194 protein-coding genes and 15 pseudogenes (2 of these 209 only partly in view) are annotated in these 230,686 nt (G+C 71.1%); 84 read left to right on the top strand and 125 right to left on the bottom strand.

All coding sequences use genetic code 11. The features are described from left to right. On the bottom strand, positions 1-284 hold the 5' portion of the coding sequence (locus HJD23_RS39425) for a PQQ-binding-like beta-propeller repeat protein (protein WP_171109294.1). 946 nt of this gene lie to the left of the window's left edge; only the first 284 of its 1,230 coding nucleotides appear in the window; the start codon lies at positions 282-284; the stop codon falls past the left edge of the window. 20 nt (positions 285-304) lie between these two features. Further along, a complete protein-coding gene (gene aztB / locus HJD23_RS39420) occupies positions 305-1,162 on the bottom strand; it encodes a zinc ABC transporter permease AztB (protein ID WP_171109295.1) in 858 nt (285 codons plus the stop codon). A gap of 14 nt (positions 1,163-1,176) precedes the next feature. Here aztB and aztA point away from each other — a divergent pair, with 14 nt between their 5' ends. Continuing rightward, positions 1,177-1,920, top strand: a complete 744-nt coding sequence (gene aztA, locus HJD23_RS39415) for a zinc ABC transporter ATP-binding protein AztA (protein ID WP_171109296.1) — start codon at positions 1,177-1,179, stop codon at positions 1,918-1,920. Positions 1,921-2,110: 190 nt separating this feature from the next. On the opposite strand, the pseudogene HJD23_RS39410 reads toward aztA, so the two are convergent. Continuing rightward, positions 2,111-2,305 (bottom strand): annotated as a pseudogene (locus tag HJD23_RS39410) (helix-turn-helix domain-containing protein); the annotation flags it as partial. A 22-nt stretch (positions 2,306-2,327) separates the two neighbouring features. On the opposite strand from HJD23_RS39410, the pseudogene HJD23_RS39405 reads away from it, so the two are divergent. Next, positions 2,328-3,616, top strand: a pseudogene (locus tag HJD23_RS39405) (SpoIIE family protein phosphatase); the annotation flags it as partial. 91 nt (positions 3,617-3,707) lie between these two features. Here HJD23_RS39405 and HJD23_RS39400 read toward each other — a convergent pair. The 18 genes and pseudogenes from HJD23_RS39400 to HJD23_RS39315 all read right to left on the bottom strand — a co-directional run bounded on the left by HJD23_RS39400 (position 3,708) and on the right by HJD23_RS39315 (position 22,139). Next, on the bottom strand, positions 3,708-4,442 hold the full coding sequence (locus HJD23_RS39400) for an SDR family NAD(P)-dependent oxidoreductase (RefSeq protein WP_171109297.1): 735 nt from the start codon (positions 4,440-4,442) through the stop codon (positions 3,708-3,710). A gap of 12 nt (positions 4,443-4,454) precedes the next feature. Further along, positions 4,455-5,864, bottom strand: a complete 1,410-nt coding sequence (gene aspA, locus HJD23_RS39395) for an aspartate ammonia-lyase (RefSeq protein WP_171109298.1) — start codon at positions 5,862-5,864, stop codon at positions 4,455-4,457. Positions 5,865-5,955: 91 nt separating this feature from the next. Then, entirely contained in the window at positions 5,956-7,239 is a 1,284-nt protein-coding gene (locus tag HJD23_RS39390) for an FAD-binding oxidoreductase (protein WP_171109299.1), read from the bottom strand. Between the two features lie 50 nt (positions 7,240-7,289). After that, positions 7,290-7,955, bottom strand: coding sequence for a haloacid dehalogenase type II (locus HJD23_RS39385; protein WP_171109300.1), 666 nt, complete (start codon positions 7,953-7,955; stop codon positions 7,290-7,292). Between the two features lie 46 nt (positions 7,956-8,001). Further along, complete coding sequence (locus tag HJD23_RS39380; RefSeq protein ID WP_171134123.1) at positions 8,002-8,940, bottom strand: aldo/keto reductase; 939 nt, start codon at positions 8,938-8,940, stop codon at positions 8,002-8,004. Continuing rightward, on the bottom strand, positions 8,937-10,397 hold the full coding sequence (locus HJD23_RS39375) for an aldehyde dehydrogenase family protein (protein WP_171109302.1): 1,461 nt from the start codon (positions 10,395-10,397) through the stop codon (positions 8,937-8,939). The genes HJD23_RS39380 and HJD23_RS39375 overlap by 4 nt, the downstream gene beginning before the upstream one ends. Beyond that, complete coding sequence (locus tag HJD23_RS39370; RefSeq protein WP_171109303.1) at positions 10,394-11,347, bottom strand: M14 family metallopeptidase; 954 nt, start codon at positions 11,345-11,347, stop codon at positions 10,394-10,396. Before HJD23_RS39370 ends, HJD23_RS39375 begins: the two co-directional genes overlap by 4 nt. Positions 11,348-11,370: 23 nt before the next feature. Next, the gene (locus HJD23_RS39365) at positions 11,371-12,753 is read right to left on the bottom strand and encodes an aminotransferase class III-fold pyridoxal phosphate-dependent enzyme (protein ID WP_171109304.1); all 1,383 of its coding nucleotides are present in this window, start codon (positions 12,751-12,753) and stop codon (positions 11,371-11,373) included. Next, a complete protein-coding gene (locus tag HJD23_RS39360; protein WP_171109305.1) occupies positions 12,750-13,616 on the bottom strand; it encodes an ABC transporter permease in 867 nt (288 codons plus the stop codon). Before HJD23_RS39360 ends, HJD23_RS39365 begins: the two co-directional genes overlap by 4 nt. Next, positions 13,613-14,509, bottom strand: coding sequence for an ABC transporter permease (locus HJD23_RS39355; RefSeq protein WP_171109306.1), 897 nt, complete (start codon positions 14,507-14,509; stop codon positions 13,613-13,615). Before HJD23_RS39355 ends, HJD23_RS39360 begins: the two co-directional genes overlap by 4 nt. Before the next feature lie 3 nt (positions 14,510-14,512). Continuing rightward, a complete protein-coding gene (locus HJD23_RS39350; RefSeq protein ID WP_171109307.1) occupies positions 14,513-15,652 on the bottom strand; it encodes an ABC transporter ATP-binding protein in 1,140 nt (379 codons plus the stop codon). Then, complete coding sequence (locus HJD23_RS39345; protein ID WP_171109308.1) at positions 15,645-16,748, bottom strand: ABC transporter substrate-binding protein; 1,104 nt, start codon at positions 16,746-16,748, stop codon at positions 15,645-15,647. Before HJD23_RS39345 ends, HJD23_RS39350 begins: the two co-directional genes overlap by 8 nt. A gap of 73 nt (positions 16,749-16,821) precedes the next feature. Then, positions 16,822-17,023 (bottom strand): annotated as a pseudogene (locus HJD23_RS39340) (transposase); the annotation flags it as partial. Between the two features lie 165 nt (positions 17,024-17,188). After that, a complete protein-coding gene (locus tag HJD23_RS39335) occupies positions 17,189-17,923 on the bottom strand; it encodes an SDR family NAD(P)-dependent oxidoreductase (protein ID WP_171109309.1) in 735 nt (244 codons plus the stop codon). 76 nt (positions 17,924-17,999) lie between these two features. Continuing rightward, positions 18,000-19,106, bottom strand: coding sequence for an alanine racemase (locus tag HJD23_RS39330; protein ID WP_171109310.1), 1,107 nt, complete (start codon positions 19,104-19,106; stop codon positions 18,000-18,002). 122 nt (positions 19,107-19,228) lie between these two features. Further along, on the bottom strand, positions 19,229-19,702 hold the full coding sequence (locus HJD23_RS39325; protein ID WP_171109311.1) for a RidA family protein: 474 nt from the start codon (positions 19,700-19,702) through the stop codon (positions 19,229-19,231). Positions 19,703-20,964: 1,262 nt separating this feature from the next. Further along, a complete protein-coding gene (locus HJD23_RS39320) occupies positions 20,965-21,132 on the bottom strand; it encodes a hypothetical protein (RefSeq protein ID WP_171109312.1) in 168 nt (55 codons plus the stop codon). Between the two features lie 317 nt (positions 21,133-21,449). Then, entirely contained in the window at positions 21,450-22,139 is a 690-nt protein-coding gene (locus HJD23_RS39315) for a GntR family transcriptional regulator (protein WP_171109313.1), read from the bottom strand. Positions 22,140-22,299: 160 nt separating this feature from the next. Between HJD23_RS39315 and HJD23_RS44460 the strand changes: the two are divergent. The 4 genes and pseudogenes from HJD23_RS44460 to solA form a co-directional block, all read left to right on the top strand. Next, positions 22,300-22,380: pseudogene (locus HJD23_RS44460) on the top strand (IS5/IS1182 family transposase); the annotation flags it as partial. 190 nt (positions 22,381-22,570) lie between these two features. Further along, positions 22,571-23,251: a haloacid dehalogenase type II gene (locus tag HJD23_RS39310; RefSeq protein ID WP_171109314.1), complete on the top strand. Its 681-nt coding sequence runs from the start codon at positions 22,571-22,573 to the stop codon at positions 23,249-23,251. 758 nt (positions 23,252-24,009) lie between these two features. Beyond that, a complete protein-coding gene (locus HJD23_RS39305) occupies positions 24,010-25,413 on the top strand; it encodes an FAD-dependent oxidoreductase (RefSeq protein ID WP_197973802.1) in 1,404 nt (467 codons plus the stop codon). A 19-nt stretch (positions 25,414-25,432) separates the two neighbouring features. Beyond that, on the top strand, positions 25,433-26,578 hold the full coding sequence (gene solA / locus HJD23_RS39300; RefSeq protein ID WP_171109315.1) for an N-methyl-L-tryptophan oxidase: 1,146 nt from the start codon (positions 25,433-25,435) through the stop codon (positions 26,576-26,578). A 446-nt stretch (positions 26,579-27,024) separates the two neighbouring features. Here the strand turns inward: solA and menC are convergent, their stop codons facing one another. Continuing rightward, positions 27,025-28,140 (bottom strand): o-succinylbenzoate synthase, encoded by a 1,116-nt coding sequence (menC, locus tag HJD23_RS39295; protein WP_171109316.1) that lies wholly within the window; start codon positions 28,138-28,140, stop codon positions 27,025-27,027. Further along, positions 28,137-29,045 carry a chorismate synthase gene (locus HJD23_RS39290; RefSeq protein WP_232108319.1) on the bottom strand — a complete coding sequence of 303 codons (909 nt, stop codon included), beginning with the start codon at positions 29,043-29,045 and terminating at the stop codon, positions 28,137-28,139. Before HJD23_RS39290 ends, menC begins: the two co-directional genes overlap by 4 nt. Before the next feature lie 159 nt (positions 29,046-29,204). On the opposite strand from HJD23_RS39290, the gene HJD23_RS39285 reads away from it, so the two are divergent. Continuing rightward, complete coding sequence (locus HJD23_RS39285; RefSeq protein ID WP_171109317.1) at positions 29,205-30,833, top strand: helix-turn-helix domain-containing protein; 1,629 nt, start codon at positions 29,205-29,207, stop codon at positions 30,831-30,833. Between the two features lie 40 nt (positions 30,834-30,873). On the opposite strand, the gene dapE is transcribed toward HJD23_RS39285, so the two are convergent. Both dapE and HJD23_RS39275 read right to left on the bottom strand, forming a co-directional pair. Further along, complete coding sequence (gene dapE, locus HJD23_RS39280) at positions 30,874-31,935, bottom strand: succinyl-diaminopimelate desuccinylase (protein ID WP_171109318.1); 1,062 nt, start codon at positions 31,933-31,935, stop codon at positions 30,874-30,876. Continuing rightward, complete coding sequence (locus HJD23_RS39275) at positions 31,932-33,398, bottom strand: amino acid permease (RefSeq protein WP_171109319.1); 1,467 nt, start codon at positions 33,396-33,398, stop codon at positions 31,932-31,934. The genes dapE and HJD23_RS39275 overlap by 4 nt, the downstream gene beginning before the upstream one ends. 398 nt (positions 33,399-33,796) lie before the next feature. Between HJD23_RS39275 and HJD23_RS39270 the strand changes: the two genes are divergently transcribed. After that, the gene (locus HJD23_RS39270) at positions 33,797-35,179 is read left to right on the top strand and encodes an MFS transporter (protein ID WP_171109320.1); all 1,383 of its coding nucleotides are present in this window, start codon (positions 33,797-33,799) and stop codon (positions 35,177-35,179) included. Positions 35,180-35,218: 39 nt separating this feature from the next. Here HJD23_RS39270 and HJD23_RS39265 read toward each other — a convergent pair whose 3' ends face one another. The 4 genes from HJD23_RS39265 to lnt form a co-directional block, all read right to left on the bottom strand. Next, complete coding sequence (locus HJD23_RS39265; RefSeq protein ID WP_171109321.1) at positions 35,219-37,165, bottom strand: GAF domain-containing protein; 1,947 nt, start codon at positions 37,163-37,165, stop codon at positions 35,219-35,221. Positions 37,166-37,241: 76 nt separating this feature from the next. Beyond that, the gene (locus HJD23_RS39260) at positions 37,242-38,042 is read right to left on the bottom strand and encodes a 3-hydroxybutyrate dehydrogenase (protein ID WP_171109322.1); all 801 of its coding nucleotides are present in this window, start codon (positions 38,040-38,042) and stop codon (positions 37,242-37,244) included. Between the two features lie 55 nt (positions 38,043-38,097). After that, positions 38,098-38,577, bottom strand: a complete 480-nt coding sequence (locus tag HJD23_RS39255; RefSeq protein WP_171109323.1) for an NUDIX domain-containing protein — start codon at positions 38,575-38,577, stop codon at positions 38,098-38,100. A 67-nt stretch (positions 38,578-38,644) separates the two neighbouring features. Next, positions 38,645-40,258, bottom strand: a complete 1,614-nt coding sequence (gene lnt / locus HJD23_RS39250) for an apolipoprotein N-acyltransferase (RefSeq protein ID WP_171109324.1) — start codon at positions 40,256-40,258, stop codon at positions 38,645-38,647. A 203-nt stretch (positions 40,259-40,461) separates the two neighbouring features. Between lnt and HJD23_RS39245 the strand changes: the two genes are divergently transcribed. Further along, positions 40,462-41,538 (top strand): O-antigen ligase family protein, encoded by a 1,077-nt coding sequence (locus tag HJD23_RS39245; RefSeq protein WP_240980919.1) that lies wholly within the window; start codon positions 40,462-40,464, stop codon positions 41,536-41,538. A gap of 25 nt (positions 41,539-41,563) precedes the next feature. Here the strand turns inward: HJD23_RS39245 and HJD23_RS39240 are convergent, their stop codons facing one another. After that, positions 41,564-42,112 (bottom strand): hypothetical protein, encoded by a 549-nt coding sequence (locus HJD23_RS39240; RefSeq protein WP_171109325.1) that lies wholly within the window; start codon positions 42,110-42,112, stop codon positions 41,564-41,566. Positions 42,113-42,217: 105 nt separating this feature from the next. After that, entirely contained in the window at positions 42,218-43,003 is a 786-nt protein-coding gene (locus tag HJD23_RS39235) for an aspartate/glutamate racemase family protein (protein ID WP_171109326.1), read from the bottom strand. 16 nt (positions 43,004-43,019) lie between these two features. Here HJD23_RS39235 and HJD23_RS39230 point away from each other — a divergent pair, with 16 nt between their 5' ends. Beyond that, the gene (locus HJD23_RS39230; protein WP_171109327.1) at positions 43,020-44,240 is read left to right on the top strand and encodes a glycosyltransferase; all 1,221 of its coding nucleotides are present in this window, start codon (positions 43,020-43,022) and stop codon (positions 44,238-44,240) included. A gap of 13 nt (positions 44,241-44,253) precedes the next feature. On the opposite strand, the gene HJD23_RS39225 is transcribed toward HJD23_RS39230, so the two are convergent. After that, on the bottom strand, positions 44,254-45,492 hold the full coding sequence (locus tag HJD23_RS39225; protein ID WP_171111505.1) for a TerD family protein: 1,239 nt from the start codon (positions 45,490-45,492) through the stop codon (positions 44,254-44,256). A 296-nt stretch (positions 45,493-45,788) separates the two neighbouring features. On the opposite strand from HJD23_RS39225, the gene HJD23_RS39220 reads away from it, so the two are divergent. The 4 genes from HJD23_RS39220 to HJD23_RS39205 all read left to right on the top strand — a co-directional run bounded on the left by HJD23_RS39220 (position 45,789) and on the right by HJD23_RS39205 (position 50,544). After that, complete coding sequence (locus HJD23_RS39220) at positions 45,789-46,223, top strand: DUF6643 family protein (RefSeq protein WP_171109328.1); 435 nt, start codon at positions 45,789-45,791, stop codon at positions 46,221-46,223. 40 nt (positions 46,224-46,263) lie between these two features. Beyond that, a complete protein-coding gene (locus HJD23_RS39215) occupies positions 46,264-47,088 on the top strand; it encodes an MOSC N-terminal beta barrel domain-containing protein (protein ID WP_171109329.1) in 825 nt (274 codons plus the stop codon). A 178-nt stretch (positions 47,089-47,266) separates the two neighbouring features. Then, the gene (locus HJD23_RS39210; RefSeq protein WP_171109330.1) at positions 47,267-47,869 is read left to right on the top strand and encodes a hypothetical protein; all 603 of its coding nucleotides are present in this window, start codon (positions 47,267-47,269) and stop codon (positions 47,867-47,869) included. Positions 47,870-48,102: 233 nt separating this feature from the next. Further along, on the top strand, positions 48,103-50,544 hold the full coding sequence (locus tag HJD23_RS39205; RefSeq protein WP_171109331.1) for a right-handed parallel beta-helix repeat-containing protein: 2,442 nt from the start codon (positions 48,103-48,105) through the stop codon (positions 50,542-50,544). A 128-nt stretch (positions 50,545-50,672) separates the two neighbouring features. Here HJD23_RS39205 and HJD23_RS39200 read toward each other — a convergent pair whose 3' ends face one another. Then, a complete protein-coding gene (locus tag HJD23_RS39200; protein ID WP_171111507.1) occupies positions 50,673-52,964 on the bottom strand; it encodes a hypothetical protein in 2,292 nt (763 codons plus the stop codon). Between the two features lie 338 nt (positions 52,965-53,302). Here HJD23_RS39200 and HJD23_RS39195 point away from each other — a divergent pair, with 338 nt between their 5' ends. Further along, positions 53,303-54,133: a DeoR/GlpR family DNA-binding transcription regulator gene (locus HJD23_RS39195; RefSeq protein WP_171109332.1), complete on the top strand. Its 831-nt coding sequence runs from the start codon at positions 53,303-53,305 to the stop codon at positions 54,131-54,133. 82 nt (positions 54,134-54,215) lie between these two features. Further along, entirely contained in the window at positions 54,216-54,686 is a 471-nt protein-coding gene (locus HJD23_RS39190) for an SRPBCC family protein (protein WP_171109333.1), read from the top strand. A gap of 681 nt (positions 54,687-55,367) precedes the next feature. Here HJD23_RS39190 and HJD23_RS39185 read toward each other — a convergent pair. Beyond that, a complete protein-coding gene (locus HJD23_RS39185; RefSeq protein ID WP_171109334.1) occupies positions 55,368-56,492 on the bottom strand; it encodes a PLP-dependent cysteine synthase family protein in 1,125 nt (374 codons plus the stop codon). 408 nt (positions 56,493-56,900) lie between these two features. Between HJD23_RS39185 and HJD23_RS39180 the strand changes: the two genes are divergently transcribed. Both HJD23_RS39180 and HJD23_RS39175 read left to right on the top strand, forming a co-directional pair. After that, a complete protein-coding gene (locus tag HJD23_RS39180; RefSeq protein ID WP_171109335.1) occupies positions 56,901-57,224 on the top strand; it encodes a hypothetical protein in 324 nt (107 codons plus the stop codon). A gap of 324 nt (positions 57,225-57,548) precedes the next feature. Continuing rightward, positions 57,549-58,073: an ATP-binding protein gene (locus HJD23_RS39175; protein WP_141309854.1), complete on the top strand. Its 525-nt coding sequence runs from the start codon at positions 57,549-57,551 to the stop codon at positions 58,071-58,073. A gap of 55 nt (positions 58,074-58,128) precedes the next feature. Here HJD23_RS39175 and HJD23_RS39170 read toward each other — a convergent pair whose 3' ends face one another. Genes HJD23_RS39170 through HJD23_RS39160 form a run of 3 tightly spaced genes read right to left on the bottom strand, consistent with a single transcriptional unit; the run spans position 58,129 to position 61,735 of the window. Next, a complete protein-coding gene (locus HJD23_RS39170) occupies positions 58,129-60,690 on the bottom strand; it encodes an ABC transporter permease (protein ID WP_171109336.1) in 2,562 nt (853 codons plus the stop codon). Then, positions 60,687-61,439 carry an ABC transporter ATP-binding protein gene (locus tag HJD23_RS39165; protein ID WP_171109337.1) on the bottom strand — a complete coding sequence of 251 codons (753 nt, stop codon included), beginning with the start codon at positions 61,437-61,439 and terminating at the stop codon, positions 60,687-60,689. Before HJD23_RS39165 ends, HJD23_RS39170 begins: the two co-directional genes overlap by 4 nt. Continuing rightward, positions 61,436-61,735 (bottom strand): SHOCT domain-containing protein, encoded by a 300-nt coding sequence (locus HJD23_RS39160; protein WP_171109338.1) that lies wholly within the window; start codon positions 61,733-61,735, stop codon positions 61,436-61,438. Before HJD23_RS39160 ends, HJD23_RS39165 begins: the two co-directional genes overlap by 4 nt. A gap of 174 nt (positions 61,736-61,909) precedes the next feature. Between HJD23_RS39160 and HJD23_RS39155 the strand changes: the two are divergent. Beyond that, positions 61,910-62,393, top strand: a pseudogene (locus HJD23_RS39155) (TetR/AcrR family transcriptional regulator); the annotation flags it as partial. Between the two features lie 1,096 nt (positions 62,394-63,489). Here the strand turns inward: HJD23_RS39155 and HJD23_RS39150 are convergent. The 5 genes from HJD23_RS39150 to HJD23_RS39130 all read right to left on the bottom strand — a co-directional run bounded on the left by HJD23_RS39150 (position 63,490) and on the right by HJD23_RS39130 (position 67,466). After that, complete coding sequence (locus HJD23_RS39150) at positions 63,490-64,341, bottom strand: helix-turn-helix transcriptional regulator (RefSeq protein ID WP_171109339.1); 852 nt, start codon at positions 64,339-64,341, stop codon at positions 63,490-63,492. A 13-nt stretch (positions 64,342-64,354) separates the two neighbouring features. Continuing rightward, complete coding sequence (locus HJD23_RS39145; protein WP_171109340.1) at positions 64,355-64,879, bottom strand: DUF6879 family protein; 525 nt, start codon at positions 64,877-64,879, stop codon at positions 64,355-64,357. After that, complete coding sequence (locus HJD23_RS39140; RefSeq protein ID WP_171111509.1) at positions 64,851-65,093, bottom strand: hypothetical protein; 243 nt, start codon at positions 65,091-65,093, stop codon at positions 64,851-64,853. The genes HJD23_RS39145 and HJD23_RS39140 overlap by 29 nt, the downstream gene beginning before the upstream one ends. A gap of 434 nt (positions 65,094-65,527) precedes the next feature. Next, complete coding sequence (locus HJD23_RS39135; RefSeq protein WP_171109341.1) at positions 65,528-66,772, bottom strand: ROK family protein; 1,245 nt, start codon at positions 66,770-66,772, stop codon at positions 65,528-65,530. A 43-nt stretch (positions 66,773-66,815) separates the two neighbouring features. After that, entirely contained in the window at positions 66,816-67,466 is a 651-nt protein-coding gene (locus HJD23_RS39130; RefSeq protein ID WP_171109342.1) for an alpha-ketoglutarate-dependent dioxygenase AlkB, read from the bottom strand. A 68-nt stretch (positions 67,467-67,534) separates the two neighbouring features. Here HJD23_RS39130 and HJD23_RS39125 point away from each other — a divergent pair, with 68 nt between their 5' ends. Then, on the top strand, positions 67,535-68,668 hold the full coding sequence (locus tag HJD23_RS39125; protein ID WP_171109343.1) for a methyltransferase: 1,134 nt from the start codon (positions 67,535-67,537) through the stop codon (positions 68,666-68,668). Here HJD23_RS39125 and HJD23_RS39120 read toward each other — a convergent pair. Further along, a complete protein-coding gene (locus HJD23_RS39120; protein ID WP_171109344.1) occupies positions 68,658-69,521 on the bottom strand; it encodes a ketose-bisphosphate aldolase in 864 nt (287 codons plus the stop codon). The two genes, HJD23_RS39125 and HJD23_RS39120, sit on opposite strands and share 11 nt — an antisense overlap. Positions 69,522-70,005: 484 nt before the next feature. Then, positions 70,006-70,881: an SIS domain-containing protein gene (locus HJD23_RS39115; RefSeq protein WP_171109345.1), complete on the bottom strand. Its 876-nt coding sequence runs from the start codon at positions 70,879-70,881 to the stop codon at positions 70,006-70,008. A gap of 128 nt (positions 70,882-71,009) precedes the next feature. Here HJD23_RS39115 and HJD23_RS39110 point away from each other — a divergent pair, with 128 nt between their 5' ends. Both HJD23_RS39110 and HJD23_RS39105 read left to right on the top strand, forming a co-directional pair. Further along, a complete protein-coding gene (locus tag HJD23_RS39110) occupies positions 71,010-71,789 on the top strand; it encodes a DeoR/GlpR family DNA-binding transcription regulator (RefSeq protein ID WP_171109346.1) in 780 nt (259 codons plus the stop codon). Positions 71,790-71,949: 160 nt separating this feature from the next. Beyond that, a complete protein-coding gene (locus tag HJD23_RS39105; RefSeq protein WP_171109347.1) occupies positions 71,950-73,782 on the top strand; it encodes a glycoside hydrolase family 15 protein in 1,833 nt (610 codons plus the stop codon). A gap of 82 nt (positions 73,783-73,864) precedes the next feature. Here the strand turns inward: HJD23_RS39105 and HJD23_RS39100 are convergent, their stop codons facing one another. After that, on the bottom strand, positions 73,865-75,124 hold the full coding sequence (locus tag HJD23_RS39100; protein WP_171109348.1) for a phosphodiester glycosidase family protein: 1,260 nt from the start codon (positions 75,122-75,124) through the stop codon (positions 73,865-73,867). Between the two features lie 157 nt (positions 75,125-75,281). Then, a pseudogene (locus tag HJD23_RS39095) lies at positions 75,282-75,626 on the bottom strand (ATP-binding cassette domain-containing protein); the annotation flags it as partial. A 205-nt stretch (positions 75,627-75,831) separates the two neighbouring features. Here HJD23_RS39095 and HJD23_RS39090 point away from each other — a divergent pair. After that, positions 75,832-76,320, top strand: coding sequence for a GNAT family N-acetyltransferase (locus HJD23_RS39090; RefSeq protein WP_232108345.1), 489 nt, complete (start codon positions 75,832-75,834; stop codon positions 76,318-76,320). Positions 76,321-76,340: 20 nt separating this feature from the next. Here HJD23_RS39090 and HJD23_RS39085 read toward each other — a convergent pair whose 3' ends face one another. Beyond that, on the bottom strand, positions 76,341-77,795 hold the full coding sequence (locus tag HJD23_RS39085; RefSeq protein WP_171109350.1) for a glyceraldehyde-3-phosphate dehydrogenase: 1,455 nt from the start codon (positions 77,793-77,795) through the stop codon (positions 76,341-76,343). Positions 77,796-78,052: 257 nt separating this feature from the next. Here HJD23_RS39085 and HJD23_RS39080 point away from each other — a divergent pair, with 257 nt between their 5' ends. After that, positions 78,053-78,793, top strand: a complete 741-nt coding sequence (locus HJD23_RS39080; protein WP_171109351.1) for a maleylpyruvate isomerase family mycothiol-dependent enzyme — start codon at positions 78,053-78,055, stop codon at positions 78,791-78,793. Between the two features lie 21 nt (positions 78,794-78,814). Here the strand turns inward: HJD23_RS39080 and HJD23_RS39075 are convergent, their stop codons facing one another. Next, the gene (locus HJD23_RS39075; RefSeq protein WP_171109352.1) at positions 78,815-79,210 is read right to left on the bottom strand and encodes a MarR family transcriptional regulator; all 396 of its coding nucleotides are present in this window, start codon (positions 79,208-79,210) and stop codon (positions 78,815-78,817) included. Between the two features lie 86 nt (positions 79,211-79,296). Here HJD23_RS39075 and HJD23_RS39070 point away from each other — a divergent pair, with 86 nt between their 5' ends. Both HJD23_RS39070 and HJD23_RS39065 read left to right on the top strand, forming a co-directional pair. Then, positions 79,297-80,778 (top strand): MFS transporter, encoded by a 1,482-nt coding sequence (locus tag HJD23_RS39070; protein WP_171109353.1) that lies wholly within the window; start codon positions 79,297-79,299, stop codon positions 80,776-80,778. A 73-nt stretch (positions 80,779-80,851) separates the two neighbouring features. Continuing rightward, positions 80,852-81,136 (top strand): DUF6332 family protein, encoded by a 285-nt coding sequence (locus HJD23_RS39065; RefSeq protein WP_171109354.1) that lies wholly within the window; start codon positions 80,852-80,854, stop codon positions 81,134-81,136. Here the strand turns inward: HJD23_RS39065 and HJD23_RS39060 are convergent. The 4 genes from HJD23_RS39060 to HJD23_RS39045 form a co-directional block, all read right to left on the bottom strand. After that, entirely contained in the window at positions 81,097-81,762 is a 666-nt protein-coding gene (locus HJD23_RS39060) for a response regulator transcription factor (protein ID WP_171109355.1), read from the bottom strand. The two genes, HJD23_RS39065 and HJD23_RS39060, sit on opposite strands and share 40 nt — an antisense overlap. Then, complete coding sequence (locus tag HJD23_RS39055) at positions 81,759-82,976, bottom strand: sensor histidine kinase (protein WP_171109356.1); 1,218 nt, start codon at positions 82,974-82,976, stop codon at positions 81,759-81,761. Before HJD23_RS39055 ends, HJD23_RS39060 begins: the two co-directional genes overlap by 4 nt. Positions 82,977-83,193: 217 nt before the next feature. Then, positions 83,194-83,337, bottom strand: coding sequence for a hypothetical protein (locus HJD23_RS44450; RefSeq protein WP_232108321.1), 144 nt, complete (start codon positions 83,335-83,337; stop codon positions 83,194-83,196). Between the two features lie 103 nt (positions 83,338-83,440). Continuing rightward, positions 83,441-84,691 (bottom strand): geranylgeranyl reductase family protein, encoded by a 1,251-nt coding sequence (locus HJD23_RS39045; protein WP_171109357.1) that lies wholly within the window; start codon positions 84,689-84,691, stop codon positions 83,441-83,443. Positions 84,692-84,873: 182 nt separating this feature from the next. Between HJD23_RS39045 and HJD23_RS39040 the strand changes: the two genes are divergently transcribed. Then, positions 84,874-86,229 (top strand): dipeptidase, encoded by a 1,356-nt coding sequence (locus HJD23_RS39040; protein ID WP_171109358.1) that lies wholly within the window; start codon positions 84,874-84,876, stop codon positions 86,227-86,229. A gap of 101 nt (positions 86,230-86,330) precedes the next feature. Here the strand turns inward: HJD23_RS39040 and HJD23_RS39035 are convergent, their stop codons facing one another. The 8 genes from HJD23_RS39035 to HJD23_RS39000 form a co-directional block, all read right to left on the bottom strand. Further along, on the bottom strand, positions 86,331-87,452 hold the full coding sequence (locus HJD23_RS39035; RefSeq protein WP_171109359.1) for a dipeptide ABC transporter ATP-binding protein: 1,122 nt from the start codon (positions 87,450-87,452) through the stop codon (positions 86,331-86,333). Positions 87,453-87,478: 26 nt separating this feature from the next. After that, positions 87,479-88,558, bottom strand: a complete 1,080-nt coding sequence (locus HJD23_RS39030) for an ABC transporter ATP-binding protein (RefSeq protein ID WP_232108347.1) — start codon at positions 88,556-88,558, stop codon at positions 87,479-87,481. Between the two features lie 89 nt (positions 88,559-88,647). Continuing rightward, positions 88,648-89,640 carry an ABC transporter permease gene (locus HJD23_RS39025; RefSeq protein ID WP_171109360.1) on the bottom strand — a complete coding sequence of 331 codons (993 nt, stop codon included), beginning with the start codon at positions 89,638-89,640 and terminating at the stop codon, positions 88,648-88,650. Positions 89,641-89,646: 6 nt separating this feature from the next. Beyond that, positions 89,647-91,314 carry an ABC transporter substrate-binding protein gene (locus tag HJD23_RS39020; RefSeq protein ID WP_171109361.1) on the bottom strand — a complete coding sequence of 556 codons (1,668 nt, stop codon included), beginning with the start codon at positions 91,312-91,314 and terminating at the stop codon, positions 89,647-89,649. 85 nt (positions 91,315-91,399) lie between these two features. Continuing rightward, the gene (locus HJD23_RS39015; RefSeq protein WP_171109362.1) at positions 91,400-92,344 is read right to left on the bottom strand and encodes an ABC transporter permease; all 945 of its coding nucleotides are present in this window, start codon (positions 92,342-92,344) and stop codon (positions 91,400-91,402) included. A gap of 260 nt (positions 92,345-92,604) precedes the next feature. Beyond that, positions 92,605-93,645 carry an NUDIX hydrolase gene (locus HJD23_RS39010; protein ID WP_171109363.1) on the bottom strand — a complete coding sequence of 347 codons (1,041 nt, stop codon included), beginning with the start codon at positions 93,643-93,645 and terminating at the stop codon, positions 92,605-92,607. A 142-nt stretch (positions 93,646-93,787) separates the two neighbouring features. Continuing rightward, a complete protein-coding gene (locus tag HJD23_RS39005; RefSeq protein WP_171109364.1) occupies positions 93,788-94,018 on the bottom strand; it encodes a hypothetical protein in 231 nt (76 codons plus the stop codon). A gap of 104 nt (positions 94,019-94,122) precedes the next feature. Beyond that, the gene (locus HJD23_RS39000) at positions 94,123-95,076 is read right to left on the bottom strand and encodes an ROK family protein (RefSeq protein WP_171109365.1); all 954 of its coding nucleotides are present in this window, start codon (positions 95,074-95,076) and stop codon (positions 94,123-94,125) included. Positions 95,077-95,265: 189 nt separating this feature from the next. Between HJD23_RS39000 and HJD23_RS38995 the strand changes: the two genes are divergently transcribed. Further along, the gene (locus HJD23_RS38995; protein ID WP_171109366.1) at positions 95,266-96,303 is read left to right on the top strand and encodes a LacI family DNA-binding transcriptional regulator; all 1,038 of its coding nucleotides are present in this window, start codon (positions 95,266-95,268) and stop codon (positions 96,301-96,303) included. Positions 96,304-96,310: 7 nt separating this feature from the next. Further along, a complete protein-coding gene (locus tag HJD23_RS38990) occupies positions 96,311-97,126 on the top strand; it encodes a hypothetical protein (protein ID WP_171109367.1) in 816 nt (271 codons plus the stop codon). Here the strand turns inward: HJD23_RS38990 and HJD23_RS44445 are convergent. Next, the gene (locus HJD23_RS44445) at positions 97,072-99,414 is read right to left on the bottom strand and encodes a serine/threonine-protein kinase (protein WP_240980917.1); all 2,343 of its coding nucleotides are present in this window, start codon (positions 99,412-99,414) and stop codon (positions 97,072-97,074) included. The genes HJD23_RS38990 and HJD23_RS44445 overlap by 55 nt on opposite strands. Positions 99,415-99,520: 106 nt before the next feature. Further along, positions 99,521-100,825, bottom strand: coding sequence for an aldolase/citrate lyase family protein (locus HJD23_RS38980; protein ID WP_171107771.1), 1,305 nt, complete (start codon positions 100,823-100,825; stop codon positions 99,521-99,523). Between the two features lie 191 nt (positions 100,826-101,016). Between HJD23_RS38980 and HJD23_RS38975 the strand changes: the two genes are divergently transcribed. After that, positions 101,017-101,946, top strand: coding sequence for an endonuclease/exonuclease/phosphatase family protein (locus HJD23_RS38975; protein ID WP_171107769.1), 930 nt, complete (start codon positions 101,017-101,019; stop codon positions 101,944-101,946). Positions 101,947-102,035: 89 nt separating this feature from the next. Here the strand turns inward: HJD23_RS38975 and HJD23_RS38970 are convergent, their stop codons facing one another. The 4 genes from HJD23_RS38970 to HJD23_RS38955 form a co-directional block, all read right to left on the bottom strand. Then, positions 102,036-102,998, bottom strand: a complete 963-nt coding sequence (locus HJD23_RS38970; protein WP_171107766.1) for an electron transfer flavoprotein subunit alpha/FixB family protein — start codon at positions 102,996-102,998, stop codon at positions 102,036-102,038. Between the two features lie 61 nt (positions 102,999-103,059). After that, complete coding sequence (locus HJD23_RS38965; RefSeq protein ID WP_171107764.1) at positions 103,060-103,845, bottom strand: electron transfer flavoprotein subunit beta/FixA family protein; 786 nt, start codon at positions 103,843-103,845, stop codon at positions 103,060-103,062. A 209-nt stretch (positions 103,846-104,054) separates the two neighbouring features. Next, positions 104,055-104,573, bottom strand: coding sequence for a flavin reductase family protein (locus tag HJD23_RS38960; protein ID WP_171107762.1), 519 nt, complete (start codon positions 104,571-104,573; stop codon positions 104,055-104,057). A gap of 189 nt (positions 104,574-104,762) precedes the next feature. Next, positions 104,763-105,128, bottom strand: coding sequence for a thioredoxin family protein (locus tag HJD23_RS38955; RefSeq protein ID WP_171107760.1), 366 nt, complete (start codon positions 105,126-105,128; stop codon positions 104,763-104,765). Positions 105,129-105,529: 401 nt separating this feature from the next. Here HJD23_RS38955 and HJD23_RS38950 point away from each other — a divergent pair, with 401 nt between their 5' ends. Beyond that, a complete protein-coding gene (locus tag HJD23_RS38950; protein WP_171107758.1) occupies positions 105,530-106,258 on the top strand; it encodes a lysophospholipid acyltransferase family protein in 729 nt (242 codons plus the stop codon). Between the two features lie 205 nt (positions 106,259-106,463). On the opposite strand, the gene HJD23_RS38945 is transcribed toward HJD23_RS38950, so the two are convergent. The 5 genes from HJD23_RS38945 to HJD23_RS38925 form a co-directional block, all read right to left on the bottom strand. Beyond that, positions 106,464-107,174, bottom strand: a complete 711-nt coding sequence (locus HJD23_RS38945) for a phenylalanine--tRNA ligase beta subunit-related protein (RefSeq protein WP_171107757.1) — start codon at positions 107,172-107,174, stop codon at positions 106,464-106,466. Positions 107,175-107,187: 13 nt separating this feature from the next. After that, positions 107,188-107,760, bottom strand: coding sequence for a transglutaminase domain-containing protein (locus HJD23_RS38940; protein ID WP_171107755.1), 573 nt, complete (start codon positions 107,758-107,760; stop codon positions 107,188-107,190). A gap of 92 nt (positions 107,761-107,852) precedes the next feature. Continuing rightward, entirely contained in the window at positions 107,853-108,923 is a 1,071-nt protein-coding gene (locus HJD23_RS38935) for a low specificity L-threonine aldolase (RefSeq protein WP_171107752.1), read from the bottom strand. Continuing rightward, positions 108,920-109,666, bottom strand: coding sequence for an SDR family NAD(P)-dependent oxidoreductase (locus tag HJD23_RS38930; protein WP_171107750.1), 747 nt, complete (start codon positions 109,664-109,666; stop codon positions 108,920-108,922). The genes HJD23_RS38935 and HJD23_RS38930 overlap by 4 nt, the downstream gene beginning before the upstream one ends. A gap of 38 nt (positions 109,667-109,704) precedes the next feature. Beyond that, positions 109,705-111,102 (bottom strand): DUF6421 family protein, encoded by a 1,398-nt coding sequence (locus HJD23_RS38925; protein ID WP_171107748.1) that lies wholly within the window; start codon positions 111,100-111,102, stop codon positions 109,705-109,707. Positions 111,103-111,350: 248 nt separating this feature from the next. Here HJD23_RS38925 and HJD23_RS38920 point away from each other — a divergent pair, with 248 nt between their 5' ends. After that, positions 111,351-112,034 carry a glycerophosphodiester phosphodiesterase family protein gene (locus tag HJD23_RS38920; protein ID WP_171107746.1) on the top strand — a complete coding sequence of 228 codons (684 nt, stop codon included), beginning with the start codon at positions 111,351-111,353 and terminating at the stop codon, positions 112,032-112,034. A 3-nt stretch (positions 112,035-112,037) separates the two neighbouring features. Here HJD23_RS38920 and HJD23_RS38915 read toward each other — a convergent pair whose 3' ends face one another. Next, complete coding sequence (locus tag HJD23_RS38915) at positions 112,038-112,580, bottom strand: GNAT family N-acetyltransferase (RefSeq protein WP_171107744.1); 543 nt, start codon at positions 112,578-112,580, stop codon at positions 112,038-112,040. 80 nt (positions 112,581-112,660) lie between these two features. Between HJD23_RS38915 and HJD23_RS38910 the strand changes: the two genes are divergently transcribed. Further along, on the top strand, positions 112,661-113,053 hold the full coding sequence (locus tag HJD23_RS38910) for a VOC family protein (RefSeq protein WP_171107742.1): 393 nt from the start codon (positions 112,661-112,663) through the stop codon (positions 113,051-113,053). A 7-nt stretch (positions 113,054-113,060) separates the two neighbouring features. Here HJD23_RS38910 and HJD23_RS38905 read toward each other — a convergent pair whose 3' ends face one another. Next, positions 113,061-113,975 (bottom strand): GNAT family N-acetyltransferase, encoded by a 915-nt coding sequence (locus tag HJD23_RS38905; protein ID WP_171107740.1) that lies wholly within the window; start codon positions 113,973-113,975, stop codon positions 113,061-113,063. 167 nt (positions 113,976-114,142) lie between these two features. On the opposite strand from HJD23_RS38905, the gene HJD23_RS38900 reads away from it, so the two are divergent. Beyond that, positions 114,143-114,907: a VOC family protein gene (locus HJD23_RS38900; protein ID WP_171107737.1), complete on the top strand. Its 765-nt coding sequence runs from the start codon at positions 114,143-114,145 to the stop codon at positions 114,905-114,907. An 85-nt stretch (positions 114,908-114,992) separates the two neighbouring features. Further along, positions 114,993-116,045, top strand: a complete 1,053-nt coding sequence (locus HJD23_RS38895; RefSeq protein ID WP_171107735.1) for an aldo/keto reductase — start codon at positions 114,993-114,995, stop codon at positions 116,043-116,045. 22 nt (positions 116,046-116,067) lie between these two features. Here HJD23_RS38895 and HJD23_RS44440 read toward each other — a convergent pair whose 3' ends face one another. Beyond that, positions 116,068-116,859, bottom strand: coding sequence for a MarR family transcriptional regulator (locus tag HJD23_RS44440; protein ID WP_240980916.1), 792 nt, complete (start codon positions 116,857-116,859; stop codon positions 116,068-116,070). Further along, complete coding sequence (locus HJD23_RS43165; protein ID WP_180687623.1) at positions 116,856-117,176, bottom strand: hypothetical protein; 321 nt, start codon at positions 117,174-117,176, stop codon at positions 116,856-116,858. The genes HJD23_RS44440 and HJD23_RS43165 overlap by 4 nt, the downstream gene beginning before the upstream one ends. 156 nt (positions 117,177-117,332) lie before the next feature. Here HJD23_RS43165 and HJD23_RS38880 point away from each other — a divergent pair, with 156 nt between their 5' ends. The 4 genes from HJD23_RS38880 to HJD23_RS38865 all read left to right on the top strand — a co-directional run bounded on the left by HJD23_RS38880 (position 117,333) and on the right by HJD23_RS38865 (position 120,322). Further along, positions 117,333-117,887: a DUF5134 domain-containing protein gene (locus HJD23_RS38880; protein WP_171107733.1), complete on the top strand. Its 555-nt coding sequence runs from the start codon at positions 117,333-117,335 to the stop codon at positions 117,885-117,887. 81 nt (positions 117,888-117,968) lie between these two features. Further along, entirely contained in the window at positions 117,969-118,640 is a 672-nt protein-coding gene (locus HJD23_RS38875) for a phosphatase PAP2 family protein (RefSeq protein WP_171107731.1), read from the top strand. 82 nt (positions 118,641-118,722) lie between these two features. After that, entirely contained in the window at positions 118,723-119,412 is a 690-nt protein-coding gene (locus tag HJD23_RS38870) for an HAD-IA family hydrolase (RefSeq protein ID WP_171107729.1), read from the top strand. Positions 119,413-119,599: 187 nt separating this feature from the next. Continuing rightward, entirely contained in the window at positions 119,600-120,322 is a 723-nt protein-coding gene (locus HJD23_RS38865; protein ID WP_171107727.1) for a TetR/AcrR family transcriptional regulator, read from the top strand. On the opposite strand, the gene HJD23_RS38860 is transcribed toward HJD23_RS38865, so the two are convergent. Then, on the bottom strand, positions 120,298-121,812 hold the full coding sequence (locus tag HJD23_RS38860) for a hypothetical protein (RefSeq protein ID WP_171107725.1): 1,515 nt from the start codon (positions 121,810-121,812) through the stop codon (positions 120,298-120,300). The two genes, HJD23_RS38865 and HJD23_RS38860, sit on opposite strands and share 25 nt — an antisense overlap. Before the next feature lie 63 nt (positions 121,813-121,875). Between HJD23_RS38860 and HJD23_RS38855 the strand changes: the two genes are divergently transcribed. After that, the gene (locus tag HJD23_RS38855; protein WP_171107724.1) at positions 121,876-122,556 is read left to right on the top strand and encodes a DUF305 domain-containing protein; all 681 of its coding nucleotides are present in this window, start codon (positions 121,876-121,878) and stop codon (positions 122,554-122,556) included. Positions 122,557-122,874: 318 nt separating this feature from the next. On the opposite strand, the gene HJD23_RS38850 is transcribed toward HJD23_RS38855, so the two are convergent. Further along, positions 122,875-123,411 (bottom strand): DUF6214 family protein, encoded by a 537-nt coding sequence (locus tag HJD23_RS38850; protein ID WP_171107722.1) that lies wholly within the window; start codon positions 123,409-123,411, stop codon positions 122,875-122,877. 221 nt (positions 123,412-123,632) lie between these two features. Between HJD23_RS38850 and HJD23_RS38845 the strand changes: the two genes are divergently transcribed. Together HJD23_RS38845 and HJD23_RS38840 are read left to right on the top strand one after the other, a co-directional pair. Further along, the gene (locus HJD23_RS38845; protein ID WP_171107720.1) at positions 123,633-124,976 is read left to right on the top strand and encodes an FAD-dependent oxidoreductase; all 1,344 of its coding nucleotides are present in this window, start codon (positions 123,633-123,635) and stop codon (positions 124,974-124,976) included. A 126-nt stretch (positions 124,977-125,102) separates the two neighbouring features. After that, positions 125,103-126,494 carry a nucleobase:cation symporter-2 family protein gene (locus HJD23_RS38840; protein ID WP_171107718.1) on the top strand — a complete coding sequence of 464 codons (1,392 nt, stop codon included), beginning with the start codon at positions 125,103-125,105 and terminating at the stop codon, positions 126,492-126,494. Here the strand turns inward: HJD23_RS38840 and HJD23_RS38835 are convergent. Continuing rightward, the gene (locus HJD23_RS38835) at positions 126,411-126,776 is read right to left on the bottom strand and encodes a helix-turn-helix domain-containing protein (protein ID WP_171107717.1); all 366 of its coding nucleotides are present in this window, start codon (positions 126,774-126,776) and stop codon (positions 126,411-126,413) included. The genes HJD23_RS38840 and HJD23_RS38835 overlap by 84 nt on opposite strands. A gap of 121 nt (positions 126,777-126,897) precedes the next feature. Here HJD23_RS38835 and HJD23_RS38830 point away from each other — a divergent pair, with 121 nt between their 5' ends. Then, positions 126,898-127,977 (top strand): NADH:flavin oxidoreductase/NADH oxidase, encoded by a 1,080-nt coding sequence (locus HJD23_RS38830; RefSeq protein WP_171107715.1) that lies wholly within the window; start codon positions 126,898-126,900, stop codon positions 127,975-127,977. 117 nt (positions 127,978-128,094) lie between these two features. Here HJD23_RS38830 and HJD23_RS38825 read toward each other — a convergent pair whose 3' ends face one another. The 3 genes from HJD23_RS38825 to HJD23_RS38815 form a co-directional block, all read right to left on the bottom strand. Beyond that, positions 128,095-132,387: a cation-translocating P-type ATPase gene (locus HJD23_RS38825; RefSeq protein ID WP_171107713.1), complete on the bottom strand. Its 4,293-nt coding sequence runs from the start codon at positions 132,385-132,387 to the stop codon at positions 128,095-128,097. 60 nt (positions 132,388-132,447) lie between these two features. Then, positions 132,448-132,933 carry a hypothetical protein gene (locus tag HJD23_RS44435; protein ID WP_232108324.1) on the bottom strand — a complete coding sequence of 162 codons (486 nt, stop codon included), beginning with the start codon at positions 132,931-132,933 and terminating at the stop codon, positions 132,448-132,450. 185 nt (positions 132,934-133,118) lie between these two features. Further along, a complete protein-coding gene (locus HJD23_RS38815; RefSeq protein WP_240980915.1) occupies positions 133,119-134,435 on the bottom strand; it encodes a PHB depolymerase family esterase in 1,317 nt (438 codons plus the stop codon). A gap of 560 nt (positions 134,436-134,995) precedes the next feature. Here HJD23_RS38815 and HJD23_RS38810 point away from each other — a divergent pair. Beyond that, positions 134,996-135,784 carry a pectate lyase gene (locus HJD23_RS38810; RefSeq protein ID WP_171107709.1) on the top strand — a complete coding sequence of 263 codons (789 nt, stop codon included), beginning with the start codon at positions 134,996-134,998 and terminating at the stop codon, positions 135,782-135,784. A 60-nt stretch (positions 135,785-135,844) separates the two neighbouring features. On the opposite strand, the gene HJD23_RS38805 is transcribed toward HJD23_RS38810, so the two are convergent. Continuing rightward, entirely contained in the window at positions 135,845-136,591 is a 747-nt protein-coding gene (locus HJD23_RS38805; protein WP_171107708.1) for a PaaX family transcriptional regulator C-terminal domain-containing protein, read from the bottom strand. Positions 136,592-136,666: 75 nt separating this feature from the next. On the opposite strand from HJD23_RS38805, the gene HJD23_RS38800 reads away from it, so the two are divergent. After that, positions 136,667-138,355 (top strand): acyl-CoA dehydrogenase family protein, encoded by a 1,689-nt coding sequence (locus tag HJD23_RS38800; protein WP_171107705.1) that lies wholly within the window; start codon positions 136,667-136,669, stop codon positions 138,353-138,355. 98 nt (positions 138,356-138,453) lie between these two features. On the opposite strand, the gene HJD23_RS38795 is transcribed toward HJD23_RS38800, so the two are convergent. Next, positions 138,454-139,038 carry a hypothetical protein gene (locus HJD23_RS38795; protein WP_171107703.1) on the bottom strand — a complete coding sequence of 195 codons (585 nt, stop codon included), beginning with the start codon at positions 139,036-139,038 and terminating at the stop codon, positions 138,454-138,456. 226 nt (positions 139,039-139,264) lie between these two features. Here HJD23_RS38795 and HJD23_RS38790 point away from each other — a divergent pair, with 226 nt between their 5' ends. The 4 genes and pseudogenes from HJD23_RS38790 to HJD23_RS38775 all read left to right on the top strand — a co-directional run bounded on the left by HJD23_RS38790 (position 139,265) and on the right by HJD23_RS38775 (position 142,659). Further along, positions 139,265-140,407 carry a sialidase family protein gene (locus HJD23_RS38790; RefSeq protein WP_171107702.1) on the top strand — a complete coding sequence of 381 codons (1,143 nt, stop codon included), beginning with the start codon at positions 139,265-139,267 and terminating at the stop codon, positions 140,405-140,407. Positions 140,408-140,509: 102 nt separating this feature from the next. Then, positions 140,510-140,649 (top strand): annotated as a pseudogene (locus HJD23_RS38785) (uracil-DNA glycosylase); the annotation flags it as partial. A 190-nt stretch (positions 140,650-140,839) separates the two neighbouring features. Then, positions 140,840-141,811: an ABC transporter ATP-binding protein gene (locus HJD23_RS38780; protein WP_171107700.1), complete on the top strand. Its 972-nt coding sequence runs from the start codon at positions 140,840-140,842 to the stop codon at positions 141,809-141,811. Beyond that, on the top strand, positions 141,808-142,659 hold the full coding sequence (locus tag HJD23_RS38775; RefSeq protein ID WP_171107698.1) for an ABC transporter permease: 852 nt from the start codon (positions 141,808-141,810) through the stop codon (positions 142,657-142,659). The genes HJD23_RS38780 and HJD23_RS38775 overlap by 4 nt, the downstream gene beginning before the upstream one ends. A gap of 170 nt (positions 142,660-142,829) precedes the next feature. On the opposite strand, the gene HJD23_RS38770 is transcribed toward HJD23_RS38775, so the two are convergent. The 7 genes from HJD23_RS38770 to HJD23_RS38735 form a co-directional block, all read right to left on the bottom strand. After that, a complete protein-coding gene (locus tag HJD23_RS38770) occupies positions 142,830-143,408 on the bottom strand; it encodes a class F sortase (protein WP_240981015.1) in 579 nt (192 codons plus the stop codon). 220 nt (positions 143,409-143,628) lie between these two features. Then, on the bottom strand, positions 143,629-144,120 hold the full coding sequence (locus tag HJD23_RS38765) for a sortase (RefSeq protein WP_171107694.1): 492 nt from the start codon (positions 144,118-144,120) through the stop codon (positions 143,629-143,631). 294 nt (positions 144,121-144,414) lie between these two features. Continuing rightward, on the bottom strand, positions 144,415-145,140 hold the full coding sequence (locus HJD23_RS38760) for an SDR family NAD(P)-dependent oxidoreductase (protein WP_171107692.1): 726 nt from the start codon (positions 145,138-145,140) through the stop codon (positions 144,415-144,417). Between the two features lie 254 nt (positions 145,141-145,394). After that, positions 145,395-147,092, bottom strand: a complete 1,698-nt coding sequence (locus HJD23_RS38755) for an amidohydrolase (protein ID WP_171107690.1) — start codon at positions 147,090-147,092, stop codon at positions 145,395-145,397. Between the two features lie 64 nt (positions 147,093-147,156). Next, positions 147,157-148,137, bottom strand: coding sequence for an ABC transporter permease (locus HJD23_RS38750; protein WP_171107689.1), 981 nt, complete (start codon positions 148,135-148,137; stop codon positions 147,157-147,159). Further along, a complete protein-coding gene (locus HJD23_RS44430; protein ID WP_240980914.1) occupies positions 148,134-149,999 on the bottom strand; it encodes a sugar ABC transporter ATP-binding protein in 1,866 nt (621 codons plus the stop codon). Before HJD23_RS44430 ends, HJD23_RS38750 begins: the two co-directional genes overlap by 4 nt. Continuing rightward, the gene (locus HJD23_RS38735) at positions 149,996-151,018 is read right to left on the bottom strand and encodes a sugar ABC transporter substrate-binding protein (RefSeq protein WP_171107687.1); all 1,023 of its coding nucleotides are present in this window, start codon (positions 151,016-151,018) and stop codon (positions 149,996-149,998) included. Before HJD23_RS38735 ends, HJD23_RS44430 begins: the two co-directional genes overlap by 4 nt. Positions 151,019-151,246: 228 nt before the next feature. On the opposite strand from HJD23_RS38735, the gene HJD23_RS38730 reads away from it, so the two are divergent. Further along, a complete protein-coding gene (locus tag HJD23_RS38730; protein ID WP_171107685.1) occupies positions 151,247-152,278 on the top strand; it encodes a LuxR C-terminal-related transcriptional regulator in 1,032 nt (343 codons plus the stop codon). A 74-nt stretch (positions 152,279-152,352) separates the two neighbouring features. On the opposite strand, the gene HJD23_RS38725 is transcribed toward HJD23_RS38730, so the two are convergent. Next, positions 152,353-153,294 (bottom strand): TIGR03619 family F420-dependent LLM class oxidoreductase, encoded by a 942-nt coding sequence (locus HJD23_RS38725; RefSeq protein WP_171107683.1) that lies wholly within the window; start codon positions 153,292-153,294, stop codon positions 152,353-152,355. Positions 153,295-153,402: 108 nt separating this feature from the next. On the opposite strand from HJD23_RS38725, the gene HJD23_RS38720 reads away from it, so the two are divergent. Further along, positions 153,403-153,975 (top strand): MarR family transcriptional regulator, encoded by a 573-nt coding sequence (locus tag HJD23_RS38720; RefSeq protein ID WP_171107681.1) that lies wholly within the window; start codon positions 153,403-153,405, stop codon positions 153,973-153,975. A 470-nt stretch (positions 153,976-154,445) separates the two neighbouring features. On the opposite strand, the gene HJD23_RS38715 is transcribed toward HJD23_RS38720, so the two are convergent. The 10 genes from HJD23_RS38715 to HJD23_RS38670 all read right to left on the bottom strand — a co-directional run bounded on the left by HJD23_RS38715 (position 154,446) and on the right by HJD23_RS38670 (position 164,464). Next, a complete protein-coding gene (locus HJD23_RS38715; protein ID WP_171111355.1) occupies positions 154,446-155,153 on the bottom strand; it encodes a gamma-glutamyl-gamma-aminobutyrate hydrolase family protein in 708 nt (235 codons plus the stop codon). Next, positions 155,138-156,628, bottom strand: a complete 1,491-nt coding sequence (locus tag HJD23_RS38710; protein WP_171107679.1) for an aldehyde dehydrogenase — start codon at positions 156,626-156,628, stop codon at positions 155,138-155,140. Before HJD23_RS38710 ends, HJD23_RS38715 begins: the two co-directional genes overlap by 16 nt. Positions 156,629-156,764: 136 nt before the next feature. Further along, positions 156,765-158,225 (bottom strand): APC family permease, encoded by a 1,461-nt coding sequence (locus HJD23_RS38705; RefSeq protein ID WP_171107677.1) that lies wholly within the window; start codon positions 158,223-158,225, stop codon positions 156,765-156,767. Positions 158,226-158,361: 136 nt separating this feature from the next. Then, entirely contained in the window at positions 158,362-158,964 is a 603-nt protein-coding gene (locus HJD23_RS38700) for a TetR family transcriptional regulator (protein ID WP_171107675.1), read from the bottom strand. A gap of 28 nt (positions 158,965-158,992) precedes the next feature. Then, positions 158,993-159,838: a fumarylacetoacetate hydrolase family protein gene (locus HJD23_RS38695; RefSeq protein WP_171107674.1), complete on the bottom strand. Its 846-nt coding sequence runs from the start codon at positions 159,836-159,838 to the stop codon at positions 158,993-158,995. Beyond that, a complete protein-coding gene (locus HJD23_RS38690) occupies positions 159,831-160,751 on the bottom strand; it encodes a 3,4-dihydroxyphenylacetate 2,3-dioxygenase (protein WP_171107666.1) in 921 nt (306 codons plus the stop codon). Before HJD23_RS38690 ends, HJD23_RS38695 begins: the two co-directional genes overlap by 8 nt. Then, positions 160,744-162,210, bottom strand: a complete 1,467-nt coding sequence (locus tag HJD23_RS38685) for an aldehyde dehydrogenase (RefSeq protein WP_171107664.1) — start codon at positions 162,208-162,210, stop codon at positions 160,744-160,746. Before HJD23_RS38685 ends, HJD23_RS38690 begins: the two co-directional genes overlap by 8 nt. 46 nt (positions 162,211-162,256) lie before the next feature. After that, on the bottom strand, positions 162,257-163,063 hold the full coding sequence (locus HJD23_RS38680) for an acetoacetate decarboxylase family protein (protein WP_171107662.1): 807 nt from the start codon (positions 163,061-163,063) through the stop codon (positions 162,257-162,259). 10 nt (positions 163,064-163,073) lie between these two features. Further along, entirely contained in the window at positions 163,074-164,273 is a 1,200-nt protein-coding gene (locus HJD23_RS38675) for an FAD-dependent oxidoreductase (RefSeq protein ID WP_171107660.1), read from the bottom strand. A gap of 2 nt (positions 164,274-164,275) precedes the next feature. After that, positions 164,276-164,464 carry a ferredoxin gene (locus HJD23_RS38670; RefSeq protein ID WP_059420853.1) on the bottom strand — a complete coding sequence of 63 codons (189 nt, stop codon included), beginning with the start codon at positions 164,462-164,464 and terminating at the stop codon, positions 164,276-164,278. A 344-nt stretch (positions 164,465-164,808) separates the two neighbouring features. Here HJD23_RS38670 and HJD23_RS38665 point away from each other — a divergent pair, with 344 nt between their 5' ends. Both HJD23_RS38665 and HJD23_RS38660 read left to right on the top strand, forming a co-directional pair. After that, positions 164,809-166,158: a glutamine synthetase family protein gene (locus HJD23_RS38665; protein WP_171107658.1), complete on the top strand. Its 1,350-nt coding sequence runs from the start codon at positions 164,809-164,811 to the stop codon at positions 166,156-166,158. Positions 166,159-166,191: 33 nt separating this feature from the next. Next, entirely contained in the window at positions 166,192-167,475 is a 1,284-nt protein-coding gene (locus tag HJD23_RS38660; protein WP_171107656.1) for a cytochrome P450, read from the top strand. A 535-nt stretch (positions 167,476-168,010) separates the two neighbouring features. Here the strand turns inward: HJD23_RS38660 and HJD23_RS38655 are convergent. After that, a complete protein-coding gene (locus HJD23_RS38655; RefSeq protein WP_171107654.1) occupies positions 168,011-168,688 on the bottom strand; it encodes a uracil-DNA glycosylase in 678 nt (225 codons plus the stop codon). Between the two features lie 221 nt (positions 168,689-168,909). Between HJD23_RS38655 and HJD23_RS38650 the strand changes: the two are divergent. From HJD23_RS38650 to HJD23_RS38640, 3 genes and pseudogenes are all read left to right on the top strand, one after another. Continuing rightward, positions 168,910-169,215 (top strand): annotated as a pseudogene (locus HJD23_RS38650) (uracil-DNA glycosylase); the annotation flags it as partial. Then, on the top strand, positions 169,212-170,219 hold the full coding sequence (locus tag HJD23_RS38645; RefSeq protein ID WP_171107652.1) for a BadF/BadG/BcrA/BcrD ATPase family protein: 1,008 nt from the start codon (positions 169,212-169,214) through the stop codon (positions 170,217-170,219). The pseudogene HJD23_RS38650 and the gene HJD23_RS38645, both read left to right, overlap by 4 nt. Before the next feature lie 199 nt (positions 170,220-170,418). Further along, the gene (locus HJD23_RS38640; protein WP_171107650.1) at positions 170,419-171,342 is read left to right on the top strand and encodes a hypothetical protein; all 924 of its coding nucleotides are present in this window, start codon (positions 170,419-170,421) and stop codon (positions 171,340-171,342) included. 105 nt (positions 171,343-171,447) lie between these two features. On the opposite strand, the gene HJD23_RS38635 is transcribed toward HJD23_RS38640, so the two are convergent. Further along, positions 171,448-171,693, bottom strand: a complete 246-nt coding sequence (locus HJD23_RS38635; RefSeq protein ID WP_171107649.1) for a hypothetical protein — start codon at positions 171,691-171,693, stop codon at positions 171,448-171,450. 15 nt (positions 171,694-171,708) lie between these two features. Next, on the bottom strand, positions 171,709-173,193 hold the full coding sequence (locus HJD23_RS38630) for an FUSC family protein (protein ID WP_171107647.1): 1,485 nt from the start codon (positions 173,191-173,193) through the stop codon (positions 171,709-171,711). Between the two features lie 563 nt (positions 173,194-173,756). Between HJD23_RS38630 and HJD23_RS38625 the strand changes: the two genes are divergently transcribed. From HJD23_RS38625 to HJD23_RS38610, 4 genes are all read left to right on the top strand, one after another. Then, positions 173,757-174,710: an expansin EXLX1 family cellulose-binding protein gene (locus HJD23_RS38625; protein ID WP_171107646.1), complete on the top strand. Its 954-nt coding sequence runs from the start codon at positions 173,757-173,759 to the stop codon at positions 174,708-174,710. A gap of 480 nt (positions 174,711-175,190) precedes the next feature. Then, positions 175,191-175,673 (top strand): Lrp/AsnC family transcriptional regulator, encoded by a 483-nt coding sequence (locus HJD23_RS38620; protein WP_171107644.1) that lies wholly within the window; start codon positions 175,191-175,193, stop codon positions 175,671-175,673. Between the two features lie 12 nt (positions 175,674-175,685). Next, positions 175,686-176,381: an HAD family phosphatase gene (locus HJD23_RS38615; RefSeq protein WP_171107642.1), complete on the top strand. Its 696-nt coding sequence runs from the start codon at positions 175,686-175,688 to the stop codon at positions 176,379-176,381. A gap of 140 nt (positions 176,382-176,521) precedes the next feature. Next, positions 176,522-179,326 carry a beta-L-arabinofuranosidase domain-containing protein gene (locus tag HJD23_RS38610; protein WP_171107641.1) on the top strand — a complete coding sequence of 935 codons (2,805 nt, stop codon included), beginning with the start codon at positions 176,522-176,524 and terminating at the stop codon, positions 179,324-179,326. A gap of 57 nt (positions 179,327-179,383) precedes the next feature. Here the strand turns inward: HJD23_RS38610 and HJD23_RS38605 are convergent, their stop codons facing one another. Then, positions 179,384-180,130: a LysR family substrate-binding domain-containing protein gene (locus HJD23_RS38605; protein ID WP_171107639.1), complete on the bottom strand. Its 747-nt coding sequence runs from the start codon at positions 180,128-180,130 to the stop codon at positions 179,384-179,386. 88 nt (positions 180,131-180,218) lie between these two features. Here HJD23_RS38605 and HJD23_RS38600 point away from each other — a divergent pair, with 88 nt between their 5' ends. The 4 genes from HJD23_RS38600 to HJD23_RS38585 all read left to right on the top strand — a co-directional run bounded on the left by HJD23_RS38600 (position 180,219) and on the right by HJD23_RS38585 (position 186,408). Further along, positions 180,219-180,599 (top strand): DUF5997 family protein, encoded by a 381-nt coding sequence (locus HJD23_RS38600; protein ID WP_171107637.1) that lies wholly within the window; start codon positions 180,219-180,221, stop codon positions 180,597-180,599. A 355-nt stretch (positions 180,600-180,954) separates the two neighbouring features. Then, entirely contained in the window at positions 180,955-182,280 is a 1,326-nt protein-coding gene (locus tag HJD23_RS38595) for a cytochrome P450 (protein ID WP_240980913.1), read from the top strand. Next, positions 182,261-183,316 carry a (-)-alpha-amorphene synthase gene (locus HJD23_RS38590; RefSeq protein WP_240980912.1) on the top strand — a complete coding sequence of 352 codons (1,056 nt, stop codon included), beginning with the start codon at positions 182,261-182,263 and terminating at the stop codon, positions 183,314-183,316. The genes HJD23_RS38595 and HJD23_RS38590 overlap by 20 nt, the downstream gene beginning before the upstream one ends. Before the next feature lie 191 nt (positions 183,317-183,507). Beyond that, positions 183,508-186,408, top strand: coding sequence for an ATP-binding protein (locus HJD23_RS38585; protein ID WP_240980911.1), 2,901 nt, complete (start codon positions 183,508-183,510; stop codon positions 186,406-186,408). Between the two features lie 30 nt (positions 186,409-186,438). Here the strand turns inward: HJD23_RS38585 and HJD23_RS38580 are convergent, their stop codons facing one another. Next, positions 186,439-187,854, bottom strand: a complete 1,416-nt coding sequence (locus tag HJD23_RS38580; RefSeq protein WP_240980910.1) for a serine/threonine-protein kinase — start codon at positions 187,852-187,854, stop codon at positions 186,439-186,441. 207 nt (positions 187,855-188,061) lie between these two features. Between HJD23_RS38580 and HJD23_RS38575 the strand changes: the two genes are divergently transcribed. From HJD23_RS38575 to HJD23_RS38565, 3 genes are read left to right on the top strand one after another with little or no spacing between them, the layout of a single operon-like run. Next, a complete protein-coding gene (locus tag HJD23_RS38575; RefSeq protein ID WP_171107633.1) occupies positions 188,062-189,672 on the top strand; it encodes a flavin monoamine oxidase family protein in 1,611 nt (536 codons plus the stop codon). Further along, positions 189,669-190,316 (top strand): Rid family hydrolase, encoded by a 648-nt coding sequence (locus HJD23_RS38570; protein ID WP_171107631.1) that lies wholly within the window; start codon positions 189,669-189,671, stop codon positions 190,314-190,316. Before HJD23_RS38575 ends, HJD23_RS38570 begins: the two co-directional genes overlap by 4 nt. Continuing rightward, positions 190,313-190,501, top strand: a complete 189-nt coding sequence (locus HJD23_RS38565; protein ID WP_171134122.1) for a hypothetical protein — start codon at positions 190,313-190,315, stop codon at positions 190,499-190,501. The genes HJD23_RS38570 and HJD23_RS38565 overlap by 4 nt, the downstream gene beginning before the upstream one ends. Positions 190,502-190,524: 23 nt before the next feature. Here HJD23_RS38565 and HJD23_RS38560 read toward each other — a convergent pair whose 3' ends face one another. Further along, positions 190,525-191,514, bottom strand: coding sequence for a pirin family protein (locus tag HJD23_RS38560; RefSeq protein WP_171107628.1), 990 nt, complete (start codon positions 191,512-191,514; stop codon positions 190,525-190,527). Between the two features lie 31 nt (positions 191,515-191,545). Beyond that, entirely contained in the window at positions 191,546-192,016 is a 471-nt protein-coding gene (locus HJD23_RS38555) for a MarR family transcriptional regulator (protein ID WP_171107626.1), read from the bottom strand. 467 nt (positions 192,017-192,483) lie between these two features. On the opposite strand from HJD23_RS38555, the gene HJD23_RS38550 reads away from it, so the two are divergent. Continuing rightward, positions 192,484-193,140 carry a maleylpyruvate isomerase N-terminal domain-containing protein gene (locus HJD23_RS38550; RefSeq protein ID WP_171107624.1) on the top strand — a complete coding sequence of 219 codons (657 nt, stop codon included), beginning with the start codon at positions 192,484-192,486 and terminating at the stop codon, positions 193,138-193,140. A 242-nt stretch (positions 193,141-193,382) separates the two neighbouring features. Here the strand turns inward: HJD23_RS38550 and HJD23_RS38545 are convergent, their stop codons facing one another. The 5 genes and pseudogenes from HJD23_RS38545 to HJD23_RS38530 form a co-directional block, all read right to left on the bottom strand. Beyond that, positions 193,383-194,102 (bottom strand): FadR/GntR family transcriptional regulator, encoded by a 720-nt coding sequence (locus tag HJD23_RS38545; protein WP_171107623.1) that lies wholly within the window; start codon positions 194,100-194,102, stop codon positions 193,383-193,385. Next, positions 194,093-194,943: pseudogene (locus HJD23_RS38540) on the bottom strand (aldo/keto reductase); the annotation flags it as partial. The pseudogene HJD23_RS38540 and the gene HJD23_RS38545, both read right to left, overlap by 10 nt. A 50-nt stretch (positions 194,944-194,993) precedes the next feature. Next, positions 194,994-195,536: pseudogene (locus HJD23_RS44425) on the bottom strand (sugar kinase); the annotation flags it as partial. 68 nt (positions 195,537-195,604) lie between these two features. Beyond that, positions 195,605-196,588: an alpha/beta fold hydrolase gene (locus tag HJD23_RS38535; protein WP_171107621.1), complete on the bottom strand. Its 984-nt coding sequence runs from the start codon at positions 196,586-196,588 to the stop codon at positions 195,605-195,607. 77 nt (positions 196,589-196,665) lie between these two features. Continuing rightward, positions 196,666-199,476 carry a glycoside hydrolase family 3 protein gene (locus tag HJD23_RS38530; protein WP_240981014.1) on the bottom strand — a complete coding sequence of 937 codons (2,811 nt, stop codon included), beginning with the start codon at positions 199,474-199,476 and terminating at the stop codon, positions 196,666-196,668. A gap of 1,337 nt (positions 199,477-200,813) precedes the next feature. Here HJD23_RS38530 and HJD23_RS38525 point away from each other — a divergent pair. The 4 genes from HJD23_RS38525 to HJD23_RS38510 are packed head-to-tail and all read left to right on the top strand — an operon-like array spanning position 200,814 to position 208,346. Next, a complete protein-coding gene (locus tag HJD23_RS38525) occupies positions 200,814-202,799 on the top strand; it encodes a beta-galactosidase (RefSeq protein ID WP_171107619.1) in 1,986 nt (661 codons plus the stop codon). A gap of 16 nt (positions 202,800-202,815) precedes the next feature. Continuing rightward, complete coding sequence (locus HJD23_RS38520; RefSeq protein ID WP_171107618.1) at positions 202,816-204,951, top strand: alpha-galactosidase; 2,136 nt, start codon at positions 202,816-202,818, stop codon at positions 204,949-204,951. A 40-nt stretch (positions 204,952-204,991) separates the two neighbouring features. Next, complete coding sequence (locus HJD23_RS38515) at positions 204,992-206,515, top strand: glycoside hydrolase family 43 protein (RefSeq protein WP_171107617.1); 1,524 nt, start codon at positions 204,992-204,994, stop codon at positions 206,513-206,515. A 55-nt stretch (positions 206,516-206,570) separates the two neighbouring features. Next, complete coding sequence (locus HJD23_RS38510; protein ID WP_171107615.1) at positions 206,571-208,346, top strand: cellulase family glycosylhydrolase; 1,776 nt, start codon at positions 206,571-206,573, stop codon at positions 208,344-208,346. Here the strand turns inward: HJD23_RS38510 and HJD23_RS44420 are convergent. After that, entirely contained in the window at positions 208,330-208,617 is a 288-nt protein-coding gene (locus HJD23_RS44420; protein ID WP_240980909.1) for a substrate-binding domain-containing protein, read from the bottom strand. The two genes, HJD23_RS38510 and HJD23_RS44420, sit on opposite strands and share 17 nt — an antisense overlap. A 355-nt stretch (positions 208,618-208,972) precedes the next feature. On the opposite strand from HJD23_RS44420, the pseudogene HJD23_RS38500 reads away from it, so the two are divergent. The 7 genes and pseudogenes from HJD23_RS38500 to HJD23_RS45080 all read left to right on the top strand — a co-directional run. Then, positions 208,973-209,808, top strand: a pseudogene (locus tag HJD23_RS38500) (family 43 glycosylhydrolase); the annotation flags it as partial. After that, positions 209,808-209,999: pseudogene (locus HJD23_RS38495) on the top strand (non-reducing end alpha-L-arabinofuranosidase family hydrolase); the annotation flags it as partial. The pseudogenes HJD23_RS38500 and HJD23_RS38495, both read left to right, overlap by 1 nt. Positions 210,000-210,093: 94 nt before the next feature. Beyond that, the gene (locus tag HJD23_RS38490) at positions 210,094-211,059 is read left to right on the top strand and encodes a glycoside hydrolase family 6 protein (protein ID WP_171107613.1); all 966 of its coding nucleotides are present in this window, start codon (positions 210,094-210,096) and stop codon (positions 211,057-211,059) included. 112 nt (positions 211,060-211,171) lie between these two features. Beyond that, a pseudogene (locus HJD23_RS38485) lies at positions 211,172-211,431 on the top strand (IS5/IS1182 family transposase); the annotation flags it as partial. Positions 211,432-211,863: 432 nt separating this feature from the next. After that, positions 211,864-213,210: a PHB depolymerase family esterase gene (locus HJD23_RS38480; protein ID WP_171107611.1), complete on the top strand. Its 1,347-nt coding sequence runs from the start codon at positions 211,864-211,866 to the stop codon at positions 213,208-213,210. Positions 213,211-213,477: 267 nt separating this feature from the next. Then, on the top strand, positions 213,478-213,747 hold the full coding sequence (locus HJD23_RS45085; protein ID WP_332112448.1) for a hypothetical protein: 270 nt from the start codon (positions 213,478-213,480) through the stop codon (positions 213,745-213,747). A gap of 7 nt (positions 213,748-213,754) precedes the next feature. Continuing rightward, positions 213,755-213,916, top strand: coding sequence for an RICIN domain-containing protein (locus HJD23_RS45080; RefSeq protein ID WP_332112449.1), 162 nt, complete (start codon positions 213,755-213,757; stop codon positions 213,914-213,916). A gap of 362 nt (positions 213,917-214,278) precedes the next feature. Here the strand turns inward: HJD23_RS45080 and HJD23_RS38470 are convergent, their stop codons facing one another. The 4 genes from HJD23_RS38470 to HJD23_RS38455 all read right to left on the bottom strand — a co-directional run bounded on the left by HJD23_RS38470 (position 214,279) and on the right by HJD23_RS38455 (position 220,243). Next, positions 214,279-216,480, bottom strand: coding sequence for a sialidase family protein (locus tag HJD23_RS38470; protein ID WP_171107610.1), 2,202 nt, complete (start codon positions 216,478-216,480; stop codon positions 214,279-214,281). 108 nt (positions 216,481-216,588) lie between these two features. Further along, a complete protein-coding gene (locus HJD23_RS38465) occupies positions 216,589-217,515 on the bottom strand; it encodes a carbohydrate ABC transporter permease (protein ID WP_171107608.1) in 927 nt (308 codons plus the stop codon). Then, a complete protein-coding gene (locus tag HJD23_RS38460) occupies positions 217,512-218,564 on the bottom strand; it encodes an ABC transporter permease subunit (protein WP_171107606.1) in 1,053 nt (350 codons plus the stop codon). Before HJD23_RS38460 ends, HJD23_RS38465 begins: the two co-directional genes overlap by 4 nt. Then, on the bottom strand, positions 218,564-220,243 hold the full coding sequence (locus HJD23_RS38455; protein WP_171107604.1) for an extracellular solute-binding protein: 1,680 nt from the start codon (positions 220,241-220,243) through the stop codon (positions 218,564-218,566). The genes HJD23_RS38460 and HJD23_RS38455 overlap by 1 nt, the downstream gene beginning before the upstream one ends. 331 nt (positions 220,244-220,574) lie before the next feature. On the opposite strand from HJD23_RS38455, the pseudogene HJD23_RS38450 reads away from it, so the two are divergent. Next, positions 220,575-220,933 (top strand): annotated as a pseudogene (locus HJD23_RS38450) (sugar hydrolase); the annotation flags it as partial. A 280-nt stretch (positions 220,934-221,213) separates the two neighbouring features. Further along, positions 221,214-221,504: pseudogene (locus tag HJD23_RS44415) on the top strand (PAS sensor protein); the annotation flags it as partial. A 99-nt stretch (positions 221,505-221,603) separates the two neighbouring features. On the opposite strand, the gene HJD23_RS38445 reads toward HJD23_RS44415, so the two are convergent. From HJD23_RS38445 to HJD23_RS38435, 3 genes are all read right to left on the bottom strand, one after another. Then, positions 221,604-223,163 (bottom strand): RICIN domain-containing protein, encoded by a 1,560-nt coding sequence (locus tag HJD23_RS38445; RefSeq protein ID WP_171111350.1) that lies wholly within the window; start codon positions 223,161-223,163, stop codon positions 221,604-221,606. Positions 223,164-223,245: 82 nt separating this feature from the next. Then, positions 223,246-223,521 carry a hypothetical protein gene (locus HJD23_RS38440; protein ID WP_171107602.1) on the bottom strand — a complete coding sequence of 92 codons (276 nt, stop codon included), beginning with the start codon at positions 223,519-223,521 and terminating at the stop codon, positions 223,246-223,248. Continuing rightward, positions 223,518-224,336 carry a phytanoyl-CoA dioxygenase family protein gene (locus HJD23_RS38435; protein ID WP_171107600.1) on the bottom strand — a complete coding sequence of 273 codons (819 nt, stop codon included), beginning with the start codon at positions 224,334-224,336 and terminating at the stop codon, positions 223,518-223,520. The genes HJD23_RS38440 and HJD23_RS38435 overlap by 4 nt, the downstream gene beginning before the upstream one ends. Before the next feature lie 73 nt (positions 224,337-224,409). Here HJD23_RS38435 and HJD23_RS38430 point away from each other — a divergent pair, with 73 nt between their 5' ends. Then, positions 224,410-225,204, top strand: a complete 795-nt coding sequence (locus HJD23_RS38430; protein ID WP_171107599.1) for an AraC family transcriptional regulator — start codon at positions 224,410-224,412, stop codon at positions 225,202-225,204. Between the two features lie 357 nt (positions 225,205-225,561). On the opposite strand, the gene HJD23_RS38425 is transcribed toward HJD23_RS38430, so the two are convergent. Then, the gene (locus HJD23_RS38425) at positions 225,562-225,984 is read right to left on the bottom strand and encodes a secondary thiamine-phosphate synthase enzyme YjbQ (protein WP_171107598.1); all 423 of its coding nucleotides are present in this window, start codon (positions 225,982-225,984) and stop codon (positions 225,562-225,564) included. 105 nt (positions 225,985-226,089) lie between these two features. Between HJD23_RS38425 and HJD23_RS38420 the strand changes: the two genes are divergently transcribed. Beyond that, on the top strand, positions 226,090-227,175 hold the full coding sequence (locus HJD23_RS38420) for an NAD(P)-binding domain-containing protein (protein WP_171107597.1): 1,086 nt from the start codon (positions 226,090-226,092) through the stop codon (positions 227,173-227,175). A gap of 108 nt (positions 227,176-227,283) precedes the next feature. Here HJD23_RS38420 and mltG read toward each other — a convergent pair whose 3' ends face one another. After that, positions 227,284-228,135, bottom strand: a complete 852-nt coding sequence (mltG, locus tag HJD23_RS38415) for an endolytic transglycosylase MltG (RefSeq protein WP_171107596.1) — start codon at positions 228,133-228,135, stop codon at positions 227,284-227,286. Between the two features lie 43 nt (positions 228,136-228,178). Beyond that, positions 228,179-229,981, bottom strand: a complete 1,803-nt coding sequence (locus HJD23_RS38410; RefSeq protein WP_171107595.1) for an ABC transporter ATP-binding protein — start codon at positions 229,979-229,981, stop codon at positions 228,179-228,181. A gap of 94 nt (positions 229,982-230,075) precedes the next feature. On the opposite strand from HJD23_RS38410, the gene HJD23_RS38405 reads away from it, so the two are divergent. Next, entirely contained in the window at positions 230,076-230,528 is a 453-nt protein-coding gene (locus tag HJD23_RS38405; RefSeq protein ID WP_171107594.1) for a MarR family transcriptional regulator, read from the top strand. 81 nt (positions 230,529-230,609) lie between these two features. On the opposite strand, the gene HJD23_RS38400 is transcribed toward HJD23_RS38405, so the two are convergent. Further along, positions 230,610-230,686, bottom strand: partial view of a cation:dicarboxylase symporter family transporter gene (locus tag HJD23_RS38400; protein WP_171107593.1) — the end only. The gene runs 1,288 nt beyond the window's last position; the window shows 77 of its 1,365 coding nt (coding positions 1,289-1,365); its start codon lies off the right edge, out of view; its stop codon occupies positions 230,610-230,612.

Genomic DNA, 230,686 nt, shown 5'->3' with positions numbered 1-230,686 from the left:
GTGGTGAGTTCGGTGGTGCCCGTCGTCCGGGACACCTTGTGCGTCTTCCCGGTGATCAGATCGAGGACCCGGGTGTCGCCGGTGACCGGGTCGTTGAGCAGCAGCCGCGACTGCTGCTCGGCCTTCTCCTGGGCCCCCTCGACGTAACCGTGCGGAGCGGAGGCCGAGACGGTGGCCTGCGGAGTGGTCGCGGTGTCGTCGTGGCTCGCGCAACTCGTGGTGAGCAGGGAGATCGCCACGAGCGCGGCGGGCGCCCAAGGTATGACGTTTCTGCGGACGAGCAAAGGGATCGCCTCAGGTTCTTTCAGTCGGTCGCTGTTGCGTGAGCGCCGAGGAGGCGCGCACGGCGGCGGTGGCGGAGAGCGGATGCCAGGTGGGAGAGGAAGAACAGGCTGACCGCGAGAGCCGAGATGGTCGCGCCGGCCGCGGTGCTCAGGTGCCAGGACAGCAGCAGGCCACCGAAGGTGGCGGTGATGCCGAGGAGCGCCGCGAGGGCCATGACGCCCCGCACACTGCGCGCCCAGGGCAGCGCGGCGGCCGGCGGGGCGATGAGCAGGCCCAGCACCAGCAGCGTGCCCACGATGTGGAAGGAGGCGACGATGGCCAGTGCCAGCAGGCCGAGCAGCACTGCGTGTGCCAGGCGGGGCCGCAGGCCGAGCGTCTGGGCCTTGCGTGCGTCGAAAGCCAGGGCGAGGAAGGCCCGGTGACCGAGGACCGAGACGGCCAGGGCCAGCAGCAGCGCCACCCCCAGCAACAGCAAATCCTGCTCGCGGACGGCGAGGACGTCACCGAAGAGGAACCCGGTCAGGTCGACCGCGAAGGACTGCGACCGCGACACGATGATGACACCGAGCGACAGCATCCCCACGAACAGCAGCCCGATACCCGTGTCCTGGGACAGCCGCGGGGTGCGGCCGAGAGCCGTGACGCCGGCCGTCATGACGGCCGCGCTCAGCAGCGCCCCCACCAGCAGGTTGCCGCCGAACAGCGCGGCGAGCGCCACTCCGGGCAGCAGCCCGTGCGACATGGCGTCACCGAGGAAGGCCATCCCCCTGAGCACCACCCAGGTCCCGGACAGGGCGCAGATCGCCGACACCAACATTCCGCCCCACAGCGCCCTCTGCACGAAGGTCACCTCGAAAGGGCCCGTCAACCACTCCATATAGGAGGACTATAATGAAAACCATGTTCAAAACACAGGGAGCCCCTCCCGGCGTCACCGAGATCCGGCCGCCCCGGGTCCGCTTCACGGAGCTCTCCGCCGGATACCCCGGCCACCCCGTCCTGCATCAACTTGACGCGGAAATAACGGCGTTGGCGATCACGGCACTCGTCGGCCCGAACGGCAGCGGGAAGTCCACCCTGCTCGGAGTAATGGCCGGTGTGATCAAACCCACATCAGGCCGGCTCCACCACGCCGGCGGCCGACCGCCGGCGTTCGTCCCGCAGCGCAGCGCCGTCGCTGACGCACTGCCGCTCACGGTCAGGCAGACAGTGGAGATGGGGCGCTGGGGCGACCGCGGGCCGTGGCGCCGACTGACCCGGCAGGACCACGCCACCGTGGACCAGGCCATGGAGAGGCTCGGCATCACTGACCTCGCCACCCGCCAACTCGGAGAACTCTCCGGCGGACAGCGGCAACGCGCCCTGATCGCCCAAGGACTCGCCCAGGAGTCGGACCTGCTCCTCCTGGACGAACCGACCACGGGCCTCGACCCCGAAGCAAGGGACCGGATCGCCGCGCTGCTGACGGAGCTGGTCACCGACGGCAGGACCGTCGTCCAGGCCACACACGACCTGGAAGCCGCACGCTCGGCGGACGCCTGCCTCTTGCTCCGCGACGGTCAACTGGCGGGGCAGGGACACCCCGAGCAACTTCTCACCGCCTCAACGCTCGCCCAGATCTGGCAACCGGTGTGAGGCGACGGCCCTCTTCCTTTCTCGCGGCGATGGTGCTCACGTGCCGCTGTCGCATGTAACTGTGGCTGCCACAGGTCAGGCCCGGCCCAGGGCTCTCGCACGTCGATGGGTCCACGCCGATGAGAGCCGACGCACCCTTCGAGCGCTCTCCCGCAGCCCCGCATGGAGTCGGTTCACCGAAGTACTGGCTCGCCGCGTGCAGGTGCTGGCGCAGGGAGGCGCCCGTGGCGAAGCCGACCCGGCCGGCGATCTGGTCCACCGACAGGTCGCTGGACTCCAGCAGATCCCGGGCTCGGGCTACACGCTGCTGGATCAGCCAGCGGCCGGGGCTGAGGCCCACCTCGTCGTTGAAGCGGCGGGCGAAGGTGCGCCGGCTCATCCGGGCGCGGGTGGCGGCTGTCCTCGTCGGCCACGCCGTCCTCGATGCCGACCTGACCACTTCCCACGGCTGGCGGGCCCAGGATCCCGAATGAGCCCGGCGCATCCTGGACCGCGGCCTCCACTCCCTGATCACGGTGCCGCTCCAGGCTCGCGGCGTGGTGCTGGGTGTGGTCGACTTCTGGCGTGCGGAGCAGGACGCCTTCGAGGAAGAGGACCTGGCCTTCGCCGAGGAGCTGGCCGCCCGCGCCGCGGTGGCCATCGACAACGCCCGGCGCTACACCCGCGAGCATGCCCTGGCCGTGACCTTGCAGCGCAGCCTGTTGCCTCGCTCCCTGCCCGACCACTCAGCCGTCGAGGTCACCCACCGCTACCTGCCCGCCCGGGCCGGCGTCGGCGGCGACTGGTTCGATGTCATTCCGCTGCCCGGGGCCCGGGGCGCCCTGGTGGTGGGCGACGTGGTCGAACACGGACTGCACGCCGCGGCCACCATGGGCCGACTGCGCACCGCGGTGCGCACCTTCTCGTCCCTCGATCTTCCCCGGACGAGCCGATCAGGCACCTGAACGAGCTGGTCACCCGGGTCGACAGCGAGGGGGACGACAGCCAAGGAATCACAGGGGCGACTTGCCTCTACGCCATCTACGACCCGGTGAGCCGCCTGTGCTCGCTGGCCAGGTCCGGGCATCCGGGACCGGCCCTGGTGCACCCGGACGGCACGGTCGAGCAGTTGCTGGTTCCCGTCTCCCCGCCGCTGGGACTGGGCGGCGGACTTCCCTTCGAGAGCGCCGAGTTCACCCTGTCCGAGGGCTCCCGGTTGGTGCTGTACACCGACGGTGTCATCGAGGACCGGAACCGGGACATCGACACCGGCCTCGCGATGCTGCACGACGCCCTGACGGGGCCCGGCCGGACCCCGGAGGAAACCTGTCAGGCAGTCCTCGACGCCCTGCTGCCGACCCGACCGAGCGACGACATCGCCCTGCTCGTCGCTCGGTCCCGCCTGCTCGATCCCTCTCAGGTCGCCGACTGGGACACCTTCCCGAGACGGCTGCGGATACTGCGCGACGGCAACAACCTGATCTGTGAGGTCGCCGACGACAGCAGCACCTCACCGCATCTGCGCCGGGCGACCGACACCGACGAGGGCGGGCGGGGATTGTTCCTCGTCGCCCAGTTCACGCAACGGTGGGGTACCCGCTACATGCCTCGCGGCAAAGTGATCTGGTCCGAGCAGTCGCTCCACAGCACGACGACCGAACCTGACGCAGACACAGCCGACGCCCTGCTGGACCAATGGGGCGACGCGGACTGGTGACGACCGTTCCGCACCTCCGTTCCGCACCTCCGTTCCGGACTTCCGGTCCGGACTTCCGGTCCGGGCTTGACCGGCGCCCGTACCGCGGGGCTCAGAACGCCGTGTAGCCGCCGTCCACGGATAGCACGGCACCGGTGATGTACGACGACTCCGGACAGGCGAGGAAGAGGACCGCGTCGGCGACCTCTTCGGGTGTGGCGAGCCGGCGCAGCGGTATGGAGTCCTCTCTGGCGCGCCGGTAGGCAGCGGGGTCGGGGCGTCGCTGGAACGAGGCCTCGATGAGCGGCGTCACGGTCAGACCTGGCGCGACCACGTTGACGCGGATGTTGCGGGACGCCCATTCGATGGCAGCGCCGCGGGCGAGCGCGATCAGGCCTCCCTTGGCAGCGGAGTACAAGGTCTGGTTCGGCATGCCGACCATGCCGAGGCGCGAACTGACGCACACCATCGACGCCCCCGACTCCGGAGCCAGCGGCATCAGGTGCTTCATGACCAGGAACGCGCTCAGGAGGTTGCTGTGGAGCAGGTCGCGTGCGTCGTCGGCAGTCGTCTCTTCGAGCGGGCTGGACTGCTGGAGTCCGTGGCAGAGGACGACCACTCCCACTTCCCCCAGGTGATCCGCCGCTCTGGTGGCCAGCTCGGAGACGAAGGTCTCGTCGTTGAGGTCCCCCGCGAGGTAGAGATCGTCCGGGTGGCTCTCGCGCAACTCGGGTCGCCGTCCGGTGAGCAGGAGGTTGGCGCCCTCGCGGCGGAAGTGGGAGGCGACCGCCTGACCGATCCCGCTCGATGCTCCGGTGATCGCGGCGTTGACATTCTGGAGTCTCATATTCGTTCCCTGTCAGGCCAGCACCTGGCCGCTGCCCGCCACGGCCTCGGGCCGCAGCAGATCGGCCAGGGTCTCGGCGGGCAACAGTCCCTCCTCAAGGACGAGTTCGGCCACGCCCCGGCCGGTGGCGAGGGCCTCCTTGGCGATGTCGGTGGCTGCCGTGTACCCGATGTACGGGTTCAACGCGGTCACCAGACCGATGGACGTCTCCACCGCCGCGCGGAGTTCGTCCTTGTTGGCGGTGATGCCGTCCACGCACCGCTTGGCCAGCGTGAGACAGGCTGCGCGGAGGTGGGTGAGGGACTCCGACAGGGAGTGCAGGATGATCGGTTCGAAGGCGTTGAGCTGGAGCTGTCCCGCCTCGGCGGCCATGGTGATGGCGACGTCGTTTCCGATGACCTCGAAGGCGACCTGGTTGACGACCTCGGGGATCACCGGGTTGACCTTGCCGGGCATGATCGACGAACCGGCCTGTACGGGCGGCAGGTTGATCTCGTTGAGGCCGGCGCGGGGACCGGAGGAGAGCAGGCGAAGGTCGTTGCAGCTCTTCGACAGCTTCACGGCGATGCGCTTGAGCACGCCCGACATCTGGACGAAGGCGCCGCAGTCCTGCGTGGCCTCGACGAGGTTGACGGCGGTGACCAGCGGCAGCCCGGTGATCTCGGCGAGGTGGCGGCGGGCCGACTCGGCGTATCCGGCAGGTGCGTTGAGTCCGGTGCCGATGGCGGTGGCGCCGAGGTTGATCTCATGGACCAGCTCCACGGCCTCGGCGAGGCGGCTGCGGTCCTCGTCCAGCATCACCGCGAACGTGGAGAACTCCTGGCCCAGAGTCATCGGCACGGCATCCTGGAGCTGGGTGCGCCCCATCTTCAGCACATCGCGGAACTCCACTGCCTTACGGGCGAAGGAGTCCTGCAGGACCGCCATCGCCTTGAGCAGCTCACGCACCGCGAACACGGTGGCGATCTTGACGGCGGTCGGATACACGTCGTTGGTGGACTGACCGAGGTTGACGTCCTCGTTGGGATGCAGATACCCGTACTCGCCCCTGGCATGGCCCAGCAGCTCCAACGCCCGGTTCGCGATGACCTCGTTGGCGTTCATGTTGGTCGACGTGCCGGCACCGCCCTGGATGACGTCGACGACGAACTGCTCGTGCAGCTTGCCGGACCGGATCTCACGGCAGGCGGCGACGATCGCGGCCGCCTTCTTCGGCTCCAGCAGCCCCAGCTCCTCATTCGCCAGGGCGGCGGCCTCCTTGACGGCGGCGAGGGCGTCGATCAGATGCGGATAGGCGGAGATGGGAGTGCCGGTGATCGCGAAGTTCTCCGTGGCGCGCAGGGTGTGGACACCCCAGTAGGCGGCGACGGGGACATCCCGGTCACCGAGCAAGTCGTGCTCACTGCGGGTGACGGCGTTCATGAGGAGGGGGCCTTCTCTCGGGAGGCATGGTGGGGGCCTTCCACGCTGCTGCGCAGAAGGCCCCCGCGGTGTCACTGGTGTCGGTACCTGCTCAGAGCAGGCGGTCCTTCGCCTTGTAGTAGGCGCCACCGAACGGCAGGAACCAGGCGGTGCCGTTGTAGAAGGGGACGGGGACCTTCGGGAAACCGAAACCGCGCAGTGGGTTGGCCTCCGGCTTGCCGTCCATCATCTCGGCGACGGCACGGCCCATGTACGTGGCCATCTGGACACCGTGACCGCAGTAACCCATGGAGTAGTACAGGCCGTCGACCTCGCCCGCGTGCGGAATGCGGTCCCAGGAGAAACCGACCATGCCGCCCCACACGTAGTCGATGCGCACTCCCGCCAGCTGCGGGAAGATCTCGGTCATCTCCCGCTTGAGGATGTCGCCGCTCTTGATGTCGGAGGCCGGGTTGGAGGGGGCGAAGCGGGCCCGGCCGCCGAAGGCGAGGCGGTTGTCCGGGGTGAGGCGGACGTAGTGGCCGACGTTCTTGTGGGCGACCATCAGGCGGCCGTTCGGGATGAGTTCCTTGGCGCGCACCTCGCCGAGCGGTTCGGTGACGATGATGAAGCTGCCGACGTTGATCAGCCGCTTGCGGAACCAGGGCATCGACTTGTCGGTGTAGGCGTCGGTGGCCGCCATGACCTGCTTGGCACGGATGGTGCCGTGCATGGTCTCCACAAGGAAGCCGCCGCCGGGGATGCGGGTGAGGCCGGTGGCGGCGTTGCGCTCGTGGATCTCGGCGCCGGCGCGTTCGGCGGCCTCGGCCAGGCCGTGGACGTACTTGCCGACGTGGAGGGCGGCGCTGTCCGGGTCGAGCAGGGCGCCGTGGTAGTAGTCCGTGCCGAGCTCGGCCCGCAGTTCGCTCTTGCTCAACACGACCGTCTCGTGGCCGAAGTTGTCGGCCAGGTCGCGCTGCTTGGCGCGCAGCCCATCGAAGTGCCCGGGCTTGCAGACCAGGCCGAGGCGCCCGGCGCGGTTGAAGTCGCAGTCGATCTGTTCCTTCTGCGTGAGGTCCTCGACGACGTCGACGGCCTCCCGGAAGGCGTTGTACAGCTCCAGTGCGCGCTCCTGGCCGTAGCGCTTGCGCGCCTCGGCGGGGCTGATGGTGATGCCCTGGGTGCACATGCTGCCGTTGCGCCCGGAGGCGCCCGAGCCGACCTTGTCCTTCTCGACGAGGACGACCCGGGCACCCTTGCGGGCGGTGTGGTAGGCGGTGGACAGGCCGGTGAGGCCGCCGCCGATCACCACCACGTCCGCCTCGTCGGGCAGGTCCTTTCCGGAACGGTCGGGGAGGGCGGGGGCTGTGTCCAGCCAGTAGGGGATCTGCTTCATGGCGTGCGTCCTCTGTGTTTCTCGGTCCTGTGTCGCCGGTATGCCGTAGGTCAGCAGCCGAGCAGCTTCGGCAGGCCCGACAGGTCGGGCAGCTCGTCGTACGGCTGGTAGTCGGAGCTGCCCAGGCGGCCGTAGCGGTTGATCCACACCCGGCGCTTCAGGCCGAGGTCGCGGGTCGGGATGTGGTCGTACTCCCAGCCCTGGGCGACGTGGATGACCTGCGACGGCTCGACGCCCATGGTCTTGAAGGCGTACTCGAAGGTCTGGCGGTCCGGCTTGTAGGCGCCGGCCTGCTGGGCGGTGATGACGTAGTCGAACTCGACGCCGATGTTCTCGACGTTCCGCGCGATCAGGTTGTCGTCGGTGTTGGAGATGATGGCGATCTCGTACTTGGTCTTCAGGGCGCGCAGCGCGTCCGGGACCTCGGGCCAGGGGCCGAAGGTGGGGACGGCCTCGACCAGGGCGTCGCCGTCGGACTCGCGGTACTCCAGGCCGTGCAGGCGCATGGCGTTGCGCAGGCTGGAGTGCAGGATCTCGTGGTAGGGGCGGTAGGCCTCCAGGACGGCCTGGAAGCGCATGACGCGGAAGTCGTCGAGGAACTCGTCGACATCCAGGTTGTCCAGGTCCAGCCGGTCCTCGAGGACCTTCAGGGTCGTGGGGCCGAGCTCGAAGTTGATCAGGGTGGCGTAGGCGTCGAAGGTGACGATCTCTCTCATGGTGTTCAGCCTCAGTCTCGCGGGTTTCCAGAGGGGGTGGGGGGCTTCAGACGACGCGTTCGCCGGGGGCGACGATCGCGTCGAGCACGGCCAGATCGGCCGGGCTCGGTATCCAGTCGGCCGCCGCCGCGTTGGCGGTGACCTGTTGAGGTGTCATGGCGCCGCAGATGACGGAGCCGACGGCGGGCAGGGCCGCCAGTGCGCCGACCGCGACCTGGAGGAGGGTCAGGCCGCGGTCGGCGCCGTATGTGGTGAGCGCCTCGACCCTGTCGAGGGCCGCCTCGGTGAGCCAGCCCCGGCGCCAGGACAGGCGGCTGCCGGGCGGGGGTTCCTCGCCGCGGCGGTACTTGCCGCTGAGCAGGCCGTTGGCCAGCGGGTAGTACGGCAGCAGGCCGAGGCCGTGGTGCAGGCAGGCCGGGATCAGGTCCCGTTCCGCACCGCGGTCGAGCAGGTGGTAGCGCGCCTGGGTGGACACGAAGGCGTCCGTGACCTGCTCGGCCGGGAGGTTGGAGCAGCCGATGTACCGGATCTTGCCCTCGTCGACCAGCTCGTGGAGCGCGGCGACCGTCTCCTCCAACGGCGTGACGCCGTCCCGTTCGTGGTACTGGTACAGGTCGATCCGGTCGGTGCCGAGCCGACGCAGTGACGCCTCCACCGCGTACCGGATGTAGGTGCGGGATCCGCGCGGTCCGCACAGGTCGGCATCCCGGCTCATCTCCATGCCGAACTTGGTGGCGAGCACGATGTCGTCGCGGTGGCCCTTGAGGGCGGCACCCAGCAGGCGTTCGCCATCGCCGCGCGAGCCACCCCGCTCACCGGACCCGCCGTACATGTCGGCGGTGTCGAACAGGGTGATCCCGGCGTCGAGGGCGGCGTGGACGACGGCCTTCGTGCCGTCCTCGTCGAGACGGCTGCCGAAGTTGTTGCCGCCCACGCCGACCACCGAGACGGCCGGGCCGCGTGCTCCGAGCGGACGGTACCTCATGACCGGTTGCCGAACCCGATGCAGACGTTCTTGGTCTGCAAGTAGCTGGCCAGGCCCTCAAGGCCCTTCTCCCGGCCCCAGCCGCTGTTCTTGTAGCCGCCGAAGGGGAGCTCGACGCCCGTGCCGACGCCGGTGGCGTTGACATAGACCTGGCCGGCCCGGATGCCCTCGGCCATACGCATCGCCTTGTCGATGTCGCGGGTCCACACGTACGAGGCGAGGCCGTACGGACTGTCGTTGGCGATCTCCAGCGCCTCGTCAGCGTCGTCGAACTCGATGACCGTGACGACGGGACCGAAGATCTCCTCGCGGGCGCAACGCGCCTGGTTGTCGAGCCCGGTGAGGACGGTCGGCTCGACGAAGTAGCCGTCGGCCAGCTCGGGGTCCGACGGAGCGCCTCCGCCGGCCCGTGCCACGGCGCCCTCCTCCCGCGCCAGTTCCAGGTAGCCGAGGACCCGGTCCCGCTGCCGTGCGGCGACCAGCGGGCCGACGTCCGGGTCCGTCAGGCCGGGGCCGACGCGCAGGGACGCGGCGTGCGCGACCAGCTTGTCCAGGAACTCCTCGGCTCCGCGCTGGAGCAGCAGCCGGGTACCGGCGGAGCAGGTCTGCCCGGCGTTGCCGAACGCGGAGGCGGCGACGGCGGTCAGCGCCAGGTCGAAGTCGGCGTCGGCGAAGACGACGACCGGCGACTTGCCGCCCAGTTCCGTGACCGAGGGCACCACGTTGGCAGCGGCGGCCTGGGCGACTTTGATGCCGGTCGGCACCGAGCCGGTGAAGGTGACCTGGTCGATGTCCGGGTGACCGGCGAGGGCCGCGCCGGTCTCGCCGTCACCGGGGACCACGTTCAGCACGCCCGGCGGAAGACCGCACTCCAGGGCGATCCTGCCGATCTCCAACGGGGTGAGGGGCGCCTCGGGTGACGGCTTGAGCACGACTGTGCAGCCGGCGGCCAGCGCCGGGGCGGAGCCCCTCGCGGTGTTCTGCAGCGGGTAGTTGAAGGGGATGATCTGGCCGGACACGCCGATCGGCTCACGGACCGTGTAGTCGATCAGGCCGGGGCCGAGCGGGATCGTCGAGCCGCCGAGCTTGTCGGCGACGCCCGCGTAGAACTCGAAGTAGCGGGCCGCGGCCTCGACATCGGCCTTCGCCTGGCGGAGCGGCTTGCCGACGTCCTGGCTCTCCAGGCGGGCCAGCCGTTCGCCCTGGTAACGGATGGCCTCGGCGATCCGGTACAGGATCCGGCCGCGGTCGGCGGCGCGCATCCGGGCCCACTCGGGTGCCGTGAAGGCCGCGCGCGCCGCCGCCACTGCCTGGTCCACATCGCCCTTGCCGCCCAGCGCCACCTGGGCGATGGCCGTGCCGTTCGACGGGTCGAGGACGGTGAAGGAGCGACCGTCGGCGGCCGGCACCTGCTTGCCGTCGATCAGCAGCTCGGTCAGCTGCAGTTCGCCGCTCATGGCTGGATCTCCCCCAGCACCTCGCCGAAGATGACGACCTCGTCGCCGGGACGGACCGTGCGGATCCGGCGCACCCAGAGCACGATGCCCTCCTGCGGGGCAGTGACCTCCTCCAGCGTGTTGCCGTAGTGGTCGGTGATGGTGGCGATCAGGTCGCCTTCCTTGCAGGTCTCCCCCGGCTCGGCGCGGGCGACGAAGAAGCCGCCGGCGGCGGAGCGGGCGAAGGTGCCCGAGACGGTCGTGTAGGTGTCCCGCAGCTCCGCCTCGCCGCCGATCATGCCGAGGCTGCGCAGGATGTTGCGGATCGAGTTCATGTGGTGCTCGACGTTGGTCTCGCGGTACGTGGCGCCACCGCACTCGATGGTGATGGCGGGCTTGCCGGCTTCGAGGACGGGGTGGCGGACCGTGCCGCCCCACTTGCCGCCCTTCCAGACCAGCTCGTGCCCGGCGGCGAGGGCCAGGTCCGTCGCCAGGTCCTCGTAGCCGCCCTGGAGGATGACCAGCGGGGCGATCTCGCCGTAGGCGCCGCCGGTGTGCAGGTCGACCACGGCGTCGACGGCGGGGACGACCTGCTCGACGAAGGTGGCGGCCAGGCGCTGCGAGTACGAGCCCTCCGCGTCGCCCGGGAAGATGCGGTTGAGGTTGAGGTGGTCGATGCCGCTGGCGCGGGCGGCCGCCTCGAAGGCGGGGGTGTTCATGCAGGGGATGCCGACCACGGTGCCGCGCAGGGTGGCCGGGTCGATCTCGGCGAGCACGCGGCGGATGGCTTCCTGGCCGTCGTACTCGTCGCCGTGGACGCCCGCGTCCACGCACAGGACCGGGCCGTCCTGGGTGCCGTTGACGACGATCAGCGGTATGCCGAGCTCCACGCCGTAGCTGCTGGTGCCGACCGGGATCAGGCCCTGGGCGCGCTCGCCCGGGGCGACGGTCAGCGGACCGATGGAGTACATGTGGTTCCTTCCCAAAACGTGGATCAGATACGGGACGACGCCTCGGCGAGGGTGCCGGCGATGATCGCGGCGATGCGGTCCAGGACGGCGCGGTCGCTGATCAGCGGGGGCGCGATCTGGACCAGTGGCGCGGAGCGGTTGTAGACGCGGGCCAGCAGGCCGGCCTCGCGCAGTCGGCGCGGGATCAGGTCGCCGATCAGCTCGGCTCGGGCGTGGGCGCTGAAACCGCCGTCGTCCAGGTCGCCCACGAGTTCGCAGGAGTAGAAGAACCCGGTGCCGCGGACGTCGCCGACGATCGGCAGGTCCTTGAGCGCCGCCATGCGCTTGGCCAAGTCCCCCTGGAGACCGCGGACGTTGTCCAGGATGCGGTCCCGCTCCATGATCTCCAGGTTGCGCAGGGCGATGGCCGTGCTCAGCGGGTGCCCGGCGAAGGTGTACCCGTGGTTGAGGACCGCGCCGGGCCGGTTGATGACCTCGGTGACCTTGGTGCCGACCAGGGTCGCGCCCAGGGGGGCGTATCCCGCGGTGATGCCCTTGGCGACGGTGACCATGTCCGGGCGGGCGCCGTAGCGGTCCCCGCCGAACCACTCCCCGATCCGGCCGAAGGCCGTGATGACCTCGTCGGCGACGAGCAGGAAGCCGTACCGGTCGGCCAGCGCCCGCAGCCCCTGCCAGTAACCCTGGGGCGGGGTGATGCAGCCGCCCCGGTTCTGCACCGGCTCGGCGATGAGCATCGCGACGGTCTCCGGGCCCTCGGTCAGGATCGCGGCCTCCAACTCCGCGAGCAGCCACGCCGTGTACACCTCGTCGTCCGCGAACTCCGGTGCCAGGCCGTAGCGGTTGGTGTTCGACACGAACCGGGTGTCGATCGCCGGCGGACCGTACGGCTCCGTCAGGCCGGGGTCGTCGTTGAACGACAGGGTGCCGATGGTCAGGCCGTGGTAGGCGCCGCGCCGGGCGATCGCCTTGGTGCGGCCCGGCTCTCCGCGCAGGGCGTGGTAGCGGCGGGCTATCTTCCAGGCGGTCTCGACGGCTTCGGCGCCACCGCTGGAGAAGAAGGTGTGCTCGATGTCGACGGGCGCGATCCGGGACAGCCGCTCGGCGAGTTCGATGGCCGAGGGGTGCGCGGAGCCGGTCCACAGTGGGCTGTAGCACAGCTTGCGCAGTTGCTTCTCCGCCGCCTCGGCGAACTCGGGGCCGTAGGAGTAACCGAGCTGGCAGCAGTACAGTCCTGACAGACCGTCGATGTAGCGTCTGCCGTCCGCGTCGTCGACGTACGGGCCCTCCCCCCGCTGGACGATGAGGAGGTCCTCGCCCCCCGGGCCGAGCGATCCGTTGGCGGTCATGTTCAGCAGCAGGTGCCGCTGAGCTGTGGCTGCGGTCAGCTGAGCTGTGGCGGCGGTCATACGGCTTCGCCTGCGGGGTTGGCGACTCCGACCGTGTTCTCGACCGAGAGCAGGGAGTCCTGTCGTCCGGAGCCGAGCCAGCGCACGAGGGCCACCAGGCCGAGGGCGAGGATGGCGAAGGCGGTGAGGAGCGCGCTGACCGCGGTCACGCTGGGGTCGATCTCGAAGGTGAGGGAGTTGTAGACCCGCACCGGCAGGGTGACGGTGTCGACCGAGGACAGGAACTGGGAGATGTAGAACTCGTCGAAGCTGGTGATGAAGGAGAAGATCGCCGCCGCGATCATCCCTGGGGCGGCCAGGGGGAAGGTGATGCGCCGGGCGATGGTCAGGCGGCCGGCGCCCATGCTGGCCGCTGCGTCTTCGAGGCGTTCGTCGATGCCGCGCAGGGTCGCGATCAGGATCAGCACCGCGATCGGCGAGGCCAGCACGGTGTGCCCGAGGGCGATGGCGATCGGGCTGCCCAGCATCGCGGCCGGTTCGAACAGCAGGAACAGGCCCAGTGCGGTGACGATCTGAGGGATGACCAGCGGTCCGAGGACCAGGGCGAAGACCGCCGAGCGCAGCGGGAGTTCGCTGCGGACCAGGGCAGTTGCCGCAGTGACGCCGATGACGAGGGAGAAGACGGTGCTCAGGGCGGCGACCAGGGCGCTCAGGGAGAGCGCGGCGGGCCATTTGCTGCCATCGGCGAACAGCGCCTTGTACCAGTTCAGCGTCCACGCCTCGGGCGGGAAGGCGGCGAAGGCGTTATTGCTGAAGGAGGTGACGAGGATGACGACGATCGGCAGCGCCAGGAACAGCAGGATCACGGTGGCGATGGCGGTCAGGGCGATCCGGCCGGCGAGGGTCTTGCGCAGCTCCATCATGTGGCGCTCCTCTTCTTACGGCTGGCGCCCAGCGAGGTCACGGCCTTGACCAGCAGCAGTCCGGCCAGGGTGAGCAGCAGCAGGATGACGCCCTGGGCGGCGGCCCCGTTCCACTGGTTCTCCTTGGTGACCTGCTGGTTGATGAGGGTGGCGATCATCGTCTGGTTGGGTCCGCCCATCAGGGCCGGGGTGATGTAGTAGCCCAGCGACAGGATGAAACTGAGCAGTCCAGCGCTGGCCAGGCCCGGGGCGACCAGCGGCAGGTAGATGCGGCGGAAGATCGTCACCCGGCCCGCGCCCATGCTGGACGCGGCCGCGAGCAGGCGGCGGTCCACCCCGCGCATCACCCCGTACAGCAGCAGCACCGTGTACGGCAGCATCATCGAGGTGGTGCCGATGACCACACCCAGTTCGTTGTAGAGCAGCTGGAATGGGGCGCCGGGGACCGACAGGCTGGTGAGGGTTTCGTTCACCAGGCCCTTGTCGCCGAGCATGATGATCCAGCCGTACGTGCGCACCAGGGCGCTGACGAAGTGCGGGACGACCACGACCAGCATCGCCAGGCCCGCCAGGATGGGCTTGAGCCGGGAGATGGCCTGGGCCAGGAGGAACCCGAAGACCAGGCTCAGGGCGGCTGTTTCGGCGGAGATACGCAGCGTGGTGAACAGCACCGACAGGTTGACGCCGGTGAGGGCGTCGGCGTACCAGTGCAGCGTGAACGATCCGTCGGCGTCCTTCAGGCTGAGCAGCAGCGTGGAGAAGATCGGGTAGACGAACAGCACCAGCAGATAGACCACGACCGGCAGCGCGTACAGGATCCCGACCCGCGTCCGGCGCGAAGCCAGCAGCTTGCGCGGACGGGCGGGAGCGTTGGCGGTGAGGGTGGTAGCCATGACTCACCCTGCCTGTTCGCCGGCGAAGAGATTGACGTCCTCGGGATCGGCGGTGATCCCGACCCGCTCGCCGGCGACGGGGCCCCGGCCGGCGGGGACCTCCAGGCGCAGCAGCGGCGCCTCCTTGCCGCCGATCCGCACCCCCGCGCGGACCAGGGTGCCGACGTAGGTGGCGGTCTCCACCGTGCCGGTGCAGAACCCGTCGTCGGCGGCACAGGCCCGCAGCCGCCCCGGCTGCACAGCCACCTTGACCTGAGTACCGGAGGCCAGGTCCTGACGGTGCGCCTTCAACAGGCCACCGGATATGTCGAGGCGGACCAGGGTGTGCTCGCCGTCCTGCTGCTCCACCCGGCCGGGCAGGAAGTTGGCCGCGCCGAGGAAGTCCGCGACGAACGGCGTCTTGGGCCGCTCGAACAGCTCCCGGGGGGTGTCGAACTGCTCGATCAGACCGTTGCGCATCACCGCGATACGGTCCGACATCACCAGCGCCTCTTCCTGATCATGCGTCACATAGATGACCGTCAGGCCGAGTTCCTGCTGGATGGTCTTGATCTCGACTTGGAGCTGGTCACGCAGCTTCTTGTCCAGGGCGCCCAGCGGCTCATCCATCAGGATGACCGGCGGGCGGTAGACCAGCGCCCGGCACAACGCCACCCGCTGCTGCTGACCACCGGACAGCTCACGCGGCTTGCGCCCGCCGAACCCGGACAGGCCCGCGATCTCCAGCGTCTCCCCGACCCGGCGGCGGATCTCGTCCTTCGACACTCCACGCAGCGTGAGCGGGAAGGCGACGTTCTCGTGCACGGTCATGTGCGGGAAGAGCAGGTACTGCTGGAAGACGAACCCGAGGCCCCGCTTCTGCGGGGCGAGCCGTGTGACGTCGCGGTCCCCGACGGTGATGGTGCCGGAGTCGGGTTCGCAGAACCCGGCGATCATCATCAACGTCGTGGTCTTGCCCGACCCTGACGAGCCCAGGAACGTGACGAACTCACCCGCCGCGATCTCCATCGACGCCTCGTCGACAGCGACGACATCCCCGTACGTCTTGCGCAGAGCCACCACCGACAGCGACTTGCCGGTCGCCGTGACCGGCTTGCCGCCGACCACCTTGACGGACGGTGCGGCAACACCGAATTCAGCCACGAGCCCACTCCAACCAGCGCTTGGTGACGGCCGATTCGTTCTTCAGCCACCACTCGATGTCCGTGTCGAAACCCTTGTCGAAGTACTGCGGCGCACCGGCGAGCGCGTTGCGCTCGTCCTCGGTGAGCTTGGCGTAGGCCACCGGAGAAGACGGGTTCGACGGGAATGCCTTGGCCAGGTTGGCCTGGCTCTCGGCACGCAACGCGAAGTCCATGAGCTGGTAGGCGTTGTCCACATTCGCCGCGCCCTTGGCGATGGCATAACCCGAGAACTGACGCCGCATACCGTTGAGCTGCCGCTCCACCGGAACACCTTGCTTCTGCAGGTCGGCGAGCCGGCCGTCCCAGACAGTGGACATCGTCACCTCCTCGCGGCTCAGCAGCACACCGGGCAGCGGACCGCTGTCCCAGAACTTCTTGATGTTCGACCGCAATCGCGTCAGCACCTTGAAGGCACGGTCCACATCCAGCGGGTACAGCTTGTCCATCGGCACACCGTCGGCCAGCAGCGCGAACTCCAGCTCCGGCAGATCACCGTCCGGGCTGACCATCGAACGACCGCCCTTGAACGCCTTGGTGTCCCAGAAGTCCGCCCACGACTCCGGCTTCTTGCCATCGAAGGCGTCCGTGCGGTACCCGATGCACTGGCCGTAGAAACTGTGGCCGACGGCATGGTCGGTGACCTGGTTCTCGGGGATCTTCGCGCTCTTCACGCTCTTGACCCGGTCGAGGTCCAGCGCCTCCAGCGCGTCCTGCTTGACGTACTTGGTGTGCGACATCATCGAGTTGTTGATGAGATCGCACTGCGGCCGGCCCTGCTTGATCTGCGCCAGCAGCGGGGCATCGTCCAGGTTCAGCACCTTCACCTGGATGCCGGTCTCCTGAGTGAACGGCGTGTAGATCGCCTTCTGCAGCGCAGCGCCATAGGAACCACCACTGTCGCGAACGACCACCGTCTTCCCGCCGCCCTTACCACCGCCGGCCGAGGCACGGCTGGTACCGGTGCCGCAGGCGGCGAGGGAGGGAAGAGCAGCGAGGGCGGCCAGGCCACCTGCTCCGCGCAGCAGCGCTCTACGACCGATCTGGGCATCACTCATGGCAATACTCCTCATCTAGGGACACGTGGGACCAGCTGTGCGGGGGCTTTACCTCGCAGGTGCGGGGGGGGGTGGGATGGTGCAGGGCGGCGAACGCGGACAGAAGCATTGCGCGCTTGCCTTGTCGGTCGCCGATTTGGGCGCGTGTTCGCCGTGGATCGAAGTCCCCGACGACCTTGTTGTCGGGGCGACGCCGGCTAGAAGACCGGGTGAGTGGCGGTGGTGAAGCTGGAGCCGTCGCAGGCGGTGACCAGCACGGGGGCGGCGGTCCTCACCAGAGCCGCGCCATGAAGGCACTCGTGAGGGATGAGGCAGAGCCGCGCCTGCGGCTGAGGGATGGGCCGAGCGGTCCATCGGCCCCGGCGACGTTGCTCAGCAGGTGGCTTCGCGAGAGGTCGCGAAGACCAGCCCATTGCTGGTGGCGATGCCCAGCAGGGTATTCAGAAAGCGGTGTACCCGCCGTCGACGGTCAGAACCGATCCGGTCACGTACGACGACTCCGATGATGCGAAGAAGAGCACCGCGTCGGCGACCTCTTCGGGGGTGGCGAGGCGTTGGAGCGGGATCTGGCTCTCGCGCTCGCGGCGGTAGGCCTCGGGGTCGGGGCTGCGCTGGATCGCTGCTTCGATGATCGGGGTGGCGGTCAGGCCCGGAGCGACGACGTTGACGCGGATGTTGCGCGGGGCCCATTCGATCGCCGCGCCCTTGGCGAGCATGATGAGGCCTCCCTTGGCGGCGGAGTACAGGACTTCCCCGGGCTTGCCGACCATACCGAGCCGTGAACCGACGCAGACGAACGAGCCTCCTGCGGGGGGCATCAGCGGCGCGAAGTGCTTCATCACCAGGAACGCGCTGAGCAGGTTGCTGTCGAGCACGTTCTTCGCGTCGTCGTAGGGCATCTCGGTGAGCGGACTGCTGGCCTGGAGTCCGTGGTTGATGACGACGACGTCGACGGTGCCGAGGGACTCGGCGCCCTGCTTGGCCAGGTGCTCGACGAACGCCTCGTCATTGAGGTCGCCAGAGACGTACAGGTCGTCGGGCTGAGCGGTGTCGAGACGCTCCTTGCGGCCGGTGAGCAGCAGCCGCGCGCCCTCGCGGCGGAAGTGGGAACTCACCGCCTGCCCGATTCCACTGCTGGCGCCGGTCACCAAGGCCGCGATGTTGTCGAGTCTCATGTCGGGCTCCTTTGCGGGGGGGGTGAGGTCGGTCGGGTTGCGGGCTCGGCCACGAAAATCTCGTCTCCGGGGCCGGTCAGTTGAGGAATCCGCGGGCGTCGACCGGCCACCGCTGGAGCGACGTTCCCGTGCTGTCGGTGACGATCAGTTCCTCGAAATTGAGGACGACCGGGCATACGTGGTTGGGCACCACCGGTACGACGGTGCCGACGCTGGGGCGGAACTCGCCGTCCGGCAGCGGAAGGAACCCGTGGTACTCGTTGAGCTTGGACAGGACCGCCTGAGTGCCGGCGATGCCGCCGTAGCCGATCTCTGGGCTGCCTTCGCGACTGAGGGCTTTGGTGCCCACATCGAGGATGACCTGGTCGGGGACCCAGTCGCTGACCACGGTGCCGGCGACGAACAGCGCGATCTGGTCCTCCCCGCAGGAGCCCAGCCGGGCGTTGTTCAGATCACCGAAGACGTACTCGCCGGGACGGATCTCGGTGATCACGCTACTGGTGGAGAACTCGAGGGTGGGAGTGGAGCCGGCGCTGACCGCCTCTGCGGTGACCCCGACGCCTTCGAGGCTGCGTACCGCGGTGGTGAGCGCGGCTTCCTGGTCCTGCGCGGCGCGCCGGCGAGCGTCCCGACCGGCACTGCCGTGACCTGGATAGGTGAAGACGCCCACCGGCACCAGACCGCGTTTGCGGGCGGCGAGCGCGAGATCGCCCGCAGCCTCGGGCGGCGCCCCGGAACGACGGGCGCCACAGTCGACCTCGATCACGACCTGCAGCCGGTCCGGTTCGTCTCCCATCGCGTCGGCGAGGGCCTCGATCGCCGCGACGTTGTCGACGCCGACCCGCAGCCGGGCGGAGTCAGCGAGCCGGCGGATCCGGGGCTTCTTCGATCCCGCGGGCCAGACCGGGTAGGCGAGGAAGATGTCGTCGAATCCGGCCGCGGCGAAGACCTCGGCCTCACCGACATTGCCCGCGGTGATCCCGACCGCGCCGGCCTCGATCTGGCGCCGGCCGATCTCCACGCACTTGTGCGTCTTGACGTGCGGCCTGACCTTGAGGTTCTGCTGATCGGCGAAGCCCTGTATGCGGTCGATGTTGCCTTGCATGATGTCGACCAGCACGATCGGCGCGGGGGTGTCGATCCGCTCGACCAGAGCGTCGAGTGCTCGTTGCAGCCGGTTCACGCTGCCCTCCTTGTGGTTCTGCCTGGAATGACCGAGGGCGCGGGTGCTGACTCCTCCTGGATGCCGAACGCGCGCGGCCCGCGCTATCGCGCGCGCTTGCGTACACCGCCGTCGGCCCCGGCCTAAACAGCGGTGCAGACCATCTGGATCTCGACCGGACTGTTGAGGGGCAGCCCGGCGACACCAATCGCGGTACGCGCGTGCCGTCCGTTCTCGCCCAGCACCTCGATGAGCAGTTCACTGGCCGCGCTGGCGACGGTCGACTGCTCACCGAAGTCCGGCGTACTGGCCACGAAGACCAGCATCTGCACGATCCGGACCCGGTCCAGTTCGCCCACCGCCTGCACAGCGGCTGCGAGCGCGTTGAGCGCGGCGTGACGCGCGAGCTCCCGCGCCGTCTCCAGCTCGACGTCCCGGCCGACAATGCCCTGACCCATCAGCCAACCGTCCTTGTAAGGCAGTTGGCCCGAAATGTAGATGCTGGAATCCACACTCCGGTGGTGCACGTAGTACGGGTTGTCACGGAGCTCGGGAAGGTCCAGACCCAAGGCCTGGAGCCGATCGGAAGCCGAGCCGGTGTTCGCTGCCGAAGTCACGGGCCGGCTCACCGCGCCACCGCCGCGGACAGCACAGGGCACAAACCCACGCAGTTGGCCACGAGAACCCGCTTCGCATGAATCTTGATCATCTGTACTCGGATCTCCTCTCGAGTAACAGTGGCGACAAAGCGCCGCACGGTGGCTTAAAACCGCCCCCCTATTGTCGTTTGTCGACCATATGGGTGCCCGTCGAGCACTGTCAATACAAACCTCAGCCTCGAGTGCGACCTCGGAACACCACGTGCGGCTCGACCCGCCGCTACTGGAAGCGACGGTCGACGCCGCGACCGGCTCACCGGTCATCCGGTTCGGCGTGGACGAGCATGTGGAGGCAACTCACCGATGAACAGGGGAAGTTGACCGCGCCGTTCCTGCGATGTGGCGGTTCAGGGCAGGCACGCAGGGCGCGTGAGATGCCAGGCGCGCTCGGGGACCGACCGCCTGCGGGCGCTTTGACCGTCAGTAAGGACGTCATGGAGGCTCTTGAGGAAGCTGCGCCGAGCAGGGCAAGCCCGCCAAGAAAGGGGTGACGAGGCGGGACAGAACAGGCAGCACAGAGGAAACGGGCCTGAGCGTACCCAACGTCGACGCGTCCGCCGCCGACGCAGTCCGGCTGATAACTCTGCCTGGAAGGTCTCTCGGCGGACCGATCACGACATCACAGGCGCTGGGATCCGGCTGCCCAAGGTGCGGCATGCGGCGGCTCGGACCGCCCGGCGGTCAGTGGGTGTCCGCCCGGCAGTCCGGGCAGGGATCCCACCGGGTGCTCGCGGCCTCGCCGACCGCATACGGCGCTTCGCCCAGGGGGCCGAAGCCAGGGGCCGGGCCAGGTCGCACCGCGGCATCCTCGACGAACTCGGTGGCATCGACGCACTGGCCTGGTCACGGTGCGCGATCGAGTCGGTCATTGCGTGCGGGGCCGCTGACCGGACGGAATCCGACCCATCGTGGACGGAATGGGAGGCACCCGGGACTCCGCGCAGCCGCTCGATCCGGGGCCGGGAAGATCCGGGTGCCGACGCTGGTGGAGTGCTGGACCAGTGCACAGTGGTCCATGCTGCGTTCGGCCGGGTTCGTCAGCGAGTAGAAACTCGCCAGCCGTCTGCCGGGAGTCCTGCCGGCGGGCTTGCTGCTGCTGGCGGACCGGAGCTTTTGCGGATTTCCACCGTGACTCGTAGCCACGGCGACGGGCGCCGACCTGCTGTGGCAGGTCAGGAGCGCCGTGGTGCTGCCGGTGCGCTCGGTCCTGGAAGACGCCCCTACCTCGCCCGGATAGGGGCCGCGCCAGGTATCGCCGTGATGACCCGCAGGCAGGTGATGTCCGAGCGGAGGGTGGAACCGGTGATGACGGTGACCTGCCTGGGCGGCACCAGCCGCACCGAGCTGTACCGCTTCGCGTCCACCCCGCTGAATGAGGTTGCCTTCATGCAGCCGGAGATCCACGCCTGCCGACGACACCCAGCTGCCGAGGGTTCTCCAGAGGAAGGCCACGGCCGAACGCGACATCGAACCCCGGCGTGCGCTTCACCGGTGTCCTGCCCGAGGCCGCACACCTCGATCATCGAGCACACCGGAGTCGACGCCGACTGCGCCGCGGGAGAAGCCGCGCGTACGACAGAAGGCCGCCGCGACCCGCCGTCTCCTGGAAGAACCCGCCCGCGCAGCTACCCCACAGCTGTAAACGCCCCGTCGCCCCCCTACACCTCCACCGCGCCGACGACCGGCCACCCTCACTCAAGATCCGCTACGAGATCGCGTTGGGGAGGCGGTCCCCTGGATCTCCCGTCTGGGCTCGCAGCCCCATGGGGAAATGGGCAGCCAGTTCCTGGCGGAACGCGTCGGTGTCGCCTTCCAGGGCAACCGCGGCCAACCTCTCGTGCTCGACGACCAATTGCTGCGGGTCGTCGCTGTAAGTGCGGTGATCGACGCTGAGGTAGAGGCGCAGCTTGGTCTCCCAGCCGTTCCAAAGACTCTGCAGGATGCTGTGTCCCGAGAGATCGTAGAAGAGCCTGTGGAAGCGAAGGTGCGCGTCGATGCTGGCCGGGATGTCGTCCTTCTCCATTGCCCGGCGGAGATCCTCGACGGTTTGCAGCAACTGAGGCCGCTCAGGACCGCGTAGTGCTTCGGCCGAGAGCTCGGCGGCGTACGGTTCGACAAGTAGCCGGACCGAGTCGATCTCGGCGACCTCACGAGCGCTCACCTCTACGACGAACGCCCCACGGTAGGGGATCTTTACGACGAGCCCTTCCTGCTCCAGCTTGGTCAGCGCCTCACGCAGCGGGGACCGGCTGATCCCGAGATCCGCGGCGATGTGCGCCTCGCGCAGCTGCCCACCAGGAGGTACGGTCCCATCGAGGATGGCAGCACGCAGTGTGCGGTAGACGCCGTCCGGCGTCGTCATCCGCTGCTCCTGCCACTCGAACTTGTGGTCCACCCCGTCGCCCTCCTCGGTGCTTGTCGACCACTTGGTCGTTTGTCGACTATACCTCTGACGGTTTTGCCGTTCACGGGTCGCGGTGACAGATGCGCGACGCAGCACCTTCGCGCCTCCGAACGCTGACTGTTGTCGGACTTCTTCGCCCATCCGCCATCACATCGCCCGCAAAGGCATCGAGTCCTCGCAGCGGCTGGGCCGCCACCGCCGGGTTGTCGAGTGGACAGTGTCCTGGCTCGCCGGCTGCCGACCCCTGCACCGCCGCCACGAGCACAGAGCAAGGAAGCACCGGGGAGCAGGGACAGACAGCGGTTCGAGCGAGCGCCGACTTGCCATGAAGTTGTTGACAGTCGATAGCCATTTGGTCGACAATCGACCGCACGAGGGTCGACAATCGACCAAGACGCTCCGCTGAAGCACTAGGAGGACTCATGGGATTCGATGCCAAGCCCAAGTTCGTGACGTTCGACATGAACGGAACGCTGATCAAGTTCAGCATCAACGACGCCATGCGCGAGGTCCTGGGGGACCGGCTGCCGGCCGAGGTCGCCGATGAATTCCTGCGGATCTGCAAGGCGTACCGGATCGACGAGTGCACGGGCGCGTACCAGCCGTTCCACCAGGTCGTCGCTCGTTCCATGGAACGCGCCTTGCGCAAGGTCGGTCTCGAGTACCGCGAGGACGAGGCGCGGGCGGTATACGAGCGCATCCCCACCTGGGGCCCGTACCCCGGTGTCACCGAGGCGCTGAACCGCCTGGCCGAGGCAGTCCCGCTGGTCATCATCACGAACAGCGACACCGCGCACGCCGTGCGCCTCGCGGAGAACCTCAAGGCCCCGTTCGAAGTCGTCATCAGCGCCGAGGAGATGGGCGTCTACAAGCCGCGGCTCCGCGCGTTCGAGTACGCGTTCGACAAGCTCGGCGTGACACCCGACGAACTCGTGCACGTCTCCGCGAGCCCGATGTATGACCTGCGCTCCGCGGCCATCATGGGCATCGAGAACAAGGTGTACGTCGACCGCGGCTTCGAGCACGACGAGCACTGGCTCGGCTACGAGCGGATTACCGACATCGCCGACCTCCCGGTCCTCTTCGGCCTCCCGCGCCCCTGACGCCTGAGCGGAGAACTGAGGACTGGAGCTACCCGTCCTCGTCGGCGACGCGTACTTCGTGCACCACCGGGCGGTGGGCTCAGGCATCTACATCTCGGGCCAACTGCCTTTCAGGGATGGTGAGCTGCTGGGTCAGGGCGTCGTCGGCCGGGACGTGGAGCTGGAGACCGCTGAGGAGCTCGCGCGCCTGCCGCGCTCAACTGCCTCGCCGCCGCTGTGCAGGCGGTGGGCAATCTGGACCGGGCCGGATCGTGCAGACGCTGGTCTCCCTGGCCGGCACGCCGGACTTCGGTGAGCAGTCGCAGGTCGCCGACGCGGCCAGTGACCTGCTCATCGAGGTGCTGGGCGAGAACGGACGTCAACGCCCGCACCGCGATCGGTGTCGCCGGGCTCCCCCTCAACGCCCCTGTCGAGATCCAGATGATCTGCACTGCGCTGTAGCGGCGAACCAATCCATGAGGAGTGCAGCTGTGAACCGGCTCCAACAGGCACTCGACACCCTCGTCGAGCGAATGACACCCCGGCGCCGATCGTGCTGGCCGACGTGATGCAGGACAACATCGACCGTATGCCGGGCTTCGCCGCCGAGCACAGCCTCGACATCAGGCCACACCCCCGAGGAGATCGCCGACGCCGTCCTCCTTCTCGCATCGTCGGAGTCCTCGTACATCACCGGGACGACCCTCCCCCGTCGACAGCAGCTGCACCGCCTTCCAGCACCGGCCGACGCCGTTCCCAGACACAGAAGAAGGACGCACATGAACGCCCTTGCGGCACCACCCCGAAACGGAGAGCTCGGCTTCTGGGTGGCCCAACTGGCCGACAAGAGGCCCTCATTCCCCCGCTTCACCGGCCAGGACTCCGTCGACGTGGCCATTGTCGGCGGCGGCTACACCGGCCTGTGGGCGGCGTACTTCGCCAAGAAGCTCGAACCGTCGCTCTCGGTCGCCGTCTTCGAGGCCGAACAGGTGGGCTACGGCGCATCAGGACGCAACGGTGGCTGGCTCTCGGCAATGCCGCCAGGAAACCGTGCCACCTTCGCCCGCGTCGGCGGAGGGCTGGACGCGAGCCGGGCGCTGCAGCAGGAATTCGTCGCCGGCGTCGACGCGGTCCTGGACATCCTCCAGGCCGAAGGCATCAATGCCGATCAGCACAAGGCCGGCGCGCTCGTCGCCGCCCACACGAAGGCGGGGCTGGGACGGCTTGTCACCAGGCGTGATGCCGACCTGAAGTACGGGCTGACCGAAGACGAGGTCCACATGCTCGACCGGGACGAGTTCCAAAGCCGGATCAACATCTCCACCGTCCACGGCGGGCTCTTCTACAAGCACTGCGCGCGGTTCCACCCCGCGAAGCTCGTCTACGGTCTCGCCGACATCCTGACCTCCATGGGGGTCAGGATCTACGAGGGCAGCCGAGTGGACAGTGTCGCGGGCAGGACCCTCACCCTGGCCAACGGACGTGTCACCGCGGCCAGGACGTTCATCTGCACCGAAGGCTATTCGGGACAGTTGCTCGGGCGCCGGAGCCTGATCCCGGTCAATTCCTCGTTGATCGTGACCAAGCCCCTGTCGGAGGAGGCATGGCAGCAGATCGGCTGGGACAGGCTGCAGTGCCTCAGCGACTCCGCGCACACGTTCATCTACGCCCAGCGGACGTCGGACGGCCGTATCGCCATGGGGGGCCGCGGTGTCCCCTACCGCTTCGCGTCCGGCACGGGGGGAGCCGGTGCGACCGCCCGGTCCACCATCGACCTGATCTCGCAGAAGCTCGGTTCCTTCTTCCCGGGCATCCCCTTCGAGGTGGACCACGCCTGGTCGGGAGTCCTGGGCGTCACGCGTGACTGGAACGGCGGCGTGCACTGGGACCCGGCATCCGGGATCGGATCGTCCACCGGCTACGCGGGACACGGTGTCACGTCGGCCTACGTCGGCGGTAGAACTCTCGTCGAGCTCGCCTTCGAGAAGGAAACCGAACGGACCACCCTTCCCTGGGTCGGCTACCGGGCACGGAAGTGGGAACCGGAACCCATCCGCTGGCTGGGCGTTCACGCCATGTACCGGCTCTTCGGCATTGCCGACCAGTGGGAAGAGCGCAGGGGTTCCAGCAAGACCTCACTCCTGGCCAGATTCGGCAGCAGGCTCGCCGGACTTCACGAGTAGACGAAAAGGAACTGCTCTCATGGACGCACAACTCGCAGTCATCGGCCTGGGCAGCATCGGAAGCATGGCCCTGTGGCAGGCGTCCCGGCTGTCGGAGTCGGTAGTCGGTTTCGAGGCCGCCACCCCGGCCCACGGCCGCAGTGCCGTGGGCGGGGACACCCGCCTGTTCCGCATGGTCTACCTCGGGAAGCCCGACTACTACCCCATCCTGGAGCGTTCCCGCAGCCTGTGGGCCGAGCTCGAAGCAGAAACCGGGCAGGACATCTTCATACCTACCGGGGGCCTGTCCATCGGGACGGCGAACGGCACCTTCATCAACAGCCTCCTTGAGGCAACGCGCATCACCGGAGCCGAGCACTGCGTCCTCAGTCGGGAGGAGATGGCGGAACGCTACCCCCAGCACAACCTCCGCCCCGACGACTGCGCCATCCATGACCCCCGCGCCGGAGTTCTGCGCACCGACCGCGCCGTCAGCGCCGCCGTCGCGGCGGCCCAGGCAGGCGGCGCCACCGTCCTTCAGAAAACACCCGTGGACAGCATCACCGAAACCGAACACGGCGTGGTCGTCACCTCGGGCGACAGAACCTGGACGTTCGAGAAGGTCATCGTCGCCTCGGGCGGCTGGTCCCGAAGGCTCATGCCCGACCACCTCAAGGCCGTTACGGGAACCCATCGGATCGTCCTGACCTGGTTCATCGCCCAGGACGGCACACAGTTCTCGCCGGAGAGATTCCCCGTCTTCAGCCGGCTGTACGACGATCGCTCCATGTACGGCGCACCCGCCGTCGACGGGGTGACGGTCAAGGCATCGGTGGACGGACCGCTGGACGGACGCGGAAGGGCAACCCCCGACCCGGACTCCGTGCCTAGGGACCTCACCAGGGAAGAAGTCGAGAAGGTCACCGATATCGTCACCGAATTCTTTCCCGGTCTGACCCCCACCATCGTGCGTTCCGACGCCTTCCCCGACCTTTTCACCGAGGACGGGCATCCCCTCCTCGGCTGGCTGGATGAGAACAGCAGGGTCTACTGTGCCACCGGATTCTCCGGAAAGGGCTTCAAGATGGCGACCGGCTATGGCCACATCGCCGCACACGAGGCGCTCGGCAAACAGACCATCGAAGGCCTGGACTTCGTGCGTTCGGACCGGTTCAGGACCAGGTAGCCACCCACTCCCGCCGCCTCGGCGCAGTACCTCGGTATCGCCATTCGGCTGACGGTCGTTGCGGGACTCATCTCTTGATGTCGCGCATCGTCAGGCCGCTGCCCATGATCTAGGACGACTCATTGCAGTCCATTCCCGGGCCAGCGCACCCCTCTGAGTACCGCGAGGCGCCTTTGCACTGGTCAGCCACGCGCCGCACGTGTACCACCAGCAGACGAAGAACCTACTAGTCACTCCGCCGTACCCCGCGGGACACAGATCCGGGTCTGGCAGGCGGGGCCGCGCGCCCGCTTCCAGTACCGCGACGCAGACGTATTGCTGAGCATCGACGGGTGCCGGCCACTGTCATGGCCGAGTGCGTGGGCCGTGGGAGCCGTCGGAATCAGCATGTCTTCGTCGACCCGCCACACGGCCCCGGCCACGCCGCCGTCACCGCCGCCGCTTGATCACTTCCGTCCCGCGTACAACACCCGAGTCCCCGTCGTGAACCGGGCGAGCGCGTCCGGCAGGGGGGCCACGCCGATGCCCGAGGCGGTTGGTACGGGCAAGTGGCCGTCCTGGAGGACGAATGGTTCGGTGAGGTCCTCGGCGAAGTACCGGCTGGAGGCGGAGGTGTCACCGGGGAGGGTGAAGCCCGGGAGGGCGGCGAGCGCCAGGTTGGGGGCGCGGCCGATGCCCGTCTCCAGCATTCCGCCGCACCACACGGGCACGCCGTGTGCGGCGGCCACGTCGTGGATGCGACGGGCTTCCGGATAGCCGCCGACGCGGGCCGGTTTGACGTTGACGACCCGGCAGGCCTCCATCGCAATCGCGGACGCCACGTCGCGCGCGGAGTGGATCGACTCGTCGAGGCAGACCGGGGTGGCCAGACGCTTCTGGAGCTGGGCATGGGCGTGGAGGTTGTTCTCCTCCAGCGGCTCCTCGATCAGCAGCAGCCCGAAGTCGTCGAGCTTCCTCAAGTGTTCGGCGTCGGCGAGCGTGTAGGCGGTGTTGGCGTCGACCTGCAGCGGGAGTGCGTCGCCGAAGCGTTCGCGTACCGCGCGCACCGGCTCGACGTCCCAGCCCGGCTCGATCTTCAGCTTGATGCGGAGGTAGCCCTCGGCGAGGTACCGCTCGACGTCGTCGAGCAGTTCGGGCACGGAGTTCTTGATGCCGACCGAGACCCCGGCCGGCACCCGTTCGTGGACCGAGCCGAGAAAGGTCGCGAACGACATCCCGTAGGCGCGTAGTTCTGCGTCCAGGAGGGCGGTTTCCAGGGCGGCCTTGGCGAGCTCGTGGCCCTTGACGGAGGCCAGGACAGGGGCGACCAGCGCGGTCGTCAGCTCGGGCAGGGCTGCGACGCGCGGCAGCAGGAAGTCCCGGATGACGATTTCGGCGCCGGCCACGAATTCCGAGCAGTACAGCGGCTGCGGGTCGGCGGCGAACTCCGACCAGCCCTCGGCCTCGTCGGTCACCACGTGCAGCAGGAAGGTGTCCTTGCTGATCATCGTCCCGAAGGAGGTGCGGAACGGGGTGACGAGCGGGATGGCGACGTGGAGCAGTTCAACGCGTTCGAGCTTCATTCCTGCTCCTCGGAAGCGGATTCGGAGAGGTTGGAGGGATCGGAGGGGTCGGAGGACGGGCGGCGGGTCAGCAGGTACCAGCCGTCGCGGGACATGGCCGTCGCGCGCAGGCCCTCGGCGTACGCCTCGGTGAAAACCCCGCGCACGGCGTGCCTCCAGTCGAGCGCGAGCGCCGGGTCGGCGGCGCGCAGCGCGACGATGTCCTCGGGCACGCGGCACCACAGCCTGTCCGCGTCGCGCAGAGCGAGCGCGCCTCCGTCCGGTGCCCGGCGCACGACATCGGCGGCCGAGCGGCTCTCGGCGGGGTCGTCCTTCCGCGTGGTCCTGGCCGCCAGGTCCCATACGACAGTCAGCCGGTCGCTCTCGTCGCCGTCGTTCACGCCGTCGCTCATCGGCCCGTAGAAGTCGACCAGGTACTCGCTGCCGACGGCGCCCAGCTTGTCCAGGTTGAAGCGGGCGTTGCGGCTGACCAGCGGGTCGAAGGTCCAGCGCATGGTGGTGGCGCCCCGCCCCAGCGCCCACAGCCGCTGTGCCTGCTTGACCGCGAAGCCGACGCCCCGGTCGGACGCGCTCGCCGCGGCTACGAACGAGTACACATCCCGCTGGGCGGGTGGCCCGAACACCGCCACCGCCGCCCCGACCAGCCGTTCGCCCGGCGACCCGGCGGAGTACGCCGCGTGGACCGCGCCACCGGCGTGCACCAGGCTGTGCAGCACCTCCGAGGGGTAGGGCGGGGTGGCGCGCGGCGTCTGCCACACATCGGCGAAGAAGTCGGCCACGGCACGGATACCGGCCACGTCGCGCACCATACGTACCGTGACCCCGGCGGTACGGGCCGCGGCGTCGGCGAGGGTGCCTACGTCCGCCGCACCGGACCCGGCGGCGGAGCTCGTCACAGGTGTCATGCCTCGAGTCTCCAAGGCCGCAACCTGTCGGCCATTGTCATCAGGAACAATGAGACCCCATGCCTTTGTTGCGATCGGCCAAGACCGTCAGCGGCACCTTCCGATAAAACGCCGATCGTCCCCATGTGACCGTTCCCCACCGGAGAGACCGCCCCGCCCATGGACACCTGCACCCTCGACGAGCTTCTCGACACTCTCGGCGAGCCCATGTTCCGCGTGCTCACCGCCCCGGCCGGCCTCACCGCACACGTCTCGGAGGTCCTCCTGTACGACGCCGGGGCCCCGTTTCCCCGCAGCGCGCCCGGCGCCTTGATGCTGGCGGTCGGGGCGCGAGCGGGTGAGGTCGAGTCGCTGGCCCGCGATGCCGCGGCGGCCGGGATGGCCGGGCTTGTGGTACGGGACAGGGACGGGCAGCCCGGCACGGTTGCGGCGGCGAAGGCCCACGGCCTCGCGCTGCTCGCCGTCGACGAGGATGCCGCCTGGCATCACGTCCATCTGCTGCTTGCGTCCGCAATCAGTTCCCGGCCCGGCCCGGCGGGCGGCGGGGCGGCCTTCGGGGACCTGTTCGCGCTGGCCAACGCGGTGGCCGCGGCCGTGGGCGGTGCGGTCGTCATCGAGGACGCCCGCCAGCGGATCCTGGCCTACTCCACCGTCCCCGGGCAGGCCGTCGACGAGGCCCGGCGGCAGGGCATCCTGGGCCGCCAGGTGCCGAGCAGCCCCGAGAACACCGAGCAGTACCGCGTCCTGTTCGCCTCCCCCGGCCCCGTACGCCTCGCCGCACTCGACGGCGACGAGCTGCCGCGGCTCGCCGTCGCGATCCGCGCCGGCGGCGAGACGCTGGGGTCGGTGTGGGCCGTCGACGACGGGCATCTCGGCCCCGATGCCGAGGAGGCGCTCGCCCAAAGCGCGTCCACGGCCGCCCTGCTCCTGCTGCGGGCCCGGGCCAGCGAGGAACTGTCCCGGCATGTGACCAGCGACCTGCTGCGCCGTCTCCTCGACGGCACCGCCGATCCCGCCGGCGCCGCGCACCGCCTCGGCCTCGCCGCGGACGCCCCGGTCCGTGTCGCGGCCTTCACCCTCGACGGCGCGGTGTCCGCGCCCGACGGGGAACAGACCGCGCTGCGGCTGCTGGACCTCGTACGGCTCCAGTGCGAGGCGCGCTACGGGCGGCACGCGTGCGTGCTGGTGGACGGCAGGGTGTACGCGCTGCTGCCGGTGGCCGGAATGGGGGTACCCCCTGCTCGAGCGGAGCCGAGAGCTTGGGGGAGCGGTGGGGAGCGGCACAAGCGGCTCGTCGAGGACATCGTGCGGCGCGCGGGTCAGGCACTGCGGGTGCCGGTGCGGGCGGGGCTGGGTGACGTGGTCACGGATCTGGCGGCCGTGCGCGGCTCACGGGACGACGCCGACCTCGTCCTGCGGGTGCTCGGACCGGACGAGGACGTCGCGGCCGTGACCGACGTACGCGCCCGTGTCATCCTGCTCCGGTTGCGTGAACTCATCGGCAAGCAGCGGAATTTGACGGCGGGTGCCTGGCGGGAGGTGCTGGCATACGACGCCGAGCAGGGCACCGACTACGCCAGGACCCTGGTGTGCTGGTTGGACGCCGGATGCGACATGGCGCGGGCGGCGAAGCTGCTCGCCGTGCATCCCAACACCTGCCGGTACCGCCTCAGGCAGGCGCAGCAGCACCTCGGCATCGACCTGGACGACCCGGACGAGCGGTTGGTGCTGTGGCTGCAGCTGCGAACACTCGCGGGCCTGCGGAGCGCCGACCGCGCCGGCCAGTGAACCCCGTCCACTGGCCGGGCGCAATGCGTCCCTGTGCGGTTCAGCCGCTCAGCCAGGCCGCGAGCCGGGCCTCGCACTCCCGCAGCTGCGCTACGGGCACGTACTCCCCGGCGGTGTGCGCGAGGGTCGGGTCGCCCGGGCCGTAGTTGAGAGCGGGCGTGCCGAGCGCGGCGAAGCGGGCGACGTCGGTCCAGCCCAGCTTGGGGCGGGGGGTCGCACCCAGGACCTCGACGAGCGAGGCGACCGGGCCCTGTCCGAACCCGGGCAGGGCGCCCGGCACGACCTCGGTGACCTCGACCTCGTACTCGGGGAAGAGTCCGCGCAGATACGCCTCGGCCTGCCCGGCCGAACGACTGGGCGCGAAGCGCAGGTTGACCGCGATCACACAGGTGTCGGGGACGACGTTCTCGGCGATGCCCGCGCGGACGGCTACCGCGTTCAGCCCTTCGCGGTACTCCAGGCCGTCGATGACGATCCGCTCGGCGGTGTGGTCGTCGAGGCGCTGGAGCACGGCGGCCGCTCGGTGCGCGGCGTTGACGCCCATCCAGGAGCGGGCCGTGTGCGCGCGCTCGCCGCGCACCGTGATGTCCGCGTTCAGCACGCCCTGGCAGCCCGCCTCGACGCCCGCGTCGGACGGCTCCATGAGGATCGCGAGGTCCCCCTTGAGCAGGTCGGGGCGTTCGGCGGCGATGCGGTTCAGGCCGTTGCGGTCACCGGAGATCTCCTCGCACTCGTAGAACACGTACGTGACGTCGCGTACCGGCGCGGTGAGGGTGGCCGCGAGGCGCAGGGCGACGGCGACGCCGCCCTTCATGTCGCACGCCCCGAGCCCGTACAGCAGCCCTCCGTTCAGCCGGGACGGCAGGTTCCCGGCGGCCGGGACGGTGTCCAGGTGGCCGCCGATGACCACCCGCTCGGCGCGGCCCGAGTCGGTGCGGGCCACGACCGAGTTGCCGATGCGTTCGACCGTCAGATGCGCGCAGGCGCGCAGGGCGGACTCCACGGCGCCGGCGAGACCGGCCTCGTCCCCGCTCTCGGACGGCGTGTCCACCAGGGCCCGGGCAAGATCCACCAGGTCTCCGGTCGGGTTCAGCGGGGTCATACGACGGTCTCCTGCTGCGGGGCGGGCCAGTTCAGCCGGGAGTGCTTGATGCCGTAGAGCGCGTAGATCACGAACCCGACCGCCATCCACAGGCCGAACGCGATCCAGGTGTCGGCGCCGAGCCCCCACATCACATAGCCGCAGCACAGCGTGCCCAGCACGCACGTCACTGGCGCGAGCGGTACCCGGAAGCTGCGTGATGCCTGCGGGCTGCGCCGGCGCAGGATCAGGACGGCGCAGTTGACCAGTGCGAAGGCGAACAGTGTGCCGATGCTGGTGGCGTCGGCGAGCGCGCCGAGCGGCACGAGTGCGGCGAGCACCATGATGAACGCGGACACGATGACCGTGTTGGCGCGGGGCACCCCGGTCTTCGGGTGGACCTTGGCGAACAGCGGCGGCACGAGCCCGTCGCGCGCCATCGAGAAGAGGATGCGGGTCTGCCCGTACTGCACGGCGAGGACGACGCTCGTGGTGGCGACGACCGCGCCGACGGACAGCAGGATCGGCCACAGGTTGCCGCCGCCGACCGAGCGGACCAGCACCTCGCTGAGAGTGGCCTCGGTACCCGCGAACTTCTGCCACGGCATCGCACCGACCGCCGCGATCGCCACCGCGCAGTACAGCGCGGTGATCATCCCGAGGGAGAGGAGGATGGCGCGCGGCAGGTCACGCTGCGGGTTCTTCGCCTCCTCACCGGCCGTCGACGCGGCGTCGAAGCCGATGTACGAGAAGAACAGCGAGGCGGCGCCCGCGCTCACACCCGCCATGCCGAGCGGGAACAGCGGCTGGAAGTTCCCGGCGCGGAACGCGGTGAAGGCGACGGCACAGAACATCACCAGGGCGGCCACCTTCACCGCCACCATGATCGTGTTGACGACAGCGCTCTCGCGGGCCCCGCGCAGCAGCACCACCATGGCGAGGACGACGATCGCGGCGGCCGGAATGTTCAGCACGCCGCCGGCGCCGGGCGGGGCGGCCAGCGACTCCGGCAGCGTCCAGCCGACGGTGAGCTCCAGCAGCTCGTTCACGTACTGGCCCCAGCCGACCGCGACGGCGGCGACCGAGACGCCGTATTCCAGCACCAGACACCAGCCGCAGACCCACGCGACCAGCTCACCGAGCGTGGCGTAGGCATAGCTGTACGAGGATCCGGCACCCGGGATCATGCCCGCCAGCTCGGCGTAGGACAGGGCGGAGAACAGTGCCGTGATCCCGGCGAGTACGAAGGAGACCACGACGGCGGGGCCCGCCTCGGGCACCGCCTGGCCGAGGACGACGAAGATCCCGGTGCCGAGGGTGGCGCCCACGCTGAGCAGCGTGAGCTGTGCGAGCCCCATCGTCCGCCGCAGCTCACCACCACGGGCCTCGGCAACCAGATCGGCGACATCCCGCCGCCGCGTCAACCTGCTCGCAGTCCCGACTTCACCCGCGGGTCTTTGCGGTCTCGTCTGCACAGTGTCCACCCGTCCACTCCTGTCACATCTGCCGTTCCGGCCTTGATGATGCGGAAGAGCGAGGTGGGGAGGGGTGTGCCTGTTGGCCAAGACCGGAAGGGGTGCTTTGGCTTTCTGGCCAATGCCGGAGGTGGATGTGTCTGACCGGGTTGCCGGCACCGCGGAGCCAGCGCCGAGCCAGTACCGGAGTCAGCGCTCGATCGAATCAACCCAACGACACATTTCCGGACGGCGCGGACTCCGCCTCTCTGCCACTCACCGAACCACCTTCCTGCGAGCAGGCATAGGCTCAGCGCGCATAGCCCGCCTCAGAACTATGGTGTTCCACCACATGTGAGCCCGACCTGCGCCTTCCTACGGTGTGCCCACACGTACCCGTCCCCACCGCACACGAGGAAGTGGCGCACATGGCCTCCGCAGCAACCGCTCCCCCATCCCCGGGCAAACTGAAGCGCATCGTCGCCGCGTCCCTCATCGGCACCACCATCGAGTGGTACGACTTCTTCCTCTACGGCTCGGCGGCCGCGCTGGTGTTCAACCAGCTGTTCTTCCCGGACTCCGACCCGCTCGTCGGCACGCTGCTGTCCTTCCTGACGTACGCCGTCGGCTTCGCGGCCCGGCCCCTCGGTGCGCTCGTCTTCGGGCACTACGGCGACCGGCTCGGGCGGAAGAAGCTGCTGGTGCTGAGCCTGTTGCTGATGGGTGGCGCGACCTTCGCGATCGGGCTGCTGCCCACGCACGCCACGATCGGCAGCGCGGCGCCCGTACTGCTGACCGTGCTGCGGCTCGTACAGGGCTTCGCGCTCGGTGGTGAGTGGGGCGGCGCTGTCCTGCTGGTGTCGGAGCACGGGGACGCGCGACGCCGTGGCTTCTGGGCGTCGTGGCCGCAGACCGGGGCGCCCGCGGGGCAGCTGCTCGCGACCGGTGTGCTGTCCTTCCTCACCGCCGTCCTGTCCGAGGCCGCCTTCACCGGCTGGGGCTGGCGCATTCCGTTCCTGCTCTCCGGTGTGCTGGTGATCGTCGGACTGTGGATCCGGCTCTCCGTCGACGAGTCCCCCGTCTTCCAGCAGGCGCTCGCCCAGGCCGAGGCCCGCAAGGCCGACCGCACGGCACCGGCCGAGAAGATGCCGCTGGTCGCGGTGGTGCGGCACCACTGGCGTGACGTCCTGGTGGCGATGGGCGCCCGCATGGCCGAGAACATCAGCTACTACGTCATCACCGCCTTCATCCTCGTCTACGCCACCACCTCCGCCGGCGTCTCCAAGCAGACCGCCCTCAACGCGGTGCTCATCGCGTCGGCCGTGCACTTCGCGGTCATCCCGCCGTGGGGCGCGCTGTCCGACCGGATCGGCCGCCGTCCCGTCTATCTGATCGGCGCGGTCGGCGTCGGCCTGTGGATGTTCCCGTTCTTCGCGCTCATCGACACCGGCGGCTTCGGCAACCTGCTCCTCGCCGTGACCGTGGGCCTGGTGCTGCACGGGGCGATGTACGCGCCGCAGGCCGCCTTCTTCTCCGAGATGTTCGCGACCCGGATGCGCTACTCCGGCGCCTCCATCGGCGCCCAGTTCGCCTCCGTCGCCGCGGGCGCGCCGGCCCCGCTGATCGCCACCGCCCTGCTGGCCGACTACGGCAGCTCCACGCCGATCGCCCTGTACGTGATCGCCGCGGCGCTCCTCACGATCGTCGCCGTGGCGGCGGCCAAGGAGACCCGCAACCGGGATCTGGCCGACGTCGAGCCCTCCGGCGCCGAGCCGTCGGCGTCCCGGGCCGCGGACGCGCACACCGTCTGATGCCCGGCCCCGACCCCCGTACGCCCGTGCGTGCGGGGGTCACTTGCGTATCGGAGTCGCCAGGCGGTGCAGCCGCAGGGCCAGTTGGATCTCCAGAGCGCGGGACGGTGTCTGCCAGTCGTCGCCCAGGAGCCGGCCGACGCGCTCCAGGCGCTGGGCCACGGTGTTGACGTGGACGTGGAGTTCGTCCTTGGTGCGGGCCGGGCTCATCCCGCAGTCGAAGTAGGCGTCGAGCGTGCGCAGCAGGTCGGTGCCACGGCGTTCGTCGTACGCCACCACCTGGCCGATCGTCCGGTCGACGAAACCGGCGATGTCCCGGTCGCCCGCCAGCAGCAGGCCCAGGAAGCCGAAGTCCTCGGCGGCGGCCCCGTCGCCCGTACGGCCCAGCAGGCGCAGGGCGTCCAGGCAGCGCCGTCCCTCCTCGTAGGCGGCGGCGACGGCGTCGGGGCGGGCGGTGAGGTCCTCGACCGGTGCGGACGCGCCGACCGTGACGGCTTCGTGGACGGCGGTGCCCAGCTGCCGTGCGGTGCGGCGGGCCAGGTCCGTCGCCGTGTGCCCGGCGTCGAGGGGCAGCAGCAGGACCGTGCCGCCGTCGCGGGCGGCGGCCAGGCCGTGCCGGGTGGCGGCGAGGTGGGACGCGGCGGACCACAGGCGGCGGCGGGCGTCCGCCTCCTGGTCGGCGTCGGCCGCGGGGCCGTCGAGGCGGGCGGCGAGGACGACATGGGTGGCGTCGAGGTCGGCGTGCAGCCGGGAGGCGCGTTCGCGCAGCAGGCGCGGGTCGCGGTCGCGGGCGTCGAGCAGGTCGTCCAGGAGTTCGCCCCGGACGCGCTGTTCCGCCTCGGCGGCGGAGCGGCGGGCGAGCAGCAGCAGTGAGGTGACCATCGCGGCGCGCTCCAGGGTGCGCTGGTCGACGGGGTCGAGGCCGGGATGGCCGCGCAGTACGAGCGCGCCGAACAGTTCTCCGCCCGCGGCGACGGCGGCGATCCAGTCGTCCTCGTGCCGGACCGCGTGCCCTTCGGTGTGGAAGGCCTCCAGGGCCTGCGCCGGTGCGGCGTTGACGTCGGTGAACTCGACGGTGCCGTCGAGGACTTCGGAGACGGCGGCGGCCACGTCGTGCACCCCGCCGCCGCGCAGCACCAGTTCGGCGAGCCGGTCGTGGACGTCGGAGGCACGTTCGATGACGGCGCTGCGGTCCCGGATGATCTCGTTGGCGCGCTCCAGGTCGGCCAGGGCCGAGCGCGTCTCGGTGAGCAGGTTGGCGGTGTCGATGGCCGCGGCGGCCAGGGCGGCGAAGGAGCCGAGCAACGCGATCTGCTCCCGCTCGAAGACCCGCGCGCGCCGGTCCGCCGCGAAGAGCACGCCGATCACATGGTGCCCGAGCATCAGCGGCACGCCGAGGATGGCGACCAGGCCCTCGTCCCGCACGCCCGAGTCGATGGTGGCGGTGTGCTGGAAGCGGTCGTCCCGGAAGTAGTCGTCGGTGACGTACGGCCGGGCGGTCTGCGCGACCAGGCCGCCGAGGCCCTCGCCCATGCCGAGCCGCAGCTGCTGGAAGCGGGCCGCTACCGAGCCCTCCGTCACCCGCATATAGGTGTCGCCGCGGTCCGGGTCGTTCAGGCTGAGGTAGGCGACATGGGTGCCGAGCAGCGACCGGGCGCGCTGCACGATCGCCTGGAGCACGGCGTCCAGGTCGCGCAGTCCGGCCAGGTCGTGGGCGGTCTCGAAGAGCGCCGACAGCTCGGCCTCCCGGCGGCGGCGCCCCTCCAGCTCCGACCGGACGCGCAGCGCGAGCAGCTTGGCGTGCTCCAGGGCCGCGATCCACTCGGCCGGCCGGCCCTGGGCGCGGGCGAGCAGCACGGGCTGCTCGTAGGCGTCGGCGGACGCGCCACGGGCCAGCAGCTCCAGGTACGGCGCCTCGGCGCCGTACGAGGGCGCTTCGGGGTCGCCGGTGGGGCGCTCGGCGGACGGCACGTGATCGCGGGACATGGTCACAGGATTCCTCATCGCCGGGCCGCCCCGTCAGCCCTGTGGAAAACTCCGGCCACCACGAGCCCCGATCGAACTAGTGCGCGGTCCAGCCGCCGTCGAGTACGAGCGACGTACCGGTCATGAAGGACGCCTGCGGGCTGCACAGGTAGGCCACGGCCTCGGCGACCTCCTCGGGTTCGATGAGTCGCTTGACGGCGCTGTCCTGCAGCATGACCTCCGACAGGACGCGCTCCTCGGGGATGCCGTGCGCCCGGGACTGGTCGGCGAGCTGCTTCTCGACCAGAGGCGTGCGCACGTAGGCCGGGTTCACGCAGTTCGAGGTGACGCCATGGGGCGCGCCTTCCAGGGCGGCGGTCTTGGAGAGCCCCTCCAGGCCGTGCTTGGCGGCCACGTACGCCGCCTTGTAGGCGGAGGCGCGCAGGCCGTGCACGGAGGAGATGTTCACGATGCGGCCCCAGCCCTGCCCGTACATGTGCGGCAGCGCGCCGCGGATGAGGCGGAACGGCGCCTCCAGCATCACGGTGAGCACGGTGTGGAAGACGTCGGGCGGGAACTCCTCGATGGGCCGGACGAGTTGCAGCCCGGCATTGTTCACCAGCACGTCCGTGCCGGCGGCCGCGGCCTCGGCGGCGTCCAGGTCGGTGAGGTCGAGGACGTGCGGTGCGACGCTGCCCGGCAGGCCCGCCGACTGCTCGGCGAGCGCCTCCAGGCCGGCGTCGTCCCGGTCGACCGCTCTGACCTTGGCACCGGCGGCCGCGAGCCGCAGGACACAGGCGCGGCCGATACCGCCGGCGGCGCCGGTGACGAGGGCCGTGCGGCCGCCGAGGTCGAGCGTGGGGGCGTGGGGGCCGGGGAGGGCACGGGACGCGGTCATGGAGTTGACCCTAGGCAGCCGAGGTCTCCCGCCCCATGTGGTCAGCCTCCATACTTCATTCGAAAGTCGTGGGGTCGAACCATGTGGGTGCGTCCGACAGGGACTGCTTGATCCGCAGCAGCCCGAACTCGTTGAGCTCCGGCAGCGCGTCGACGTCGAACCAGGCGACGTCCAGCGACTCGTCGTCGTTCACCCGTGCCTCGCCGCCGACGGCCCGGCAGCGGAACGTGATGTCCATGTACTGGCAGATGTCGCCGTTGTCGTACGTGACGGGCTTCAGCGCCTGGACCAGCACCACCCGCTCGGGCGCGCAGCGCACCGCGGTCTCCTCGTGGACCTCCCGCACCGCGCAGGCGGCGGGCTGCTCCCCGGGGTCCGGGATGCCGCCGATCAGCGACCACCGGCCGGTGTCGGAGCGGCGGTTCAGCAGCACCCTGCCGGCGTCGTCGAAGACGACCGCGGTGACTCCGGGGAGCCAGAGCAGCTGATGACCGGCGGACGCCCGCAGGGTGCGGATGAAGTCAGGAGTAGCCATGAGGCGACCCTAACGGGCGGGTTCCGCGGTCCCGGACCAGTTCCGGGGGCGTACGGCGGGCGTACCGCTACAGGTCACCCGCGCGCCGCCCGCGCGCGCCGGCGGCGATCGCCCAGCCGATGCCGCCCGCCGCGACCAGCACCAGGGCGACCTCCGGCAGGATGCCGAGCCGGGTGGCGGGCGTCAGGGAGGAGCGCAGCGGCACCTCCTGGACCAGCGAGTCGGCGACGAACATGCCGGTCCGCTGGGTGATCGTCCCGTCCGGCAGAATGATGGCGCTGACGCCACTGGTCACCGGTACCGCGACGGTACGGCTGTGCTCGACGGCGCGGATGCGGGACATGGCGAGCTGCTGGTAGGTCATCTCGCTGCGGTCGAAGGTCGCGTTGTTGCTCGGCACCGAGATCATCTGCGCGCCGTCGGTGACCTCGGAACGCACGGTCCAGTCGAACGCCGCCTCGTAGCAGGTGACGAGGCCGACCGTGGCGCCGTCCATGTCGAACACGCCGGGCTCGCTGCCCCGGCTGAAGTCCTGGCGGACCATCGACGTCCAGCTCTTGTTGATCATGTCGAGCAGCGGGCGGAGCGGCAGGTACTCGCCGAACGGCTGGATCTGCCGCTTGTCGTAGGTGTCGACGGGCCCCTTCTGCGGGTCCCACAGGATCTGCTCGTTGAGGAGTTTGCCGTCGCGCTCGACGACACCGCCGACCGAGATGGGCGCATCGATCGCCTTGGCCGCGCCGTCGATGACCGCGTAGGCGTCGGGGTTGGCGAAGGGGTCGATGTCGGAGGAGTTCTCCGGCCAGAGCACGAAGTCCGGCTTGGCCACCTTGCCCGCCGCGACCTCGGCGGCCAGACGCTCCGTCTCGCGCGCGTGGTAGTCGAGTACGGCCCGCCGCTGGGAGTTGAAGTCGAGACCCGCGCGCGGGACGTTGCCCTGAATGACGGCGACGGTGGTGGTGCCGTCCTCGGCCTGGTCGCTCACCAGGGGGCGCGCGGCCAGAGCACCCAGCACCGGCACGGCCACACTGAGCAGCGCCACGGCCGCCGCTCCCCGCCGTACCGCGCGCGTGCGCCGCGCCTTCAGGCCCAGGCGTACGACGTCGTACAGGCCGAAGCCGCACAGGACGACCGCGAAGCCGAGCACCGGGGTGCCGCCGACCGCGGCCAGCGGCAGGAAGACACCGTCCGCCTGCCCGAAGGCGATCTTGCCCCAGGGGAAGCCGCTGAACGGCACGCGCGCACGTGCCGCCTCACCGGCAATCCACACCGCGGCCGCCCACACGGGCCGGCCCGGCAGCCTCGACACCGCGGCGACACCCACACCCACCAGGGCGACGAAGATCGCCTCGATCGCCACCAGGGCGAGCCAGGGGCCCGGACCGACCTCCACGCCGGTCCACACCAGCAGCGGCAGCAGGAAGCCGAGGCCGAAGAGGTAGCCGAGGCCCAGGGCCGCCTTCCAGCCCCGGCCGCGCAGCACCCAGCCGAAGACGGCGAAGGCCGGCACGGCCAGCCACCACAGGGTGCGCGGCGGGAAGCTGACGTAGAGGAGCACTCCGGAGAGCGCTGCGGCGGCGGCCGGAACGAGGCGGCGCAGCCACCGCGCGGCGCGCGACTCGGGCGCGATTCGCGGTCGTACGGCGTCCGACTCGTCCACGGAGGTTGCGGTGACGGTCACTCCGGGAGTGTACGGCGGCCCACTCGGAAGCCGACAGCGCGGTCGGGACGCTCCGCGCTGCCGGTGCCACATCGTTTCTGCACCAGTAAGCGCCACACATCCACAAATCCCCCACAAGCCGTTACCGTGTGCCCGAGCCCAGGTCGCGCGGCGGGACGGCCGGGCCCTCACAGGTCGGGAAGCGGCCGGTTGCGGGGGGACGGGTGGGGTCGACAGGAGTGACGTCGGCGGCCGGTGCCGAGGCCGACGGCGGAAGACGGAGCGCCTCCGACGCGGCGGGGGTGATCGTGCTCGGCGCCTGTGCCCTGTGGTCGCTGATCACGGCGGCCGCGCACGGCGGGCGCCCGGAAGGTGTGCTGCTGGCGGTGCTGGCCGTGGCCGCCGGTTACGCCGCGGGCCGCATCTGCGGGGCGCTCGCGCCGGTTGCCGCGCCCTTGACCGGGGCGCTGGCCGGAATCGCACTGACGATCGGCGTCCCGCACCTCGCCCCGGGGCCGCAGCCCGGCGTGCCGCTGGGCCACGTCGGCGCCACCGCCGCCCTGCTCGCGCTGTCCACCGGCGCCGCGTGCTGCGCCGCCTGGTCCACGGCCGTACCGGCGCTGCGGCCGGCCCTGTGGACACTGGCGGCCGGGATCGTGGCGACGGCGGCCGTGCTCGGCACCACCACCGGGGTCGTGGCCAGCGCCGCGGTGTTGCTGTGCTCACTGGCGGCCCGCCGCATGGGCCACCGAGGGATCGGCCTCGCCGCTCTGGCCGCGGTGACGGCGGTGGTGACCGGCCTGACCTGGGCGGTCGCGAGCAGCGCACTGCCCGAGGGGCTCGCCGCGTCCCTGGAGGGGCCGCTGACCGGGCACCGGGTGGAACTGTGGCGGGACGCGCTGGCGCTGGCCCGCCAGGATCCCGCCCTGGGGGTGGGCCCGGGGCGCTTCGGGGAGCTCAGCGCGACCTCGGTCGCGTCCCCGCTGTCCGACGGCAAGCCCCACTCCGCGCTGCTGCAGCAGGCGGCCGAACAGGGAGCCATCGGAGTGATGCTGCTGGCGGCGGCCTTCTGCTGGCTGCTGTACGCCCTGTGGCGCACCGCGCGGCCCACACCGGTCGCGCTCAGCGCGGGCGCGGCACTGACGGCGCTCGCGGCCGTCGCCGCGGTCGGCAACGCGCTCAGCTTCACGGCGGTGTCGGTGGGCGCCGGGCTGCTCGCGGGGCTGGCCACGGCACGTCCGCTGGCGGGGGAGCCGACGCGTCAGGAGAGTGTCGTACCGGGCGACCGGCAGGTGCCGTGACCTGGGCGGGCCGCTCTCCGCGACCTCAGTGCACCGCCCCCGGCGTGGTCGGCCGCAGCCGCTCCTTGATGATCCGTACGGCCGTCTCCGCGTTGTCCACGGTGATCGTGAACGTGTGACCGTCCCACAGCCGCAGCTGCACACCCTCGCCGCGCCGTACGACGACCGCGGTGCCCTTCTCGGGCCGCCAGCGGTAGCCCCAGCCGCCCCAGTGGCGCGGGGTGACGTACGGGACGAACTCCGCGCCGACGACCTGCGACAGCGGGATACGGCGGCGCGGCACACCGATATGACCGCAGCGCACCTCGAGGCACTCCTTGTCCACCCGCAGGGCGACGTGCACGAAGGCCAGCGTGCCGAACAGGACCAGCAGTCCGGCGGCGATGCAGCCGACGACGGACATCACGAGCGGTGCGAGGCCTTCCTCGGTCCACGCGGAGACGACGGCCAGCACGATGCCGAGCGCGACGCAGGCGGCACCGACCAGCGCCACCAGCCACTGGACCCGGTTGGTGGCCCGGCCGGTCCAGACGTCGGGATGCGAGGTCTGCTCGCCGCGGGAGTGGTCCCTCATGCCATTGAGACTACTCAGGTTTCGCTGAGGGGGTAGCGGGTCGCACACAGTAACCGGCAGGGCGGGAGTCGTGCGGACGGAGGGATTCCGATCAGTGACCGGCGGTCACCGAACGGGCGTGGCGGCCGTGAGCAGGCGGCCCTCCTCGTACGTCAGCGCGGCCGCGGGAAGCGCGCCCTCGCGGCCGCTGAGCAGCACTGTCACGCCGCCGAGGGGCGTGGCCCCGGGCTCGGGACGCGCGCCGATCCGGCGCAGCGCCTGGGCGGCCACCGCTCCGGCGGAACCGTGCAGGACGAGCGGAGGCAGGCCGGGGCGCTGCACGGCGGCGCGGATGCGTTCGGCGACCAGCTCGTAGTGGGTGCAGCCCAGGACGACGGTCGTGACGTCGTCCGGGGTCAGCTCGGCGGCCGCCGCGACGGCGGCGTCGATGGCCGTCTCGTCAGCGCGTTCGACCGCTTCCGCCAGTCCCCAGCACGGCACCTCTGTGACCTTCACGCCCTCGGCGAAGTTCTCGATGAGTCCGCGCTGGTAGGGGCTGCCGGTGGTGGCGGGTGTGGCCCAGATCGCGACGGGGCCGCCGCCGGCCGCGGCAGGCTTGATCGCCGGGACCGTGCCGATGACCGGCAGCGCGGGTTCCAGGCAGGCGCGCAGGGCGGTCAGGGCATGCACGGTCGCGGTGTTGCAGCCGACGATGAGCGCGTCCGGCCGGTGCGCGGCGGCCGCCTCGGCGACGGCCAGGGCCCGCTCGGTGAGGTCCTGGGGCGTGCGGGGCCCCCAGGGCATGCCGTCGGGGTCGAGGGAGAGTACGAGATCGGCGTCGGGGCGGAGGCGCCGTACCGCTGCGGTGGCTGCCAGCAGACCGATTCCGGAGTCCATGAGCGCGATCTTCACCCGGCCACGATAGACGATGGGCCCCTTGCGGCCGGTCCGGTGGGGCAGACTGCGCGGGGTGAGCGCCTTGCTGTGGATCGCCGCCGGTTCCCTCGCCGCCTGGCTGTGGCTGCTGCTCTGTCAGGGCTTCTTCTGGCGTACGGACGTTCGGTTGCCGCCCCGGACGGAACCCGACGTCTGGCCGTCCGTGGGTGTCGTCGTCCCCGCGCGCGACGAGGCCGCCGTGCTGCCGGCCAGCCTGCCGTCCCTGCTCACGCAGGACTATCCGGGGCGGGCCGAGGTCTTCCTGGTGGACGACGGCAGCACGGACGGCACCGGGGAGCTGGCGCGCGAGCTGTCGCGTCGGTACGGCGGGCTGCCGCTGACCGCGGACTCGCCCGGCGAGCCGCCCGCGGGCTGGACCGGCAAGCTCTGGGCGGTGCGGCACGGCATCGGCCTCGCACGCGCGCGTGCCCCCGAGTACCTGCTCCTGACGGACGCCGACATCGCGCACGCGCCGGACAGTCTGCGCGAGCTGGTGGCGGCGGCACGCACCGGCGGCTACGACCTTGTCTCGCAAATGGCGCGGCTGCGCGTCGAGAGCCTGTGGGAGCGGCTCGTCGTGCCGGCCTTCGTCTACTTCTTCGCACAGCTGTACCCCTTCCGCCGGATCGACCGGAAGGGGGCGCGGACCGCCGCCGCCGCGGCGGGCGGCTGTGTACTGCTGCGTACCGAGGCCGCCGAGCGGGCGCGGATCCCCGACGCCATCCGGCACGCCGTCATCGACGACGTGGCCCTCGCGCGGGCCGTCCGAGGCAGCGGCGGGCACCTCTGGCTGGGTCTGGCCGAGCGGGTGGACAGCGTGCGCCCCTATCCCCGGCTGCACGACCTGTGGCGCATGGTCTCGCGCAGCGCCTACGCCCAGCTGCGGCACAACCCGCTCGTGCTGGCCGGGACGGTCGCCGGGCTGGCGGTGGTGTACCTGGTGCCGCCCGTGGCGCTCGTCGTGGGCCTGGCGCTTGGGAGTACGGCGACGGCGGCGCTGGGCGCCCTCGCATGGCTGGTGATGACGGGGACGTACCTGCCCATGCTCCGCTACTACGAGCAGCCGCTGTGGCTCGCTCCCCTGCTGCCGTTCACCGCGTCGCTGTACCTCCTCATGACGGTCGATTCCGCCGTACAGCACTACAGGGGACGCGGTGCGGCCTGGAAGGGCCGCACCTACACCCGTCCGGACGCCGTCCCCGACGAGGGGTGAGTCCTGCGAGGGTTCACTTGCGGCCGGGCGTCCAGTTCATGCCCCACCCGTAGGCGTGGTCGACGGCCCGCTGCATGCTCACCCCGCGGTCGGGCACCAGGTAGCGGGCCTCGCGCTGGACGACGAGGTCGGTGCCGGTGTTGGTGATGAGCGCGAGCGCGCACACCGGGGAGCGGACCGTGCACTCGTCCAGGGAGAACTCGATCGGCGCGCCGAACTGCGGCTGCAGGGTGACCGTGGCGTGCAGATCGGCGAAGGAGCTGGCGCCCTCGTAGATGGTGACGAAGACGAGGATCCGCCGGAACGCCTGCTTGTGGTCGAGGTTGATGGTGAGGTTCTCGCCGCTCTCCACGGCACCGGTGCGGTCGTCGCCGTCGAGGTGGATGTACGGCGGCTGGTGCAGGGATCCGAAGGCGTTGCCGAGGGCCTGTACGACGCCCTTGCTGCCGTCGTTGAGTTCGTACAGGGCGCACAGGTCGAGGTCGAGGTCCGCGTGCAGGGCGACCGCACGGCCGCGCTTGCCGCCCCACCCCGAGAACTGTTTGCGCACCTGCCAGTTGAGGTTCACGCGCATGGCGCCCGACGTCCCGCCCTGCTTGGTCAGCGACACCGACGGGGAGGCCTTGGTGAGGGTGACCTTGGTGAGCTGGACGGGCGCCGTCGGGGCGGGCGGCGGCGCGGTGGGGACGGGCGGGGTCGTGGTCACCGGCGGCGCGCCGGGTGCCGTGTGCTGCGGCTCGTCCACGGTGATGCCGAAGTCCGTGGCCAGGCCCTCCAGGCCACTGCTGTATCCCTGGCCGACGGCGCGGAACTTCCAGGCGCCCTGGCGCCGGTAGAACTCACCGAGCACGAAGGCCGTTTCCACGGTCGCGCCCGCGCTGTCGAACCGGGCGACCACCGTGCCGTGGGCGGCGTCCTTGACCTCGATGTACAGACCCGGCACCTGTGCGAACGTCCCGCCGTCCGCCGACGCGACGAGCACGACCGTCTCGATGGCGGGCTCCACGCGCGCGAGGTCGACGAGCAGCGTGTCGGTGACCCGGCCGCCGGCGTCCCGCTTGCCCTCGTGCCGGATGGCGCCGGAGGAGTGCTGCGGCTGGTTGTAGAAGACGAAATCCGCGTCCGAGCGCACCTTTCCGCCCACCAGCAGCAACGCCGAGGCGTCGGTGTCGGGGACGCCCGGTCCGGAGCGCCACCCCAGTTCCACCCGCAGCGCCGTCGTCGGCACCGGGACATTCGATCCCTTCGGCATTGACATGTCCGCCCCCATCACCTGTCACCGCCGGGTCGCGTCCCGGCAGCCCATCGGGTTCTCCGTGTGTTCCAACGTATTGCCCATGACGTCGCACGCCCATGAGGACTGCGAAAGACGAGTGGCCAACCGCCGGTAACCCCCTGGGAACTGAGCCTTTACACGATTCTGCCGCCGCTTGGCGCCCCTTTTTCCCAAGTTCGCTCGCATTGGGGATCCCACGTCACCACGGACGCAGAAAACAACCCTCTTATCGGTCTCCCCAACCAGCACATCGTGGGCTTAACTTATGTGCCATGACCTCCCCCCGCTCCACCTATGGCGGCGGCTACTACTCCGCCTCCTTCCCGGACACCCCGATCTACGACTCGCTCGTGGCCGAGCGGGGCACCCCGCAGATCGCCCCGATCCGGGTCCCCGCCGCGTACGACACCCCGGGCAGCCACCTGCCCGCGCTCCCGTCCGCGCTGCCCGCCCTCCCGGCGGCCCCGTCCCAGCCCGCCTACGGCTACCCCCAGGCGCCGCAGCCCGCTCCGCTGCAGCAGGCGCCGACCGCGTACATCCCGCAGCAGGCCGCCGCACCGCGCGGCTACCCCGGCCCGCAGCCGCAGCAGCCGCGCCCCGCGGCGCCCGGCGGCACGGGGTACGAGGCGATGCGCCCGGCGGCTCCCCGGCCCACCCCGGCGCCGTACCAGGACCCGTACAACAACCAGCAGTACCGCGGCTACTGATCCCCGCGTGGTTGTCGGTGCCGCCTGGCACGATGGCCTCATGGGGAACGCGCAGCTGCACTCGATTCACGTCCATCCGGTCAAGGCGTTCCGGGGCCTGGCGCCCCGTGAGGCCGTCGTGGAGCCCTGGGGGCTGGCCGGGGACAGACGCTGGGTACTGATCGACGACGGGGGAAAGGTCGTCACCCAACGCCAGCAACCGCGCCTTGCGCTGGCCGCCGCCGAGCTGCTGCCCGGCGGCGGCGTCCGGCTGTCCGCGCCGGGTCTCGACCCGCTGACCGTGCCCGTCCCGGAGCCGGCCGGCATGGTCACGCTGAACATCTTCGGGACCAAGGTGGAGGGGGTCCTCGCCGATGCCGCCGCGCACGCGTGGTGCAGTGCGTACGTCGGTGCGGGCACACGTCTGGTCCACATGGACGACCCGGCCACCCGGCGACAGATCGACCCGGACTACGGGCTGCCCGGCGAGACGGTCACCTTCGCCGACGGCTATCCCCTGCTGCTCACCTCGGTCACCTCGCTCGACGCCCTGAACTCGCTGATAGCCGAGGACGGTCTGGCCGAGGAGGGCCCGCTGCCGATGAACCGCTTCCGGCCGAACGTGGTCGTCGCGGGCACCGCGCCCTGGGCCGAGGACGACTGGCGGCGCATCGCCATCGGCGAGGTCGAATTCCGCGTCGCCAAGATGTGCGGCCGGTGCGTCGTGACGACGACCGACCAGGGCACCGCCGAGCGCGGCCGGGAGCCCCTGCGCACCCTCGGGCGGCACCGCCGGATCGGCGGAAAACTGATCTTCGGTCAGAATCTCGTGCCCCGTTCCCAGGGCACCATCCGGGTCGGTGACCCGGTCCATGTCCTCGAATGAGCGATATCGCCGGGAAGTCCGGTCGGACGGGAACCCGTGAGCGGCACCTGGCCGTTGGGCCTGTGTGAGTCGTTCATGAAAGGCCCGGGGCACACGTGATGTCGCTCTCTCTTTGACCGGGACCGCGTGTGAGCGGCTCCACCGGGGGTTGTCATGGAGCGGGAAGGGGGTGCGGGACATGCGCGCTGTGCGCGGCCTGTGGCGCTGGCGGCACAATCCACTGCGCCGTACGACCGATCTCGTCGAGGCCTGGGTGGCGCTGACCGCCCTGCTGCTGATCCTCATCGCCGCGCCCGTGATCGGCTCCCTCGTCGGCTCCGCCACCGAGGACGGCCTCCAGCGGTCCGTCCGGGAGCAGCGCGCGTCCCGGCACCTGGTGACGGCCACCGTCGTCCGGGAGCTGGACCGTGCCCCGCTTGCCGCCGACCCCGAGACGGCCTCGCGGGACAGCAGGACACGCGTGCTCGCTCACTGGACCGCCCCGGACGGCACCGACCAGAACGGCCCGGCCGTCACCCGCCTCAAGTCGCCCGAGCCGGGCGACCGGTTCACGATATGGACCGACGAGCAGGGGCGCACGGTGGCCCGCCCGCTGGACCCCGCGACGGCGACGACGCACTCCGTCATCGCCGGGTTCGGCGTGGCGCTGCTGACCGCGGGCCTGGTGGAGGGCGGCAGACGGCTGATCGCCTGGCGTATGGTCCTTCGCCGGTACGCGCGTTGGGACCAGGCATGGGAGCGGGCGGGCCCGGACTGGGGCAGGACCGGCACCGGCAGCTGACAGCCTTCCGGCTCCGGTCAACCCGGCGTCCGCGCGCACGCTACGGTGGACCGGCCGAAGCCGACTTCGGCATCGACCTGCGCGCGAGCGAGCTTCAGGGGCGCGCCGGTGTCCAGCGCGCGAACGCGGGGCGGCCCGAAGGGCCGAGCGCGGACGCGGGTCCCGGCACCGGCTGGGGCGGCCCGAGGGCGAACAAGCCATCAGTACGACCGAGGTGGGGGCACAACAACGCCATGGCACAGGGCACGGTCCAGGTGACGCACGCCGGTACATCGCGGTGGCGGCGCCGCACGGGTGAGTACACATCGCTCGCCGCCGCCCTGGAGGCCGCGGCCGACGGTGATGTGCTCACCATCGCCCCCGGGACCTACCGGGAGAACCTCGTCGTCCAGCGGGCGGTGACCCTGCGCGGACCCGAGGGCTCGCCCGGCTCCGTGCGGATCGCGCCCGTCGACGGGGTGCCGCTCACCGTGCGCGCCGCCGCGGTGGTCCAGGACCTGCATGTGGAGGGCCAGGACGCGACCGCGCCCGCACTGCTCGTCGAGGAGGGCGCGCCCGAGCTGACCGACGTGCGGGTGGTCACGCGGTCCGCCGCCGGGATCGAGGTGCGCGGGAGCGCGCGGCCGACCGTGCGGCGGTGCACCGTCGACAATCCGGCGGGCATCGGCATCGCGGTGGTCGACGGCGGGGGCGGCGTGTTCGAGGATTGCGAGGTCGTCGCGGCCGGGCAGGCCGGCGTGGCGGTGCGCGGGGGCGCGCATCCGCGTCTGGAGCGCTGCCGGGTGCACCACGCCTCCGGTTCGGGCCTCACCGCGACCGGTGAGAACTCCGCACTGGAGGCGGTCGGTTGCGAGGTGTACGAGGTCCGGGGCAGCGGTGTGCAGATCACCGGCCGGGCCACCGCCCACCTCACCGACTGCGATGTGCACCGCACCACGGCCGACGGTGTCACCCTCGACACGGACGCCGTGCTCACCCTCGCCGACTGCCGCATCCACGACATTCCCGAGAACGCGGTCGACCTGCGTTCCCGCTCCGTCCTGACGCTGACCCGCACCAGCGTGCGGCAGTTCGGGCGCAACGGCCTGTCGGTGTGGGACCCGGGCACGCGCGTGGACGCCAACCAGTGCGAGATCTTCGACAGCACCGGCGACTACCCGGCGGTCTGGGTCAGCGACGGCGCCACGGCAGTGCTGGACTCCTGCCGGGTGCACGACGTGCCGGACGCGCTGTTCGTCCTCGACCGCGGCTCGCGGGCGGACGTCGTCGACAGCGACCTGTCCCAGGTGCGCAACACGGCCGTGTCGGTGAGCGACGGGGCGACCGCGCAGCTCGACGACTGCCGGATCCGGGACGCCGCGACCGGCGCGTGGTTCCGTGACCACGGCAGCGGCGGCACGCTCAACAACTGCACGCTGGACGGCACGCAGACCGGCGTGATCGTCACCAAGGGCGCCGACCCCACCATCGAGCGGTGCACGGTCGACTCCCCCGCCGAGGCCGGGTTCTACGTCTCTGCGGGCGGCCGCGGCAGCTTCCTCAACTGCCGGGTGCGGGGCAGCGGCGGGTACGGCTTCCATGTGCTCGACGGCTGCCGTACGACGCTCAGGAAGTGCCGTACGGAGCGCTGCGCGCGCGGCGGTTACGAGTTCGCGGACGGCGGTCCGGACGCCGAGTCGGGCGCGGGACCGGTCGTCGAGGACTGCACCAGCGACGAGAGCGCGGGGCTGCGCACGCCCACGGCAGCGCCAGAGCCGGCCGTCCAGACGGCCGCTCAGTCGCCGGGGCTGCTGGGCGCGATCCCCGGGCAGCGCACGACCGAGCAGGAGCCGCTCGTCGCCGCCGCACAGCCGCAGACCCCGGCCCGGACGTCCAAGGCCGTCCTGGGCGAACTGGACGCCCTGGTGGGCCTGGAGAGCGTCAAGCGCGAGGTGCGGGCCCTCACCGACATGATCGAGGTGGGCCGGCGCCGGCAGCAGGCGGGCCTGAAGGCCGCGTCGGTCAAGCGGCACCTGGTCTTCACCGGCTCCCCCGGCACCGGCAAGACCACGGTCGCGCGGCTGTACGGCGAGATCCTCGCCTCGCTCGGTGTGCTGGACAAGGGCCACCTGGTCGAGGTGTCCCGCGTCGACCTGGTCGGCGAGCACATCGGCTCGACCGCCATCCGCACCCAGGAGGCGTTCGAACGGGCGCGTGGCGGCGTGCTGTTCATCGACGAGGCGTACGCGCTGTCGCCGGAGGACGCGGGCCGGGACTTCGGCAAGGAGGCCATCGACACGCTGGTGAAGCTGATGGAGGACCACCGGGACGCGGTCGTGGTGATCGTCGCGGGCTACACGGCCGAGATGGAGCGCTTCCTCTCCGTCAACCCCGGGGTGGCGTCCCGCTTCTCACGCACCATCACCTTCAGCGACTACGGCCCCGAGGAGCTGCTGCGGATCGTGGAGCAGCAGGCGGAGGAGCACGAGTACCGGCTGGCGCCGGGTGCCGCCGAGGCCCTGCTGAAGTACTTCACGGCGATCCCGAAGGGCCCCGCGTTCGGCAACGGCCGCACCGCGCGGCAGACGTTCGAGGCGATGGTGGAACGCCACGCGAGCCGGGTCGCCCAGCTCGACGAACCGAGCACGGACGACCTGACTCTGCTGTATGCGGAGGATCTGCCGGACCTCGCATGAGCGCTGAGCGCTCCGCTGGAAGTGCCGCGATATGCCGTCGATCGTCTGCGGCACCGTCGTGGCTGGTCGCGCAGTTCCCCGCGCCCCTTTAGGGCGCTGCCCAACCGCAGCGGATTCACCCGACCTGCTCAGAGCCTGTCCCCGGGACGCTGGCCCGGCAGGTCGGGGCGGAGCCTGTCCAGCAGTTGGCTGCGCTCCCGGGCGAAGGTCGGGTCGGCCTGGTAGTCGGAGTGGCCGAGGATCGGGGCGGGCAGCGGGTGGAGGTCGTTGCGGGCGTGGGCCAGGGGGTCCTTCATCGGCGCGCAGTCGACCGCCGGGCCGTCGCCGTCGGGCAGTCGTACGGGGCCGCCGATCGGGTCGGTGACGCGGTACAGGTTGCGCCAGCAATCGACCTCGTCGTGCAGGGCGGCGAGGGCGGCCGGGCCGAAGTGGGCCGGGAACCAGCGGCCGTACAGGCGCTCCAGCGGTGAGCCGTACGTCAGCAGCGCGACCCGCTTGCGCACGGCCGGGGTCAGTTGCCAGGCCGCGGCGGCGGCCAGGACGCTGCCCTGGGAGTGGCCGGAGATCACCAGGCGGCCCCCCGTGGTGCGGGTCCAGGTGCTGATGCGCCAGGTCAGGTCGGGTACCGCGCGCTCGGCGTAGCAGGGCGGCGAGAAGGGGTGGGCGGCGCGCGGCCAGAAGGTGCCGACGTCCCACAGGACGCCGACGGTGCGCCGTGCGGACATGTCCTTGTAGGCGCGCCGGCCCAGGGTGACGAACAGGATGAAGCCGAGCCCGATCAGCCAGGAGCCGAGCGCCTGGGCGGTCTCCGCGGCGCCGTGGACGAAGGGGTGGGTGTGCTGCGCGGCCTCGCTCGGGGTCTTGTCGGTCGTCATCGCGCCGAGCAGCGCGCCGGTGCCCAGGATCAAGGAGACGGTGGAGAGCGCGGCGACGAAGAGGGGGGCGCGGTCGGTGAGCGTGGCCATCGCGCGCGTGCGTGCGATACGGCGGGTGCGGTCGGGGTCCTTGGCGTCCCCCGCGTAGTCGCGTTCCACGACGGCACGCTCGGCGCGGGCCAGCCGCAGGGTGCGCCAGGCCTGCCAGCCGGCGAGCAGCAGCAGAACCACGAGCAGCGGCGGGATGACGGACGCCTGCCAGGTCAGCAGGACCGGTGCCCCGGGGATGGACGCCCGGGTGCCGTCCACCCAGTCGGCGACCCGCTGGGACACACCACCGGACATCACGCCGCCCATTGCGCAGGCCAGCATCGCGACGGCGGGTCCGGCCAGGCCCCGCATCGCGGAGCGCGGGCCGGGATCGCTGCGGTACAGCAGGTGGGCGACGACTGCCAGGACGATCACCAGCAGGCCCTGGACCAGGGCGATGCCGCCGAACGCCGCGTCGCCCGGCAGCCGACCGTCCGATTCCCACGCCGGGCGCTCCCAGCAGGCGTACACCAGGGTGAGGGCGAGCAGGACGAGGGCGCCGAGGGGCAAGTGTCGTACGAGGGAGGCGTCGATCTCCCGGTCGAGGTGCTTCTCGCTGCGGCCGCGCCGGCAGACCGCCACGACCACCATCACCGCGCCGAGCACGAGCGCCGCCTCCAGCAGCCACCCCAGCGTCTCCAGGGCGGCCGGGCCACCGGCCTCGCGGTCGTGCCGGGCGGCGGCCTGGGCGACGGCGGCGGCCACCGTCAGCAGGCCCGCGGCGGTGTGGGCGCCGCGCAGCCGGGCGACCAGGCGCCGGCCGTACCAGAAGCCGGGGCGGCCCAGCGCGCTGCGGGCGGTGTCCTCGTCGGCTTCGCGGACGAGCGGCTGCTCGGACTCGTACGCGCTCCAGGTGCGCCGGGAGAGGTACCAGAGGAGTCCGACCAGGGCGATGGGCACCAGGGACGCCAGGGCCAGGCGGCGGCCCGGCGGGCTCCACCAGCCGTCGCCCGAGGCGGTGGGCGACAGGAAGCCCAGCCAGGTGTGCCGCTCGGCGCACGCGCGCGTGCCCGCGCACTGCCACGCCGTGAGGTCCAGGGCGACCTCGCAGGCTGCCGCCACCAGCAGCACGGTCAGGCTGAGGCCGACGAGCCGCACCAGCAGCCCGTAGAGACGGATGGTGCGTGTGCGGTCGTGGGCCGTGGGGCGCATCCAGTGGGCGAGGTTGGCCACCATGAACGGCAGTAACAGCAGCCACAGGGCTCGCGCGCCGTTTCCGGAGGTGAGGTTGCACCAGACGTACGCCTCCGGCACCGGGCGGCCGTCGGGGTCGGCGGGACGGTTCTCTGCCTCCACGTCGTCGGCGCGCCGGAAGACGGCCGCCGTGTCGTCACCGGAGACCCGCACGGTGCGCGGGTCGTCGAGCATGTGCTCGGGCGTGGCCCCGCCCACGCCGTGGACCAGCAGTTCCAGGGTGGCCCCGGCCTGCGCGGGCCGGGGCGCGGGGCCGGTCACCCTGTCGTTCGAGCCGCGTTCCTGCGTGCCTTCCACTCTTCGCACTTCCCCCGTGTCTTGTGCACTTCCCCCAGGACGCGCCGTCGGCATGTCCATGCAGGACCAGGATCTCCCCTGGCGGGGCGATGCACACCCCTCGTCACGGAATCTCCCCGATCCTAGTGAGGAACAAGCAACGGATGAGACGCAGGTGACATGTGCGCGTCGAGCAGCCGGTGGCGCGACTCGGGCCAACCCGTGCGAATATGGGACGCCAACGCACCGGGGCGGCAAGAATGTCCTAGTCGGAGCAGGTGCGAGGGTGTGTCGGACGGCTTGAGGAAAGGACCGGAGCGTACGTGAGCGAGAATCAGAACCTCCTCGCGGAGCAGCGGCGCGCCCTGATCCTGGACGAGGTGCGGCGGCGCGGCGGCGTGCGAGTCAACGAGCTGACCCGCAAGCTCGGCGTGTCGGACATGACCGTCCGCCGCGATCTTGACGCGCTGGCCCGCCAGGGCGTCCTGGAGAAGGTGCACGGCGGTGCGGTGCCGGTGCTGGAGGCGAGCACCCACGAGCCGGGCTTCGAGGCCAAGTCGGGTCTGGAGCTGAGCGCCAAGGAGGACATCGCGAAGGCCGCGGCGGAACTGGTGGCGCCGGGTTCCGCGATCGCGCTGTCGGGCGGTACGACGACGTACGCGCTGGCGCATCATCTGCTGGAGGTCCCCGACCTCACCGTGGTCACGAACTCGGTGCGGGTGGCCGACGTCTTCCACTCGGCGCAGCGCTCGGCGGGCCAGCGGCAGGGCGCGGCCACGGTGGTGCTGACCGGCGGAGTGCGCACGCCGTCCGACTCCCTGGTGGGGCCGGTGGCCGACCAGGCGATCGCCACGCTCCACTTCGACGTGCTGTTTCTCGGTGTGCACGGGATATCGACGGAGGCCGGTCTGTCGACGCCGAACCTCGCGGAGGCCGAGACCAACCGGCGGCTGGTGCAGTCGGCGCGGCGGGTCGTGGTGGTCGCCGACCACACCAAGTGGGGCACGGTCGGCCTGAGTTCGTTCGCGTCGCTGGACCAGGTCGACACGCTGGTGACCGACGCGGGGCTGGCCGCCGAGGCGCGGGAGGAGATCGCGGAGCATCTGCGGCATCTGATCGTGGCGGGCGAGGACGAGGGCGCCGACGCGCTCTGACGCCGTCCTGGGCGCAGACATCGGACGGATCGCCAACTAGGGTGTGCGGCCCGGTCCCTGCTCGTCGCACAGGGGGTTTCGTATGGCGCGCCGTCTGCGTCCGGTGGACGTCGACTTCGTCCGGTCCGCTCCGGTACGGCTGGTCTTCGCACGGGAGATCGCCGCTCCCCCGGAGCCGGTCTTCCGCGCCCTCGCCGAGGACGTGGCCGGCTGGACGGAGTGGTTCTCGGCGGTGACGCTGGCCCGGCCGACCGACGGCGGTGCCGGGCGGGAGGTCCGGCTGCGGGGCGGTACGCGGTTCGCGGAGACGATCCTCGTGTCGAAGGCGCCCGAGGCGTACGCGTATCGCGTCGACGAGACCAACGCGCCGGGCGCCCGCGCGCTCGTCGAGGAGTGGCGGCTCGCGCCTGCCGGTGCGGGTACGCGCGTGCAGTGGACGTTCGCGGCCGACGGCCCGCCCGTGTTCCGCGCGGTGCTGAGGCTGGCGCGGCCGGGCCTCGGGAAGGCGTTCCGGGACGCGGTGACGGCACTGGACCGGCGGCTGGCGCGGTAGGGGAGTCTCGGTCCGGCCGGACGCCCGTGAGCAAAGCGACTCGCCCCGCGGCTGACGCGGTAGGGGAGCCTCGGTCCGGCCGGACGCCCGTGAGCAAAGCGACTCGCCCCGCGGCTGGCACGGTAGGGGAGCCTCAGTCCGGCCGGACGCCCGTGAGCAAAGCGACTCGCCCCGCGGCTGGCACGGTAGGGGAGCCTCAGTCCGGCCGGACGCCGGCAAAGCGACTCGCCCCGCGGCTGACGCGGCGGGGCAACCGACTCAGGCCGGACGCCCATGGCCACGGCGACTCGACCCGCAGCCGGCGCTGCGTCCACCTCACACCAGACGCCCGCGACCACGGCGGCTCGACCCGCGACCGGCACGGCGCGGCACCCACCTCACGCCAGACGCCCATGGCCACGGCGACCCGACCCGCAGCCGGCGCGGCACCCGCCTCACACCAGACGCCCGCGACCACCGCGGCTCGACCCGCGACCGGCACGGCGCGGCACCCACCTCACACCAGACGCCCATGGCCACGGCGACCCGACCCGCAGCCGGCGCGGCACCCAACTCACGCCAGACGCCCGCAACCACCACGACCCGACCCGCGACCAGCCCGGCGCGGCACCCACCTCACGCCAGACGCCCGTGACCACCACGACCCGACCCGCAGCCGGCGCGGCGCGGCGCCTCGGTGCGTCAGTCCGGCCAGACGCCCGTGGCCAGCAGCGACTCGATCGCGGCGGTGTACGGGGTGATGTCCAGGCCCTGCTCGGCCAGCCAGGCGTCCGAGTAGTACTTGTCGAGGTAGCGGTCGCCCGGGTCGCACAGCAGGGTGACGACGCTGCCGGTACGTCCCTCGGCGACCATCTCCGCGACGATCTTCAGCGCGCTCCACAGCCCGGTGCCCGTCGAGCCGCCCGCCTTGCGGCCGATGGCCTGCTCCAGGGCGCGTACCGCGGCGACGCTCGCCGCGTCCGGCACCTTCATCATCCGGTCGATCGCGCCGGGCACGAAGCTCGGTTCCATACGGGGCCGGCCGATGCCCTCGATCCGGGAGCCGCAGTCGCAGGTGACGTCCGGATCGCCGGTGGTCCAGCCATCGAAGAAGCAGGAGTTCTCGGGGTCGGCGACGCAGACGCGCGTGTCGTGCTGCATGTAGTGGACGTAGCGCGCGATGGTCGCCGAGGTGCCGCCGGTACCGGCCGTGGCGACGATCCACGCGGGCTCCGGGAACCGCTCCAACTCCAGCTGACGGAAGATGGATTCGGCGATGTTGTTGTTGCCGCGCCAGTCCGTGGCCCGTTCCGCGTAGGTGAACTGGTCCATGTAGTGGCCGCCGGTCTTGGCCGCGAGGCGGGCGGACTCCTCGTACATCCGGCGGGAGTCGTCCACGAAGTGGCACCGCCCGCCGTGGAACTCGATCAAGCGGCACTTCTCGGCGCTGGTCGTGCGCGGCATCACCGCGATGAAGGGGACGCCGATCAGCTTCGCGAAGTACGCCTCGGAGACCGCCGTCGAGCCGCTGGACGCCTCGATCACCGGGCGGCCCGGACGGATCCAGCCATTGCAGAGGCCGTACAGGAACAGCGAGCGGGCGAGGCGGTGCTTGAGGCTGCCGGTGGGGTGGGTCGACTCGTCCTTGAGGTAGAGGTCGATGCCCCAGTGTTCCGGCAGCGGGAAGCGGAGGAGGTGCGTGTCGGCCGAGCGGTTGGCGTCGGCCTGCACCTTGCGGACGGCGTCCTTGAGCCAGACGCGGTAGGCGGCGTCGGTGCGGTCGACGTCGACGGTGGCGCCGGTCCGGATCTGCTGGGGGGTGGTCACGGCGGGGCTCCTTAGGGCTGCACGCCGACGGCGCGTCGCGCGGCCGACACCCCGATCATAAACAGCTTGCGCACGCTTCTCACCTGCATAAACGCATCTTTGGCCCGCCCAAAGGCGGCGCTGGGGGGCGAGATCGCCGGACTGCTCGGCCGCCGGGCGCGGCACCGTACGGGGAACGCCGCGCAGACGTCGCGCAGACGCCTCGCGGAGGACCGCCGGGCACCAGCCGCGAACCGCCGCACACCACACCCCACGGTGGCACCTCGGGGGCGCATTCGCGTGAGTGCACCGGGTGGCCTATGCCCGGGTGACGTGCGCACTGGTGCGCGACTTCGGTGGCGTGCACACTGCACCGGGTGGGACGGACACCCCGAACAGGACCCGCGGGCGACGAAGGGGCGGGAGAGCATGGCGGAGCCGGAGTTCACGGCCTTGGGCGTGCGGATCGGGAAGGGCCTGCGCTCTCTCACACGGGCCGGGCAGGTCCGGATCAGCGGCGGCCGGGTGGAGTTGCTCACCAGCTACGGCAGCGAGATCGACAGCGCGCCGGTGCAGGCGGTGCGGGCGTCGAAACCGTGGTTCGCCTCCGGGGACCGCGCGCTGGCCGACCTCAACGGCAAGCGTTATGTGCTGACCCTGGGCGAGCACGACCCCGCCCCGGGCGAGCCGGGCCCACCCGCGGCACGCCGGTTCATAGAGGCCGTACGCAGGGCAGCGGGCCGTGGCGGCTGACGGGCGACGACGCAGGGGCCGGGCCGGGGGCCGGCGGCGGCCCACCACGGTGGCCAACGACCGGCGGCGGCGCACCACGCTGGCCGAGAACTCGCGGCGGCGCACCACGGTGGCCGAGAACCCGCGGCCCCACCCCACGCCCCGAACGCCGCGAGTTGCGGCGCTACACCCCGTAGGTCACTCTGGTCTCACGTCACTCTGGGTTTACCGGCGATAACGCTGCGAACCAGCCCGCCGGCCACGACAGCAGGCGGCCGTTTCACGCAGGCGCTGCTGGATCCGAACTCCGTGTTCTTCCGGACCTCACGTCGGGGAGTCGCAGCCGTGATCAGTCACCCAAGCAGGCACTGCACGGTGGAGCTCCAAGCCCTGCCGTCGCGGATCGGCCAGGTCCGCAGAATCGTATCTGCGCAGTTGCGCTACTGGCATCTGGATCCCCTGATAGACCGAGCGGCGCTCGGTGTGACGGAGCTGCTCTCGAACGTCCACCGGCATGCCCAACCCGACAAGACGTGCACCGTGGAGATCGAGCTGCTGCTCGACCGTCTCATGGTCTCGGTGCGCGACCACGATCCGCGCCTGCCCGTCGTGGCGGACGCAGATCCGCTGGCCACCTGCGGGCGCGGGCTCGCGATGGTGGCGGCGATGAGCGAGAGCTGGGGCGTACGGCCGGACGGTGACAGCGGCAAGGTCGTCTGGTTCACGCTGCCCACGACGACCCCCGCCGTGAAGGCACCGCCGCGCCCGGCCCGCCGTACGGCCACGGAGCCCGCACGCCGGTTCGCGGAGGTCGAGCCCGTCGGCCGCGCACCCGAACACACTCCCGCCCGGTCGGCCGTTGTCGGCTGACCGGGCGGTGAGCGGACCACGCGGGACTCGCTGAACCGGGACGTGCTGAACGGCGTCACTCCGCGGCGATCGCCCGCAGGACGTCCAGCCGGGCCGCGCGTCGGGCCGGGCGCAGCCCCGCGAGGGCGCCGGCCGCGAGGCCGACCAGCGCCACGACAGCGAGTTGCAGAGGCGGCACGGCGAAGGTGAAGGCGCTGTCGCTCGCGCCGTCGGAGGCCGTCACCAGAACCCAGCCGAGGAAGGCACCGAGCCCGAGACCGCCCGCCGTTCCGAACGCGGCGACCAGGACGGACTCCCAGCGGACCATGGCCCGCAGTTGAGGCCGGGTCTGGCCGACGGCCCGCAGCAGGCCCAGTTCGCGGGTGCGTTCGTGGATCGCCAGCGTCAGGGTGTTGGCGATGCCGAGCAGCGCGATGAGCACGGCGAGGGCGAGCAGGGCGTAGACAAGCGTGAGCATCATGTCGATGCCCCCGGCCGAGGACTGCGCGTACTCGTCGCGGGTCTGCACGTCCGGGTTGCCGTACCGCGCGGCGGCCCGCTCGACGGCGGCCTTGCCCTCGTCCGCGCCCACGCCGGCCGCGAACGTGACGGCGACCAGGCGGTCGGAGTCCTGGATGCGGTGCGGGGCCCAGGCGGCCCGGGTGATGACGTAGTCCCCTGCCAGCTCGGACCGCCCGTACAGGGCGCGGACGGTGAACGTCTCGGTCTCGCCGTCGGTGAAGGCCAGTCGGACCTTGTCCCCCGTCGTGAGGCCCCGCTGATCGGCCTCGTTCTCGGTGATCGCGATGCCGTCGGTGCCGAGCGCGGCCAGGGAGCCCCGGACCTGGCCGAGGTCGAAGGTGCGCCCCAGGGCGACCGGATCGGTGACGGTCAGGGCGCGGCCCTGTCCCGCCACCTCGGCGACTCCGCTGCCGAGCCCGACGGCCGTGTCCACCTCGGGCAGTCGCCCTATCGCCTCCGCGAGCGCCGGGCTGAGCCCGCTGCCGCCCCCGCCGAAGGACGGGGTGCTGATGGCCACGTCGCCCGCGAAGGACCGCGACACGGTCTGGTCCATCGTCGCCTTCAGGGACGCCCCGAACACCGTGAACAGCGACACGACCGCCACGCCGATCATCAGCGCGCTCGCCGTGGCGGCCGTCCGCTTCGGGCTGCGCAACGCGTTGCGCCGGGCGAGGCCGCCGGTGACGCCGCGCAGCCGGTCGAGGGGGCCGCCGAGGACGCGTACGGCGGTGGAGGAGGCGACCGGGCCGAGGACCACGAAGGAGACCAGGGCCAGCACGGCGCCGCCACCCGCGAGCCACACGGAGGGGGACACCAGGACGCCGGTGAGCGTCAGGGCCAGCGCGAGGGCGGCGAGGGCGGCGCCGGTGACGGCGCGCACGCGGGAGGCGCCGGAGGAGTCGACGGCCGTCTCCCGCAGGGCGGCCAGGGGCGCGGTGCGGCCGGCGCGGACGGCGGGCAGCAGGGCGGAGCCCAGGCAGACCACGATGCCGACGGCCAGCGGCAGCAGCATCGACAGGCCGCTGATCACCAAGTCGCCCTCGGGGAAGGGGAATCCGATCGCCGGGAACAGCGCCTGCAGCCCGGCCGCGATCCCGATGCCGCCGGCCAGCCCGGCGGCCGACGCGGTCACCGCCACCGCGCCCGCCTCGACGAGGGTCGACGCGGTGACCTGGCGGCGGGAGGCACCGAGGGCCCGCAACAGGGCGTTCTCCCGGGTGCGTTGGGCCACGACGATCCCGAAGGTGTTGTGGATGGAGAAGGTCGCGACCAGCAGGGCGACACCGGAGAACACCAGCAGGAAGGTCGTGAAGATGCTCAGGAACTGGCTGGAGATCATGTCGGTGTTCTCCTGCGCCGACTCCTGACCGGTGATGGCCTCGACCCCCTCGGGCAGTACGGGCGTCAGCCGCTCGGCCAGCTCCCGTTCCCCCACGCCCGGACCGGCCCGCACCAGAATGCTCGCCGCCTCGCCCGGCCGTGCGGTGAGGTACTTCTCGGCGTCGGCCCGGGTCATGCCCGTGAAGGTCACCTGGGCCATGCCGTCCGCGCCGCCGAAGGTCGCGAGGCCGACGATCCTGACCTCGACCGGATCGGGCGTGCGCAGCGTCGTCGTGTCGCCGATCTTCAGGCCGCCGCGCTCGGCGGTGCCACGGTTGACGACGACCTCGCCGGACGTCTCCGGGGCACGGCCTTCGGCGAGTTCGTACGGGTTGAGCTCGGGGTCGCCGATCCAGTTGCCGGCGACGGTGGGCGGGCCCTGCCCGCCGATGGGATCGCCGTTCGCACCGAGCAGCTGACCGGCGCCCTCGATGCTGGGTACGGCGGCCGCGACGCCGGGCACCCGCCCGATGGTCTCCGCCAGGTCGGCGTCGACCGGCCGGCGCACGCCCTGGCTCTCGCCGGGTGTGGTGATGGCGCCGGCGTTGCGGACCACGGCGTCCGTGCCGCTGGCCGCGCTGCCGAACATGGAGTCGAAGCTCGCCCGCAGCGTGTCGCCCATCACCAGCGTCCCGGCGAGGAAGGCGACCCCGAGGAACACGGCGAGGAACGTACCGGCGAAGCGGCGCTGGTGCGCGCGCAGCGAGGACACGCTCAGGCGTACGGAGGCGTTCATGACGGCACCTCGAAGGCTTTGAGACGGTCCAGGACCTTGTCGGCGGTCGGGGATTCCATACGGTCGACCAGGCGCCCGTCGGCCAGGAACACGACCTCGTCGGCGTGGGCGGCGGCTACCGGGTCGTGGGTGACCATGACGACCGTGCGCTCCATCTCGCGCACGGCCCGGCCGAGCAGCCCCAGCACCTCCTCGCCGGCGCGGGAATCGAGGTTGCCGGTCGGCTCGTCGGCGAACACCACGTCCGGGCGCCCGGCGAAGGCGCGGGCCACGGCGACGCGTTGCTGCTGGCCGCCGGAGAGTTCGGCGGGCCGGTGGTGGAGCCGGTCGCGCAGGCCGACGACGTCGACCAGCGCGTCGATCCACTCCGGGTCGCCCCGGCTGCCGGCGAGGTCGAGCGGCAGGGTGATGTTCTCGGCGACGGTCAGCGTCGGCACCAGGTTGAACGCCTGGAAGACGAAGCCGATCCGGTCGCGGCGCAGCAGGGTCAGGCGGCGGTCGTCGAGGGCGCCCAGGTCGGTGTCGCCGATGTAGGCGGCGCCGGAGGTGAGCGTGTCCAGGCCGGCCGCGCAGTGCATCAGGGTGGACTTGCCGGAGCCCGAGGGCCCCATGATCGCGGTGAAGCGTCCGGCCGGAAAGCCGACGCTCACCCCGTCCAGGGCCCTCACGGCCGTGTCCCCGGAGCCGTACACCTTGACGGCGTCCTGCACGCGCGCGGCGGTACGGCTCGCGGTGGTCACGACGGTCATGCCGCACCGCCCTTGCCGCTACGGCCGAACTGCTCCTCCAGGACGGACAGCCGGCGCCAGTACTCGTCCTCGTCGATCTCGCCGGAGGCGAAGCGGCGGCCGATGATGGCGATGGGCGAGTCGCCGGACGGGCGGCTGTCGTCCGTCGCGCGCCACGACCACGGCGCCCGACGGCCGCGCCAGAGGGTGCGGCGCAGAAGGGTGAGCGCGCCGACGATCACGGCCGCCCAGATGAGCGGGAAGAGCAGGATCCAGGGGCCGGGGCCGCCGCCGTCCCAGTGTGCGAGGGTCTGCATCGCGAGCCATCTCCAGTCGTGTCAGTGATCTGTCGTCTCAGTGGTCTTTCGGGCTTTCGCCGTTGCTTCGAGACTCGCGCCGGAGGGGGGTCCGGGTCGTCGTGCGGCCGGCGGCAGTGCGGGTACCTCGCGGGGAGTACGCGGGCGGGTCGCGACTGCTTCCGCACGCGACGAGAGCGCGCGGGCGCCGGGCAGGGCAGCATGCACCACCACTTCAAGGGCAAGCCCGATCTCGCCCTGGCCGCGATCCGGCGGACCGCCGAGGAGATGCGGGCTACCGCCGAGGGAGTACTCGGCGGGCGGGGAACGCCGTACGAGCGGATCGAGGCGTATCTGCGGCGCGAGCGCGACGTGCTGCGCGGCTGCCCGGTCGGCCGGCTGACCATGGATCCGGACGTGATCGCGAGCGACGAGCTGCGCGCACCCGTCGACGAGACCCTCGACTGGCTCCGCGAACGACTCGTCGGACTGGTCGAGGAGGGCCAGGGGCAGGGCCAGTTCGCGCCGGCCTGGACGGCGAGGAGATCGCCGCGGTGATCGTCGCGACCGTGCAGGGCGGTTACGTCCTGGCCCGCGCGTCCGGTTCCCGGTCGATTTCGACACGGGGGTACGCGGGCTGCTGGCCCTGCTGGCCCCGGCGTCCAGCCGAGGGGGCTGATCCGATGCATGCCATGCAGTACGAGCGCACGCTGGCTGTATGGACGCCCCTGCATAGACCCCAGCAGTGGCTCTGACCTGCGCGGACAAGAAGAAGCCCCGCCCACTGCCACGGGGGAGGCAAGTGAGCAGGGCTCCGTGCCGCCCCGGGCAGCCCACGAGGGGCTCCACCGACGGGCGGTGCCCTTGCCCCTGGGGCGCGGATGGTGGTAGCCAGGGACGAGGAAGTCAGGACGCCAGCGGGCGTGGAGCGGGCCGACCTCACCGGCGCTTCCGCCCCCGCCGCGCCCTCCTCGCGCGACGCACGGGCGCCGCACGCGGGCTCAGGGGGAAGTGCGCCAGTAGTGGGCTCCGTGGACCTCTCCATCGAAGATCAAGGGTCCGTCGTGGCTGTTGCCGGAGTGCGGTTCCCGGTCGCACGTGACGGTCACGCCGGGCCAGTCGCGTCCCGTCACCACCCGCTCTACGGCTACGAACTCATCGGGGAGCAACTTCGTAGCGCCGCACACCTCGTCGTCGCACGGATTCATGGCGCCGGCTTCTCCACCAAGCTGGGTACGCCGAAGTTGGTTATGGTCGTGATCCTGAATCGGTTGCACCACGGCCTCAGATCCTGGTGCTTCACGGCCCATACCACCGGGTCCAAGTCGCCCGTCACACGGTGCATGTCGACGCACCCGGCGCACTCGACGTAGATCCCCGCAGGAAGAGTCTTCAGCTCCTCGGACGAGCGCACTTCGGGATAGGGGGAGTTGGCCACGGCCTACCGCCGGTACCCACGGGAGCGGACGTTTGCGACGCCCACCCGCGCACTCAGCTTCTCCCCGTCGGTCGCCTCGCGGGCGAATTCGGGAGAGACCTCCCACTCATATCCTCCGCCTACCGGGCGGAGGAGGAACCGGCCACGCAACTCAGCGTGAAACTCACCGACCTTGTTCCGGGCTGTATCCATCATGAGCGTTCCGACGGACGGCAACTCTTGTGATTCAGGCCGCGACACAACGCCTCCCCATCCCTTCATGTGGCATTTCCACACAGGGAACGTAGTCCGGTGCACACAGCATGTTCCACGAAATTCTACGGAGTTCTACGCAACCTCAGTCGAGTGAGTCAATCGCGGCTGAGATGAGTGACCGTGCCCGAGCGCCGTACACGGCAAGAGCAGCCATTTCCTCGAACGCGTGAGCGTACTGAGCGACTTCACCGGGCGTCGTAACGGTGATCGCGGCTGTGAGGAGTTCGATGTGAACTCGCCCCTCGTCGAAGACTGTGAACGTCTCCAGCGTCCACATGTCCCGCGGCTGGCCGGCGGGGACGATGCCGACGGAGACAGAGGGCAGCGCCATGACGCTCAACAAGTAGCCCAACTGGCCTGCCATGGTGGTGGCGTCGCCGACGACGTGGCGGAGGACGGACTCCTCCAGGAGGATCCCGAAGCGGTGATCCCCCTCGCGGATAATGTGCGAGCGCTCCACGCGGGCGGCTGCCGCGTCGGCGACGTCGTCCGGCGTCCCGTGGACGCGCGCAATGCTTCCCAAGAGAGCGGCGGCGTACTCGTACGTCTGGAGGAATCCAGGTATGACGGTGGAGCTGTAGACGCGGAACTGTCGTGTTCGCTCATACAGCGGAACGCGGGACTCTTGCAGCCGTCGAAGCCCCGTGCGCTGGGCACGGCGCCACTCCACATACATGGAGTCAGCCGTCCGGTTGGCCGCGAGTAGATCTGGGATCCGGTCCTCAGCCCCGCAGGCCGTACACCACGCGCGGATGTCTTCGTCTGATGGGGCCGTTGTGGCGCTCTGGAGGCGAGACACCTTCGACGGCTGCCACCCGGCGCGGGCTGCAACCTCCCTACCCGTCAGGCCTGCGTCACGTCGGATCTCGCGGAGTTGCTCCGCGATGGCGCGGCGTGCGGCGTCGAGGGCCGTCGACGGGTAGGGAGATTGCATCGGTGGGCGTCGCTCAGATCCGGTAGTCGGCGTGCGGGATGGTGCGCTCCCAGACTGCCTCGAAGGCCTCCGCATGGCGCTTCACGACGTCGGGGGCGTCGTCCATGACGTCAGCGACGAACCGCCCGTCGCCTGCGAACAGGCTGAATCGGATCAGGCGCCCATCGAAGATCCATAGATCGTTTCCAGGGAGCAGCAGATCCGACGCCAGGCGACGCGGGAGCCACCGCACGTCTTCGCCGGCCGCGATGTTCTGCGGCGTGCATGAGTGCTCGTAGCGGATGTACTCGCTCACGGGCTCCGATACGATGCGAGCGCGACGCATGACGACACCACGGCTCACGGCGTCCGCCACGGCGTCGTGGAAGCCGTTCCACCACGACGAGCGGTCGTCGAGATCGTACTCCCAGCCGTCGCGCCAGGCGGCGAAGTCGGCGTCTTCCTCCGCAACGCCATAGACGTCGCGTGTCTCCAGATGGACCGCGGAACGTCGGCAGCCTGCAAGCAGCTCAGCGAACGGCGGCACCTTCTGCGACATCGCATGCCTCCCTGATCTGCTGCACCATGCGGACGGGCAGCCGGACGACTGCCTCAGTGTCGGGGATTGGCCCCGTCGCAAGGCATTCTGCCTGGAGCGCCTCGTCAGCCTGCCACCCCTGGAATACGAACTCCCCCTTCTCCTCGTCGAGCCACACCGTGGGGCAGTGATCGCCGTTGGTCTCAGGGTCCTTGCCGAATGATCGTAGAGCCATGGTGTCCTCCGTCGTCACACGAATTGCGCAATGTTCTACGACCATCACGCCCGGGGGTGCAGCCGTCAAGAGTGCCTAGAGCCAACCGGTGTGGCGCATACGACGACGCCGACTCCGCCCGTGCTCAGGGGTGCAGTACTGCCACATACGCCCCGCTCCCGGCGTCTGCTCGACGTCCGTTCCGCAGTGCGGGCAGGTGACGGACTGGCTCTTCGCGGCGATGGAGGTCGGGCCGACCGTCGTCTTCGCCGTGCTGCTCGCCGTCGGCGGAGACCAAGGCGGCCGCCACTTCGCTGAACCGCGGGGCCGCTCTGGAGTACGTCGCGGACAGCGTGCGGATCAACGTCCGTCGTGGGGACCGATCTGGTCATCGACGGCGGCGCCGCGCTGTAGCAGCGGCACCCCTCGCGCACCGCCCCTGTTCGGCGCCCCCGTCACGCCGCCGACAGCGCCCCCAGCGGATCGTCCAGCACCGGCTGCCAGGCCAACTCCGCCGCCCCGACCAGGCTGTTGTGGTCCAGGGAGCAGGCCAGGATCGGCACTCCCCCGCTCTGGCCCCACAGGCTGCGGTCGGCGACCACCGCCCGCAGCCGCTCGGGATCGGCGTCCAGGAGGGTGCGGTGCAGGCCGCCGAGGATGATCCGGTCGGGGTTGAGGATGTTCACCAGGCCGGCGAGTCCGAGGCCGAGGCGGTCGATGAGGGCCTCTGTGGCGGCGCGCACGGCGGGGTCGGCGTACTCGTGCCGGATCAGGTCGTTGGCCTGCTTCAGCAGGGACACCACGGGGCCGGGTTCGCGGCCCGCCGTGGTGAGGAAGGCCAGCGGGTCGGCCTCGACGTCCAGGCAGCCGCGGCTGCCGCAGTGGCAGGGCCGGCCCTCGGGGTTGACGGTGAGGTGGCCGACCTCCAGCGCCAGGCCCGAACTGCCCGTGTGCAGGCGCCCGTCGAGCACCAGCGCACCGCCCACACCCCGGTGCCCGGTGGCCACGCACAGCAGGTCGCGGGCGCCCCGCCCGGCGCCGTGCCGGTGCTCGGCGAGCGCGGCGAGGTTGACGTCGTTGGCGGCGAACGCGGGTCCGGTGATCCCGGCCGCGCGGACGCACTCGGCGAAGATCTCCCGCACGGGCGCCCCCGCCGGCCACGCCAGGTGCAGCGGGTTCAGCGCCAGGCCCGCCGGTTCGGCGACCGCCGATGGCACGGCGAGCCCGGCGCCCACGCAGCGCCGCCCGGTCTCGCGCAGCAGTTCGGCGCCCGCCTCCACCACCGACCCGAGGACCTTCGCCGGATCGGCGTCGACGGTCTCGCAGCCGGGCGCGGTGGCGACGATCCGCCCGCCGAGGCCGACCAGGGCGGCCCTGAACCCGTCGGCGTGCACCTGCGCGGCGAGCGCCACGGGGCCGTCCTCGGCGAGTTCCAGCCGGTGCGAGGGGCGGCCCTGGGACCCGGCGGCGGCACCCGGCCGGGCGTCGACCCGGATCAGGCCCAGTGCCTCCAGTTCCGCGGCGACCGCGCCGGCCGTGGCCCGGGTGACGCCGAGTTCGGCGGTGAGGACGGCGCGGGTCGGGGCGCGCCCGGTGTGCACGAGCTCCAGCGCGGGCCCGAGCGCTCCGCGCCCCCGGTCCAACCGCGTTCTCGAGGTGGTCCCTTCCCCCGTCGCCCGGGGGTCCGCCTTGCCGCTCATGAGGGCGAGTCTCCCATGATCCGTTCGTCCGGCGGCCGGCCGCCTAGAGGCCGCTCACCCGCAGGGTGATGTTCAGCCGCCCGGTCAGTCCCAGCCAGTGCGGCGCGGTTCCTGGCTGCACCCGGGGCACTCCGTGGTAGGCGAGCCGCGACGGCCCACCGAACACGAACAGGTCGCCGCTGCGCAGCTCGACGTCCGTGTACGGGCGCGACCGGGTCTCGGGGTTGCCGAAGCGGAAGACGCAGGTGTCGCCGAGGCTCAGGGACACCACCGGCGCGTCCGACTTCTCGTCGCTGTCGCGGTGCATGCCCATGCGGGCGTCCGAGTCGTAGAAATTGATCAGTGCGATGTCGTACGAGGCTCCGGTCGCCGCCTCGGCACCGAGCGCGTCGGTCACCGCACGCCGGCCCAGTTCGCCGAGCCAGGCCGGGAAGGGTTTCACCGGGGTGCCGTCGCCGTCGACGACCGTGCGGGCGTAGGCGTACGGGTACCAGTGCCAGCCCAGGCAGACCTGCCGGGCGGTCATGGTGCCGCCGCCCGGGGTACGGACGGTGCGCAGCCCGGCGGGGGGCCGCGCCCACTCCCGGCAGGCGTCCAGCAGCTCACGCTGACCGTCCCCGTCCAGCCAGTCCGGCACGTGCACGGCGCCGGGCGCGACCTGCGCACGGTCCCTGGGGAACAGCTCGGCGTCCATGCCCTCCATCCTCCCGCACGGGCCGTGAGCTGGGCCTCGGCTAGCCTGGTCGGACAATGAACGACCGTATGACGACGCCCTGGGGCGAGCTTTCGCTCGCCCGGTTTCCCGAGGACCCGCGTGATCGCCTGCGCGCGTGGGACGCCTCCGACGAGTATCTGCTCAGGCATCTCGCGGACCAGGACGTGGCGCCGGCCGGCACGGTCGTGGTCCTCGGGGACCGCTGGGGCGCGCTGGTCACGGCGCTCGCGGCGCACGCGCCGGTGCAGATCACGGACTCGTACCTCGCCCAGGAGGCGACCCGGGCCAACCTCGCCCGGAACGGGATCCAGCCGGGCACCGTGTCGCTGCTGACCACGCAGGACGTGCCGCCCGAGCGCATCGACGTCCTCCTCGTGCGTGTCCCGAAGAGCCTGGCGCTGCTGGAGGACCAGCTGCTGCGGCTGGCGCCCGCCGTGCACGAGGGCACGGTCGTCGTCGGCACCGGCATGGTGAAGGAGATCCACACCTCGACGCTGGATCTCTTCGAGCGCATCCTCGGCCCGACCCGTACCTCGCTCGCGGTCAAGAAGGCCCGGCTGATCTTCTGCACGCCGGATCCGTCGCTGGAGCGGCCCGCGAACCCGTGGCCGTACAGCTACAGGCTGCCCGAGGGCATCGGCCCGGTGTCCGGGGGTACGGTCGTCAACCACGCGGGCGTCTTCTGCGCCGACCGGCTCGACATCGGCACCCGCTTCTTCCTGGCCCATCTGCCGCGGACGCGCGGGGAGCGCCGGGTGGTGGACCTGGGCTGCGGCAACGGTGTCGTCGGTACGGCGGTGGCGCTGGCCGATCCGGCCGCCGAGGTGCTGTTCGTGGACGAGTCGTTCCAGGCCGTGGCCTCGGCGGAGGCGACGTATCAGGCGAACGGGGTGCCCGGGCACGCCGAGTTCCGCGTCGGGGACGGGCTGGCCGGGGTGCCGTCGGGCAGTGTCGACCTGGTCCTGAACAACCCGCCCTTCCACTCCCACCAGGCGACGACCGACGCGACCGCGTGGCGGATGTTCACGGGGGCGCGGCGGGCGTTGCGGCCGGGCGGTGAGCTGTGGGTGATCGGCAACCGGCATCTCGGGTACCACGTGAAGTTGCGGCGGCTGTTCGGGAACAGTGAACTCGTGGCGAGCGACCCGAAGTTCGTGGTGCTGAAGGCCGTCAAGCGGTAGGGGGCGCACCGAGCGTCCGCAGGATCCCCGCCACCGTCCGCACCATCGCCTCCCGGCCCACGCCGAGGTACGTGCGCGAGTCGACGGCCTCCGGGTGTGCGGCGAGGAAGTCCCTGATGGCGCCGGTCATGGCGATGTTGAGGGCGGTACCGACGTTGACCTTGGTGATGCCGCCCGCGACCGCCGCCGTGAGTTCGTCGTCCGGGACTCCGGAGGAGCCGTGCAGGACGAGCGGGACGTCCAGGGTGCCGGAGAGGCGTTTGAGGAGGGCGTGGTCGAGGGTGGCGGTGCGGGTGGTCATGGCGTGGCTGCTGCCGATGGCGACGGCCAGCGCGTCCACCGCCGTGTCCGCGACGAAGGCCCGGGCCTGTTCGGGGTCGGTACGGGCGCCGGGCGCGTGGGCGTCCAGCGGCGGCCGTCCGTCCTTGCCGCCGACCTGTCCCAACTCGGACTCGATCCACAGGCCTCGGGCGTGGGCCCAGTCGGCGGCGGCACGGGTCGCGGCGCGGTTCTCGGCGTAGGGCAGGCGGGCGGCGTCGTACATGACGGAGCTGAACCCGGCGTCCGGCGCCTGCCGGAGCAGGCTGTCGCTCTGGATGTGGTCCAGGTGCAACGCGACGGGTACGGCGGCCCGTTCGGCGGCGGCGACGGCGGCGCGGGCGAGCGGGAGCAGTCGGCCGTAGCGGAACTTGACGGCGTTCTCGCTGACTTGGAGGACGACGGGGCTCCGGACGGACTCGGCGCCGGCGATGACGGCCTCGACGTGTTCCAACGTGATGATGTTGAAGGCGGCGACGGCAGAACGGGCCTCGACGGCACGCGTCACAAGCTCACCGGTGGTCACGAGGGGCACGGCTTCTCCTTGCTGATGCGGCTCAGAGGATCACGCGGGCACGGGGGCTCGGGTTTCCCTTGCGGGTGCGGATCGGCAGATCACGCGGTCACCGGGGCTCGGGTTTCCCTTGCGGGCGCGGCTCAGAAGATCACGTGGGCGGGGCGGCGAAACGTCCTCTCCTTCCGGACACGGCTCACGGACCAGTCGGGCACAGGGGCGGTAGCCCTTTCCATGGGGGCGCAGCCCACGGACCACCCGACACAGGGGCGGCAGCCCTGCCTCGCACACGCGGCTCACGGACCACCCGGGCACGCAGGCGGTAGCCCTTTCCATGCGGGCGCAGCCCACGGACCACCCGACACAGGGAGGGGAACGGCCCTGCCCTGCAGACGACGCGGCACAGAAGGCCACCTGGCCAGAGGGGGCTCAGCCACCCCCCTCGCCGACGCGGCGCAGACCACCACGCGGCCACCGGCGCTCACCTTCCCCCCACGGCCGCTGCTCAGAGGATCACCGAGCGCGTCAGATGGCGAGGCCGGTCGGGGTCCAGGCCGTGGGCTGTCGCCACCGCGACGGCCAGGCGCTGGGCGCGGATCAGTTCGGCGAGCGGGTCGAGGTCACCCGACACCCACTGTCCGCCCGTGGCCCGCACCTGTTCGGCGAGTCCCTCGGGCGCGGGACCGAGCATCCAGGTCGCGGTGCCCCGGGTGGTGATGCTCAGGGGGCCGTGCCGGTACTCCATCGCCGGGTAGGACTCCGTCCACGCCTGGGCCGCCTCGCGCATCTTCAGGGCGGCCTCGTGGGCGAGTCCCACGGTCCAGCCGGTGCCGAGGAAGGTGAACTGGCCGCAGTCCACCAGCCCTTCGGGCAGCTCGGCGTCCAGCGCGGTGCGGGCGTCGGTGACCACGGCGTCGGTGTGCAGGCCCAGGTGGGCGCGGAGCAGAGTGAGCGCGGTGGTGGCGAAGCGGGTCTGTACGACCGACCGCTCGTCGGCGAAGCCGAGTACGACCACGTCGTCGGCGGCGTCCATGACGGGCGTGTGCGGGTCGGCGGTGATCGCCGAGGTGCGGGTACGTCCGTTCACCTTGCGGAGCAGGTCGAGCACCTCTGTGGTGGTGCCGGAGCGGCTCAGGGCGAGGACCCGGTCGTAGGCGCGGCCGTACGGGAACTCCGAGGCGGCGAAGGCGTCCGTCTCGCCCTGCCCGGCACCCTCGCGCAGGGCCGCGGCCGACTGCGCCATGAAGTACGAGGTGCCGCAGCCGACGATCGCCACCCGCTCCCCCGGCGCCGGCAGCGCCCCGCGGTGCTCCGGCGCGAGCGCCGCGGCCCGGGCCCAGCACTCCGGCTGGCTTCGCAGCTCGTCCTCGACATGTGTCATGCGTGCCCTCCCCGCTCAAGCAAATGATTGTTCCTGCAAGGTACAGCGCATTTTCGCGCAGGATCAAGCAATCTGGCCCCAGAGGGAGGTGCGCTAGGGTCACGGGACGAACCCGGATGGAGGTGCGGATGTCGCGGGACGCCCGCTGGAAGGCGCTGCTGGAACTGCTCGTCGAGCGCGGGCGGCTGGACGTCGAGGAGGCCGCCGCCGAGCTTGAGGTGTCGGCCGCGACGATCCGCCGGGACTTCGACCGGCTCGCCGAGCAGCAGATGCTCGTCCGCACCCGTGGCGGCGCCGTCGTGCACGGGGTGTCGTACGAGCTGCCCCTGCGCTACAAGACCGCCCGCCGCGCCTCCGAGAAGCAGCGCATCGCCCAGGCGGTCGCCGACCTCGTCGCGCCCGGCGAGGCGGTCGGGCTGACCGGCGGCACGACCACCACCGAGGTGGCGCGTGCCCTGGCCGTGCGCGGCGACCTCGCGTCCGGCTCGCCCGCGCTGACCGTCGTCACGAACGCGCTGAACATCGCCAACGAGCTGGCCGTGCGACCCCAGTTCAAGATCGTGGTCACGGGTGGTGTCGCGCGGGCACAGTCGTACGAACTCATCGGGCCGCTCGCGGACGGTGTGCTGAGCCAGATCACGCTGGACGTGGCGGTGCTCGGGGTCGTCGCCCTCGACGTCGTGGACGGGGCGACGGCACACGACGAGGCGGAGGCCGCGATCAACCGGCTGCTGTGCGAGCGCGCCGAGCGGGTGGTCGTCGCGGCCGACTCCAGCAAGCTGGGGCGCCGTGCCTTCGCCCGGATCTGCCGCACCGAGCTGGTGGACACGCTGGTCACGGACACGGCGGTGGAGGAGGAGACGGTGCGGCGGTTCGAGGAGGCGGGCGTGGCGGTGATCGCGGTCTGACCGACCCCTCGGCACACCTGGTCCCCCGTACCCGGTCTGACCGACCCCCTCGGCACACCTGGTCCCCGGACCTTCCCTCAACCCCGCCCTCCACCCCGCCCGCCTGTTCGATCCCGCCTAAGCTGGAACCTCGCGGTAGAGGCCGGCCTGGGAGGCGGCAATGGTCGAAACACCGAGCGGCGGGGCGTCCGGGCGCTCCCGGTATCTGCCGATCGCCGAGCACGGCCTGATCGGCGATCTGCGCAGCGTTGCCCTGGTGGGCACCGACGGCACGATCGACTGGTACTGCTGCGGGGCGTTCGACGCGCCGAGCGTGTTCGCGTCGATCCTGGACGCCGAGCGCGGCGGCTGTTTCGAGCTGGCGGCGGTCGTGCCCGCGCGGACCAAGCAGTTCTACTTCCCCGACACCAACGTCCTGATCACCCGTTTCTTCACCGAGGACGGCGTCGGCGAGGTGCAGGACTTCATGCCGGTCAGCGGCGCGCCTCTGGAGGCCGAGCGGCACCGGCTGATCCGGCGGGTGCTGTGCGTCCGTGGTTCCATCCCGTTCCGCGCGCGAGTGGCGCCCCGGTTCGACTACGGCGCCCAGCCGCACACCCTGCGCATGGCCGACGACGTGGCCGTCTTCGAGTCCCCCAAGCTGTCGCTGGGCCTCACCGCCACCGTCCTCCTGGAGGCCGACGAGTTCGACGCACGCGCCGACTTCAAGCTCGCCGAGGGCGAGTCCGCGGTGTTCGCGCTGGACCAGGTCGGCGGCGACGTGGCGCCGCGCTGCTGCCCGCACATGGAGGCGGAGCACCAGTTCGCGGCGACGGTGGCGTACTGGCGGCGCTGGCTGTCCGCGTCCAAGTACCGGGGCCGCTGGCGGGAGATGGTGCACCGCTCCGCGCTCACCCTGAAGCTGCTCACCTACGCGCCGACCGGCGCGATCGTGGCCGCGCCGACCACGAGCCTGCCCGAGAAGTTCGGCGGCGAACGCAACTGGGACTACCGGTACGTGTGGGTGCGCGACGCCGCCTTCTGCGTGTACGCGCTGCTGCGGCTGGGCTTCACCGGCGAGGCCGCCGAGTTCATGAAGTTCGTGACCCGGCACATCAGTCCGGGCGACGGCAAACCGTCAGGACCGCTGCAGATCATGTACGGCATCGACGGCCGTACCGACCTGCCCGAGCGGGAACTCGCCCACCTGGAGGGGCATGAGGGCTCGGCTCCGGTGCGGATCGGCAACGGCGCCGCCGAGCAGCTCCAGCTCGACATCTACGGCGCGCTCATCGACTCCATCTACCTGTACGACAAGTGGGCGCAGCCGATCTCCAGCGACCAGTGGGACGACGTGTGCGAGCTGGTCGACTGGGTGTGCGAGCACTGGGACCAGCCGGACGAGGGCATCTGGGAGACCCGCGGCGGCCGCAAGAACTTCCTGTACTCGCGGCTGATGTGCTGGGTGGCGATCGAACGCGCCATCCGGATGGCCAACCGGCGCGGTCTGCCCGCCGACATCGTCCGGTGGCGGGGCGTCCGCGACACGATCTACCGGCGGATCATGAGCCGCGGCTGGTCCGAGCGGCGGCAGGCGTTCGTGCAGCACGAGGACGACGAGGTGCTCGACGCGGCGGTGCTGATGATGCCGCTGACGAAGTTCATCGCGCCCACCGACCCCAAGTGGCTGTCCACGCTGGACGCCCTCACCCAGGACCTGGTGTCCGACTCGCTGGTCTACCGCTACGACCCCGTGGCGAGCCCCGACGGAGTGCGGGGCGACGAGGGCACGTTCTCGATCTGCTCGTTCTGGTACGTCGAGGCCATGGTGCACGCCGGGCGGGTGGACGAGGCACGGCTGGCGTTCGAGAAGATGCTCACCTACGCCAACCATCTCGGCCTGTACGCCGAGGAGATCAGCCACACCGGCGAGCAGCAGGGCAATTTCCCGCAGGCGTTCACGCATCTGGCCCTGATCAGCGCCGCGTTCAACCTGGACCGGGCCCTCGGCTGACCGGCCGGGCGCCACGGCTCGGCCGGTCGGCGACTTAGGGCCTGTCCGGCGGATCATGCCGGACAGGCTCTAGCGGACGGGGTCAGTCGCGGAAGACCAGCGCGTCGCCCACGGCCCGCTCGGTGCTGCCGCTCGGCCGGTTCACCAGCTCACCCCGGACGGACATGGTGGTGGAGCCGCCACCGTCGAGGTTGACCGCGTCGTGCAGGCCCAGCGCGTGGGCGACGGCGGCGGTCTCGTCCATGGTGGTGCCGACGCTGCTCGTCATGCGGCCGTCGATGGTCGCGAGGACGATCCGGCCGTCCTTCGTCGTACCGGCGACGGTGCGGGGGTTGCGGGCGAAGAAGCTGCCCGAACCGTCCGGCACGACGATCCGGCCGTCGGCGGTCAGCCGGTAGCGGCCGTTGACGCCGGACAGGCTCTTGCGCAGCGGGAGCCGGTCGCCCTTCTCGTCGACCAGGACGGAGGTCGTCCGCAGGCAGTCCTTACCCGCGACCTGCACGAGGGTGGCCGCCTCACGGCCGGTCGCCTGGAGGGACGTCTGACCGGCGGTCAGCTCGGTGCCCCGGTTCGTCGAGGTGCGGACCACACAGCCACGCCGGTCGAGGACCACCTCGACACCGGCGCCGGACGGCGTGGCCGCGGCGAACTCGGGCGTGAAACGGACGACATCGCCGGGCTCGGTGCACTCGGTCTGGTCCGCGAGCGCCGCGCAGCCGGCGGGGACGACCGGCGGGTGGTTGAGGAACTCCAGCGGCAGGCTCGCCCCGGTCTTGCGGTTCTGCACGCTGCCGGACCAGCTCAGCTTGCCCATGAGGACCTGGTCGCTGCTGGAGTCCACGACGAAGTCGACCTCGGCGGGGTCACTGGTCGGCTCGCTGAGCAGCTTGCCGCCGTACAGGCCGAGTCCGACCGGGTCGCCCGGGTACTGGCGGTTGGCGGTGAAGGTGAAAAAGGAGCCGTTGACGCCCGCGAGGGCCCCGGTGGCGCGAACGAGGTCGGTGGTCTTCTCGGTGCGGGCGAGATCGGGGCCGTAGGTGGCCGTCAGGTGGCCGCTGGTCTTGCGCGGGTCGATGGTCAGGACGTTGACCACCCAGGGGCCGCGGGTCGTGGTGTCGATCTGGTCGGCCGGGGCGGGCTCGGTGCCCCGGACGATCCGGGTGAGGGTGACGCCGGCGGCCAGGGTCTGGCTGGTACGGGTCTCCGCCAGATCGGCGTCGCCCAGGGGCAGGCCCGGGTCGGCGGCTGCGGCCTGCCCGGAAGGCGCGGCCAGGAGTGCCAGCGCCGCGGCGGTGGCCGCGGCGGCACGCGACAGTCCGGCTCTGTACGAGGTCGTTGTCATGCCCGCGAGGGTCCGAGCCGCAGGCAACGGCCACCGTTGCGCGAGTTGACGACACAGCACCGCCCGAGTTAACAACCGCCCGCACGGCAAGGCAAGTTGCCCCGCAGGTGACGGCCACGGGGAACGCGTGTTTCCGGCCGGTGACGCCGACGCTCCGTCAGGTCCCGGCCGCCAGCCGCGCCGTCGTTTCCGTGAGGGACACGGTGAAGGGATGCCGGGGCTCACCGAGCACCTGGTCGGCCGGTCCCTGTTCGACCAGTTCGCCCGCGTCCAGGACGGCGATGCGGTGGGCCAGGCGGGCAGTGTCCAGATCGTGGGTGATGAGGACGAGGGAGAGGTCGTCGCGGTCTCTCAGCAGACCGGCCAGCACGTCGAGGATGCCGCGCCGGGTGACCGCGTCGACGCCGGAGGTGATCTCGTCGCAGATCAGGACCCGGGGGTGGGCGAGCAGGGCGCGGGCGAGGGCGGCGCGCTGGAGTTCGCCGCCGGAGAGCCGGGCGGGGGGAACGCGTGCGTGGACGACACGGTGGCGGCGTATCTGATCGACGGGATGATTCCAGTGCGGGATGTGCGGTGTGCGGGGCCGGGGCTGCCGGAGCCGTCAGGACGATGACAGACCGTCACCCATAAGACGGACACACACCCAGCACCGCGACTACACCGTGCGCCCCGCGACCCCGGCCGACGTGGAGGGCGCGCGCCGCCTCATGCTCGACACCTTCTACCGGAAGTTCGGGTACGGGTACGTACCCCAGTGGCACCCGGACGTGATGGACATCGAGGGCACGTACCTGGACGACCCCCGCCATCTGCTCCTGGTCGCGGTGCGGGACGGCGAGGTCGTCGCCAGGACCGGCGTACGGTCGGCGGGGCCCGCCCATCCGCCGCACCCACGCCGGCTTGCCGAGCAGTACCCCTCGGGCAGCACGGCCCAACTGGTCCGTGTGTACGTCAGTCCCGAGCACCGGCGGCGCGGGCTCGCCCGCACCCTGGTCGACGCCGCCTGCGACTTCGTCGCCGACACGCCCGGGTACGAGCGCATCTATCTCCATACCAACACCAACGTCGAGGGCTCGGAGGCCTTCTGGCGCAGCCTGGCCAAGGAGATCTTCGACGCCCGGACCACGGGTGAACACGGTCCGGGCGTCGCGACGGTGCACTTCGAGAGCCCGATGCCGCCCGGCGGGCCGAGGTAGCCCGGGGGCGGCGTGCGGGATCAGGCCACCGGTGCCGGATAGGTCGGGTACTCGACCCCGGAGACGTGCTGGACGACGCGGACGACCTGGCAGGAGTAGCCGAACTCGTTGTCGTACCAGAGGTAGAGGATCGCGTTGTCGCCCTCGACCTTGGTGGCGCCGGCGTCCACGATCGAGGCGTGGCGCGAGCCGATGAAGTCGCTGGAGACCGCGTCGGGGGCGGTGATGAAGTCGATCTGGCGCTTGAGCGGCGAGGTCAGCGACACCTCACGGAGGTGGTCGAGGACCTCCTCGCGGGTGGTCTCGCAGGCGAGTTGAAGGTTGAGGATCGCGATCGAGACGTCCGGCACGGGGACGCGGATCGAGCTGCCGGTGATCTTCGCCTTGAGGTCGGGCAGCGCCTTGGCGACGGCGGAGGCGGCGCCGGTCTCGGTGATGACCATGTTGAGCGGCGCGGAGCGGCCTCGGCGGTCGGCCTTGTGGTAGTTGTCCAGCAGGTTCTGGTCGTTGGTGAACGAGTGGACGGTCTCCACGTGGCCGCGCAGCACGCCGAACTCGTCGTCCATCGCCTTCAGCGGCGGGACGATCGCGTTGGTGGTGCAGGACGCGCAGGACAGGATGGTCTCGTCCGGCTTGAGGGTGTCGTGGTTGACGCCGTGCACGATGTTGGGGACGTCGCCCTTGCCGGGGGCGGTCAGCACCACCTTGGCGATGCCGGGCCGGAGGTGCTTGGACAGGCCCTCGCGGTCGCGCCACTTGCCGGTGTTGTCGATGAGGATGGCGTCCTTGATGCCGTACGCCGTGTAGTCCACCGACGTCGGGTCGTCGGAGTAGATCACCTTGATCTCGTTGCCGTTGGCGATGATCGTGCTGTTCGCCTCGTCGACGGTGATCGTGCCCTGGAACTGGCCGTGGATGGAGTCGCGGCGCAGCAACGAGGCGCGCTTGACGAGGTCCTCGGGGGCCCGCCCGCCGCCGCCCCGGACGACGATGGCGCGCAGCCGCAGGCCGTTGCCGGACCCGGCCTTCTCGATCAGCAGACGGGCGACGAGGCGGCCGATGCGGCCGAAGCCGTAGAGGACGACGTCACGCGGTTCGCGGCGCTCGATCTTGTTGGCGCCGGTGGCACCGTCGACGGCCTCGGCGGTGAACTCCTCGACGCTCAGGCCGCGGTCGTCGGCCAGGTACGTGGCGGCGAGCATGCCGATGTCGATCTGCGAGGGGCCGAGGTCGAGGGTGGTGAGCGCCTGCAGGAACGGCATCGTCTCGGTGACCGAGAGCTCGGCGCCGGCGATCTGGCGGGCGAAGCGGTGGGCTTTGAGGATGCTGATGACCGACTTGTTCACCAAGGAGCGGCTGTGCAGCAGGACGGTGACGTCCCGCTCGCGGTGCAGCTTCCCGATGATCGGAATCATCGACTCCGCGATCTCCTCGCGGTTCTTCCAGTTGGTGAACGAGTCGTCGTTGACAGTCACGGGCCTATCTTTCGAGCTAGGTGGCGCTCATATGCTAACCACACTCTCGATTCGATCATTCACCCGGTGGTCGGGCGCCACACCCCTAAGTTCCAGTGGACCGTCGAGCAGCGGGCCGGCCTGCACAAACTCCCGACATCAGCTCACGCCGGCTCCCACGAAACGCCGGACGGGCGGCCAACCAGACCGTCCGGCATTGCCCATATTGAGGAAAGACGCTGCCCCTCGACCGCGCCCCATACGGCAGACTCACTCGCATGGAGATCGTCGACTTCATCAACACCCTCGACCGCGAGGGCCGGTTGCTCGCCACGGCCGCCGCCGAGGCCGGGACCGGCGCCAAGGTGCCGACCTGCCCGGACTGGCAGGTCAGGGACCTGCTGCGGCACACGGGCATGGTGCACCGCTGGGCGACCGCCTTCGTCGCCGAGGCGCGGACCTCGTACCAGCCCGCAGGGGAACTGCCCGACCTGGACGGCGACGAGCTGGTGACCTGGTACCGGGAGGGGCACCGCCGGCTCGTCGACACCCTCTCCGCCGCCCCGCCCGACGTGCAGTGCTGGCAGGTGCTGCCCGCCCCCTCCTCGCTGGCCGGCTGGGCGCGGCGGCAGGCGCACGAGACGACCGTGCACCGCGTCGACGCCGAGGCGGCGCGCGGCGGTACGAGCGCGGAGATCGCCCCCGACTTCGCGGTGGACGGCATCGACGAACTGCTGCGCGCCTTCCACGCCCGCCGCAAGAGCGCCGTGCGCACCGAGGAGCCCCGGGTGCTGCGGGTGCGGGCGACCGACGCGGACGACGCGGTGTGGACCGTACGGCTGTCCGCGGAACCGCCGGTGACGGAACGGGACGACGCCGGCGCCGCCGACTGCGACATCGGCGGACCGGCGGACCGGCTGTATCTCTCGCTCTGGAACCGGCTGCCGTTTCCCGAGGTCGGTGGGGACAGCGCGCTGGCCGATCTGTGGCGGGAGAAGTCCGGGATCGTCTGGAGCTGATGCCCGGCCCCGTGGCGTGGGTCAGTCCGCCAGCATCCGGGTCAGCACCGCCCGCTGCACCGGCAGCACCGCGCCGTGCAGGGCGCGCCCCTTCGCCGTGAGCGCCACCCGGACACCGCGCCGGTCCTCGGGGCACATGGCGCGTTCCAGGAGCCCGTCCTTCTCCAGCCGGGCGACCAGCCGGGACAGCGCGCTCTGGCTGAGGTGGACCCGCTCGGAGATCTCCTGGACGCGCAGGGAGCAGGCGCCGGTGCCGGACGTGGAGCCGGAGGCGAGCACGTCGAGTACTTCGAAGTCGCTGGCGCACAGGCCGTGTTCGTGCAGTGCGCGGTCTATCTCGCACTGCGTGCGCGCGTGCAGGGCCAGGATGTCCCGCCACTGCTCAACAAGCGCCTGCTCGGCCTTCTTCGCCGCCATGACGGCACCGTAGCAGAGAAGTTAAATTCTTGCATCAGCATTAAATGCGCTTGCATTGAATGCAGGCGCATGTAGTGTCGGGTGCCATGACCTCTCCGCTCACCACCACGGCGTCCGAGGGACGCTGGACCCCCCGGCTGTGGGGCACCCTGCTGGTGCTCTGCGCCGCGATGTTCCTCGACGCGCTGGACGTCTCGATGGTCGGCGTCGCCCTGCCGTCCATCGGCGCCGACCTCGGACTGTCCACCTCGGCCCTGCAGTGGGTCGTCAGCGGCTACATCCTGGGCTACGGCGGCCTGCTCCTCCTCGGCGGCCGCACCGCCGACCTGCTCGGCCGGCGCCAGGTCTTCCTGGTGGCCCTGGGTGTCTTCGCTCTCGCCTCGCTGCTCGGCGGCCTGGTCGACTCCGGCCCGCTGCTGATCGCCAGCCGCTTCATCAAGGGCCTGAGCGCGGCCTTCACGGCCCCCGCCGGCCTGTCGATCATCACGACCACGTTCCCCGAGGGGCCGCTGCGCAACCGCGCCCTGGCCATCTACACCACCTGCGCCGCCACCGGCTTCTCCATGGGCCTGGTGCTGTCCGGCCTGCTCACCGAGGCCAGTTGGCGTCTGACCATGCTGCTGCCCGCGCCGATCGCCCTGACAGCCCTGATCGCGGGCCTGAAGCTGCTGCCGCACAGCGCCCGCGAACGCGACCACAACGGCTATGACATCCCCGGCGCCATCATCGGCACCGCCTCGATGCTGCTGCTGGTCTTCACCGTCGTGCAGGCGCCGGAGGCCGGCTGGGCCTCCGCGCGGACGCTGCTGTCCTTCCTGGCGGTCGCCGTGCTGCTCACCGTCTTCGTCGTGGTCGAGCGCCGCTCGCCCGGGCCGCTGATCCGGCTCGGTGTGCTGCGCTCGGGCACCCAGATCCGCGCCCAGCTCGGCGCCATGACCTTCTTCGGCTCGTACGTCGGTTTCCAGTTCCTGGTCACGCTGTACATGCAGTCCCTGCTCGGCTGGTCGGCGCTGCACACGGCGCTCGCGTTCCTGCCGGCGGGCGCGCTGGTGGCGCTTTCGTCGACGAGCGTGGGCTCGATCGTGGACCGGTTCGGCACCCAGCGCCTGCTCGCGGTGGGCTTCGCGCTGATGGTCGTCGGCTACGCGCTGTTCCTCGGCGTCGACCTCGACCCGGTCTACGCGGCGGCGATCCTGCCGAGCATGCTGCTGATCGGCGCGGCCTGCGCGCTGGTGTTCCCGTCGCTCAACATCCAGGCCACCAACGGCGTCGACGACCACGAGCAGGGCATGGTCTCCGGCCTGCTCAACACGTCCGTGCAGGTCGGCGGCGCGATCTTCCTCGCCGTGGTGACGGCGGTGGTGACCGCGGGCGCCCCTGAGAACGCCACCCCGCAGGCCGTCCTCGACAGCTACCGGCCGGGCCTGATCGTGGTGACGGGAATCGCCGTCGCCGGCCTGCTGATCGCGCTGTCGGGACTGCGCACGAAGCGTGCGCAGCGGACCGTCGTGGTCACCCGGTCCATGGTGAAGGAGACGGAAGCGGAGCGCGTACCGGTCCGCGACTAGGGGAGACCGTCTCCGGTGTGTGCCCGGCGGGGCCTGCTTGCTCCGCCGGGCGCACGCATGTTTGATGCAGGTCATGGAGACTTACGGGGGACGGCGTACGCAGGCCGAGCGGGACGCGATCACCGTGGAGATCGGGTACGCGCTGTGCAGCGCGGCGTTCGCGGCGGCGGTGGTCGTCGGGGCGGTCGCCGGTCCGGCGTGGCTCTTCGAACTGCCCCGCGTGATGGAGACCTGGCTGGTCCGCGCGGGACTGGTCCTCGGGCCGGTGCTGTTCGTCGTACGGGTGATCGCCGTGCTCGTCCGCTTCCGGCACGCTACTCAGCCGAGCCAGCCCGGCCGCACCAGCCCCGACTCGTAGGCCAGCACCACCAGTTGGGCCCGGTCCCGCGCGCCCAGCTTCACCATGGTGCGGCTGACGTGCGTTTTCGCGGTGAGGGGGCTGACGACCAGTCGGCGGGCGATCTCCTCGTTGGACAGGCCGATGCCGACCAGGGCCATCACCTCCCGCTCCCGCTCGGTGAGTTCCGCGAGGGCGTCGGCGGCCGCGGGCTCCTTGGAACGGGCCGCGAACTCGGCGATCAGCCGCCGCGTCACGCCCGGCGAGAGCAGCGCGTCGCCCGCGACCACCGCCCGTACCGCGCGCAGGAGTTCGTCCGGCTCGGTGTCCTTGACCAGGAAGCCCGAGGCGCCGGAGCGGAGCGCCTCGAAGACGTACTCGTCCAGCTCGAACGTGGTCAGCATGACCACCTTCACGTCCTTCAAGGTCGCGTCCTCGGTGATCCGGCGCGTGGCGGCCAGGCCGTCGAGGACGGGCATCCGGATGTCCATCAGCACGACGTCGGGCCGCAGTTCGCGCACCGTGCGCAGCGCCTCCTCACCATCGGCGGCCTCCCCGGCCACCTCGATGTCCGGCTGCGCGTCCAGCAGCGCCTTGAAGCCGGCCCGGACCAGTGACTGGTCGTCGGCGAGAGCTACGCGGATCACCGGTCGTCGTCCTTTCTCGTCAGCGGCAGGGTGGCGAGCACCCGGAAGCCGCCGTCGGGTCGCGGGCCCGCCTCGATGGTGCCACCCAGCGCGGCCGCCCGTTCCCGCATTCCGGCCAGTCCGTTGCCGCTGCCGCCCGCGTCGGCGCCGGTCGCCGGCCCGTCGTCGTCGATGCGCAACCGCAGCGCGCCGCCCGTCCGATCGAGGTGCACGCGCGCGTGCCGGGACCCGGAGTGCCGTACGACATTGGTGAGGGCCTCCTGGACGATCCGGAACGCGGCGAGGTCCGTCCCGGGCGGCAGGCGGGGCGACTCGCCCTCGACCGTCACCGTCAGCCCGGCGCTCGCCGCCTGTTCGACCAGCTCGGGCAGCCGGTCCAGACCGGGCGCCGGAGTGCGCGGCGCGTCCCCCGGCGTGCGCAGGGTGTCGAGGACCTGGCGGACCTCGCCGAGCGCCTCCTTGCTGGCGTCCTTGATCGTGGTGAGCGCCGTGCGCGCCTGCTCCGGGTCGCTGTCGAGGAGGGCGAGCCCGACGCCCGCCTGCACATTGATCACGGAGATGCTGTGCGCGAGCACGTCGTGCAGTTCACGCGCGATCCGCAACCGTTCCTCGTCGGCCCGCCGCCGCGCCGCCTGCGCCCGCTCGGCCCGCTCCCGCGCCCACTGCTCACGCCGGGTCCGGGCCAGCTCCGACAGCGCCACGATCGCCACCGCCCAGGTGGCGGTCACGATCTCCTGCGTCCAGGAGGCGGGCGCGTCCCCGGACGGCGGCAGCCACCGGTAGAGCCAGTGCGCGACCAGCACATGCGCCGCCCACAACATCCCCAGCGCTGCCCACGCGGCCCTGCGGTGCCCCGCGACGATCGCGCTGAAGCAGGCGACGGCGACGGTGAGCAGCACGGGCCCGTACGGATATCCGGCGCCCAGATACACCGCGACGGCCACCGCGTTCCCGAACACCACCGGCACCGGGAACCGCTGCCGCCACAGCAGCGCCCCCGCCGCCACCACCAGCAGCACGCGCGCGAAGGGGTCGAGCGCCGCCCGCTCCCCCTCCTGGCCGTGCGCGGCGAAGCCGGAGCCCACGAGCACGAAGGCGGTGAGCAGCACGGTGGAGCGCCACGGCCACCGGCCCGGCCGCTCCTCGTCCCAGTGGCCCGCCCATGGCGGCCCGTGCCGCCACCACCCGCCACGACGTCCCCGCTGCTCCTCCATGTCCGCCACGCTAGACCGCCCCCACGCCGCACGGCGTCAGCCGGGCGAGGTGATCACACGTACTCCCCACGAAGTACGACCCGGAGCTGCTGCCCTTGCCGCCGGTGCCGGTGCCTTGACGGCTCTGCGCGGCCCTGTCCGGCCGGGCCCTCCTGCGCCGGTGACGCAGACACCGACGTCACAGACGCCGACGACCCGGATACCGACGCCACAGACCTCAGGAGCCGACCTCGCCGCCCTCAGCCGTCGCACCTGCCACGGCCTGGCGGTCCAGCGCGGCCCGGCCCTGCGGAATGACGGGGCCGACGGTGTGGGCGAGCTGACCGACAGCATGCCGGAAGAACGGCTCGCGGTCCTCCACGCTCCTCACCTGGGCGGCAGATCGGGCGCAAGATCGGCAGCCTCCGGACCACCTCCGGCCGCAACTCCTCCGACGGGCGCCACGGACACCGGCGCTACCGATCTCAGGGGCTGACCTCGCCGGTCTCGGCCGTCCTCTCCGCACCCGGCCGGCGGTCCAGCGCGGTCAGGGCGCGCTGGGCCATCGGATGCGTGCGGACGATCTCGCCCAGGGATGTGGCGCCCCGCGTGATGTCCATGAACGCCTTCCACGCCGGCCGGAAGCCGGTCAGCGCCGCGTGGAAGAGCCCGGGCCGCCGCTCGAACACCGTCAGCATCCGCCTGCCGACCGCCATCTCCACACCCAGCCCGGCCTTGATCGCGAACGCGTAGTTCAGGGCCTGCCGGCGCGTGTCCACCGCGTCGTGCGCCTCCGCGATCCGCACCGCCCACTCCCCCGCGAGCCGCCCCGACCGCAGCGCGAACGAGATGCCCTCGCGCGTCCACGGCTCCAGCAGCCCCGCCGCGTCGCCGCACACCAGCACGCGCCCGCGCGACAGCGGCGAGTCGTCGGCGCGGCAGCGGGTCAGGTGCCCAGAGGAGATGCTCGGCTCGAAACCGGCGAGCCCCAGCCGCCCGACGAAGTCCTCCAAGTACCGCTTGGTCGCGGCCCCTTCACCGCGCGCGGAGATCACCCCGACCGTCAGCGTGTCGCCCTTGGGGAAGACCCACCCGTAACTGCCCGGGATCGGCCCCCAGTCGATGAGGACCCGCCCCTGCCAGTCCTCCGCGACCGTGTCCGGCACCGGGATCTCCAGCTCCAGGCCGAGATCCACCTGGTCGAGCTTGACCCCGACGTGCGCGCCTATCCGGCTGGCGCTGCCGTCCGCGCCGACCACGGCCCGCGCCAGCAGCGTCTCACCGCCCTGCAGCACGACGGCGACCGTACGCCGGTCCGGCACCGCCGACCCGTGCTGCTCGACCCGGGACACCGTGACGCCCGTGCGCAGCTCGGCGCCCGCCTTCTGCGCGTGCTCGACGAGCTGCTGATCGAACTCGGGCCGGTTGATCAGCCCGAAGAGCATCTGCTTGGAGCGCCGGGTACGGCTGAAGCGGCCGTTGTTGGCGAACGTCACCGCGTGCACCCGGTCCCGCAGCGGCAGGTCGAACCCGGGCGGCAGAGCATCGCGCGAGGGGCCGATGATCCCGCCGCCGCACGTCTTGTAGCGGGGCAGCTCGGCCTTCTCCAGCAGCAGCACGCGCCGCCCCGCGACCGCCGCCGCGTAGGCCGCCGAGGCCCCCGCGGGTCCCGCGCCCACCACGACGACGTCCCACACCTGCCGCCCGTCGTCCGCCGAAGAGTTCTCGCTGCTCACGATGGTCTACTGCTCCCGATCCGCCGCCTGCCGAACTGTCCCCCGCATCCTACGGCGGTGATCGCCGCAGGCCGCTGTGGGAGGATCGGCACCGTATGCGCCCCGCACACCAGGGCGCGCATGCACCCGCCTGGTCGCGGATGCCCACGAAGTACAACGTCGCACCTACGAGGAGCGTGCCCATGTCGTCGAATCCGGTCGCCGAGACCGTCGCCTCGCTGATGCCCAGGGCGAAGGCGGAGCTCACCGAGCTGGTGGCCTTCAAGTCGGTGGCGGACTTCGACCAGTTCCCGCGCAGTGAGAGCGAGGGCGCCGCGCGCTGGATCGCGGACGCGCTGCGCGCCGAGGGCTTCGAGGACGTGGCGCTGCTCGACACCCCGGACGGGACGCAGTCGGTGTACGGCCACCTGCCCGGGCCCGCGGGCGCGAAGACCGTGCTGCTGTACGCCCACTACGACGTGCAGCCGCCACTGGACGAGGCCGGGTGGATCACCCCGCCCTTCGAGCTGACCGAGCGCGACGGCCGCTGGTACGGCCGCGGTGCCGCCGACTGCAAGGGCGGCCTGATCATGCACCTGCTCGCGCTGCGCGCCCTCAAGGCCAACGGCGGGGTGCCCGTGCATGTGAAGGTGATCGCAGAGGGCTCCGAGGAGATGGGGACGGGCGGTCTGGAGCGGTACGCGGAGGAGCACCCGGAGCTGCTGGAGGCCGACACGATCGTGATCGGCGACGCGGGCAACTTCCGGGTGGGACTGCCCACGGTGACCTCGACCCTGCGCGGTATGACCCTGCTGCGCGTCCGGGTCGACACCCTCCAGGGGAATCTGCACTCCGGCCAGTTCGGCGGCGCCGCGCCGGACGCGCTGGCCGCGCTGATCCGCGTACTGGACTCGCTGCGCGCGGAGGACGGTTCGACCACGGTCGACGGGCTGACCGCCGACGAGCAGTGGGACGGATTGCAGTACGACGAGGGGCAGTTCCGCAAGGACGCCAAGGTGCTGGACGGGGTCGGGCTGATCGGCTCCGGCACGGTCGCCGACCGGATCTGGGCGCGTCCGGCCGTGACCGTCCTCGGCATCGACTGCCCGCCGGTCGTGGGCGCCACCCCGTCCGTGCAGGCGAGTGCCCGCGCGCTGATCAGCCTGCGGGTGCCGCCCGGCGTGGACGCGGCCGAGGCGACGAAGCTGCTCCAGGCGCACATCGAGGGGCACACGCCGTGGGGCGCGCGGGTGAGCACCGAGCAGATCGGTCAGGGCCAGGCGTTCCGCGCGGACACGTCCAGCCCGGCGTACCAGGCGATGGCCGACGCGATGGCGACGGCGTATCCGGGTCAGGAGATGCAGTACGCCGGCCAGGGTGGCTCCATCCCGCTGTGCAACACCCTCGCCGCCCTCTACCCCCACGCGGAGATCCTGCTCATCGGCCTGAGCGAGCCGGAGGCCCAGATCCACGCCGTGAACGAGAGCGTGTCCCCCGAGGAACTGGAACGACTCTCCGTTGCGGAGGCCCTCTTCCTGCGCAACTACGCGGCAAGCTGAGCACCGCGTCACCGGCCGGGACGGCGGGGGGCCTCCTCCCACGCCCGCTCCGCACGGCGGACGGTGGCCGGTCAGCCTGGCCGCCGTGGCTCCCCGCCGCCTCAGGTCGGCATGCCGGTCGTCCCCGTCGACGTCTCCTCCATCGCCGCGAGCGCCGGATCGAGGACGACGTCGGCGCGTGGCACGGTCGTCGGTTCCTCGGGGAAGTGGCAGGCGGTCAGGTGTCCCTCGGCGTTGCCCGGGATGCGGACCAGCGGCGGCTCCTCGGTCGCGCACTTGTCCCGGGCCTTCCAGCAGCGGGTGCGGAAACGGCAGCCGGAGGGCGGGTTGATGGGCGAGGGTACGTCTCCGGCCAGCCGGATGCGCTGGCGCGCCCCGGTGAGGTCCGGATCGGCCTCGGGTACGGCCGACAGCAGGGCGTGCGTGTAGGGGTGCCGGGGCCGTGCGTAGAGCGCCTCCCGGTCGGCGATCTCGACGATCCTGCCGAGGTACATGACCGCGACCCGCTCGGAGAAGTGGCGGACGACGGCGAGGTCGTGGGCGATGAAGACGAAGGCGATGCCGAACTCCCGTTGCAGATCCTGCAGCAGGTTGACGACCTGGGCCTGGATGGACACATCCAGCGCCGACACGGGTTCGTCGGCGACGATGAGCTTGGGCCGCAGGGCGAGGGCGCGGGCGACGCCGATGCGTTGGCGCTGGCCGCCGGAGAATTCGTTCGGGTAGCGGTTGTAGTGCTCGGGGTTGAGGCCGACCGTCTCCAGCAGTTCCTGGGCGCGCCGCTTGAGGCCCTGCGGCGGGTTGACGCCGTGGAGCTTCATCGGCGTCTCGATGATGGTGCCGACGGTGTGGCGGGGGTTCAGCGACGAGTACGGGTCCTGGAAGATCATCTGGAGGTTCCGGCGCGCCTGCCGCATCCCTGACACGGACGTGTGGGTGATGTCCTCGCCGTCGAACGTGATCGTCCCGGCCGTGGGTTCCAGCAGCCGGGTGATCAGGCGGCCCGTCGTGGACTTGCCGCAGCCGGACTCCCCGACCAGGCCCAGCGATTCTCCCGCCCCGACGGAGAAGTCGATGCCGTCCACGGCGCGTACGGCCCCGATCCGGCGCTGGAAGAGGATGCCCTGCCGGATGGGGAAGTGCTTGTGCAGGCCCGTGACTTCGAGGAGGTTGTCGTGCGCGGGAGCCTGACGCGCGAGGGTGGGAGGGGTGGTGGTGCTCATGGAACGCTCCTGTTCGTCCGCTGCCGTTACTGTGCGGCCCGCGTGTTCTCGCCGCCGCGGATGTCCGCGACCAGGTGGCACGCCGCGATGTGCTCGGCGGTGCCGGGAACCGGGACCAGTTCGGGCCGTTCCAGCGAGCAACGGCCGTCCGGGACCTGGTCCTTGTGGGGGCAGCGCGGGTGGAAGGCGCAGCCGCCGGGGAGGTTGATCAGGCTGGGCGGAGAGCCGGGGATCGGGTTCAGGCGTCGGCCGACGTCGCCGGCGATATGCGGCATCGACTGCAGCAGGCCCCAGGTGTAGGGGTGTTGGGGCCGCTTCAGTACGTCCCGTACGGTGCCGTACTCGATCCGTCGGCCGCCGTACATCACGAGGATGTCGTCGGCGACGCCGGCGACCACGCCGAGGTCGTGCGTGATGATCACGACGGCGGACCCGAACTCCTGCTGGAGGTCGCCGATCAGGTCCAGGATCTGCGCCTGGACGGTGACGTCCAGGGCGGTCGTGGGCTCGTCGGCGATCAGCAGCGCGGGGTCGCAGACGAGGGACATGGCGATCATGGCGCGTTGCCGCATGCCCCCGGAGAACTGGTGGGGGTAGTCCTTCGCCCGGCGCTGGGGCTGCGGGATGCCGACGCGCTGGAGCATCTCCACGGCGCGGTCGTTCGCCTCCTTCCTGGAGACCTGGTGGTGCACGCGATAGGCCTCGGCGATCTGGGCGCCGACGGTGAAGAACGGGTGCAGCGCGGACAGCGGGTCCTGGAAGATCATGGACACGGTGCTGCCCCGTAGTTGGCGCATCTCCTTTTCCGGCAGGGCGACGAGTTCCCTGCCGTCCAGCCAGACCTCGCCGGAGACCAGGGCGCGCGTGCCCTTGTGCAGCCCGAGCAGGGCCAGGGATGTCACCGACTTGCCGGAGCCGGACTCGCCGACGATGCCGAGGGTCCGGCCCTTGTCCAGGGTGAAGGACACGCCGTCGACGGATCTGACGACGCCGTCCTCGGTCGGGAAGTGCACGCGCAGATCCCGTACGTCGAGAAAGGCGGAGGTGGCGGTCGGGACGGCGGAGGGCCGCGGTTGGGCATGCGGGGACTCCGGCAAGCCCTCCATGGACGGGGACTCCGGCGAGCCCTCCATGGGCTGGGACTCGGGTGATTCCTTGGTCGGCTGGGACACTGGCGTTTCCTTGGTGTGCTGGGTCAGGCGAGGCGTACGCGCGGATCGACGAGGCCGTACACCAGGTCCACGACCACGTTGGCGAGGACGACGAACGTGGCGGCGAACAAAGTGGTGCCGAGGATGACCGGCAGGTCGGAGTTCTGCACCGAGTTCACCGCCAGCTTGCCGATGCCGTTGATGCCGAACACCGACTCGGTGATGACCGCGGAGCCGCCGATGAGCGAGCCGACGTCCATGCCGAAGATGGTGACGACCGGGGTGATCGCGGCCCGCAACCCGTGCTTGAGGACGATCCTGCCGGCCGGCAGCCCCTTGGCCCGTGCGGTGCGCATGTAGTCCTCGCCGAAGACTTCGAGCATGGAGGAGCGGGTGAGCCGGGTGTACAGGGCGAGGTAGACGACGACCAGGGTGGCCCAGGGCAGGAGGAGCCCCTGGAACCAGGCGACCGGATCCTGGGTGATCGGGGTGTACCCGGCGGCGGGCAGGAGCTGCCACTTGTCGACGAACAGGTACAGCAACAGCAGTCCGACGAAGTAGATCTGCAGCGAGACGCCGAACAGGGCGGCCCCGACGGCCAGCTTGTCGGTGGCCCTGCCCCTGCGGACCGCGGCCAGCGTGCCCAGCCCGAGGCCGGCGACGAGGAAGACCGCCGCGGCCCCCAGGCCGAGCGAGAGGTCCGCCGGGAAGTCCTGCAACAGCGTGGTGAGGACGGGTGTGTCGGTCTGGAACGAGACTCCGAGGCACGGTGCGCCGCAGTGGATCCGCACGCTCTGGTCGCCGTAGTCGCGGCCGGCGAAGAGCCCCTTGAAGAACTCCCAGAACTGGACCACGGTGCTCCGGTCGAGGCCCAGTGAGTGCCTGATCTCCGCGAGACGGGCGGGTGAGCAGGTCTTTCCGCAGGCCAGCAGGGCGGGGTCGGACGGCAGCGCGAAGAAGACGAAGAAGGTGATGACGCTGATCACCAGGAGGATCAGGGCCGCTGCCAGCAGGCGCCGGACGAGATAGCGAAACATGTCGGGTCAGTGCTTGACGTAGACGTGCACCAGGCTGGGTTCGGCGAGGATGGGGTCCGGGATGACCCCGCCGACCTTGGTACCGGCCAGCTCGCTGAAGTCCATGTACATCAACGGCACCACGGCGGCGTCCTTCATGATCTGCTCGTCCATGTCGCCGTAGATGGCGTTGCGCCGGGTGAGGTCGGTTGTCTTCGCAGCCTTGTCGATCATCGCGTTGACCTTCGGGTCGTTCAGGTACGACAGGTCCTGGTTGGCCTGCGGGTTCTTGGCGATCAGCCGGCCGTCGAAGAGGGTGGGCAGTACGGTCGAGGCGTTCGGCCAGTCGGCGATCCAGTCGCCCCAGGTCAGGTCGTACTGGTTCTTGACGTTGTCGACGGTGCTGAAGTAGTTCGCCGTCTGGATCGGGACGATGTTGACGTCGATCCCGATCCTGGCGAGGGACGTCTTCACCGCGTCGGCGAAGTGCTCCTGCGTGGGCGACTCCTCCACGGCCAGCGACAGGGTCGGCTTCGGGTTGCCCGCCTGCCGCATCAGCGCCTTGGCCTTGGTGAGGTCACCGGCCGGGTCGGTGCTGTACAGGTTGAACTTCTTGTAGCCGCCGATGCCGGGGCTCAGCATCGTGCTCGCGTACTCGCCGTAGGCCGCACCGCCGAAGGCGCCGCGGACGGTGGCCTTGTCGATCGCGTACTCGATGGCCTGGCGGACCTTGAGGTTCTTGACCGTGTTCTGGTTGATTGCCAGGTAGTTGATGCCCGGTGCCGGAATCTTGTAGTAACGCGACTTGAGCGTCGGGTCGTTGGCGATCGAGTTCAGGTCGGAGCCGGCGATCGGGTACTGCATGATCGCGGTCTGGGCGGCTGGGCCGTCCGACTTGATCTGCTGGTCGATGGCGCTCTGGTCCTGGCCGAACTTCACGTCGAACTCGTCCACGTTCTGCTCGCGGACCGGATCGGTCGACTGCTTCCAGTACTTGTTCCGGACGAGAACGAGTTCCTTGTTGTGGGTGTACGACTTGATCATGTACGGCCCGTCGGACCAGACGTGGGTGTCGTACGTCGAGCCGGTGTCGTGGGCCTTGGGCACCGCCGACCAGTTGGTCATGGCCGTCGCCTCGTTGAAGTCGGCCACGGGCCGGCTGAGGTGGAAGACGATCGTGCTCTTGTCCGGCGTCCGGATCGAGGCGAGCTGCTTGCCGCCGTACGGGCCCTTGTAGCTGCCGCCACCGACCAGCCACTGCGCCGCGTACGGCGGGCCGCCGTTGATGTCGCCGGAGAAGCCGCGCTCGATGCCGTACTTGACGTCCTGCGCGGTGACGTCGCTGCCGTCCTGCCACTTGATGCCCGGCCGCAGGTGGAAGGTCCAGGTCGTGTCGTCCTTGCCGGGCGTTCCGGTGCCGGTGGCGAGGTCTCCCACGAGCTTGGGTCGGGCGCCGGTCTCGTCCCAGGTGGTGAGGGTGCGCACGAGCAGTTCGTCGGTGCTGTCGGGCTGTGTGTAGTACGTCCGCTGGGGGTCGAGGTGGTCGTAGTCCGCGTTGTCGAGGATCGTCAGCGTGCCGCCCTTGACCGGGCTGCCACCGGCGTCGGCGGCGGAGCCGCCGCCGCAGGCCGTGGCCCCGAGGGCGACGGCCAGGGCGGACACCGAGAGAGCGACTGTGCGCCGGGTGCGCGTCATGGGGGAACACTCCGTTCTTGTCATGGGCTCGGCCTGGGTCGCACGTCGGTGGACCGCCGGGGCCGGCCGCCTGGATGGCAGCCCGTCAGCCGCGCTGGGCGCGGGGGTCGAGGGCGTCCCGTATGCCGTCCCCGAGGAGATTGAGGGCGAGGACGAGGATCAGGAGCAGGACGCCGGGGATGAACAGGTACATCGGGTCCTGCACGAAGAACTGGGAGGCGTCCGACAGCAGCGCTCCCCAGTCCGGGCTGGGCGGGATGACACCGACACCCAGATAGGACAGCGCAGCCTCCGTGGTGATGTTCTGCGGAACGGCGAGCGCGAAGGAGATGAGGAGCGGCGCCCACAGGTTCGGCAGCAGCTGACGGAAGAGGATGTGCCGCCGGCCGGCGCTCATGATCCGCGCGGCGTCGACGAACTCCCGTTCGCGCAGGGACAGCACCTGGCCCCGCACCAGGCGGGCGGTGTAGGCCCAGGAGAACAACGCGATGTTGCCGATCAGGACGACCAGCCGGAGCTTCTCGTTGGTACCGCCGTGGCTGTTGGTCTGCAGGGCGTTCTGGATCACCGGGGTGAGAGCGATGATGAACAGCAGCTGCGGGAACGCCAGCATCACATCCATGATCCGCGACAGCAGGGTGTCGACCCAGCCGCCGAAGTAGCCGGCCGCGAGCCCGGCCACCACACCGGCGACGGTGGACAGCAGGGCGGAGGCGAAGCCGACGAGCAGCGAGGTGCGCAGTCCGTAGACGATCCGGCCGAACAGGTCGTATCCCGTTCCGGGTTCGACGCCGAGCAGGTGGGTGAGGCTGATGCCGCCGAGAGATCCGTACGGCTGGTTGCCGGTGTCGGGGTTGATGGCCGCGTTGTCGGGACTGATCGGACCCCAGCCGGTCACCTTGGTGAGCAGCGGGGCCAGCAGCGCGATCACGACGAAGAGGAGCAGGACCACCAGCGCGGTCATGGTGACCTTGTCCCGCCGGATGCGCTGAAGGGCTGCACGCGTCGGCGGCTGCCTGGAACTCGTCATGCGGATCTGCCCCTGGGTGAAAGGAAATCGGGTGGCGCCCGTAACCGGCGCGGCGAAACTGTGCGCACTTTCGCAACGGTTTTCGAGCCCGGTCAATCAAAAATGAGGCAGAAAGGGGGACTATTTGCCCTTATGGCAGAGAGTTGACGACACCGGGAAGGGTCGTTGATGCACGGCTCAACGGACTCCTACCGTTGTCGGGGAGTTTCCTTACATCTGGTAAGGCAGCCGGACGCACCGGCGGCGGCACGGCGCCACCCTCAGCCGACCGGAACCCCCGCCTCCAGATACAGCGCCGCCCCGCGTTCCCGGGCCCGCAGCGCCCAGCGCAGCCGTTCGTAGCGGACCGGCGGCAGCAGACCGGCCGCCTCCTGTTCGGTGACGAAACGCCAGCCGCGCAGTTCAGGACCGGGCAGCAGCAACTGCCGTGCCTCCGTGGAGTCGAGGCTGCCACCGTCGAAGAGGAGGCGCAGACCGCCGTACCCGGGAGGCGCGGGCGACTCCCAGTCGACGACGAGCAGGCGCGGTACGTCGTCCAGGTGGATCCCGGTCTCCTCGGCGACCTCGCGGATGCCGGCACGTGCGGGCGCCTCGCCCGGTTCGACGACGCCGCCGGGGAACTCCCAGCCCGCCTTGTAGGTCGGGTCGACGAGCAGCACACGGTCCTGTTCGTCGAAGAGCAGGACACCGGCGGCGAGTGTCTCGGCGGTGGGTTCGGGGGTCTGCACGATGTCGCAGACGGGCACGGCACCGGAACTGACGGCCTCGGCGATCCGGACGGCGGTCTCGTACGGGGTGAGGGCGCCGTTGTCGACGGGGTGGGCGTCGGCGGTGAGCCAGGTGGCGAGGGCGGCCTTGTACGGCTCGATCTGGTCGTACGACCACTGCCGCACCCGTATCTCGCCGTCGGGCAGGTCCCGCGGTATCTCACGGTCGGCTATCCGCTCGCGCAGGATCGTTTCGGCCGGGGCGAGCAGGACATGCCGGACGGTGATCCGACGGGCGGCGAGGCCGCCGAAGATCTCGTCGCGGTACTCCTGCCGCAGCAGGGTCATGGGCACGACGAGCGTGCCGCCGAGTTCGGCGAGCATCGCGGCCGCCGTGTCGATGACGAGGCGTCGCCAGATCGGCAGATCCTGGAAGTCGCCGACCTCGGCGAGGCGTTTGGCCGGCAGCAGGTGCGTGAGTGTGCCGCCGATGACCTCGGGGTCGAAGAGCGTGCTGTTCGGGATCAGGTCGATCAGTTCCCGTGCGGTGATGGTCTTCCCCGCACCGAACGCGCCGTTGATCCAGACGATCACGGTTCCCCCTCTTCTGTTGGCCCCCTGTGCCTTGCCCGCTTCACCCTGCCACGGAAACAAGCCCCAGTTGAGGGTGCACAAGCGGAAGCGCCGGCACCCCTTGTGCGGGGCCCGGCGCTTCGCCGTATCGCTGTCCGCTGCCTCAGTGGGCCTTGTGACTCTTCTTGCCGCTGTTGTTGACGCTGTGGTGGCCACCCGTGCCGCCGTGGTCCAGCCGCAGGTTTTCGTTGGCGAGGGTCTTGTCGAGCTTGCTGAGGGTGTCCGCTACGTCGATGTTGCCCAGCCCCTCACCCACGGCGTGGGAGGGGGTGACCGCCGCGACGACGAAACCGGTGGCGAGGGAGGCGATGGCGAGCATGCTGCGCTTCTTCATGCCCGATCAACTGACGGACCCGTTCCGGAGTCACGCACCAATACGGATTCAACGACCCCGCCGCCACCGCGGACTCCGGCTGAACGTTCCTGCCGACGCGGCCCTCACACACCTGCCGCCGCGGCGTCCGCCCTCCTGCCCAGGACCGCCGCGGCGGCCCCCACCAGGCCCGCGTCGGTGCCCATCCGGGCCGGCACCACGGTCAGGCGCTGGACGAACGACAGGGTCGCGTAGTCGGCGAGGGCCTTGCGCAGGGGCGCGAAGAGCACCTCGCCCGCCTTGCCCACTCCCCCGCCGATCACGGCGATGTCGATCTCGACCAGGGTCGCGGTGGCCGCGATGCCCGCGGCCAGGGCCTGGGCGGCCCGTTCGAACGAGGCCACGGCGACCGGGTCGCCCGCACGCGCGGCGGCGGCCACCGCGGCGGCGGAGGTGTCGCCGTCGGGGCCCGGCAGCCAGCCGGCCTCCAGGGCGCGGCGGGCGATGTTGGGGCCGCTGGCGATGCGCTCCACGCAGCCGCGCGAGCCGCATGGGCAGGGGTCGCCGTCGAGATCCACGCTGATGTGGCCGATATGGCCCGCATTGCCCGTGGGGCCGGGGTGGAGGCGGCCGTCGAGGACCAGGCCGCCGCCGACGCCGGTGGAGACGACCATGCACAGCGCGTTGCCGTGGCCGCGTGCCGCGCCCTGCCAGTGCTCGGCGGCGGTGATGGCCACGCCGTCGCCGATCAGCTCGACGGGCAGCCCACCGGTCGCCGCCCGGACCCGGGCCACCAGCGGATAGTCGCGCCAGCCGGGCACGTTCACCGGGCTGACCGTGCCCGCGGAGGCGTCCACCGGGCCCGCGCTGCCGATGCCGACCGCGTCGGCGCGGCTCCACGGCGGCGCGGCGGCGAGTTCGCCGATCACCTCCTCGACGGCCCGCATCACGGTGTCGCCGTCCTGCTGAGCGGGCGTGGGGCGCTGGGCGCGCACCACGATCCGGCCGCCGCCGTCCACCAGCGCGCCTGCGATCTTGGTGCCGCCGATGTCGAGCGCGGCCACGAGGTCGGTGTGCATCAGTGTGAGATCCCCCGTCACCTTGGGAAATGGGCTGGCCGACCCAGCGGTGGGGCGCGGGCCGGGGAGTGCGCTGGACAGTCTCCCCCGCTTCTGACAACGTTGTCCAGGCTCTATGCTCGACGCCACATCCTCATACAAACCATGGACCGACGCATCCCCGTGGACCACAGGACAGGACACCGCACCGTGCCCGAGACCCATCGCCTCGCCGGAACCCGCTACGGAAACCGGCCCACCATGAAGGACGTAGCGGCCCGCGCCGGAGTCGGACTGAAGACGGTCTCCCGGGTCGTGAACGGGGAACCGGGCGTGACCCCGGAGACCGAGCGGCGCGTCCAGGAGGCCATCGAGGCGCTAGGTTTCCGCCGCAACGACAGTGCGCGGGTGCTGCGCAAGGGCCGGACGGCGAGCATCGGGCTGGTCCTGGAGGACCTCGCCGACCCCTTCTACGGCCCTCTGAGCCGCGCCGTGGAGGAGGTCGCCCGCGCGCACGGCGCCCTGCTGATCAACGGCTCCAGCGCCGAGGACCCCGACCGGGAGCAGGAGCTGGTGCTGGCGCTGTGCGCGCGGCGGGTGGACGGGCTGGTGGTCATCCCGGCGGGTGACGACCACCGCTATCTGGAGCCCGAGCTGAAGGCGGGCGTCGCCACGGTGTTCGTGGACCGTCCGGCCGGGAAGATCGACGCCGATGTCGTCCTGTCGGACAGCTACGGCGGCGCCCGGGACGGCGTGGCCCATCTGATCGCGCACGGGCACCGGCGGATCGGGTTCATCGGCGACATGCCGCGCATCCACACCGCCGCCGAGCGGCTGCGCGGCTACCGGGCGGCCATGGAGGACGCCGGGATAGCGGTCGAGGACGCCTGGATGTCCCTGGGGGCCACGGATCCGCTGCGGGTGCGGCGGGCGGCCGAGGAGATGCTGTCCGGTCCCTCCCCGGTCACCGCGATCTTCGCGGGCAACAACCGGGTGACGGTCACCGTGATCCGGGTCCTGGCCGAGCAGCCGCGCCGGGTCGCGTTCGTCGGGTTCGACGACATCGAGCTGGCCGATCTGCTCCAGCCGGGTGTCACCGTCGTCGCGCAGGACGCGGCGGCGCTGGGCCGTACCGCCGCCGAACGGCTGTTCCGCCAGCTGGACGGCTCGCTGGTGGTCCCGGAGAAGATCGAACTGCCGACCCGGCTGATCACCCGCGGCTCGGGCGAGCTGCCGCCGGCGGACTGAGCGGCCCGTGGACGACCGCGCGCAACCTCTTGAGGACCGCACCCTGGAGGCACTCGGGCTTGCCGATGCGCCTCGCGAGCAGCCGCTGAGCTATCCGGGGGCCTGGCCCCGGGAGTCGGGGCTTCTGGACGGGGACCGGCTGCTGCCGCTGGAGCGACTGGTGCACGAGGACCGGACGCCGGTGCTCGCCGTCGGCTCCAACGCCTGCCCCGGCCGACTGCGTCACAAGCTGTGCGAGTTCGGGATCCGGTCACCCGTCCCGATGGTGCAGGCCCGGGTCACCGGCATCGACGTGGGTGTCTCCGCGCACGTGAGCCGCATGGGATATGTCTCGGCGTCGCCGGTCCACTCGCCCGGCTGCTTACGGGAGTTGTTCGTCATCTGGCTGGACGCCGAGCAGCTGGCGGTGGTGGACGCGAGTGAGGGCGTGCCCCTGCCGCACGGCAACTTCGACCGGGCCTGGCTGCCCGCGCCCGACGTACGGATCGAAGTGGCGGACGGTACGACGCTGCCGGGCGCGTATGTGTACGTCAACCGGCACGGCGTCCTGCGTGACGGCACCGAGGCGCCCCGTAGGCACCCCGGTCAGCGGGCTCTGCTGACGGAACTCCTCGTTGGTTCGCCCCGGTTGCGGGAGCTGTTCGGTTCGACGCCCGAGCAGTTCTGTGCGCGGGCGCGGGCCGACCGGTGGTTGTGCGCACGGGGTACGCGGCTGTTCGCCGACGAGAAGCTGGTGACGGCGTCCGGGCTGGAGCGGTACGTACGGGCTCAGCAGACCGGGAGGCCGGGCACCGGGGCGTCGTTGTCGCCGCCCTGGATGTAGACGGCGCTGACGTAGACGCCGGCGTTGCCGCTGTCGTCGTCGGTGCGGCCCCACCAGACGTTGGTCCACTCGCCGTAGGTCTCGCGGCGCCCCAGGTTCTGCTGGCAGTAGAAGTAGTTGGTGCCCGCGTTGAGGATGCCGACCTCGGTGCCGGAGGCGGTGTAGGACTTGGCGGTGCGCCAGACCGTGCAGTTGTACTTGCCGCCGCCTATGGAGTGGCAGGACGGCGCGGGGGTGGTCTCGGTGCCGCCGCCCGTCGAACCGCCGCTGGTGGTCCCGTCACCGGCCGTCTGCGACGGGGAGGCGGCCTTGGATGGTGCCGTGTCCTTGGGAGCGGGCTCGCGCTCCTCGCCGGTCGACTGCTCCGCGGTCGGCGTCTTCTTGTCGTGGGCGCCCTGCTCGGAGGGCTTGGCATCGGCCGAACCGCCGCCCTCGGTGGGGCCGGTGGCCGAGGGTGCTGCCGTGGCGCGGGGGATGGATTCCGTGGGCTGCACACCTGCCGTCGCCTCGCCCGGGGAGTTGTCAAGCATGAGGACCGTGACACCGGCCGCCGCGAGGACGACCACGACCGCGGCAGCCGCGAGCAGCGCACGGCCCTTGCGGCGGGGTGCGAGGGCGGGGACGGGGCCGGTGGGGGTGGAGGTGGCGGGCGGGGTCGGCCCGGAGGGACCGGCGGTGTGGAGGGCTTGCGGATCGGGGGCGGTATGGGCGGGGGCGCCGTAGCGCTGTGGGCCGGGGCTAGTCTGCGCGGACGCGCCGAAGCCCTGCGAGCCCGGGCCGGTTTGCGCGGACGCGCCGAAGCCCTGCGAGCCCGGGCCGGTCTGCACAGGCGCACCAAAGCCCTCCGAGCCCGGGCCGGTCCGCACAGGCGCACCAAAGCCCTCCGAGCCCGGGCCGGTCCGCACAGGCGCACCAAACCCCTCCGAGCCCGGGCCGGTCCGCACAGGCGCACCAAACCCCTCCGAGCCCGGGCCGGTCCGCACAGGCGCACCAAACCCCTGCGAGCCCGGGCCGGTCCGCACAGGCGCACCAAAGCCCTCCGAGCCCGGGCCGGTCCGCACAGGCGCACCAAACCCCTGCGAGCCCGGGCCGGTCCGCACAGGCGCACCAAAGCCCTCCGAGCCCGGGCCGGTTTGCGCGGGCGCGCCGAAGCCCTGCTGACCAGGCTCCGTCCGCGCAGCCGCGCCGGACGCCTGCGAAGCCGATCCCGGCTGCCCGCCGAAGACCTGCGCGCCCGACCCGGTCTCCCCGCCGACGCCCTGTCCGTCGGCGAAGGCCTGCGCCGCCCCACCCGACGCTCCCTGAACCGGCCCGAACCCCGGCGGTACCGCCGGAACGCTCAGTTCCGTCTCTGGTCGGCCCGTCGGCTCCTCCCGCGAGCGTGCCCCCGCTGCCGCACCCCGCAGCAGCGCTGTCGGCAGGTCCGCCGCAGGTGCGTCCGCGACCGCCTGCAGGAACTCGCGTGCCTCCTCCGCCTCCGGTCGGGACTCCGGGCGCTTGTCCATCAGGCGGCGCAGGACGGGGCCCAGGGGACCGGCGCGTCGGGGTTCCGGCAGGGGTTCGGCGACGATCGCCGTGAGGGTCGAGTACGTCGACGTACGGCGGAACGGGGAAGCGCCTTCGACGGCGGCGTACAACGTGGCGCCGAGGGCCCAGACGTCCGAGGCGGGGCCGGGGTCGGCGCCCTGGGCCCGTTCGGGGGCCAAGTAGTCGAGGGAGCCGACGAGTTCGCCGCTGCGGGTGAGGTGGGTCGCCGAGCCGTCGCCGGGGTCCTCCATCGTCGCTATGCCGAAGTCGGTCAGCAGCACCCGCCCCGAGCGGTCCAGCAGGATGTTGCCGGGCTTCACGTCACGGTGCAGTACGCCGACTCGGTGGGCGGCGGCCAGCGCGTCCAAGACCTTGGCGCCGATCCCGGCGGCCTCCCGCGGGTCGAGCGTGCCCCGGTCGCGCAGCACGTCGTCCAAGGAGGGCCCGTCGACCAGCTCCATCACGATCAGCGGGCGGCCGTCGACCTCGGCGATGTCGTGCACGGCGACGACCCCGGGATGCCGTACCCGGGCGGCGGCACGGGCCTCGCGCTGCATCCGCAGCCGCAGATCGGCGAGTTCGGGCCCGGCGGCGTCGGTGTAGGTGCGCAGTTCCTTGACGGCGACCTCACGGCCGAGGACTTCGTCGACCGCTCTCCAGACCACGCCCATGCCGCCCCGGCCGAGCTGCGCCACCACGCGATAGCGTCCGGCCAGCAACCGACCGGCCCCGTCCGCCTGTCCGTACTCCCCCGAAGACACCGCTGCCCCGTTCCTACGCCCTACGACCCTTGCATGAGTGCCGTACAGATTACGGGGCAGCACCGACGACAACGGCCGCAGGTGGCCTCTGTGACAGGCCCGCCGCCTACTTCGCGGACGCGGTCAGGTCGCCCCGCCTGGGTGCGGCGAAGCCTTCCAGGTCGGCCCGGGTGAGGCCGGTCAGCCGGGCGACCTCGGCGATGTCGACCGCGCCGCAGTCCAGGCCGCGCAGCAGGTAGCCGCTGAGGGCCTTGGCGGTGGCGGGCTCGTCCATGACGTCGCCGCCGGCCCGGTTGGCGTAGCGGGCGAGGCGCGCGGCGGCCTGCTCGAAGCCCTCGCGGTAGAAGGCGAAGACGGCCGCGTACCGGGTGGGGATGTGACCGGGGTGCATGTCCCAGCCCTGGTAGTAGGCGCGGGCCAGGGCGCGGCGGGTGAGGCCGTAGTGCAGTCGCCAGGCGTCGTGAACCTTTTCCGTGGGGCCGACCGGCAACACATTCGTCGAGCCGTCCGACACCCGCACACCCGTGCCCGCCGCCGCGACCTGCATGATCGCCTTGGCGTGGTCGGCGGCGGGGTGGTCGCTGGCCTGGTAGGCGGCGGAGACGCCGAGGCAGGCGCTGTAGTCGAAGGTGCCGTAGTGCAGCCCGGTGGCGCGGCCCTCGGCGGCCTGGATCATCCGGGCGACGGTGGCGGTGCCGTCGGCGGCGAGGATGGACTGGCTGGTCTCGATCTGGATCTCGAAGCCCAGCCGGCCGGGTTCCAGGGCGTGCGCCTTCTCGAACGCGTCCAGCAGCCGGACCATGGCGGTGACCTGCTCCGGATACGTCACCTTGGGCAGGGTGAGGACCAGCCCGTCCGGCAGGCCGCCGGCCCGCATCAGGCCGGTGAGGAAGATGTCGAGGGTGCGGATGCCCCGGTCCCGTACCGGCGCCTCCATGCACTTCATGCGGATGCCCATGTACGGCGCCGCAGTCCCGTTCTCGTACGCCTGCGCGATCAGCCGTGCCGCCCGGGCGGCCGTCTCGTCCTCCTCGGCGTCGGGGCGGGGGCCGTAGCCGTCCTCGAAGTCGACGCGGAGGTCCTCGATGGGCTCGCGTTCCAGTTTGGCGCGCACGCGCGCGTACACGGGCTCGGCGAGGTCGTCGGCGAGCCCCAGGACGGCGGCGAAGGACGCGGCGTCCGGGGCGTGTTCGTCGAGGGCGGCGAGCGCCTGGTCGCCCCAGGAACGGATGGTGTCGGCGGCGAAGGCGTCACCGGGGACGTAGACGGTGTGGACGGGCTGACGGGTGCCGGGGTCTCCGGGGTAGCGGCGCTCCAGTTCGGCGTCGACCGGCGCGAGGGAGTCGCTGATCTCCTCGCTGACCGTGCCCGCGAGGCTCGTCGCGACCTGCTCCTGCTGGCCCTGACCCATCCCACACCCTCCTATTTTCCGCTATGCGGAATCAACAATCCGTAGAATGAAGTTATCCGGGGACCTTCCACCAGGTCAACACCGCTTCCTCACCGGGCCACCCGGACCTTTCGGCATGTTCACGCTCATCTCATGAGGCGGTAGAACACTTCGTACACCGACTCCCCTGGCCGCCCCGTCGAAGGAGCCCCGTGCCGAACCAGAGCCGAGTCACACGCCGCCTGGGCCTGAAGACCGCGTTAGCCGCGGCGGCCGCCCTGCCCCTCTCCAGTACAGCACTGTCGTCGTCGGCCGCCTCGGCGGAGGAGCCCGACCTCACGCCCGCGGTGAAGCGCGCCGGCCGACGGTTGGAGACCATGTCGTTCAACCTCCGCTTCGCGAGCACCACCGAACCCAACAGCTGGGCCGTGCGCAGACCCGTGACGCGGGAGCTGCTGCGCCGCGAGCGCCCGCACCTCATCGGCACCCAGGAGGGCCTCTACCAGCAGCTGCTGGACATCGAGTCCGACCTCGGCCCGCACCACGACTGGATCGGCACCGGCCGCGCGGGCGGCAGCCGCGACGAGTTCATGGCGATCTTCTACGACACCCGGCGCCTCGCCCCGCTCGAGTACGACCACTTCTGGCTCTCCGACACCCCCGACGTCATCGGGTCGAACACCTGGGGCGGCGGATCCATCCGCATGGTCACCTGGGTCCGCTTCCGTGATCTGCGGGACGGCGACCGGGAGTTCTACTTCCTCAACACCCACCTGGACAACCGCAGCCAGGACGCACGCGCGCGTGCCGCCGCGCTGACCGCGCAGCGGATCGCCGGACTGGACCGCTCGCTGCCGCTGCTGGTGACCGGCGACTTCAACGTCGCCGCGCACAAGAACCCGGTCTACGACACGATGCTGGGCGCCGGGCTCGTCGACACCTGGGAGACGGCCGCCGAGCGCGGCCCGCACTACGCCACCTTCCACGGCTACCGGCCGCTGACGCCGAACGGCGACCGGATCGACTGGATCCTCGCCACGCCCGGCGTCACCGTGCACCGGGCGGACATCAACACCTTCTCGGTGGACGGGCAGTTCCCGAGCGACCATCTGCCCGTGCAGGCGACCCTCACGCTCGGATGACCCACGAATGAGCCATGAATGAGCCTCGGATGAGCCGAGGCCCCCGTGACCGTCGCCGGTCACGGGGGCCTCGTACAGCCTGCGGACGATCAGCCCTTGCGGGACTTGATCTCCTCGGTCAGCTGCGGGACCACGTCGAACAGGTCGCCGACGACGCCGTAGTCGACCAGCTCGAAGATCGGGGCCTCGGGGTCCTTGTTGACGGCCACGATGGTCTTCGAGGTCTGCATACCGGCCCGGTGCTGGATCGCGCCGGAGATGCCGGAGGCGATGTACAGCTGCGGCGAGACCGACTTGCCGGTCTGGCCGACCTGGTTGGTGTGCGGGTACCAGCCCGCGTCCACCGCGGCACGCGAGGCACCCACGGCCGCGCCGAGGGAGTCGGCGAGCGCCTCGATGAGCGCGAAGTTCTCCGCGCCGCCCACACCGCGGCCGCCGGAGACCACGATCGCGGCCTCGGTCAGCTCCGGACGGCCGGTCGACTCACGGGCGGTGCGGCCGGTGACCTTGGTGCCGGTGGCCTGGGCGGAGAAGGTCACCGACAGGGCCTCGACGGCGCCGGCGGCCGGCGCGGCCTCCACGGCGGCCGAGTTCGGCTTGACCGTGATGACCGGGGTGCCCTTGGAGACACGGGACTTGGTGGAGTAGGACGCGGCGAACACCGACTGCGTGGCCACGGGGCCCTCGTCGCCGGCCTCCAGGTCGACGGCGTCGGTGATGATGCCGGAGCCGATGCGCAGGGCCAGACGCGCGGCGATCTCCTTGCCCTCGGCGGAGGACGGCACCAGTACGGCGGCCGGGGAGACGGCCTCGTAGGCGGCCTGCAGGGCGTCCACCTTCGGGACGACCAGGTAGTCGGCGTACTCGGCGGCGTCGTGGGTGAGGACGCGGGTCGCGCCGTGCTCGGCGAGCGTGGCGGCGGTGTCGGCGGCGCCGTTGCCGAGGGCGACGGCGACGGGCTCGCCGATGCGACGGGCCAGCGTCAGCAGCTCCAGGGTGGGCTTGCGGACGGCACCGTCCACGTGGTCGACGTAGACGAGAACTTCAGCCATGGGACTTCTTCTCTCCTGCTTGCGAAGTGTGCGGGGCGGTCGGCGAAGTCGAGCTCAGGGCTCAGATGAACTTCTGGCTCGCGAGGAACTCAGCGAGCTGCTTGCCGCCCTCGCCCTCGTCCTTGACGATCGTGCCGGCCGTGCGGGCCGGGCGCTCGGCCGCGGCGTCGACCGTGGTGTAGGCGCCGTCCAGGCCGACCTCTTCGGCCTCGATGTCGAGGTCGGACAGGTCCCAGGACTCCACCGGCTTCTTCTTGGCGGCCATGATGCCCTTGAAGGACGGGTAACGCGCCTCGCCCGACTGGTCGGTGACGGACACGACGGCCGGAAGCGCGGCCTCAAGCTGCTCGGAGGCGGCGTCGCCGTCGCGGCGGCCCTTGACGGTGCCGTCCTCGACGGAGACCTCGGAGAGCAGGGTGACCTGCGGGACGCCCAGCCGCTCGGCGAGCAGCGCCGGTACGACGCCCATGGTGCCGTCGGTGGAGGCCATGCCGGAGATGACCAGGTCGTAGCCGGCCTTCTCGATCGCCTTGGCCAGCACCAGGGAGGTGCCGATGGCGTCGGTGCCGTGCAGGTCGTCGTCCTCGACGTGGATCGCCTTGTCGGCGCCCATCGAAAGGGCCTTGCGCAGCGCGTCCTTGGCGTCCTCGGGGCCGACCGTCAGGACGGTGACCTCGGCGTCGTCGGCGTCCTCGGCGATCTGCAGCGCCTGCTCGACCGCGTACTCGTCGAGTTCGGAGAGCAGACCGTCCACGTCGTCCCGGTCGACGGTCAGGTCATCGGCGAAGTGCCGGTCGCCAGTGGCGTCGGGCACGTACTTCACAGTGACAACGATCCTCAAGCTCACGCCGGCTCTCCTACTGCAATCGTCATTTTCAGGCTGCCTTCTTGCAGGCAGCATAGGCGCCTCTAGCGGCCGATCCCGGTCGGGGCGACCCGCGCTCCGAACGAGATATTACTCGTCAGTACACCCAGTGCATGCCCGCTAAGCAAGCGCTTTGAACTGTGACCTTCGCAACGCAGCGTAACCGGAACTGGACGATTCCGCAGGTGCGCTCAGTCACGCAACGCGGTGAAGCGTCCCTGGTGGTACAGCAGCGGCCGGCCCGCGCCGGCCGGGTCGCCGCCGACGACCTCCGCGAGCACGAGACGGTGGTCACCCGCGGGCACGCGCGCGTGCACCGCGCACACCAGCCAGGCCAGCACGCCGTCGAGCACGGGAACGCCCTCGGGGCCCTCGCGCCAGACAGTGGGCGCGCCGAACCGGTCGGCGCCGCTGCGCGCGAAGGTGGCCGCCAGCTCCTGCTGATGCTCACCGAGTATGTGGACGCCGACATGGTCGGCCCCGGAGATCGCCGCCCAGCTGGACGACCCCGTGCCGATCCCGAAGGAGAGCAGCGGCGGTTCGGCGGAGACCGAGGTGAGGGAGGTGGCGGTGAAGCCGACCGGGCCGGTGTCACCGCGTGCCGTGATCACCGCCACGCCGGCCGCGTGCCGCCGGAAGACGGCGCGGAACAGGTCGGGAGCGGCGGTTGACGGAGAGGCGGGTGCGGCGAGGCCGGGGGTGGCCGTCATGGAGTTGACCTTCTGCGGGGGACGACGAGCGGATCCTGGGCTGTTCAGCAACCCGGACAGCGCGCGCTCGCGGTGCGGACGAGGTCGACGTGGACCCGGCCGAAGAGAAGGACTTCCGAAGGCATAGGGTCAAGCTGACGATAGATGCCGCGCACAGTCAAGCGCGTCCCGGAATCCGGGATCTGGATCTCAGGCCCTGGGGCCTTCGATGGACCCGGGGCCCTCGACGCGCACAGCCTGCCCCAGCGCGGCGATCACATCGGCCTTGCGCGGCTGTCCCACGGCCCGCCGCACGACCCGGCCGTCGGCGTCCAGCACCAGCACGGTCGGGGTCTTGACGATGTCGAGCGTGCGCACGAGGGACAAATGTGCCTCGGCGTCGATCTCGACGTGGGTGACACCCGGGACCAGGTCGGCCACCTCGCCGAGGATGCGCCGGGTCGCCCGGCAGGGCGCGCAGAAGGCACTGGAGAACTGCACCAGCGTGGCCCGCTCACCGAGTTCGGCACCCAGTTCGGCCACACCGAGCCGCTTGCCCTCGTCACGCACGCGCACGCACCACCCGACCTGTCGCAACTCCCGCCATGCCCAGCACAAGCGTTCACGAGACCGCAGAGATTCCCGCCTCCCGGCGGCCTTTTCGCCGCGGAATTCTGGGCAGACCCTGGTGTTCGCGCTCGGCGCGGCGGGCGGCGTGGGCCATTCGCCGTACGGCCGGGCCTTCCACAGGGTGACAGGGGCGTCGGCCTGTCGGCTACACGCCGGGGCCCGTCCGGCTGGGGCTGGCTGCGTGGACCTGGGCGCCGACGTGACGAGGATCTCGCATCGGCCGGGCACCAGGACTGGCTCCCCGCCCGTTCTTGGGGCACGATCGGCGAGATGCCGTAACCTACGGCTGCGTAACTTGTCCGCCGGGAGTCCCTTCCCAGGCTGAGCAGGAAGGGTCCACCCCGCCCATGGCAGAACTCGTCTACCGTCCCGTCGTCGGTCTCGCGCGGACCTTGTTCAAGGTCTGGGACCTGAAGATCGACTGCCAGGGGTCGGAGAACATCCCGCGCTCGGGCGGCGCAGTGCTGGTGAGCAATCACATCAGCTATCTGGACTTCGTCTTCAACGGCCTGGCCGCGCTCCCCCAGAAGCGCTTGGTGCGCTTCATGGCGAAGGAGTCCGTCTTCCGGCACCGCATCTCCGGTCCACTGATGCGCGGCATGCGGCACATCCCGGTGGACCGCAAGCAGGGCGAGGCGGCCTATCAGCACGCTCTGGACTCGCTGCGCTCCGGCGAGATCGTCGGCGTGTTCCCGGAGGCCACGATCTCGCAGTCGTTCACTCTGAAGAGCTTCAAGTCGGGTGCGGCGCGGCTGGCCCAGGAGGCGGGCGTGCCGCTGATCCCGATGGCCGTGTGGGGCACGCAGCGGCTGTGGACCAAGGGCCACCCGCGCAACTTCAAGCGCAGCCACATCCCGGTCACGATCCGGGTCGGCGAGGCGGTCGACGCTCCCCGCGACCAGTACGCGGGCGCGATCACCCGCCGCCTGCGCGAGCGCGTCCAGGACCTGCTGGACGCGGCCCAGCGCGCCTACCCCGGACGCCCCCGCGGCACGGACGACGCCTGGTGGCTCCCCGCCCACCTCGGCGGCACCGCCCCCACCCCGGAACAGGTCCGCGAGGCCGAGGCGCGCTGACAGCCCGGCAACCGCCTGTCGCGCCGGGGTCGGGACTGGATGCCGGTACGCAGCACCTGCTCCGGAACGCTGCCCGGTGACTCCGCCTCCGACCGGCTCGGTTGCGGCGCCGAGCCGCTCAAGGACAGCCGGCGCCTACTCGGCGCGGCGAACCGCCCCGGCTCCGCGATCCCGCAGTGCCGGGAAGATCGGCGACGGCGACGGATCACCCCTGTGGCGGGATCGGGCCAGGATCGTGCACCGTGATCCGGGCGCCGGGGCTGAACTTCTCCAGGAGGGCGGCGAGTTCGGCGGCCGCCTCCTCGGCCTCGGCGACCGGCATCGGGGCCATGGTCTCCAGGAGGAAGATGCCCGAGACGGTCTCCTCGGTGAGCCGGGTGCGTGGGCCCTGGCGCCAGTTCCAGCGGCGGCAGGTGACCCCTGCCTCGTCGCGCCACACCACCTCGCCGGGGTCGGGGTGTTCCACGACCTCCTCGCCGCCGGCGACGGTCACGAAGTCCTCGTCGCCCGTGGCCCGCACCAGCCGCATCCCGCCCTCGATGCGGTCGATGTCCTCGCCGCCGACCGGGATCAGATGGGCGACGCTGATGGCGTTGTAGACGTCGACGAGGACGTTGATCCGGGGCAGACCGGCGTCCGTGAGGGCCCTCCTGGCCAGCGCCTCCGCAGAGTTGCGGGTGCGCGACGGCTTCGAACCGAACGCCGCGTACACCTCGCGCCAGGCGGCCATGTGCGGATCCTCGTGCGGGGCGCGCCCGCCCAGGCGTACGGCGAGACGGCGGGCCGCTTCGTCGAGGAGGGCCGAACTGTCGTCGGTGCTGGGACCGTTGACGAGTCCGTGCGCCTCGACGGCGACGTGGGTGAAGCCGGGTGCGAGTGCACGCACCTCGTCGGACACGGTCAGCGTGCCAGTCATGATCCGCCTTGCCTCAGAGTGCGGTGGGAAGGTGCTGCCAGAGGTACGGCCGGTCGGGGGCCGCCTTGAGTGCCTCCAGCACCATGGGATGCGGTGCAGCATACAAGACTGGATGGTCCAGCTCATTGGACTTCGGGTCGGGCGTGAAGGCCAGGCGCTCACCGTCCAGGGAGAACTGCGCGTCCACGCCCGGCTTGTTTCCGCGGGGGTCCTGCCGATGCCAGGCACCGTTGAAGCGGACGGCGACCAGCCCGTGCACCACGTCGAACCTCTGGTAGCACAGGGCGGTAGGGATGTCCTCGGCCCGCAGCAGTGCGGCCAGGGCGTGGGCCTTGGCGTAGCAGATGCCCGTGCGCCGCTCCAGGACGTCGGACGCACGCCAGGTGACGCGGAGATCGCCGGAGTCCTGGGAGTGCGGAATGGCGTCCCGAACGAATTCGAACGCCATCCGCGCATAGTCATACGAGTCAGCAGCCGATGCGGCGAGCCGCGCGGCCGTCTCCCGTACGCGCGGATGATCGTGGTCGATGGCCTCGTCGGCGGCCAGATAGGCGGACAGGTCGGGGTTTTCCTGGATCAGCTCCATGCCCGCAGAGCATAGAAACGCGATCACCCGAGAGTCAATGACTTTTCAGTTGACCGCATATCTATGCACTGGCTCCTCTGCAATACGCGGACTTACCGCGCCATCTCCTCCTTGAGCGCCGCGACGAACGCGTCCACGTCCTCCTCCGTCGTGTCGAAGGAGCACATCCAGCGCACATCACCGGCGGCCTCGTCCCAGAAGTAGAAGCGGAACCGCTTCTGCAGGCGCTCGCTCACGTCGTGCGGCAGCCGCGCGAAGACCGCGTTGGCCTGCACAGGGTGCAGCAGCTCGACACCGTGCACGGCGCGTACGCCCTCGGCGAGGCGCTGGGCCATCTCGTTGGAGTGCCGGGCGTTGCGCAGCCACAGGTCCCTGGCCAGCAGGGCCTCCAACTGCACCGACACGAAGCGCATCTTGGAGGCGAGCTGCATGGACAGCTTGCGCAGATGCTTCATATGACTGACGGCGTCCTGGTTGATGACCACGACGGCCTCACCGAACAGGGCGCCGTTCTTGGTGCCGCCCAGGGAGACGATGTCGACGCCGGCCGCGTTGGTGAAGGTCCGCATCGGGACGTCCAGGGAGGCGGCCGCGTTGGCGATGCGGGAGCCGTCCAGGTGGACCTTCATCCCGTGCGCGTGGGCGTGTTCGCAGATCGCCCGGATCTCGTCCGGCGTGTAGACCGTGCCCAGCTCGGTGGCCTGGGCTATGGAGACGACCTGCGGCATCGCACGGTGCTCGTCGTCCCAGCCGTACGCCTGCCGGTCGATCAGCTCGGGCGTGAGCTTGCCGTCGGGCGTGGGCACGGTGAGCAGCTTCAGCCCGCCGACCCGCTCCGGCGCCCCGCACTCGTCGACGTTGATGTGCGCGCTCTCGGCGCAGATCACCGCGCCCCAGCGGTCGGTGACCGCCTGCAGGGCGACGACGTTGGCGCCGGTGCCGTTGAACACCGGGAACGCCTCCGCCGTGGCACCGAAGTGGCTGCGGATGACGCGCTGGAGGTTCTCGGTGTACGCGTCCTCGCCGTACGCGACCTGGTGCCCGCCGTTGGCCAGGGCCAGGGCGGCGAGCACCTCCGGGTGGGCACCGGCGTAGTTGTCACTGGCGAAACCGCGGACCTCGGGGTCGTGATGGCGACGCGCGTCGGTCTTCGGGGGGTTCACGGCTTCTCGGTCAGCCACAGACGTTGTCCGTTCACTTCGGCGGCGGGCTTGTCCCAGACACCGGCGATGGCCTCCGCCAGGTCGTTGACGTCGGTGAAGCCCGCGAACTTCGCGTTGGGTCGCTCGGCGCGCATGGCGTCGTGCACCAGTGCCTTCACCACCAGGATGGCAGCCGCCGCGTTCGGCCCGTGCTCGCCCCCGGCCTTGCCGAAGTAGTCGGCCAGGGCCAGCGTCCACGCCTCGGCGGCGGCCTTGGCGGCGGCGTACGCGGCGTTGCCCGCGGTGGGCTTGCTGGCGCCGGCGGCGCTGATCAGGACGTACCGGCCGCGGTCGCTGCGCTGCAACGCCTCGTGGAAGGCGAGGGAGGTGTGCTGGACGGTGCGGATGAGCAGCAGCTCCAGCAGGTCCCAGTCGTCGAGCCGGGTCTTGGTGAAGGTCTCGCTGCCGCGCCAGCCGCCGACCAGGTGGACCAGGCCGTCGACGCGCCCGAAGTCCTTCTCGACGCGATTGGCCCAGTCCTGGGCGGCCTGCCGGTCGAGCAGGTCGACCGTGTCGCCGACGACGGTGGCGCCGCCGTGCGCGTAGCTGGCCGCGTCCACGGCCTCCGCCAGTCGCTCCGGGTCGTTGTCGGAGCCGACGACGGTCGCGCCCGCCTCGGCCAGCCGCAGCAGCGTCGCCCGGCCGGCGGGTCCGCCCGCGCCGGCCACCGCGATCACCGCACCGCTGAGAGCACCGTTCCCCATGGTCTTCGCCTCCTGAGCAGTGTTCTGGACGTGATCGCTCACGCGGCGACCCGCTCGGCGGTGTCCGCCGTGATGCCCCGGGTCGAGGCAATCACGTTCTTGAGTTTCTTGGACAGCGCTTCATAGAACATGCTCAGCGGAAACTCGTCCGGAAGCACGTCATCGACGAGCTTGCGCGGCGGCTGGGTCAGGTCCAGGGCGTCCGGGCCGTTGGCCCACTTGGAACCCGGGTGCGGGGCGAGGTAGGTGGAGACCAGCTCGTACCCGGCGAACCAGTGCACGAGCTTCGGGCGGTCGATGCCGTCCCGGTAGAGCTTCTCGATCTCGGCGCACAGCTGGTTGGTGACCTGCGGCGCGCGCTCCCAGTCGATGGACAGCTTGTTGTCGGTCCACCGGACGACGTCGTGCTTGTGCAGGTAGGCGAAGAGCAGCTGGCCGCCCAGGCCGTCGTAGTTGCGCACCCGCTCGCCGGTGACCGGGAAGCGGAACATACGGTCGAACAGCACCGCGTACTGCACGTCACGGGCCTGCGGAACGCCCTCGCCGGACAGCTTCACGGCCTCCTTGAAGGCGGTGAGGTCGCAGCGTAGCTCCTCCAGGCCGTACATCCAGAACGGCTGGCGCTGCTTGATCATGAACGGGTCGAACGGCAGGTCGCCGTGGCTGTGGGTGCGGTCGTGGACCATGTCCCACAGCACGAAGGCCTCTTCGCAGCGCTTCTGGTCGTGGACCATGGCGGCGATGTCCTCGGGCAGGTCCAGGCCCAGGATGTCGACGGCGGCCTCGGTGACCCGGCGGAAGCGGGCCGCCTCGCGGTCGCAGAAGATGCCGCCCCAGGAGAACCGCTCGGGCGCCTGGCGCACGGCGATGGTCTCGGGGAAGAGGACGGCGGAGTTGGTGTCGTAACCGGCCGTGAAGTCCTCGAAGGTGATGCCGCAGAACAGCGGGTTGTCGTAGCGGGTGCGCTCCAGCTCGGCCAGCCAGTCCGGCCAGACCATGCGCAGCACGACCGCTTCGAGGTTGCGGTCGGGGTTGCCGTTCTGGGTGTACATCGGGAAGACGACCAGGTGCTGCAGGCCGTGCTGCCGGTTCGCGGCGGGCTGGAAGGCGAGCAGTGAGTCCAGGAAGTCGGGCACCTGGAAGCCGTCGTCGGCCCAGCGGCGCAGGTCCTGCACGAGGGCCGCGTGGTAGGCGGCGTCGTGCGGCAGCAGCGGGGACAGTTCCTCGACGGCGTCGACGACACGCCGTACGGCGAGCTCGGCCTCCGCCGGGTCGGGGGCGCCCTCGGCCTCGAAGTCGATCGATCCGTCCTTGGACTGCCATGGCCGGATCTGCTCCACGGCATCCTTGAGCACGGGCCACGCCGGGTGCTCAACCACCCTGGTCACGGGAGGAACCTTCTCCTCCGCGCCCACCTGCACAAGAATTTCCGTCATGTCCCATCCTCCACGGGAGAACCTCGCGTAAGGAGACCGTATACACACCAGCTTTCACCCAGCAAGGGGACCCCCGGGAAATTATTCTGCGCCACCCCCGCCTTCACCGCACTTTTTCCTGTGGGACACGGCGACCTCGAATACACATCGCCCCGTCGTCACGCTCTGCCCGGCACGGTCCCGGGCGATACGGTCCACAGGTGGCCGCGACGCCACCCCCGCCGCCGTCGACGGAAGCGAGTCGAACCTTGAACTTCCTCACCATCGGTCACCGCGGAGTCATGGGAGTGGAGCCCGAGAACACCCTCCGGTCCTTCGTCGCCGCTCAGGAGGCCGGTCTCGACGCGATCGAACTCGACCTGCATCTGAGCAAGGACGGCGCCCTCGTCGTCATGCACGACACCGACGTGGACCGTACGACGGACGGCTCGGGGCCGATCGCCGAGAAGTCCCTCGCCGAGCTGCGCGCCCTGGACGCGGGCCGGGGCGAGCGGATCCCGGTGTTCGAGGAGGTCCTGGACGCGGTCCGGTCGCCGCTGCAGGCGGAGATCAAGGACGTGCGGGCGGCACGGGCGCTGGCCGAGGTGATGCGGGAGCGGGATCTGACCGGCCGGGTGGAGGTCTCCTCGTTCCACCAGGAGGCGGTCGCCGAGATCGCCCGGCTGGTGCCCGGCGTACGCACCGCGCTGATCGCGAGCCGGTACGGCACGGACGTCGTGGAGCGCGCCGTCGGGGCCGGTGCGGCGACCGTCTGCCTCAACATCCGCAGGCTCACCCTGGAGGTCGTGGAGCACGCGCGCGGGGCGGGCCTGCGGATCATCGGCTGGGTGGTGAACACGCAGGAGCACCTGCGTCTGGTACGAGCGCTGGAACTGGACGGCGCGACGACCGACTACCCGGAGATCAAGCGCACCGGCCGGTTCACGGCGTAGGCCCTACGCGAGTTCCTTGACCAGCAGTTCGAACTGCAGGTCGTCGCGCTGCGGAATGCCGAACCGCTCGTCGCCGTACGGGAACGGCGTCATCCGCCCCGTACGGCGGTAGCCGCGCCGCTCGTACCAGGCGATGAGGTCCTCGCGTACGGAGATCACGGTCATGTGCATCTCCGTGGCGCCCCAGGTCTCGCGGACCTGCCGCTCCGCCTCCGCGATGATCACCTTGCCCAGGCCGGAGCCCTGGAGCAGGGGGCTGACCGCGAACATGCCGAAGTAGGCGTGGTCGCCACGGTGTTCGAGCTGGCAGCAGGCGACGACGGTGCCGTCCCGCTCCACGGTCAGCAGCCTGCTGTCCGGCGCCTTGATGACCGCCAGCACGCCCTCGGGATCGGTCCGCTGCCCTTGGAGGATGTCCGCCTCGGTGGTCCACCCGGCCCGGCTGGAGTCGCCCCGGTAGGCCGACTCGATCAGTGCGACCAGCGTGTCCACATCGGCGTCGATGGCGTCACGGAAGGTCAGTGAGTGGGCGGTGGCGCTGTCCATGAGCTTGTCTCTCCGAATTCTCCGGCGCGGCACGGGGCATCGACGAGCCTAACGCCGCCGCTGGCCTAGGCTCCGGGTGCATGGTGCATGTACTGAGCGGGCGGATCCTGCTGCGCCCCACCGACCCCGAGCGGTCCCGTGTCTTCTACGGCGAGCAGCTGGGGCTCGCCGTCTACCGCGAGTTCGGCACCGGGCCGGACCGCGGCACCGTCTACTTCCTCGGCGGCGGCCACCTGGAACTCTCCGGCCGCTCCGAGAGCCCGCCGTCGCCGGCCGTACGGCTGTGGCTGCAGGTCGACGACGTGGCCGCCGCGCACGACGAGCTGCGGGGCAAGGGCGTGGAGATCGTGCGGCCGCCGGTCCGCGAGCCATGGGGACTGATCGAGATGTGGATCGCGGATCCGGACGGCGTGCCGATCGTGCTGGTGGAGGTGCCGGCGGATCATCCGATCCGGTACCGGCCGGGCATCTGACGCCCTCTCACACCGGGCGGTGCTCCCAGCCGCGGTCGGTGCGGGTCAGCTCCCGGAAACCCGCCTCGGTGAGCCGGTCGATCGCCGTACGATCCTCGGCCGCCTCGTAGGCCAGGACGCGGTCCGCGCCGCACAGGCGGAGCCAGTCGGCGGCCTGGGCGAGCAAGCGGCGCTCCCAGCCCTCCGCCCGGCGGGACGGCTCGACGTGCAGGTTGCCGACGTCCGCGAGACCGCCGGCCCTTACGTGCCGCTCGGGCCGGGCGAGCGCCGTGTCCACCTCGACGAAACCGACGGCGCGCCCGTCGTCGTACGCCGTCCAGCGGGTACCGCACTCCCCGAGCGTGCGCTCGTACGTCACACCCGGCCGGCGTTCCGGCCGGGGCAGGTCGGCGACGCGGGCGATGAGCAGCACTTCCGTGCCGCCGGTGTGGCGGAACCCGGCGCGCTCGTAGACGGACCGGACGTGCGGCCAGGGCCGGGGCAGCCCGTACACGGCCGGGGCCGCGAGCGCGCCGTCGGCGTACCGCACCCGGACCTGCCAGCGGGCCAGCCGGGCGAGGCAGGCCTGCATGAGCAGGTCGGCGGCCCGCTCGGTGTCCGGTCGGAACGAGGCCGCGGGGGCGCACACGAACCAGCGGATCTCACCGGCGTCGCGGTAGTGCTCGCCGATCTCTGCGTCGGCGCGGTAACGCAGCAGATGGGCGGCGGCCACGATGGAGCCGCGCTGTTCGGCGACCAGCGTGACCCGCTCGCTCACCCACGGGTCGGTGATGAACTCGTCGGGCTCCCGCTCCAGCGCGCTGAGCACGGTGTTGACGGAGACGGAGACACCGGGGACGACGGCGGCGACGTGCGCGTTGACCAGTTCGGTGAGCTGGTCGCGGTCGTCACGGCGGAAGGGGCGCACCTGGGGCGCGGACATGCGGAACCTCCGGGCAGGGGTGATCGTCTGGAGGCCGCCATGCGGTGCGGTACGCGAGGGATCGTACGTCGGCGGCGGCGCCGGGCGCGAGAAGGTTTCCGGATGGCCGCTGTCAGTGGGCGGGGCTAGCGTGCTGGTGGAGGTTCGCGCTGCGGAAGGAACGTCGGATGAAGCTCGACAAGCCGGTGGTCGGCGGCCCCTGCTGGGTCGAACTGGGCACGAGTGACATGGACGGGGCCAAGCGGTTCTACGCCGAGCTGTTCGGCTGGCGGTCCGAGACCGACGTCCGCGAGGAGGCGGGCGGTTACACGGTCGCGCACCTGGACGACGCGGCGGTGGCCGCGCTGACGCCGCTGTACCAGGAGGGGCAGCCGGTCGCGTGGACCGTGTCGTTCGCCGTCCGGGACGCCGACGAGACCGCGCAGCAGATCACGGCGGCCGGCGGGACGGTGCTGATGGGCCCGATGGACGTGTTCGACATGGGCCGCTTCGCGGTGGCCGCCGACCCGGCCGGCGCCGCCTTCACGTTGTGGCAGCCACGGGCCTTCGAGGGCGCCGGACTGTTCAACGCGCCCGGCGCGCTGGGCTGGGTCGAACTGCTCACCCGGGAGCCCGCACGCGCACGCGACTTCTACACGACCGTCTTCGGCTGGACCATCAACGCCTCGGAGAACTACACCCAGTGGGGCATCGCCGGTCAGGACTTCGGCGGCCTGATGATCATGGACGACAAGTTCCCGCACGAGGTGCCGCCGCACTGGCTGCCGTACTTCGCGGTGGCCGACGTCGACGCCACCGCCGCGACGGCGATCAGGGCGGGCGGCACGGCCCTGATGGAGCCCACCTCCGTGCCGGACGGTCCGCGCATCGCGGTACTGCGCGATCCGCAGGGCGCGGTCTTCGGCGTCTACCTCGCGGGTGACGAGGGCTGAGCCGACGGCCAGGGTTTTGCGCTGGAGTGCGCTCCAGCTCCTAGGGTCGAGGGCACGACCTGACGTCCCCGGAGGGGAGCGCATCGTGCGTTACACACTGTTCGGCAAGACCGGTCTGCGCGTGAGCGAGCTTAGCCTCGGCGCCATGACCATCGGCGAGGACTGGGGCTGGGGCGCCGACCAGGACACCAGCAAACGGATCCTCAACACCTACGCGGACGCGGGCGGGAACTTCATCGACACCGCCAACATCTACACGGACGGCAGTTCGGAGCGCATTCTCGGTGGCCTGCTGGAGGGGCGGCGCGACGAGTTCGTGCTGGCCAGCAAGTACACGTGCGGCATCCGCGACGGTGACGTCAACGCCGCGGGCAACCACCGCAAGAACCTGGTGCAGTCGGTGGAGGCCAGCCTGGAGCGGCTGCGCACCGACCGGCTCGACGTGCTGTGGGTGCACGCGCGGGACAACTTCACCCCGGTCGACGAGGTGATGCGGGCGCTGGACGACCTCGTACGGACCGGGAAGGTGCTGTACGTCGGCGTCTCGGACTGGCCGGCCTGGGAGATCGCGCAGGCCAACACGCTGGCCGAGCTGCGGGGCTGGACGGCGTTCGCGGGGTCGCAGCTGTTGTACAACCTGCTGGAGCGCACGCCCGAGCGTGAACTGCTGCCGCAGGCGCGGGCATTCGACCTCGCCGTGCTGGCGTGGGGGCCGCTCGGGTCCGGGAAGCTCACCGGGAAGTACCGGCGCGGCGAGGCGGGGCGGCTGGACGTCACCGGCGGCACGGTCGACGCACGCGAGGAGGCCATCGTGACGGCGGTCCTTCAGATCGCCGAGCAGGGCGGCTGGAGCCCGGCACAGGTGGCGCTGGCCTGGCTGCTGGGGCGGCCCGGCAACATCGTCCCCATCATCGCCGCCACCAAGGAGGGCCAGCTCGCCGACAATCTCGGGGCGGTCGACGTCCGGCTGGACGCGGACGCCGTCGCCCGCCTCGACGAGGTGAGCGCGCTGCCGCTGGGCTTCCCGCACGACTTCGTCCGGGAGCCGGGCATCACGCGGAACATCTACGGCGACCGCTGGACCGAGATCGACGACCGGCGCTCCACGCACCGGCGGACGGTGCACGACGTGCTGTGACGTCCCGAGGCGTTGAGGATGCTCACCCCCGCAGCGCGCCCAGGCGCCCCTCCAGCTGGCCGAGCAAATCCCCCAGCAGGGCGGCTAGTTCGCCCTGCTGCGGCGCGTCGAGACCGGACAGTACGGCGCTCTCGTAGGCGAGCTGCTCGGGGAGGATGGCGTCGACGAGGTCCCGTCCGGCGTCCGTGAGCCGGACGTGGGCGACGCGGCGGTCACGGTGGTCGCCGCGCCGCTCGACCAGGGCGCGTACGGTGAGCTGCTTGAGGCGTTTGGTGACGGCGGCACCGGAGGAGAAGGTCTCGCGGGCCAGTTCGCCGGGGGTCAGCTCATGTCCCGTGCGGCGCAGCGCGGCGAGCAGGTCGAACTCCGGCCGACTGAGCCCGGCCCGGCGCAGCGGGGCGTCCTCGGCCTGCTGGAGGAGGGCGGCACAGCGGTTGACCCGGCCGATGATCTCCATGGGGCCGGTGTCGAGCTCGGGGTGCACGGCGTGCCACTGACGAACGACGGCGGCGACGGTGTCACGCCGGGCGGGGACGGCGGGGCCTGCCGTGCCAGCGGCGCGGTCCGTGCCGTCGGCCGACGCGGCGCCGCCGGTGGGCGCGGTGCCGCCGGTGGGCGCGGCGCCGCCGGTGCGATCTGTGCCGCCGGGGCCAGCCGCACCGGCCGGGCCGACCGTGCCGCCGGTCGACGCGGTGCCGCCGGTGCGATCTGTGCCGCCGGTGATGCCACGTCGGCCCGCGTCACCCGCGCCGCGCGGCTCCGCCGCGCCCGCCGCGTCTCCCCCGTCGGCCTCCCGCCCGTTCGTCCCCGTCATGGCCGTGCGTCCTCCGTCGTCCTGTCCGCGTCCCGGTCCAGGGGCAGCCCCTGGCGTCGTACCGTCGCCGCGAGCGTACGGTGTCCTGCCTGTTCGGCGTGGACGACCCGCTCCTGGGCCAGAGCGCAGCCGGGGGCGGTGCGGGCGGCGATCGGGCCGAGCGACGCGAGGGCGCGCCGCAACGGCCGGTGCGGTGCGGCCGGTTCGACGTCCACGCCGAGCAGTTCGGCGGCGTCCGGGTCCCCCGCGTACGGCACGGGCCGGGTGCCGCGCAGCTCGCGTGCCCAGGCGCGCAGCCGTGGGGTCGCGCTGCTCATGGAAACAGATCAGCTTGTGTTTTATTCGTAAACGAAATCGGCATTCGCTCCCCGAGCGCTCCCCGCGTACACCCTTGCGCTCGCGTGAGCGCCGCATGAATCGGGCATCTCTCTCCATCGGCATCCCTTGACCGACCGTCGAGCGGGGAGGTGCGGGTGCACGGACCTGCCGCGCCGGGCTGGCTGCTGGTCGCGCTGTGCGCGGCGACCGGCGCCTACTGCCTGCTACGCCTGCGCAGCGGTGTCGAGGAGCAGCGCCGTAGCGCGGGCGACGAGGCGCTGATGGGCTTCGGCATGGCCGCGATGGCCGTACCGGCCGCGGTGTTCACCCCACCACAGTGGGCCTGGCCCGGCTACGCCGTCGTCTTCGGCGCGGCGGCCCTGCGCGCCCTGTGGGCGGCACGCACCGGCAGGCACCACCTGCACCACCTGGTGGGCGCCTCGGCCATGGTGTACATGGCGTTGGCGATGGCCGACTCCCCCGCCGCCGCACAGGGACACGGACACGGCGGCTCCGGACTCCCGCTGGTCACCGGCGCGCTGCTGCTCTACTTCACCGGATACGTCCTGCTGAGCGGAGCCAGGCTGATCCCGGTACCCGCCGGGGCGGGCGGCCCGCGTCCCACCGGGTGGGGCGACCGGCCCGAACTGGCGCGGGCCTGCCGCCTGTCGATGGGCATCGCCATGGTCGCGATGCTCATCACGCTCTGACGGCGCTCACATCAAGCCTTCCTGCGCCCCAGCACCCTCGGTCATTGGCATGCTGCCCCAAGAATCAGCAAAGATCTCACCATGCACACCCCAGCCGTCGAGTCCCCGCCCCGTCCCTCCGACCATCACACGGCCCTTCGTGCCGGGCTCGCGCTGGCGTCGATCTCGCTGCTGCTCCTCGTCCTGGTCGCCGCCGAATGGGGGCCGGTGCTCGTCCTCGACCGCGAGGTCTCCCGGACCACACACCGCTGGGCAGTCAAGGAGTCCGGGCTCACGCAGACGTGCCGGATCCTCACGGACTGGGTCTGGGACCCGCAGACGATGCGCATCCTGTGCGCGGGTGCCGTGCTGTGGCTGGTGTGGCGGCGCGCGGCGCGGTGGACGGCGGTGTGGCTGGTGGTCACCGTGGCGGTGGGCACCGGCGTACAGCAGACCACGAAGGCCGCGGTCGGCCGCGCACGGCCCGTCTGGCCCGACCCTGTCGACTCGGCCAACTACGCGGCGTTCCCGTCCGGCCACGCCATGACCGCCGTGGTGGTCCCGGGCCTGCTGCTGTGGCTCCTGCACCACTACGGCGCCGGCCGCGCCCTGTTCCGTACGGCCCTCGCCGTGGCCGTGGTGTCGGTGGTCGGCGTCGGCCTGACCCGTGTGTGGCTCGGCGTGCACTGGCCGACGGACGTGGTCGCCGGGTGGCTGCTCGGGGCGATGGTGGTGGCCCTGGCCGTGGCGGTCCACAAGCGCTGGCATCCCTGACCGGAGGGCCATGCGCCACGGCAGCTTCGCGTGCGGCGCCGTTGCCCGCACGGCGTCGCGCGTCGGCCCATAGGATCACCGCATGACCGCCGTGCTGTTCGACTTCTCCGGAACCCTCTTCCGTGTCGAGTCCACCGAGGCCTGGCTGCGTGCCGTACTCGCCGAGGCCGAAGTCGCGCTGACCGAACCCGAGTTCACCAAGACGGCGCAGGCACTGGAGGCCGCGGGCGCGCTGCCCGGCGGGGCGTTCCCGCAGCACATCCCCGCCGAACTCGCCGACGTGTGGGAGGTCCGCGACCAGACCCCCGAGGAGCACCGGGCCGCCTACACCGGCCTTTCCCGTCAGGTTCCGCTGCCCGACCCCCGGTTGCACGACGCGCTCTACGAGCGCCACATGTCGCCGGACGCGTGGGCGCCGTACCCGGACGCCGCCGAGGTGCTGGGCACGCTGCGCGAGCGCGGGGTCGGCGTCGGCGTGGTCAGCAACATCGGCTGGGACCTGCGCCCGGTATTCCGCGCGCACGGGCTCGACCAGTACGTGCACACGTACGCCCTGTCCTACGAGCACGGCATCCGCAAGCCGGACCCACGGCTGTTCGCGGCCGCCTGCGCCGATCTCGGCGCCGACCCGCGCGAGGTGCTGATGGTGGGTGACGACCGGCGGGCGGACGGCGGCGCGACGGCGCTGGGCTGCGCGGTGCACTTCGTGGACCATCTGCCGGCCGACCGACGGCCGGACGGACTGCGCCCGGTCCTGGGCCTGGTCCGCTGATCCCGGCTCGGCCGGGGTCGCTGATCCCGGCCCGGTCGTGTGCTGATCCCGCAAGACCACCGCCCACCCCGGACGATCCCCCGCGTCGCCCGGGGCAGGACGGCACTGCCGGCACCGGCCGTTCGTGGGCCGGTCCGGACGTGCTGATTATAGTTGGCTGGCAGCCAGTCAACGCAGGAGTTACAGCATGACCCCCCGTAGCGCCTCGGTCAATGAAGAGTTGCGGCGGCGTTCCCGGGAACGGCTTCTGCAGGCGGCGGTCGAGCTGGTGAGCGAGCGGGGGTACGAGGCGACGACGCTCGGGGACATCGCGGACCGGGCCGGATCGGCGCGGGGTCTGGTGTCGTACTACTTCCCGGGCAAGCGCCAGCTGGTGCAGTCAGCCGTGCACCGGCTGATGCACCGCACCCTGGAGGAGGCGCTGGAGCGGGAGCCGCGCACCGAGGACGGCCGGGAGCGGATGGCGCGGGCCATCGACGCGATCCTGGGGCTGGCCCGGGACCGGACCGTGCTGATGCGCCAGCACATGGCGGGTCTGCTGGACACCGAGGGTTTCGTGCAGTGCCCGGAGCAGCAGCGGCTGGCGGAACTGCTGCGGGACACCGTCGCCCGGCACGGCTCGTGCGACATCGCGACCGACTATCCGATGCTGCGCGCGCTGCTCATGGGCGCCGTCTACGCGATGGTGCTGCCGAACGTGGGGATGCCGATCACTCCCCTGCGCGCCGAGCTGTTCCGGCGCTACCAGCTCGACTGGGAGCTGGGGGTCCCGCCGGACGCCGAGGCGCCCGGCGGGACGTGCGACGCGGATGTGTCCCGCTTCTTCGCGACGGGGGTGGGCGGAGCGACCGGAACGCCGGGTGCGCCCCTGCCGCCCGCCGAGGATCAGTCGTCGTCGAAGCCGACGTAGTCCGGCTGCGTCTGCACATTCAGCTCACTCAGCTTGACCCAGCGTGCGGGATCCGTGCGCCGGTCGCTGAGCTTCAGGACGTCGAAGCCCTTCGCCATGTCGTTCGAGTAGATGTAGCCGTTGTAGTAGTACGCGGACCACGAGCCGCCGCTCGTGAGGCGCTCGGTGCTGATCGGACCGCGCTCGAAGTAGGCGATCTCCTTCGGGCGCGAGGAGTCGGTGAAGTCCCAGACCGAGACACCTCCCTGGTACCAGGCCTGGACCATGATGTCCCTGCCCCTGACCGGGATCAGCGAGCCGTTGTGGGCGACGCAGTTCTCGGTGTCCGCCTGGTGCCGGGGGATCTTGTAGTAGCTGCGGAAGACGAGCTTGCGCTTGTCTCCCTTGCCGACGATGTCGTAGATGCCGTCGGCGCCGCGGTTCGGGCCGATCTCCGCGTTGCAGGTGGCCGCGCCACCGCCACCCAACTCGTCGGTGAAGACGACCTTGTTGGCCTTCTGGTTGAAGGTCGCCGAGTGCCAGAACGCGAAGTTGACGTTGTCCTGCACCCGGTCGATGACCTTCGGGCGCTCCGGGTCCTTGATGGAGAGCAGGATGCCGTCACCCATGCAGGCGCCCGCCGCGAGGTCCTTCGAGGGCAGCACGGTGATGTCGTGGCAGCCGGTGGTCTTGGAGACACCCGGGTTGGTGGGTCCGCCCGGGTTGCCGCCGCCGTCGGGGCCCTCGCCCGGGAAGAGCACCGGGAAGCCGACGACCGCCGCCTTCTCGGGGGCGCGGCGCGGCACCTTGATGACCGAGATGCCGTCGTGCGGCGGTTGGCAGTCGGGGTAGGCGGCGTTGGGCGAGTACGAGGAGACGTAGATGTAGATGTTTCGGCGCTCGGGCACCAGCGTGTGGGTGTGCGAGCCGCAGGCGGTCTCGACGGCGGCGACGTACCTCGGGTTCCGCTTGTCGCTGATGTCGAAGACCTTCATGCCCTCCCAGGAGGACTTCTCGGTCACCGGCTGCGAGGTGCTGCTGCAACTGCTGTCGCTGCGCGAGGAGTCGGTGGACAGGAACAGCAGGTCGCCGGAGACGGAGATGTCGTTCTGCGAGCCGGGGCACAGCACTTGGGCGACCGTCCTGGGTGCCCTCGGGTTGCTGATGTCGAAGATGCGGAAGCCGTCGTAGTTGCCGGCGAAGGCGTATCGGCCCTGGAACGCCAGGTCCGAGTTGGTGCCGGGCAGTACGTCCTTGGGGATGTTGGTCAGGTGCTCGACGTTGGCGGAGTGGACGATCTCGTCCTGGCCGGGTATCTCGCCGGATTCCAGCGCCTTGCGCACCTCGGCCTGGGTGCTGCGGGAGACCTCCTTCTCGGCCGGCGGGCCGTCCCCCGGATCGGGGACCGCGGTCGCCGGGTGGGCCGTCAGGAGCGCGGCCAGCAGTCCGGCTGCGGCGGTGGCAACGCCGAGACGTCTGAGCCGCGTTCGGGGATCGTTCGACAGGATCACTGCGTCTTCCCTTCTTCCGTTCGCCTGGAACGGTTCACGGACCCCCGCAGTATCGTCTTCGCCATGCACAGATCAACAGAGGGAAACCGGTATGTCACGCAGTTTTTCGCCCGGGGGGCCCGCATCACGGTGTCGCTGACCGTGTTGGCCGTCCTCGGGCTGGCGGCCTGCGACTCCGGCTCGGCCCCCGAGCCGGACGGGACCAGCGGCCCATCGGTGATCGTGCCCGGCGGGCCCGGCGAGCCGAACCGGACCCTGTCCGCCGAGGACGCCGCCAAGCAGCGCTCCGACGACGACTCCCCCAACTCCGCCGACGTCGACTACGCCCGGATGATGATCGAGCATCACGCGCAGGCGCTGGAGATGACCGAACTCGTCCCGGAGCGCGCCGAGTCGTCGCAGGTGAAGAAGGTGGCCGAGCGGATCGAGGCCGCGCAGCAGCCGGAGATCGAGGTGATGCGCAGCTGGCTGAAGGAGCACGGGAAGGCCGAGGAGAGCGGCGGTCACGACCATGCCGGGATGCCGGGCATGGCGACCGAGGCGCAGTTGGGCGAGCTGCGGTCGGCACAGGGAGAGGCGTTCGACCAGCTCTTCCTCACGCTGATGATCACTCATCACGAGGGGGCGATCACCATGGCCGCCGAGGTGAAGGCGCAGGGCAACAACGTGCGGATCGAGGAAATGGCCGACGACGTGATCGCCCAGCAGACCAGCGAGATCACGCGGATGCGCGCGATGCTGTGAGCGACGAGGCGACCCGGCCGGCGGCGCGCGTGACACGCGGTCAGGACCGGCATGCCCGTGCGCGGCGAGGCGGCCCTGCCCCGCAGCTCACACGACGCGTGGCACGACCGGCACGCCAGGGCGGGGTAAGGCACCCGTCCGTCGCGGGTGTGACGCGTGGTCACGATCGGCACGCCAGGGCCCGACAAGGCGACCCGTCCATGGCGCGCACGACGCGTAGTCACGACCAGCACCCCAGGGCGGGGTAAGGCAGCCCATCAGCGGCGCGCTTGACGCACGGCCAAGGCCGGCGTGCCCGTGCGCGGCGAGGAGGGGCCGTCAGCGGCGTGCGTGACGTGGGGTCAGGAAGCCCGCGTCGCGGGCCTGTGCGATCAGCCGTAGCGCGCGGCGGCGGCTGTGCCCCGTCGCGCACATCACCGCGAGGACCGGGTCGGCGCCCTCCGCCTGGGCGGCGCGGTACGCCTGCGCGACCAGCCGCCGCCCCTCGACGCCCCGGGGCCAGGCGGGCCGGGCACGACGGGGGCCGCCGGCCGGTTCGTCGTTCCGTTCACAGGTCCTGACATACGGCTCATATGGTTCATGCGGTTCACAAGTCCCGTTCGACCCCTCCTCCCCGCAGGACTCCCCCGCCACCCCGCACGCCTCGAACAGCGGCCCCTGGAACCACTCCGCCAGCACCGTCAGATCGGTCAGCGACAACGCAGGCCGCGCCTGAACGTCCTCGATGCGCACGCATCCGGCCGCCACGACGGCGAGCGCGTCGACCGTGGCCCCGTCGGCGAAGGCCAGCCGCGCCTGGAACCACGCCGTCACCCCGTCGCCGTCCCGCACCTTCCACGCGGGCCACACGGACACCGCACCGTCCTCGGGACGGCGATCAGAAAGATTAAGAAAGGATGCTTCGAGCACACACGGAACGTAACCGCATGATCACACTCCATTCGGTGGGACACGCGTCCCGTTCTGCGCCCGGCACCCTGTCAGCGGAGCCACGGCGGTGCAATGCTGGAGCCATCAGCGACCTCCTGTGATGCACCGGACGATCCCCGGTGACCACCGGACGAAGGAGTTCCGCCGTGCTGCGTGTCGCCGTCGTCGGCTCCGGACCGAGCGGGGTCTACTCCGCCCAGACCCTCGTCCAGCAGGACCCCGCCGTGCTGGTCGACGTCCTGGACCGGCTGCCCTGCCCCTACGGGCTGGTGCGCTACGGCGTGGCGCCCGACCACGAGAAGATCAAGTCGCTGCAGAACAACCTGCGGACGGTGCTGGAGCACGAGCGGGTGCGGTTCCTCGGCGGCGTGCAGGTCGGCCCCGGCGGGGTAGCGGCCGCCCGGCTGCGGGAGCTGTACCACGCGGTCGTGTACTGCGTGGGCGCCGCCACCGACCGGCATCTGGGGATCCCCGGCGAGGACCTGCCGGGCAGTTTCTCGGCGACCGAGTTCGTGTCCTGGTACAGCGCCCACCCGGACGCCGTGGCGGACGGTTTCGTGCTCGGCGCGCGGTCGGCCGTGGTCATCGGCGTGGGGAACGTCGCCGTGGACGTCACCCGGATCCTGGCGCGGGGCGCCGCGGAACTGAGCCCCACCGACATGCCGCAGGCGGCGCTGACCGCACTGACGTCGAGCCGGGTGAACGCCATCCACATGGTGGGGCGGCGTGGCCCCTCGCAGGCCCGGTTCACCACCAAGGAGCTGCGTGAGCTGGGCGCCCTGCCGGACGCCGAAGTGGGCGTGGATCCGGACGAGTTGGCGCTGGATCCGGCGTACGTCGATCCGTCCGCGCTGCCGGCCGTGCAGCGCCGCAACGTGGAGGTGCTGCGCGGCTGGGCCGCGGAGCCGCCGAAGGGGCTGCCGCGCCGGATCCGGCTGCGGTTCTTCCTGCGTCCGGTGGAGGTGCTGGCCGAGGGCGGGCGCGTCGGCGCGGTGCGGTTCGAGCGGACGCTGCCGGACGGACGGGGCGGGGTGACGGGGACGGGCCGGTACGAGGACATCGAGGCCCAGCTCGTGCTGCGGTCGGTGGGCTATCGCGGAGTGCCGCTGGAGGGACTGCCCTTCGACCCGGCGACCGGCACGGTGCCGCATCTGGCCGGGCGCGTGGTGCGCGGTGGTGTCGTCGCGCCGGGCGAGTACGTGGCGGGCTGGATCAAGCGCGGCCCGACCGGCGTCATCGGCACCAACCGCCCGTGCGCCAAGGAGACGGTGCTGTCGCTGCTGGAGGACGCCGCCATCCTCGTAGAAAAGGACATCCCGGACGACCCGCTCGTCGCACTGCGGGCCGAGGGGATCGAGCCGGTCGAGTGGTCGGGGTGGCGGGCCATCGAGCGGGCGGAGGCGGAACTCGGGGCCTCGCTCGGGCGCGGTGTGGTCAAGTTGCCGGACTGGGAGTCGCTGCTGGCGGCGGCGCGCGGCACGGTGTCGTAGCAGAGCCGTGCCCGGCAGATGGCCGTGACACACGGCGGCAACCCACCGGAAATCAACAAACTGTTCAAGGCGCATACGGTCTGGGCTGTTCGGATGTTCCCGCTCACCCGCCGCTCTGGAGTGCCCATGGCATCGACCGCGCCCGTCCATCCCGTCGACGAGGTCCCGCCCGTACGGCAGTTGGCCGCTTTCGGGTTGCAGCATGTGCTCGCGATGTACGCGGGCGCGGTGGCCGTGCCGCTGATCGTGGGCGGTGCGATGCAGCTGCCGCCCGCGGACCTGGCGTATCTGATCACCGCGGATCTGCTGGTGTGCGGCATAGCGACGCTCATCCAGTGCGTCGGTTTCTGGCGGTTCGGCGTGCGGTTGCCGATCATGCAGGGCTGTACGTTCGCGGCGGTGTCGCCGATGGTGCTGATCGGGACGACGGGCGGCGGACTGCCCGCGATCTACGGCTCGGTGATCGTCGCGGGCCTGGCGATCGTGCTGCTGGCGCCCGTGTTCGGGAAACTGCTGCGCTTCTTTCCGCCCCTGGTCACCGGCACGGTGATCCTGATCATCGGTGTCTCACTGCTGCCGGTCGCGGGCAACTGGGCGGCCGGTGGCGCGGGTTCCGCGGACTTCGGGGCGCCGAAGAACCTGGCGCTGGCCGCCTTCGTGCTGGCGGTGGTGCTGGGTGTGCAGCGGTTCGCGCCGGTGTTCCTGAGCCGGATCGCGGTGCTGATCGGGATCGCGGTGGGGCTGGCGGTGGCGGTGCCGTTCGGCTTCACGGACTTCGGTGGCGTCAAGGATGCCGACTGGGTGGGGATCAGCACGCCGTTCCATTTCGGTGCGCCGGTGTTCGAGGTGTCGGCGATCGTGTCGATGCTGGTGGTGGCCTTGGTGTGCATGACCGAGACGACCGGTGACTTCATCGCGGTCGGCGAGATGACCGGGCGCAAGGTCGAGCCGCGCTCACTGGCGGACGGACTGCGGGCCGACGGGCTGTCGACCGTGCTGGGCGGGGTCTTCAACACCTTCCCGTACACGGCGTACGCGCAGAATGTGGGCCTGGTCGGCATGACCCGGGTGCGCAGTCGCTGGGTCGTCGCGGCGGCGGGCGGCATGCTGGTGCTGCTCGGGCTGCTGCCCAAGCTGGGTGCGGTGGTGGCGGCGATTCCGGCACCGGTGCTCGGCGGCGCGGGGCTGGTGATGTTCGGGACGGTCGCGGCGAGCGGTCTGAGGACGCTGGCCGAGGTCGACTTCAAGGGCAACCACAACCTCACCGTGGTGGCGGTGTCGGTGGCGGTGGGCGTGCTGCCGGTCGGGGTGCCGACGATCTACGACCGGTTCCCGGACTGGTTCCAGACCGTCATGCACAGTGGGATCAGCGCGGGCTGCCTGACCGCGATCGTACTCAACCTGCTCTTCAACCACCTTCCCGCGAAGGGCGGTTCAGCCGGCGACGCCGAGTCGGGCGGCCTGCCGGTCGGCGGCGGCGAGCAGGCTGTCGAGAAGCCCCGGGAAGAGAGCGTCTAGGTCGTCGCGGCGCAGGCCGTTCATCTTGGCCGTGCCACGGTAGACCTGCCGGATCACACCGCTCTCCCGCAGCACCCGGAAGTGGTGCGTGGTCGTGGACTTGGTGACCGGCAGGTCGAAGTGCGAACAGGAGAGCTCGTCGACGGTGTCGGCGGCGAGCTCGCGCACGATACGCAGCCGCATCGGGTCGGACAGCGCGTGCAGCACGCCTTCCAGCCGGATGTCCTCGCGCGCCGGGTGCGGCAGGGCTCGGCTGCTGGTGGTGGGGGCGGCGGGGGTCACGACGTGCTCCACTTCGTCCGGGAAGCTCCATTGTACGAGGACCCTCGTAGTTTGACATCCACCGTACTACGATGACTATCGTACGACTCGACCACCGGTCCCGTGACGAATGGAGTCCGCCGTGAGTGCGCTCTTCGAGCCCTACACCCTGCGCGATGTGACGATCCCCAACCGGGTGTGGATGCCGCCCATGTGCCAGTATTCGGCCGCGCCGGAGGGGCCCGAGACCGGTGTGCCGGGCGACTGGCACTTCGCGCACTACGCCGCCCGCGCGGCCGGCGGCACGGGGCTGATCATCGTGGAGGCGACGGGGGTGAGCCCGGAGGGGCGGATCTCGCCGCAGGACCTCGGCATCTGGAACGACACGCAGGTCGAGGCGTTCCGCCGGATCACGCGGTTCCTCGTCTCGCAGGGGACGGTGCCGGCGATCCAGCTCGCCCATGCCGGGCGCAAGGCGTCGACCGGCCAGACGTGGAAGGGCGGGGCGCCGGTCGGACCGGAGGCGTACGGATGGCAGCCGGTGGCGCCGAGCGCGGTGGCGTTCGACGAGCGGCATCCCGTGCCGAGTGAGCTGACGGTCGCGCAGATCCAGGAGGTCGTCGGTCGGTTCGCGGACGCGGCGCGGCGGGCGCTGGCGGCCGGTTTCGAGATCGTGGAGATCCATGGCGCGCACGGCTACCTGATCAACGAGTTCCTCTCGCCGCACTCCAACCACCGCACCGACGCGTACGGCGGCTCGTACGAGAACCGCACCCGGTTCGCCCTCGAAGTCGTCGACGCCGTACGGGAGGTGTGGCCGGACGACAAGCCGCTGTTCTTCCGCATCTCGGCGACGGAGTGGCTGGAGGAGGGCGGCTGGACCGCGGACGACACCGTCCGCTTCGCCCGTGAACTCCAGGCCCACGGCGTGGATCTCCTGGACGTCTCCACCGGCGGCAACGCCTCCGGCGTCCGCATCCCGACGGGCCCCGGCTACCAGGTCCCGTTCGCGGCCTGTGTGAAGGCCGAGACCTCGCTCCCGGTCGCCGCGGTCGGCATGATCACCGAGGCCGAGCAGGCGGAGAAGATCATCACCAACGGCGAGGCGGACGCGGTCCTGCTGGGCCGGGAACTCCTGCGCAACCCGTCGTGGGCGCGGCACGCGGCGCGGGAGCTGGGGGGCGAGGTGCGGGTACCGGACCAGTATCACCGGTCGGTGTGAGGCAGCGGGGCGGCCGGAGCTGGGCCGCCCCGACTGCGGGAAGGACCGGCGCGTTCAGCCGCGCCGCCCGTCCTACCAGTGCGCCCACAAGCCGCCCCGATGCTCGCAGCGCGCCCCTCACTGCCCGAGCCGCACCACCGCCCGCTCAATATGGGGCAGCGCCCGCTGGCCCGTCACCGCCAGGGCGACGGCTGCCAGGACGCCGGTCCAGGCGATCGGGCCGAGGGGGGTGCAGCCGAGGGCCTGGCTGACGCCCGGGATTTCGACGAGGGCGACCAGCGCCACGGCGGAGCCGAGGACCGTGACGCGGACCAGGGGGCTTTCGCGGCGGTCGGCGAGGGTCTGGGCGAGTTGCGTGCCGACCACGGCGCACAGGGCCATCGTGGTGGTGCGGCGCGCCGACCCGGGCGTGAAGCGGCCGATCAGCCAGGCCGCGACCGCACCGAGACACGTGGTCAGCGCCCGGTGCCGGATCTGCCGCATCAGCGGCGTGCCGAGCAGCGTCGTACCCAGCGGCCCACTGCCCGCGCTCGCCTCCTCGCGCACGTCCTTCTGCGGTGTGACCGCCACCGCCATCGCCGGGAACAGGTCCGTGAACAGGTTGACCAGCAGCATCTGACGGGTCGACAGCGGCGCGGTCCCGCCGAGCAGGCTGCCGACGATCCCGAAGCCGACCTCGCCCGCGTTGCCGCCGATCAGGATGGCGACGGCGTCGGCGACGCTGTGCCACAGGGCGCGGCCCTCGGAGACCGCCTCGACGAGGACTGTCATGTCGCCGTTGGTGAGCACCAGGTCGGCGGCGTTGCGGGCGGCCGCCGAACCGCGGGCGCTGATCCCCACACCGATGTCGGCGGCGCGGATGGCGGCCGCGTCGTTGGCGCCGTCACCGACCATGCCGACCACCCGGCCGGAGTCCATCAGCGCCTCGATGACCTGGAGCTTCTGCTCCGGCGCGACCCGGGCGACGACACCCACGTCGTGCAGCATCCGCGCGCGCTCGGAGCGGTCCGCGGCGGCCAGTTCGTCGCCGGTGACCACGTCGGTGTCCTCCGGCCAGCCCAGCTGGACGGCGATCGCACGTGCGGTCTGCGGGTGGTCGCCGGTCAGCATGACCGGTCGTACGCCCGCCTCGCGCAACCCGTGCACGAGCGCGGTGGACGACTCGCGCGGTACGTCGGCCAGCGCGAGCAGCCCGGTGAACTCCAGCCCCTTCGGCGGATCTTCGCAGACCTCGGCGTCCTTCTCCCCGTCGGCCAGCGGCCGTTGGGCCACCGCGAGCACGCGCAGTCCGTCCCTGGCCAGGTCATGGGCCTGGTCGTAAGCGTGGTCGGGGACGTCACGGCAGGCCGGCAGCACGGTCTCCGGCGCGCCCTTGACCACCAACACCCGCTTGCCGTCGCCCGCGTGGCCCACGGCACCGGCGTAGCCGCGGCCCGCCTCGAACGGCCGGCCCTCGGTCTGCACCCACGCGGGGTCCCGCCCGGCCGCGGTCAGGACGGCCTCGTCGGTGGCGTGCACCGGCTTGTCGGGGCCCTCCTCCGGCTGCGGACAGGCCCGTACCGCGACCAGCATGGTCTCGGTGTCCGCGGCCTCCTGCGGCGTACGGGCCGTTCCGTCGACGTCGGTCACGCGGACCAGGCGCAGCTTGTTCTCGGTGAGGGTGCCGGTCTTGTCGAAGCAGACCGTGTCCATCCGGCCGAGCGCCTCCAGCGTGCGCGGCGCCCGCACCAGGACGCCCCGGTGGCTGAGCCGGCGGGCGGCCGCCAGTTGCGCCACCGTGGCCACCAGCGGCAGCCCCTCGGGAACGGCGGCCACCGCCACCGCCACGCCACCGCTGACGGCCTCCCGGATCGGCGCGCCGCGCAGCAGCGACAGGCCGGTCACCGCGGCCCCGCCCGCCATGGTCAACGGCAGTGCCTTGCCGGTGAGTTCCTGCAGCCGGGCCTGGACGCCCGCGGCCGGGGGCTTGCGGGCGGCGAGGTGCACGGCCCGGGCCGCCTCGGTGCGCTCGCCGGTCTCCACCACCACGGCCCGCGCCTGTCCGGCGACGACCGTCGTGCCCTCGAACACCATGCAGCGGCGGTCGGCGACAGCCGCCTGCGGCGTGGGCTCCGTCTGCTTGTCGACGGGCAGGGACTCTCCGGTCAGCGCCGACTCGTCGACCTCCAGGCCGTCCTCCCACAGCAGGCGCGCGTCGGCCGGTACCACGTCGTCGACCTTCAGCTCGATCACGTCGCCTGGGTGGAGCCGGGTGGCGTCCACGGTCCGCGCGCCCGTCGCGTCGCCGTTGGTGACGCGGGCCTTCTGTTTCTGCTCGGCGACCAGCCCGGACAACGCCCGTTCGGCGCGCAGCCGCTGCACACCACCGACCAGCGCGTTCAGGTCGAGGGCGCCGACCACCAGCAGGGCGTCCACCACGGAGCCGAGGATCGCCGACGCGGCCGAGCCGACCGCCAGCACGGGCGTGAGCGGATCGTCCAGTTCGCCGCGCACCGCCCGGCCGAGCTGGAGCGTCCAGCGCACCGGTTCCATGCCCGGGGCGCGTACCACGGTGCCCGCCGCCTTGCGGACCCGGCCGGTGGCCGCGGCGACGGCCGTCGCCGGTTCCTCCGCCCGGCGTTCCAGCCTCTTTTGTACGTCGCTCACCTTCAGGGCGTGCCAGGGCACCCGCGGCCGTGGGTGCGGCGCACGGTCCACCGCCACGCCGACCGCCGATCGCGCCCCGCCCAGCAGGGCGAGGGCGGCGCCGATGTCGACGGGCGCGTGCCGCAGGCCTATCAGCGGCATCCGGGCGCCGCCCTTCGCCTCGCCGACGGCGACCAGCAGCCCGGACAGCGCGGCACCGGACCGGGCCAGCACCTGCGAGCGCCGGCCGACCCTGCGTGCCACGGGCACCGCCCTCAGCAGCCGCCACACGTCGGCCAGTCCGCCCGGCGCGACCAGGTCGGCGCCCCACGCGACGGCCGCGTCCCCGTCGGCGAGCGCGACGGCCACGTCCCCGGCGAGCAGCCCGGACAGCAGGTCGGTGTCGTCCGAGGAGGACGGCCGGGCCACCGTGATGACGCCGCCGCGGCCACGCAGCCGGTCCACCACCTCGTCGGGCGCCCGGTCGGCGGGCACGATGTGGTCCGCGAGGGCGGTGAACTCGCCCAGCGCCGGATCGGCCACCACCACGACCCGCAGCCCGGCACGCCGCGCCGCGTCCAGGACGGCCTCGGCCCACGGGTCGGCGCTGCCGTCCGCGCTGTGCAGGGCGCTCGGGTGCAGGAAGACCGTGCGGGCCGTCTCCAGTTGGCGCAGCCGGTCCATGTTGCGCACCAGCACCCCGGTGCGGGCCAGCGCGCAGCCGAGCACCGCGTGGAAGGCGGCGGGGCCGTAGCGGGCGGCCTTCGGCGAGCCCGCGAGGACCGCTTCGGCCGCCTCGGTGCCGCTGTGCTTGACCAGCAGCGTCACGGCAGCGCCCACCACGCTGCCGGTCTCGGCGTGGACGGCGTAGTCCTGGGCCGGTGCGGTGCGCAGGGGCGGGCGCGGGAAGCGGTGTGCCGCCACGTCCTCCCGTCCGGGCCGGCAGACCTGGTCGTGCACCGAGTCGAATGCGGCCGCGCGCGCCACCGCCTCCGCGAGCTGGAGGGACCGCAGGGCGCCGTCGAGCACCAGGGACGTCGGGGTCTGCCCGGCGCCGTGCGCGGCCGCGTTGGCGACCGCCAGGATCAGGTCCGTGCGGGAGGCGCCGAAGCGGGAGCGCAGCCAGCCTCGGAAACGGGGGTTCTCACGCAGCAGGGTCACGCCCGCGGTCACGAACCGGGGCGAGGGCGGCAGCCGCATCATGGATCCGGTGACCGCGGCGACGATGCCCGCGGCGTCGGCCACCATCGCCGCGGACACGGTCCGCACCTCGGCCGGGTCGCCGGGGTGCGCGAACTCCTCGATCGCGTCGTCGGCGGGCGTCAGTCCGTGCCGGTCGGCGAGTTCGTTCGCCCGCTCCAGCACCCGGTCGGTCAGGGCCGTCTCGGTCGCGGCGACCACAAGGCGGGCCAGGCCGCCGTCCCAGTAGGCGTAGGCCACGTCCGGGTGCTCGGCGAGGGCTTTCGCCATCCGTCGCGCCGCCCGCGCGGTGGCGCCGGCCCGATCGGCCTGGTCCGCCCGCTCCGGCTCGGGGGCGGACCGCAGCGCGAGATGCACCCGGCGGCCGGCCCGCCAGTGGCGTTTCCCTCCGGGCAGCGCCCCCCGCGCCACCCGCGACACCCGCACCATGGCCTCCGCGCCGCGCACCCCGGCGCGCGCGGTTCCGGCCACAGCACCGGCGGCCGCTCCCACCGCGGGCGCGGTGCCGCGCACCAGCAGGCGCGGCCCGGCCATGACGATGTCGGAGACGGCCGCCGATGAGCCCGTCAGCAACCAAAGCCCCATGTCACGCCCTTTGCTCGTATCTCCGGCGGGCCGGGTGGCCGGCCTCCGGCCCGCCTGTCCTTATCCGCCGCTGGTGGTTGCCTTGCGCCGGCTGCTGCTGGTCGTGCTCCGCCCGCCGGCTGCTCCCGACTTCCCAGCGCTGGACGTCGTACGCCTGCTCGTGGACGTCGTACGCCGGCTCGCGGTCGCCGACTTCCCGCGGCTGGACGTCGTACGCCCGGCGGTGGACGACTCGGCCGACGCCGTCTTGCCGCCGTCCTTCGTGGTGGCTGCCCCGTTGCCCTCGTGCTTCGGCTTCGGCTGGGTCAGCCAGGCCACGCCCGCCACCGTGAGGGCGACAGGCCACTCCACCACGCCCGCGACTCCGAGGAGCCCGGCCCCGGTGTACACCGCCACGCGACGGCCGCGCGGCGACACGGTGCCGACCGCGTCCAGCGCGCCATCGGCCGCCTTGGTCACCATCCCGGCCCCGGGCATCCTGCGCAGCGCCGTCACGGGTGCGCGCAGCGGTGCCGGGAGCTCGGGCGAGGTCTTCTGCCGTGCCATGACACTCACGCTCCCTGGCAGATCAATCTTTCACCCCGCCGGGTTCCCTTGATACGAGGTGTCACCCACGCGAATGACGGAAACCAGGGCAAATGGGGGTATAGGGCCCATAAATCCTTGGGGCGACCTCGCGCAGCCGGGCACGGAAGCTCGCGGATCCTTCGGCCACCGTGCCGAGCCGGGGGTCAACCGGCCGTGCAGGCGGTCCCGTTGAGCGTGAAGGAGGTCGGCGGCCCGTCGGCCCCCGTGTGGCTCGCCCGGTAGCCGATGCTGACGCTGCCGTTCGGCGCGATCGTGGCGTTGTACGCGACGTTCGCCGCCGTCACTGTTCCGGTTCCCGGGGCGTACGTGGCGCCCCAGCCGTTGGTGATCGTCTGGCCGGTGGGCAGGGTGAAGCCCAGTCGCCAGCCGTCGATCGCCGTCGTACCGGTGTTGGTGATCGTCACCGAGGCCGTCAGGCCGGTGTTCCAGGCGTTGGCCGTCGCCGTCACCCGGCAGGCGCCCGGCTGGGGCTGGGGGGCGGGACCGCTCTCGTCCAGGCCGAAGAAGGTGAGGACGCGCGAGCCCATGCCCCAGGCGTAGAGGTTGTGACCGACGCCCTGGAGACTGATGGCCTCGACAGGGGCGCGCTCACCGGTGCCGCCGTAGCGGGTGCGGGTCCAGCCGGTGGCGGGCGAGTCGGTGGCCGCCGGGGTCCGGCTCACACCGTGCACGTCGGTCCACTGCTTGATCTCCTCGGCGAAGTTCGGGTACCGCAGGACGTCGTCCTCGGTGCCGTGCCACAGCTGCATCCGGGGCCTGGGGCCGGTGTAGCCGGGGTACGCGGCACGGACCAGGTCGCCCCACGCCTGGGGAGTGCGGGACACGGTGCCGCCCGCGCAGGCGCTGTTCCACTCGGAGCCGTCGGTGGTGGCGAAGCAGCCGAAGGGGACACCGGCGAACGCGGCACCGGCCGCGAACACGTCCGGGTAGACACCCAGCAGGACGTTGGTCATCATCGCGCCGGACGAGATGCCGGTGACGTAGACCCGGCCCGGATCGGCGTCGTAGGCCGTCCTCACCCAGTCGACCATCGACTTGATGCCGACCGGATCGCTGCCGCCGTCCCGGCGCAGCGCCTGCGGCGAGGAGACGTCGAAGCACTTGCCGGCCCGGGTCACCGACGGGTAGACGACGATGAAGCCGTAGCGGTCGGCCAGCGAGGCGTACTCGGTGCCGGAGTACATCGCCGGACCGGAGCCCGTGCAGTAGTGGACGGCGACGAGGACCGCCGGGTCGGGCGTGACGCTGTCGGGGACGTACAGGTACATCCGCAGGTTGCTGGGGTTGCTGCCGAAGTCGGTGACCTCGGTGAGCGTCGCGGTGGGGGCGGCGGGGCGCGCGGAGGCCTGCGGGGGCGCGAGGAGCAGGACGGCGAGCAGCGGCAGGAGTGTTCCGCAGAGCGCGACGAGCAGCGAACGCAGTGGTCTGCGGGTGGGGTTGCCGGTGGTGGTGGCGGACACGGGGTCGTCCCTTCGGGATGGCGGCTCGTGGGGGTCCGTCGAGGTGACATCTCCGCGGCGTCGGCAGGTCATCGAACGCGGCATCGAACGCCGTATCGACGGGGCAGCACTGAGGGAGCACCGGGCATGGTGGCATGCGCACGGCCACCATGGAAGCGCTCCCACAGACCACATCCGGCCGCTTCCCGAGCCCGCCGAGGGTGGCCGGATGTCTTCTGCGCAAACCGTTGACTAGAAAGCGCTTGCCCTCTACCTTCCGTTCAACAGGCTGACCGGCTGACGCCCTATCAGGAAGAAAGCGGCACTCTGCCAGCGCAGCGTGTTCAACATGGCGTACACCGTTCACGTATTCGCCCAACCAGGCTTCCCGAAAGGGGGACGCACCCGCATGCGTACAGGCCCCCCACGTACACACACGCAAAGTTCCGCCCCGGCGGTGGCCACGGCAGCACTCGCCCCGGTGGCCGTGCTCGCCCACTCGCCGGTCGTCGCTCGGTGACGTCCGGCGCGGGCGCCGGAAAGCTCCGACACCCCCACAACACCAGAGAAGGAACCGGGACATGTCTTCTGCAACACGACCGCGCGCTCGCAGGCGCGCGCTGACCGGCGCGCTGGCCACCCTCGGCCTGTCGGTTGGCATGATCATGACTACCGGCGCGCAGTCGGCGAGCGCCGCCACCTGGCCGACCCCGAACGGCAGCCAAGCGGTCCCCTCCACCATCCCGATCTCCGGCACCAAGGACTACGGGATGAAGCGCCTGTACGGCACCGGCGATCTGGGCTCCGGCAACCAGGACGAGGGCCAGGGTCCGATCCTGGAGCTGGCCCCCGGCGCGGTGCTGAAGAACGTCATCCTCGGTGCCCCGGCCGCCGACGGCATCCACTGCAAGGGCAGCTGCACGCTGCAGAACGTCTGGTGGGAGGACGTCGGCGAGGACGCCGCCACCTTCCGGGGCAACAGCAGCGCGACGTACCACGTGATCGGCGGCGGTGCGAAGAAGGCCGCGGACAAGGTCTTCCAGCACAACGGCGGCGGCACGCTGAACATCTCGAACTTCGCCGTGCAGGAGTTCAAGACCCTGTACCGCTCCTGCGGCGACTGCTCCACGCAGTACACCCGCAAGGTGAACCTCAACACCATCGAGGTGACCGGCACGGGCACCACCGCGCGGATCGTCGGCATCAACACCAACCGCAACGACGTGGCGACCCTGCGGAACATCACGATCCTGAACGACGCGAGCCGCAAGGTCATCCCCTGCCAGAAGTACCACAACAACTCCGCTGTGGGGACCGGCCCCGACAGCACGAACTGCCTGTACAGCAGCTCGGACATCACGTATCGGTAGCCCCCCACGGGAAGGCGGCCGTACGAAGCGTCTCCGGCGGCGCTTCGTACGGCCGCCGCGTCATGTCCGGCGCACCGCTCGCGTCAACTCCCGCTGATAGTCGGCGTACGCGGTGCGCAGCGCGGTTCCCGGCCAGTCGGCGGGCAGGAGTTCGGGGGGCAGCACAGGGTCGGCGAGCAGGTGGCGCACGACGGCCGCGAAGGCCGTCAGACGGTCGGCGGGGCGCTCCACGCGCGCGATGTGGTCGAGCAGTGCGCGGCCCGTGGCGCTCCAGGTGTCGAGCGGCCACAGAGTCGCCGCCAGGTCGCGTGCGGGTTGGGCGGGCCGGGCCGTGAAGGCCTGAAGTACGGCTGTCAGGTCCTCCGGCAGGGAACGGCGCAGGTTGGCGGGGCGGAGCCAGACGCCCTCGCGGAGCTCGGCGAGCCGCAGGGCGGTCAGCCGGGTGCGCAGGTCGGCGCGTTCGGCGGGGCCGCGGCCGGTCGCGGTGATCACGGCCATCTCCCAGTCGCCGTCCCACGCGCGCGTGCGGGGGTGCAGGGCGTCGTCCTGCCGGCGCCGGCGCTCCAGCAGCCGCTCACCGATCCGGTAACCGGTGTCCGTGCGCAGCAGATCCCCGGCCGCCGTCATCCGGCTGAGCGCGGCCCGCAGCGTGGAGCCGCCGACGCCGAAGGGCTCCACGGCACGGGCCAGGTCCCGCGCGGGCAGCTCGGGCGGGTGGGCGCCGAGCAGCAGGCTCAGCACGACGGACCGGGCCGACAGCGGGCGCAGTGCGGCCTCGCGGGCTTGCGTGGTCTCGTCGATGCGCATGGGCACGTACTGTACGGGGCCGATTTTCGTGTTGCAGGATTGCTGCGACCGTAGCGACAGTGCAACACTCGCCGCATGGTCTCGACACACGAAGGTGCTTCCGGCGGCCCCACCCACGCCGTCTTCAACCAGCCCCCTCCCCTGGCCCCGTACGACGCGTCCGACGACCGGGCCCTGCTGGAGGGGCTGCGGCGCGAGGGTGCCGGGTGGGCCGAGGAGGGCGTCCGGCGGCTCGGCCTGCGGGCCGGCAGTGCGGAGGCGCAGGAGTGGGGCGAGCTGGCCAACCGGCACGAGCCGGTGCTGCGCACCCACGACCGGTACGGCAACCGGGTCGACGAGGTCGACTTCCACCCGAGCTGGCACCACCTGATGCGGGTCGCGGTCGCGGAGGGCCTGGCGGGCGCGCCCTGGGCGGACGACCGGCCGGGGGCCCATGTGGCGCGTACGGCGGGCGGATTGGTGTGGGGACACACCGAGGCCGGACACGGCTGCCCGACGTCGATGACGTACGCCGCCGTCCCCGCGCTGCGCCGCCAGCCGGACCTCGCGAAGGTCTACGAACCGCTGCTGACCAGCCGCGAGTACGACCCGGAGCTCGGCGTTCCGGCGCAGAAGAGCGGTCTGCTGGCCGGCATGGGGATGACCGAGAAGCAGGGCGGCTCGGACGTCCGTACGAACACCACGACCGCCACGCCCACGGCCGAGCCAGGCGTGTACACCCTGCGCGGGCACAAGTGGTTCACGTCGGCGCCCATGTGTGACGTGTTCCTGGTGCTGGCGCAGGCTCCCGACGGGCTGTCCTGCTTCCTGGTGCCGCGTGTGCTGCCCGACGGCAGCCGCAACGCCTTCCGCATCCAGCGCCTGAAGGACAAGCTCGGCAACCGTTCGAACGCCTCCTCCGAGCCGGAGTTCGACGGGACCGTCGCCTGGCTGGTCGGCACCGAGGGGCAGGGCGTCAAGACGATCATCGAGATGGTCAACTGCACCCGGCTGGACTGCGTGATGGCCTCGGCGACGCTCATGCGCAAGACGCTGGTCGAGGCGGGGCATCACGCGGGGCACCGCAGCGCGTTCGGGGCGCGGCTGGTGGACCAGCCGCTGATGCGCAACGTCCTGGCCGATCTGGCACTGGAGTCGGAGGCCGCCACCACGCTCACCCTGCGGCTTGCGGGGGCGGCCGACCGGGCCGTGCGCGGGGACACGGGCGAGGCGGCGTTCCGCCGGATCGCCACCGCCGTGGGCAAGTACTGGGTCACCAAGCGGGGCCCGGCCTTCACCGCGGAGGCCCTGGAGTGCCTCGGCGGCAACGGCTACGTAGAAGACTCGGGCATGCCCCGCCACTACCGCGAGGCGCCCCTGCTGTCCATCTGGGAGGGCTCAGGAAACGTCAACGCCCTCGACGTGCTGCGGGCGTTGAGCCGCGAGCCGGGCACTGCGGAGGCGTTGTTCGCCGAACTGGCCCTGGCACAGGGGGCGGACGCCCGGCTGGACGCGGCCGTGAACCGGCTCAAGGGCAGGCTGGCGGAGGGCTCGCCGTCGGGTGCCCGGCGGCTGGTGGAGCTGATGGCGCTCACGCTGCAGGCGTCGCTGCTGGTCCGGCACGCCCCGCCCGCGGTCGCCGACGCGTTCTGCGCGACGCGGCTGGGCGGCGACTGGGGGTACGCCTTCGGGACGTTGCCCGACGGGGCCGACCTGGACGCGATCCTGGACAGGGCGCTGCCCGCGTCCGATCCGTCGGACACGCCCGCCGCTCGGCCCGTTTGACGCCGCTTGGCGCGTCTGAGGGCTCGGCCCGTCTGACGCCGCTCAGGCCGTCTCACGTCGCTCAGCGCGTCTGACGCCGTTCGGCCCCCTTGACGCGCTCAGCCCGTCTGACGCCGCCGCAGCGCGTCGAACCGGGCCCAGTCGGCGTCCCACTGGTCCAGGCGTCGGCGCTCCAGCCGGCCGCGCAGGAGGCGTTCGCCGACGAGCGGTACGGCGGTCGCGCCGACGCCCGCCAGGGTGCCGATCAGATTGGCTCGTACGCGGGCCTCGGACGGAGTGGTGGGCTCGGTCACCAGGCGGCCCTGCCGGTCCGTCCACACCGTGACCGGCGTGCCGGCGGGGCTGCCGGGCCGGGCCCGGGCCTGCCCGGTGCGGTCGGAGCCGTCCGGCGCAGACCAGCGCACCTCGGCCCACACCCGCGCGGTGCTCGCCGCGCCGGACCTCGTGGGGGACGATCCGGGCACCGGCTCGGTCAGCCGTGCCTCGACCGGGCGCCACTCGACGCGCTCCCGGGCCAGCTCCCCTTCTACGGTCCGGCTCACCGTCAGACCGGCCAGCGCCCCGACCAGCGCGGTGAGCACCCAGGCGCCGAGCAGAACCCAGGCCTCCACCCTGTCGGAGCGGCGCTTGAGCGGGTTGCGCCGCCAGCGCCACAGCCACACCTTCGGACCACGGAACGCCATCGAAGGCCTCCCTCCTCGCGAGCACAGGATCATCCCCGACCGCCCTTCCATACGGCGGACGGCTCGTCGATGCTCACGGCGAGTCCACGTCGGGACGGTCCGGGAGCCCCGGCGCGACGGTCCCAGGAGGCCCGGCGGGCCGCGCGGACGGCGTCGCGCACATTCCGCGTCTGTCCGGCGACACCGCGCTGACCTGCGGTGAAGCCGCTCGACGGGGTGACTGTCAGTGGTGGGGTGCAGACTGGCCGGTGTCTGGGACAAGGACGTCGCGGAGGTGATCGGCATGACTGAAGTACTGCTCGCCGTTGGTACACGCAAAGGCCTGTTCATCGGGCGCCGGCGCGGTGGCGCCTGGGAGTTCGACGAAAGCCCCTACTTCAACGCACAGGCCGTGTACTCGGTCGCCATCGACACCCGCGGCGCCATCCCGCGGCTGCTGGCCGGGGGCGACAGCGCGCACTGGGGGCCGTCGGTGTTCCACTCCGACGACCTGGGACGCACATGGACGGAACCGGCTCGGCCGGCCGTGAAGTTCCCCAAGGACACGGGCGCTTCCCTGGAGCGGGTGTGGCAGCTGCACCCGGCGGCCGCGGAGCCGGACGTGGTCTACGCGGGCACGGAACCGGCCGCGCTGTACCGCTCGGAGGACAGAGGGGAGACGTTCGAGCTGGTCCGTCCGCTGTGGGAGCATCCCACGCGCTCGCAGTGGCAGCCGGGCGGCGGTGGAGAGGGCCTGCACACCGTGCTCACCGACAAGCGTGACCCGCAGGCCGTGACGGTCGCGGTGTCGACGGCCGGTGTGTTCCGCACGACCGACGGCGGCGCGGGCTGGACCCCGTCCAACTCCGGTGTCTCCGCGGTGTTCCTGCCGGACCCCAACCCGGAGTTCGGCCAGTGCGTGCACAAGATCGCGCAGGACGCGGGGACGCCGGACCGGCTGTATCTGCAGAACCACTGGGGTGTGTACCGCAGCGACGACGCGGGCGCGCACTGGACCGACATCGGTGAGGGCCTGCCGTCCACGTTCGGTTTCGCCGCCGCGACCCATCCGCGCCGCGCGGAGACGGCGTACGTCTTCCCCATCAACGCGGACTCCGACCGGGTGCCCGCCGACCGGCGCTGCCGGGTGTTCCGGACGGCGGACGCGGGCAAGTCGTGGGAGCCGCTGACGGCGGGGCTGCCTCAGGAGGACCACTTCGGCACGGTGTTGCGCGACGCGCTGTGCACGGACGACGCGGACCCGGCGGGCGTGTACTTCGGCAACCGCAACGGCGAGGTGTACGCGTCGGCCGACGACGGCGACAGCTGGCGGCAGTTGGCGTGGCATCTGCCGGACGTGCTGTGCGTGCGGGCCGCGGTGATCGCATGAGGCGAACGGGGGCATACGGTAAGGCTTACGTTCGGGCTTGCGGTCGGCCTGCGTTGGCCACTGGTTGATCGCCGCTACCTGTACGGCATTAGGGTGCCGCCCGTGGCACCACGGCCCGTGCATGAAATCGTCGAATCGGGCTGGGCGCATGCCCTGGAACCCGTGGCCGGCGGATCGCGGAGATGGGTGACTTCCTGCGCGCAGAGATCGCCGCGGGACGCACCTATCTCCCGAGTCGAGCAACGTCCATGTGGAACAGGATGAGATACCTGAACCGTTCGGTAATGTGTTCGCCCGGGAGGGCCCGAACGGCTGCTGACAGGTGGCAGTGGCAATCACAGCCGTAGACACGTCCCATGACCGCGGACGTCGGCACGGCCTCCGGCCCCTGATGCCTGAGGACGGACCACGAAACGGACGGGGGAACCACCGATGACGACCGCTCACGCAGGATCCGGTGTTGGGAGCGGCCCACCGCCAGAGAGCGACACGGTCATCGACGTACGGGATCTGCGGATGCGCTACCGCAGCCACGACGTATTAAAGGGTGTCAGCTTCACGGCCCGACGAGGCGAAGTCGTCCTGCTGCTCGGCCCGAACGGCGCAGGCAAGACGACCACGATCGAGGTCTTGGAAGGCTTCCGGATGCGCTCGGCCGGTGACGTGACCGTCCTCGGCACCGATCCGGCTGCCGGGGACGAGCGGTGGCGTGCGTGTCTGGGCATCGTGCTGCAGTCCTGGCGCGACCACGGCAAGTGGCGGGTGCGGGAACTGCTGGCCCACCTCGGCTCGTACTACGCGCCGTACTCCACCGCCCTCGTGCGGCGGCCGTGGGACGTCGACGAGCTCCTCGCCGCAGTGGGGCTGACCGAGCAAGCGGACAAGCGGGTCGGAACTCTGTCCGGCGGACAGCGCAGGCGTTTCGACGTGGCCGTCGGCATCGTAGGCAGACCCGAGGTGCTGTTTTTGGACGAGCCGACGGCCGGTCTGGACCCGGAGGCGAGGAACGAGTTCCACGGCCTGGTACGCGGGCTGGCGGACGAGAACACCACTGTTCTGCTGACCACGCACGACCTTGCCGAGGCGGAGAGGCTCGCCGACCGGATCCTCATTCTGGCCGGTGGCCGCATCCTGGCCGATGGCTCGGCCGAGGAGCTGTCCAGGCAGGCATCGGCCGAGGCCACGGTGCGCTGGACGCGGGACGGGCGGCCCTTCGAGGAGGCGACGGCCGAGCCCACCCGGTTCGTCCGCCGGCTGTTCGAGGAGCACGGCGAGGCGATCGGCGGGCTGGAGGTGCGCCGGGCGAGCCTGGAGGACACCTACCTGACGATGGTGCGGGAGCTTGAGGCGGGGAGCGTTCCCGATGAGCGGGCGGTGCACGCTTTCAGGGAGGGACCGCGATGAGTCCGGTGTGGTACGCGGCGGTAGTAGGGGTGCGGCGCGGCTGGACGGAACTTCGGCAGACTTTCACCACCGGCCAGGACGTGTTCGGGTACGTGCTCTGGACGGTTCTGCTCATCGTGCCGCTGTTCTTGGTCAGGGACGATCCGCTGAAGGGCGCCGGCATCTCGGCCGGCGCGTTCATGCTGCCGAGCATGCTGGGAATGACGCTCGCGTTCACCGGGATGATGACCACGGCGCAGCTTCTCGCGACCGAGCGCGAGGACGGCACCCTGCTGCGGGCCAAGGCCGTGCCCCACGGCATGGTCGGCCACCTGGTCGGCAAGATAATCATGGTGTCGGGTACGGCTCTCGCCTCCATGGCACTCCCCTTTGCCGTTGGTGTGTTCCTGGTGGACGGGGTCGCCCGGCAGGGCGGCGGAGCGTTGCTGACGCTGGTGTGGGTGGTGCCACTGGGTCTCCTGGCCACCCTGCCGATGGGCGCTGTCATCGGCTCACTCGTCGGCAGTCCGCGCACCGTCGGGCTGCTGATGCTTCCGGTGATGGGACTCGTCGTGATCTCCGGGATCTACTTCCCTCTGTCGAAGCTGCCTGAGTGGCTGCAGACCGTGGGACAGATCTTCCCCGTGTACTGGCTCGGCCTCGGTCTCCGCTCGGCGCTGCTGCCGGCCGACGCGGTCGCCGCCGAGGTCGGCGAATCCTGGCGGCACCTGGAGACAGCGGGCGTGCTGGGTGCCTGGGCAGTCGCCGGGCTGCTCCTCGCACCATCCGTCCTGCGCAGGATGGCCCGCCGCGAGTCCGGGGCCGCGATGGCCGAACGGCACCGGAAGGCGATGCAGCGGGTCGGTTAGTGATGTGCCGGGGATGTCGGCCCTGGCCTGCACGCCCTGGGCGGGCGTCATGTGGATGTCCGGCCGCCTTGTTACGCGACCGTGGCGGTGAAGGCAGCTGAGTAGCTGACGATGTTGTGCCTACGCAGTGGTCGGCGTCCGCGTCTAGCGGTCAGCGCCCGTTCGGCCGGCTACGTCACCGCGGTCAGCGTCGCGTAGACCACGACGTTGCCCAGGTAGCCGGTGCGCTTGGTGTAGCCGCCACCGCAGGTGATCAACCGGAGTTCGGGCCGGCCCGAACTGCCGTACACCTTCTTACTGGGGAACTTCTTCCTGTCGTAAAGCTCGACGGCGCGGACGGCGAACACCGCTGTCCGCCGGTCCGCCCGGCTGATCTCGATGGTGGCGCCCTCGGTCAGGGCGCCGAGGTTGTAGAAGACGCCGGGTCCCCCGGTGGGGGTGTCCACGTGCCCGGTGGCGATGGCGGTTCCTGCCGAGCCGGGAGCCGTGCCGTCGCCGTACCAGACGGCGAGGCCGGATTTGCCACGTGGTGGAGTCCGCAGCGCCCCTGCCGCATCCAGGCCCACTCGTGCCATCGGCACGTCCACGCCGATGGCGGCAATCCGGAGCCGGACCGGATCCGCGGGGGGCAGCGGAGGGACCGTAGGGCGGGTGAACGCTGCAGACCTTGAAAAGGCCCGGGCCGCCGATGGCTGCGGTGGCTCCTCGTCGTGCAACCCGCTGACCAGCAGCACCGTACCTGCCGTCATTGTGCAGGCAAGAAGGAGCAGTGCAGGGATGGCCGGATCTCGGGAAGCGCTGGTGAGGTGTCTGGGTGCCATCGTGGTTGAGCCTTTGCTTCACGGCAGGTGCGTTGTAGCGGGTGGTGTGGTCCTCGCAATGGGCAGGCCTCGCGGCCACCGGATCGATTCAGTTTCGAGGGCCGGTTACAGGCCGAAGTGGACGGAGCCGGCCGGCAGAGTCGGACGGTCAGGGCCGGTTGACGTTCGGGCGGCGGCACATCCAGACCACACCCCCGGCGGCGGCCGTGACGAGCAGCCCACCGCCCAGGGCGAGCCCCGTACCTGTGTCCTCGGCCAGTCCGAAGCCGGCGGTGACTGAGCCCCTCGGAGGGCGGCCGGTGACCTGGTACGTTTCCGTGACCTTGGTCAGTGGCGGACATTTCAGGGTGACTGTGTCGCTGCCCGGCCTGGTTGCTTCCGGGATCTGGAACTGGCCGGTGAGCACGCCCTCCTGGTCACCTTCGAAGAGGTGGAACTCTCCTCCCACCCTCGACCAGCCCTTGCCGTAGTCCGCGTCGGGGTCGCAGGCCCTCGTACTGACCGTGACCGTGGAACCCGGGTAGGCATTCCACGGGTCGATACGCACATCCGAGTCATCACTGGCGGCAGCGGCCGGGATTTGCAGTCCGAGGGCACCGAGAGCCAGGCCGATGCCTGCACCCATGTGTCGGTAACGCATGCGAATCCTCCTAGGAGCAGCGTCCGGCCCGTCTACGCGGAACTCTGTGTTCCGCTCACGAGGAAACCGACAGTCCGTCAGTTCGGCAACCTGACGATCGTCAAAATGTGTCCCCCAGTCAGGTGCCGCGGCCTTGCCTCTTGATCGTTTACGCAGGTCACCGATGCGGAGATCATTAATACAATCACCCACCACCCAGTCCCCATAGCGGTGAGATTCGACCAGGCTGTCTTTCACCCCCTACGGACGGGTATGCAGACGAGGGGCCCGGACCGTGTCCGGACTTCGGACCCCTCAAGATCCGCACCATCCGCCGCAGACCCAGCCTCCGTTCCCCCAAGTTTGCCCGCCGGGCGCCCTTCTCGGCGGTAAGTCAGCGTGTGGGCGGTCTGGTCCTCCAGGCCCGGTACGCAGATCGTCTCGCCCAGGCGCAGGCCGGCGAGGCCGGCTCGGGCCGCGCCTTCCGCGGTCATGGCGGAGGGGATGTTCTTTCCGTATCCGCCGCTCGTGGGTGAGAGTGCGGGTGAAGGCGACGGTGGCGGCCTCGGCGGCGTTGTGGAGGGTGCGGGGCGGCATGTGCGGGTTGCTCTGCCCGGCGCTGAAGGCCAGCAGTGAGGCGACCGTGACGATGGCTCCTTCCCCTGCGGTGAGCATGCCGGGCAGGGCGGCGCGCGCGAGTTGGATGGACGCCACGCCGTTGAGTGTGAGCAGGCGGTCGATCTGCTCCGGGACGACGTCGGCGAGGGGAGCGTAGCCGCCGTTTCCCGCGTTGCTGATCAGCAGCCGGACATCGCCGGCGGCGATGCGCTTGGCCACCGTGGCGAGGCCGTCGTGGTTCCCGAGGTCCGCGGGCAGGACCTCCACGGCGGCGCCGGCCGCCCGGAGTTCGTCCGCGAGCTCGGAAAGGTGGTCGGCCCTGCGGGCCACCAGGACGAAGTCGCAGTCGGCGGCGAGGAGGCGGGCGTGGGCGGCGCCTCTTCCGGAGGAAGCGCCGGTGATGAGAGCGGTGACGAGCGCCACCCGCTTCGGCGCGCCCGGCCGGCGTCGTGCCGCGGAGGGCCGAAGAGGACGGCCACCGGGTCGCGGTCATCCGGAGTCCGCATCACGCGCGCTTGCGGACCGGATGTCGGGGTAGGGCCGGTCAGGCGGTCGCGGGTTCGAGGGTGACCTGGCGGCCGAGGACTTGGAGCCGGCGGACGAGGTCGCGGGTCTTGCGGGCGGGGTTGAGGTGACGCTGGTGCCAGTCGGCTCCGAGTTCCTCGTGACCATATGCCTCACCGTTCGAAGACCACGCGTCCGTCGAACACGGTGAGATCCACCCGCACCTCGGTGATGTGGTGCGGGTCGAGGTCCAGCAGGGGGCGGTCCAGGACGCACAGGTCGGCGGTCTTGCCCGGTTCGATCGTGCCCTTCCAGTCGTCGGCAAAGTCCTGCCAGGCCGGGGTGGCCGTGTAGGCGCGCAGCGCGTCGGCGAGCGGCACGCACTGGTCGGGCCCGCTGGGCCGGCCGCTGGCCTTGGACTCGCGGAGCATCATCGAGGCCACGCCCTGCCGCCAGTCCGGCTCGGTGATCGGCGCGTCGGAGCTGGCGCAGACCCGCACGCCCGCGTCGAGCGCGGTACGCACCGGCCACTGGTAGGCGGAGCGTTCGGGGCCCACGACCTCATCCATCAGGTCGGAGATGGTCCACTTGATCGCGGGGTTCATGTTGACGCCGTAGCCGTGCACGGCCAGCTTCGCCAGGCTGCCCTGGCTGATGAAGTCGCCGTGGATGACGTAGTGCCGGGCGTCGGGGCGGGGTGCGGCCTCGTGCGCGGCGACGAAGGCGTCCACCACCGTGTCGATGGCCCGGTCGCCGGTGACGTGCACCCCGAGTTGGAAGCCTGCCTCGTGCGCGACGCGGATCATCTCACGCAGTTCGTCCGCCTGGAGCGCGGGGGTGTCGCCGTGCACACACAGCGCTCCGTGGCCGCCCTCCGGATACGGCTCGCTCATCCAGGCGGTCCGGTTGGGCGGCACCCCGTCGCCGAAGATCTTGACGCCGATGGCGCGCAGGAGCCGAGGGTCGGCGGACTCGGGGCGGCGCAGTTCGGCCAGGCCCTTGCGTACGTCGTCGGCGGAGCCGCCCATCGGGGCCGGGAGCAGCAGCACGCTGACCCGGGCCTCAAGGGCGCGCTCGGCGGCGAGTTCGGCGTACGCGGTCCAGTTGTCGGTGCTGAGGCCACCGAAGAGGGTGCCGGTGCCGCCGGGGCCGAGACCGGGTTCGGTGTAGCTGGTGATGCCGCGGGAGTGGAGTTCGCCGATGACGCCCTGGATGGCCCGGCGGCGCTCGGCGATCGTCGGGGAAGGGAGCGCGGCCTGGACGAGCCGCTGGGCGGCCTCGCGCAGGATGCCGGTGGGCTCGCCGTCGGCGTCGAGGTCGATGACCCCGCCGGGCGGGGGTGCGGTGTGTGCGTCGATGCCGCAGTGGCGCAGGGCCGCGGTGTTGGCCCACACCATGTGCGAGGAGAAGTCGGTCAGGCAGACCGGGTGGTCCGGCGCCACCGCGTCCAGATCCCGGCGATGCGGGAAGCGGCGGGGGTCGTCACGGCATTCGGCAAGGTAGCCGGGGTCCCAGCCCAGACCGGTGATCCAGGCGCCGGGCCGTGCCTCCCGCGCCGCGCGGCCCACGGTGTCGGCGATGTCGGCGATCGAACGCACCGCCGGGTGGCCGACGTCGATCGCGAAGGGCGGTTTCGTCATGCCGTACGCGGCCCCGTGCAGATGCGAGTCGTTGATGCCGGGCAGGACGGTCCGGCCGCCCAGCTCGACGACCCGGGTGCCGGGTCCGGCCAGGGCGCGCATCTCCGCGTCGGTGCCGACGGCGACGATGTCACCGCCGCGCACGGCCACGCCTTCGGCGACGGTGAAGTCGCGGTCGACGGTGAGGACCTGACCGCCGGTCAGGACGAGGGTGGGAGGGGTGTCGCTCACGGGGACCTCTCTCATCACAAGGGGCCTGTCTACAAGAGGCCTCTCTCAGCAGGGGAAGGTGGGGTCAGCGCGCCGCGCGGGGCGCGAAGTACGCCAGTGCCGCGCCGGCGACCAGGGCGGTGCCCTGGGCCATCTGCTGCCAGAACGTGGGCACGTTCAGCAGCGTCAGTCCGTTCTGCAGGCCGCCGAGGAAGAGCACGCCGAGCAGGACGCCGAGGATCGAACCGGAGCCGCCCGTCAGCGCGACCCCGCCGACGAGCACGGCGGTCAGCACGGTCAGTTCGAAACCGGCGCCCGAGGTCCCGGCGACCACGCTGTCCAGCACCGACGCCTTGATCGCCCCGGCCAGGGCGGCGGCCACCCCGGTGACCACGAACAGCGTGAACGGCGTACGGCGGACGCTGATGCCGGAGAGGTGGGCGGCCTCCCGGTTGACGCCGATGGCGAAGACGTGCCGGCCGGCCGGGGTGAGCGCCAGGAACAGCGCGCCGGCGGCCAGCACGAGTGCCGCGATGACGACCGGGGCGGCGATCCCGGCGATCCGCGACCCGCCGAGCCACGCGAACCCGGAGCCGAACCCGCTCAGTGGCAGCGGGAACAGCTGCTGTGCGAGTCCTCGTACGGCGGTCAGCATGCCGAGGGTGACGATGAACGCCGACAGGCCGAAGTAGCAGCACAGGACGCCGTTCACCGCACCCACCGCCGCCCCCGCGGCCAGCGCCCCCAGCACGGCGACGACCGGAGACTGGCCATGGCCCGCCAGCCAGCCCGCGACCAGCCCGCCCAGGGCCAGCGTGGAGCCGACCGACAGGTCCAGGTAGCCGCTGATGACGAGCAGCGCCAGCGGTACGGCGACGATGGCCAGGGTGGCGGCGTCGGTGGCGATGCCGCGCAGGTTGGCCGGGGCGAGGAAGCTGCCCGTGGACAGCTGGAAGGCCAGCACCATCGCGGCCAGTACGGCGATGAGCGGATGGCGGCGTACGGCGGTCAGGCCGCCCGTGACCAGCACGCGCGGTCTCGTGAGGGCGGGGTCGGCGGTGGTCATGCTGCTCCTTCGGCGGGCATGGTGTCATGAACGGCGGACAGCAGGGCCTGTTCGGTGAGGCCGGCACCGGAGAGCTCGCCGACGACCTGGCCCCCGGCGACGATCAGGCAGCGGTCGGCGAGCGCGACGATCTCCTCCGGGTCGCTGGAGGCGAACAGCACGGCCGTGCCCCGCTCGGCGGCGAGGGAGGAAACCACCCGGTAGATCTCCTGGCGGGCCCCGACGTCGACGCCCTGCGTCGGCTCGTCCAGCAGCAGCACGTCGACGTGCCGGGCCTCGTTGATCCACCGGCCGAGGACGAGCTTCTGCTGGTTGCCGCCGGAGAACGCGCCCGCCGGCAACCCGGGCCGGGCGGGCCGCAGCCCGACCGCCGTGGCCACCGCGTCGAACACCCGCCGCTCGGCGCCCAGTGCCCGCACCCCGTACCGGGCCAGCGGCCGGACGGACGGCAGCAGCGCGTTGTCCTGCGCGGACAGCGACGGGAACAGGGCCTGTGCGCGCCGGTCGGCCGGCACGAGTGCGATCCCGGCGGCGAGCGCCTCGGCGGGCCGCGCCGGGGTTACGGTGCGGTCGCCGACCCGGACGGTTCCGGCGGAGGCACGGCGTCTGCCGTACAGGGTCTCCAGGATGCGCGAACGACCGGAGCCGATGAGGCCGTAGAGACCGACGCGTTCGCCTTCGGCGACGGTGAGGCCGACGGGCCCGAAGCTGGGGCCGCGCAGGCCGTGGACGGTGAGGCGGGGCGGGGCTGGAGGGCGCTCGCGCGCGGGCGGATGGTCTGCCGCGTCGGCCGTCGGTCCGTCGCCGCCGGGCGGAGCCGGAGGAGCCTTGCGCCCCGACGGACGGCCCACCACCTCAGCACTCGGCCCCTCCCCGCCGGGCGGAGCCGGAGGACGCTCGCGCCCCGGCCGACGATCCGCTGCCTCGACCTCCGATCCCTCCCCACCAGGCGCATCCGAAGAACACTCGCGCCCCGACGGACGACCTGCCGCCTCAGCACACGGCCCCTCCCCGCCGGGCGGAGCCGGAGGACGTTCCCGCTCCGGCGGGCGGCCCGCTGCCTCGGCCGTCGGCCCCTCACCACCGGCCGGTGCAGGGCCAGGTCCGAGGTCAGGTGCGCGCTGCGGCGTACTCCCAGTCGGCCCGCCCGCGATCGCCTCCACCAGCTCGCGGCGGGTCCGGCCCGCCATCGGCGCGTGGTGGGCGACCCGCCCGTCCCGTAGGACGGTGACCTCGTCCGCGAGGCGTTCCACCTCCGACAGCAGGTGGGTGACGTAGACGATGGCGAGTCCCTGGGCGCGCAGGTCCTCGACCCGTTCGGCCAGGGCGTCGGCCTCCGTCCCGGACAGGGCGGCGGTGGGCTCGTCGAGGACCAGCACGGAGGCGCTGCGGCTGAGGGCTTTCGCGATCTCCACCAACTGCCGCTGTCCCATGGGAAGTTCGCCCACCCGGTCGCGTGGCGAGCACTTGGCCGCCACCCGTTCCAGCAGCCCGGCGGCGACCTCCTCCTGTGCGCGCCGGTCGATCCGGCCGTACCGGGTCCACTCCTGGCCGAGGAAGATGTTCTCCGCCACGGTCAGCGCGTCGACCACGCTCAGGGTCTGGAAGATGATCGCCACGCCCGCCGCGATCGACTCACGCGGGCTGAGGCGGGTGTACGACGCGCCGCCCACCTCGATCGTGCCCGCGTCCGGCGGGTAGGCGCCGCCCAGGCACTTGATGAGGGTGGACTTGCCGGCGCCGTTGTGCCCGAGCAGGGCGTGGACCTGCCCCATCGGCACGGTCAGGTCCACGCCGTCCAGGGCCCGGACCCCGCCGAAGGACTTGGTCAGCCCCCGGATGCTGAGGCCCGGCGCCGTCATGAGGCGCCCGGGTCGTTCTGGGCGAGCAGGTCGTCGATACGTGCGGTGTCGGCGCGCTGGACGAGCGCGATCGGCACCTGGGCACTGGCGTCGGCCTTGCCCGCCGCGACCGCGCGGGGCACGTCGACGATGGCCGCCGCGATGTCCTCGGGCGCGAGGGCGGCGGAGGCCCGGTAGAAGGTGCCCTGCTTGATGGCGAGGAGGGAGGGTGCCGAGCCGTCCTGGCCGCCGACGAAGGTCTTGCCGTCGTCCTTGGCACGGCCCGCCTGCTGCAAGGCCTTGAATCCGCCGTAGGCGGCGGCGTCCGTGACGCCGAGGACGATGTTGAGGTCGGGGTGCTTGGCGAGGATCGCCTTGGCCTTCGACAGGCCGGTGTCGGGGTCGATGGCCTGCTCCTGGGCCACCACGTCGACGCCGGGTGCCAGCTTGGTGAAGGCGTCGATCATGCCCTTGGTGCGCTCGCGGCCCAGCTCGATGGTGCTGTCGGTGAGGAAGGCGACCTTGCCCTTCCCGCCGAGCTGCTCCTCGGCCCACCGCGCCGCCGCCTCGCCGAGCAGCGTGCCGCCCTCGCGGAAGCTGAACTGGATGTCGGCGCTCTGGTGCTGCAGCGAGCCGCCGTAGGTGACCCAGATCAGGCCGGCGTCCAGTGCCGCCTTGGCGATGGGCTCCGCGGCCTCGAAGACCATCGGGAACGACACGATCGCCGGGACCTTGCGCGCGACCCAGGTGTTGAGGTTGCTGGCCTGGGTGTCGGCGTTGGCGTTGTCGCTCGTGGTCAGCAGGGAGATGCCGTGCTGCTTGGCCCGGGTGGTGGAGAGCTTCACCAGGGTGGAGTAGAGCGGGAGTTGGGTGAAGGGGTAGTCCAGGCCGATCCGCGTCAGGCGGGTGCCGCCGGAGACCGAGGGCTTGGCCGAGGCGGCCGTGTTCTGCGGTGCCGAGCATCCGGCGGCCGCCAGCGCGGTGGCGGCGGAGAGGGCGAGGAACCCTCTGCGTGAGGAGGCGTACGGAGGTGGGGTCATGGCGGGACTCTCCCGAGGGGCGGCCCGCAGAGGCGGGCGTCCGGCTGTGCCGAACAGGAAAGACCCGTGGGGCCCGCCGCACCATCCGTACAAATACCGACTGCGAACGACGCCCACCGGAACGCGGGTCCCTCGCGTAACAAGAGGGTGAACACCTTGTCCGACGCGGACCGGGCCCGTATCGTTAGGCCCCAAACGACATCGTCGCCCGAGCCGCTCGGAGGCTCGATGCTCAGCCATCACCAGATCGCGGCGGCCACCCGCATCGGCATGCTCACCCGCGAGCGCGACACCGCGTCCGCCTGCGGTGAGGCGCTGCGCGAACTGGCCCGTGCCCTGCCGCTCGACGCGGCCACCCTGCTCACGATCGACCCGCTGACCGGCTCCCACGTCCAGGTCGCGGGCATCGGCTACCCCGCCGAGGTCTCGCAGGCGCTGGCCGGCGAGTTCGTCGCGACACCGTGGTACCGCAACGTCGTACGGCGGGAGCTGCCGCCGTCCATCTCGCAGGACGCCGAGGACGCCGAAGACGCCGGGCCACGCTTCCGCAACGGCTGGTTCTACGCCGAGCGGGTCCGCCCGGCCGGGTTCCGCGACGGTGTGACGGGGGCGCTGCGGCATCGCGGCCGACTCGTCGGCCTCGTCCACCTCTCGACCGAGAGCGCGAACGCGTACGACACCGACGCCCGCCGACTGCTGGCATCCGTGATGCCCGCCCTCGCCGCGCTCGCCGATCCGGTGGCGTACGCCGGTGATCTGCACGGTTTGCCGGAGGAGGGCGCGGCGAGTCTGGTGGCCGCCGCCGGCCGCGTGGTCGACCTGCCCGGGCGGGAGCGTCCCCAAGTACTACGGGAGGGCGGGGGGCTCCGCCCCCTGCTCGACGCCTTCACCGACACCGGCGGGCGGCGGCTGCGGCTGCTGTGGCCCGCCGGGGGCGCCTGGCGGCGCGTCGTACTGCACCGGCACGAGGCGGGTCCCGGCCTCGCGTCGGACGCCGTGCTGGTGCACGAGACGCCCACGGAGCTGCCGTACGGACTCAGCCCCCGGGAGCTGGAGGTGCTCACCCGGGCGGCCACGGGACAGACCAACCAGGCCATCGCGCAGGCGCTGTTCCTGTCCCCGCGGACCGTGCACAGCCACGTCGAGCACCTGTTGCGCAAGACCGGCTGCGCCTCCCGTGCCGAGGCCACCGCCCTGGCCGTGCGCGACGGACTGCTGCGCCCGGGCCCGGATCACCTGGCGCGTTTCGTCGAGCGGTGAGCCGGGCCCCTGGGTGTCAGGAGGTTCCGTGGACGTCGGGATGTTCCCCTGGACGTCAGGAAGTTCCCCGGACGTCAGGAGGTCAGTGCCGTCACCCGCCGCATGACCTCGCGGCAGAAGGCCCCGACCCCGTTCGGGTCGTCGATGAACTGGTTGGGCTTGACGCAGAACGTGGTGAAGCCCTGCTCCAGTTGCTCGGGGACGGAGGCCAGGGCCGCGCCGAGGTCCGCCGGTGCGTGGTCGTCGGGGAAGACGGCCTGGGTGCCGCCGATCATCTCCAGGTCGGCGATGTCCCGTCCGGCCGCGGTCATCGCGTCCTTGAGCGCTTGAAGGTCCTCGGGCGTGGGCCGGCCGAGCGGGTGGAAGCCGTGGCCGTACGCGACCAGCCGGCGCAGGACGGGGCCGTGCAGGCGTTGCCCCCCGAACCACAGCCGGGGACCCTCCGGGCGGTGGGCCTTGGGCTCGAAGTAGACGTCCTGGAAGGGGTAGTGCTCGCCGTCGTGGGAGATCGGGGACGGGCCCCAGGCCTTCGCCCAGACCTCCAGGTGCTCGTCGAGGAGTCGCCCGCGCCGCGCGAACGGCACGCCCAGGGCCTCGTACTCGTCCTTGCTCCAGCTGACCGTGGGCTGCACCACCAGGCGGCCCTCGCTGAGCAGGTCAAGGGTGCCCAGTTCGCGGGCGAGCAGCAGGGGGTGGCGCAGCGGGGCGAGGACGGCCGCGGCGGCGAGGCGCAACCGGGAGGTGACGGAGGCGATGGCGGCGAGCAGGAGCAGCGAGTTCGGCCAGGGGGTGTACGGGTCCTGGTTGCCCGGGAGGGCGTAGTCGCGGGGGTTGCCCATGACGCCGGCGGCGGACGCGTCGGGGCCGAGGACGATGTGCTCGCTGACCATGACGGCGTCGAAGCCCGCGTCCTCGGCCTCACGGGCCCAGCGGACGGCGGCGGGCAGGTCGGCCCGGCCGCCGGTGAGCGTCCAGTTCTCGCTGAGGACGAGGAGCATGCGGGGAGGGGTGGGCATGTCGGGTTTCCCTTTCGTCTCCGTACAATTTGAACCCGAACGGTCGGGTGGCGAGGAGGAGCCAGCCGCCTGTCTGTGACGCGTCGCCACCGGACGAAGGAGCCGCCCGTGCCCAGCCAACGATCCATCACCGAAGCCGAGAAGCTCGCCGCGGCGAAGCTCGGCGGCGTTCCGATCCGCCGGGACCAGATGGCGGCCGTGGCGAACATCTACCGCGCCGCGTCCGCCGTGCGGCAGCACCTGGAGAACTCCGTGCTGCGCGGTTCCGACCTCACCTGGACGGCCTTCGTCGTGCTGTGGGTGGTGTGGGTGTGGGGCGAGTCCGAGACCCGGCACGTGGCCGAGGAGGCAGGGATCTCCAAGGGCACGCTGACAGGTGTGGCCCGCACGCTGGAGTCCCGGGGGCTGCTGCGGCGGGCCGGCCATCCGACCGACGGACGGCTGGTGCTGCTGAGCCTCACCGAGGAGGGCGAGGAGTTCATGCAGCGCGTCTTTCCGGCGTTCAACGAGGAGGAGGCGTTCGTCACCGCCCGCCTCAGCGACGCGGAGTGCCGCAGCCTCGCGGAATCGCTGCGCAATGTCGTGCTCCAGGTCGAGGAGCACGGCGAGGAGCGCCGCCAGACGCTGCTGGACGGCACCGAGCCCGCACCCCGGCGCAGCGGGCGCCGGCCCCGGGCCTGACGCGACGTCGGCCCCAGGCCGGCCCCCGCTCCGGCTCCGCGCCTGACCCGGCTCCGGTCTCGCGCCTGACCCGGCTGGGGCCCGCGAGCAAACCGGCATCGGCACCGCACTTGAACCGCCGTGGCAGCACGCCCGAACCCCCTTCGACCCAACGCCCGACCCCCGAAGCCCACACCCGAACCGGCATCGGCACCGCACCTGAACCGCCGTGGCACCACGCACGAACCCCCTTCGACCCACGCCCGCCCCCCCGAAGCCCACGCACGAACCCCCTTCGGCCCAACACCCGCTCCCCGAAGCCCACACCCGAACCGGCATCGGCACCGCACCTGAACCGCCGTGGCACCACGCACGAACCCCCTTCGACCCACGCCCGAACCGCCATGGCCCACACTCGAACCGCCATCGCCTCCGCGACTGGATCGGCAGGGGCTCCGTGTCCGGCCCGCTTCCGGCGGCCCCGATCGGTCTCACTCCCCGGCCGCCGCCCGCACCAGCGCATCGAACAGCCCCTGCTGGGCCGGGTCCTCGTGTGCGGTGTCCTCCGGGTGCCACTGGACAGCCGCGAACCAGCCTCGGCTGCCGGGGAGTTCCAGCGCCTCGGCGGTGCCGTCCGCCGCGCGGGCGGTGATGCGCAGGCCCGTGCCGAGGCGGTCGACGCGCTGGTGGTGGTAGCAGGACGCGTCGGTCTTCTCGGCGCCCGTGGCGCGGGCGACGACCGAGTCCGGCGCCAGGGTGACGGGGTGGACGAGGTGCCGGTGCTCGCGCTCGGGCCCGCCCATGTCCTGCTCCAGGGTGCCGCCGAGGGCGACGTTGACGACCTGGAGGCCGCGGCAGACCGCCAGCAGGGGCAGGCCCAGGTCCAGTGCCCGGCGGGCCACTTCGAGGTCGAAGGCGTCCTGGAGGTCGTCCACGTCGTAGACGGTGTCGTGGGTGTCGGTGGCGCCGTAGCGGTGCGGGGCGAGGTCGCCGCCGCCGGGGAGCAGGACGCCGTCGAAGCGGCGGAGTCTGGCGGCGACCTCCGCGGCGTCCGGGTGGATGCTGACGGGTTCGCCGCCGGCCCGCCAGACGGCCTCGATCAGGGCACGGGCGTTGACCTCGGCGGCGTACCGGAGCGCGGAGGTGGTGGCGGAGAAGCGGGCCGGGACGGCGATCAGTGGTCTCACAGCTGGATCCAGGTGGTCTTGAGCTCGGTGTACTTCTCCAGGGCGTGCACGGACTTGTCACGGCCGTTGCCCGACTGCTTCATGCCGCCGAAGGGCACGGTCAGGTCGCCCTCCTCGTAGCAGTTGACCCAGACCGTCCCGGCCTTGAGGGCGCGCGAGACCCGGTGCGCGGTGGAGAGGTCGGAGGTCCACAGGCCGGCGGCGAGGCCGTACTCGGTGGCGTTGGCCAGGCGGATCGCCTCGTCGAGGTCGTCGAAGGCCATGACGGACAGGACGGGGCCGAAGATCTCCTCCCGGGCCAGTCGTGAGCCGGGGTCGACGTCGTCGAAGACGGTGGGCTCCAGGTACGTGCCGCCCGTCTCGGCGAGTACGCGGCGGCCACCGGCGCGCAGGCGTGCGTCCTCCCCCACCCCGTCGCGGATGTGGCCGAGTACGCGGTCCAGGTGCCCCGGACCGACCAGCGCGCCCATCTCCGTGGCCGGGTCGAGGGGGTCGCCGACCCTCAGCTCCCGCGCCCGCCGGACCACGGCGTCGGTGACCTGCTCGGCGACCGACGCGTGCACGAGCAGCCGGGAGGGGGCGGTGCACATCTCGCCCTGGTTGAAGAAGATGCCCCAGGCGGCGGTGGCGGCGGCCTTGTCCAGGTCGGGGGCGTCGGGCAGGACGATGTTCGGTGACTTGCCGCCCAGCTCCAGCCAGACGCGCTTGAGGTTGGAGTCGGCGGCGTAGCGCAGGAAGTGACGGCCCACGGCCGTGGAGCCGGTGAACGCCAGGACGTCGACGCCGGGGTGGAGACCGAGGGCCCGGCCTGCCGTCGGTCCGTCGCCGCCCACGACGTTCAGGGCACCCGGCGGCAGTCCGGCCTCGGTCGCGAGGCGGCCCAGCAGCAGGGCGGAGAGCGGGGAGTTCTCCGACGGCTTGAGCACCACCGTGCAGCCTGCGGCCAGTGCGGGCGCCACCTTCCACGAGGCCAGCGTCAGCGGGAAGTTCCAGGGCACGACGGCGCCGACGACGCCGGCGGGCTCCCGGGTGACCAGGGCGAGCGCGTCGGGTGCGGTGTGCGGCGACTCGTCCGTCAGCTTGTCGGCCAGCTGGCCGTACCAGCGGAAGGTGGTGATGGCGGCACGCAGTTCGATGCCGTACGCGTCCGTGATCGGTTTGCCCATCTCCAGGCTCACGGTCAGGGCCAGTTCCTCGCGCCGCTCTTCGAGGAGGTCGGCGAGGCGCAGCAGGACACGGCCGCGCTCGGCGGGCGCCAGGCGCGGCCACGGCCCGCTGTCGAAGGCCCGCCGGGCGGCGGCGACGGCCGCGTCCACCTCGGCGGGTCCGGCGTCGGCGACCTCGGCGAGGATCCGGCCGTCCCGCGGGGACACGACCGCGAAGGTGCCTCCGCCTCCTGCCTCGTCGGCGCCGTCGATGTGGTGGGCGCCGGAGAACTCCAGCGCCTTGGCACGGCGCAGCCACTCGTCGTGGGTGACAGCCGGCATACGGATCCTCCCCGAGGTAGTTTGAGCACAAACGATATGGATACGACTGTCCCCCGGCCGCGGTCGTCGCGTCACCCGTGTCCCGCAACCGCGGCCGTCGCCGTCACTCGCCGGCGACCTCCACGGCCCGTCGCCGTCACTCGCCGGCGACCTGCACGGCCCGTCGCCTGACCCGCGCGGCCAGCACGCCCAGGGCCATGACCACGGGGACGGACGCCGCGAGCCACACGGCCGTGGCGCGTTCGCCGCCGATGAGGGTGCTGAAGTTGGCCAGAATCAGCCAGATCGCGCCCGCGAGGCCGAGCGCTCCCAGCAGGGGGGCGATCAGCGTGTTCCACGGGCGGGTGCCCAGGCGTTCACGGCGGAAGAAGACGACGACGGACACGGAGGTCAGCAGGTACAGGAGCATCATCGCCAGGACGGCGACCCCGCTGAACCAGGAGAACAGCGTCAGCACCGGGTCCTTGCCCGCCATCGCGAACGGCATCACCAGCGCCACGGCGACGGCGGTCTGGACACAGCCCGCCACCCAGGGCGCGCGGCGGCGGTTCAGGACGCACAGCCGGCCGGGCAGCAGCCGGTCGCGGCCGAGCGAGAACAGGTAGCGGTTGGCGGAGTTGTGGAAGGCGAGGGTGCCGGCGAAGAGCGAGGTGGCGAGCAGGACGGGCAGGACGTCGTTCACCCAGCCGCCGAACTCCGCCGCGATGGGCGCGAAGACGAACGCGGCCCCGTCCCCGCCCTCCAGCGCCTTGCCCGCGGCCGCGGTGGCCTCCGAGGCGCCGTAGGAGGCGATGAGCATCCAGGACGTCAGGGCGAAGAAGCCGGTGACCACGGCGACCGACAGGTAGGTGGCCCGGGGGACGGTCTTCCTGGGCTCGCGGGCCTCCTCGCCGTAGATCGCGGTGGCCTCGAAGCCGAACATGGACGCCACGGCGAACATCACCGCCACGCCCGGCGCGCCGCTCAGGGCGGCGCCCGGGGAGAAACTGTCGGCGAATCCGAGCCCTTCCGCTCCCCCGCCCTTGACGAGGGCGACCAGCGCGAAGACCGACAGGATGCTGAACTCCGCCAGGACGAACACGGCGAGCACCTTGGCGCCCATCTCGATGCCCGCCGCGCCCAGGGCCTGCACGACGGCCATGGTGGCCAGCGTCCAGACCCACCACGGCAGGTCGAGCCCGGTGTGGCTCGCGACCAAGCCGCTCACGATGGAGCCGTACAGCCCGTACATCGCGGCCTGGATGGTGCAGTACGCGAAGAGCGCGACGCCGGCGCTGCCGGTGCCGGTGGTCCGGCCGAGCCCCTTGCCGATGTAGGTGTAGAAGGCGCCCGCGTCGACGACGTGGCGGCCCATCGCGACGAATCCCACCGAGAACAGCAGGATCACCATGCCCGCCACCAGATAGGCGGCGGGCACTCCGGGGCCGTTGCCGATCGCCACGGCGATGGGGGCCGCGCCGGCGATGCCGGTCAGCGGCGCCTGGGCCGACAGGACGAAGAAGAGGATGCCCAGGACGCCGAGGGCGTTGGGCTTGAGCGTGCCTGGGGTGGGCGTGTCCGGTTCCGTGCGGTGCGGGGAGACCGTCTGACTGTCCACTCGGATCACCTGCCAGAGGGGAGGAAGGATCGTTTCAGGCCAAACGAGTTGCCTCATCGTGGGGTGGAACTATCCGTTTGGCAAGGGGGGTGAGGCGAGGAGTTCCGAGGTTTTACGCGGTCGAGACGTACGGGGCCTACGCCCCGCCGTCCCGCTCCTCGGCGAGGCGGCGCAGCACCGAGCGCAGCTCGTCCAGCGCATCCTCGATGACCTCGCGCTCGCCGAAGACGAGCTGGTGCAGGACGAGGCCCTCCAGCGTGGCGAAGACCATCCGGGACAGGCCCTCGCCCACCGGTCCGGGCAGCATCTGGGTGAGCTCGCGCCGGGTCGCGCCGAAGTACTCGTCGTACAGCGCCCGCAGATGGGCCAGCAGCTCCGGCCGACGGCGGGCCTCCAGCAGCAGCTCGTACTGGAACGCCTGGAGGTCCGGCCCGGAGTCCACCATGTCGGTCAGGCCGACCGAGAAGTCGGCGGCCTTGCCCGTCCCGGGTTCGAGCGCGCTGCTGCTGAGGGAGTGGCGTACGGCGTGGGCGAGGGCCTCTTCGATCAGCGCGTCCCGCGAGCCGAAGTGGTGCACGACGAGCCCGTGGGTGACCCCGGCTTCCTCGGCGACCGCCCGGTAGGTGAGCCTGCGCAGCCCGCCGCGGGCCACCACACGCACGGCGGCCTCCAGCAGGGCCTCGCGGCCCGTGCCGTAGTTCACGCGCTTGCGGGGGCGGCGGCCGGCGGGCTCGGTCATGCAGGCGACCCTACCCGCGCCGACCGCGTCAGCGGCGCGGCGGCCGGATGCCACGGAACTCCCAGTCGCCGCCCAGCGCGGTGGACAGCACCTCCTCCGACTCGGTGGGCTGGGCACCCACGTCCGACCTGATCGGAGTCGGGCCGGTCACGATGTGGTTGGTGAGGCGCCCCAGGCCCTCGACCTCCACCTCCACGACGTCCCCCGGCCGGACGGGGCGCGAGTTGGCGGGCGTGCCGGACAGGAGCACGTCGCCCGGGTACAGGGTGATGGTGCGGGCGATGTCGGCGACGAGGTAGTGCATGTCCCACGTCATCTCGTCCGTCGACCCGTCCTGCACCACCTTTCCGTTGACGTACGTCCGCAGCCGCTTGCCGTGGAAGTCCCAGTCGGTGACCAGGCCGGGGCCGAGCGGGCAGAGGGTGTCGGAGCCCTTGACGCGCAGCATGGAACCGGCGTCCGTGTCGCGGAAGTCGTGCAGGCCGTAGTCGTTGGCGACGGTGTAGCCGGCGATGTACTCCCCCGCCTCGGCCGGGGCGATGTTGCGGGCCGTCTTCCCTATGACGATGGCGACCTCGCCCTCGTAGTTGAGCCACTTGCAGCCCTCGGGGCGGACGATCGCCCCCTTGTGGGCGTTGAGGGCGGAGGTCGGCTTGTGGAAGTACGTGGGGGTGTCGGGCAGGCCGATCCGGAACTCGTCGACGCGGCTGCGGTGGTTGAGGTGGACGGCGATCACCTTGGAGGGGACGACCGGAGGCAGGTGCTGCGCCTCCTCGGTCTTCACACGCCGGCCGTCTCCGGCGACGAGTTCGTCCCCGTCGACGGTGACCTGGACGGCGGCGCCGTCGAGGAGGATGCGGCGGTACTCAGGCATGGGCGGACTCCTGTGCGGGGGTGATGTCTGCGGTCCAGCCGTCGGCCGGGCGGTCGAACCAGAGGTGGACCTGGCCGGTGCCGACGGAGTTCTCGTACTCGCCGTACTGCCGGGCCCGGGCCGTGCACGCGTGCTCGCCGAGGGCGCCGGCCATCATCAGGTAGTGGAAGAACTTGGCCTCGGGCTTGTACTTCCAGAACTCGTCCATGGTGTCGAGGACCTTGTCGTGGCGGCCCTCCTTGAACCAGGCGATGCGCTCCTCGTCGGCCGCGCGGGCCTCGGGGGTGAAGATGTGCACCGGGTCGCTGGCCTCGTGGTCGCGCAGTTCGCGCAGCGGCCAGAAGGTGTGCGAGAGGGCGCCGGAGGCGATGAGCAGGACCCGCCGCCCCGGCGTCGCGGCGATACCGTCGGCAAGCGCCCGCCCCAGGCGCAGATGATCCTCCATGTCGCCGGTCTGGCAGACGCCGATGGTGATCCACCGCTTGTCCGGCAGGCCCTCCCCGAGGAACTTCCAGAGGTTGATGGTGGCGTAGTAGATCGGCAGGTACGCGTCGTCGATCGGGGTGATCCAGGTGCCGTGCTTGTCGGCGAACGAGGCGAGGTTGTGGGCGAGTTCGGGGTCGCCGGGGAAGTCGTACGGCATCCGGCACATGCCGCGGGGCAGTTCCTCGGAGGTGAACAGGCCGGCGCGGCGCGCTTGCGCCGTCACGACGAACTCCACGGTGGTGGCCCAGTGCGAGTCGAGGACGACGACGGTGTCGTAGTCGTCGCGCTCGAAGACGTCCTCGCGGAGCTGCTCCAGGCCGGTGACGAGGGTGATCTCCTTGCCCTCGTTCAGCTCCAGCCGCTCCTGCTTCGGGAGCACGATGGTGGGGACGTGGGCGAGCAGCCCGGCCCCGACGATCTCACCCATGGTCCTGGTTCCATCCCTTCGGGGCGGTGACGGTGTTCTTCAGGTCGCAGTAGAAGTCGAAGCTCCAGGTGCCGCCCTCGCGGCCGACACCGGAGAGGCGGGAGCCGCCGAAGGGGGCCTTGAGGTCGCGGACGAAGAAGCAGTTGACCCAGACCGTGCCCGCGACGAGTCGCGCGGTGACGCGCTCGGCGCGGCCGGGGTCGCCGGTGGCGACCGTGGCGGCCAGTCCGAAGCGGGTGTCGTTGGCGAGGCGGACGGCCTCGTCCTCGGTGGCGAAGGTCTGGAGGGTCAGGACCGGGCCGAAGACCTCCTCCTGGACGATCTCGGAATCCTGGGCGACGTCGGTCAGGAGGGTGGGTGCGTAGTACTGGCCGTCCTTGCGGTGGCCTCCGATGACCGCGCGGGCTCCGGCGGCGAGCGCCCGCTGCACGAACCCGTCGATCTTCTCCAGCTGGCGGGGGTGGATGTTCGGGCCGATGTCGGTGGCCTCGTCGCGCGGGTCGCCCTGCTTCAGGGCCGTGGCCTTCTCGACGAACCGTCGCGTGAACTCCTCGGCGACGCTCTCCTCGACCAGCAGTCGCGTGCCCGCGAGGCAGACCTGCCCTGCGTTGTCGAACTGCTCCACGGCGAGGTCGACGGCCAGGTCCAGGTCGGCGTCGGCGAAGACCAACAGCGGGGACTTTCCGCCCAGTTCGAGGCTGAGCGGCGTGAGGTTCGCGGCGGCGGAGGCCGCGATCCGCCGGGCCGTCGGCACCGAGCCGGTGAAGCTGATGCGGCGTACGTCCGGGTGGGAGGTGAGGGCGTCGCCGATCTCGGCGCCGTAGCCCTGGACCACGTTGAGGACACCGGCCGGCAGCCCGGCCTCGGCGGCGATGTCGGCCAGCAGCGAGGCGGTCAGCGGGGACCACTCGGCGGGCTTGAGGACGACGGTGTTGCCGGCGGCGAGGGCCGGGGCGACCTTCCAGGTGGCCAGCATCAGGGGGGCGTTCCACGGGGTGATCAGCACGCAGGGGCCTGCCGGGTCCCAGCTGACGTGGTTCGTGTGACCGCGCGTCTCGAAGTCCGTGTGCTCCAGCTTCAGCAGCCAGTCCGCGAAGAAGCGGAAGTTGTGGGCGACACGGGGCATGACGCCCCGGCGGTGGGAGCGCAGCAGGGCTCCATTGTCGGTGGTCTCGACGATGGCCAGCTCTTCGAGGCGCTTTTCGACGCCGTCGGCGATGGCGTGCAGGATGCGGGCGCGCTCGGTGCGGGCGGTGGCGGCCCAGGCGGGGAAGGCCTCGCGGGCGGCGGCGACGGCCGCCTCGGCCTCGGCGGGGCCGCCACGGGCGATCTCCCCGAGGACGCTGCCGTCGATCGGGGACGCGTCGGTGAAGGTGTCGGCGGAGGCGACGCGCTCGCCGCCGATCCAGTGGCGGGTGTCGACGGCGACGCCCGCGACGTTGATGGTGTGGTCGGTCATGTCCGGTCTCCAAGTCCTCTCAGCTGTACGGGCGTCTGTACGGGCGTCACTCGGCACCCGAGGTCCCGGACTCCAGCAGCCGCCCGCCGTCCCACACGACCCCCACCTGGCGGTAGTAGGCGGCGATGGGCTCCCGGATCTCCAGCCGGGCCAGTTCCTCCGTGGGCGCCTCGAACAGTTCCAGCGCGGCCTCGCCGACCCACGGCTGACCGCCCTCGAAGGACGCCGCGCCCGACTCGATCAGCTCGTCGAGCGCGAGGCCCTTGCCCTTCTCGATCGACGGCAGCCAGCGGTGGTGGGCCATGGGGTGGGCATTGACGAAGCCGTTGCTCCGCGAGGGCTCCCTGAGCGTCACCACGGCCTGGGCGATACGGCGGTCCGCGGCGGCCAGGGTCGCCCCGAACCGGGCCCCCGCCTCGATACGCGGCGCGGGTCCGAAGGGATGCGGCCGCATCTGGTGGATGGAGCCGAGCTTCTTCGGATAGCCCTGGTGCAGTCCGCGGGCGATCGCGAAGTCCTTGTCGACCCAGATGTAGACGCAGCGCGAGTACGTCCGGCCCCGGTACGTGCAGCGGACGACCGCGAACGCCTCCTTGTACTGGGAGCGCACGGGGTCCAGCAGTTCCTCGCCCGATGCCGAGCAGGACTGCCAGTCGGCCCAGATCAGCGCGACTGCCCCGGGGTCCTCGTCGGCCAACTCAAGGGGCTCGGGCAGCAGTTCGCGCACCCGTGCCGGGTCGGTGCGGTACTCGACGGTGAGCAGGTCGCCGGAGTAGCGCCAGGGCGGGGAGGGGATCAGCGACGAGGCGCCGGTCGCCGTCTTGGGGTGGAAGTAGCCACGGAGACTGGTCACGTGGGGCTCCTTACGCGGTGAGGGCGGGCTGCTTGAGGAGGTCGGCGCGGTAGCGGGCGGCGCCCCGGGCGGCTGCCTGCCCGCCGAGCGCGACGACGCCGACCAGCCGTTCGTGGCGGTGGTAGCCGACGAGGACGTCCCCGTCGTCCGGGTCGCCGTCCAGGACGCGGACGTCGTCGAGGCCGAGCGCGGGCGCGCCGAAGGACTGGAGCCGGAAGTCGTGCTGGTCGCTCCAGAAGGTGGGCAGCGGGGCGAAGGGCGCCAGGTCCGGCTCCGCGCCGACGAGGGCCTTCGCGGCGTGCCTGGCCGAGTCGGTGGGGATCGACCAGTGCTCGACGCGGCGCGGTACGCCGTCGTAGCGGGCGTTGGGGAACCGGGCGACGTCGCCGACCGCGACGACCTCCGACCGGCTGCCGACGCGCAGGTGCTCGTCGGTGAGGACGCCGTCGGTCAGGTCGAGCCCGTTGCCCTCCAGCCACTCGGTGTTGGCGAGGGAGCCGACCGACTCCACCACGACGTCGGCGCAAAGAGTCGTCCCGTCGTTCAGCACGACACCCGTGACGCGGTCGTCGCCGGCGAAACCCGCGACTCCCGCGCCGAGCACGAACCGCACCCCGCGCTCCTCGTGCCGCTTCAGCAGCGCCCGCGCGAGCAGGTCACCGAGCGGTCCCACCATGGGCAGCGGCAGCGGATCGACGACGGTCACCTCGGCGACACCGAGGCCGACGGCCGTCGCGGCGACCTCGCAGCCGATGAACCCGGCGCCGACCACGACCACGCGCACGCCCGGCCGGGTCAGCTCCTCCCGCAGGGCGCGGGCGTCGTCGAGGGTGCGGACGGTGTACCGGCCGGCGCGCGGGCCGGGGCAGCGCAGGCGCCGGGGGCGCGTGCCGGTGGCGACGACCAGACCGTCGTAGGGCATCACCGAGCCGTCGTCGAGCTCGACGGTCCGCTCGGCGAGGCGGGCCGCGACGATTCTGGTGCCCAGGCGCCACTCCACGTCCGCCGCCGACGCCTTCGGCGTGAAGGCCAGGGACGCGAGGGGCGCGCGGCCCGCGAGGACCTCCTTGGACAGCGGGGGCCGGTTGTACGGCATGTGCGGCTCGTCGCCGATCACCGTGAGGGCGCCGGTCCAGCCCGTGGCGCGCAGCTGCTCCGCGGCGCGCAGGCCGCCCAGGGAGGCACCGGCCACGACGATGCGCGCAGCCACGCTCAGTCCTCGATCCGGATGGCCTGGAGCGGGCAGACGTCCGCGGCCTCCTCGACCTCGTCGCGCAGGGCGTCGTCGGGGTCGGGGACGTAGGCCAGGCGACCGTCGTCGTCCATGCGGAAGACGTCGGGGGCGGCGAAGACGCACTGACCGTGGTCCTGGCACTTGTTCATGTCGACGACGACCTTCATGGGCCGGTCCTCCTGAGGGTGAGGGCGTCGAAGCGGAAGGGAAAAGGAGGCCCGGCCGGACATGCGGCCGGGCCCCGGCCGACGGGGTGCGGCGACCACACCCCTAACTCGTTTGGCTTCAAACAAGGTAGGCAGGGGTCAGAGCGTGGTCAATACCTATCCGGATGGATAAATTCTTTCCGCCGCCCTCTTGCGGTCACCCTTCCCCGTACCTACCGTTTGGCATCAAACAACACCCCCGGGACGCCCTCCCTCTCCGCGTCCCGGCCGCCTTCTCCCCACGCCACCCGCCTCCCCGACCCCGCGTCCCGGAGGTGTCCCGACGTCCGCCCGAGGAGACAACGGTGAGCGCTCACGACATCGCAGAAGTCCGCCGCCACATGGACCGGCTCGCCGCCGACGGCATCGACGTGGTCCGGGTGACCTATCCCGACCTCATCGGCACCGACCGGGCGCGGGACGTGCTGCTGGAGGAACTGCCCCGGGCCTGCGCGCACGGGCTGGCCTTCTGCCGGGCCGTCTACCACACCAGCCCGCAGGGCGACGTGGTTCCGGTCGGCGGTGGGCTGGACGCGGGCCTGCCGGACATCTGCGTCCGTCCGGACCTCGACACGCTGGTGGCGCTGCCGTGGGAGCCGGGGGTCGCCGCGTGCCTCGGGGAGGTCGTCGATCCGGCGACCGGTACGCCCGCGCCCGAGTCGCCGCGTGACCTGCTGCGGGCCGTCCTCGCCCGGTGCGCCGAGCACGGGCTGCGGCCGGTGGTCGGACCCGAGCTGGAGTACTACCTGTGCGAGCCGGACGGCGCCGGCGGCTGGCGCCGCTACGCACCCGGCCCCGGCGTCGTCTACACCGCCGGGCTGCGCGCCGACCCCGACAACCACCTGCTGCGGACCCTGCGCCACATACGTGACCTGAACGTGGGCGCGATCAGCGGCAACCACGAGTTCGACGGCGGCCAGGTCGAGATCAACCTGGCGCACTCCGAGGCGATGTCGGCGGCCGACCGCTCCTTCCGCTTCAAGGCCGCGATCAAGGAACTGGCACGCAAGGAGGGCAGGCTCGCGACCTTCATGGCCAAGCCCTTCAACGACGCGGGCGGCTCCGGATTCCACCTCCACCTGTCCTGCGAGAACGACGAGGGCCACAACGCCTTCGACGACCCGGCGGCCCCCTACGGCCTGTCCGCCGGCGCCCGGCACGCGGTCGCCGGCGTCCTCGGCCACGCGCCAGCCCTCGCCGCCCTGCTCAACCCGACCGTCAACTCGTACAAACGCTTCGGCCCGGACACCCTCGCGCCCTGGCTGGTCGACTGGGGGCTGGACAACCGCAGCGCCATGGTCCGCATCCCGCCCGAGCGCGGCTCCGGCGCGCGCCTGGAACTGCGGCTGGGCGACGCCAGCGCCAACCCCTACCTGGCGATCGCCGGGACGGTCGCCGCCGCGCTGCTCGGCTTGCTGGCCGGTGAGGAACCGCCGGCGCCCCTGGAGGGCTACGGCTACGACACGAGCCGGGCCGCTGTGCTTCCGGCGACCCTGTCCGACGCGCTCGACGCGCTGGAGGCGGACACCGCCCTCGCCGACGTGCTCGGCAAGGACTTCACCACCTCCTTCCTCTCCTACAAGCGCGACGAGGTCGCACGCTTCCACCGGCACGTCACCGACTGGGAGTTCACCGAGTACGCCTACCACCTGTGACGCCTACGACCTGTGACGCCGAGGAGCCCCGAGATGACCGAGACCCTGACCCCCGCCGTGCGTGAGCCGCTGCCGCTCGCCGACGTGAACCTCGCCGACCTGGACAACTTCACCGACGGCGTCACTCCCTGGCGGATGTTCCACACCCTGCGCCACGAGGACCCGGTGCACTGGCAGCCGGAGGAGGCGCCCAACTCCGGTTTCTGGGCGGTGACCCGGCACGAGGACATCGTCCGGGTGGACCGCGACCCGGACACCTTCACCTCCACCAGGTTCGTCAACCTGGAAGAGGTCGACGACGACCAGATCAAGAAGCGTGCCTCGATCCTGGAGCTGGACGGGGTCCGGCACCGGGCGCTGCGCAGCCTGATCCAGCGGCAGTTCGGCGCGAGCGTCATAGGCGGCTACACCGATTTCCTGCGCGGGCTGACCGCGAGGACCCTCGACGCCGCGCTCGCCAAGGGCAGCTTCGACTTCGTCAAGGAAGTCTCGGCGGACTTCCCCATCAACGTTCTCGCCCGGCTGCTGGACGTTCCGCCGGAGGACAACCAGAAGCTGATCGACTGGGGCAACCGGATCATCGGCAACACCGACCCGGACTACGCGGACGTGCTGCTGCACAGCGCGGAGAGCGAGCAGTACCGTGATCTGCCGTTCCGCTCCCCCGCCTCCCTGGAAGTCTTCGCCTACGGACGCGAGCTGGCCCGGCAGCGGCGCGGCGGCGACGGCACGGACCTCGTCTCCCGGCTGGTCAACACCACCCCCCGGGACGGAGTCCCGCTGTCCGCGCAGGACTTCGACAACTACTTCCTCCTCCTGGTCGTCGCCGGGAACGAGACCACGCGCCACACCATCTCCCACTCCATGCTGGCCCTCATCCAGCACCCCGAGCAGCTGGCCCGTCTCCAGGAGGACCCCTCACTCGTCCCGACGGCGGTGGAGGAGTTCCTGCGCTGGGCGTCCCCCGTCTACCATTTCCGCCGCACCGCCACGCGGGACGTCGAACTCGGCGGCAAGCGGATCAAGGAGGGCGACAAGGTGGTGATGTGGTTCGCCTCCGGCAACCGTGACGAGGAGGTCTTCGGCAACCCGTACGACTTCGACGTCACCCGCACGGACAACGACCACGTCACCTTCGGCAAGGGCAGCCCCCACCTGTGCCTGGGAAACCTCCTGGCCCGCACCGAGATCCGCATCATGTTCGAGGAGCTGATCCCACGCCTGTCGGCCATCCGCCTGACCGGCGACGCGCCGCGCGTGCGCTCGAACTTCGTCAACGGCATCAAGAAGCTGCCCGTGGAGGTCACGCCGGCCTGATCCTTGCGACAGGCGAATTCGGCCGGAGAGCTGAGATGCCGCCTCGCCGAAGGCCGATGCGGCCAAGGTGGCCCGCCGTGCTGGATCGCCGGTGTCGCCTCCGGCGCGCACGCGGTTCGGCGGCTGTTCATCCTGGACCGCTGCGGCACACCCTGCGGATCCGAGGAACGGGACTGCTCTCCAGGGTGCGGTGCGAGGCGGCGCTGGCCAAGGTCCGTGATCTATTGGACGGCACGACCTCGTTGCAGCAGCGGAGCTGACCCACCGGTGCTCCTGCGCGACGATGTCGCGGCACGTCGCGGCCGGGTTGAAGGCCGACAAGGTCGACGCGGCAACCCTGGCCCACCTGCTGCGCACGGATCTGCCGCCCTGGGCATGGATCGCGCCCCAGCACATCCGCGAGCAGCGGGCCGTGCTGCGCCACCGCGCGCAGCACGTGCGGCTACGCTGGTCAGGGCCGCGCACACGCTGTACCACCAGCAGCCGAAGAAGCCGCCGGCACTTGGCCAGGAGACTCGGCCGCGACGGCCACGCTCTACGGCAGTCGCCAGTCGACCGGCTGGGCGCCCTGCCGCACCAGCAGGTCGTTCGCCCGGCTGAACGGACGTGAACCGAAGAACCCGCGGTCCGCCGACATCGGGGACGGGTGGGCGGACTCGATCGCCGGAAGATCCCCGAGCAGCGGCCGCAGATTGCGCGCGTCCCTGCCCCACAGAATCGACACCAGCGGCGTACCGCGGGCCGCAAGCGCCCTGATCGCCTGCTCGGTGACCTCCTCCCACCCCTTGCCCCGGTGCGCCCCCGGCTTGCGGGGCGCCGTCGTCAACGCTCTGTTCAGCAACAGCACCCCCTGCTCCGTCCACGGCGTCAGATCCCCGTTGGACGGCCGGGGCAGCCCCAAGTCGGAGTGCATCTCCCGGAAGATGTTCTCCAGGCTGCCCGGCAACGAACGCACCTCGGGCGAGACCGCGAAACTCAATCCGATGGCCATCCCCGGCGTGGGGTAGGGATCCTGGCCGACGATCAGGACGCGAACGTCATCGAAGGGCTGCTGGAAGGCCCGCAGGACATTCGCCCCGGACGGAAGGTAGGTCCGGCCCGCCGCTATCTCGGCCCGCAGGAAATCCCCCATCGCCGCGATACGTTCAGCCACAGGTTCAAGAGCCTTCGCCCAGCCTGCTTCAACAAGTTCATACAGAGGTCGTGGTGCCACAGCGCGTCACCCTACTGGCACCCACCGCGGTTCCGCACAAACACAGAAGCCCCCACGCACGGACCCCGCCGCCAACGCTAGTCTTCCTCCTCATCGAGGTCATCGAGCCGGTCCAGCAGATCGCGCAGCCCGTCGCCGGGACGGAGGAGAGCCTGTTGCATCCAGTGATCAAGCCACTCCGCCATGGTCATCGCGCCTCGCCGGCCTCTCGTCGCCCATACCTCCTCAACAGGACGCTCACCACGGCCCCGAGGCGTCCTGGCACGCACCGGGGCAAGGGCTGGGAGGAGGGCACCGAGCAGGCCGTCCGCGCGCCGGCCGCGCGCGGCAAGCCGCTGGTGTCCGTCCTGTGGGGCCGCGACGCGCGCAACCTCCGCCCCCTGCTCGGCGACCTGCCCTCGGTGGAGTCCGCGGACCCCTCCCCCATGTCGGCCGACCGCGGCTTCTTCGGCTCCCGCCCGTTCAGCCGCGCCAACGACCTGCTGATGCGCCAGGCGGGTCAGCCGGTGGACTGGCGTCTGCCGTGACGGGAGCAGGGCCCGGCCCCGCGCCCGAAAGCGCCGACGGTTTCCTCGCCGTTGACTCGGGTGGTTCCGGGCTGCGAGTCGTCGCCGGGCACGTGGAGCGGGGGCCGCTCGCCGTGCGGGAGTCCGGGGTGCCGGTGCGGACGGGTGCCCGGGGGATCGATGCCGGGCATCTGATGGAGCAACTGGTGCCTCTGGTACGGGCCTTGACCGCCGAGGCCGGGGTCCCGGCGCTCGGCACCGCCGCTGTCGGTGCCGCCGGTTTCAGCACGCTCGGTGATGCCCTGCGGGCCGCACTTCCCGGTGCGCTGCGCCGGGAGTGGGGAATCCGGACGGTGGCTCTGGCTGCCGACGCGGTCACCGCGTACGCGGGCGCGCTGGGGTCTCGGCCCGGTGCCGTGGTCGCCGCCGGAACGGGACTGATCGCCATCGGCACCGACCTCACGCGCTGGCGCAGAGCGGACGGCTGGGGGCATCTGCTGGGCGACTGCGGTGGCGGCGCCTGGATCGGGCGGGCCGGGCTGGAGGCCGCGTTGCGCGCGCACGACGGGCGGGAGGGCGGCTCGGCCCGGCTGCTGGAGTGCGCCGAGGAGTTGTTCGGCCCGATGCAGGGGCTGCCCGGCAAGCTGTACCCGCGCCCGGACCGCCCCGCCGTCCTCGCCTCCTTCGCACCCCAGGTGGCGGCCTGCGCCGACGAGGGCGACCCGGTCGCCGTGGGCGTCCTGCGCGCGGCGGCCCGGCACATGGCCGACTCCGCGGCCGCGGTCTGCCCGACGGAAGGTGAGCCCCAAGTGGCCCTCACCGGTGGCCTGTTCAAGATGGGCGCCCCGCTCCTCGTACCCCTGGCGGAGGAACTGGCCGCACGACTGCCGCACGCACAACGGGTCCCCGCCGAGGGCGATCCCCTGCACGGATCGGTGCGGATCGCGACCGAGTTGGCGGCCGGGGCGCTCACTCTGCCGCGTGACGAGAAGATGCTGTGCGTGGTGACCGGACAGGGCGACTGATGCTCCGACTTGTCCCCATCGCTCCGTAATCGCGGTGTGTTCGCTCCGTGTTCGTTCCGGACAAGTCGCCGCTCAGCGCACGGAAACCTGCTGATCACTTCCGACCCGTACGTAACTCATCAGACAAAACCGGACGGATACCGCTCACCTGCCCCCTCCCCGAACAGGGGAGCCCAGTAAGCCAGTAACATGCGGCGCCATGAGCTCCCCCACTGGGCCCGCGTCCGGCCTGCCAGTACGAATGCCGCGCCCCCGCCAGCCCGGGCGGCACCGCCGACCCGAGCCGCTGGCGGCTCCCGAGGGCGCGCCCGCGCTCGTCCTCGCGGTTCCGGGCACGCCCAGCGCCGCCACGCGCAGTCTCGCCGAGGAGGTCGTGAGCATCGCCCGCTCCGAGCTCCCCGGCCTCGACGCCCGGATCGGCTACGTCGACGGGGACGGCTCGGAGTTCCCCACGCTCCAGGCCGTGCTCGCACGCGCCGCCGACGAGCGCACCGCCCGCTACGAGCAGGCGCTGGCCGCCGGGATGGACGTCAAGGAGCCCGACGGCCCGGTCGCCGTGGTGGTGCCGCTGCTGGCCGGTCCGGACAGCGCGCTGCTGCGCCAGGTCCGCCAGGCCGTCATGGACAGCCGGGTCGCCGCCGAGCTGACCGACGTGCTCGGCCCGCACCCGCTGCTCGCCGAGGCCCTGCACGTGCGGCTGTCGGAGGCGGGTCTGGCCCGCGCCGACCGCGCCCGGCTGTTCACCGTGGCCACGGCCGCGGACGGCATCATCCTGGCCTCCGTGGGCGGTGAGGAGGCCGTGCAGGCGGCCGGGATCACCGGCATGCTGCTCGCCGCGCGGCTCGCCGTGCCGGTGATGGCGGCGGCCCTCGACCAGGAGGGCTCCATCGCCTCCGTCGCCGAGCAGCTGCGCTCCTCGGGCTCGCAGCAGCTGGCGCTCGCCCCGTACCTGATCGGCCCCGAGATCGACCCGGGCCTGATCGAGGAGGCCGCGAAGGAGGCGGGCTGCCCCGCCGCCGAGGCGCTCGGCCCCTACCCGGCGATCGGCAAGCTCGCGCTGGCCAAGTACACGACGGCGCTGGGCATCGCCCCGCAGCAGCCGCAGGGTGCGCCGGTGCGCTGAGTTCCGCCGCACAACCAGTCATACGACCGAGGGCCCACTCCGCACGCCGGAGCGGGCCCTCGGCCTTGCGAGCCGTTGGCGGCGACTGTCAGCTGTCCAGCACCGTCAGCACGCCGCTCGCGGCGTCCACGGCCGGTCACGGAGCCAGTCCGCGCGGATCTCAGGCCCGGCCAGCGGCAAGCCGGACGGTGTGCGCAGGGGCGTGGCGAGTTCCGCGAGGGCGCGTTCTAGGCCGTACAGGTGGGCGAAGGCCGGTTCGGTCGCGGGCGGCTCGGGTGCGAGGGTGGCGGCCCGCTGCGTCGTACCGTCCGTGAGCGCCTCCACCGCGCCCTGCACCCGCCAGTGAGCCACCAGCAGCCAAGATCCTCAACGAGCGGAAAGCGGCATCGCCAGCTCCGACAGAGCCTTCTCCAAGCCACGCAGATGCACCAGGGCCGACTCCGTGCCGTCCTGCTGAGGCGTCTCGCCGCTGGCGGGCGCCACTCGCCTGCGCCCCAGGTCGCTGACAGTGAGTGCTTCCACTGCTGCCTCGACGCGCCAGCAGGCAGCGGCCAGACGGGCGTCGTGCGACGCGACAGGATCGGCGGCAACGGACACCAGACCCCGCACTTCGCGGGCGCAGTCGTCGAGCAGCTCAATGACCTGGCGGGCACGGGCCTTCCGAGCACGAAAGGGAGTCAAAGGGTGCATCAACGGGGCGAGAGCCATCCGTACGCGGCCGAGCAACAGTTCCAGTTCGGCGGCGTGCGGGGCAGGGTCGGCCTTCGGGTCTCCAGCGAGGCGAGCGGTCGCTTCGGCGGTGGCCGCGTGGACGCAGTGCAGTGCCCGCTGGATCCAGGCATTGTTCGTGGCGTGCGTGGTGACCGGCAGGACGAGGGCCACGGCCAACGCGGCACACAGTGCGCCCACACCGGTCTCGGCGAGACGGAGCCCGAGCAGGCCGGGGTCCAGCACGCCCAGCAGGCCGTAGAGCAGGCTGACCATAACCGTCACTGCCAGCATCATCCAGGAATACGAGACGGCAGCGGTGTAGAAGATGCCGAAGACACAGACGGCAACCAGGGCTGCCGTCGGCGCGGGCGCGCCATACAGCGGGATGGCGACCAGCAGACCGACGGCGATACCGATCACAGTTCCGACGACCCGGCGGAAACCGCGGACCAGGGTTTCGCCGCGGGAAGCCGTGTTGACGAAGATCCACCAGACAGTACCGACGGCCCAGTACCAGCGCTCTTCGGAGAGCAGCTGCCCGACGAGAAGCGCGAGAGTCGAGGCAGCAGTGGCCTGGAAGGCTTGCCGGGTGGTGGGCTGCGCCAGTCCGCTGCCGGGCAGGGCCGGCGGGGCTGCCGCGGGTGGGTTGTGGCGCTCGATGGGCCAGAGCACGAAGCGCGTGGCGCCGGCCGCGAAGAGGGCGAGGCCCACGGCGGTGTACAGCTCGGGCAGCTGAGCGGGAACCGCGTGCAGGAACTGCGTGATGAAGAAGTTCATGAACGCGAAGATCCCGAGCGCGTGGCCCCGCGGGCCCCAGCGGCGGGCATAGACCCCACAGAAGACGACGGCCAGGAACGCGGCGTCACGGGCCGGGGTGATGCCGTGCAGTGTGGTGGCAAGCGCCAGCACGGGGAATCCGGCGAGGGGAAGCAGAGCGGTGGTGATCCGCTGGTCACGGACGGTCGCATCGGTGACCGTGAAGAGGGCGAGCAGCGCCGCGAGCCCTCCGGTGATCGATGCGGTGAGCGACAGCCCGCAGAGTTCGGAAACGGCGACGGCGGAGGCGACACCGATGACAGCGCGGGTCGCGTTCCGCAGCCTCAAGCGCCCCGGGTCCGGAGCCACGAACAACCTCTTCACGGCGGTGAGCCGCCCCCCTTGCGGTGGTACGCGTCCCGCCCACGATCGTCCCGGGTGGCGGACAACAAGCAGGCACGACGAAGGCACCGCGGTCCGGACCCGGCCTCGTCGCCGTCCGGCGCTACGCGGCGCCGCAAGAACATGGATGGGACAAAGACAACCACCCCAAGGCCCACTGGCTCAACTGTCGCCTCATTGACTGTGCCAATGGCACAGCTGATCAGCTGCGATGTCGGCCGTTGGGAGGCCAATGGATCAGAATTCACCCAAGCCCTGGGCCGTAGGTGGCCTACTCCGTCCGAGGAAGGTCATGGGTGCTCCTTCACCACGTCGGTCTTGTTCTTGTTGAACGCCTCCGAGTACGACGGGCGGCCGGGCCGGTGCCGGGCGGCTCCCTGGGACGGCGGCACCAACCAGCAGTAGCAGGTCATGCTGCGCCACAGGCCGGATCCGCCTTCCCGCCCAACGCGACCACGCCCCGGTGAGAAATCGACGGCAACCTTTTCGTCTCGTGCGGTCACTGAACAGTGCACCATCGGCTCGATCTTCCGAACGGACGGGTAATGACGACAGCGAGGCAGGCCGCGAGGCAGCGCAGACGCAGACGCAGGCTCATGCTGGGCAGCGCGGTGGCGGTGACCGCCGCGGGCGTTCTCGCCTACCTGGTCATGGGGTTGCTCCCCGACCGGGAGGAGGAGGCTGGGCCCACCGCAGCATCGCCCGTCGCCACCACCCAGGTGAGGGCTACCACCCCGCCCGACACGAGCACCCCGACCCCGTCGGGGACGCCGACCGCGAGCAGCAGTTCGAGTCCGACGGCCACCGCGAGCACCGCGTCGGCACGACCGTCGGCCACGGGCACCCCGCGGTCCCCGCGAACCGCGTCCACCACGGCATCGTCGGCGGGGCGGATCCGGCCCGGCACCACCTACACCGGGGTCGCCACCTCCTACGAGGCCGCGGACGGGGACGGCGCCTGCCTGTTCGGCCCGAGTCCCGACCTCATGATCGCGGCCATGAACACCACTGACTACGAGACGTCCAGGGCATGCGGCGCGCACGTGCTCGTCCGCGCGGCCAACGGCAAGTCGATCACGGTACGGATCACCAACGAATGCCCCCTGCCCTGCGCTCCCGGGCAACTCGACCTCAGCCAGGAGGCCTTCGCCAAGCTCGCCGACCTCGAGGTCGGCCGGATCCCGATCACCTGGCAGCTGCTGAGCCCCAGCACCTCCGAGACGATGTCCATCAGATACAAGACCGGGTCCAGCGCCTATTGGTGCGGCATCCAGGCGATCGGCCACCGGAACCCGGTCGCGCGTCTGGAGGTCAGGACCGGTGGCGGCTGGCGGCAGTTGCCGCGCACCGAATACAACTACTTCCTTTCCGCCGACGGCAGCGGGTGCGGCAAGGCGATAAGGATCACGGACATCTACGGAGAACGACTGACCATCACCGGGGTCGCGGTGCGGCCGAACGTGGTGCAACCGACCGGGGTCCAGTTCGCCCGGCACTGACCCGCCCTCCGCCCGCACGCCTTTCCCACAGGACCGACGGATCGACGAGGCGGCGAGAAGGGGATCCACGAGGTGCTGGATCGCCTCCGCGGGCGCGGCATGGTCGGCTTCACCGGCCGCGTCATCGGCATGTACGCATCCGAAGGCACGGTCCACTTCGACTGGTTCGACTACGAGCCTCTGGAGCGCTGAACCGGCCCGCTCCCCTGCCGCACCGCCGGCTGTGGCAGGCGGTGGTGCCTCGCCGCCACCTGCCCACGGGTCGGACCACCCCACACGACCGACTGAAAGGCGCACACGATCACGGAAAGACACGCTCGAGCAAGGGCCACCCGGCTCGCTGGGCCATTGGCACACCATCGATCGCCACCCCGATCCGCCACCGGGCCGACGGGCCACGTCGGACGGTCCACTCCCTGAGCGCTTGGGTGAGCCATTGGTACAGTCGACGCTGATCACCGACGGAGGAGGCCGGGCGCCATGGCCGTGGACGAGCTGGACACCCGCATCCTGCGCCTGCTGCTGGAGCAGCCGAGAACCAGCGTTCGCGAGTACGCCCGCATCCTCGGCGTCGCCCGCGGCACGCTCCAGGCCCGTCTGGACCGGCTGGAGCGCGACGGTGTGATCACCGGCACCGGTCCGACGCTCTCCGCCGCCGCCCTCGGCCACCCGGTGCTGGCGTTCGTGCACATCGAGGTCACGCAGGGTCGCCTGGACGAGGTGGGCGACGCCCTGGCCGCCGTACCGGAGATCGTCGAGGCGTTCTCGATCACGGGCGGCGGCGATCTGCTCACCCGGGTCGTGGCGCGCGACAACGAGCACCTCGAAGATGTGATCCAGAAGCTGATCAGCCTGCCCGGAGTCGTGCGCACCCGCACCGAGGTGGCACTGCGCGAACGCGTCCCGCACCGGCTGCTGCCGCTGGTGGAGTCGATCGGCCGGACGGCGCGAAGCAGACCTTGACATCATGACGCGATGAGCAACCTCGGCATCTTCTCGATCATCTTCGATCTCGACGGAACGCTCGTGGACAGCGAGCCGAACTACTACGAAGCGGGTCGACTGACCCTCGCCGAGCACGGCGTGCCGGAGTACACCTGGGCCGAGCACGAGCGGTACATCGGCATCAGCACACTGGACACGATCATCGACTGGCGGCGGCGCTACGACCTGCGCGCCCCGGTGGCCGAGCTCCTCGCCGCCAAGAACCGCCGCTATCTGGAGCTCGCCCGCGCCCGCACGCGCGCGTACCCGGAGATGCGGACGTTCGTGGAGCTGCTGGCCACCGAGGGCGTGCCGATGGCCGTGGCGTCGGGTTCCTCGCCGGAGGCGATCGCGGCGGTCCTGGCCGGTACGGGTCTGGACGCGCACCTGCGCACCCTGGTCTCGGCCGACGAGGTCGCCCACGGCAAGCCCGCTCCCGACGTCTTCCTGGAGGCCGCCCGCCGCCTCGGCGCACGCCCCGCCGACTGCGTGGTCGTCGAGGACGCGGCTCCGGGCGCGGCCGCCGCCCACGCGGCCGGGATGCGCTGCATCGCCCTCCCCTATGTCCCGGACCAGGCGGACGGCCCCGAGTTCGCGACCGCCGACCTGCTGGTGCGGGGCGGGCAGGCGGAATTCACGGCACGAGCGGCGCACGACTGGCTCACGCGCACGGCCCGCACCGCCTGACCACTCTCGCTCAGGAAATCACCGTCGAACGCGTCAGAACCATTGACGCCCACCCGACCCACCTCTACGGTCTGGCCGATCACCCGCACAGCGTTCGATATCCCGGACATGCCGAATCCCAGTGGATCGTGGAGGAGCACATGGCACCGCCCCTCTCCCGAAGGACCCTCCTGCAGACGGCGATCGCCGCAACGGCCGTACCCGGACTCGCCATGACAGCGTCAGGGCGGGCCTCGGCGGCGACGCTGCCGCCACCCGCGTCCTGGACCCTGCGGCCGTTCCACCTCAAGGACGTGGCACTCGGGGACGGAATCTTCGCCGCCAAACGGCAGTTGATGCTCGATCACGCCCGGGGCTACGACGTGAACCGCCTGTTGCAGGTGTTCCGCGCCAACGCGGGCCTCTCCACGGGCGGCGCGGTCGCCCCCGGCGGCTGGGAGGGGCTGGACGGCGAGGCCAACGGCAATCTGCGCGGCCACTACACCGGCCACTTCCTCACCATGCTCTCCCAGGCCTACGCCGGCACCGGCGAACAGGTGTACACGGACCGCATCCGCACCATGGTGGGCGCCCTCGTCGAGGTGCGCGAGGCGCTGCGCCGTGACCCGGCCGTGCTGAGCGTGACCGGCAGGTTCGGCTCGGCCGCGGAGAACGTCCGGGGTTCCTATCAGTACGTCGATCTGCCCGACGGCGTCCTCGGCGGCACCTCCGCGATCACCCTCTCGGCGTGGGTCAAGCCCACCCACGAGAGCACCTGGGCCCGCGTCTTCGACTTCGGCGACAACACGACCCGGTACATGTACCTGACCGCCCGCAACGCCACCGGCGTGCCCCGCTTCGCCCTCACCACCAACGGCCCCGGCGCCGAACAGGGCCTCAACGGCACCGCCGCCCTGCCGCTGAACCAGTGGAGCCACCTCGCGGTCACCCTCGCGAACGGCACGGGCACGCTGTACGTCAACGGCACGGCGGTGGCCCGCAATGCGGGCATGACCCTGACGCCCGCCGCCCTCGGAGCCCCGGCGAACAGCTGGCTCGGGCGCTCCAACTTCCCCGCCGACCCGGCCTTCGCGGGCGCCTTCGAGGAGTTCAACGTCTGGTCGCGCGCCCTGACCGCCGACGAGATCACCGCCCTGCAGAGCAGCCGCGCCGCCGACTCCCCGGCCGGACGGGGCGACCTGGCGTCGTACGCCTTCGACGAGACGTCGGGCTCCACCTTCGCGGACGCCTCCGGCCGCGACCTCACCGCCACCCTGCGCCGCACCTGGGGCGCGCCCAGCCACCCCGGGTTCCTCGCGGCGTACCCGGAGACGCAGTTCATCCAGCTGGAGTCGATGACCAGCGGCGACTACACGCGCGTCTGGGCGCCGTACTACACCGCGCACAAGATCCTGCGCGGTCTGCTGGACGCCTACCTCGCCACCGACGACGAGCGGGCGCTCGACCTCGCGTCCGGCATGTGCGACTGGATGTACTCGCGGCTGTCGAAGCTGCCCGATGCCACCCTGCAGCGCATGTGGGGGATCTTCTCCAGCGGCGAGTTCGGCGGCATCGTCGAGGCGATCGTCGATCTGCACGCCCTCACCGGGAAGGCCGAACACCTGGCGCTGGCCCGCCTGTTCGACCTGGACCGGCTCATCGACGCCTGCGCCGCCGACACCGACATCCTCGACGGACTGCACGCCAACCAGCACATCCCGATCTTCACCGGATACGTCCGGCTGTACGACGCGACGGGCGAGCAGCGCTACCTCACCGCCGCGCGCAACTTCTGGGACATGGTCGTACCGCACCGCATGTACGGCATCGGCGGCACCAGCACGAGCGAGTTCTGGCGGGCGCGGGACGTCATCGCGGGGACGATCAGCGCCGCCACCGCCGAGACGTGCTGCGCTTACAACATGCTCAAGCTCAGCCGCACGCTGTTCTTCCACGAGCAGCGCCCGGCGTACATGGACTACTACGAGCGGGCCCTCTACAACCAGGTCCTCGGCTCCAAGCAGGACAAGCCGGACGCCGAGAAGCCGCTCGTGACGTACTTCATCGGGCTGACGCCCGGTCATGTCCGGGACTACACGCCCAAGCAGGGCACCACCTGCTGCGAGGGCACGGGCATGGAGAGCGCCACCAAGTACCAGGACTCGGTGTACTTCCAGCAGGCCGACGGCAGCGCCCTGTACGTCAACCTCTACAGCCCGTCGACCCTGGACTGGGCCGAGAAGGGCGTCACCCTCACGCAGACCACCGACTTCCCCCGCGAGCAGGGGAGCACGCTCACCGTCCGGGGCCGCCGCACCCGCTTCGCCCTGCGGCTGCGCGTACCGGCCTGGGCGACGGCCGGTTTCCGGGTGACCGTCAACGGCCGTACGGTCGGCGGGACCGCGCAGCCCGGCAGTTACTTCACCGTGTCCCGGACCTGGCGGGACGGCGATGTGGTGCGGATCGCGATGCCCTTCCGGCTCCGGGTCGAGCAGGCGCTCGACGACCCTTCCCTCCAGACCCTCTTCTACGGCCCGGTCAACCTGGTCGGCCGCAACTCGGCGACCGGCTACCTTGAGTTCGGGCTGTACCGCAACGCCGCCCTCTCCGGCGACCTGCTGCCCACCCTCACCCCGGTGCCGGGCAAGCCGCTCCACTACACCCTCGACGGCACGGCATTCGCCCCGTTCTTCGAGGGCACGGAGGATCCGACGCACGCCTACTTCCGGCGCGCGGAACCCCGCGTGGTCTTCGGCAACCGGGACTCCAGGGTCGCCAACCCCGCCAAGGCCGACGGCACCACCCTGCTCGACGAGGTGTGGGCCGGGGCACCGTTCGACAGCAAGGGCGCGCTGGTCGCGCGGGTGCGGTCGACGGTGGACGCGTGGGTGGCGGCGGGGCTGCTCGCGCGGGCCGACGGTGACACGGTGGTACGTACGGCGGGCCAGGCGTCGTACGTCCGCTGAGGCGCGCGACTCGGCCCTGTCGCGTCGCCGGGCGGGCCGGAATGTGACGGCAGGGGCCTAGGAACGGCGGCGGGGCTTGCCACGGCGGCCGCCCTTGGCGGTGCCGGACCGTGGGCTTTGCCTCGCCGCCGGCTTCCGGCGGGCGGCGGGCTCGGCTCGGCGCTTCTCCTTCGGCTGGGCGGCCTGCGCCTGGGTGCGGCCGCGGGTGCTGTTGACCGTCCGGCCGCGCACGATGCCGATGAAGTCCTCGACCAGGTCGGTGTGCGCGTCCTCGGGCCAGGACAGGGCCACGCTCGACTGGGGCGCGTCGACGAGCGGCCGGTAGGTGAGGTCCCTGCGGTGGTGCAGCCGGGCCAGGGACTGGGGGACGGCGAGGACGCCGATGCCCGCGGCGACGAGTTCGACGGCGTCGGCGGTGGTGGCGGGGCGTTCGAAGGCGGGCTCCCCGGGAAGCTGCTCCCAGCCGAGGACGTCGTCGAGGGGGTGGAGGACGACCTCGTCGGCGAGGTCGCCGACCGTCACCTCGTCCGCCGCCGTGATCAGGTGGTCCTTGGGGACCACGACGACCGTCGCCTCGGTGTAGAGGGGGATCGCGCTGAAGACCGTACGGTCCACGGGCAGCCGTACGATCCCCGCATCCGCACCGCCGTCGCGCAACACATCGGATGCCTCGGCGGCCGTCACGGAGACGAGGGTGAGGGGGACGTCGGGCAGGCGCTCGTTCCAGATCCGCACCCACTTGCCGGGTGTCGCCCCAGGGACGTACGCGAGCCGGAACGTGGGGGGTGCTTCCGAGCCTGTCACCCCGCCAGGTTACCGGCTGTGGTCGGATGTCTCGCGTTCGGATGTCTCGCGTTCGGACGTCTCGTATCCGGCGGATAGTCTGGAGTGCATGAAGTCGCACCAGACCACCCAGACGATGAAGCCCGCGACAGCGGCGAAGAAGCTGGGTGTGTACCTGCCCGCCACCCCCACCGAGTTCCAGGAGGGCGTCGTCTCGCGCGCCGAGCTGAACGAGCTCCAGGCCAACCCGCCCGAGTGGCTGCGGGAGCTGCGACGCAACGGTCCGCACCCGCGCCCGGTGGTCGCGGCGAAGCTGGGCGTCTCCATCGCGGGTCTGGCGCGCGGCGGGGTGACCGAGCCGCTCACCACCGAGCAGATCGAGACGCTGAAGCAGGAGCGTCCCGAGTGGCTGGAGAAGGAGCAGGCCACGCAGGTCGAGGTGCGCAAGGAAGCGGCCCGGCTGAAGCAGAAGAAGGCCGAGCGTTCGTGAGGTTCCTGCGGTTTCTGAGGTCTCTGTGAATTACTGAGGTTTGTTGCACGCCCGGCGGCAGGACGGTCTTCCTGCCGAAGTCAATAGTCGTGCTGTGCAGGCCCTATCAACCACCGCTCACCGATGCTTCTTTGTGCTCCCGTGCGCCCCCGAGAAAAGAGGATTTGAGGGGCCGACCGCGGGTTTAACTGGGCAGAACAATGACTCAAGCGCACGGCCGGTGAGCAGTCACCGGCTTTCCATGTGTCGGCTGAGGTGAGGGGTATTGATGAGTGGTGCTGTGACCGAACCGACCAGAGTATCGACCGTGGGTACTGCGCCGGGCATATTCCCGTCCCTCAGCCATGCTATCGCCTTGTTCCGGCACCCGCTGGACTTTCTGAATTCCCTCCCCGCACAAGGGGATCTGGTCGAGTTACGCCTGGGCCCGCAGCGCGCCTGGATGATCTGCGATCCGCGGCTGGTCCATCGGATGCTCATGGACCCGCACACCTTCGACAAGGGCGGCACGCAGTACGACCGGCTCGGCGCGCTGATGGGCAACGGCATCGTCACCTGCCCGCAGTCCGAACACCGCCGCCAACGCATGCTCCTGCAACCCGGCTTCCACCCGTCCCGCATCGCCGCGTACACCGGGCTGATGGCCGAGGAGGCCAAGGCGCTGTGCCGTGAGTGGCGGGCGGGCGAGCAGGTCGACGTCACCGGGGCGATGATGGCGCTGACGACGAGGGTGACCAGCCGGGTGCTGTTCTCCGGCTCGCTGGACGCCGAGCGGGCGGCCCTCGTGCGTGAGAGCCTCGCCACGGTCGTGCGGGGCCTGTTCGCCCGTACGGTCGTGCCGGTCGAGGCCGTCTTCCGCATACCCACGCCCGCGAACCGGCGCTACCAAGACGCGCTGCACCGCCTGCACGCGCTGGTCGACGCGATCATCGCGGAGCGCCGGGCAGCCCCTCCGCGCGAGGATCTCCTGGGCACGCTGCTCGCGGCGCGCGACGGGGAGGGCGCGGGGGGCGGTGAGGCGGACGGCGACGTGGACGGCAACACCGGGGAACCGCGAGGGATCACCGACCGGGAGATCCACGACCAGCTCATCACGCTCCTGCTCACCGGTGTGGAGACCACGGCGATGTGCCTGGCCTCGGCGTTCAGCCTGCTGGCGGTGAACCCGGAGGCGGAGCGCGCACTGCACCGCGAGGTCGACGCGGTACTCCCCCATGGACGCCCGCCGGGCCACGAGGAGTTGGGGCGCCTGGAGTACACCCGGTGCGTGGTCACCGAGACGCTGCGCGTGTCTCCGCCCGGCTGGCTGTTCACCCGGATCACCACGCGTGAGACGGAGCTCGGCGGGCATCGGCTGCCGCGGGGGGCGATGATCCTGTACAGCCCCTATCTCCTGCACCACGACCCCGCGTCTTTCCCCGACCCCGAGCGCTTTCTTCCCGAACGCTGGCTTCCGGAACGGGAGACGGTCGTACGGAAGGGCGCGATGCTGCCTTTCGCCGCGGGGAACCGCAAATGCATCGGCGACAGATTCGCCGTGGCGGAGGCGATGGTGGGGGTCGCGACGGTTGCCGCTCACTGGCGTCTGCGGCCGGTGTCGGGGCATGACGGACAGCCGCGTCCGGCGGCGACATTGGGGCCGAGGGCGCTGGTGATGCGCTGTGAGCCGCGTCAGGCATGAGAGCTCTTCCGAACGGCAGGTGACAACGATGCCCACGGTGCATCAGGAAATCCCGACCGCATCGCACAGCGGACTGCCCGGAGGCACCCTCAAGGAACTCATAGACGCTTCCCTCTACATGCCCTTCCCGTTTCTCAGCAATCCGCATGAGTCCGAAGTCGCGGCAGGCGTCGACGCGTGGTTGCGCGCCTGGGGATTGACAGACGACCCCGCCGTGGCGGACATGATTGTCCGTACTCGGCCCGCGCAGCTCGCGTCCTACAACAGCCCGACGGTGAACCGGGACATTCTGCAGATCGTGGCCAATCAGATCGCCTATCAATTCGTCTTCGACGACCGCGCGGAAGAAGTCGGCCGCCGGTGGCCGGGCCGGCTGCTGCCCATGTTGTGCGAGAGCATCGGAATTCTGCGCGACGGCCAGCCGCCCAGCACTCCCCTCGGCGCCGCGCTGACCGACCTCTGCCGCCAGGTCCAGGAGCGGTGCACGCCCGCGCAGGCGGCGCGATGGAGCTGGCGGAGCCGCGAGTACGTACACGGTCTGCTGTACGAATCGGTGGCCCAGACGCACTCTGTCCCTATATCGACCGGAGTGTGCACGACCATACGTTCGCTCACCGCAGGCGTCGAACCCTTCTACCCGCTGTACGAGGCGGCGCAGTCCCGCGAGGTGGCCGCCGAGGAGTTCTACCACCCCGTCATGGAACGTCTGAGGCGGCTGTCGGTCGACTCGGCCGTATGGACGGCCGACCTCTTCTCCGCGGTGAAGGAACAACGGGCGGGCGGAATGATCAATCTGGCCCTGGCCCACCAGCGCGCGCGACAGTGCTCCCTGCCGGTCGCGGTGAGACTGGCCATCCGGCAGATCAACGACACGATCCGCGAGTTCGAGAAGCTCTACGACGACATCGAACCGGAGTTGAGCCCTGCCGGCGTCGGCTATGTGGAGGGCATGGTCGGCTGGATCCGCGGCTGCTACTACTGGTCCCGCACAGTGCCGCGCTACGCGGACGCGACCGTGGCGCCCGTCCGCCCGTAAGACCCGAACGCATGACGCCAACGATCGAAGAGCTGTACCCGAAGAACAGACAATCAAACCACGCCGTCGGATGATTCATCCTTCCCTGTCATCCTCATTCCTCAATTTGGCCACGGAGCGTCCACCAGGGCGTACTCTCAGCGCTGTCCTCCGAGGATCAATGACAGGAAGCGGTAGCGCACATGGCGCAAATGTCGCGACAACCGATCACGGAGCCCAAGTCGTTGTTCGAGCGCGACCGGGAACTTCAGGGGCTTGAGGCCGCATTGTCGGAACTCCGTGGCGCCGCCGACGGTACGCCGCGCGTGGGTCAGGGCAGGCTGCTCGCCTTCACCGGCCCGGCGGGCATGGGCAAGACGAGGCTTCTCGCGGAGGCACGCGCCCAGGCCGCCGCACATGGGTTCACCGTGTTCTCGGGCCGGGGTGGCGAAAACGAACAGGAGCTGGCGTTCCACGTGGTGCGCCAGCTCGTTCAACCGGCCCTGGCGGCCATGGAGCAGCAACAACTGCGTACCTTCCTCGGAAGCTGGTACGACATCGTCGCCGTGGCACTCGGACTGGAAGCGACGGACACCGGCCAGATGCCGGACCCGACCGGGGTGCGTGACGGAATCGACTGGGTCATGACGCGCCTGACGGTGATGAAGGCGCCCGTTGTTCTGCTCCTGGACGACCTGCACTGGGCCGACGTCGAGTCGCTGGGCTGGCTCGCCTCCTTCGCGGCGCGGGCCGAAGGCCTTCCACTGCTCATCGTCGTTGCCTACCGGCCGAACGAATTGCCGCCCGAGGCGGCCCCCTTCCGTGCGCTCGTGACAGGTCAGGGGACTCGCCCCTACTCCCTGGCACCGCTCAGCCGGGGCGCCGTGGCGCGGATCGTCCGAGAGGAAGTGGGTGAGGCGGCCGACGACGAGTTCTGCAAGGAATGCTGGGAAGTCACCAACGGAACTCCGTTCGAGACCGTCGAACTCGCCATCAGGCTCGGGGAGCGCAAGCTCAAGGGCGCGCCGCGCGACGTGCCGGCGATGCGGAACCTCGCGACGGCGGTCAAAGGGCCGGGCCTCATCGAGTGCCTCGGGCGGCTCAGCACCAGCACCGTCCACTTCGCGGAGGCGGGAGCCGTGCTGGGTGCCCCGTTCCGACCGGACATCGCCGCCACCATCGCGTGCATCGGCAGTGAGCAGGCCGCCGAGGCGACCGAGCAGTTGCGCGCGGCTCGCATCCTGGCCGAGGGGCACGGGCCGGGGGGCGGTCTGGAGTTCGTGCACCCGCTGATCGCCGCCACGATCTACCGCTCGATCCGCACTCCGTTCCGGGTCGGCATGCACAATGCGGCGGCCGTGGCCGTCCGCGCGGCGGGACTCGGCCCGACGGCCGCCGCCCGGCACCTGCTGGAGGTGCCCTGCGAAGGCAACGCCGAGGCGGTTGCCTGCCTCTGGGAGGCCGCCCGCGAATACCTACGCGCCGGTGCCCCGGAAGCCGCCCGCCGACTGCTCGCCCGAGCGCTGCAGGAGCCGCCGCTTCCGGAAGACCGTGCCGCACTCCTCCATGATCTCGCCTGCTCCACCTTCCTGATCGAGCCCACGGCCACGGTCAGCCATCTTCGGGAGGCGCTCGCCGAGCCGGGAATCCACCCCGACCTGCGTGCCTCCATCGTCTACCGGCTGACCCAGGCGCTGGCCCACACGGATCAGATGGCGGAGGCCGCGGCCGTGGCCGAACAGGAGGCGCGCCAGGCCACCAACGCGCGGGTCAGGCTGCGCATGCAGGCCGATCACTTCGTCTGGAGCATGTTCCGCGCCGACGAGCCCGACTCCCCCGCCCGCTCCCGCAGGATGGCACGGCTCGCCGAGCGACTGACCGGCCGGGGCCTGGAGGAGCGTTACATCCTGGGGCTCCGGGGCTGGGACGCCCTGGTCCGCGGCGAGCCCCGGCACACCGCTCTCACCTGCGCCGAGGAAGCCCTGCGCGGCGGCATGAGCTGGACCGAGGAGAACCGGGGCTTCGAGGTTCCTGTCTCCGTCGCCCTGGTGTTCATGTACGGCGACCAGCCGGGCCGTGCCGAAGAGCTGTTCACCAAGGGCATGGCCGAGTGCGCGCGCAAGGGTTGGCGCGGCTCGCATCTGGCCGTCGGCCAGACCCTCTTCGGCTACATCCGCTACCGCCGGGGACTGCTGACCGAGGCGGAACACTGGGCACGGGAGGGCCTGCGCACGGCCGAGCGGGTGGAGGGCGCCGTACCCGCCCAATGGTTCGCCATCGGCATCCTCATCCAGACCCTGCTGGCCCGCGGCCGCACCGCGGGCGCCCGTGAGCTCGCCGACGCGTACCACTACGGCGATGCCGTCCCGAACGCCGTCATCTACCCGGACCCCCGCACGGTCTACTCCGAACTGCTCCTCGCCGAGGGCCGGCACGCCGAGGCCGAGCAGCGGCTGACCGCCGTCGGCGACCGGCTGGAGGCGCGGGCCTGGCGCAACCCCGCCTGGTGCCCGTGGCAGCTGAACCTGGCGTACGCCCTCGCGCCGTCCGAGCCGGACCGGGCGGTCCGGCTCGCGCGGGACGCCGTCAAGCGGGCCCGTGACTTCGGCGCGGCCTCCGCGATCGGCCAGGCGCTGCACACCGAGGCCGAGGTGACCGGCGGGACGGCCGCACTGGACCTGTACGCCGAGGCCGTCACCGAACTGCAGCGCTCGCCCGCGGCGTACGAACTGGCCCGTGCGCTCGTCGGTCACGGCGCCGCGCTGTCCCGCAACGGCCGGGTCCCGGAGGCCGCCGACCGGCTCTACCAGGGTCTGGAAGGCGCCGTGCACTGCGGTGCGGAGGCCCTGGCGGCGCGGGCCCGGGACGAGCTCTCGGCCGCCGGTCTGCGCCCCCTGCCCCTGCGCTACGCCCAGACGGACACCCTCACGGCCCAGGAACGCCGAGCCGCCGAACTGACCGCGCTGGGCAAGCCGGTGGCGGTCGTGGCGAAGGAACTGCGGCTCACCGAGCAGGGGGTGCGGCAGTTGCTGTCCCTGGTGTATCGCAAGGTGGGTACGGATGCGGCGGGGCTGGCGCGGGCGTTGGAGACGTTTCCGCGGCCTCGGCCGTGACCTCGGGGCCCGGCTGATTGCCCGCGGCCCTTACGTACCGCGCGTACAGCGGCCCGTAGGGGCCGTCGCCGGTGGGCGGCACTGGAGGGCGAAGTCGGCCGGGCTGGCGCTCAGGTAGCGGCCCATACAGGCGTTCGGCGTCGTACGCCCGCGCTCGGCGCAGAAGGTCAGTGCCGCGCGGCCGTCGGCGAACGGGCCCGGGGCGTAGATCACCCAGTAGCCGGGGCGGAGCGAGGCGTAGTCGTCGCTGCGGAGGACTACGGCCTCGGGGACGGACTCGCGGATCCGGGCGAGGCGCTGGTCGCGGGTCGCGGTGCCCGCGGAGAGCGGCTCGGAGTGGAGCTGGGCGATCCAGCCGCCGGTCCCGGTCGGGGTGGGCGTCGGCGCCGAGGGAGTGTTCGTCGCTGAGCCGCCTTCCGCTACGACCGTCTGTTTGCCGTCCTTCTTCCCGTCGTCCGGCGTGAACAGGGTGAGCGCGAGTGCGGTGACCGCGCCGCCGGCCAGCAGGGCGGTGACGGCGACGAGGAGCGGTTTGCGACCACGGAGCCGACGGCCCGGACGCGGTGTGTCCAACTGCGTCGGTGTCGGGGTTGGAGGCGGCATCGGTGTCGCCGTCGGCGTCGGCTGGACCCGTTGCGGCGTGGTGCCCGACTCGACCTGCGCCAGCAGCGCGTCCAGTTGCCCGGCGCCGGGGCGTGCCGCCGGGTCGCGTACGAGGAGGGACTGCAGGACGGGGCCGAGTGGGCCGGAGCGGACGGGCGGGGGCACCGGGTCGTCGAGGACCGCGGCCAGCGTGGCGAGGGTCGTCTCCCGGCGCAGGGGGCTGACGCCTTCCACGCAGACGTACAGGACGAGGCCGAGGGACCACAGGTCGGCCGCCGGGTCGTCGCCGTGGCCGCGGACGCGCTCGGGCGCCATGTACTCGGGGGAGCCCACGAGTTCACCGGTGACCGTCAGCGCGGTCGCGCCCTGGAGGGCGGCGATGCCGAAGTCGGTGAGGACGGCGGTGCCGTCGGGGCGGAGCAGGACGTTGGCGGGCTTGACGTCCCGGTGCTGGATCCCGGCCGCGTGCGCGGCGCGCAGCCCGGAGAGCACCTGGCGGCCGATGCGAGCCGCCTCCAGCGGGCTCAGCGGACCGTCGGTCAGGCGTTGTTGGAGCGAGACGCCCGGCACCAGCTCCATCACGATCCACGGATGGGGATCAGCCTCGATGATCTGATGGACCGTCACCACGTACGGATTGCTGAGCCGGGCCAGCGCCCTGGCCTCCCGCATGACCCGTTCCCGTACGGCCTCGGAGGCCTCGGCGTCCGGACGTACCGCCTTGAGGGCGACCTCGCGGTGCAGCACGGTGTCCCGGGCCCGCCAGACCGTGCCCATCCCCCCGCTGCCGAGCCGCTCCAGCAACTCGAAGCGTCCGTCGATCATGTCCCCCGGTGCGTTCACGTGCCCCAGGTTAAGGCAGGAGCCACGCCACGGCGGACGTGGGCGGGACGCGCACGCTCATGGCACGGATACGTCATTGGCATGGCGTCGTAACACTCCTGACGGAGGCTCGTGTGGCACCTCCGGTCTCAGCAACTCGCCCCCCCCCCACGTGACCGGGTTGATCGGACGTCGCGTCCGGGTCGCGGGCGCGGTGAGGAGGAGTGAATGGCTTCGGAGAGATCCACGGGATCCCGGCGGGACTTCCTGCGGTCCGTCGGGGTCGCGGGCGGCGCGGGAGTGCTCTACTCGGCGATGGGCGCACTGGGCCTCGCGCCGGTGCCGGAGGTACGGGCCGACGGGTACCGGGCGCCGGGCAAGAGCGACTTCACACTCAGCGGGCGCAGGGCCAAGAAGGTCCTGGTGCTCGGCGGCGGCATCGCCGGCCTGGCCACCGCGTACGAACTCGGCAAGGCGGGCTACGACTGCCGGATCCTGGAGGCGAAGGACCGGCCCGGCGGCCGCAACTGGACCGTGCGCGGCGGCACGTCCCTGACCGATCTGGACGGCCGGAAACAGACCGCGTCGTTCTCCAAGGGCCAGTACATGAACGCGGGGCCCGCCCGGCTGCCCCAGTCGCACATCACGCTCGAGTACTGCCGTGAACTCGGCGTTCCCGTCGAGGTCTTCACCAACCAGAACGCCAACGCGTACATCCACCACGAGAGCAGCGCCGCCCTCGCGGGGCAGCCGATCCGCTGGCGCACCGCCAAGGCCGACGTCTACGGCTACGTCTCCGAACTGCTCGCCAAGGCCACCGACCAAGGCGCCCTGGACGCCGAACTCACCCCCGCCGACAAGGAAAGGCTCATCGCCTTCCTGCAGAACTTCGGCGCCATCAAGGGCAAGGCGGACGGCTACGCGTACACGGGCACCGACCGGCGCGGTTACTCCGTGGAGCCGGGCGCCGCCTTCGAGGCGGGCACGGTGCTGGGGCCGGTGCCCTCGCTGTCGGACGTCATGGCGAGCGGCGTCGGGCAGCGGTTCTCCTTCGAGTTCGGCTACGACCAGGCCATGCTGATGTTCCAGCCGGTCGGCGGCATGGACGCCATCCCGAACGCCCTGGCCGGGGCCATAGGGCGGGACCGGATCACGTACGGTGCCGAGGTGCTGGAGGTCAGGAACCTGGCGGACGGCGCCGACGTCACCTACCGGGACGCCCACGGCCGCACCCGTACCCGGCACGCCGACTTCGTCGTCGCCGCCGTACCTCCCATGGTCATGGCCCGCATCAAGCACAACCTCGGCGCGGACGTCACCGCCGCGCTGAAGTACCCGGTCGCGACACCCGTCGGCAAGATCGGGCTGGAGTACCGCAGCCGCTGGTGGGAGACAGACGAGCACATCTACGGCGGGATCACGCCCACCGACACCGACCTGGCCACCATCTGGTACCCGTCCTACGGCTACTTCGGCCGCCGCGGCACCCTCATCGGCTATTACAACTTCGGCGCCAACGCCCTCGCGTACAGCGCGCTGCCGCACAAGGAGCGCCTCGCGCGGGCGGTGAGCCGTGGTGTGCGCATCCACGGCGAGAAGTACCGCACCGAACTCGACCACTCCTTCAGCGTGGCCTGGCATCGCACCCCGTACATCGAGGGCGGCTGGGTGGGCTGGCCCTCGCAGGACGGCCCCGAGTACCGGCTCCTCAACCGGCCCGCAGGACATGTGTACTTCGCCGGGGACTGGCTCAGCCACGTCATCGCCTGGCAGCACGGCGCGTTCAGCTCGGCCCGCAAGGTCGTGACCGACATCCACGAGAGGGTGATGGCCGCATGAACCGGCGTACGAAGGCTGTCATCGGTACGGCCCTGACCGCCTCGCTGCTCACGGGTGGTACCGCGCTCGCCGACGCCCGGGGCTGGTGGCCCGGCCCGAAGGAGGTCCGCGTCATGCTGCCCGACGGCCAGTCCAACCCGGCCATCGCGAACGGCGTGGCGACGGGCGGAGCGGTGGCCGTGTACCAGAGCAGTGGTCTCGGGCCCTCCGCGCTCAACCCCACGGCGCCGCCGGGGACTCCGGAGTACTACACCGACCCGTCCCTCACCGACGGCGCCCAAGGAGTCACGATCACCGAGGCGCAGGCGCTCGTCGTGCTGCGCAACATCAAGACGAATCTGGAGGCCGCGGGGCTCACCCCGGCCGACGTCATCACGATGAAGTGCTACCTGATGAAGCCGCCCGACGCCGAGAGCGCCGACTACGCGGGGTGGAACCGGGCGTACAGGCAGTATTTCGCCAACATCGACCTGACAACCCGCCAGGTGGTGCCGGTACCGATGGGCACTGCGGCACCCAAGGCGCCGCTGCTCGCCAACAAGGCCCGTCCGGCACGCGCCACGATGGAGGTCGCCTCACTGGCCGTCAAGGGCTGGCTGGTGGAGGTCGAGGTCACCGCGGCGTACCGGAATCGCCAGTCGTGAACATCGGCCGAGATACGTCGGGGCGGGGTCCGCAAGCGGGCGCCGCCCCCGTACGTTGCCACGTCGACGCGTTCGAGGACATGGCCGCGGCCGTGCGCAGCGATGCCGCCTCGGCAGTGGACTGGCTGGAGGTCAGCCGCCATATGCGGCGCGAGGGGTGCTGCGATCCGGAGAGCGGGGGCTGAGGGCAGGGGCGGCGCCCCGGAACTCAGTGGCTCCGGGGGTTCCTGCGCGGCCGGATGACGGCGTTGGGCAGGTTCGGTGCGGGGAGGCGGTCGCCCGGGTAGCCCTCGACCCCACCGAAGCGGTCGGAGGACGCCTCCCAGTCCTCGCGGGCACGGACGATGTCCTCGTGGGTGCGGCCGACGAAGTTCCACCACATGACGATCTCCTCGTCGAACGGGGGACCGCCGAGCAGGATCGTCCGCGCCGGACCGTCCGACTCGTTCACCAGTGTCAGGGCCTCGATGCCGGGGTGGACGTAGCCCAGTTCGGCCGGGCGCAGCAGCGTGTCGGCCAGGCGTACGTCCCCGCTGTCGATGAGGAGGCCGTGCTCGAAGTCGGCGTCCACGGCCAGGGTGATCGCCGTGTGCGGTGCGAGGGTGATCTCGGCGCCGAGCAAGGGCGAGAAGGTCCGCACCGGGGAGGTGTCTCCGGCGAGTGAGCCGAGGAAGACCCTGATCTCGGCGCCGTCGATCCGCACGGGTTCGGGCGCGTAGTGCTGGAAGTCGCGTGCGGTGTTCCGGTGGTCTCCCGGCAGCGCCACCCACAGCTGGACGCCGTGGAGGACGGTGGCGCGCGGAGTGGAGACCTCCGAGTGAGCGATGCCGTAACCGCCGGTCATCAGATTCAGCTCGCCGGGCCGGACGAGGGCATGGCTGCCGAGGCTGTCGCGGTGCTCGATCTCCCCGCTGAACAGCCAGCTCACCGTCTGCAGCCCGGTGTGCGGGTGCGGGGGAACGTCCATGCCGTCCGTCAGGGAGACGTCGTCCGGGCCGTAGTGGTCCGCGAAGCACCAGGCGCCGATCAGCGTCCGGGCACGCTGTGGCAGCGTCCGCCGTACGGACATCGCCCGCGGCCCGCCCAGGGGCACCTCCCGCGCGGAGATCACGTCGACTCGCGGCACCCTGGCCGGCCGCGTGTCGTCGACCAGCGCCCCGCACCTCACTGCCGACGGCTCGGATTCCACGTTGCTCACTGAGACCACCTCTCGCCCACCCTGCTTGTCCTTACGCCGGATCCTCGTCCAAGTGCTCGACCACGCGATCGGCGATGCGGGCCAGCGTGCGCAACTCCGCCGGAGTGACATGGTCGAGGAACAGCGAACGCACCGCCTCGACATGGAGCGGAGCGGCTGCCGCGATCGCCACGCGCCCCTCCTCCGTGATCACGACGAACGCGCCACGGCCGTCCTCGGGGCACTCCTCACGTGCCACCAGCCCGCGCTTCGCCATGCGGGCGATGTGATGGGACATCCGGCTCTTCTCCCACTCCGCCGAGCGGGCCAGATCCAGAAACCGCTGCCGGCCGTCCGCAGCGTCGGTCAGATTGACCAGCACCGCGTAGTCCGCCGCCGACAGCTTCGACTCCGCCTGGAGCAGGCGCGACAGCCGACCGCCGAGCCGCTCGTGCAGCCGTACAAAGCTCCGCCACGCGTGCTGCTCCTCCGCGGTCAACCACCGCACCGCTTCTTCCGCCATGCAGAAAGTGTAGCGGTGGTTGACGTTTCACCTAGCTCTTACGTTTCACCTAGCTCGCGGAGGCCGGAACCGTCGACTCAGCCACCTTGATCTTCGACCGCAGCCTCTTCAGGTCGTCGCAGGGCACGGACCGGAAGCGCACCCGCCCACCCGTTGACATATCAACCGCAGCGAGGGAGGGTCCTCACTCCGTAGACACCGTGCTGATGCCGTGACTTCGCCCCCTCCGGCGGTTGATGAAGGCGGTGAGCTTCTGCTTCGGCTGGGCGAGGCGGACGACTTCGCGCCGGGGGCGATCAAGACGATCGGCCTGCTGGAGGTAGCCGGTCGTGGTGAACGTGGTACTGCTCGCCCTGACCGTGTTCCTGGCCTGGGGCCGCTTCGGGCCGCACGCCTTCTGAGGCGCGGACGCCCGTTCGCGAGGAATGCGCTTGTACGCCACTCGGGCACCGCACTACCGTCCCGATGTGGATCTCTTCTCACGCTCCTGGGCGGCACTGCGCACGGCGGTCGCCGAGCTCGCGGACGAGGACTTCGCTCAGCCGTCCGGCTGTAGCGGGTGGCTGGTGCGGGACCTGGTGTGCCATCTGGTCATCGACGCCCAGGACGTCCTGATCACCCTCGCGACGCCCGTCGACACGGAACCGACCCGCGACGCGGTGACCTACTGGGAGGTCACCGACACACCGCCGACCGGCGACGACCCACTCGACGCGTTGATCGTCCGGCTGGCGGCCGCTTACCAGGAGCCCTGGCTGCTCAAGTTCCACCTCGACGACGTCGGCTCCGCCGCCGGCCGCGCCGCCGAACTCGCCGACCCTGGCCTCCGGGTCGGCACCCGCGACCAGGTCCTCACCGCGGGCGACTACCTCTCCGCATACGTCCTGGAGTGGACGCTGCATCACCTCGACCTGGCCGCGCACCTACCGTATGTCGCGGAACCGCCCGCGGAGGGGCTCGCCCGGACCCGCGAGATGCTGGAGGAGATCGTCGGGAGGGCGTTCCCCGCGTCGTTCTCCGACAAGGACGCGCTGCTGGTCGGCACGGGACGCCGTACCCCGACCGACGCGGAGAGGGCCCAACTGGGCGAGCTGGCCACGGAACTCCCGCTCGTCCTCGGGTGATCGTCCGGCCGAACGGGTCCTGCCCAAGCCAGGAAGCTCAACCGCACCTGCCGGTTCGGGTTGTCGCGGTTGGTGTCCGCCAACCTCCACCCAGCGTCGCGAGCCCACCCACGCGGTGCGCGATGACCGGGGTCTTGAGCAGGTTCGGTGCAGTCGCTGCTGCGGCATCGCGCGTACATCGCCCCTGCTCTCGGACTCGCTGGCTGACCTCGGGCGGCCGCCGGCCCGCCGGGCCCCACCCGTCACTCCTGGGCTGTCATGCCCCACGGGAGGGCTTGTCCCGAACGCAGGTGGCCTCTCAGCCACAGCTCGGTGTTGCTCACATGCAGCAGCGCGGCGGCCTGGCTGAGGGAAGCGTCGCGGACGGACAGTGCGCGGAAGATCGCCTCGTGCTCGGCGACGGTCCGGCCCGCGGCCTTGTTGTCGACCAGACCGCGCCAGATTCGGGCGCGCAGGGTACGGCCGGAGATCCCTTCGAGGACGGTGAGGAGGGTTTCGTTGCCGGTGGCCGAGACGACGGCGCGGTGGAAGGCGGCGTCGTGCGCGTTGAGCCGCTCCACGTCGTCACGAGCCTCGCGCATGGCCTCCAGGTGCCGCTCGACTTCGGCCAGCTGCTCGTCGGAGATCCGGGTGGCGGCCAGCGCGGTGGCGGCCGGTTCGAGGAGCCGCCGTACCTCCATGAGGTCCTGCAGGGCCGAGTCGCCCTGCAGGAGTTCCACCGCGCCGCCGAGACCCTCCAGGAGCAGGCTCGGCTGCAGGCTGGTCACGTAGGTGCCGTCGCCCCGCCGGACCTCCAGGACCCGCGCGACGGCCAGTGCCTTGACCGCTTCCCGGGCGAGGTTGCGGGACAGGCCCAGCTGGGCTGCCAGGTCCGGCTCCGGCGGTAGCTTCGAGCCCGGAGGCAGCGCTCCGCTGCGGATCAGCTCCCGGATCTGAGCTATGGCCTTGTCCGTCAGAGACACCGCGCACTCCTTCCGGGCCCGTTCACCGCGGGCACGTCCGACCTGACGAGTCCCCGGGCGCGGAGGTCGTTCCAGAGACCTTCGGGGATGTGCTGACGTTGGAGTCCCACATTCCGTGCGACCTGTTCCGCAGTGCACATACCGAGGGTGACGTTGATGATACTGGGACGGCTGCACGGAAAGGCGACCGCTGCCGCGGGCAACGTCGTGCCGTGCGCCGCGCAGACCTCGGCGATCGCCCGGGCGCGGGTCACCAGGGCCGGGGGAACCTCCTGATAGTCGTACCTCACGCCCTCGGCGGCGGGCAGGACGTCGTCCGGCGCCGACTGGTCGAGGAGGGTGTAGCGCCCGGTCTGCATCACCGCGTCGGCGGCGGTCTCGCGCAGGAGGCGGGCGAGCATGGCCGACTGGTTCGTGCCGGCGCCGATCGCGCCGATCAGCCCTTGGGCGCGCGGCTCCGCCAGGGTCGGCATGGCCTCCTCGGCGGCCTGCCTCCAGTGGTCGTCGGGATCGTGCAGGTGGACGATGTCCAGGCGGTCCAGTCCCGTACGATCCAGCGTGTCCTCGATGGACTGCAGGACCCCGTCCCGGCTGAAGTCCCACTGCCTGCGCAGGTCGTCGCGCACGACGAAGCCCTCGTCGTCGGTGCCCCGCGGGTACTCGTCGGGGTCGAGCGGACGGCCGACCTTGGAGGAGATGACGCAGGTGTCACGCGGTCGATCACGCGAGCCGCGCCCAGGCGCCGCTCGGAGACGCCGAGGCCGTAGAGCGCTGCCGTGTCGAAGTACCGGATGCCCGCCGCGCATGCCGCCTCGACCGCGACCTGCGCACCGTGCGCCGGGGAACTGTTCTCCTTGAGAAGCGGGGACGGCGTGACCGCCCATGGGCCCGTCACCTTCTGACGGCGGCCGAGCCGCCTTGCCATGAGTGCCTCGACCTCGGCGAGCGAGGCCATGGGCACGTCGCCGGGGGTGGTCATGGTGAGGGCGCCGTGCGCGGTCCCGTGGGCCAGGGCACGGCTCGGTCCGGCGATGTCGAGGTTCGCCGCGGGCCTGGCACCGCCCGCCGATCCGCCCTCTTCACCACCGACGGTCAGCAGTCCGTAGATCAGGCCGGCCGTGAAGCTGTCACCCGAGTCGATGCGGTCCAGGATGTGCAAGCCGGACATCTCCGGGCCACGGACGCACCCGGTACGGTTCCGACCAGGCGGCCGAGTACCAGTCGTTGACCCCGGCGGAGGGCACCTCGCGCAAGGTCGTGGGGAGCACCTCGGCCTGGGGCAGGAGCCCGGCCACTTCGACGAGAGCGTCCTGCACCTCGTCCGCCTCGATGCGTACCCCCTGGGTACGGGCCTGCCAGCCCCGGGGCGCCCACCACGACGTCGGCATGCCGGGCGAGCCGCAGGTCGACCTCGCGCGCCCGGTCCGCGCCGCCCCAGCAGCCGCTCGTGATCGGGCGGGACGGTCGTTCCGCGAACGGAGACGGGTAGCTGCGGTGCAAGGTCACTGCTCGGGTGCGAGCCCGCGCTCGCGGAGCCAGGCCAGTTGGACGGGTGGGTTGGAGCCGTACCCTCCACCGTGGTCGGCGAACGGCCAGACGGTCATGGAGCGGTCTGGGCCCGCGTAGTGGTTGAAGGCCGCGTAGACGGTGGAGGGCGGGCAGACGGGGTCCATCAGGCCGACGCTGAACAGGGCGGGAGCAGTGGCCCTCTGGGCGAAGTGGATGCCGTCGAAGTAGGCGAGGGTGGCGAAGGCGTCCGTGACGCGGTGGCGGCTGTGCCAGCGCAGGTACGCGGCGATCTCCTGGTACGGCCCGTCCCCGGTGGTCTCGGCGGCCCGGCGGTAGTGGCACAGGAAGGGGACGTCCGGCAGGACGGCCGCCACCCGGTCCGGCGCCAGCCCTGCGACGGCGAGGCAGAGGCCGCCGCCCTGGCTCGCGCCGGTGACGATCACGCGGTCGGGGTCGAGGCCGGGCAGCTCGGCCACCGCGTCCACGGCGCGGACGCAATCGGTCATCAGCCGACGGTAGTAGTAGTGGTGGGGCGAGTCGATACCGCGGGTCATGAAGCCTGCGGCCCACTGCGTTCCGTGGCCCTCGCCGCGGTCGGGGGTGTCGTGGCCCTGGCCTCGGGTGTCGACGACGAGCTGTGCGTAGCCTGCGGCCGACCAGAGCAGGTGGTCGGTGGGCAGGCCCCGGCCGCCGCTGTAGCCGATGTAGGTGACAACGACCGGCAGCGGCCCCTCCGCGCCGCGTGGCCTGATCAGCCAGGCGGCCACCGGCTCACCCTGCCAGCCGGGGAAGCGCACGTCGTCCGCCTCGACGGTGCGCAGCAGGTACCGGTCCGTCACCGGTTCGGCTTTGACGGCCTGGCCGTGGCGACGCGCCTCGGCGAGGGTTCGCGTCCAGAAGGCGTCGAAGTCCTCCGGGGCTCGGCAGTCCGGGTGGTAGCGGACGAGTTCGTCGAGTGGCATGTCTGTCAGCGGCATGACGTTCCTCGGGTGTCGGAAACGGGGCGGCCCGCCGCCCTCACAGGCGGGCCGCCGGTTTCAGTGGACCGCCGGTCTCAGTCCTCCGTGGGGCGGGCCGAGGCGAAGCGGAAGGCGGCGGCGCGGACGTCGCCGTGCAGGGTGAGCCGCAGGTCGTGGACGCCGTCCAGGGCATCGGGGAGCGTGCCGCCGACGGTCGTCCAGGCATGGCGGTCACCGGTGGGCGGGACCGCGATCCGCACCAGGAGGCGGTCGTCGACGTGGAACTCCAGCGCCGCAGCGTCCGGTTCGTCGCCGGTGCGGGAGACTTCGGCCTCCACTCGGACGGCTCCCGTCAGGTCGACGGTGCGGAAGAGCAGGGTAGCCGGGTGCGCCGGGTCGGCGGGGGTGACGGCGTCGCCGGTGGTGCGGGTGGCGTCAGTGAGGGTGAGGTCCGCGTGGTCGTCGAAGTCGACGGTCAGGGTTCGCCGGTCGACGACGACGCGGGGCTGGGGGGCGGCTCCGGTGACGGTGAGCCGCGCAGTACGGACCAGGTGCTCGGCGGAGCGCGCGAGCAGGATCTCGTAGTCGCCGGGGTCGACGGTGAAGGCTCCGGTGGTGACGTCCCAGTGGGCGAGCCGTTCGGCGGGGAGCCGGAAGGTGAGCTCCGTGCTCTCGCCCGGGTCGAGCCGGACCTTGCGGAAGTCGGCGAGCCGCAGCCGGGGCGCCTGATAGCGGGCGTCCACAGGCCGGACGTAGAGCTGGACGGTCTCACTCCCGGACCGCGCGCCGGTGTTGGCGAGCGTCACTGTGACGTCCACCGAGCCGTCCTGGGCCATGGAGTCCGCGGAGAGCCGCAGGTCGCGGTGGACGAAGTCGGTGTACGACAGACCGTGACCGAACGGGTAGAGCGGCGCGGCGCGGTGGTACTGGTAGGTCCAGCCGGCCTTGATGACGTCGTAGTCGAGCGGGTGCGGCAGCTCGTCGTCGCCGCGGTACCAGGTCTGCGGCAGCCGCCCAGCCGGGTCGGCCTCGCCGAGCAGCACGGCGGCCAGCGCGCGGCCGGTCTCCTGCCCGCCGTGCGAGGTCCACAGCAGCGCGGGCAGATGGGCGTCGGCCCAGTCGACGGCGTACGGGTAACTGCTCATGACGACGAGCGCGGTTTCCGGGCGGACCGCGGCGACTGCGCGCAGCAGCGCTTCCTGGGACTCGGGCAGGGCGATTCCGGTACGGTCCTCGGTCTCGCGGCCGTTGATCATCGGGTGGTTGCCGAGGACGACGATCGCGATGTCGGCCGACTCCGCGGCGGCGCGGGCCTGAGCCGTGCCGTCGCTCAGCAGTTCGCGCTGCCACCGCTCGGCGGCCCCGGGCGTGCCGGCGGTGACCCTCACCCGGCCGTCCACCGGATCGACGGCGGCATAGCGGCCGGTGAGGACGCTGCGCAGCAGGACGGCGCCGTCCTCGGTCTCCTCCAGGCGGAAGGTCTGGTGCACCTCCCAGCTCTTGAGGATCTCCCGGTCGGCGGCGAGGGAGGCGTCGTCCCGCAGGCCGAGATAGCGGCCGGTGTCTGCGGAACGCAGCGTCAGCAGGCCGCCGCCCCAGTCCAGGACGTCGAACCCACTCTTGCCGAGCAGCTCGCCGGTGCTGTGGGAGCGCAGCGCGATCCGGTCGGCGCCCTCTGCGGTGACGACCTCGCCGCCGTGCTCGCCGAGCGCGGCGGCCAGGCCTGCGGCCACGGTGATCCGGTAGGGCATGGTGCCGCTGTACCAGTCCTCGCACAGCGTGTCGGCGAACGGGCCCACCACGGCCACCCGCGGAGCGCGGCTCGCATCGAGCGGCAGCGTCCCGTCGTTCTTGAGCAGTACGACGGATTCGGTGGCGGCGCGCAGTGCGAGGGCGCGGTGCTCGCGGCAGTCGATCACCTCGGGGCCGATGCCGGCGTACGGGTCGAGGTCGGGGTCGAACTCGCCGAGCCGGAACCGAAGCGCCAGCTGCCGCCGCACCGCGCGGTCGATGTCGGCCTCGTCGATCAGGCCGCGTTCCAGGGCCTCACGGAGCCGGCCGACGGGGGTCGCGCTGTCCTCGCCGTGATCGGTGAAGCTGTCGATCCCGGCCCGCAGCGCGGCGGCGTGGGATTCGGCGTGGTCGTCGAAGTAATGCTCCAGGTCGACCAGATTGGACGGCGCCTCGGCATCGCTGACCACGAAGAGCTCGTTGCCCGTGGGCTCCGCCCAGCGCCGCAGCTCCGCCTCGATCAGCGGAGTGACGTGGCAGGGGCGCCCGTTCACCAGGTTGTAGGCGGCCATCGCGCCGGTGGCAGCACCCGAGGCGACCACCGGCCGGAAGGCGGCCAGGTCGAACTCGTGCAGTACGCGGGGGCGCAGGCCGGACGAGGTGGTGCAGCGGTCGTCCTCGTTGTTGTAGGCGAGGAAGTGCTTGAGCACCGGGGCGGCGCGCAAGAACTCCGGGTGGTCCCCGGCCAGGCCGCGGCAGTACGCCTCGGCGAGCCGCGCGGTGTGCATCGGGTCCTCGGAGTAACCCTCCTCGTTGCGCCCCCAGCGCGGGTCGCGCAGCAGGTTCACCACCGGGGCCCAGGCCTGTAGTGAGTTGGGTCCTCGCTCGGCGGCCGTGCCGATGGCCGGCGGACGATGGCGGTGGAAGGCCCGCAGTTCAGTGGAGACGGCTTCGCCGACGGTCCGCACGAGATTCTCGTCCCATGTGGCGCCCAGCCCCACGGCCTGCGGAAAGACGGTGGCCTGCCCCAGCCAGGCGACGCCGTGGAGGGCTTCGGTCCCGGTTCGGAACGGGGCCAGGCCGAGACGCGGGACGGCCGGCGCGTACTGGTGGAGCATCGCCAGCCGCTCATCGACAGTGAGTCGGCCGAGGAGGTCCTCGACCCGGTCGGGCATCGCGAGCGCGGGATCGCGGAACGGCAACCCGGCTTCGGGCAAGGGGGCTTCGGGCAAGGCGGCTTCGGGCACGGACGGGCTGTTCACGTGGGAACCCCTTGGATGATGAGCGAGGACTCGGAAACGCGTGGCGGCAGCACAGTTGTCGAAGCGCTTCGAAAGTGACATGGAGCCAGCCGGGCTGTCAATCGGCTGGTGATCATTTCGCCGACTCTCAGCACGCCAAACTGTCGTAATACCGGATAACTTTGATGACCGAGTAGGTCATCACCTGGTGTGGCGCAGCAGAAGGAGAGTTGTGTCCGACCACTTGTCGGGTGTGAAACCCGAAGGTTAGCGTTAACGCTCGTCGAAGCGCATCGATTGGCCCTGAGCGGCCTTCCGTCCGCCTCCGCGTGCCCCACCGTGCCTCCTCCTCCGCTCCGCTCAAGAGGCGCGGAGGCTGTCTCCCTGTCAGAGCTCTCCGCGTGACAGAAGGGCCACTGATCGCCATGAGTACCCCTGTGGACCGCAGATCCGCCCTGCGCACCGCCGTCGGCGACCAGAAGACGGGCACGAACACGAAGGCAGGCCTGAAGGCCGCGCTGCCCGCCCATGTGCTGAGGCCGCCGGTCAAGCCGGACATCGCCCCGGTTGCGGCCAGCGACGGCGCGGTGACCGATCACGGGTTCCCGCGCTACCCGTCCGAGCGGTCGCCACGGGCTCCGGCACACCGGGCAAGGGCGGCAAGTACACCGCGGTCACCCCGCTGTGGGGCACTGCGCCGAAGCCCGGCAACTCCTTCTACGAGGCGATGAACAAGACCCTGGGCGTCGCCGACCATGAAGCCCCGACGGGCGGCAACGACTGTCACATCATCATCCCGACGATGACCACGGCGAAGCGCCTGCCCGACTGGGTGCAGCTGCCGACCTGGTGGAACAGCCAGTTCAGCGTCGGCCGGCCGGGGCCCAGCTCGCGGACCTGGCGAGGCCCGGCAGCGCGGCTACGACGTCCTGCTCGTCACCGACAAGGAGGGCCCCGAGGGAGCGCGGCGCCCCGCGGCGAGCGGGCCGGGCGCCGCACGCCGGATACGCCGGACGTACCCTCACCGGCTTGCGCGAGCGGGCGGTACAGCGGCGGGTGCGCTTCCCGCACCGACCCTGCGAGGGCGCGTACGAATCCACCGCCTGGCCTCTGACCCGCATCCTCGCCGGCTCACCCGGCACCACGGGGCTGCGACGGCTGACCGCCGCGCGGGCGGGACGAGCCGCCGTGGACGAACCGCTCCGTGTGCAACCCCACGCTGACTGTTCGTCAGAGCATGCCACTCGACTCCCTCCGCCCAAGGAGCGTCAATGACAGCAGAGCGCATCACCGACCGCCTGGGCGGCCTCGCCTTCGGCGGGGACTACAACCCCGAGCAGTGGGACGAGCCGGTGTGGAAGGAGGACGACGACCTCATGCGCCGGGCCAGGGTCAACCTGGCCACCCTCGGAGTGTTCTCCTGGGCCCTGCTCGAACCCGAGCAGGGCCGCTACGACTTCTCCTGGCTCGACGCCCACATCGAACGCCTGCACGCCAACGGCATCGCCGTCGACCTCGCCACCCCGACGGCCTCCCCGCCGCCCTGGTTCACCCTGGCCCACCCCGACGCGCTGGCCGTCCGGGCCGACGGCACCCGGCTCGTCCACGGCAGCCGCGACACCTACTGCCTCGCCGCCCCTGCCTACCGCGGCGCGGCCCGCCGTATCGCCTCCGCGCTCGCTCAGCGATACGGCGACCACCCCGCCCTCGCGCTGTGGCACGTGCACAACGAGTACGGCACGCTCTGCTGGTGCGACCACGCGGCCGCCGCGTTCCGGGTGTGGCTGCGCGCCCGGCACGGATCGCTGGACGCCCTCAACGAGGCCTGGGGAACGGCCTTCTGGAGCCAGCGCTACACCTCCTGGGAGCAGGTGCTGCCGCCGCGCGCGACGCAGTGGCACAAGAACCCCGGCCAGACAGTGGACTTCCACCGCTTCTGGTCCGACGAGATCATCGCCGCCTACTGCGAGCAGCGCGACGCGATCCGCGCGCACAGCGACCGCCCGGTGACGACGAACCTGATGCTCCCCGCCTACCAGAACGTGGACCTGTGGGCCTTCGCCCGCGAACTCGACGTCGTCACCTCCGACCAGTACCCGAGCGCACCAGGCCTGGACGCCGCCGCCGACGCCGCCTTCCACGCCGACCGCACCCGCTCCCTGGCCGGCGGCCGCCTCTGGCTGCTGATGGAGCAGGGCACCAGTACCGTCTACGACGGCGAGCAGGTACTCGGCAAGGAGCCCGGGGGGATCCTGCGGCACACCCTCGGTCACATCGCGCGCGGTTCGGAGGGCGCACTGTTCTTCCAGTGGCGGCAGTCCCGGGCCGGCGCCGAGACGTGGCACTCGGCGATGGTCCCGCACGCGGGCCCGGACAGCCGTGTGTTCCGCGAGGTCACACAGACCGGTGAGGCGGTCGCCCGGCTCGGCGAGCTGGCGGGATCGACGGTCACCGCGTCGGTGGCCGTGCTGGACGACCCGGACGCTTGGTGGGCGCTCGGCGTGGACGGTCTGCCCTCCTCCCGCCTCGACTACCACGCGGCGCTCGTACGGGCGCACCGGGCGCTGTGGGACGCGAGCGCCACCGTCGGCTTCGCCCATCCGGAGCACGAGTTGAGCCGCTACCGGCTCGTCATCGCCCCGGCCCTTTTCCTGCTGTCCGACAAGGGCGCGGAGAACCTGCGCCGTTACGTCGCCGGCGGCGGGACGCTCCTCGTCCAGCACGCGACCGGATACGTCGACGAGCGCATGCACGCCCGGCTCGGCGGCTACCCGGCCGCACCGCTGCGCGAGGCGCTGGGCATCCGCGTCGAGGAGTACCGGCCGCTGCGGACGGACGAGCGGATCACCCTGTCGGACGGAACGCGGGGCACGGTCTGGAGCGAGTCCCTGCGCACCGAGGGCGCGGAAACCGTCGCCGCCTACACCCACGGCATGCTCTCGGGCAGCCCCGCGCTCACCCGGCACCGCTTCGGCACCGGACAGGGCTGGTATCTCTCCACCCGCCTGGACGACGCCGACTACGGCGCTCTCGTCGGCCGCCTGCTCAAGGAAGCCGGCGTCGAACCGGACGTACCCGGCCTGCCCGCCGGTGTCGAAGCCGTCACCCGGCGCGCCGCCGACGGCCGCCGCTGGGACGTCCTCCTCAACCACACCACGGACACCGTGCCCCTGCCGGATCCCGCCCACGACCTGCTGACCGGCACCACATCCCACGAACTGCCGCCCGGCGGCTGCGCGGTCCTGCGCGGCCACTGACCTGGAAAAGGACACCATGGAAAACGAACAGCGGAGCTTGCGCTGGGGTCACGAGGCCCTGCATCTCGAGTTCGTCCTCGGCGACGACGGCAGCGCCCGCCTGACGCATCTCGGACTGCCCGGCGAAGCGGGCAGCGAACCCCGTGCGTCCCTGCCCCTGGTGGAGGTGACGGCCGCAGGTCACGGCCGCGGCTGGTCGGGCAGCCGCCTGATCGGGACCGCTCTCGGCGGGCGGCTGCGCCACCGGGCCCACCGCGCGGCCCGCGACGGCGACTGGCACACGCTGACCGTGGACCTCCACGACCCGGAAACCGGGCTGGCCGCTGAGGTGACCTACCGGTCACCGGACGGCATCCCTGTGCTCCGCAGCGAAGTGACCCTGCGCAACGAAGGGCAGACCACGCTGCACCTGGAGTCGGTCAGCTCGCTCGCGGTGGGCTGCCTCACCCCGCAGAACCCGGCGGCCCTCGACGCCGCCGACCTGCTGTGGGCGGACAACGACTGGCTCACCGAATGCCGCTGGCAGCGACAGCCGATGCGCCGGACCACACCCGACCCCAGCGGACGCGTGAAGTACGGGCACGGCAAGGCCGGCTTCGAACTGACCGGACAGGGCACCTGGTCCAGCTGCGGACACCTGCCCATGGGCGGCCTGACGGACCGGCGCACCGGCCGCACCTGGGTGTGGCAGATCGAGCACAACGGCGGCGGCTGGCGCTGGGAGTGCCAAGAGCACGACAACTCTGCCTACGCGGCACTGTTCGGTCCCACCGACACCCACCACGGCTGGCGGCACCCCCTGGAACCCGGCGCCGACTTCCGCACCGTACCCGTGGCCCTGTCCTTCAGCGCCGACGGCGGCCCCGACGCCGCGTTCGCCGCGCTGACCCGCTACCGCCGCGCCCACCGACGCCCGCACACCGACCACCGCGATCTGCCCGTCATCTTCAACGACTACATGAACTGCCTGATGGGCGACCCCACCACCGAAAAGCTGCTGCCGCTGATCGACGCGGCGGCCGAAGCCGGCGCCGAGTACTTCGTCATCGACGCGGGCTGGTACGACGACGGTGACGGCGGCTGGTGGACCAGCGTCGGCGCCTGGGAACCATCCGCCTCACGTTTCCCCGGCGAGAAGGGGATCCACGAGGTGCTGGACCGCATCCGCGAACGCGGCATGGTGCCCGGCCTGTGGCTGGAGCCGGAAGTCATCGGCGTCCACAGCCCCATGGCCGAGACCCTGCCCGACGCGGCGTTCTTCCGCCGCGGCGGCGTCCGCGTCACGGAGTCCGGCCGGCACCACCTGGACCTGCGTCACCCCGCCGCCCGCGCCCACCTGGACCAGGTCGTGGACCGCCTGGTCGGCGAGTGGGGCGTCGGCTACCTCAAACTCGACCACAACATCGACCCCGGCTCCGGCACCAGCGCCCACCCCGGCGAGACCCCGGGCGCCGGTCTGCTCGGCCACAACCGGGCGCAGCTGGACTGGCTCGACGGCATCCTGGACCGCTATCCGCACCTGGTGGTGGAGAACTGCGCCTCCGGCGGCATGCGCTGGGACCACGCCATGCTGTCCCGGCTTCAGCTGCAGTCCACCAGCGACCAGCAGAACGTCAACCTCTACGCGCCCATCGCGGCCTCCGCGCCCACCGCCGTCACCCCCGAACAGGGCGCCGTCTGGGCCTACCCGCAGCCGGAGGACTCCCTCGACGAGGTCGCCTTCACCATGGCGAGCGCCCTCCTCGGCCGCATCCACCTCTCCGGCCGCCTGCCGGAACTGGGGCCCGAGGCCCGCGCCCTGGTCCACGAGGCGGTCGCCCTGTACAAGGCCATCCGCGCCGACCTGCCCCAGGCCGTGCCCTCCTGGCCACTCGGCCTCCCCGGCTGGGACGACCCCTGGATCGCTCTCGCCCTGCACACACCCGCCACCACCTACCTCACCGTCTGGCGCCGCCCGGGCGGCGAGGCCACCACCACGCTCCGGCTGCCTGAGCGGGCGGGCGGCGCGGCCCGTGTCGAGGTGCTGTATCCCACCGCACGTCAGGCCGTTGCCGTCTGGAACCCGGACACGGCCGACCTCACCGTGACCCTGCCCACCGCGCCCTCCGCGGCGCTGCTCCGCATCATTCGCACGGAGCCGGACGCTTCCTGAGCGCCGTCCCTGCCACCCACCCGACGAAAGGACGACCAGGGTGCCCGCCCAGAACCAGCCCGCCCGCGCCGCCAACCCCGTGCTCCCCGGGTTCCACCCCGACCCGAGCATCTGCCGGGTCGGCGACGACTACTACCTCGCCTGCTCCAGCTTCGAGTACTTCCCCGGCGTACCCCTCTTCCACAGCCGTGACCTGGTGCACTGGCGGCAGATCGGCAACGTACTGGACCGGCCGGAGCAGTTGCGCCTGCCGGCCTCCATGCCGTCCTCGGGCGGCATCTACGCCCCTACCCTGCGCCATCACGACGGCCGCTTCTGGCTGATCGTCACCAACTGCAGCGAGGGCGGCGGCAACCTGATCGTCACGGCCACCGACCCGGCCGGACCGTGGTCGGATCCCGTATGGGCGCCGGGCGTGCCCGGTATCGATCCCGACCTGGCCTGGGACGAGGACGGCACCTGCTGGTGCACCGTCGCCGGGGTCGCGCAGGTCCGCCTCGACCCGTCCACCGGACAGACGTACGACACACCGCACAAGCTCTGGTCCGGCGGGCCCGGTGCCAAAGCCCCGGAGGCGCCGCACCTGTACCGCATCGGCGACTACTGGTACCTGCTGATCGCCGAGGGCGGCACCGAGCGCGGCCACGGGGTGTCGATCGCCCGCGGCCGTACGCCCAACGGCCCGTTCGAGCCGTGCCCGGCCAACCCCATCCTCACCCACCGCGGGACCGACCACCCCATCCAGAACACCGGTCACGCCGACCTGGTCCAAGCCCCCGACGGCTCCTGGTGGATGGTCTTCCTCGGCGTACGGCCGCGCGGCGGCACCCCCGGCTGGCACGTGCTCGGCCGGGAGACCTTCCTGGCTCCCGTGACCTGGGAGGACGGCTGGCCGGTCGTCGGCGAGGTCACCCTGGACCTGTCCGCGCTCCCCTGGCCCCTCTCCCCCGCCCCCGCTCCCGCCCCCGCCGAGGAACGGCGCGACGACTTCCAGCTCAACGAACTCGGGGCGACCTGGATCTCCGTGCGGGACCGCCCCGCCGAGCTCTGCACCACCAAGGAGCGCCCCGGATGGCTCACGCTCCGCGCGCGGGGCGACTCCCTGGACGAGCCCGACGTGGTGTTCACCGGCCGCCGCCAGCAGCACCTCACCTGCCGGGCACGCACCCTGGTCGACCCGGGGCAGGGGCGCGGCGGCCTCGCCGTGCGGCTGGACGAACGGCACCACTACGCGATCGAGGCGTCCGGGACGGACGTACGGGTGATCGCGCGCGTCGGCTCCCTGCGCACGGTCGTGGCCGAACACTCCGTACCCGCCGGGCCGCTGGTCCTCGCCCTCACGATCACGGACCCACCGCCGCCGCACGGACCGTGCACCGGACCCGATGTCATCTCCCTCGGCATCGAACAGCCCGACGGCACGTTCACCGAACTCGCCACCCTCGACGGCCGCTACCTGTCGACCGAGGTCGCCGGCGGCTTCACCGGCCGCGTCATCGGCATGTACGCGGCTGCAGGCACCGTCCACTTCGACTGGTTCGACTACGAGCCCCTCAAAGGCTGAACCGACCGAAAGGCACGACCGACCGAAAGGCACGACCGACCGAAAGGGACAACACATGCAGGGCATACGGCAACCCGCGCACCACCGCAGCCGCGGCCCCGGCCGCCTGGCCTCCCTGCTCCTGGTGTTCGCCGTCATGCTGGGACTGTCCGGCGGCACCTCGACCGCCGCGACCGACGGCACGGCGGAGCCGACACGGTCCGCCATCAGAGTTCCGGCCCGCGCCATGGACGCCGTCGCCGCGATGCAGCCCAGCTGGAACCTGGGCAACACCCTGGACGCCATTCCCCACGAGGAGAATTGGGGCAACCCGAAGGTCACCCGGGACCTGTTCACCGCCATCCGCGGGGAAGGATTCCGCAGCGTCCGGATCCCGGTGACCTGGTCCGACCACCAGTCCGCCACCGCCCCCTACACCGTCGACGCCGCGTACATGAGCCGCGTGAAGGAGGTCGTCGGCTGGGCGCTCGACGAGGGCCTGTACGTCGTGCTCAACGTCCACCACGACTCGTGGCAGTGGATCAAGAAGATGCCCGCCGACCACGACGGAGTGCTGGCCCGCTTCAACTCCACCTGGACCCAAATCGCCAAGACGTTCCGCGACGAGCCGCGCACCCTGATCTTCGAGAGCGTCAACGAGCCGCAGTTCGAGAACGCCACGGCCGAGCAGAAGACCAAGCTCCTGCACGAGCTGAACACCTCCTTCCACAAGATCGTCCGCTCCTCGGGCGGCGGGAACACCGACCGCCTGCTCATGCTGCCCACGGACGGGTGCACGCCCTCCCAGAAATTCATGGACGACCTGTACACCACGATCAAGTCGCTGAACGACCGCCACCTGATCGCCACCGTGCACTACTACAGCTGGTACCCGTTCAGCATCAACATCGCGGGCGGCACCCACTACGACGAGGTCGCCCAGAACGACCTCAACGACGCCTTCGCCCGCATGCGCGACACCTTCGTCGCCAGGAACATCCCCGTCTATCTCGGTGAGTACGGCCTGCTCGGCTACCCCGACCACAACCATCCTTCCCGTGTCGAGCGGGGCGAGGCGCTGAAGTACTACGAGCACTTCGGACACGCGGCACGCCTCGCCGGAGTCACCACCGCGCTGTGGGACCCCGGAACCTGGGCCTACCTGAACCGGGAGACCCTGAAGTGGACGGACCCCGCCCTGATCGACTGGATCAAGTCCAGCTGGACCACCCGTTCGGGAACGGCCTCCTTCGACAAGGTCTTCGTGCCGAAGTCGGAGCCGATCACGGCCAAGGGGCTCACCCTGCATCTGAACGGGACCAAGTTCCGGGGCCTGTGGCACGGCAAGACCAAGCTCGTCGAGGGACGCGACTACACCCTCTTCGACAAGACGCGGCTCGTCCTCACGGCCGGCGCGCTGACCCGGCTGACCGGCGATCGCGAGTACGGGGTGAACGCCACGCTCCAGGCCCGGTTCTCCCGCGGACTGCCCTGGCAGATCGAGGTGGTCACCTACGACGAGCCGGTGCTGTCCGACGCGACGGGCACGACCGACGCGTTCACCATCCCCACCCAGTACAAGGGTGACGTGCTGGCCACCATGGAGGCCAGGTACGGCGACGGCAGCAACGCCGGCCAGACCGACTGGACTCCGTACCAGGAGTTCAACAAGTCCTTCAAGCCGGACTACCCGAACGACACGATCATCCTGACCCCCGAGTTCCTGGACGCGCTGCGCGACGGCGAACTGGTGACACTGACCTTCCACTTCTACAGCGGCGAAAAGCTCATGTACCACGTCAAGAAGTCGGAAGACTCGGTCACCGGCACTCGCGTCACACCCGCCTCCTGACCGACCGGCCCCTCGCCCTGGTTGCCACCTCCCCGGCGACCAGGGCACACGTGTTCACAGGCTCCCTCACCCTTCCTTCGGCGGAGCCGTGCTCTCCAGGACGGTGAGGGTGGTCGCGATCTCCAGTCCCACCTGCGGCACTTCCATCGCCGCAGCCGAACGCCAGGACCAGATCGGTGGCGGCCGTCGCCATCTCGGCCAGCGGCTGACGGACCGTGGTCAAGGGCGGATCCGTCCGGGCCACGGCCGCTACGTCGTCGAAGCCGACCATGCTGAGACCGTGGGGAAGCGCAGGCCCAACTCGCGCGCGGCCTGGTGGACACCCAGAAGAGGGTGATCAGGTCCGCTGATCAGGGCGATGCGCCGGTGCCCCAGGCCGACCCGATGCCGAGTCGCCGCCAGTTGTTCCCGCTCGGCTTCCGAGAGCTGCGCGACCGCCAGGACGCATCGAGGGCGGTGTCATCGCTCCCCGCTTCGAATGTTTCGAAGGTTCAACCGAATTGTGCGAGAGGTATTGACGACGCCTCAGAGCTCCCTAATCATCCAGGATGCTCGGCAAGTCGACCTCTGTTCGGCATTGCGAACGACCTAGAGTCCCGCCGAGCCGTACAGGGAGAACGCCACTCATGGATATGTCATGCACCGATCACTTTCAGGACTTCGCGGACATCGACGTCATCCGCGTCGGCGACACCTGCCACGCCTCCGCCTCGACCGTGCACTACTCGCCGTGCGAGCAACAGGACGTTCTACTGGCGGGGCCAGATCGACTTTGCCCGGACGTACGTCTACACCGCCACCGCCGTCGAGGGGCCGTGGAGCAGGCTGACGACGATCAACGCTCCCTATTACGACGCGGGGCTGCTCGTCGACAGCGACGACTCCCTGTATGTGGCGTACGGGAACACCACCATCAGCGCGGCCCAGCTCTCGCCCGACGGCCGCACCCAGGTGCGCGCGCAGCAGGGGTTCACGACACCGTCGAGTGTCGGCCCCCTGAAGGGCGCCCGCTTCTACAAGATCAACGGGCGGTACTACATCTTCCTGACCTGCCCCGCGAACGGCCAGTCATCCTGACGTCGTCGAGCGACCCCTTCGGTCCGTACACGATGCGGCAGGTCCTTCTCGACCTGAGCGGGCCGATCCCCGGCGGTGGCGTCCCGCACCAGGACGGGCTGGTGCAGACGCAGAGCGGTGCCTGGTACTACATGGCCTTCGTCGACACGTACCCAGGCGGCCGGGTCCAGTCCTGGCTCCCGTCTCCTGGGCCTCGGGCGGCCGGCCCGTCGTGCAACTCGCCAATGGCGCGTGGGGCACCTCGTATGCCAGCCCGGCCGTGCCCGCTCCACCCCGCCCGGTCACTCCCATGGTCGGCGTCGACACCTCAGACGGCACGATCCTCAGGCCGAGGCGGGAGTGGAACCACAACCCGGACAACACCAAGTGGTCGGTCGGCAACGGAGCCTCGCCGGTTCCTGGACGCCCCTGGCCGCGTCCGAGAGCAACCCGTTCGCACGGGCCAACAACGTCGCCTTTCCCTCCGGGTCCTGGACCCGGGACATCAGCCACGGCGAGATGATCCGAGCCGGCCACGACCAGACACTCCTCCCATGTCGGCTCGGCCTGCTCACCCAGACCAACTCGACCTGTTGACCGACCGTGCCGTGGGGAGCACTTCCGGTGGGAGCGCTCCCCACGCTCACGCCGACCTTCTTACGCATCCCTGTCAGAAAGCCGAGGTATTGTCATGCGCCGCAGACTTCTCGCCCTGATGGCAGCGCTCTCCTCACTGCCACTGGCGCTCGCCGCCGCCCCGCCCGCCCACGCGGCCGACCCGACGACCATGACCAACGGGTTCTACGTGGACCCCGACTCCAGCGCGAAGCGGTGGGTCGCCGCCAACCCCGGTGACGGCCGGGCACCCGCGATCAATGCCTCCATCGCCAATACTCCAACGGCCCGCTGGTTCGGCTCCTGGAGCGGCACCATCGGCACCGCCACCGGCGCCTACGTGGGCGCCGCGGACGCCCGGGACAAGCTGCCCGTCCTCGTCGCCTACAACATCTACAACCGCGACTACTGCGGCGGGCACTCCTCGGGCGGAGCCTCCTCGCCGTCCGCCTACGCGAACTGGATCGCCCAGTTCGCGGGCGGGATCGCAGGCCGCCCGGCCGTCGTCATCCTCGAACCGGACTCCCTCGGGGACTACGGCTGCATGACCCAGGCCCAGATCGACGAACGTGAGAGCATGCTGACCGGTGCGCTCGCCGAGTTCAACCGTCAGGCCCCCAACACCTGGGTCTACCTCGACGCCGGCAACCCGGCCTGGGTGAGCGCGGCGACCATGGCCCGGCGCCTTCACGAAGCCGGCCTCCGACAGGCCCACGGTTTCTCGCTCAACGTCTCCAACTACCTGACCACGGCCGAGAACACCGCGTACGGCAACGCCGTCAACAGGGAACTCGGCGCCCGGTACGGCTACACCAAGCCGTTCGTCGTGGACACCAGCCGCAACGGCAACGGCTCCAACGGCCAGTGGTGCAACCCTTCGGGCCGCCGTATCGGCACCCCCACCCAGCTGGGCGGAGGCGCCGAGATGCTCTTGTGGATCAAGGTCCCGGGCGAGTCCGACGGCAACTGCGGCGTGGGAACCGGCTCCTCGGCCGGACAGTTCCTCCCGGAGGTCGCCTACAAGATGATCTACGGCTATTGACGGGAGTCCGGACGCCGGGAACTGGCGCCACCCGGAGGGCCGGCCGAGGGAGGTCTACGGTGAGCGGGCCGCGCGAGGTCGGGGAGCCATGCCGAACAACTCCTGTCACCAGGAGGTCGTCGAGCACGGCAAGAACGTCGGCATCGACGTCGAGATCGTCGAGCGCAACCCGGACGACAAGGGCTTCGTTCCGCAGGCCAAGCGTGTGGATCGGGGAGCAGACGAACGGGATCCTGATGTTCTACCGCCGTCTCGTACGCGACTGACGAACACCGCCCCGCCTCCTCCCGCTCCCGCGTCCTGTGGGCGATGACCTCCGTCATGAACCGCCGCCTCACCGGAGCCACCATCGCCTCTTGGAGGACCGCATGAGCGAGAACCCACAGGTCAAAGCCATCCTGGAACACATCGAAACATCCGCTCCAAACTGAAACGCCTGGTCAGCCGGGGCATCCTCACCGAACCCCAACCCGCGATACGTCCATTTCCGTACTGTCGCCTTCCCGGACGGCACCGCGGCCCCGGTGACCGCACCTCCGGGACCACCGCTCGACATCGGCGGTCTGCCGTTCGGGGCCACCGACTCGAGCCGCAGCGGGTGCTGAGCCCCATGGAACAGGTGAGTTCGCGAACACGGTCATGGTCCACACCTGAAAAGCGATCAGGTCGGCCGGTAGCCCCTCAGCGGAGGTGAAGCGCTTCACCAGATAACTCAAGTCAATGAAGAACTCCAATGCAAGCGTCGAAGCGCTTCACCACCCGGTCATCCCCCGACCGCGCCGGACCTCCAGAAAGGACGCCGTCATGTCCCGGAAGCCCAAGAAGAGAAGCGTCAGAGACGTACTGGTAGCCCTCCTGATGGCGATCTCGCCGCTGATCGCGGCGCTGGTACTGACCGGCGCCTCGGCCACCACCGCGTCGGCCGCGTCACTGACCGAGGTGACCAACTTCGGCAGCAACCCCGGAAACCTGCGGATGTACGTCTACAGGCCCGACAACGCTCCGGCACGCCCAGCGGTCTTGGTGGCAGTGCACTACTGCACCGGCACGGCACCCACCTTCTACTCCAACACGGAGTTCGCCCGCCTGGCCGACCAGTACGGGTTCATCGTCGTCTACCCGGACGCGAACGTCAGCGGGCAGTGCTTCGACGTCTCCTCGCCCCAGGCGCTCAAGCATGACGGGGGCAGCGACCCCACGAGCATCGCTCAGATGGTCCGGTACACCGTGCAGAACATGAACGCCGACGCCGACCGGGTCTACGTCACCGGCGCCTCGTCCGGCGCGATGACGACCAATGTCCTGCTCGGCGACTACCCCGACCTGTTCAAGGCCGGTGCGGCGTTCATGGGCGTGCCGTTCGGCTGCTTCGCCACCACCGACGGCTCCGGCTGGAACAGCGACTGCGCCACCGGCAGGATCACCAAGACCCCGCAGGCGTGGGGTGACCTCGTCCGTGGCGCCTACCCGGAGTACACCGGCCCCCGGCCGCGGATGCAGCTGTGGCACGGCACCGAGGACGACGCGCTGAACTACGTGAACTTCGGTGAAGAGATCAAGCAGTGGACCAATGTGCTCGGAGTGAGCCAGACCCCGGCCTTCACCGACTCCCCGCAGTCCGGCTGGACCCGCACCCGCTACGGCTCCGCCACCGCGCAGGCACCGGTCGAGGCGATCAGCATCCAGGGCGCCGGGCACAGCCTGCCCGCCAGCGGAATGGCGGCCCGGGCCATCGCCTTCTTCGGACTCGACGGCTCCGGCGGGACCACCACAGGTCCGATCCACGCCACCGGTTCCGGCAAGTGCCTGGACGTGCCCGGCTTTTCGCAGACCAACGGCACCCAGACGCAGATCTGGGACTGCAACGGCGGCACCAACCAGACCTGGACCAGCACGTCGACCAAGCAGCTCACCGTCTACGGCGGCGCGAAGTGCCTCGACGCGACCGGCACCGCGGCCGGCGCCAAAGTCGCGATATGGGACTGTAACGGCGGCACCAACCAGCAATGGAACCTCAACTCCAACGGCACCATCACCAGCGTCCAGTCAGGCCTGTGTCTCGATGTGACCGGTGCCTCCACCGCCAGCGGCACAACGGTCGCGCTGTGGGACTGCAATGGCGGCACCAACCAGCAGTGGCGCCTCGGCTGACAGCACCGCCCAGGGCTGAGAGGGCTTCTCGAAACCACACTCGGTTTCGAGAAGCCCTATTGACACCCGCGCGGTCGGCTCCTACAGCCGGCATGCCATCCCACACGACCCCGTCCAGGCCGTCAGCAGCGCCGACTCGACCCTCGCCGCCGCGGGCCTGACCAACACCTGCCCGTACCAGTTCAACGAGTACGCCGGGCGCGAGCAGCAGCACCCTGTGGCGGCGCCTGGTTCATCAACCGCCTGGAGCGGGCCGGCGCCGACGACATGCGCGCCAACTGGGGATGGGGCCCCAACCTGCACGACTACGCGGCCAACCTGCTCACCAAGAACGACTCCGGCCAGTACCTGCCGCTCGGCGAGTGGTTCATGTACCGCTACTACGGCTCGCAGACCGGCAACGTCGCCAACTTCGTCCCCGGCACCAACACCGACGGGCCGTCAGCCTCAACCGTCTCAACACGACGTCGGTGGTGGAGAACAGTCGCGTGCGCGCGATCGTCCAGCGCATACCGGACAACGGTGGTGGCGCCGTGAGCGTGCCGTGGACGAATGCCGCCCGGTCGCCGGGCGGGCGAACACCTACACCATCGTGAATCAGCACAGCGGTGAGTGCCTGGATGTCTCGGGCGCCTCCACGGCCGACAGTGCCGCCGTCATCGACCGCAAGAGGAACCAGATCTGGCGCCTCCAAGGCATGAGCTGACCTGCGTTCCCGCCCGTGAGGTCTCCCGCCGGGCAAAGCCCGGTCCGTACCAGGGTGTGATGCGTGACGGCGCCCCTCTCGGCTGCCGGCTCTCCGAACACGGGGCGCCGTGGACGGTCCCGTTGATCGTGGTCATGGTCGGAGCACCGTCACGCCGACCCGCTCCGCGATGCGGCACTCCAGGTACATGTCGGAGGTGAAGCGCCGGAAGTCCAGGACCTGGCAGTGCCCCAGGCGGTGTTGAGGGCGTCGAGGGCGCATCAGCCGGACGTCCTCGTGCCAGGTCTCCTCCGGCCACTGCTAGGGGTTGTAGTCGCCGCCGGAGAGGAGGCGGCCCCGGGTCGCATCGCTCAGGTCGGGCATCAGGCGGGCTCCCCGTACTGGATGCCGCGCCCGTTGGTGCCGAGGTACACGCGACCGTACACGCGCGGGTCCCCGGTGATCGTCTCACCGGTCCAGCCCCACTGGTGCTGGTCGTCGTTGATCCGCACCCAGGTCTTGGCCTCGTCGTCGGAGCGATGGACGGCGATGACGGTCTCGGTGGAGCCGACCATGTAGATCGCGGGGTAGCCCGCGCCGTCGGCGGCCTTGCCGAAGCCGAGCGTGTGGGACGCCGAGCAGCTGGTGACCTTCGTGAAGGTCGCCCCGCCGTCGGTGGACCGGTACAGCCCGTTCTCCTTCAGGCTCAGCCACAGGTCACCTGAGCGCCCGGGCGCCGCGACCAGCTCGAACTGGCTGTCTCCGGAGGGCAGTCCGGTCGCCCGCGCGGTGAAGGTCGCGCCGCTGTCCGTGCTGGTGTAGAGCGTGCCCGTGTCGGTGTCGTAGGCGTAGAAGCGCGTCGGGTCGGCCGGGTCGGCGACCGGCGTGGCGCCCTTCGGCAAGGAGGCGACCTCGGACCAGGTGACGCCGTTGTCGGCCGAGCGGTATCCGGGGTTCGCCGTGCCGAAGGACCACAGCAGGACGCTGCCGTCCGCGCTGGTGGCGATCGGCCCCGGCGCGTCCTTGGCGACGGCGGGCTGCGCCTCGAAGGGGGCCCAGGTCTTGCCGCCGTCGTTCGAGTAGGCGCCGTTGCTGTCGTTGCTCCAGCCCGCCCGGACCACGTACGACGGCTTGGCCGCGGCCTGCGCGAGTCCCATCGCCGACCCGAACACCGGGTTCGACGCCATGCCGCGCGACGGAGACGCCGTGAGCCGCTCGTGGTACATCACGCCGATGTCCCCGAGTCCGCTGATCAGGTGCGCCTCTCCGACCGGGGGCGAGATCAGGTGGCGCACGGCCGTCTCCTCCAGGCCGCGGATCTGCGGGGCCCAGTTCGTCAGGTCCCGGGTGCCGTAGAGGGTCGCGCCCGTGCCGTAGACGACGTGCCGGGAGTCGAACGGGTCGAGCGCGAGCGCCTGGATCCACCAGCCGAACTTGGGCTTGTCCTCGCCCCACTTGAGGTACGGGGTCTCGGAGACGTCGAAGACGGCCGTGTCCTTCAGGGAGGTCCAGGTGCGGCCGCCGTTCGTGGAGCGGAAGACGGTGTCGATCGCCGCCCAGCGGTTGTTGGTGGAGACGACGACCGTGCCGGGGCGGCGGGCGTCGACGGCCACGCCGCCGTAGCCGAAGGTGTCGGCGGAGCCGTCGGGCGCGGTGCCGCCCGGCTTCGCGGGGGTGACCTCGGTCCACTTGCCGTTCGCGGTGCAGAGCTTGTGCACGCTGCCGTTCGACTGGCCGTTGGGCCCGGGGGCGTCGGCGTACGTCACATACAGCTCGCGGGTGTACCGGTCGTACGCGGCGCGGATGGGCACCTTGGCGGCGGTGCCGGTGGGCTGACCGGGGACGGCTTTCCAGGTGGTGCCGTCGGTGGTGCGGTAGAGGTTCGGGGTGGTGCCGTCGGAGTCACCCCAACCGGCGTACAGGGCCCGCCCGGCCGCGACGAGAAGGGTGACGCCCTGCCCCGTGGCGCTGGGAGTCGCCGGGAAGCTCACGGCCTTCCACGTGGCCCCCCGGTCCGTGGACCTGAGCAGCCCGTCGTGCCGGGTGCCCAGCCACAGGGTGTCGCTGTCGCACGGGTCGACGAGCAGCCGCTCGCCGCAGCCGCGCCCGTCCTCGTTGGCGCCGAGCTTCACGGTGAGGTCGGTGCGCTTCCAGGTGGCACCGCGGTCCTCGGAGCGCAGTACGGCACCGTTGCCCGCCCAGGACTGGGTGTAGGTGCCGAGGGCGAGGTAGAGCCGGTTCGGGTGGGCGGGGTCGACGGCCATCGCCTCGACGCCGAGCAGGTTCCAGTCGTCCCAGCCGAGGTGGTCGGTCAGCGGGGTCCAGCGGCCGAGGCGGTCCTCCCAGCGGTAGGGGCCGCCGATGTCGGTACGGGCGTAGGCGAGGCCGCGTACGGAGGGGTGGAAGAGGACGCCGGTGATGAATCCGGTGCCGCCGATGACGACGTTGCGCCAGCGGTACGCCTGGGCGGCGGCCGTGGGCTCCGCGGCTGCCGCGCGCCCCGCGAGGGACGGAAGGGTGGTGGCCGCGGCGGCGGCCGCGGTTCCGGCGAGAACCGCTCGCCTGCTCGGGCGGGACGCGTGCATGACATACCTCGTTTCTGTGCGGCTCAGGGGAGGGGAGAGTGAGGGCCGCCGTGGCGGGCCGCTGTGCAGAGCAGGCCGGCCACGGCGGCGTCGGAGGGCGGCGCGGGCTCAGCCCTTGATGGCGCCGGTGAGCATGCCCTTCTTGAAGTGCCGCTGGACGAAGGGGGAGGCGACCGCGACGGGGATCAAGGCGAGGACCATGACGGCCATCTGCAGTCCCAGCGCGGAGAGTTCGCCGGTGCGGACCGCCTGCTGGAGGCCCGTCGGGGCCTCGGTGTTCTTCTGGACCAGCTGGATGAGCACGTTCTGCAGCGGCAGCATCTCCTGGTCGGAGAGATAGATGGAGGCGTTGAACCAGGCGCTCCAGTAGCCGACCGCGTAGAACAGGGAGATGACGGCCAGCACCGCCCGGGACAGCGGCATGATGATGGTCAGCAGGATGCGCAGGTCACTGGCGCCGTCGATGCGGGCGGACTCGGTGAGTTCGGGGGAGATCCCCATGAAGAAGGCCCGCAGGACGAGGATGTTGAAGACGCTGACCGCGCTCGGCAGGATCAGCGACAGATAGGTGTCGGTCAGGCCCAGTGACTGCACCAGCAGATAGGTCGGGATGAGGCCGGCCCCGAAGAACATGGTCGCCATCATGGTCATCAGGAAGAACCGGTGGCCCAGGCTGCCCGGCCGGGACAGGCCGTAGGCCGCGAGGACGGACACGGCCATCGAGAACAGGGTGCCGAAGAGGGTGACCCCGACCGAGACCATGATCGCCCGGCTGACCTGGCCGCCGCTGAGCAGCTCGGTGTAGTTGACGAAGGTGATGCCCTGGGGGATCACGACCAGACCGCCGGCCCGGTCGATCACCGGCTTCGGGGAGAGGCTGGTGACGATCACGATCCACAGCGGACCCAGGACCCCCAGACAGCACAGGAGCAGGAAGCCGCTCTTGGCGGTGAGTCCGACCTTGCTGGGCGGCTCCTCCCACACCGGGCGGGCGGGGGCCTTCAGGCTGCGGATGAGCGTCGTGTTCAGGCTCACTTCTTGTACACCCCCTGCTCGCCGAGCAGGTGCGCGACCTTGTTCGCGCCCAGGACGAGACACACTCCGATGACTCCCTTGACCAGGCCGACCGCGGCCGCGTAGCTGAAGTCGCCGTTCTGGATGCCCATGTTCCACACGTAGGTGTCCAGGACCTCGCTGGCTCCCGCGCCGACCGCGTACCGCTGGAGCAGGAACTGCTCGAAGCCGACGCTGAGCGCGTCGCCCACCCGCAGCACCAGCAGCAGGGCGATCACCGGGCGCAGCGCGGGCAGCGTCACGTGCCACATGCGGCGCCAGCGGCCCGCGCCGTCCATGGCGGCGGCCTCGTACAGATCGGTGCTGACGGCGGACAGGGCCGCGAGGAAGACGATGATCCCCCAGCCGGCGTCCTTCCACACGGCCTGTCCGATGACCAGGAACTTGAACAGGTCCGCGTCCGTCATCAGGTCGAAGCCGCTGAACCCGTGCTTCTCCAGGGTCTGCGCGATGATGCCCGCGCCGCCGAGGATCTGCTGGAAGACGGTGACCACGAGGACCCAGGAGAAGAAGTGCGGCAGATACAGAATCGCCTGCGCCACGGCCCGCACCCTCGGCCGGATCACGCTGTTGATGACCAGCGCCAGGGCGATGGGGACCGGGAAGAAGAACACCAGCTGGAGCACGAACAGCACGATGGTGTTCTTCGTGGCGCTCCAGAACAGCGGGTCGTCGAGCATCCGCGAGAACTGCTCCACGCCCACCCAGGGGCTGTGGAAGATCGCCGTGATGCCGTTGCTGGAGGCGTACGGGTCGTAGTCCTGGAAGGCGACGACATTGCCGAGCAGCGGGACGTAGTTGAAGATCAGGAGCAGGACGATGACGGGCAGCGTCATCAGGATGAGCGCACGGTCGCGGCGCCACCGCACCCGTAGGAGAACCGTGCCCGCCTTGCCGGCCCTGCGCGGCACGCTCTCCTTCACGGTGGCCTGGGCGACCGCGGCCGTCGGTTCCTCGACGGCCGCGGGGGGACGAGTCCCGTCCGGCCTGCTCCCCGCCGTGAGCGACATCAGTTGCCACTGCCGTTCTTGTCGAGGAGCTGCTTGTACCAGTCGCGCAGCTTGTCGCCACCGGAGGACTTCCAGGTGGAGATGGCCTGCTGGATGTCGGACAGCTTCTTGTTGCCGCGCACGAAGTCGATCTCCAGCTGCTCGAACTGGCTGGAGAGGGTGGCGTAGCGGCTCGGCTCGACGATTTTCATGCCGTAGGTGGACGTCTTCTTCACGAAGGCACCCTGCCGCTGCTGCCACTCGACCTGCTTGCGGGTGATCTCGGGGAGGTCAGGGTGGGCCAGGTAGGGGGCCGGGGCCGCCAGCAGCACCCAGGCGTTGTTCACCTCCTGGATACCCCGATCGTTCTTGACCGGGACGCCGTCCTTGACCGTGTAGTGGGTGCCCTCGACGCCGTAGTCGACGTACATCCGCTCCTTGGTGCCGTAGGGCGCTGCCGCGAAGTTGGCGGCGGCCAGCGCGTTCTCGATCGTCTCCTTCGAGGCGCCCTTGCGGATCATCGACCAGATGGTGGCGGGCTGGCCGGCATACAGGGTCGGGTTGCCGCCGTCGGCGCCGAAGTAGTCCATGCCCTCGATCTGGAACTCGGGGTTGGACTGGGCCTGTTCGGTCGTCTTGCCGTACCAGTCGGACATGTTCTGGTTGTAGACCAGGGTCTGCCCGGCGGTGAACCGCTGGCCGGGGTCGCCCGTGTTTGCTTTGTCGTCGGGATGTACCACACCGGCGGCGAACAGCTTGCGGACCCACTCCAGATGTTCGAGGTACTCAGGATGCTCGATGCGGTACGTCAGCTTGCCGTCGTCCCCGATGTTCCAGCCGAGCGGCCCGGCAGGCTGGACACCGAAGAAGCCCGCCGCCGACCACCTCATGTCAGCACAGGCCCACACCTTGGCCTTGGCGCTGGTGGCCTCCTTCGCCCAGCTGAGGAACTCGTCGGCCGACTTGGGGACGGACCAGCCCTTCTTGTCGAAGATGTCCTTGCGGTAGAAGGGCACGATGCCGGGCGTGGAGGCGCCGGGCATCGGGATGCCGCGCAGCGCGCCGCCGAAGATGCTCACGCGCCAGGCGTCGGAGGGGATCGCGGCCAGGTTCGGGTACTTCTTGACCTTGTCGCCCGCCAGGTAGGGACCGAGGTCCATGAACTTCGCGGTGACCGCGTTCGAGATTTTGCCGACCAGTTCCCAGTCGGGCACGACCACCACGTCGGGTATGGAGCTGGAGGCGAGGACCGCACCGAGCTTCTCCCCGTAGGTGTTGCCGTCCTGGTTCTGCCAGGTGATCTTGGTACCCGCCTCCGCGTCGAGTGTCTTGTAGTAGGGGTTTCCGGGCTTCGGCGGGGTGCCCCAGAGCGGGGCCATGATCTTGAGGGGAGCGCCGGTGCCGAGCTTGTCCGGGACCGAGGCGGGGAGGGCCGCGACGTCGATCTTGCCGGTGTAGCCGGCTGCCGAGCCGTTCTTCGAGGGAATGTCCGGCTTGGCGATCGTGCTGGCGACGTACGTCGGGAGGAGCTTGTCGGCGGCCTTGCCCGACGTGGTGCCCTCACGTGACCCGCTGTCCGAACCGCCACAGGCGGTGAGCAGTGGCATCCCACCGGCCACCGCTGCGGTGGCGACCGCCGTGGAGGCGAGGAAGCTTCTCCGGCTCGGTCCGGAGGGGGCGGAGGCGGCGTTCGGCGTCATTGCGTCAACCCTTCATGGCGCACCCGGACACCCGGCGGTGGGCCGTCGGCTGCGGTGTCGTGACTGGAAGTTGGCTGAGCTTGAAGCAGACATCCCATTACTGGGACGTGATGCATAGTCGAAGCGCTTCGATGTTGCTGTGAGGTTAAGTGAACACCCATGGGCGCACAAGGGTTCGCTTCCAAGATTCCTCCGATGCGCCGGAGTGACTTCCTCTATGTCCTGCTTGATCAACGAGGTTGATCTCTCGACACTCCACCGGTGCCCGGCGGCATCGAAGCGCTTCGAAAGCACTTACCGACACTTACCGCTCCACCTCAAGGAAGATCCCATGTGTCCGGTACACAAGCCGCACACACCACCACCCTTCCGCGATCCGCAGCCGCCGTTCGCGAAGCGCATCGACGACCTTCTGTCGCAGCTCTGTCGCAGCTCCCGCTCGACGAGAAGATCGGATTTCTGCGCCAGTTCACGCCCGCCGTCGAGCGCCTGGGCATCGCGGCCTTCCGCACCGGCCAGGAGGCCCTGCACGGCCTCGTCCGGATGGCCAGGCCACCGTCTTGGCCCAGGCGGTCGGCCTCGGCGCGCGACCTGGAACACCGATCTCGTACGACGGGTCGGCGAGTCCGTCTCCAAGGAGACCCGCGCGTGCGCGCCCGCGACGACCGGGTGGGCCTGAACGGCTGGTCCTCGAAGGCACGGTCGGTCGAACTCTTCGTGGGTGACGGTCCGGTACTGGCAGTACGCACGCTCTCCCCGGGTACGGCCGGGCCCCATGACTACGCCACGGTGAGCGCCCCCGTCGTCGGGGGGCCGGTGTCCACGACGTCCGCCTCGGACTGCGTGGCCCGGTGCGGCTCGCGCGCATCGCCTTCTCCGTCTGAGGTCCGCATCGACCCCATGTGCACAGGAGTCGCCGTGGCCGACCGGCTGGGCGGCGGCTCCTGAGCCGCCGCCCGGACCGCCGACCGCCCGCTGCATGGCCACCGGCAGGTCCACGGTCGAGCTCACCGCTGAGCCCGGCCAGGGCGGCGAGTGGGCCTGCGGGCCCGGGCTCGCCGCCGACCCGGCCCACTGGCCACCGGGCAGGCCGGTGATCGACGAGTCCATCGCCGCGGACGGGCTGACCGGCCGGATCACCGTGCCGCTCCGGGCGCGCGGCGCGCTGCTCGGCGTCGTCGCCTTCTCCCGCCTCGACCGGCCCGAGGCCTGCACCGCCGACGACCTGATCCTCGCCGAAGACCTGACCGCCAAGGCAGCCGCCGCCACGGGTGGGGCACTCGGCCCACCACCAACGGCAAGACGATCTGGTGCGCGCGGGCCCTTCCCCGGCGTCCACCGTCGGGCGAGCCGAACGGCGTCACCAGCCTGTCGGCAGACCTGCGATGAACGGGGTGAGCCGGTCGGCGATGAGTCGGTCGTCGCGGGCCGAGTAGTGCCAGTCGCAGCCGAGGAAGTCCAGGCCCGAGTCGTCGAGGAACCAGTAGCGGACCCGGCTGTCGCCGGCGTCGTTGCGCGCCTCGACCACCTGTTGGACATGGCCGGCGTACTGGCCGGCGCCTACCGCCACGATGGTCGTGTCGGCCCCGTAGCGCGCGCGCAGCTTCTGGATGAAGTCGCCGTAGGCGGTACGGTAACCGGCCGCGAGGCTGTCGGAAGTCCACGGCTCACCGGGGTTGATGGCGGTCGAGAAGTCGTTGGTGCCGAGGTTGACCACCACGACCTGGGGGCGCCAGGTGCCCGGGTTCTGCCAGACGTCGCCGGGCACGTTCTGCAGGGCACGGTCGTAGAAGGTCCGGTACGTGACGTCCGGCCGGCCTCCGTTGTAATTGCGGACCATGCCAAGGCCCGAGTAGCCGTTGATCTGGTAGTCGGCGTTCAGTTGCCGGGCGGTGAGGGCGCCGTAGCTCACGTCGGCGTTGGTCGTCCGCTTGACTTGGTCCCAGGTGCAGGTGCGGGAGGTCGAGAGGTTGCCGTAGCCCACCGTGAGGGAGTCGCCGATGAACTCGATCTGGCGGCTGCGGGCGGCCGGTTTGCTCAGTACTGCACCTCCGGGTGCGGCGACGAAACCTCCGAACGTGCTGGTGTCCCCCGGGGTGTCGTTGCGCTTGACGAGCCGGACGGTGTGCGTGCTGTTGGACAGGCCGTTGATCCAGTGCGTGGTGTTGCCGGGCGTGACGAGCGTGGCGACGGTGGATCCGTCGATCTGGACGTCGTAGTCGGCGGCCGAGTCATCGATCACGATGCCCACGCCGGTGCCCCTGACGGTGCCCTCGAAGTACACGCCGGGCCAGCTGTACTGCACCGTGTTCCCGGCGTCCCTGACGCGTCCCGCGGTGTGCACCTGCGCCAGCACTCCCGTCGCGCGGACCAGTTGCCACTGCTGGTTGGCCCCGCCCCAGTCGGTGAACTGCACGACCTTGGCACCGTCCGCGGTGGAGGCGTTCTGCACCTCGACGGCCTTGCCGCTGTTGCGGTTGATCAGCCGGACGTAACCGTCCGACGAGTCGGCCAGCCGGAACTGCTGGTTGGTGCCGTTGGCGTCACCCCACTGCACGATGTCCGCATGGTCGGCCGTGGAGTAACCGGAGACGTCCAGCACCTTGCCGGAGTGCTGCGCCTTCAACCGGTAGTAGCCGCCACCCGAATCGACGAACTGGAACCGCTGGTTGGCCCCGTCGTGGCGACTCCACTGCGACAGGCCCGCCCCATCGGCGGTACTCGCGCCGGACACGTCCAACGCCTTGCCGCTGCCACGGTTCACCAGCACGTACGACGCGTTCGTGTCCACGGTGGCCGCCTGTGCCGTCCCAGCGGCGCCCAACCCGGTCAGCAGCGCCGCCGTCAAGGCGGTCACCGCGGCGAGCACCCCCGTACGCCTCCCGCATCTCCGCCACGGAAACCTGAATGCCGTGTACATGCCCTTCATCGGTGCCTCCTTCACTGAGTGCGTCAGCCCGCTCTCCCGGGGGCGCCCGGAGAGCGGCAGTTCCAGCGCCGGGTCAAGGACGAGAGGTGTCCTCCACCTTCTCGAAGAAGAACTCGTGCTTGAGGAAGGAGACGTCGTACTCGTGACCGGCCTGAGGCGGCAGCAGTTGGGAGGCCTGGAACAGGCGCCACCCGTCGTGCAGCGCGGCAAGCCCTGTGGGGTAGGGCGGCTCGTCGCTGTCCCCGGTCGTCGGACGGGTCCGGCCGGTCCCGTCGTACCGGGACCAGCCGACGACGTCGGAGTCCAGCGCCGACGTCGCGAGATAGAGGACCAGAACCTGCTGCCTCATGCGTGACTCCTCAAGGTCGGCCGGTTACTGACGCGCGTGACCCAGTACTCGACATCGAACGAGTCGTCACCGGTCAGGGCCCGCCACAGCAGGACCCGGTTGTAGATCTCCAGTCGGGCCGTGGCCCACTCGTACCAGGGAAAGTGCGTCTTGAGTTCCGCGGTCACCGCAGGGTCGTGCAGGTCGGAGACGTCCCACAGACGCACCTGCGGCACGGTCGGGTTGAGGCGGAGTTTGTACATGTAGCGACGGCCCGCGGTGTCATTGCGGCGGCCGCTGTGCCAGATGCCGTGGTGCACGAGAACGACCGTGCCCGCCGGGCAGGTCAGACGGGTCTGCCCCTTGAGGTTCTGGACGCGGCCGATGTCCGTCTCGTTGATCCTGCGCAGATGACTCCCGGGCACACTGAGGGTGCCGCCCATCTCGGCGGTCACCTCGTGCGGGTAGTACATGAGCTGGACGTCGAACGCGTCCGGCCGGACGTCGATGATCGCGTCTCCGTGGAGCGGCTGCGCCTGTCCCTCGTGCGGCTCGCGCACATGAACCGCATGGTGGTCGACGGTCGGCTCGGGGCCGACCAGGCTCTCGACAGCGCCTGCGACGACCGGCAGGGCGAGCAGTTCGTGGACGAAGGTGTCCTGTGCGAACGCCCCGTCCAGCGCCGTGCCGTAGGACACTTCCGGCAGGCCCTCGGTCAAGGCCGCGATGGCCCGTTCGTTGATGTCTTGCGGCACCACCCCGTCCAGGCGCAGGAATCCCTGCGCGACGAAGCGCGCCACCTGAACCGATGTCAGGAGTCGTTTGCTGGTTGACATGCGACGAACGTACGTGCCCCGTCCGGCTCGGTCATGGGCTGAAATCGTCCACTGCTGGTAGTTTTCCATCCTCGTGAAGCACGTGACACTACGGCTCGACGAGGCACCCACCGTGGTCGACGCCGGCATCGGGGTCCACGGCGTCTCCACCGCCCACGACGTCTTCCGGCTGCCCGACCTGTGGCAGCTGCACCTCTACAACTACGAGGGTGTTCTGTCCCTCGGGCAGTCCGTCCACCCCATACGCCCCGGCCACGTCAGCCTGGTACCGCCGGACACGGAGGTGCACTTCCACTACCGGGGCAGATCGGAGCACTTCTACGTCCATCTGCGGCTGCACGACCGCGGAACCGCGCGAGTGGTACCGGTGATGCAGGACGCAGCGGCCGAGAGCACACGCCTGGCCGGCCTGCTCCGACACGCCGTTACGGTCATGCCGACTGCTCCCCCGCGCGCCACGGCCGAGGTCTGGACCGCTCTGTGGCGCATCGCCGAGTTGCCACGGGGCGATGGAGCCGGGCCCCGCCACCCCATCGTGGCCGCCGCGCAGGCCCACATCGAGGAACACCTGGCCGGCCCGCTGCCCGTGCCGGACGTCGCTCGCGCCGTCGGAATCTCCCACACACACCTGACGCGCGTGTTCCGTGCCGAAACCGGCCTCACGGTCGTGGCGTACATCCGGCACCGACGCCTGCAACGCGCCCGCCACCTCCTGTTGTCCTCCACCCTGTCCATCACCGCCATCGCCGCGGCCGTGGGCATCGCCGATCTCCAGGCCTTCAACAAGGCCTGCCGCCGCGAACTCGGCGCGAGCCCGCGCGAGGTACGTGCGACTGCCCCTGCGGGGCCGGACGGCCCAGGACCGTAAAGGTGCCGGCAGACAGTTGCCTTCTGTTCCAGCAGGGCGCGTACGAAGCCGGTCCTGCCCGATCCGTTCGACCTGAGCACGCCCAGGAACTCCCCGGCGGACGTCGGGATCGAGACCCTGTCACAGCACATGCTCAGGAGCGTACGGATGACAGTCGAGGCATGCGGATGCAGGACGACGTGATCGATCTTTCCACGGCTACGGCTACGGCCAACCCGTCGCACGGACCCCTCTCATCGCGAAGCCACGGGTCCAGTTTCGGCCCCCGATCATGTTCAGGTCGGTACCGCGCAAGACTTCTCCGTTTCGAACACGCAAGGTACGGAGATTTGGCGGCCGCGCCCAGGACGATCTTGCTCAGCCCAGGAAGCTCAGTCGCACCTGACGGTTGACATTGTCTTTATTGGTGTCCACCAGGCACACCGACTGCCACGTCCCCAGCTCCAGCCGCCCGCCCACCACCGGCAGGGTCGCGTGGGGCGGGACGATCGCCGGGAGGACGTGGTCGCGGCCGTGGCCGGGGCTGCCGTGGCGGTGCTGCCAGCGGTCGTCGGCGGGGAGCAGGGTGTGCAGGGCGGTGAGGAGGTCGTCGTCGCTGCCGGCGCCCGTTTCGATGATGGCGATTCCGGCGGTCGCGTGCGGGACGAAGACGTTGAGCAGGCCGTCGCGGCCCGCGGCCACCTCCCTCAGGAAGGTCTCGCAGTCACGGGTGAGGTCGACGACCGTCTCCTCGGAGCCGGAGGCGACGTGGAGGACTCGGGTGGTGAACGCGTCTGACATGCTTCCCATCCTGGCTCATGCCCGGGGGCCCGTGCCCGAGCGCTCGTCCGGAGAGGGCCTGCGTGAGGCGGGAAGATCCACGGCCTTGGCGCTGTTCGTAGAAGCGTGAACAACGCGCGCGAGGTCGAGGTAGTGGTCATAGGCGCTGGTCAGGCCGGTCTGGCCGGCGCCTATCACCTGCGGCGGACCGGGTTCGAGCCGGACCGTGACTTCGTGGTGCTGGACCACTCCCCCGGCCCGGGCGGCGCCTGGCAGTTCCGGTGGCCCTCGCTGACGTACGGCAAGGTGCACGGAATGCACGCGCTGCCGGGGATGGAGCTGACGGGCGCCGATCCGGCTCGGCCGTCTTCGGAGGTGATCCGGGAGTACTTCGCGGCGTACGAGCGGGAATTCGACCTGCGGGTGCGGCGGCCGGTCGACGTACGGGGGGTTCGGGAGGGCTCGGGCGGGCGGCTGCTCGTCGAGACCTCCGCCGGGGACTGGGCCACGCGGGCGCTGATCAACGCGACCGGGACCTGGGACCGGCCGTTCTGGCCCCGCTATCCGGGCCAGGAGACCTTCCGCGGGCGGCAGTTGCACACCGCGCAGTACCCGGGGCCCGAGGAGTTCGCCGGGCAGCGGGTGGTCGTGGTGGGCGGCGGCGCGTCCGGCACGCAGCATCTGCTGGAGATCGCGCCGTATGCCGCCGCGACCACCTGGGTGACCCGTCGGCCGCCGGTGTTCCGCGAGGGGCCGTTCGACGAGAACGCCGGGCGCGCGGCGGTCGCTCTGGTGGAGGAGCGGGTACGGCAGGGGCTGCCGCCGAAGAGTGTGGTGTCCGTGACGGGGCTGCCGCTGAACGACGCCATTCGGCAGGGGCTGGCGGACGGGGTGCTGGACCGGCAGTCGATGTTCGACCGGATCACTCCGGACGGCGTGGAGTGGAACGACGGACGCCACGTCGACGCCGACGTCATCCTCTGGGCGACCGGCTTCCGGCCCGTCATCGAGCACCTCGCGCCTCTGCGGCTGCGTGAGCTGGGCGGCGGTATCCGGGTGGACGGGACACGTGCGGTCGCCGATCCGCGCGTCCACCTCGTCGGCTACGGTCCGTCGGCCAGCACCATCGGCGCCAACCGGGCAGGACGGGCGGCAGTACGGGACATCAGGCGGCTGCTGGCCGAGGCGGAGGGAGAAGCCGTCGCCGCGTGAGGCGGCGCTGGTATGGGGCCCCAGGCGCCGGTCGCTGCGATTCCGCCGCCGGTACGGGGCACGGGGCAGCCGCGGACGGACACCGACCGGTCGTGATGTCCCGTCGTCTCACCGTGCCGCGGTCTGGCTTCTCTGCCGGGCGTTGAACTCGGCGACGTTGCGCTGGTGTTCGGCGTAGTCGGCCGTGAAGCGTGTGTCGCCCGGCTTGACCGTGACGAAGTACAGCCAGTCGCCCGGGGGTGGGTTGATCGCGGCACGCATCGCCTCCTCGCCGGGGTTGTCGATGGGCGTGGGCGGCAGGCCCATGCGCTGGTACGAGTTGTAGGGGCTGTCGATCCGCGTGTCGCTCAGCGTCGTGGTGAGCGTGTTGCGGTTCAGGGCGTAGTTGAGGGTGGAGTCCATCTGGAGCGGCATGCCCCGCTCCAGCCGGTTGAAGATGACCCGGGCCACCTTCCCCATGTCGGCCTTGGTGGCGGCCTCCGCCTGGACGATGCTGGCGATGGTGACCGCCTGATAGACGTTCATGGCGTTGCGCTGCGCGCCGGCGGCGATCGGCGCCCCGTTGAACTTCTTGTTGGCGGTGTCCACCATCGTCGACAGCAACTGCTCCGGCGTCGCCTTCTCCGGCAGCCGATACGTCGCCGGGTACAGATAGCCCTCCGGGTTGCCCTCGGCGTCGTTCGGCAGTTTGAGCTTGGCTCTGGGGATGGCTTTCTTCGTGCTGCCGGGAGGCAGGGCGAGCGCCTTGTCGACGGCGTCGTAGACCTGGCCGGCGCGCCAGCCCTCCGGGATCACCAGGGTGGCGGGCTTGGCTGCCTCCTCCTCGCCGCCGAGAGTCAGCAGCGGCACCGTCACGGCGGTGCCGGCCACGACGGCTCCGGTCACGATGAGGGCGGCACGGCCTCGGCGCGTCAGGCGAATCGTGCGAGTCGTGTTCCGTGGCGGAGTGTTCATGTGCATGCGGGCACGGTAACCCGCATACCGTCACAATCCCGGCATATCTTCATCTTGTCGGCTCAAGTTGGGCGTCCCGGCGGACCAGTGCCGCGTATCTCCCGTCCCGCTCCAACAGCTCCCGGTGCGTGCCCTGTTCGATGGCACGCCCGGCGTCCAGGACCACGATCTGGTCGGCACCCCGGATGGTGGACAGCCGATGGGCGATGGTGAGCGTCGTCCGGTTGGCCGACAGGGCGTCGATCGCCTGCTGGACGGCATGCTCGGTGCGGGTGTCCAGGGCGCTGGTCGCCTCGTCGAGGATCAGCACGGGCGGGTCGCGCAGGATGGTGCGGGCGATGGCCAGGCGCTGTTTCTCACCGCCGGAGAAGCGGTGGCCGCGCTCGCCGACGACCGTGTCGTAGCCGTCGGGCAGGGCCGCGATGTGGTCGTGGATCTGAGCCGCCCGGGCCGCCGCGTGCAGTTCCTCGTCGGTGGCGTCGGGCTTGGCGAAGCGGAGATTGTCGGCGATCGAGGCGTGGAAGAGGTACGTCTCCTGCGAGACGACGCCGACCGCACGCGCGAGGGTGTCGAAGTCGAGGTCGCGGACGTCGATCCCGTCGAGGGTGACACGGCCGCCCGTGACGTCGTACAGCCGTGGCACGAGGTAGCCCAGTGTGGACTTTCCGGCGCCGGTCGGGCCGACGATCGCGAGGCTGCCGCCGGCCGGGACGGCGAGGTCGATGCCGTCGAGGATCGGGCCGCCCTTGCCGTCGTAACGGAACTCGACGCCCTCGAAGCGGACCTCGCCCTTGACGCGGTCGAGGTGTATCGGCCGCTCGCGTTCGGTGATGTCGACGGGCAGGTCGAGGTACTCGAAGATGCGCTGGAAGAGGGCCAGTGACGTCTGGATCTGGACGCCCGTGCCCAACAGGCTGACGGTCGGCCGGAACAGGCCCTGCTGGAGGGAGACGAAGGCGACGATCGTGCCGATGGAGACGCCGGGGCCGCCGAGGTGGAGAGCGAGGCCGGCGGTCCAGTAGATGACAGCCGGCATGGCGGCCATCACGATCGTGATGACGGCCATCCGCCAGCGGCCGGCCATGTTCGAGCGCACTTCCAGGTCGACCAGCCGGTCGGACTCCTGAGCGAAGGACTTCGTCAGGGACTCGGCTCTGCCCATGGTGCGGCCGAGCAGGATGCCGCTGACCGAGAGCGACTCGGTGACCGTCGCCGCCATCGCGGCCATCTGTTTCTGGCGCTGGGTCGTGATCTTTCTGCGTTCGTCGCCGACCCGGCGGCTGATCCACACGAACACCGGCAGCAGGACCAGCGAGACCACCGTCAGCCGCCAGTCGAGGGCGAGCATCGCGACGACCGTGGCGACGACGCTGGTGAAGTTGGAGACCAGGGAGGTGGCGGTGGACGTGACGGTCGCCTGCATGCCGCCGATGTCGTTGGCGATGCGGGACTGGACCTCGCCGGTGCGGGTGCGGGTGAAGAAGGCGAGCGACATGCGCTGGAGGCGGCCGTAGACCGCCGTGCGCAGGTCATGCATGACGCGTTGGCCGACGGTGGTGGAGATGAGTGTCTGCAGTACGCCGAAGACGCTGGTCAGTACGGCGCTGAGGATCATGCCGAGGGCCAGCAGCGTGAGCAGACCGGTGCGCCCCTGGGGGATCGCGGTGTCGAGGATCGCCTTCAGCAGGAAGGGTGTGGCGACCGAGACGACCGACGAGGCGGCGACCAGCAGGCCCACGACGGCGAGGCGGCCTCTGTAGGGACGGAAGAGTGTCAGAATGCGCCGCACCTGCCGCGGCTGCCCTTTGCTGTCGGCAGGCGGCGTCCAGGCGGGTTCTTGGTCGGGCTTCATGGGCTCCTACGGAAATGAGTCGACGCTGACTGAGTGGAGCATAGCTCATTGTTACCTATACTCACAATGAATGGCGTCCTGATATTGTTCCCGCATGACCACGCCCGATCCCGACGGACTGCTCGCCGAGCAGTTGCTGCGGCTCACCCGCCGGGTGCACCGGATCCAAAAGCGCCATCTCCAGCAGCGCGTCCTCGGCATCACCCCGGCCCAGTCCCGGCTCCTGCGCACCCTCGCGGAGTACGACGCACCGCCCCGCATGGCCGACCTCGCCGGGCGGCTGGAGGTCGTGCCGCGGGCCGTGACCACGCTGGTCGACGGGCTGGAGGCGCACGGCAAGGTGCGCAGGGTGCCCGACCCGACCAACCGCCGGGTGATCCGGATCGAGCTCACGGACGACGGGTACGAGACGCTGCGTGAGCTGCACGGGGCGCGTAGGTCTGCGGCGGAGGAGATTCTGGCGCCGTTGACGGACGTGGAGCGGCGGGTGCTGGGGACGTTGCTGGACAGCTTGGTGGACGGTGGGAGTGGTGAGGGGCAGTGCTGAATCCTTTTGCCCACGCAAAGGACCGCGCGCTGCCGTCGCACGGTGCGGGAGTGGCAGCGCGCGGCCCGTTCCAACCGTTGATCAACCGACCTCGGCAGCAGGCTTCTTGCCGACCTGAACGGCCGTGACCTCGTCGTCGGCCTCCGGCACGAACGCGA

This window comes from Streptomyces sp. Z423-1, assembly GCF_013009255.1.
Lineage (GTDB): Bacteria > Actinomycetota > Actinomycetes > Streptomycetales > Streptomycetaceae > Streptomyces > Streptomyces gossypiisoli.
The sequence above is the reverse complement of the archived record's forward strand: the minus strand, read 5'-3'. Positions and strand labels throughout refer to the sequence as shown.

Bases quoted from the DNA above. Each gene is read 5' to 3' on its own strand.
- aztB (WP_171109295.1), bottom strand. From the start codon at position 1,162: ATGGAGTGGTTGACGGGCCCTTTCGAGGTGACCTTCGTGCAGAGGGCG.
- aztA (WP_171109296.1), top strand. From the start codon at position 1,177: ATGAAAACCATGTTCAAAACACAGGGAGCCCCTCCCGGCGTCACCGAG.
- HJD23_RS39400 (WP_171109297.1), bottom strand. From the start codon at position 4,442: ATGAGACTCCAGAATGTCAACGCCGCGATCACCGGAGCATCGAGCGGG.
- aspA (WP_171109298.1), bottom strand. From the start codon at position 5,864: ATGAACGCCGTCACCCGCAGTGAGCACGACTTGCTCGGTGACCGGGAT.
- HJD23_RS39390 (WP_171109299.1), bottom strand. From the start codon at position 7,239: ATGAAGCAGATCCCCTACTGGCTGGACACAGCCCCCGCCCTCCCCGAC.
- HJD23_RS39385 (WP_171109300.1), bottom strand. From the start codon at position 7,955: ATGAGAGAGATCGTCACCTTCGACGCCTACGCCACCCTGATCAACTTC.
- HJD23_RS39380 (WP_171134123.1), bottom strand. From the start codon at position 8,940: ATGAGGTACCGTCCGCTCGGAGCACGCGGCCCGGCCGTCTCGGTGGTC.
- HJD23_RS39375 (WP_171109302.1), bottom strand. From the start codon at position 10,397: ATGAGCGGCGAACTGCAGCTGACCGAGCTGCTGATCGACGGCAAGCAG.
- HJD23_RS39370 (WP_171109303.1), bottom strand. From the start codon at position 11,347: ATGTACTCCATCGGTCCGCTGACCGTCGCCCCGGGCGAGCGCGCCCAG.
- HJD23_RS39365 (WP_171109304.1), bottom strand. From the start codon at position 12,753: ATGACCGCCGCCACAGCTCAGCTGACCGCAGCCACAGCTCAGCGGCAC.
- HJD23_RS39360 (WP_171109305.1), bottom strand. From the start codon at position 13,616: ATGATGGAGCTGCGCAAGACCCTCGCCGGCCGGATCGCCCTGACCGCC.
- HJD23_RS39355 (WP_171109306.1), bottom strand. From the start codon at position 14,509: ATGGCTACCACCCTCACCGCCAACGCTCCCGCCCGTCCGCGCAAGCTG.
- HJD23_RS39345 (WP_171109308.1), bottom strand. From the start codon at position 16,748: ATGAGTGATGCCCAGATCGGTCGTAGAGCGCTGCTGCGCGGAGCAGGT.
- HJD23_RS39335 (WP_171109309.1), bottom strand. From the start codon at position 17,923: ATGAGACTCGACAACATCGCGGCCTTGGTGACCGGCGCCAGCAGTGGA.
- HJD23_RS39320 (WP_171109312.1), bottom strand. From the start codon at position 21,132: ATGAAGGCAACCTCATTCAGCGGGGTGGACGCGAAGCGGTACAGCTCG.
- HJD23_RS39310 (WP_171109314.1), top strand. From the start codon at position 22,571: ATGGGATTCGATGCCAAGCCCAAGTTCGTGACGTTCGACATGAACGGA.
- HJD23_RS39305 (WP_197973802.1), top strand. From the start codon at position 24,010: ATGAACGCCCTTGCGGCACCACCCCGAAACGGAGAGCTCGGCTTCTGG.
- solA (WP_171109315.1), top strand. From the start codon at position 25,433: ATGGACGCACAACTCGCAGTCATCGGCCTGGGCAGCATCGGAAGCATG.
- menC (WP_171109316.1), bottom strand. From the start codon at position 28,140: ATGAAGCTCGAACGCGTTGAACTGCTCCACGTCGCCATCCCGCTCGTC.
- HJD23_RS39290 (WP_232108319.1), bottom strand. From the start codon at position 29,045: ATGACACCTGTGACGAGCTCCGCCGCCGGGTCCGGTGCGGCGGACGTA.
- HJD23_RS39285 (WP_171109317.1), top strand. From the start codon at position 29,205: ATGGACACCTGCACCCTCGACGAGCTTCTCGACACTCTCGGCGAGCCC.
- dapE (WP_171109318.1), bottom strand. From the start codon at position 31,935: ATGACCCCGCTGAACCCGACCGGAGACCTGGTGGATCTTGCCCGGGCC.
- HJD23_RS39270 (WP_171109320.1), top strand. From the start codon at position 33,797: ATGGCCTCCGCAGCAACCGCTCCCCCATCCCCGGGCAAACTGAAGCGC.
- HJD23_RS39265 (WP_171109321.1), bottom strand. From the start codon at position 37,165: ATGTCCCGCGATCACGTGCCGTCCGCCGAGCGCCCCACCGGCGACCCC.
- HJD23_RS39260 (WP_171109322.1), bottom strand. From the start codon at position 38,042: ATGACCGCGTCCCGTGCCCTCCCCGGCCCCCACGCCCCCACGCTCGAC.
- HJD23_RS39255 (WP_171109323.1), bottom strand. From the start codon at position 38,577: ATGGCTACTCCTGACTTCATCCGCACCCTGCGGGCGTCCGCCGGTCAT.
- HJD23_RS39240 (WP_171109325.1), bottom strand. From the start codon at position 42,112: ATGAGGGACCACTCCCGCGGCGAGCAGACCTCGCATCCCGACGTCTGG.
- HJD23_RS39230 (WP_171109327.1), top strand. From the start codon at position 43,020: ATGGGCCCCTTGCGGCCGGTCCGGTGGGGCAGACTGCGCGGGGTGAGC.
- HJD23_RS39225 (WP_171111505.1), bottom strand. From the start codon at position 45,492: ATGCCGAAGGGATCGAATGTCCCGGTGCCGACGACGGCGCTGCGGGTG.
- HJD23_RS39220 (WP_171109328.1), top strand. From the start codon at position 45,789: ATGACCTCCCCCCGCTCCACCTATGGCGGCGGCTACTACTCCGCCTCC.
- HJD23_RS39215 (WP_171109329.1), top strand. From the start codon at position 46,264: ATGGGGAACGCGCAGCTGCACTCGATTCACGTCCATCCGGTCAAGGCG.
- HJD23_RS39210 (WP_171109330.1), top strand. From the start codon at position 47,267: ATGCGCGCTGTGCGCGGCCTGTGGCGCTGGCGGCACAATCCACTGCGC.
- HJD23_RS39205 (WP_171109331.1), top strand. From the start codon at position 48,103: ATGGCACAGGGCACGGTCCAGGTGACGCACGCCGGTACATCGCGGTGG.
- HJD23_RS39190 (WP_171109333.1), top strand. From the start codon at position 54,216: ATGGCGCGCCGTCTGCGTCCGGTGGACGTCGACTTCGTCCGGTCCGCT.
- HJD23_RS39180 (WP_171109335.1), top strand. From the start codon at position 56,901: ATGGCGGAGCCGGAGTTCACGGCCTTGGGCGTGCGGATCGGGAAGGGC.
- HJD23_RS39170 (WP_171109336.1), bottom strand. From the start codon at position 60,690: ATGAACGCCTCCGTACGCCTGAGCGTGTCCTCGCTGCGCGCGCACCAG.
- HJD23_RS39165 (WP_171109337.1), bottom strand. From the start codon at position 61,439: ATGACCGTCGTGACCACCGCGAGCCGTACCGCCGCGCGCGTGCAGGAC.
- HJD23_RS39160 (WP_171109338.1), bottom strand. From the start codon at position 61,735: ATGCAGACCCTCGCACACTGGGACGGCGGCGGCCCCGGCCCCTGGATC.
- HJD23_RS39150 (WP_171109339.1), bottom strand. From the start codon at position 64,341: ATGCAATCTCCCTACCCGTCGACGGCCCTCGACGCCGCACGCCGCGCC.
- HJD23_RS39145 (WP_171109340.1), bottom strand. From the start codon at position 64,879: ATGTCGCAGAAGGTGCCGCCGTTCGCTGAGCTGCTTGCAGGCTGCCGA.
- HJD23_RS39140 (WP_171111509.1), bottom strand. From the start codon at position 65,093: ATGGCTCTACGATCATTCGGCAAGGACCCTGAGACCAACGGCGATCAC.
- HJD23_RS39135 (WP_171109341.1), bottom strand. From the start codon at position 66,772: ATGAGCGGCAAGGCGGACCCCCGGGCGACGGGGGAAGGGACCACCTCG.
- HJD23_RS39130 (WP_171109342.1), bottom strand. From the start codon at position 67,466: ATGGACGCCGAGCTGTTCCCCAGGGACCGTGCGCAGGTCGCGCCCGGC.
- HJD23_RS39125 (WP_171109343.1), top strand. From the start codon at position 67,535: ATGACGACGCCCTGGGGCGAGCTTTCGCTCGCCCGGTTTCCCGAGGAC.
- HJD23_RS39115 (WP_171109345.1), bottom strand. From the start codon at position 70,881: ATGACACATGTCGAGGACGAGCTGCGAAGCCAGCCGGAGTGCTGGGCC.
- HJD23_RS39110 (WP_171109346.1), top strand. From the start codon at position 71,010: ATGTCGCGGGACGCCCGCTGGAAGGCGCTGCTGGAACTGCTCGTCGAG.
- HJD23_RS39105 (WP_171109347.1), top strand. From the start codon at position 71,950: ATGGTCGAAACACCGAGCGGCGGGGCGTCCGGGCGCTCCCGGTATCTG.
- HJD23_RS39100 (WP_171109348.1), bottom strand. From the start codon at position 75,124: ATGACAACGACCTCGTACAGAGCCGGACTGTCGCGTGCCGCCGCGGCC.
- HJD23_RS39090 (WP_232108345.1), top strand. From the start codon at position 75,832: ATGCTCGACACCTTCTACCGGAAGTTCGGGTACGGGTACGTACCCCAG.
- HJD23_RS39080 (WP_171109351.1), top strand. From the start codon at position 78,053: ATGGAGATCGTCGACTTCATCAACACCCTCGACCGCGAGGGCCGGTTG.
- HJD23_RS39075 (WP_171109352.1), bottom strand. From the start codon at position 79,210: ATGGCGGCGAAGAAGGCCGAGCAGGCGCTTGTTGAGCAGTGGCGGGAC.
- HJD23_RS39070 (WP_171109353.1), top strand. From the start codon at position 79,297: ATGACCTCTCCGCTCACCACCACGGCGTCCGAGGGACGCTGGACCCCC.
- HJD23_RS39065 (WP_171109354.1), top strand. From the start codon at position 80,852: ATGGAGACTTACGGGGGACGGCGTACGCAGGCCGAGCGGGACGCGATC.
- HJD23_RS39055 (WP_171109356.1), bottom strand. From the start codon at position 82,976: ATGGAGGAGCAGCGGGGACGTCGTGGCGGGTGGTGGCGGCACGGGCCG.
- HJD23_RS39040 (WP_171109358.1), top strand. From the start codon at position 84,874: ATGTCGTCGAATCCGGTCGCCGAGACCGTCGCCTCGCTGATGCCCAGG.
- HJD23_RS39035 (WP_171109359.1), bottom strand. From the start codon at position 87,452: ATGAGCACCACCACCCCTCCCACCCTCGCGCGTCAGGCTCCCGCGCAC.
- HJD23_RS39030 (WP_232108347.1), bottom strand. From the start codon at position 88,558: ATGGAGGGCTTGCCGGAGTCCCCGCATGCCCAACCGCGGCCCTCCGCC.
- HJD23_RS39025 (WP_171109360.1), bottom strand. From the start codon at position 89,640: ATGTTTCGCTATCTCGTCCGGCGCCTGCTGGCAGCGGCCCTGATCCTC.
- HJD23_RS39020 (WP_171109361.1), bottom strand. From the start codon at position 91,314: ATGACGCGCACCCGGCGCACAGTCGCTCTCTCGGTGTCCGCCCTGGCC.
- HJD23_RS39015 (WP_171109362.1), bottom strand. From the start codon at position 92,344: ATGACGAGTTCCAGGCAGCCGCCGACGCGTGCAGCCCTTCAGCGCATC.
- HJD23_RS39005 (WP_171109364.1), bottom strand. From the start codon at position 94,018: ATGAAGAAGCGCAGCATGCTCGCCATCGCCTCCCTCGCCACCGGTTTC.
- HJD23_RS39000 (WP_171109365.1), bottom strand. From the start codon at position 95,076: ATGCACACCGACCTCGTGGCCGCGCTCGACATCGGCGGCACCAAGATC.
- HJD23_RS38980 (WP_171107771.1), bottom strand. From the start codon at position 100,825: ATGGGTCAGGGCCAGCAGGAGCAGGTCGCGACGAGCCTCGCGGGCACG.
- HJD23_RS38970 (WP_171107766.1), bottom strand. From the start codon at position 102,998: ATGGCTGAAGTTCTCGTCTACGTCGACCACGTGGACGGTGCCGTCCGC.
- HJD23_RS38960 (WP_171107762.1), bottom strand. From the start codon at position 104,573: ATGACGGCCACCCCCGGCCTCGCCGCACCCGCCTCTCCGTCAACCGCC.
- HJD23_RS38950 (WP_171107758.1), top strand. From the start codon at position 105,530: ATGGCAGAACTCGTCTACCGTCCCGTCGTCGGTCTCGCGCGGACCTTG.
- HJD23_RS38945 (WP_171107757.1), bottom strand. From the start codon at position 107,174: ATGACTGGCACGCTGACCGTGTCCGACGAGGTGCGTGCACTCGCACCC.
- HJD23_RS38940 (WP_171107755.1), bottom strand. From the start codon at position 107,760: ATGGAGCTGATCCAGGAAAACCCCGACCTGTCCGCCTATCTGGCCGCC.
- HJD23_RS38930 (WP_171107750.1), bottom strand. From the start codon at position 109,666: ATGGGGAACGGTGCTCTCAGCGGTGCGGTGATCGCGGTGGCCGGCGCG.
- HJD23_RS38925 (WP_171107748.1), bottom strand. From the start codon at position 111,102: ATGACGGAAATTCTTGTGCAGGTGGGCGCGGAGGAGAAGGTTCCTCCC.
- HJD23_RS38915 (WP_171107744.1), bottom strand. From the start codon at position 112,580: ATGGACAGCGCCACCGCCCACTCACTGACCTTCCGTGACGCCATCGAC.
- HJD23_RS38910 (WP_171107742.1), top strand. From the start codon at position 112,661: ATGGTGCATGTACTGAGCGGGCGGATCCTGCTGCGCCCCACCGACCCC.
- HJD23_RS38905 (WP_171107740.1), bottom strand. From the start codon at position 113,975: ATGTCCGCGCCCCAGGTGCGCCCCTTCCGCCGTGACGACCGCGACCAG.
- HJD23_RS38900 (WP_171107737.1), top strand. From the start codon at position 114,143: ATGAAGCTCGACAAGCCGGTGGTCGGCGGCCCCTGCTGGGTCGAACTG.
- HJD23_RS44440 (WP_240980916.1), bottom strand. From the start codon at position 116,859: ATGACGGGGACGAACGGGCGGGAGGCCGACGGGGGAGACGCGGCGGGC.
- HJD23_RS43165 (WP_180687623.1), bottom strand. From the start codon at position 117,176: ATGAGCAGCGCGACCCCACGGCTGCGCGCCTGGGCACGCGAGCTGCGC.
- HJD23_RS38875 (WP_171107731.1), top strand. From the start codon at position 117,969: ATGCACACCCCAGCCGTCGAGTCCCCGCCCCGTCCCTCCGACCATCAC.
- HJD23_RS38870 (WP_171107729.1), top strand. From the start codon at position 118,723: ATGACCGCCGTGCTGTTCGACTTCTCCGGAACCCTCTTCCGTGTCGAG.
- HJD23_RS38865 (WP_171107727.1), top strand. From the start codon at position 119,600: ATGACCCCCCGTAGCGCCTCGGTCAATGAAGAGTTGCGGCGGCGTTCC.
- HJD23_RS38855 (WP_171107724.1), top strand. From the start codon at position 121,876: ATGCACAGATCAACAGAGGGAAACCGGTATGTCACGCAGTTTTTCGCC.
- HJD23_RS38840 (WP_171107718.1), top strand. From the start codon at position 125,103: ATGGCATCGACCGCGCCCGTCCATCCCGTCGACGAGGTCCCGCCCGTA.
- HJD23_RS38825 (WP_171107713.1), bottom strand. From the start codon at position 132,387: ATGGGGCTTTGGTTGCTGACGGGCTCATCGGCGGCCGTCTCCGACATC.
- HJD23_RS44435 (WP_232108324.1), bottom strand. From the start codon at position 132,933: ATGGCACGGCAGAAGACCTCGCCCGAGCTCCCGGCACCGCTGCGCGCA.
- HJD23_RS38810 (WP_171107709.1), top strand. From the start codon at position 134,996: ATGTCTTCTGCAACACGACCGCGCGCTCGCAGGCGCGCGCTGACCGGC.
- HJD23_RS38805 (WP_171107708.1), bottom strand. From the start codon at position 136,591: ATGCGCATCGACGAGACCACGCAAGCCCGCGAGGCCGCACTGCGCCCG.
- HJD23_RS38800 (WP_171107705.1), top strand. From the start codon at position 136,667: ATGGTCTCGACACACGAAGGTGCTTCCGGCGGCCCCACCCACGCCGTC.
- HJD23_RS38795 (WP_171107703.1), bottom strand. From the start codon at position 139,038: ATGGCGTTCCGTGGTCCGAAGGTGTGGCTGTGGCGCTGGCGGCGCAAC.
- HJD23_RS38780 (WP_171107700.1), top strand. From the start codon at position 140,840: ATGACGACCGCTCACGCAGGATCCGGTGTTGGGAGCGGCCCACCGCCA.
- HJD23_RS38775 (WP_171107698.1), top strand. From the start codon at position 141,808: ATGAGTCCGGTGTGGTACGCGGCGGTAGTAGGGGTGCGGCGCGGCTGG.
- HJD23_RS38770 (WP_240981015.1), bottom strand. From the start codon at position 143,408: ATGACGGCAGGTACGGTGCTGCTGGTCAGCGGGTTGCACGACGAGGAG.
- HJD23_RS38765 (WP_171107694.1), bottom strand. From the start codon at position 144,120: ATGCGTTACCGACACATGGGTGCAGGCATCGGCCTGGCTCTCGGTGCC.
- HJD23_RS38750 (WP_171107689.1), bottom strand. From the start codon at position 148,137: ATGACCACCGCCGACCCCGCCCTCACGAGACCGCGCGTGCTGGTCACG.
- HJD23_RS44430 (WP_240980914.1), bottom strand. From the start codon at position 149,999: ATGACGGCGCCGGGCCTCAGCATCCGGGGGCTGACCAAGTCCTTCGGC.
- HJD23_RS38735 (WP_171107687.1), bottom strand. From the start codon at position 151,018: ATGACCCCACCTCCGTACGCCTCCTCACGCAGAGGGTTCCTCGCCCTC.
- HJD23_RS38730 (WP_171107685.1), top strand. From the start codon at position 151,247: ATGCTCAGCCATCACCAGATCGCGGCGGCCACCCGCATCGGCATGCTC.
- HJD23_RS38725 (WP_171107683.1), bottom strand. From the start codon at position 153,294: ATGCCCACCCCTCCCCGCATGCTCCTCGTCCTCAGCGAGAACTGGACG.
- HJD23_RS38710 (WP_171107679.1), bottom strand. From the start codon at position 156,628: ATGCCGGCTGTCACCCACGACGAGTGGCTGCGCCGTGCCAAGGCGCTG.
- HJD23_RS38700 (WP_171107675.1), bottom strand. From the start codon at position 158,964: ATGACCGAGCCCGCCGGCCGCCGCCCCCGCAAGCGCGTGAACTACGGC.
- HJD23_RS38695 (WP_171107674.1), bottom strand. From the start codon at position 159,838: ATGCCTGAGTACCGCCGCATCCTCCTCGACGGCGCCGCCGTCCAGGTC.
- HJD23_RS38690 (WP_171107666.1), bottom strand. From the start codon at position 160,751: ATGGGTGAGATCGTCGGGGCCGGGCTGCTCGCCCACGTCCCCACCATC.
- HJD23_RS38685 (WP_171107664.1), bottom strand. From the start codon at position 162,210: ATGACCGACCACACCATCAACGTCGCGGGCGTCGCCGTCGACACCCGC.
- HJD23_RS38670 (WP_059420853.1), bottom strand. From the start codon at position 164,464: ATGAAGGTCGTCGTCGACATGAACAAGTGCCAGGACCACGGTCAGTGC.
- HJD23_RS38660 (WP_171107656.1), top strand. From the start codon at position 166,192: ATGACCGAGACCCTGACCCCCGCCGTGCGTGAGCCGCTGCCGCTCGCC.
- HJD23_RS38640 (WP_171107650.1), top strand. From the start codon at position 170,419: ATGAGCTCCCCCACTGGGCCCGCGTCCGGCCTGCCAGTACGAATGCCG.
- HJD23_RS38625 (WP_171107646.1), top strand. From the start codon at position 173,757: ATGACGACAGCGAGGCAGGCCGCGAGGCAGCGCAGACGCAGACGCAGG.
- HJD23_RS38620 (WP_171107644.1), top strand. From the start codon at position 175,191: ATGGCCGTGGACGAGCTGGACACCCGCATCCTGCGCCTGCTGCTGGAG.
- HJD23_RS38615 (WP_171107642.1), top strand. From the start codon at position 175,686: ATGAGCAACCTCGGCATCTTCTCGATCATCTTCGATCTCGACGGAACG.
- HJD23_RS38610 (WP_171107641.1), top strand. From the start codon at position 176,522: ATGGCACCGCCCCTCTCCCGAAGGACCCTCCTGCAGACGGCGATCGCC.
- HJD23_RS38600 (WP_171107637.1), top strand. From the start codon at position 180,219: ATGAAGTCGCACCAGACCACCCAGACGATGAAGCCCGCGACAGCGGCG.
- HJD23_RS38585 (WP_240980911.1), top strand. From the start codon at position 183,508: ATGTCGCGACAACCGATCACGGAGCCCAAGTCGTTGTTCGAGCGCGAC.
- HJD23_RS38575 (WP_171107633.1), top strand. From the start codon at position 188,062: ATGGCTTCGGAGAGATCCACGGGATCCCGGCGGGACTTCCTGCGGTCC.
- HJD23_RS38570 (WP_171107631.1), top strand. From the start codon at position 189,669: ATGAACCGGCGTACGAAGGCTGTCATCGGTACGGCCCTGACCGCCTCG.
- HJD23_RS38555 (WP_171107626.1), bottom strand. From the start codon at position 192,016: ATGGCGGAAGAAGCGGTGCGGTGGTTGACCGCGGAGGAGCAGCACGCG.
- HJD23_RS38535 (WP_171107621.1), bottom strand. From the start codon at position 196,588: ATGCCGCTGACAGACATGCCACTCGACGAACTCGTCCGCTACCACCCG.
- HJD23_RS38530 (WP_240981014.1), bottom strand. From the start codon at position 199,476: ATGCCCGACCGGGTCGAGGACCTCCTCGGCCGACTCACTGTCGATGAG.
- HJD23_RS38525 (WP_171107619.1), top strand. From the start codon at position 200,814: ATGACAGCAGAGCGCATCACCGACCGCCTGGGCGGCCTCGCCTTCGGC.
- HJD23_RS38520 (WP_171107618.1), top strand. From the start codon at position 202,816: ATGGAAAACGAACAGCGGAGCTTGCGCTGGGGTCACGAGGCCCTGCAT.
- HJD23_RS38510 (WP_171107615.1), top strand. From the start codon at position 206,571: ATGCAGGGCATACGGCAACCCGCGCACCACCGCAGCCGCGGCCCCGGC.
- HJD23_RS44420 (WP_240980909.1), bottom strand. From the start codon at position 208,617: ATGGTCGGCTTCGACGACGTAGCGGCCGTGGCCCGGACGGATCCGCCC.
- HJD23_RS38490 (WP_171107613.1), top strand. From the start codon at position 210,094: ATGCGCCGCAGACTTCTCGCCCTGATGGCAGCGCTCTCCTCACTGCCA.
- HJD23_RS38480 (WP_171107611.1), top strand. From the start codon at position 211,864: ATGTCCCGGAAGCCCAAGAAGAGAAGCGTCAGAGACGTACTGGTAGCC.
- HJD23_RS45085 (WP_332112448.1), top strand. From the start codon at position 213,478: ATGCGCGCCAACTGGGGATGGGGCCCCAACCTGCACGACTACGCGGCC.
- HJD23_RS38470 (WP_171107610.1), bottom strand. From the start codon at position 216,480: ATGCACGCGTCCCGCCCGAGCAGGCGAGCGGTTCTCGCCGGAACCGCG.
- HJD23_RS38460 (WP_171107606.1), bottom strand. From the start codon at position 218,564: ATGTCGCTCACGGCGGGGAGCAGGCCGGACGGGACTCGTCCCCCCGCG.
- HJD23_RS38455 (WP_171107604.1), bottom strand. From the start codon at position 220,243: ATGACGCCGAACGCCGCCTCCGCCCCCTCCGGACCGAGCCGGAGAAGC.
- HJD23_RS38445 (WP_171111350.1), bottom strand. From the start codon at position 223,163: ATGTACACGGCATTCAGGTTTCCGTGGCGGAGATGCGGGAGGCGTACG.
- HJD23_RS38440 (WP_171107602.1), bottom strand. From the start codon at position 223,521: ATGAGGCAGCAGGTTCTGGTCCTCTATCTCGCGACGTCGGCGCTGGAC.
- HJD23_RS38435 (WP_171107600.1), bottom strand. From the start codon at position 224,336: ATGTCAACCAGCAAACGACTCCTGACATCGGTTCAGGTGGCGCGCTTC.
- HJD23_RS38425 (WP_171107598.1), bottom strand. From the start codon at position 225,984: ATGTCAGACGCGTTCACCACCCGAGTCCTCCACGTCGCCTCCGGCTCC.
- mltG (WP_171107596.1), bottom strand. From the start codon at position 228,135: ATGCACATGAACACTCCGCCACGGAACACGACTCGCACGATTCGCCTG.
- HJD23_RS38410 (WP_171107595.1), bottom strand. From the start codon at position 229,981: ATGAAGCCCGACCAAGAACCCGCCTGGACGCCGCCTGCCGACAGCAAA.
- HJD23_RS38405 (WP_171107594.1), top strand. From the start codon at position 230,076: ATGACCACGCCCGATCCCGACGGACTGCTCGCCGAGCAGTTGCTGCGG.